Origin of the sequence: Leptospira sp. B5-022 (assembly GCF_000347035.1) — a bacterium.
GTDB lineage: Bacteria > Spirochaetota > Leptospiria > Leptospirales > Leptospiraceae > Leptospira_B > Leptospira_B cinconiae.
The window spans coordinates 297,878-497,500 of the sequence record NZ_ANIJ01000047.1 but is presented as its reverse complement, the minus strand read 5'-3'; the positions used below and the strand labels follow the sequence as shown (position 1 = coordinate 497,500).

Annotated in this window: 174 protein-coding genes, 1 tRNA gene and 1 other RNA gene (2 of these 176 only partly in view); 40 read left to right on the top strand and 136 right to left on the bottom strand. The window is 42.8% G+C overall.

The window, feature by feature from the left end; all coding sequences use genetic code 11:
* Positions 1-164, top strand: the end of a protein-coding gene (locus tag LEP1GSC192_RS18505) for a patatin-like phospholipase family protein (protein ID WP_020771202.1). It extends 847 nt beyond the left edge of the window; the window shows 164 of its 1,011 coding nt (coding positions 848-1,011); its start codon lies beyond the left edge, outside the window; it ends in the stop codon at positions 162-164.
* Between the two features lie 3 nt (positions 165-167).
* Here LEP1GSC192_RS18505 and LEP1GSC192_RS18500 read toward each other — a convergent pair whose 3' ends face one another.
* Positions 168-1,004 (bottom strand): hypothetical protein, encoded by an 837-nt coding sequence (locus LEP1GSC192_RS18500; protein WP_020771455.1) that lies wholly within the window; start codon positions 1,002-1,004, stop codon positions 168-170.
* Positions 1,005-1,420: 416 nt separating this feature from the next.
* Here LEP1GSC192_RS18500 and LEP1GSC192_RS18495 point away from each other — a divergent pair, with 416 nt between their 5' ends.
* Both LEP1GSC192_RS18495 and LEP1GSC192_RS18490 read left to right on the top strand, forming a co-directional pair.
* Positions 1,421-1,813, top strand: a complete 393-nt coding sequence (locus LEP1GSC192_RS18495) for a hypothetical protein (protein ID WP_020771269.1) — start codon at positions 1,421-1,423, stop codon at positions 1,811-1,813.
* Between the two features lie 313 nt (positions 1,814-2,126).
* Positions 2,127-2,804, top strand: coding sequence for a hypothetical protein (locus LEP1GSC192_RS18490; protein WP_020771174.1), 678 nt, complete (start codon positions 2,127-2,129; stop codon positions 2,802-2,804).
* A 35-nt stretch (positions 2,805-2,839) separates the two neighbouring features.
* On the opposite strand, the gene LEP1GSC192_RS18485 is transcribed toward LEP1GSC192_RS18490, so the two are convergent.
* Entirely contained in the window at positions 2,840-3,403 is a 564-nt protein-coding gene (locus LEP1GSC192_RS18485; protein WP_020771215.1) for a SelL-related redox protein, read from the bottom strand.
* Between the two features lie 76 nt (positions 3,404-3,479).
* Here LEP1GSC192_RS18485 and LEP1GSC192_RS18480 point away from each other — a divergent pair, with 76 nt between their 5' ends.
* Positions 3,480-4,190: a TerC family protein gene (locus LEP1GSC192_RS18480; RefSeq protein WP_020771516.1), complete on the top strand. Its 711-nt coding sequence runs from the start codon at positions 3,480-3,482 to the stop codon at positions 4,188-4,190.
* On the opposite strand, the gene LEP1GSC192_RS18475 is transcribed toward LEP1GSC192_RS18480, so the two are convergent.
* The 6 genes from LEP1GSC192_RS18475 to LEP1GSC192_RS18450 form a co-directional block, all read right to left on the bottom strand.
* Positions 4,150-5,598 (bottom strand): acyl-CoA--6-aminopenicillanic acid acyltransferase, encoded by a 1,449-nt coding sequence (locus tag LEP1GSC192_RS18475; RefSeq protein WP_020771112.1) that lies wholly within the window; start codon positions 5,596-5,598, stop codon positions 4,150-4,152. The genes LEP1GSC192_RS18480 and LEP1GSC192_RS18475 overlap by 41 nt on opposite strands.
* A gap of 50 nt (positions 5,599-5,648) precedes the next feature.
* A complete protein-coding gene (locus LEP1GSC192_RS18470) occupies positions 5,649-6,869 on the bottom strand; it encodes a PP2C family protein-serine/threonine phosphatase (protein WP_232421119.1) in 1,221 nt (406 codons plus the stop codon).
* Between the two features lie 67 nt (positions 6,870-6,936).
* Positions 6,937-7,359: a thioesterase family protein gene (locus tag LEP1GSC192_RS18465; protein WP_020771459.1), complete on the bottom strand. Its 423-nt coding sequence runs from the start codon at positions 7,357-7,359 to the stop codon at positions 6,937-6,939.
* A gap of 273 nt (positions 7,360-7,632) precedes the next feature.
* A complete protein-coding gene (locus tag LEP1GSC192_RS18460; protein WP_020771362.1) occupies positions 7,633-7,941 on the bottom strand; it encodes a hypothetical protein in 309 nt (102 codons plus the stop codon).
* Positions 7,935-8,309 carry a Bor/Iss family lipoprotein gene (locus tag LEP1GSC192_RS18455; protein ID WP_020771210.1) on the bottom strand — a complete coding sequence of 125 codons (375 nt, stop codon included), beginning with the start codon at positions 8,307-8,309 and terminating at the stop codon, positions 7,935-7,937. The genes LEP1GSC192_RS18460 and LEP1GSC192_RS18455 overlap by 7 nt, the downstream gene beginning before the upstream one ends.
* Before the next feature lie 29 nt (positions 8,310-8,338).
* Positions 8,339-12,760: an Ig-like domain-containing protein gene (locus LEP1GSC192_RS18450; RefSeq protein WP_232421117.1), complete on the bottom strand. Its 4,422-nt coding sequence runs from the start codon at positions 12,758-12,760 to the stop codon at positions 8,339-8,341.
* A gap of 706 nt (positions 12,761-13,466) precedes the next feature.
* Between LEP1GSC192_RS18450 and LEP1GSC192_RS18445 the strand changes: the two genes are divergently transcribed.
* Positions 13,467-15,014, top strand: coding sequence for a SpoIIE family protein phosphatase (locus LEP1GSC192_RS18445; protein ID WP_020771340.1), 1,548 nt, complete (start codon positions 13,467-13,469; stop codon positions 15,012-15,014).
* Positions 15,011-16,561, top strand: a complete 1,551-nt coding sequence (locus LEP1GSC192_RS18440) for a hypothetical protein (RefSeq protein WP_020771507.1) — start codon at positions 15,011-15,013, stop codon at positions 16,559-16,561. The genes LEP1GSC192_RS18445 and LEP1GSC192_RS18440 overlap by 4 nt, the downstream gene beginning before the upstream one ends.
* Before the next feature lie 67 nt (positions 16,562-16,628).
* On the opposite strand, the gene rnpB is transcribed toward LEP1GSC192_RS18440, so the two are convergent.
* Positions 16,629-17,020, bottom strand: an RNA gene (rnpB, locus tag LEP1GSC192_RS19330) — RNase P RNA component class A.
* 213 nt (positions 17,021-17,233) lie between these two features.
* On the opposite strand from rnpB, the gene LEP1GSC192_RS18430 reads away from it, so the two are divergent.
* The 4 genes from LEP1GSC192_RS18430 to LEP1GSC192_RS18415 all read left to right on the top strand — a co-directional run bounded on the left by LEP1GSC192_RS18430 (position 17,234) and on the right by LEP1GSC192_RS18415 (position 20,162).
* Positions 17,234-17,941: a 1-acyl-sn-glycerol-3-phosphate acyltransferase gene (locus tag LEP1GSC192_RS18430; RefSeq protein ID WP_020771351.1), complete on the top strand. Its 708-nt coding sequence runs from the start codon at positions 17,234-17,236 to the stop codon at positions 17,939-17,941.
* Positions 17,942-18,242: 301 nt separating this feature from the next.
* A complete protein-coding gene (locus tag LEP1GSC192_RS18425; RefSeq protein ID WP_020771266.1) occupies positions 18,243-18,677 on the top strand; it encodes a tetratricopeptide repeat protein in 435 nt (144 codons plus the stop codon).
* A gap of 265 nt (positions 18,678-18,942) precedes the next feature.
* On the top strand, positions 18,943-19,230 hold the full coding sequence (gene hpf, locus LEP1GSC192_RS18420) for a ribosome hibernation-promoting factor, HPF/YfiA family (protein ID WP_020771476.1): 288 nt from the start codon (positions 18,943-18,945) through the stop codon (positions 19,228-19,230).
* Positions 19,230-20,162 (top strand): hypothetical protein, encoded by a 933-nt coding sequence (locus tag LEP1GSC192_RS18415; RefSeq protein ID WP_020771258.1) that lies wholly within the window; start codon positions 19,230-19,232, stop codon positions 20,160-20,162. Before hpf ends, LEP1GSC192_RS18415 begins: the two co-directional genes overlap by 1 nt.
* An 87-nt stretch (positions 20,163-20,249) precedes the next feature.
* On the opposite strand, the gene LEP1GSC192_RS18410 is transcribed toward LEP1GSC192_RS18415, so the two are convergent.
* The 4 genes from LEP1GSC192_RS18410 to LEP1GSC192_RS18395 all read right to left on the bottom strand — a co-directional run bounded on the left by LEP1GSC192_RS18410 (position 20,250) and on the right by LEP1GSC192_RS18395 (position 23,390).
* Entirely contained in the window at positions 20,250-20,816 is a 567-nt protein-coding gene (locus tag LEP1GSC192_RS18410; protein WP_020771142.1) for a hypothetical protein, read from the bottom strand.
* 6 nt (positions 20,817-20,822) lie between these two features.
* Positions 20,823-21,425 (bottom strand): RNA polymerase sigma factor, encoded by a 603-nt coding sequence (locus LEP1GSC192_RS18405; RefSeq protein WP_020771118.1) that lies wholly within the window; start codon positions 21,423-21,425, stop codon positions 20,823-20,825.
* Positions 21,426-21,520: 95 nt separating this feature from the next.
* Positions 21,521-21,874, bottom strand: coding sequence for a PilZ domain-containing protein (locus tag LEP1GSC192_RS18400; protein ID WP_036090943.1), 354 nt, complete (start codon positions 21,872-21,874; stop codon positions 21,521-21,523).
* A 55-nt stretch (positions 21,875-21,929) separates the two neighbouring features.
* A complete protein-coding gene (locus tag LEP1GSC192_RS18395) occupies positions 21,930-23,390 on the bottom strand; it encodes an MBOAT family protein (protein WP_036090940.1) in 1,461 nt (486 codons plus the stop codon).
* A 257-nt stretch (positions 23,391-23,647) separates the two neighbouring features.
* Between LEP1GSC192_RS18395 and LEP1GSC192_RS18390 the strand changes: the two genes are divergently transcribed.
* Entirely contained in the window at positions 23,648-24,253 is a 606-nt protein-coding gene (locus LEP1GSC192_RS18390) for a DUF3332 family protein (protein WP_020771454.1), read from the top strand.
* Between the two features lie 131 nt (positions 24,254-24,384).
* On the opposite strand, the gene LEP1GSC192_RS18385 is transcribed toward LEP1GSC192_RS18390, so the two are convergent.
* From LEP1GSC192_RS18385 to LEP1GSC192_RS18370, 4 genes are read right to left on the bottom strand one after another with little or no spacing between them, the layout of a single operon-like run.
* On the bottom strand, positions 24,385-24,846 hold the full coding sequence (locus tag LEP1GSC192_RS18385) for a DUF192 domain-containing protein (protein WP_020771452.1): 462 nt from the start codon (positions 24,844-24,846) through the stop codon (positions 24,385-24,387).
* Between the two features lie 6 nt (positions 24,847-24,852).
* Positions 24,853-25,626, bottom strand: coding sequence for an enoyl-CoA hydratase-related protein (locus LEP1GSC192_RS18380; protein WP_020771291.1), 774 nt, complete (start codon positions 25,624-25,626; stop codon positions 24,853-24,855).
* Positions 25,627-25,630: 4 nt separating this feature from the next.
* The gene (locus LEP1GSC192_RS18375) at positions 25,631-27,004 is read right to left on the bottom strand and encodes a PP2C family protein-serine/threonine phosphatase (protein WP_020771156.1); all 1,374 of its coding nucleotides are present in this window, start codon (positions 27,002-27,004) and stop codon (positions 25,631-25,633) included.
* Complete coding sequence (locus tag LEP1GSC192_RS18370; protein ID WP_036090937.1) at positions 26,988-27,329, bottom strand: hypothetical protein; 342 nt, start codon at positions 27,327-27,329, stop codon at positions 26,988-26,990. Before LEP1GSC192_RS18370 ends, LEP1GSC192_RS18375 begins: the two co-directional genes overlap by 17 nt.
* A gap of 253 nt (positions 27,330-27,582) precedes the next feature.
* Here LEP1GSC192_RS18370 and LEP1GSC192_RS18365 point away from each other — a divergent pair, with 253 nt between their 5' ends.
* Positions 27,583-28,581, top strand: coding sequence for a hypothetical protein (locus LEP1GSC192_RS18365; RefSeq protein WP_020771303.1), 999 nt, complete (start codon positions 27,583-27,585; stop codon positions 28,579-28,581).
* Between the two features lie 32 nt (positions 28,582-28,613).
* Here LEP1GSC192_RS18365 and LEP1GSC192_RS18360 read toward each other — a convergent pair whose 3' ends face one another.
* The 4 genes from LEP1GSC192_RS18360 to LEP1GSC192_RS18345 all read right to left on the bottom strand — a co-directional run bounded on the left by LEP1GSC192_RS18360 (position 28,614) and on the right by LEP1GSC192_RS18345 (position 35,250).
* A complete protein-coding gene (locus tag LEP1GSC192_RS18360; protein WP_020771466.1) occupies positions 28,614-30,680 on the bottom strand; it encodes a methyl-accepting chemotaxis protein in 2,067 nt (688 codons plus the stop codon).
* 24 nt (positions 30,681-30,704) lie between these two features.
* The gene (locus tag LEP1GSC192_RS18355; RefSeq protein WP_036090934.1) at positions 30,705-32,954 is read right to left on the bottom strand and encodes an ATP-binding protein; all 2,250 of its coding nucleotides are present in this window, start codon (positions 32,952-32,954) and stop codon (positions 30,705-30,707) included.
* Between the two features lie 13 nt (positions 32,955-32,967).
* The gene (locus LEP1GSC192_RS18350; protein WP_008597002.1) at positions 32,968-33,354 is read right to left on the bottom strand and encodes a response regulator; all 387 of its coding nucleotides are present in this window, start codon (positions 33,352-33,354) and stop codon (positions 32,968-32,970) included.
* Between the two features lie 174 nt (positions 33,355-33,528).
* Entirely contained in the window at positions 33,529-35,250 is a 1,722-nt protein-coding gene (locus LEP1GSC192_RS18345; protein ID WP_036090931.1) for an EAL domain-containing protein, read from the bottom strand.
* Between the two features lie 187 nt (positions 35,251-35,437).
* Here LEP1GSC192_RS18345 and LEP1GSC192_RS18340 point away from each other — a divergent pair, with 187 nt between their 5' ends.
* Positions 35,438-37,066: a peroxidase family protein gene (locus tag LEP1GSC192_RS18340; RefSeq protein WP_020771306.1), complete on the top strand. Its 1,629-nt coding sequence runs from the start codon at positions 35,438-35,440 to the stop codon at positions 37,064-37,066.
* Positions 37,067-37,088: 22 nt separating this feature from the next.
* Complete coding sequence (gene hisC, locus LEP1GSC192_RS18335; RefSeq protein WP_020771122.1) at positions 37,089-38,186, top strand: histidinol-phosphate transaminase; 1,098 nt, start codon at positions 37,089-37,091, stop codon at positions 38,184-38,186.
* A gap of 26 nt (positions 38,187-38,212) precedes the next feature.
* Here the strand turns inward: hisC and LEP1GSC192_RS19995 are convergent, their stop codons facing one another.
* The 17 genes from LEP1GSC192_RS19995 to LEP1GSC192_RS18255 all read right to left on the bottom strand — a co-directional run bounded on the left by LEP1GSC192_RS19995 (position 38,213) and on the right by LEP1GSC192_RS18255 (position 53,624).
* Positions 38,213-38,383 carry a hypothetical protein gene (locus tag LEP1GSC192_RS19995; protein ID WP_020771449.1) on the bottom strand — a complete coding sequence of 57 codons (171 nt, stop codon included), beginning with the start codon at positions 38,381-38,383 and terminating at the stop codon, positions 38,213-38,215.
* Positions 38,384-38,591: 208 nt separating this feature from the next.
* Positions 38,592-39,116: a DUF1801 domain-containing protein gene (locus LEP1GSC192_RS18330; RefSeq protein ID WP_020771381.1), complete on the bottom strand. Its 525-nt coding sequence runs from the start codon at positions 39,114-39,116 to the stop codon at positions 38,592-38,594.
* Positions 39,109-39,687: a YdeI family protein gene (locus LEP1GSC192_RS18325; RefSeq protein WP_020771151.1), complete on the bottom strand. Its 579-nt coding sequence runs from the start codon at positions 39,685-39,687 to the stop codon at positions 39,109-39,111. Before LEP1GSC192_RS18325 ends, LEP1GSC192_RS18330 begins: the two co-directional genes overlap by 8 nt.
* Positions 39,688-39,698: 11 nt before the next feature.
* The gene (locus LEP1GSC192_RS18320) at positions 39,699-40,070 is read right to left on the bottom strand and encodes a DoxX family protein (RefSeq protein ID WP_020771512.1); all 372 of its coding nucleotides are present in this window, start codon (positions 40,068-40,070) and stop codon (positions 39,699-39,701) included.
* Between the two features lie 10 nt (positions 40,071-40,080).
* Complete coding sequence (locus LEP1GSC192_RS18315; protein WP_020771348.1) at positions 40,081-40,545, bottom strand: SRPBCC domain-containing protein; 465 nt, start codon at positions 40,543-40,545, stop codon at positions 40,081-40,083.
* Between the two features lie 3 nt (positions 40,546-40,548).
* Entirely contained in the window at positions 40,549-40,872 is a 324-nt protein-coding gene (locus LEP1GSC192_RS18310) for a helix-turn-helix transcriptional regulator (protein WP_036090927.1), read from the bottom strand.
* A gap of 421 nt (positions 40,873-41,293) precedes the next feature.
* Complete coding sequence (locus LEP1GSC192_RS18305) at positions 41,294-42,556, bottom strand: replication-associated recombination protein A (protein ID WP_020771413.1); 1,263 nt, start codon at positions 42,554-42,556, stop codon at positions 41,294-41,296.
* Positions 42,540-42,782: a hypothetical protein gene (locus LEP1GSC192_RS18300; RefSeq protein WP_020771298.1), complete on the bottom strand. Its 243-nt coding sequence runs from the start codon at positions 42,780-42,782 to the stop codon at positions 42,540-42,542. Before LEP1GSC192_RS18300 ends, LEP1GSC192_RS18305 begins: the two co-directional genes overlap by 17 nt.
* A 45-nt stretch (positions 42,783-42,827) precedes the next feature.
* On the bottom strand, positions 42,828-43,424 hold the full coding sequence (locus LEP1GSC192_RS18295; RefSeq protein ID WP_020771280.1) for a YqaA family protein: 597 nt from the start codon (positions 43,422-43,424) through the stop codon (positions 42,828-42,830).
* Between the two features lie 3 nt (positions 43,425-43,427).
* The gene (gene mutL / locus LEP1GSC192_RS18290) at positions 43,428-45,212 is read right to left on the bottom strand and encodes a DNA mismatch repair endonuclease MutL (RefSeq protein WP_020771167.1); all 1,785 of its coding nucleotides are present in this window, start codon (positions 45,210-45,212) and stop codon (positions 43,428-43,430) included.
* Between the two features lie 37 nt (positions 45,213-45,249).
* The gene (locus LEP1GSC192_RS18285; RefSeq protein WP_020771212.1) at positions 45,250-47,286 is read right to left on the bottom strand and encodes a sensor histidine kinase; all 2,037 of its coding nucleotides are present in this window, start codon (positions 47,284-47,286) and stop codon (positions 45,250-45,252) included.
* A 73-nt stretch (positions 47,287-47,359) separates the two neighbouring features.
* Positions 47,360-48,616: a chloride channel protein gene (locus LEP1GSC192_RS18280; protein WP_020771088.1), complete on the bottom strand. Its 1,257-nt coding sequence runs from the start codon at positions 48,614-48,616 to the stop codon at positions 47,360-47,362.
* A 21-nt stretch (positions 48,617-48,637) separates the two neighbouring features.
* Positions 48,638-49,675: a phosphoribosylformylglycinamidine cyclo-ligase gene (gene purM, locus LEP1GSC192_RS18275; protein ID WP_020771178.1), complete on the bottom strand. Its 1,038-nt coding sequence runs from the start codon at positions 49,673-49,675 to the stop codon at positions 48,638-48,640.
* Positions 49,676-49,728: 53 nt separating this feature from the next.
* Positions 49,729-50,340, bottom strand: coding sequence for a FecR domain-containing protein (locus LEP1GSC192_RS18270; protein ID WP_036090923.1), 612 nt, complete (start codon positions 50,338-50,340; stop codon positions 49,729-49,731).
* Positions 50,341-50,395: 55 nt separating this feature from the next.
* Positions 50,396-51,190 (bottom strand): glutamate racemase, encoded by a 795-nt coding sequence (gene murI, locus LEP1GSC192_RS18265; protein ID WP_020771423.1) that lies wholly within the window; start codon positions 51,188-51,190, stop codon positions 50,396-50,398.
* Between the two features lie 3 nt (positions 51,191-51,193).
* On the bottom strand, positions 51,194-52,498 hold the full coding sequence (locus LEP1GSC192_RS18260) for a pyridoxal phosphate-dependent aminotransferase (protein WP_020771273.1): 1,305 nt from the start codon (positions 52,496-52,498) through the stop codon (positions 51,194-51,196).
* Between the two features lie 25 nt (positions 52,499-52,523).
* Complete coding sequence (locus LEP1GSC192_RS18255) at positions 52,524-53,624, bottom strand: S1C family serine protease (protein WP_020771183.1); 1,101 nt, start codon at positions 53,622-53,624, stop codon at positions 52,524-52,526.
* On the opposite strand from LEP1GSC192_RS18255, the gene LEP1GSC192_RS18250 reads away from it, so the two are divergent.
* The gene (locus LEP1GSC192_RS18250) at positions 53,623-54,699 is read left to right on the top strand and encodes an aminopeptidase (RefSeq protein WP_020771105.1); all 1,077 of its coding nucleotides are present in this window, start codon (positions 53,623-53,625) and stop codon (positions 54,697-54,699) included. The two genes, LEP1GSC192_RS18255 and LEP1GSC192_RS18250, sit on opposite strands and share 2 nt — an antisense overlap.
* 217 nt (positions 54,700-54,916) lie before the next feature.
* Here LEP1GSC192_RS18250 and LEP1GSC192_RS18245 read toward each other — a convergent pair whose 3' ends face one another.
* Genes LEP1GSC192_RS18245 through LEP1GSC192_RS18230 form a run of 4 tightly spaced genes read right to left on the bottom strand, consistent with a single transcriptional unit; the run spans position 54,917 to position 66,526 of the window.
* Entirely contained in the window at positions 54,917-62,509 is a 7,593-nt protein-coding gene (locus LEP1GSC192_RS18245) for a PD40 domain-containing protein (protein ID WP_020771397.1), read from the bottom strand.
* Between the two features lie 5 nt (positions 62,510-62,514).
* Complete coding sequence (locus tag LEP1GSC192_RS18240) at positions 62,515-63,138, bottom strand: hypothetical protein (RefSeq protein ID WP_020771168.1); 624 nt, start codon at positions 63,136-63,138, stop codon at positions 62,515-62,517.
* A gap of 5 nt (positions 63,139-63,143) precedes the next feature.
* Entirely contained in the window at positions 63,144-66,170 is a 3,027-nt protein-coding gene (locus LEP1GSC192_RS18235; RefSeq protein ID WP_020771460.1) for a hypothetical protein, read from the bottom strand.
* Between the two features lie 14 nt (positions 66,171-66,184).
* Positions 66,185-66,526, bottom strand: coding sequence for an STAS domain-containing protein (locus tag LEP1GSC192_RS18230; RefSeq protein ID WP_008594836.1), 342 nt, complete (start codon positions 66,524-66,526; stop codon positions 66,185-66,187).
* A gap of 197 nt (positions 66,527-66,723) precedes the next feature.
* On the opposite strand from LEP1GSC192_RS18230, the gene LEP1GSC192_RS18225 reads away from it, so the two are divergent.
* From LEP1GSC192_RS18225 to LEP1GSC192_RS18215, 3 genes are read left to right on the top strand one after another with little or no spacing between them, the layout of a single operon-like run.
* Positions 66,724-67,701 (top strand): glycosyltransferase family 2 protein, encoded by a 978-nt coding sequence (locus LEP1GSC192_RS18225; protein ID WP_020771124.1) that lies wholly within the window; start codon positions 66,724-66,726, stop codon positions 67,699-67,701.
* Positions 67,698-69,632, top strand: coding sequence for a hypothetical protein (locus tag LEP1GSC192_RS18220; RefSeq protein ID WP_020771378.1), 1,935 nt, complete (start codon positions 67,698-67,700; stop codon positions 69,630-69,632). The genes LEP1GSC192_RS18225 and LEP1GSC192_RS18220 overlap by 4 nt, the downstream gene beginning before the upstream one ends.
* Before the next feature lie 44 nt (positions 69,633-69,676).
* On the top strand, positions 69,677-71,692 hold the full coding sequence (locus tag LEP1GSC192_RS18215) for a PAS domain S-box protein (RefSeq protein ID WP_020771530.1): 2,016 nt from the start codon (positions 69,677-69,679) through the stop codon (positions 71,690-71,692).
* A gap of 176 nt (positions 71,693-71,868) precedes the next feature.
* On the opposite strand, the gene LEP1GSC192_RS18210 is transcribed toward LEP1GSC192_RS18215, so the two are convergent.
* From LEP1GSC192_RS18210 to lptE, 13 genes are all read right to left on the bottom strand, one after another.
* Positions 71,869-72,699: a sterol desaturase family protein gene (locus LEP1GSC192_RS18210; RefSeq protein ID WP_020771371.1), complete on the bottom strand. Its 831-nt coding sequence runs from the start codon at positions 72,697-72,699 to the stop codon at positions 71,869-71,871.
* Between the two features lie 70 nt (positions 72,700-72,769).
* A complete protein-coding gene (locus LEP1GSC192_RS18205) occupies positions 72,770-73,873 on the bottom strand; it encodes a helix-turn-helix domain-containing protein (protein WP_020771087.1) in 1,104 nt (367 codons plus the stop codon).
* Positions 73,870-74,634 (bottom strand): hypothetical protein, encoded by a 765-nt coding sequence (locus tag LEP1GSC192_RS18200; RefSeq protein ID WP_020771403.1) that lies wholly within the window; start codon positions 74,632-74,634, stop codon positions 73,870-73,872. Before LEP1GSC192_RS18200 ends, LEP1GSC192_RS18205 begins: the two co-directional genes overlap by 4 nt.
* Positions 74,634-75,935 (bottom strand): adenylosuccinate lyase, encoded by a 1,302-nt coding sequence (gene purB, locus LEP1GSC192_RS18195; RefSeq protein ID WP_020771436.1) that lies wholly within the window; start codon positions 75,933-75,935, stop codon positions 74,634-74,636. Before purB ends, LEP1GSC192_RS18200 begins: the two co-directional genes overlap by 1 nt.
* A 223-nt stretch (positions 75,936-76,158) precedes the next feature.
* The gene (locus LEP1GSC192_RS18190) at positions 76,159-77,226 is read right to left on the bottom strand and encodes a hypothetical protein (protein WP_020771427.1); all 1,068 of its coding nucleotides are present in this window, start codon (positions 77,224-77,226) and stop codon (positions 76,159-76,161) included.
* 14 nt (positions 77,227-77,240) lie between these two features.
* On the bottom strand, positions 77,241-79,079 hold the full coding sequence (locus LEP1GSC192_RS18185; protein ID WP_020771307.1) for an extracellular solute-binding protein: 1,839 nt from the start codon (positions 79,077-79,079) through the stop codon (positions 77,241-77,243).
* 116 nt (positions 79,080-79,195) lie between these two features.
* Entirely contained in the window at positions 79,196-81,229 is a 2,034-nt protein-coding gene (locus tag LEP1GSC192_RS18180; RefSeq protein ID WP_020771165.1) for a bifunctional (p)ppGpp synthetase/guanosine-3',5'-bis(diphosphate) 3'-pyrophosphohydrolase, read from the bottom strand.
* 7 nt (positions 81,230-81,236) lie between these two features.
* A complete protein-coding gene (nadC, locus tag LEP1GSC192_RS18175) occupies positions 81,237-82,109 on the bottom strand; it encodes a carboxylating nicotinate-nucleotide diphosphorylase (protein WP_036090919.1) in 873 nt (290 codons plus the stop codon).
* 143 nt (positions 82,110-82,252) lie between these two features.
* Positions 82,253-83,848 carry a lipoprotein LipL71 gene (locus LEP1GSC192_RS18170; protein ID WP_036090917.1) on the bottom strand — a complete coding sequence of 532 codons (1,596 nt, stop codon included), beginning with the start codon at positions 83,846-83,848 and terminating at the stop codon, positions 82,253-82,255.
* Positions 83,849-83,890: 42 nt separating this feature from the next.
* Entirely contained in the window at positions 83,891-84,226 is a 336-nt protein-coding gene (locus LEP1GSC192_RS18165) for an STAS domain-containing protein (protein WP_008595243.1), read from the bottom strand.
* Between the two features lie 69 nt (positions 84,227-84,295).
* Positions 84,296-85,420: a tRNA guanosine(34) transglycosylase Tgt gene (gene tgt / locus LEP1GSC192_RS18160; protein ID WP_036090914.1), complete on the bottom strand. Its 1,125-nt coding sequence runs from the start codon at positions 85,418-85,420 to the stop codon at positions 84,296-84,298.
* Positions 85,417-85,905 carry a Fur family transcriptional regulator gene (locus tag LEP1GSC192_RS18155; RefSeq protein ID WP_020771531.1) on the bottom strand — a complete coding sequence of 163 codons (489 nt, stop codon included), beginning with the start codon at positions 85,903-85,905 and terminating at the stop codon, positions 85,417-85,419. The genes tgt and LEP1GSC192_RS18155 overlap by 4 nt, the downstream gene beginning before the upstream one ends.
* Positions 85,906-86,045: 140 nt before the next feature.
* Entirely contained in the window at positions 86,046-86,606 is a 561-nt protein-coding gene (lptE, locus tag LEP1GSC192_RS18150; protein ID WP_020771171.1) for an LPS assembly lipoprotein LptE, read from the bottom strand.
* A 91-nt stretch (positions 86,607-86,697) separates the two neighbouring features.
* Here lptE and LEP1GSC192_RS18145 point away from each other — a divergent pair, with 91 nt between their 5' ends.
* Complete coding sequence (locus LEP1GSC192_RS18145; RefSeq protein WP_036091047.1) at positions 86,698-88,506, top strand: M23 family metallopeptidase; 1,809 nt, start codon at positions 86,698-86,700, stop codon at positions 88,504-88,506.
* 71 nt (positions 88,507-88,577) lie between these two features.
* Entirely contained in the window at positions 88,578-89,027 is a 450-nt protein-coding gene (locus LEP1GSC192_RS18140; RefSeq protein ID WP_020771299.1) for a flagellar basal body-associated FliL family protein, read from the top strand.
* Between the two features lie 208 nt (positions 89,028-89,235).
* On the opposite strand, the gene greA is transcribed toward LEP1GSC192_RS18140, so the two are convergent.
* The 8 genes from greA to LEP1GSC192_RS18100 form a co-directional block, all read right to left on the bottom strand.
* Positions 89,236-92,013: a transcription elongation factor GreA gene (gene greA, locus LEP1GSC192_RS18135; protein ID WP_020771420.1), complete on the bottom strand. Its 2,778-nt coding sequence runs from the start codon at positions 92,011-92,013 to the stop codon at positions 89,236-89,238.
* Positions 92,014-92,379: 366 nt separating this feature from the next.
* A complete protein-coding gene (locus tag LEP1GSC192_RS18130; protein WP_020771092.1) occupies positions 92,380-93,321 on the bottom strand; it encodes a flagellar filament outer layer protein FlaA in 942 nt (313 codons plus the stop codon).
* Positions 93,322-93,339: 18 nt separating this feature from the next.
* Complete coding sequence (locus tag LEP1GSC192_RS18125; protein ID WP_020771391.1) at positions 93,340-94,053, bottom strand: flagellar filament outer layer protein FlaA; 714 nt, start codon at positions 94,051-94,053, stop codon at positions 93,340-93,342.
* Between the two features lie 34 nt (positions 94,054-94,087).
* Positions 94,088-94,321: a PurA ssDNA and RNA-binding domain protein gene (locus LEP1GSC192_RS18120; RefSeq protein WP_020771237.1), complete on the bottom strand. Its 234-nt coding sequence runs from the start codon at positions 94,319-94,321 to the stop codon at positions 94,088-94,090.
* A 317-nt stretch (positions 94,322-94,638) separates the two neighbouring features.
* Positions 94,639-95,442 (bottom strand): hypothetical protein, encoded by an 804-nt coding sequence (locus tag LEP1GSC192_RS18115; RefSeq protein ID WP_020771411.1) that lies wholly within the window; start codon positions 95,440-95,442, stop codon positions 94,639-94,641.
* Positions 95,443-95,448: 6 nt separating this feature from the next.
* On the bottom strand, positions 95,449-96,279 hold the full coding sequence (locus LEP1GSC192_RS18110; protein WP_232421112.1) for a hypothetical protein: 831 nt from the start codon (positions 96,277-96,279) through the stop codon (positions 95,449-95,451).
* A 278-nt stretch (positions 96,280-96,557) separates the two neighbouring features.
* Positions 96,558-97,925, bottom strand: coding sequence for a DNA repair protein RadA (gene radA / locus LEP1GSC192_RS18105; protein WP_020771191.1), 1,368 nt, complete (start codon positions 97,923-97,925; stop codon positions 96,558-96,560).
* On the bottom strand, positions 97,922-98,560 hold the full coding sequence (locus LEP1GSC192_RS18100; RefSeq protein WP_036091041.1) for a ribonuclease D: 639 nt from the start codon (positions 98,558-98,560) through the stop codon (positions 97,922-97,924). Before LEP1GSC192_RS18100 ends, radA begins: the two co-directional genes overlap by 4 nt.
* 106 nt (positions 98,561-98,666) lie before the next feature.
* Here LEP1GSC192_RS18100 and LEP1GSC192_RS18095 point away from each other — a divergent pair, with 106 nt between their 5' ends.
* The 3 genes from LEP1GSC192_RS18095 to LEP1GSC192_RS18085 all read left to right on the top strand — a co-directional run bounded on the left by LEP1GSC192_RS18095 (position 98,667) and on the right by LEP1GSC192_RS18085 (position 103,001).
* Entirely contained in the window at positions 98,667-100,592 is a 1,926-nt protein-coding gene (locus LEP1GSC192_RS18095) for a glycoside hydrolase family 36 protein (protein ID WP_020771314.1), read from the top strand.
* A gap of 86 nt (positions 100,593-100,678) precedes the next feature.
* Positions 100,679-101,140, top strand: a complete 462-nt coding sequence (locus LEP1GSC192_RS18090) for a putative lipoprotein (RefSeq protein WP_020771464.1) — start codon at positions 100,679-100,681, stop codon at positions 101,138-101,140.
* Between the two features lie 100 nt (positions 101,141-101,240).
* Positions 101,241-103,001 carry a hypothetical protein gene (locus tag LEP1GSC192_RS18085; RefSeq protein WP_232421110.1) on the top strand — a complete coding sequence of 587 codons (1,761 nt, stop codon included), beginning with the start codon at positions 101,241-101,243 and terminating at the stop codon, positions 102,999-103,001.
* Here LEP1GSC192_RS18085 and LEP1GSC192_RS18080 read toward each other — a convergent pair.
* The 3 genes from LEP1GSC192_RS18080 to LEP1GSC192_RS18070 are packed head-to-tail and all read right to left on the bottom strand — an operon-like array spanning position 102,984 to position 105,816.
* Positions 102,984-104,087: a response regulator gene (locus LEP1GSC192_RS18080; protein ID WP_020771160.1), complete on the bottom strand. Its 1,104-nt coding sequence runs from the start codon at positions 104,085-104,087 to the stop codon at positions 102,984-102,986. The genes LEP1GSC192_RS18085 and LEP1GSC192_RS18080 overlap by 18 nt on opposite strands.
* The gene (locus tag LEP1GSC192_RS18075; protein ID WP_020771377.1) at positions 104,088-104,903 is read right to left on the bottom strand and encodes a hypothetical protein; all 816 of its coding nucleotides are present in this window, start codon (positions 104,901-104,903) and stop codon (positions 104,088-104,090) included.
* Positions 104,904-104,907: 4 nt separating this feature from the next.
* The gene (locus LEP1GSC192_RS18070; RefSeq protein ID WP_198289335.1) at positions 104,908-105,816 is read right to left on the bottom strand and encodes a histone deacetylase; all 909 of its coding nucleotides are present in this window, start codon (positions 105,814-105,816) and stop codon (positions 104,908-104,910) included.
* A gap of 101 nt (positions 105,817-105,917) precedes the next feature.
* Here LEP1GSC192_RS18070 and pyk point away from each other — a divergent pair, with 101 nt between their 5' ends.
* Both pyk and LEP1GSC192_RS18060 read left to right on the top strand, forming a co-directional pair.
* Entirely contained in the window at positions 105,918-107,342 is a 1,425-nt protein-coding gene (pyk, locus tag LEP1GSC192_RS18065; RefSeq protein WP_020771213.1) for a pyruvate kinase, read from the top strand.
* A gap of 90 nt (positions 107,343-107,432) precedes the next feature.
* The gene (locus LEP1GSC192_RS18060; protein ID WP_020771465.1) at positions 107,433-107,834 is read left to right on the top strand and encodes a hypothetical protein; all 402 of its coding nucleotides are present in this window, start codon (positions 107,433-107,435) and stop codon (positions 107,832-107,834) included.
* On the opposite strand, the gene LEP1GSC192_RS18055 is transcribed toward LEP1GSC192_RS18060, so the two are convergent.
* From LEP1GSC192_RS18055 to thrS, 28 genes are all read right to left on the bottom strand, one after another.
* Positions 107,831-108,700, bottom strand: a complete 870-nt coding sequence (locus tag LEP1GSC192_RS18055) for a mechanosensitive ion channel family protein (protein ID WP_020771173.1) — start codon at positions 108,698-108,700, stop codon at positions 107,831-107,833. The two genes, LEP1GSC192_RS18060 and LEP1GSC192_RS18055, sit on opposite strands and share 4 nt — an antisense overlap.
* A gap of 255 nt (positions 108,701-108,955) precedes the next feature.
* Positions 108,956-110,050: a 3-dehydroquinate synthase gene (gene aroB / locus LEP1GSC192_RS18050; protein ID WP_020771336.1), complete on the bottom strand. Its 1,095-nt coding sequence runs from the start codon at positions 110,048-110,050 to the stop codon at positions 108,956-108,958.
* Positions 110,047-110,508, bottom strand: a complete 462-nt coding sequence (locus LEP1GSC192_RS18045; protein ID WP_020771136.1) for an NUDIX domain-containing protein — start codon at positions 110,506-110,508, stop codon at positions 110,047-110,049. Before LEP1GSC192_RS18045 ends, aroB begins: the two co-directional genes overlap by 4 nt.
* A 9-nt stretch (positions 110,509-110,517) precedes the next feature.
* The gene (rnc, locus tag LEP1GSC192_RS18040) at positions 110,518-111,246 is read right to left on the bottom strand and encodes a ribonuclease III (RefSeq protein ID WP_020771440.1); all 729 of its coding nucleotides are present in this window, start codon (positions 111,244-111,246) and stop codon (positions 110,518-110,520) included.
* Between the two features lie 65 nt (positions 111,247-111,311).
* On the bottom strand, positions 111,312-111,545 hold the full coding sequence (gene acpP / locus LEP1GSC192_RS18035; protein WP_008594933.1) for an acyl carrier protein: 234 nt from the start codon (positions 111,543-111,545) through the stop codon (positions 111,312-111,314).
* A gap of 455 nt (positions 111,546-112,000) precedes the next feature.
* On the bottom strand, positions 112,001-112,765 hold the full coding sequence (fabG, locus tag LEP1GSC192_RS18030; protein ID WP_020771203.1) for a 3-oxoacyl-ACP reductase FabG: 765 nt from the start codon (positions 112,763-112,765) through the stop codon (positions 112,001-112,003).
* 191 nt (positions 112,766-112,956) lie between these two features.
* Positions 112,957-113,961 carry a phosphate acyltransferase PlsX gene (plsX, locus tag LEP1GSC192_RS18025; RefSeq protein ID WP_020771335.1) on the bottom strand — a complete coding sequence of 335 codons (1,005 nt, stop codon included), beginning with the start codon at positions 113,959-113,961 and terminating at the stop codon, positions 112,957-112,959.
* Positions 113,962-113,966: 5 nt separating this feature from the next.
* Positions 113,967-114,167, bottom strand: coding sequence for a 50S ribosomal protein L32 (gene rpmF / locus LEP1GSC192_RS18020; protein ID WP_008593555.1), 201 nt, complete (start codon positions 114,165-114,167; stop codon positions 113,967-113,969).
* A gap of 58 nt (positions 114,168-114,225) precedes the next feature.
* Positions 114,226-114,855 carry an ATP phosphoribosyltransferase gene (gene hisG / locus LEP1GSC192_RS18015; RefSeq protein ID WP_020771095.1) on the bottom strand — a complete coding sequence of 210 codons (630 nt, stop codon included), beginning with the start codon at positions 114,853-114,855 and terminating at the stop codon, positions 114,226-114,228.
* On the bottom strand, positions 114,855-115,592 hold the full coding sequence (locus tag LEP1GSC192_RS18010) for a tetratricopeptide repeat protein (RefSeq protein ID WP_020771416.1): 738 nt from the start codon (positions 115,590-115,592) through the stop codon (positions 114,855-114,857). Before LEP1GSC192_RS18010 ends, hisG begins: the two co-directional genes overlap by 1 nt.
* 21 nt (positions 115,593-115,613) lie before the next feature.
* Positions 115,614-117,338: a 30S ribosomal protein S1 gene (locus tag LEP1GSC192_RS18005; protein WP_255349072.1), complete on the bottom strand. Its 1,725-nt coding sequence runs from the start codon at positions 117,336-117,338 to the stop codon at positions 115,614-115,616.
* Positions 117,328-118,041, bottom strand: coding sequence for a (d)CMP kinase (gene cmk, locus LEP1GSC192_RS18000; RefSeq protein ID WP_020771390.1), 714 nt, complete (start codon positions 118,039-118,041; stop codon positions 117,328-117,330). The genes LEP1GSC192_RS18005 and cmk overlap by 11 nt, the downstream gene beginning before the upstream one ends.
* Positions 118,038-119,354 carry a 3-phosphoshikimate 1-carboxyvinyltransferase gene (gene aroA / locus LEP1GSC192_RS17995; protein WP_020771231.1) on the bottom strand — a complete coding sequence of 439 codons (1,317 nt, stop codon included), beginning with the start codon at positions 119,352-119,354 and terminating at the stop codon, positions 118,038-118,040. Before aroA ends, cmk begins: the two co-directional genes overlap by 4 nt.
* Entirely contained in the window at positions 119,335-120,252 is a 918-nt protein-coding gene (locus tag LEP1GSC192_RS17990; protein WP_020771116.1) for a prephenate dehydrogenase, read from the bottom strand. Before LEP1GSC192_RS17990 ends, aroA begins: the two co-directional genes overlap by 20 nt.
* Positions 120,249-121,340 carry a prephenate dehydratase gene (gene pheA / locus LEP1GSC192_RS17985; protein WP_020771110.1) on the bottom strand — a complete coding sequence of 364 codons (1,092 nt, stop codon included), beginning with the start codon at positions 121,338-121,340 and terminating at the stop codon, positions 120,249-120,251. Before pheA ends, LEP1GSC192_RS17990 begins: the two co-directional genes overlap by 4 nt.
* On the bottom strand, positions 121,327-121,866 hold the full coding sequence (gene scpB / locus LEP1GSC192_RS17980) for an SMC-Scp complex subunit ScpB (protein WP_306819259.1): 540 nt from the start codon (positions 121,864-121,866) through the stop codon (positions 121,327-121,329). Before scpB ends, pheA begins: the two co-directional genes overlap by 14 nt.
* 5 nt (positions 121,867-121,871) lie before the next feature.
* On the bottom strand, positions 121,872-122,648 hold the full coding sequence (locus LEP1GSC192_RS17975) for a ScpA family protein (protein WP_020771316.1): 777 nt from the start codon (positions 122,646-122,648) through the stop codon (positions 121,872-121,874).
* 4 nt (positions 122,649-122,652) lie between these two features.
* Positions 122,653-123,015 carry a response regulator gene (locus LEP1GSC192_RS17970; RefSeq protein WP_008594408.1) on the bottom strand — a complete coding sequence of 121 codons (363 nt, stop codon included), beginning with the start codon at positions 123,013-123,015 and terminating at the stop codon, positions 122,653-122,655.
* 2 nt (positions 123,016-123,017) lie between these two features.
* Positions 123,018-124,100, bottom strand: a complete 1,083-nt coding sequence (locus LEP1GSC192_RS17965) for a chemotaxis response regulator protein-glutamate methylesterase (RefSeq protein WP_020771300.1) — start codon at positions 124,098-124,100, stop codon at positions 123,018-123,020.
* Between the two features lie 16 nt (positions 124,101-124,116).
* Positions 124,117-127,269 (bottom strand): chemotaxis protein CheW, encoded by a 3,153-nt coding sequence (locus LEP1GSC192_RS17960; protein WP_020771196.1) that lies wholly within the window; start codon positions 127,267-127,269, stop codon positions 124,117-124,119.
* Positions 127,270-127,764 carry a chemotaxis protein CheW gene (locus tag LEP1GSC192_RS17955; protein WP_020771152.1) on the bottom strand — a complete coding sequence of 165 codons (495 nt, stop codon included), beginning with the start codon at positions 127,762-127,764 and terminating at the stop codon, positions 127,270-127,272.
* A gap of 105 nt (positions 127,765-127,869) precedes the next feature.
* The gene (locus LEP1GSC192_RS17950) at positions 127,870-128,457 is read right to left on the bottom strand and encodes a 5-formyltetrahydrofolate cyclo-ligase (RefSeq protein WP_020771451.1); all 588 of its coding nucleotides are present in this window, start codon (positions 128,455-128,457) and stop codon (positions 127,870-127,872) included.
* A 1-nt stretch (position 128,458) separates the two neighbouring features.
* Positions 128,459-128,758 (bottom strand): cell division protein ZapA, encoded by a 300-nt coding sequence (locus LEP1GSC192_RS17945; protein WP_020771344.1) that lies wholly within the window; start codon positions 128,756-128,758, stop codon positions 128,459-128,461.
* A 5-nt stretch (positions 128,759-128,763) separates the two neighbouring features.
* Positions 128,764-129,444 (bottom strand): hypothetical protein, encoded by a 681-nt coding sequence (locus tag LEP1GSC192_RS17940; RefSeq protein WP_036090902.1) that lies wholly within the window; start codon positions 129,442-129,444, stop codon positions 128,764-128,766.
* A 231-nt stretch (positions 129,445-129,675) separates the two neighbouring features.
* Positions 129,676-130,029 carry a 50S ribosomal protein L20 gene (gene rplT / locus LEP1GSC192_RS17935; RefSeq protein WP_020771497.1) on the bottom strand — a complete coding sequence of 118 codons (354 nt, stop codon included), beginning with the start codon at positions 130,027-130,029 and terminating at the stop codon, positions 129,676-129,678.
* Positions 130,029-130,232: a 50S ribosomal protein L35 gene (rpmI, locus tag LEP1GSC192_RS17930; RefSeq protein ID WP_010514334.1), complete on the bottom strand. Its 204-nt coding sequence runs from the start codon at positions 130,230-130,232 to the stop codon at positions 130,029-130,031. The genes rplT and rpmI overlap by 1 nt, the downstream gene beginning before the upstream one ends.
* Before the next feature lie 36 nt (positions 130,233-130,268).
* On the bottom strand, positions 130,269-130,814 hold the full coding sequence (infC, locus tag LEP1GSC192_RS17925; RefSeq protein ID WP_036090897.1) for a translation initiation factor IF-3: 546 nt from the start codon (positions 130,812-130,814) through the stop codon (positions 130,269-130,271).
* 238 nt (positions 130,815-131,052) lie between these two features.
* Positions 131,053-133,026 carry a threonine--tRNA ligase gene (gene thrS / locus LEP1GSC192_RS17920; RefSeq protein WP_020771441.1) on the bottom strand — a complete coding sequence of 658 codons (1,974 nt, stop codon included), beginning with the start codon at positions 133,024-133,026 and terminating at the stop codon, positions 131,053-131,055.
* A gap of 624 nt (positions 133,027-133,650) precedes the next feature.
* Here thrS and carA point away from each other — a divergent pair.
* Entirely contained in the window at positions 133,651-134,739 is a 1,089-nt protein-coding gene (carA, locus tag LEP1GSC192_RS17915) for a glutamine-hydrolyzing carbamoyl-phosphate synthase small subunit (protein WP_020771233.1), read from the top strand.
* Between the two features lie 41 nt (positions 134,740-134,780).
* On the opposite strand, the gene LEP1GSC192_RS17910 is transcribed toward carA, so the two are convergent.
* From LEP1GSC192_RS17910 to lepB, 15 genes are all read right to left on the bottom strand, one after another.
* The gene (locus LEP1GSC192_RS17910) at positions 134,781-135,263 is read right to left on the bottom strand and encodes an SRPBCC family protein (protein WP_036090895.1); all 483 of its coding nucleotides are present in this window, start codon (positions 135,261-135,263) and stop codon (positions 134,781-134,783) included.
* A complete protein-coding gene (locus LEP1GSC192_RS17905; RefSeq protein WP_020771379.1) occupies positions 135,250-135,579 on the bottom strand; it encodes a metalloregulator ArsR/SmtB family transcription factor in 330 nt (109 codons plus the stop codon). The genes LEP1GSC192_RS17910 and LEP1GSC192_RS17905 overlap by 14 nt, the downstream gene beginning before the upstream one ends.
* 335 nt (positions 135,580-135,914) lie before the next feature.
* Positions 135,915-138,155 (bottom strand): GAF domain protein, encoded by a 2,241-nt coding sequence (locus LEP1GSC192_RS17900; protein WP_020771433.1) that lies wholly within the window; start codon positions 138,153-138,155, stop codon positions 135,915-135,917.
* Positions 138,156-138,157: 2 nt separating this feature from the next.
* On the bottom strand, positions 138,158-140,830 hold the full coding sequence (locus LEP1GSC192_RS17895; protein WP_020771137.1) for a hypothetical protein: 2,673 nt from the start codon (positions 140,828-140,830) through the stop codon (positions 138,158-138,160).
* 270 nt (positions 140,831-141,100) lie between these two features.
* Positions 141,101-141,481, bottom strand: coding sequence for an ATP synthase F1 subunit epsilon (gene atpC / locus LEP1GSC192_RS17890; RefSeq protein WP_020771277.1), 381 nt, complete (start codon positions 141,479-141,481; stop codon positions 141,101-141,103).
* A 3-nt stretch (positions 141,482-141,484) separates the two neighbouring features.
* Complete coding sequence (gene atpD / locus LEP1GSC192_RS17885) at positions 141,485-142,888, bottom strand: F0F1 ATP synthase subunit beta (protein WP_020771382.1); 1,404 nt, start codon at positions 142,886-142,888, stop codon at positions 141,485-141,487.
* Positions 142,889-142,909: 21 nt separating this feature from the next.
* On the bottom strand, positions 142,910-143,770 hold the full coding sequence (gene atpG, locus LEP1GSC192_RS17880; protein WP_020771133.1) for an ATP synthase F1 subunit gamma: 861 nt from the start codon (positions 143,768-143,770) through the stop codon (positions 142,910-142,912).
* A 13-nt stretch (positions 143,771-143,783) separates the two neighbouring features.
* Positions 143,784-145,298 carry a F0F1 ATP synthase subunit alpha gene (gene atpA / locus LEP1GSC192_RS17875; protein WP_020771125.1) on the bottom strand — a complete coding sequence of 505 codons (1,515 nt, stop codon included), beginning with the start codon at positions 145,296-145,298 and terminating at the stop codon, positions 143,784-143,786.
* Positions 145,288-145,848: an ATP synthase F1 subunit delta gene (gene atpH / locus LEP1GSC192_RS17870; RefSeq protein ID WP_020771376.1), complete on the bottom strand. Its 561-nt coding sequence runs from the start codon at positions 145,846-145,848 to the stop codon at positions 145,288-145,290. The genes atpA and atpH overlap by 11 nt, the downstream gene beginning before the upstream one ends.
* 4 nt (positions 145,849-145,852) lie before the next feature.
* The gene (locus LEP1GSC192_RS17865; protein ID WP_020771267.1) at positions 145,853-146,380 is read right to left on the bottom strand and encodes a F0F1 ATP synthase subunit B; all 528 of its coding nucleotides are present in this window, start codon (positions 146,378-146,380) and stop codon (positions 145,853-145,855) included.
* A 2-nt stretch (positions 146,381-146,382) separates the two neighbouring features.
* Positions 146,383-146,670, bottom strand: coding sequence for an ATP synthase F0 subunit C (gene atpE / locus LEP1GSC192_RS17860; RefSeq protein ID WP_020771187.1), 288 nt, complete (start codon positions 146,668-146,670; stop codon positions 146,383-146,385).
* Between the two features lie 45 nt (positions 146,671-146,715).
* Positions 146,716-147,765, bottom strand: a complete 1,050-nt coding sequence (gene atpB, locus LEP1GSC192_RS17855; RefSeq protein WP_020771209.1) for a F0F1 ATP synthase subunit A — start codon at positions 147,763-147,765, stop codon at positions 146,716-146,718.
* A 114-nt stretch (positions 147,766-147,879) separates the two neighbouring features.
* Positions 147,880-148,233, bottom strand: coding sequence for a hypothetical protein (locus LEP1GSC192_RS17850; protein ID WP_020771106.1), 354 nt, complete (start codon positions 148,231-148,233; stop codon positions 147,880-147,882).
* A 15-nt stretch (positions 148,234-148,248) separates the two neighbouring features.
* Complete coding sequence (locus LEP1GSC192_RS17845) at positions 148,249-148,482, bottom strand: AtpZ/AtpI family protein (protein WP_020771472.1); 234 nt, start codon at positions 148,480-148,482, stop codon at positions 148,249-148,251.
* A 2-nt stretch (positions 148,483-148,484) separates the two neighbouring features.
* The gene (gene lepB / locus LEP1GSC192_RS17840) at positions 148,485-149,480 is read right to left on the bottom strand and encodes a signal peptidase I (RefSeq protein WP_020771394.1); all 996 of its coding nucleotides are present in this window, start codon (positions 149,478-149,480) and stop codon (positions 148,485-148,487) included.
* 104 nt (positions 149,481-149,584) lie between these two features.
* Here lepB and LEP1GSC192_RS17835 point away from each other — a divergent pair, with 104 nt between their 5' ends.
* Genes LEP1GSC192_RS17835 through LEP1GSC192_RS17820 form a run of 4 tightly spaced genes read left to right on the top strand, consistent with a single transcriptional unit; the run spans position 149,585 to position 152,693 of the window.
* A complete protein-coding gene (locus LEP1GSC192_RS17835; protein WP_036090889.1) occupies positions 149,585-150,388 on the top strand; it encodes an aldolase/citrate lyase family protein in 804 nt (267 codons plus the stop codon).
* 3 nt (positions 150,389-150,391) lie between these two features.
* On the top strand, positions 150,392-150,943 hold the full coding sequence (locus tag LEP1GSC192_RS17830; RefSeq protein ID WP_020771102.1) for a TetR/AcrR family transcriptional regulator: 552 nt from the start codon (positions 150,392-150,394) through the stop codon (positions 150,941-150,943).
* A gap of 39 nt (positions 150,944-150,982) precedes the next feature.
* Positions 150,983-151,984, top strand: coding sequence for a magnesium/cobalt transporter CorA (gene corA / locus LEP1GSC192_RS17825; protein WP_020771208.1), 1,002 nt, complete (start codon positions 150,983-150,985; stop codon positions 151,982-151,984).
* A 10-nt stretch (positions 151,985-151,994) separates the two neighbouring features.
* Positions 151,995-152,693 carry an SDR family oxidoreductase gene (locus tag LEP1GSC192_RS17820; RefSeq protein ID WP_020771488.1) on the top strand — a complete coding sequence of 233 codons (699 nt, stop codon included), beginning with the start codon at positions 151,995-151,997 and terminating at the stop codon, positions 152,691-152,693.
* Between the two features lie 97 nt (positions 152,694-152,790).
* Here LEP1GSC192_RS17820 and LEP1GSC192_RS17815 read toward each other — a convergent pair whose 3' ends face one another.
* Positions 152,791-153,531: a LytTR family DNA-binding domain-containing protein gene (locus LEP1GSC192_RS17815; RefSeq protein ID WP_020771100.1), complete on the bottom strand. Its 741-nt coding sequence runs from the start codon at positions 153,529-153,531 to the stop codon at positions 152,791-152,793.
* Positions 153,528-154,493, bottom strand: a complete 966-nt coding sequence (locus LEP1GSC192_RS17810) for a sensor histidine kinase (RefSeq protein ID WP_020771250.1) — start codon at positions 154,491-154,493, stop codon at positions 153,528-153,530. The genes LEP1GSC192_RS17815 and LEP1GSC192_RS17810 overlap by 4 nt, the downstream gene beginning before the upstream one ends.
* A gap of 305 nt (positions 154,494-154,798) precedes the next feature.
* Here LEP1GSC192_RS17810 and LEP1GSC192_RS17800 point away from each other — a divergent pair, with 305 nt between their 5' ends.
* Both LEP1GSC192_RS17800 and LEP1GSC192_RS17795 read left to right on the top strand, forming a co-directional pair.
* Positions 154,799-156,241, top strand: coding sequence for a hypothetical protein (locus LEP1GSC192_RS17800; protein ID WP_020771509.1), 1,443 nt, complete (start codon positions 154,799-154,801; stop codon positions 156,239-156,241).
* Between the two features lie 10 nt (positions 156,242-156,251).
* Complete coding sequence (locus LEP1GSC192_RS17795; protein WP_020771518.1) at positions 156,252-156,986, top strand: FecR domain-containing protein; 735 nt, start codon at positions 156,252-156,254, stop codon at positions 156,984-156,986.
* Between the two features lie 63 nt (positions 156,987-157,049).
* Here LEP1GSC192_RS17795 and LEP1GSC192_RS17790 read toward each other — a convergent pair whose 3' ends face one another.
* The 6 genes from LEP1GSC192_RS17790 to LEP1GSC192_RS17760 form a co-directional block, all read right to left on the bottom strand.
* Positions 157,050-160,190: an Ig-like domain-containing protein gene (locus LEP1GSC192_RS17790; RefSeq protein WP_020771453.1), complete on the bottom strand. Its 3,141-nt coding sequence runs from the start codon at positions 160,188-160,190 to the stop codon at positions 157,050-157,052.
* 226 nt (positions 160,191-160,416) lie between these two features.
* Positions 160,417-163,527 (bottom strand): Ig-like domain-containing protein, encoded by a 3,111-nt coding sequence (locus LEP1GSC192_RS17785; protein ID WP_020771353.1) that lies wholly within the window; start codon positions 163,525-163,527, stop codon positions 160,417-160,419.
* A gap of 32 nt (positions 163,528-163,559) precedes the next feature.
* Positions 163,560-167,207, bottom strand: a complete 3,648-nt coding sequence (locus LEP1GSC192_RS17780; protein ID WP_020771224.1) for a hypothetical protein — start codon at positions 167,205-167,207, stop codon at positions 163,560-163,562.
* A 426-nt stretch (positions 167,208-167,633) separates the two neighbouring features.
* Positions 167,634-168,704, bottom strand: coding sequence for a TMEM43 family protein (locus tag LEP1GSC192_RS17775; RefSeq protein ID WP_020771090.1), 1,071 nt, complete (start codon positions 168,702-168,704; stop codon positions 167,634-167,636).
* A 553-nt stretch (positions 168,705-169,257) separates the two neighbouring features.
* The gene (locus tag LEP1GSC192_RS17765) at positions 169,258-170,010 is read right to left on the bottom strand and encodes an indole-3-glycerol-phosphate synthase (protein ID WP_020771490.1); all 753 of its coding nucleotides are present in this window, start codon (positions 170,008-170,010) and stop codon (positions 169,258-169,260) included.
* A 3-nt stretch (positions 170,011-170,013) separates the two neighbouring features.
* Positions 170,014-170,352 carry an STAS domain-containing protein gene (locus tag LEP1GSC192_RS17760; RefSeq protein ID WP_036090879.1) on the bottom strand — a complete coding sequence of 113 codons (339 nt, stop codon included), beginning with the start codon at positions 170,350-170,352 and terminating at the stop codon, positions 170,014-170,016.
* A 73-nt stretch (positions 170,353-170,425) separates the two neighbouring features.
* Between LEP1GSC192_RS17760 and murD the strand changes: the two genes are divergently transcribed.
* Complete coding sequence (gene murD, locus LEP1GSC192_RS17755; RefSeq protein ID WP_020771287.1) at positions 170,426-171,775, top strand: UDP-N-acetylmuramoyl-L-alanine--D-glutamate ligase; 1,350 nt, start codon at positions 170,426-170,428, stop codon at positions 171,773-171,775.
* Between the two features lie 2 nt (positions 171,776-171,777).
* Here the strand turns inward: murD and LEP1GSC192_RS17750 are convergent, their stop codons facing one another.
* The 6 genes from LEP1GSC192_RS17750 to LEP1GSC192_RS17725 form a co-directional block, all read right to left on the bottom strand.
* On the bottom strand, positions 171,778-173,760 hold the full coding sequence (locus LEP1GSC192_RS17750; RefSeq protein WP_020771139.1) for an HD family phosphohydrolase: 1,983 nt from the start codon (positions 173,758-173,760) through the stop codon (positions 171,778-171,780).
* A gap of 201 nt (positions 173,761-173,961) precedes the next feature.
* Positions 173,962-176,316, bottom strand: a complete 2,355-nt coding sequence (locus tag LEP1GSC192_RS17745) for a patatin-like phospholipase family protein (RefSeq protein WP_020771304.1) — start codon at positions 176,314-176,316, stop codon at positions 173,962-173,964.
* A 290-nt stretch (positions 176,317-176,606) separates the two neighbouring features.
* Positions 176,607-178,001: a flagellar hook protein FlgE gene (flgE, locus tag LEP1GSC192_RS17740; RefSeq protein ID WP_008595159.1), complete on the bottom strand. Its 1,395-nt coding sequence runs from the start codon at positions 177,999-178,001 to the stop codon at positions 176,607-176,609.
* A gap of 30 nt (positions 178,002-178,031) precedes the next feature.
* Positions 178,032-178,766 (bottom strand): flagellar hook capping FlgD N-terminal domain-containing protein, encoded by a 735-nt coding sequence (locus LEP1GSC192_RS17735; RefSeq protein WP_020771462.1) that lies wholly within the window; start codon positions 178,764-178,766, stop codon positions 178,032-178,034.
* Positions 178,767-178,776: 10 nt separating this feature from the next.
* Entirely contained in the window at positions 178,777-180,255 is a 1,479-nt protein-coding gene (locus LEP1GSC192_RS17730) for a flagellar hook-length control protein FliK (RefSeq protein WP_020771528.1), read from the bottom strand.
* A 123-nt stretch (positions 180,256-180,378) separates the two neighbouring features.
* Positions 180,379-180,576, bottom strand: coding sequence for a hypothetical protein (locus LEP1GSC192_RS17725; protein WP_020771387.1), 198 nt, complete (start codon positions 180,574-180,576; stop codon positions 180,379-180,381).
* A 667-nt stretch (positions 180,577-181,243) separates the two neighbouring features.
* Here LEP1GSC192_RS17725 and LEP1GSC192_RS19870 point away from each other — a divergent pair.
* On the top strand, positions 181,244-181,459 hold the full coding sequence (locus LEP1GSC192_RS19870; RefSeq protein ID WP_020771308.1) for a hypothetical protein: 216 nt from the start codon (positions 181,244-181,246) through the stop codon (positions 181,457-181,459).
* Positions 181,456-181,860, top strand: coding sequence for a hypothetical protein (locus tag LEP1GSC192_RS17715; RefSeq protein ID WP_036090872.1), 405 nt, complete (start codon positions 181,456-181,458; stop codon positions 181,858-181,860). The genes LEP1GSC192_RS19870 and LEP1GSC192_RS17715 overlap by 4 nt, the downstream gene beginning before the upstream one ends.
* Before the next feature lie 16 nt (positions 181,861-181,876).
* On the opposite strand, the gene carB is transcribed toward LEP1GSC192_RS17715, so the two are convergent.
* The 5 genes from carB to LEP1GSC192_RS19650 form a co-directional block, all read right to left on the bottom strand.
* A complete protein-coding gene (carB, locus tag LEP1GSC192_RS17710) occupies positions 181,877-185,188 on the bottom strand; it encodes a carbamoyl-phosphate synthase large subunit (RefSeq protein ID WP_020771372.1) in 3,312 nt (1,103 codons plus the stop codon).
* Positions 185,189-185,259: 71 nt separating this feature from the next.
* On the bottom strand, positions 185,260-187,530 hold the full coding sequence (locus tag LEP1GSC192_RS17705) for a sulfatase (RefSeq protein WP_020771480.1): 2,271 nt from the start codon (positions 187,528-187,530) through the stop codon (positions 185,260-185,262).
* Positions 187,511-188,095, bottom strand: a complete 585-nt coding sequence (locus tag LEP1GSC192_RS17700; RefSeq protein WP_020771526.1) for an RsmD family RNA methyltransferase — start codon at positions 188,093-188,095, stop codon at positions 187,511-187,513. Before LEP1GSC192_RS17700 ends, LEP1GSC192_RS17705 begins: the two co-directional genes overlap by 20 nt.
* Positions 188,092-188,634: a hypothetical protein gene (locus tag LEP1GSC192_RS17695; protein WP_036091029.1), complete on the bottom strand. Its 543-nt coding sequence runs from the start codon at positions 188,632-188,634 to the stop codon at positions 188,092-188,094. Before LEP1GSC192_RS17695 ends, LEP1GSC192_RS17700 begins: the two co-directional genes overlap by 4 nt.
* 29 nt (positions 188,635-188,663) lie before the next feature.
* On the bottom strand, positions 188,664-188,855 hold the full coding sequence (locus tag LEP1GSC192_RS19650) for a hypothetical protein (protein ID WP_020771278.1): 192 nt from the start codon (positions 188,853-188,855) through the stop codon (positions 188,664-188,666).
* Between the two features lie 106 nt (positions 188,856-188,961).
* Between LEP1GSC192_RS19650 and LEP1GSC192_RS17690 the strand changes: the two genes are divergently transcribed.
* Together LEP1GSC192_RS17690 and LEP1GSC192_RS17685 are read left to right on the top strand one after the other, a co-directional pair.
* On the top strand, positions 188,962-189,954 hold the full coding sequence (locus tag LEP1GSC192_RS17690; protein ID WP_020771096.1) for a hypothetical protein: 993 nt from the start codon (positions 188,962-188,964) through the stop codon (positions 189,952-189,954).
* A gap of 4 nt (positions 189,955-189,958) precedes the next feature.
* On the top strand, positions 189,959-190,318 hold the full coding sequence (locus LEP1GSC192_RS17685) for a hypothetical protein (protein WP_020771481.1): 360 nt from the start codon (positions 189,959-189,961) through the stop codon (positions 190,316-190,318).
* 42 nt (positions 190,319-190,360) lie between these two features.
* Here the strand turns inward: LEP1GSC192_RS17685 and LEP1GSC192_RS17680 are convergent, their stop codons facing one another.
* Positions 190,361-190,771: a type II toxin-antitoxin system VapC family toxin gene (locus tag LEP1GSC192_RS17680; RefSeq protein WP_036090870.1), complete on the bottom strand. Its 411-nt coding sequence runs from the start codon at positions 190,769-190,771 to the stop codon at positions 190,361-190,363.
* On the bottom strand, positions 190,772-191,002 hold the full coding sequence (locus LEP1GSC192_RS17675; protein WP_036091026.1) for a type II toxin-antitoxin system Phd/YefM family antitoxin: 231 nt from the start codon (positions 191,000-191,002) through the stop codon (positions 190,772-190,774).
* A 225-nt stretch (positions 191,003-191,227) separates the two neighbouring features.
* Here LEP1GSC192_RS17675 and LEP1GSC192_RS17670 point away from each other — a divergent pair, with 225 nt between their 5' ends.
* Positions 191,228-193,273 (top strand): adenylate/guanylate cyclase domain-containing protein, encoded by a 2,046-nt coding sequence (locus tag LEP1GSC192_RS17670; RefSeq protein WP_020771533.1) that lies wholly within the window; start codon positions 191,228-191,230, stop codon positions 193,271-193,273.
* A gap of 40 nt (positions 193,274-193,313) precedes the next feature.
* Here LEP1GSC192_RS17670 and LEP1GSC192_RS17665 read toward each other — a convergent pair whose 3' ends face one another.
* The 3 genes from LEP1GSC192_RS17665 to LEP1GSC192_RS17655 are packed head-to-tail and all read right to left on the bottom strand — an operon-like array spanning position 193,314 to position 196,407.
* Entirely contained in the window at positions 193,314-194,249 is a 936-nt protein-coding gene (locus tag LEP1GSC192_RS17665; protein WP_020771164.1) for an energy transducer TonB, read from the bottom strand.
* Positions 194,227-195,258, bottom strand: a complete 1,032-nt coding sequence (gene ruvB / locus LEP1GSC192_RS17660) for a Holliday junction branch migration DNA helicase RuvB (RefSeq protein ID WP_020771302.1) — start codon at positions 195,256-195,258, stop codon at positions 194,227-194,229. The genes LEP1GSC192_RS17665 and ruvB overlap by 23 nt, the downstream gene beginning before the upstream one ends.
* 9 nt (positions 195,259-195,267) lie before the next feature.
* Positions 195,268-196,407, bottom strand: coding sequence for a S1C family serine protease (locus LEP1GSC192_RS17655; RefSeq protein WP_036091020.1), 1,140 nt, complete (start codon positions 196,405-196,407; stop codon positions 195,268-195,270).
* 93 nt (positions 196,408-196,500) lie between these two features.
* Here LEP1GSC192_RS17655 and tmk point away from each other — a divergent pair, with 93 nt between their 5' ends.
* The gene (gene tmk / locus LEP1GSC192_RS17650; RefSeq protein ID WP_020771399.1) at positions 196,501-197,094 is read left to right on the top strand and encodes a dTMP kinase; all 594 of its coding nucleotides are present in this window, start codon (positions 196,501-196,503) and stop codon (positions 197,092-197,094) included.
* On the opposite strand, the gene LEP1GSC192_RS17645 is transcribed toward tmk, so the two are convergent.
* Positions 197,088-197,426, bottom strand: coding sequence for a hypothetical protein (locus tag LEP1GSC192_RS17645; RefSeq protein ID WP_020771365.1), 339 nt, complete (start codon positions 197,424-197,426; stop codon positions 197,088-197,090). The genes tmk and LEP1GSC192_RS17645 overlap by 7 nt on opposite strands.
* A 171-nt stretch (positions 197,427-197,597) precedes the next feature.
* Positions 197,598-199,040, bottom strand: coding sequence for a DUF5982 domain-containing protein (locus LEP1GSC192_RS17640; protein ID WP_036091017.1), 1,443 nt, complete (start codon positions 199,038-199,040; stop codon positions 197,598-197,600).
* 141 nt (positions 199,041-199,181) lie between these two features.
* Between LEP1GSC192_RS17640 and LEP1GSC192_RS17635 the strand changes: the two genes are divergently transcribed.
* Positions 199,182-199,253: transfer RNA gene (locus LEP1GSC192_RS17635), tRNA-Arg, on the top strand.
* A gap of 242 nt (positions 199,254-199,495) precedes the next feature.
* Here LEP1GSC192_RS17635 and LEP1GSC192_RS17630 read toward each other — a convergent pair.
* Positions 199,496-199,623, bottom strand: partial view of a type II toxin-antitoxin system VapC family toxin gene (locus LEP1GSC192_RS17630; RefSeq protein ID WP_020771126.1) — the final stretch only. 274 nt of this gene lie beyond the right edge of the window; the window shows 128 of its 402 coding nt (coding positions 275-402); its start codon lies off the right edge, out of view; the stop codon is at positions 199,496-199,498.

Below are 199,623 nucleotides of genomic sequence, written 5' to 3'. Positions count from 1 at the left end.
CTACGAGTTCCAAACTTTTGAATCGTTCCGTCACCAAGGGTATGGAAGCGGGACAAAGATTGGTTTCGAATATGATTGCGGAAATTTCCGGACTTAAAAACAAATCGAGACTTTTAAGAAAACTTTTCCTTCCTACGATCCGACCGGAAGAAGGAAAAAGTTAATCACTAAGCGGCTTCTGCGAACCTGATCTTTTTGATCTCCTCCTTTCTTTTTAATTCGGATACCGCGAAGTAATACGATTTTCGAACGGAATGTTCGCTTAAACCCAGATACCAGCCGATCTTTTTAAAACTTTTTTCTCCCGTTACCGCACTGCAGACTTCGACGATTTGTCTTCTGGAAATTTTCCACCTTTCCAAATTTTCAAAATGATGGATTTGCATATTTTGATAAAGCCTGGAAAGTTTTTCGTTTAGTTCCTTTTTCCTGAGCCAGGATCTTCTTTCTTCCTCCATATCCTTGGCGAAATAATCCTTTAATTTTAATTTTTTCTTTTTAAGTTTAGAATAGAATAATCTAAATTCCTTTAGACTCAAAGGAATTCTATGCTTTAGCTTGAGAATGAGAGAGGAGATCGGATCCATTTCGGAAAGAATGTTTCGGACTACAAGAGAAGTCTCTCTGGTTTGGTTCAATATTTCTTTCGTAAATTCCGACCTTGGATCGTAAAATCTCTCGAAACCATCCGATAAAATTTCATTTTTCTTGAGCCGGAAGTCTTTTCTTCTCTGGTTCCATATTAAATTTTTAGTATATGCTGTGAAAAATGCGGGAAAATTGGAATACCCTCTTTCTTTGAATAGATGTAACACTTCTTCCGCATCCAAAACCAATTTAAGAATGATCTCTGAGCAGGAGTCTTCGTCCAAATGGTATTTTCCTTTTGCAAAAGTCCAGGCCCAGATCCAGGCTTCTTTTAAGAAATTTTCGGTATTCCCTTCCCTAAAATAAAAATCGACGGAAGAGATGAGTCGTCTGTCTTTTTCGGAGTTTTTTTCCATGATCGGATTTCGGAATAGATGACCCGATCTTCCACATATTTTAAAATAGAACCGTTCGCCTTAGATACTATGTTGGCGGCTAAAACGAACTTTTTTGGATTTTTTTATTTCTCGATCCTAGTGCAAGACTTGTGATATATCCTCGGGCGGAAGTATCCAACAGCTCGCTTAATAATCCCAAATCAGAAGAAAAGAATCATGGAGATATTTTTTTGCGTCTAGTTAATCCCGGCCGAAGAAGAAGGTTCCCGAGAAAGGATATAAGAATTTTTTTATAATATTTAAATTCTCTTTATTCGGATATGAATATCACTCAAGGATGAAAAATACAAAATGAAACGAATTCGTAGGAAGATAGGTCGCAATAGAAAACAAATATAAGGGACAAAAATATTTTCCGCAAGAGGACGAACACAATGAAAAAACTAATCCTACATTCCACGTTAGCTCTCGTATTGACCGGAGCGGTATTTTCTCAACCAAACGGCGGTCCAGGAGGACCTCCCGGAGGAGACCCGTGTAAAACGGAAAGACAAACTTATTGTAAAGATTCCAGACCAGGGCCGGAAACGGATCGCTGCCTCAAAGAATATATTTCAAAATTATCCGAAACTTGCAAAAGTCACGTAAACGAAATGATCTCTCGTTTCGAAAAATTCAGATCAGCATGCGCTGCGGATGAGGAAAAATATTGTAAAAACGTGGAACGCGGACCAGCTCACATGAAATGTATGAGAGAAAACGAAAGTAAGTTATCCGCTTCGTGTAAGGCGGCACTTCCACCTCCTCCGCCGGGAAATAGGAACTAAGTTGCACAGACCCCGATGCTAAAATCGGGGCTTTCTTTATAAATTAAAAAACTTTAAACTCTTTCAAGATGCCTCAAAAAATAGGGAATAAACCCTGAAAGTTCATTAAATCTTACGCCTTACTTGCTAAATTATCTATCCCAAACGTAAGATGCGTATTTCCTCAAAGAAACTAGCGAATAAAATACGTTTCAGCCCAACTCTAAAAATAGTATAATTTCAATTGACCTTATCCCTTCGTTTTTAAATAAAACCATTAATGTGACTTTTTATAGTCTAAAAATCAACTTTCTATCCGCAAAAGAGTTAACGCATGAAATTATCCTACAAAATATTCTTCTTGGCTATATCCTTATTCACCTTTAGTAATTGCCCTGCACCTAGCGTTTCAGGCAATTTCATAATCGCAAATCCGCTAAATAAAAAGCCCGCTATTCTTCCGGAAAACGTGGTCATTTTTAGAGAGGCCCTTCCCCCCGGTATTAAGAGAAATTTCGAGGGAAATTACGAGGTTGACACTAAATTTCAGAATAAAATTGAACTAATCGGTAAGATCGAATTAAGATTACAAAACGGAATAGTCTTAGTTCCTGGATTTCCTTTCCAACCTTATTTTATCAAGCCTGAAGAAGAAGGGATTAGAGCAAAATACTGTCGAAATAATCCGTTGATCTTTCTTCCTGTACCTATATTCAACATAATTAATCCTCTTGGTTGGCCATGTTTTGGATTAGATAATTACGCGGGAAACACTCCGGAAGCAGAGCAATATAGGGAAAAAATCCGTGAAGAGCTCATTCGGCAAAAAGCAGCTGAAAATGGAGCAAACTTAGTATTTATTATCAACAGTTATAGCGGTATATTCGGCATGGCGCAAGCATTCTTAAAAAATAATATCGATCAGAATGCTGCAAGATACACACCCAATTTAGACAAAATGGATATATACGGAGTTTACGTTTCCGACAAAAGTTACTTTAAAACTAAATAATCTACTTTTCTAAACAAAGGCGTAGGCGCTTTCGCTTACGCCGGTAAAATTCCCGGATCGTATTCATCCGTCGGTAAAGGTGTACAACCTGGAATTTTACTCCAGTCGGGCTCATCTCCTATATGACGGTATGAATGAGACCAAAGAATTCTGTCTTTCAAAACTAAGAATACGGCAGGCATTCTAAGTAAATGTCTGCCCTGCACTCCGTAGAAATTTCCTTTTGCAAGCGCTCTTACTGCACTCACCCAAACCTCCGGACCTGCCAATTCTATCAAGTTACCCTCTTGTATTTGGATCCGTTCATAAAAAGATGCGCTTGGGTCGGAGATTGCTTTTGCATCCGGCCAGAATCTGGAAAAAAACTCTTCTCCTTCTCTTACTGAGTCTGGATACACGAATAATATCGGTGGGAATGCAGCCATTTCGGAACTGAAAACGCGAAGGTCTTCGACCGTTTCTCTGCAAAATATACAACCAAGATGACGTAAGAATACGACTAAACTAGGTTTTTGCGGAAGATTATCCCCGAAACTTAGGCCGGTTAAATTTCGTCCTTCGACCTGGGATTCCAAAATTTCTTTCGGTAGGAATTTCATCTCTCTTTCAAATCTTCTACGATACCGGAAAGGAAATCGATTGCTTTTCTAATCCTTAGACGAATTTCTTTCTACAATGGATTTGCATCATGTAGACCTTATCGTGTCTCTTCTGACCCTTACGGCAATGGAAATCGTTCTAGGGATCGATAATATCGTATTTCTTTCCATAGTAGTCGGTAAACTTCCAAAAGAACAACAGCGTAGCGGCCGCACGATCGGTCTTGTCGCAGCCTTAGGTTTTCGGATCGTGTTGTTATTTACGGTAAGTTGGCTTGCGAGCCTAACAAACGGACTTTTTCAAGTGGGAAATTTTACGGTTACGGGAAGGGATCTTATCATGCTCGGTGGTGGACTTTTTTTGATCGCGAAAAGTACCAGTGAGATCCATCACAAAATGGAAGATGGAGGAACGGATCTGGATACAGGGCCATCTCCTTCCTTTTTTAACGTCATTTTGCAAGTTATCATTCTGGATATTATTTTCTCGGTGGACTCTATCATCACGGCTATAGGTCTTTCGGGAAACCTAATGGTAATGGTTCTCGCCGTGGTTATTTCTCTTTTGATCATGCTGGTATTTTCGGGAAAGGTAAGCGATTTTATCAACGAACATCCAACGATGAAAATTTTGGCTCTTTCCTTTTTGATCATGATCGGCGTCATGTTGTTCGCCGACGGTTTACATTTCCATATTCCGAAAGGATATATTTATTTCTCTATGGCATTTTCCCTTCTCGTGGAGTTCATAAATATGCGGGTTCGTAAGGCAAATCAGTCCCCTTAAGAACTCTGGAATTGATCCTAGCCTTTCGATTCCAGATCGCCCAACTCAGATTATAAAGTGGAGAAGACCAAAAGTTCGGCAATAAACCGTCGCTTACTGCAAGTTCCAATACTTGGGTTCTCCACTTTCTGTAAAGTTTATCCGCTTCCTCCGCAGCTTCTTTAGTGATTGGATCCAGGGAGAGATTCCTGCTTAGGTTCAAAGTATATTCTACTTTTCGAATGTATTTTTCCTGCTTCTCCTTTAATTCCGCATTAAAGACGGAAACAGCCTTATCATAATTTTTTAAACATAATCGATATAAAATTTCATGATTCCACCAAAGAGAAGAATCGGGGTTAGTTCCCGGTTGTATGATATCTCCCTCTAAGAAAGTTTTTCCAGGAATAGAGAACGGAATAAAAATCGATAAAGATGGAATAGAACAACCTGTTGCCCAAAACTGAGAATTAATAGGATTCGTATCCAGTTCGGCGACAAAGGAAGAAGTAGTCTGATTCGGAGAAAAAGGTCCTCCTGCATGAAGACAAACGGAACCCATCCCGGATCGGACCGGAGAGAACCCTATACTTTTGGAAGGAAATCCTCCTTGGCTGATAGTGAGTGGAACACTTCCCTTCTCCTTACCCTCCAATCTTAGGATTTGCATTGCTTCGGAAACACCTAACTTGGATCCGAAAAATTTTCCCCCTCCGGTTACAATTTCTCTTCGTACTTTACATTTACTAAAACTAGTAAAAAGAGAATCCGAGAACGCGTCCTTAAAAGAAAACGTTTGTCCCTTCTTCAACCAACCTTTTGCTCTTGCAAAATCGATCGCATGAGAATGAAGCCCGTCGTAATCCGATCCCAATGTCAGACCGTTCGAGATTGCGTAAAATCCTTTGATCTTCTTCCAAGCCCAATATCTATCTGCAGTTTCCAGAACATACGCTTCTTTAGGATCCGCGATGATAAAACTATTATGATAGAAGAAGTTTCGATTCGAATAACCGCCGCATGCATCTTGTCCGAATCTTTCCAAATATTCTATGATCAAGTCTTTAGCTTCCGCGGCAGTATCGGAACGTTCTAGGCCCAATCTTAAAAGGTCCATCCCGGTCAGACCATCATTCTTCTTTTCGATCCGGATTTTGGTGAAGATCGCTTCGTTCCCGATCACTACACCTTTGGAATTCGCTCCCATCTCCGCTCCCCAAATATGAAGAGGACGAGAGATCAAAATCTCTCTGGATTTTTTAGAACTTGGGACATCGATGAAGGTAAGTCTTTGAATACTTTCCTTATATATTTTTTCAGGAAATCGGACCAAACATTGGGGCTCGTTCGGTTCTCTGTCCGAATTTTTTCCGAAGATCATTTTTCCGGAAGAAGTGGAATCCGGAGTCGCCACAAAAGTATCACACATAGGTAAGGGATACTAACTTTTTCTACGAGAAGAGCAAGACGTTTTTTTATTTAGAGAACTTCCAAAAGTAACATGGTCATATCGTCTTTTAATTCGGAAGAATGTAATCCCAGAACGGCTTCGCCTAATGAATCCAAAAATACCCTACCGGAAAGTGATGTATAATCCCGAATGAGATCCAAGAATGCTTCGTATCCGAAAAAATCTTTTTCCCTTTCATAAAATTCGAACATTCCGTCTGAGAACAAAAGCACCCGATCTCCCGACTCTAATAAAATTTCATAATCCTTATTGAATAGTTTAGGAAGTGCAAGAAGGACGGTTCCTTTCCCTGTCAATTCTTGTACGGAGCCATCGGACTTAATGAGGACCGCGGGATGATGTCCTGCATAAGAATAAGTTAGGCTTTTTTTCTCTCTATCCAATCTCATGTAGACAGCAGTGATAAAAAAACCGCCGATCATGGTCATCAAAGACTCATGGATCAAGGTTAGCCCTTTAGAAGGACTTTCTGCAACCGGTGCAACACTTTTAAATGCCATCACCGCCATCGCGGAAACCATTGCCGCAGAAACTCCATGACCCGCCGCATCCGCGAAAAAAAAGTCAAGCTCACCTTCCTTCCCCAGATTCGTTTTGATCAGATCCCCGCCTACACTTTCCAAAGGTTTAAAATAAGAGTAGATCCTAATATTTCCTGCCTCCGGAAATTCCAGATCCACTAAACTTTTTTGGGTTTTCTGGGCGATGGATAATTCTTCCTCGATATTGATCTGGAATTTTTCCATCTGCACATCCGCTTCCAATAATGTCTCGAATGTTCTCATTCTGAAACCGATCACAAGTACCGACAAAATTCCCGAGGAGATTAGACCGAAATAATACATGCCGACGTCTATCTTAGGATCTTTCACATGAATCCCGACAAAAAATGCGACCGCTATAAATATAAGCAGGACAGGAATGAGCACTCTCCGGTTGTTTATGGAAACTCCCATGCTGAATACGACAAGTATCAATCCGAACAGGTAACCTAGATACAGACCGTTCAGATACAAAAGATAAAAGGAATGGATACTCATTACCGCGAAATGAAAGAGCAAAACGGATTCGGAGTATTTTTTAAAATTTTCGAATTTAAAACTTAAGAATAGCGAAATACAAATTAAAGTAACATGAGTGCCCCGGATCCATTTCGGGTCGGAGATTCCGTTTTTTCCCAGATCGCCTAACAACAAGCCGAATCCCGCAAAAAAAAGGAAAAGGGACATTGCAAACCGAAATCTAGAAAGAGATTCCTCGGAGAGAAATTCCTTTAGGCTGGTGATCGCCGACGACTTATTTATCTTGTTGGAAGAATTGTTCCTTGTAGGCATCTGGGATCGCCGCCGGTTTTCCGGTAGAAAAATTAAACCATAACAGTTCCGCTTTTCCAGTCAACACGCATTCCCCTGCTTGATTCCACATAGAACACACGATAGAAAAAGATCTGTTCTTAACGGATTCCAATTTTACGGAAATATCAATCGTCTCCGGAAAACGTACCTGCTTTCTATAATCCATCTCCAAATGAGTAAGGACCGGTCCGCCTTCCAAAGGTTTCTGAGGAGATTCCCAAAGACGCATATCATTAAAAAAAGAAGCCCTCGCTGTTTCAAAATATCTTGCATAGACGACATTATTAACGTGACCAAAGGCATCCATATCACCCCAAGCCACTTTTTGCTGAACACTGTACGTGTATCTTTCCGGTTTAGACATAAAACTAGAAAAACCTAAGAGATCAATTCTGGAAAGGAAAGAATTTTCAGTAAAAAGAGATTTATGTTGCACTCGGTGAAAATTATGTGCAGTAATTTTAGATCCTATCTCTTACAAAACTTTGTCTTTTACTTTTGGTGGATTTTTAAAACTTACACAAAAACGCTAAGAACATAATTGTTTTTTTCGTGAATTTTCTACTCTATGTGCTTACTAATATCTGTGCGAAAAAACTCTTCTTAGCTTTGCCTTTTCCATTGAAAGGCAGCTAACCTAATTTTTTTCACAGAAGGATTCTAGGGTTTTACTGGAATAAATCCCTCCGATCAACCCGTGAATAATGGAGTCCCAAACCCCGGTGATAATTTTCACTTCAGGAATTTCCTTAGGATTCGGGCAACTGAACTCTATGGGGTCCGAAATGAAATAATATCCGGCCACTAGACTTCCCTGCCTGGCGGATTTCACTTCTTGCGTATTAGGTTTAAATACTAGAGCCTTGGAATCTTTTTGGAACGTAAGAACGGTTTTATGACATCCGAATAAAACCAAAACCAGAATTACAAGAATTTGTTTCACCATGGATAACACTCCACTTCCAGAGTTTGGGGAGAATAAATCCCGAGTGTCGATTGCTCTAATACTACGTCCCAAAATGTCATAAACTGATGCACTGACTTAGGTCCTTGGGGACAAAGAGAAGCGAGATTTACAACCTTTTCATTCGGCAAAAGACCCATTAGATAATAATGGTCCTTCATGCTGAAAGTCTCTCCTACCTTTCCTTTGGTATTTTTTTTCCGTTGGTCCAAAGCCGTTTTACATTCCGAACTTTCCGCATAGGCCAAACATGGCTCGGGCGGAATGGCGGGATACGTTACCCAAGCATGTCTACAATTGAAACCGAATAGGATCATAGTAAGGATATTTAATAAAGTCCGATTGATCATATAATTCATCCTCCCTCGAATTTCAGTTTTCAATTATGCTGCCTATACACTCTGATCGGAACTCCGTCTTTTCCGGTACTGATATAAACGAAATCCGAGCCGAATGTGAAGACCGAAATGGCCGAAAAGATCTGCTGCACGTTACTTGGATCGCCGAGTCCATTGGCTCCGATCTTAGACCAAACGTTCGCGGAATTAGGATTAGTCGAGTTCGTCCTATAAATCCTAATTCCTCCCGGATTATCAAACCCTACATACAAATATGAACCGTTTTTGATCAGCATGGAAATCGTCCGATTCGTAGGATCTCCGAAGTCAACATTCCCGCTTCCGTTATTTGCGATTAAACTCCAATCGCCTGATTCGCAACTGTCTGCCGCTCCGGTAAGGGCCGGACTACATACCCAGATCTGGGCCCTACGATTAGAGTCGTCGGTTCCGCCCGTACAACCGTTTGTTCCCGAGAATGGAGTAGTCCTAAAACCGGTAATTGTTCCGGCATCCGCCAAACATACGTTCCTTGCCACATAAAGTTTTCCGTTAAATTCGGCAAAGGCTGGAAATGCCTTATCACCCGGGATCAGATCGAAGAATTTATATAACTCTAAGGAAAACCAGTTATTGCTCGGATTGTCCGTCGGACTCTCCACGTTATGCCAGTATTGATTTGTTCTAGGTCCGACCTCCAACCAATTAGCGCAAGTATCCGGAGCGGAACAAGGGGTAGTAGGATCCGGACTAGTCGAACGTATAATAGATCCGTTATGCCCGATTGCAGGCCCTCCACCATTCGCGGCATAGATCAAATTATTGAAAGTAAATACCGAATCAACATCCAAATAATGTCCCCAATTCGGAGAGGAATTGAGAGCCACTCCATTCGCAGTTCCTCCGAAATACGGAAGATAATTAATATACGTACGTTTTCCCTTGATGGCGACGGTATTTGCGTCGCAGTTATTTCCGGCGATGCAGTATCCGGTATCCGTATCCGCAGAATTAAAACTGATAAAACCGAAATCGGGAGAATCGTTGGCGGTACTTCCATCCCAATTTCGTTTCGCCCAACCTACCAAAAGTCTATTGTTCAACGTCAACATACTGGAAGGTGCCGCGGTAATTCCACCGGTTATATTGGCCCAATCCGTATATTTGAAATTTAAAGTATTATCGGAATCTAATGTATAATATACGTAATCACCGAAATAATATTGTCCTGCGATCAGTTGTGTTTTTGCCCCTGCTGCGAACAGGAAAGAATCCGACCCTAAAGATCCTACCGCAAAAATTCCCCTGCCGCTTTCATTATCGGGACCACATCCCAAAGCCCTGTCAGCGGAATTCGGAGTACATCCGGCATGTCCGAGAGTTTTAATGACCCCGTTTCCGGTATTTGCTGTATTTGTGGAAGTCCAAGAATCGTTTGCTTGGATCCCTACCCCACCCGGAGAAGCAACCGAATCACGAGGAAGACTAAAGCCGATCAGCTCCGGATTAGAACCGTCATAATTGAATCTGAGCGCAGCATTTCCCGCATTATTCGGTCCGCTATAAATTCTTCCTTTATAATCCACTAAATTCCCGAAAGTGGATCCGTAAGGATCAAACAATAGAGGGCCGTCGTCAAAATTTATCGGTGCAGAACCGCATCCTAAAAAGTTTACTCTATCGAAAGGACTAGATTGTATATTTTCCCCGTTTCCTGAATCCCTGATGGATCCCCAGGAAGAATTGTCGAATCCGTCCCCATTCACTCCGTTGGCCGCAATCAAAGAATATTGGCTTCCGGATTGTATATTACTATGGGACAAACAAACCTTGTTAGGATCCGCTGCTGCTCCTCCACAAGAAGTTCCGTCTAACGCAACAGCGCTTTGGATTTCTCCCAACGAAGCGGTATTTAATTTATAACGTTTCGCACATTCAGTCGGACTGGAGCAAAGAGCCGAACCTAAGGCGTCCACTCCACCTAGATACGATTTCGAAAAACCTAATATGACCTGGTTTAAATTTGCACAAGAAGCGGACTTCAATTTGATCTGCTCCGCCGCAACAAAATCGGCTGTGTTCGGGCAAGTCAATGCACCTGAACTGGCGCTAAGGCTGGCTTTATCGGCAATTACAGTATATTCTGTCCCGGCCGTAAGAGCGGTCCCCAGAGTCATAATGAATACCCTGGAATTAGTGGTAGCCGGAGAGAGAGAAGAAATAGCGATCGAATCAGGAGACGGATAAGAAGCCGTGTAATTTGTGTTATCCGAACAGCGGACCTGGTTAGAATCTTCCATTGATGTGATCGCACTGGATTTGACTAATTTATAACGATACGGTGCTCCTGCCTGGGTATTTGCATACATCACTTTAGAATATTCTATTTGTATATGTGTGGAATCGATGTACTGCGCTCTTAAAAGAATCGGTCTCTCCGTATCGCTTATGATAGTAAATGTCGTATTTCCAAAGATACCGTCCAGACTAGCTCGAGCAGTCAAAGGGTATCCTTGCGTAGTATTAAATACGGCGGTGACCACCCCTTTTGTCGATGGGTCATTACTAACGGTCGCATTTCCGCTTGTCCCGTTTGCCAGTATGATTTCCCAAAGAACGAGCCCGGTAATTTCCCTAACACCATCCGTATAAGTACCGATCGCTCTATAGGAATATTTTTCTCCGGAAATTAAGATCCATTCTTCCGGGGTAACGGAAATGGAAATCAGTTGGGCCGCATTTACGGTTAAAGTCGCAGTCCCCGTAATGGAACCTAGAACGGACTCGATCGTGGTTTGTCCGACTGCCATACTTGTCACAAGACCTTTTGAACCTGAATTATCGACAAGTGCTACGGATGTGTTTGAAGAGGACCAACTTGCAGAATCTGTAATATTCTGAGTACTTCCATCCGTATAGGTTCCTGTAGCAGTCAATTGAGGATTGATCCCCTTAGGTATCGTTATAGGATTTACCGAATTGTAAGTGATCTGAATAGAGACCAAAGCAGCCGCACTTACGGTCAAAACGGTATTTCCGCTAAAAGATCCGGAAGTAGCGGTAATTGTTGTGGTTCCCAAACTCAGAGCGTTCGCCAGTCCCTTTCCTGAATTCGTATTATTGATCGTAGCAACGCTTGTAACGGAAGAAGTCCAAGTAACGGTAGAAGTCAAATCCTGAGTGGTTCCGTCCGAAAAAGAGCCGGTTGCAGTGAATTGACGAGTCAATCCCTTGGCTACATTCGGATTTGTCGGAGTAACCTGGATGGATTCCAGAACTGCAGCGGTAACCGTAAAGGATGCCGTCCCACTTACACCGGAATATTGAGCCGTTATAGTAGTGGAACCTATATCTGCCGCATGTGCAAGACCTATCGTTCCCGCATTATCTACTGTCGCCACGGAAGTAACGCTTGAACTCCAAGTTGCAGAATTTGTTATATTTTGGGTGCTTGTATCGCTATACACGCCGATGGCGGTCAGTTGAGCGGTCCTACCCTTCGCGACCGAAGGCAAAGGATTTTGACCGCTTGCATAAATTTCGACCCGATCCAAAACAGCCGCGGAAATATAAACGATCGCCGATCCGGTAATGACCGTCCCACCTGCCAAATTAGGAGGTGCGGAAACTCTAATGGTCGTATTGCCGGAACTGATCGCAGTTAATAATCCTTTGGAACCGCTGGTATCGTTTATATCCGCAATACTCGTATCATCCGAACTCCACGATACAATCGTTGTAATATCTTGGAAAGATCCGTCGGCAAAAGAACCCGTTGCGATATATTGCATGTTTCTTCCCTTGGGAAGTCCGTTACCGGAAGTTTGTCCGATCGGAGGATCCACGGGAGTGATCTGAATAGAAACTAAACTTGTATCCACTACATTCACGGTAATAGATGCCGAAATTCCCCTATAATTCGCTCTAAGCTGGGTATTTCCCGCCCGGATCCCGGTTATATCTATCGTATCTGGATCATTATTCGGATTATGTAATACTCTTAGAATGGATCCGTTCCCGGAAGTTACGGCAAGTCCGGGATCTCCGGTTAAATCCTGACTCGTACCGTCAGCAAATATTCCTGTGACGGAACATTGACGTACTACACCGATCGCCAAATCGGTATTCTGATTTTGGCAAGTAATCGTGATGGAAGTAACGGGAGCCCTAGTTACTTCTAATTCCATTTCGGAGGTAAAATTCTTAAACCCGATCCTTACTCTTGCTCTACCCATCTCGGCACCGAGCACTTGCCCGGGAACGATTCCGCCGAAACTTAGGATTGAGGGATCAGAAGAAGACCAGTTAGCCTTTTCCGTTATGTCTTCTCGTTCCCCGAAAGTATAGATTGCGGTCGCTTTTAAAGAGAGTGTGGAAGTTTTCGCAAAAGATCCGGAAGGAGAATATATTTCGATCCGTTCTAAACTCCCTTTTCCGAATAGAAGAAAAAGAAAAGGATTCATACCCGAGCCGCCCCCAGCCTGCATCCCCGCCAGAGCGGTCAAACTTGGCCAAATAGTACAGCTTTGAAAAAGAAAAACACCGAACAATACGTATCCGGAAATTCGAGGAAGGATCGATCGAACACGGACAAACATGCCAAATATATTCCTTTTTTATAATTTATTTCCAAATAGAGAGAAAATAAGTATAACGAAAAACAAACGCACTATAACAAGTAGTCGTCCGTTTTTCTACAAATTTTTCGGAACATCAAACAATACACGAAAATATTAATATAACAAATCACGTAAAACTAATCCTAAGTAATTAGAAATAGAATGTTTCAAAACAAAATCCCAAAATTTTTCAAACAAAACCGTCGATCGAAATCATAAAATAAGCTTAATAAATTATTTATTTCCATTTTTCTAATGTACATTTACTTAAAATACCAATCCCATAATTACGTCTCCCAAGATCGTTTTATAACAAACGAACACTTTCATCGGACAAAAAACTATTAATAGTTTACTAAAAAATAGAAATTATGCAAATAGGTCGCAAAATGAGGAGGAGAAGAAGGAGATCGTTTAAAAATATGTAAGCGTTTAAAACGCATTCCATTTTTATAAAACGCGTTCAAACTACATATCGCCGAGTAGCCTACGGGAAAATTTAAAAAACCGGTTTCAATGGATCCAAAAATAAAAGGAGAACTGCTCAATCATGCTTTTACAAAATTTTGTAGTCACCCCGGCAGTGGATGCCAAAAAAACTTCACTTGTTTGGACGATTGGGCTATTCTACTCTTTATTAGCTGCAATAAACATCAGTTTTTTTTCGGTGATGATCTTCGAAAATCAATCCGATCTACTTTTAAGAAACTTTAAATTCCAATCCAAAACGTTAGCGGAAAAACTCCTACAGGAATTAAGTCTGATACAATTGTCCAAAGGGGAAGCTCCGTCTTACGACCTATTCGAAAGAAATCTAAAATTTTTAGGGACCAACTCCTACAAAGTATTCGACGAGAACGGAGAGATCTGGATAGCCCAACCGAAACAACCGTCGGAAGAGAATATTTCTCCGGAGATCATCTCCGAGATAAAACAATTAGCCGATTCCTCCGGAAATTTTGTAGGAACTCCGTATAAGGTGGACCTAGACGAGACGAATTTTTCGATCCGCCTTCTCATTCCTTTTAGATCCGTTCAAAAAGAACCTTTGTATCTGTTGGGATTCGCCTCCCTTCCTTCGATCCAAGAAAGAGTAACACATATATTCGCGCAGATGGGGATCGCAATTTTTTGGGGAATCGTTTTCCACGGACTGTTCGGATATTATTTGTATAGGAGAATATTCGAAAAGATAGGAATACTAAAAAATACCAGCCATAAGATGTATACGGGAGACTTAAGCTCCAGAGTTGTATGGAATTTCAAGAACCAAGACGAATTGGACGATTTAGGACAAACATTCAACGCGATGGCGTCTCAGATAGATTCGAACATGGAGAGGATCACCAAACTAAATCGAGAAATTTCCAAGGAATTAGCGATCGGCAAAGAAGTTCAACAGATGTTCCTGCCGAACAAGATTACACTTTCCAGAATGGAACGTTACGGCCTATCCATATATTATAAACCATTGCGAGAGGTTAGCGGAGATTTATACAAATTTTACAGATTAGGCTCCGGCAAGGATTCCTCCCAATATTTTTTTCTGGCAGATGCCTCCGGCCACGGGGTTAGCGCCGCGTTGGTCACGGTAGTACTTGGGATTTTTACGGATGCGGTTTCCTTAAAATATGAATCTCCTGAAAAAACATTAAGCAGATTAAGCGATCTGATCGGCACAAAACTACAATCATCATTCTTTGCAACCGCCCTTCTTTTAAGATTATATCCCGACGGGACCTTGGAATTATGTAATGCCGCTCATAATGAACCGTTGATCTTAAGACCTTCTACGGATGAAATACGGACCATACCCACTTCCGGCCCACCTATGGGAACCATCACTGGATATTCATATAAGTTAGAGCGAATAAAACTCGCTCCCGGAGATAAGATACTGATGTATACGGACGGCTTAGTCGAAACGGTCGGAGCCGAAGGAACCGAATTCGGGTTACATAGGGTACAAGAATATTTTTTACGGAACAAGAACAAGTCCTGCAAAGAGATCGTAGACGGACTTTCCTTTGAATTCGAAAAATTCGCCGTCCGATTCAGGGATGATGTGAGCATACTCGCTTTTGAGATCCCGAAATGAAACGTTCCGCATACGTTATCTCCATTTTGATCGTGATCGTTTTCTTTCCGATATCGGCCTATTGGATCGGGAACGCGAAAATTTTAGAGCTTAGGTATCTACTATTAAAAGAAAGGATCATGAATTACGACTTGGCATCGGTCGTTTTAAAATCCAGAGTTCGTCTTACATTTTTGAATTCGGAAAATTTTAAAGAGGAACTCGTCACAGGAATATTAGAAAGTTCCATCCTAAACGAATCCCCTGAAAATCTTAGACTGTCATTGTCACCATGGGAAAGATCCGGAACATGGATCGCCAATGTCGTCAGATTTTTAACCTTAAAACCCCCGATCCATTTGGAGGAAGACCTAGAGCAAATATTCTATCTTCAACTCGCTTTCGAAATGGAAAGAAGCGGGATATACGATAAAGCGGATGAACAATATCGGTCTCTGGAAAAAAAATTAGACGTCCAAACGGACGAGGCGGCATTCGTATCCCTACATCGGGGTTTTTGTTTAGCGGTAAAAGGAGAATTGGAGAATGCGGTCATAAAACTGAAAGAGACAATAGAAAAATATCCCGGAACACATTATTCGGAAACTGCAGAATTATTACTTTCCTTATTATTACAAAATCTTGATATTCGAACTTCCTTCAAATCCGAGGGAACAAACTCCGAAAAAATCTCCTATTTATTTTCCATTGGAGATTGTTCGGAAACCTTAAAATATCTGGATAATATCCGAAATCCAACCAGAAATGAACAATATATGCGGGCCCGTTGCACCGAACTAAAAGGAGAGATCCCGGAAGCCGTAAAAAAATACACCAACATCATAAAAACAGGCGGCAAAGACAAGGCCTCCGTTCTTTCCAACCGAAGGCTCATGGTTATCGGAAAATTTAAATTTAAGGATAAAGCCGTTACGGAAAATTCCTTAAAAACCGCGGAAATACTAAACGATAAAGAAGCGTTGGAAGATTTTCGTACCATAGAATTATCCGGAAAGGACCCATATATCACGTCGGAAAATCCGAAAAAGTTATATAAAACGGGAGCCTTGGCGAATACGATTTCCCAATACGTTGAAAAAGCTTCCGAAGAATTAAAACAAGTCAAAGAGATAATATTAAATTCTTTCCGAAAGCCGGAAGAGAAAAAAACGCAAATAAGTAAACTAAGTGCAGCCGAAAATTCTCCCGATCTGTCTCATCTCACTCCCACTTTAAAAATATTCTTAAAGAACGGCAGGACCTTCTTTGTAGATTCCATTCTATTGGAAGAAAAAAAGTTCATTATAAATTCTGAACGTTTCGAAATCAGTATCCCGATTGAAAATATAGATTCCATTTCACTTACAGCGAAAGAAGATCATACAATAGAATTAAAATATGACTGGTTAAGTGTTATCGTGAAATCCCAATCGGAAAAAATTTTAGGCTCGAAATTGAATTTCATTTCGGAAAGTTTCCGCGTGGAACACAAAGATCCACTGACCCCAAAGGAGAACTATCCGATCTTAGAGATCCAAGAAGCGAAGGCTTTTAAAATTGTTAAGTAGTTCTATGGAAGGTTGCCTATACTCGCTTCGCTCCTGAAGTTGGATAAATCCTAATAGAAATATTGCCATGGAAGATCCACCTATAAGCCGGATTTTGTACTCTTGCGAGTGATGATCATTTATCTTGGTCTTTCAGTTACCGAAAAGACTCTTTGCTCTCTACCCGCGGCCCTGCAGAACCAACGATGGCCGCCTATTCGAGATTGCACCCGGGAGGGTTTACATTGCCCGCCTTTTTACAAAAGCGGCGGTGGGCTCTTACCCCGCCATTTCACCCTTACTAGAAAACTAGCGGTATATTTTCTGCTGCACTTTCCATATCCGGTTTCTTACGATCCCGAACTCCGGGAATTACCCGGTCCCGCGGTTCTATGGTGTCCGGACTTTCCTCACAAACTCCCCGAATGAGGGAAAAATCCGCTCGATCAGAAAAGAAAGCGCGACCATCCGGCAGACCTTCCAAAACGAGTATAAAAAAAAAATCCGCGTAAGGCTATCCGTTTTCATACCATATAACTTGAAAAAAGATCGTTTCGCATAGAGAACACAGAGTGCACGGAGGGACCGAATCATTCCTCTGTGTTCTCCGTGAACTCCGTGTGAAATAAAAATGTAAAGAAAATACCTTCCCTATTTTGCAACCTTCTCCCCAAAGCTCTCTCATATTTACTAATGTCATCGAAGAAAATACAAAAGCCTCATCCTGGAAGTTCCGAAAAAGCCAGGAAAGCCCTACGCTGGTTCGGAAGACTCTACGGTTCCTTATTTTATAAAACAGAAGTTTATGGATTAGAGAACGTACCTCAAACCGGAAGGGTCCTGGTACTCTCCAAACACCAAAGAAACGACGATATCCCGTTGGGACTCTCCAAAGCATTATATCATAGAAGAATGGATATCTGGGCGATCATGAAAGATTCCCTTGCTTCTCCCATTTACATGGACTATTTTCTAAAATGTGGAGGAATCCCCCTCAATAGAAAAGAACCTAGAAAAAGTAAAAACGACCTACTATTCGCTAAGAAAGTACTAAACGAAGGTAATATGCTCGTGATCTTTCCGGAACAAACCACGATTCCTTATAAAATGGGAAAGGGTCGCCCGGGCGGATTTAGATTCATTGTGGGAAAGCCGGAAGAGCCACTTCCTGTCCTATGCCTGGGATTGGAATATAAGCCAAGAGGATTCTTGCGTAGGACTAGCTTTATCGTCCGTGCTGGAAAACTTAGATACTTAACGGGGGATATGGACCCGGAAGATTTCCTCCATGACTGTATGCACGAGATCGCAAGCCTCACAAATCTCAAATACCCATTCGAACAGGCTAAAAAGACGAACGATTCAAATGGAGATCTAGAACTTCTCGAAACAATCTCCTAGAATCCATGTACTTTGGCTCGCACAGAGAGCACTGAGACCACGGAGGTGGGGTTCACGCAAAGACACTAGGTCGCAAAATTAAATTGTAGGAACTCCTATCGTGGGAATTAGAATCGCATATTGGAGTTCCTAATCACATTCCAACCGTATTTCCTATCTCCGTGTTCTCTGTGAGCTCCGTGTGCCAGCCACTTACCCAGAAAATCCCCACCTAAAATTAAAAAAAAAATCTAGTTTTTCCCAGAAACTTGGCACGGCGTTTGCACTATATCATACAAAGCCCTGGCTGAGAGATAAAAAGATGAACAGAATAATTAAAATTGCCTTAATTTTAAGCATCTCCACTGCAATTTATGCAGAACCTGAAACCAATGTGTTAGAGAGTTCGCTCAATAATTACACACCGGAGACAGAAGTCCAGCTGGCAAATAAGCTTACTGCCCTGGGAAGCCTAAAACAAAAAACCAGGGATTATGAAGGTGCAATCGCTTTTTATGATCAGTCCTTAGCTGTGAGAACAAAAATCGGTGATAAGGAAAGTTCCGGATACGCTCTAGTCCTGTATCTAAAATCCATCTCCGAATTCCGTCTCGGCAAATCCTGCCAAGCTTTAGAGAACATTAAAGAAGTTATCCATGTATACCAAAAGATTGGTGACCTTGATTCCGCTCTCCACGCAGAGGAAGAAGGTCTTAAAAAATACCAGGAAGCATGCAGCCTGGCTTTTGCGAAATAGCCAAGCCTGACTCTAAACAAGGACTAAGAAGCGCTAGGAAATCATCCCATCTCTAGTTCTAACTTCCCTGGTCCGCCCCTTTCGGGGCGGGCGCTTTTTTTGATTTGACTCCGTTTTTTTCCATCCTAATCTTACAGGAATTCCTGGGTTGGGATGACTCCCTTTCTTTCCCCGTCCAAAATACGTTTCTTTAGTTTTTTCTGAGCCGCATCCATGCTATGATAAAACTTTAAGAAGCCATAAATAGAGAACACGGAGGCTTTACATGAAAATCGTTTTTAATTGGAAAAATTTAGATCATTCCGGAACGGCAGAAGATTATGCCGGAAAAAAGTTAGAACGAGTCTCTAAATACATACAAAAATTGGTTTCGATGGAAATTTCATTCGAACAGGTTCATGGACTGATCAGCGCTAATCTGAATTTAGCCGCAGACGGAAGCAAGTTTAACGCACAACATGAAGACAAAGATATTTATTCCTGCATAGACGGTTTAGAAGATAAGATCGTAAAACAAGTAAGTAAACACCACGACAAAAAAGCCGCTCATTGATGGACCAAGACAGGAAGTACGAAGAAGCGATAAAACATTTATCCGAGGGAGAGTTCGAGCTCTCCCGAAACTTATTCGATTCCCTATTGGAAGAAGACCCCGAAAACCCCGAGTTTGCCTCGGGGTTTTATATTTCTTCCTTCTGGGATCATAGAATCGATCGGATCCATCTCACAAAAGAAGGAAGGGAAAGAACGGGACTTTTATTGGAATTCCTGAAAGATTTCGATTCGGTGTATAAAAGTAAATCCTTCCCTCAAGAACTCTCCTATCATTCGGCGATGAGTTCAATTCTACAAGAAACTACGGACCAAGTGCGCATCGCACTTAGAAAAGAAGGCATTCAATCGCTTTCTCCTGGACTCATCGCGGAATTAGCTTACAGACTATTACTTGCTGAAGATACGGAACTTGCTTCCGAAGTATTACGTGATTCTTCCGGACTGGAAAGATTCTCTCCCGAATTATTATTTTTTAGAGCAGAATGTACATACCTAAGTGGGCAACAGGCGCAAGGACTGCTACTCTACAGAGAGGCTTTTTTAAAAGAACCGAGTGCGATCCGACTGGAATCCGTTCGTGCAGAGCCTATCTTCTCCGCGATACGGATCCTAAGAGAGGAATTTAAAGAAGAAGCTGAACTCAAAGAAGCATTGCCTGTTCTTCTTTTAGAAAGAGGAGTATTCAAAGAGATCCGTAAAATGAGCGATAAGGAATTGGAAGCGTATCGTTCCGAATTGTTCAGACTTCGCGATTCTTTAGGGCTACGTAAAGGTGGAACGGAATTTAAGGTAAAGTGCAGAATGATCCAACTCTGCTGCGCCTTACTCGATTCCAGAACTTCTATCCTGTATGGAGAAGTGGCCCAGGAAGCAAAACGTATCCTGGATTCTTTAGATCCGAACTTATACCATAAAAGATTGAAGGTGTGAGGTTCGCACGGAGACCACGGAGTTCACAGAGAGACAACTTTCATACGAAAAACCTCTGTGTTCTCAGTGCGCTCTGTGCGAAAAAAATTACTTAGAAGTGGAATCCAGAACTTGACGGATCTCTTGAGCAGTTCTATAATCCCCTTTTTCGATAAAGTATTGCTCTAACGCACCTAAGGTTTTAGAAGCTTGGGGATTTCTGGAAATTTCCAGAAGATGACGTGAATTCAGATCCACATCCACTCTTGCAGAAGAAGGAAGATCCACGAATTCGCGGTCTTCACCGACGGTTAGGGTTCCCGATCTTTCTGCCAAACTTGTTTCGTTGGAAGAAGAGAATCGGCCTACTGTTACTGCGAGAACTAAGATTGCAAGAGCTGCGCTAAGGGAGTATTGGAAGGAACGGTTCCAGACAAAACTGCGGGAAAACTTGGACCAGGAGGTTTCTTCATCGAATCGGACATCTTTGAGGAGATTCTGCAGTCGAAGATCGAAATCCTTAGAAAGACGGATATCCTTCATCTGTTCCATTCTTAATTCGGAGACTGCTCGAACTAAAGAATTTTCTAATTTAACAAGATCCGGATCTTCTTTCTGAAAAATTGCCGAGAATCCGAATCTCGTGCTCTGCTGTTTACTTGTTTGTTTTTCCATACCTTACTACCTAAAAAAGCCTTCGCCCTTCCCATCTTTCATAATCAGATGTTTCAAAAATTCCTTTGCCTTAAAGAGCCGGCTTTTGACTGTTCCGATATTGGTTCCGAGGATCTCTGCTATTTGTGAATAGGACATTTCCTCGAAATACCGGAGCTCGATGACTTCTTTATATATATCCTCAAGCTCACCTATTTTGTTGATTAGATAGTTACTCTCGTCGGAAAGTTCTACTTTTTTTTCGAAGCTAATACGATCATCGGTGACCTGAAACTCGGAATCATCCATGGAATTCTCCCGGGCTCGTTTCCTTTTGGCCAGAAGGTCCTTGGATTTATTAACTACGATCCGGTACAACCAGGTATAAACCCCGGATTCTGCCCTAAAATTGCGTATTGAACGGTATCCTGAGATCAGGGCGTCTTGGACGATGTCTTCTGCGTCATCCCCGTCTTTTACCATGGAGACAGCTTTTCTATACAATCTCTCCCGATAAGGGCCGGTAAGTTCTATATATGCCTTGTCATCCCCTTCTTTGATCCGTTTTAGAAGCTGGATTTCTTTTTCTCGTACGGTTTGTTTGCGATGAGGATTATCGGTTTCGATCATTAGAAGCCTTTACGACATAGGTAGGCTCTTCCCTGGCCTTTGCAATAAAAATATGACGTAAAGAAGTCTGTGCAACCGTATGCGGTTTTAGGATTTTAACCTTCTAAGGAAAGATTGATGAGTATTAGGGACTCAGTTAATTCCAAAGGATCTCTAAAGCGTATCCCATATAAGAACTTTTGTTTAGAATCTACCTGTTTCGGGATTTTCCAAACTACGTCCCCTAAAAATTCCAACCGTTTACCGGTTCTTCTTTCGATGACAGAACCTTCGATCGGAACGGAGCCCGGCAGATCTTCTCCACTCATTAAAATGCAAATACCTGACTCGGAAATATTGCCTAGTTTTCCTTCCAAGGTAATGAGCCCGGAATCCACCTGCACGATGTACTCATCGAAATCTCTGGGATAAAATCTTGGGCTCCTAGGTTTTTGATCGGGGTCGCTCATCGATAAGGGTTCAAAGTAGAAACGAATTCGACAAGTGTCCAGCGTTTTACTTTTTTCAGAAATCGAAGTAAATAAAAGGGATCTCTCCGTCGGGACTTAAGACCGCAAAACAAAATGCGATCAAAGGATAGAGAGAAAATTCCAACCAAGCCGGGATCTTCAACTCCTTTCCTTTTTCGTAAATCAGCCAACCTAGATAATGTCCAATGATCACACAAAGTATCGCAGGGATCCCTTGTTTTAACATATAAGGTCTCAGTTCCCCGCTCTGATATACGTACATTCCATGGATCATTTTCAGAGCGGATTCTATATTTGCGGAACGGAAGATCACCCCGAAGGTGACTGCCACCGAACTTGCGTATAGAACTCTAACGGGGGTTAATAATTTATCCCAAGAATCGGGAACGGTTAGGTTCGGGAATAATTTCGCTTTCCATTCTTTTAATACAGATTCTATTAATAGAAATCCGCCTTGGATAGAACCCCAGATCAGGAAGGTCCAATTGGCTCCGTGCCAAATCCCTCCCACGAACATCGTGAACCAAACGTTAAATCTATGGCGGAAGAGTCCCACACGATTCCCGCCCAGAGAGATATACACATAATCCCTAAGCCAACTAGAGAGAGTGATATGCCACCTTCTCCAATGTTCCGTAACCGACTGAGAAATATAAGGCATTCTAAAATTCTCTGGTAACTCGTAACCTAAAAGCAGCGCCGCAGAATAGGCCATATCCGTATAACCGCTAAAATCGCAATAAACCTGGACCCAGAAAAGAAATGCTCCCAACCATAGAGCCTCCGTAGAATAGGCATCCGGGTTTTTAAAGATCAGATCCGCGATCGGGGAAATATTATCCGACAATACGACCTTCTTAAAATAACCCATTAGAAAATAACGGATCGCTTTTCTGAATGGTATATCTTCTATCTTTTTCTCGGTTTGTAATTGAGGTAAAAAACTTTTGGCGGTAACGATCGGTCCTGCCACCAATTGAGGAAAAAAGGATACGAATAAAGCAAATTTTATGAAGTTTTTTTCGGAAGGAATCGCCCCCCTGTATACGTCTATCGTATAACTCAAACTCTGGAAGGTGTAGAAGGAAATCCCAACAGGAAGAACAATTTTAAGAATCGGGAATAAACTCGGGAAACCTAAAGTAACCAAGAACGCATTCAGATTTTCGCTCAAGAAACCGTAATATTTAAAAAAACCTAAAATGAATACAAGGTTCAATACCAGACTGATTACGATCATCTTCTTGCGGAAACTTTGGTCCTTGGATTCGAAGATCAGGTCCGCTAAAAAGAAATCGATTACGGTGGATAATAAGATCAAACCGCCGAACTTCCAGTTCCAGCTCATATAGAAGATATAACTCATGATGAGCAGGAAGATATGGATAGACGATTTGCGTAACTTTGGCTCCGGGATAAGCGCCGGTAAAATGTACCAATGGGTTACAAATACGAAGGAGAAAAAAAGAAAAAATTCCAGTGTGGGAAAGATCACGTAGGTTCCCTAAATTACGGGCATCTGCCCCAAAGAACGACTTTATTATTTATAAACCGTCTTTCGGTCCAGAAATACCGAGACAGGAACTAGGTCAAGGGATTCTCTTTCCTTTATCGGGTCGCTCTAGGCCGGAAACCTTTTAGTCAAGATTTTATCTCACAAAACGAAAGGAAGAATGTAAATCTCTTGCAAGATTTTTTCCATACTTTATTCGTAGTTTCGCATTCCATTCATATAAAGGAGTTCCGTTTTCAATGGTGAAAAACGTTTTAAAAAAAATCATCCTGACCTTGGTCCTGGTAGGAGCTAGCTTCGGTTCTTTGGCGAACTGTTTCGGAAAATTCGCACTTGTAAGAGTTTTCTACAATGCCAACGACGGGATCAATGTGGGCGGCGGCCTTCTTGCAAAAATCGTAAAAACGGTTCTGTTCTACATTCCTTTCGGATTTTTAATGGCAATCGGTGGATTTATCGACTTTCTTCTTTTCAACCTGATCGAGTTCTGGTCCGGCAGTAACCCGGTAGGATTAAACGAGTACGATAAAGAAGGAAGATTCGCAAAATCTTTCGAACAAGACGGAGAAAAACTGACTTTAGTTTATACCGATTTCGGTTCCAGATTGGATCTGACTGCAGTTTCTAAAGAAGGGAAATCGGAAACCCTGACCGCTTTTCGTTCTCAACCCGGTAAATTTTTCGTAGAGAGAGAAGGAAATCTTTCCGAGATCGAAGTTACATCGCAATCCGTCGGATCCCAAGTGATCTTAAAACTTACCGAGCAAGGTAAATTAAAATCTTCTAAAGTAGTTGAAGCTCAAAGTTTGCAGGATCTGCAATTAAGAGCGGCAGAATCCCTTTAATATAAAGGCCGGGTCTATTCTTCCGACCTGACGTGCAAAAGATCCGCCCCGATTTTAAGGGCGGATCACTTTCCGATAATAACCTTTCAGGCTATTTATTCCCGGATTAAATACGTATCGATACCCTAAGTTTAGGGACGGGCTATAAATCTAGATTCAATCTTTAAAACGGAATTTTTTCCTAGTCCGCGTTTTGCAAACCATCTAGGATTCGCTTCCACCGCATACATTACCTTTTGGGTAGAATGATACAATACTTGCGTTTGGTTCGGGGCCATTTCGTAAACGTCGATGAGCTTTTTATCTTTTGAAAAATAACCGATACTCAATGGAATTAAGGTATTTTTCATCCAAAAAGAAAGGTAGTCCTCATTCGGAAAGATGAAGATCATTCCTTCATTCTCTCCTAACTTTTTGCGGAACATCAATCCTCTTTGTCTGGATTCGTCGGTGTTTGCAACCTCGACAAGCAAAGCATGCTCCCCTATATAGATGGTGGTTTTTTCTAAGTATAAGGGAGAATTATACTCCCCCCAACCCGCCATCGGAAGGCAGAATAGAACAGAAAGTAAGAAAAATCTAAAAATTTTCATGGTCCCTCAAAAATTAGGAGGACGTTTTTCTAAGAATGCTCCCATTCCTTCCTTGGATTCTTTTCCGGAGAATAGATTGGAAAATTCTTTTTTCTCGAATTCTTGTCCTTTAGATAACTGCATGTCTAATCCGTTCAGGATGACGGATTTGGCCGTAGAGACAGCGATTGGTCCTTTTTTGAGAATGGATTCCGCAGTCGCTTTAGCAGTGGAGATCAAATCTTCCCCGTCTTTAACAAGTTTATTTAATATACCGATACGATAAGCTTCTTCCGCACCGATCATATCTCCGGTAAAGATAAGTTCCGCAGCTCTTCCATAACCGATCAATCTCGCAAGTCTTTGGGTCCCGCCAAATCCAGGGATTAGCCCTAAAGAAACTTCGGGAAGTCCTAATTTTGCCTTTTCGGAACCGATACGAATATCGCAAGCAAGCGCAAGTTCCAGTCCTCCGCCCAATGCAAATCCGTTGACTGCCGCGATCGATACAAGTCTACTCTTCTGGATCCTGTCGAATGTGCTTTGTCCCAATGAGGCAAACTTCTCAGCCCCGCTTGTATTTAACTCTTTCATCTTAGCAATATCCGCTCCGGCTACGAAGGCTTTTCCTTGACCGGTTATGATCACAACTCGGATAGCAGGATCTTTTTCTAAGTTGGTTATCTCGCTAGTTAATTCGTTTAATAGTTCTTCGTTTAATGCGTTTAGCGCAGAAGGGCGGTTGATCTCCAGGATTGCCAGTTTGCCTTCTTTTTGCAAATGGATCAGTGATTCGTTCATAAATTTACTCCATCTCGATGATCAGAAAAAGTGTATCGTCTTCGAACTCCGCATCCCTAAAAAATGCGGACAATTCGGTTTGGACGGCTTCTTTAAACTGTTTTAAATCGGTAAAAGACTTATTTCTGTTCAGGATTTCAATAAGGCCTTCGCTTCCAAGCTGTTTTCCTTGCGGATTTCGATTCTCTATCAATCCGTCCGTATACAAAAATAACCTTTCTCCGGACTGGATCGGCAAAGAAACCAGTTCCGCGATAGGCCTTTTAATCCCGAATCCTAATATACTTCCGGTAGTTTCAATTTCCCTAAAGTCATTTCCGTTTCGGGAATGCATCAGATACGGATGTCCTCCATTCGCAAAATGGATCTCTTTAGAAATAAAATCGAAAAAGATATACACAGCGGAGGCATGATGGGATTTAAACTGCCTGAGAAGTGTCTCATCCAGATACTCCAATAATCGGACCGGATGAAGTTTAAGACGATAAGGCATCGTCGCTACCATAATTTTGATAAATGATGCGACTAACGCGGAAGCGATCCCGTGGCCCGCTATATCGGTCAAAAAAACCCCGGTGTTCCCTTCCCTTAACTGTATAAAATCGTAAAAATCACCGCCGATCTCGTTAGGAGTGGATCTGAATACCTCGTATTTGAATCCTTTAATACTGATATCTTCCGGAAATAAAGTCTCCTGCACTTTTCTCGCAATTTGGAGTTCGTGCTGCAAAAATCTATACTCTGAATCCAGTTCGGAAGAAATACGGACTAATCTTCTGACAATCACTACGATCGTAGTCCCGATCAAACTTAGGATCAGGTAAACCACATCCGGAACGAATAGAACCAACGGGAATCCCGTAAAAGGGCCGTTCTTTAGTTTAAAATATATGAATCCGAGGTGTAATACGATGGAATAAGTCGCCGTTAAGAAACAACCCTTTACCTTAAGGCGGAACATTTGGAATAAGACCAAAAATCCGACTAGCAGGAAATAATTATTATATAGTTGTAAACTATGAAGATCGTCGAAGCTGTAAAACGATTCGTTTAAGATCAGCATCACTAAAAAAGTGATGCTACAATTCGTGCCGTGAATGACAGCAGGAAGATATTTCCTTTGAAAAGAAAGAACCAAGCTAAGTAGGTTTAAACTTAATATAAGGCCGAAATAAATAGTTCCATGAGGAGCATTCCGTATCTCAGGGATCAGGGCTAAAAAATATACTAGGAAATGAAGAAAAAATGCGAGTCGAATGAATGACTGATCGATCCGGACGAAATCTTTCCAAGCGCTTACCTCTCGGTAATTGAATTCGGTTTCCAGGAAAGACCAAGGGTTAAGTATCCCGCTAGCTTTTTTATTGGATAGATTCATCTAATATAAATTCGTAAATTTCAGAACCGTTAAATCTGATCTTCATGTTAAAGCCGGATGTAAGATATCGATCCAATTTTTCCGCCAATTCCAAACCTTCTTTAGAATCCTTAATATTAGAATAATAGAAAGCAGCTGATTTTGATTTATAGTTATACGGAAATCTTTCGTTGATCAGTAAAGTTACACGAAATCCGCCTGGTCTAGTCTCTAAAACGATATGACTCACATCCTTGCGATTCAAGATCCTCTCATCCTTAGGTAGTTCCCAAGGATTGGTTACATCCGAAAAGATCGATACTCCGTAAAAAAACAGAGCGACCATACATAACAAGAAAGACGTCCGAGCATAATCGCGGGGAAATCCACAAGTGTTATAAATAGGGACGCCGGTCTTCATGAGAGACAGGCACAAATCTTACAAAGGGCCTATGAAATGCAAATCAATAACCCAATCTTTCTCTTTCCGATTTTTTGCGATGCAAAGAAAAATACTTTTCCTTCTAGCTCAAGTTTCGCATATTCAAAGCCGCATGTTTTCCGAAAAAAAATCCAAGCTAAAGACGGAAATGTGTCGATTGTTTGTCGTATTCATTCTTGTTTTTGAAACCTTCTACTCCTGCAAAGAAGAAGCGGGAGATCCGAATCCTTATGCTGATATTCTATCGTCGACTCCTCTTTCAAAGATAGAAAACTATGTCGGTTTGGAGTCCCAGGATTGGGACTCTAGGATTTTCAATTTGGACAAAGTAGCTTTGGAGTATGTAAAAGAACTAAATCGAGTGGATGGATTTACTGAATCACCTTCTCCATTAAAGGATCTTCAACCGTTCAAAACAACTCTATTAAATGCTTTGAATTCTCAATCTGGTCCGCTTGTTTCTCTTTTAAAAAGCAAACTTTTCCGTATTTACTTCTGTGAGGACTTAGGCGGCTCCGCAGTCACAGGGATCGTTCGCAAGGATGGGGATCCGATCGGAGGTTTTGTGATCTTAGATGCGAATACTCTCAACAGGAACGCAAACGATTGGATCAGTTATAAGGAAAATTCCTCCTTTCAAAAAGGAAATGTTAAGATACGAATCCGGATAGAAGAGGAAAAACAAAACACCAAGTCGAATGCTCTTCGTTATATCCTATTACACGAATTTGGTCATATTCTTTCCGAAACGGAAAAGATAGGTCCAAGCTTTTTCTCCCATAAACGATCCTTTGCAAACTTTGAGTTCTATAAAGGTATTTGGAGATCGGAGAAGGTCAGCTATTTGGATGATTCCGTTTTTACATTCCGACCTCAAATCCGTTTTTATTCCGAATCTCTTTCTTTGGAAGAAAACTGGGAAAAAATTTATCCGGTCCTTTCCAAAACTCCTTTTCCTACACTATACTCTGCCACAAATGCGGACGATTTTTTTGCGGATTCTTTTGTTTCCTATGTGCATGTGATTTTGGAAAAGAAACCCTGGGCATTGGAAATATTAAAAAATAATAAAACGATTTTCAAAATGGAAAACGGTATAGAGAAAGATTCCTTGAGCACACAGAGGAAGATTATAGAAAAGATAATCTTTCCTTAGGTGATTTAAGGAGACACTGAGATGAGAGAGTCTCAAAGTTTAAACTTATCCACGGATTTCAAAAGTCCTTCGGATTGCCCATGCATCTCACTGGAATAAGATGTCAGATCATCCGCTCCGGAAGCCACTTCCTGGGTTCCTTCCGAGATACTTACGATCGTTTTAGTGATCTCATCTGTGGCTCGTTTCTGTTCCTGGACCGCTTCCTCTATCTGTAAACTGAAACTCATCAGGAAATTCGCGGATTGATGGATGTCTTGTGTGTTCTTCTCTTGGGTCCGGACAGACTCCAATACCTTCTTCGCCGATAATCCGAAGGAATCAACAGAAGTCCTTAGCTTACGAAGGATATCACTCGCCTCTTTCACCTTAGTGTTTCCGTTATGGACCGCGTTATTCGTCGAATCCACAAGTTCCCCGATCTCTTGCACCGAAGAAGAGGTCTGGGAGGCAAGTTTTCCGATCTCCTCCGCTACCACCGCAAATCCTTTGCCCGCTTCACCTGCACGTGCCGCTTCTATCGCCGCATTCAATGCAAGAAGGTTCGTCTTTTCCGAAATCTCCGTTATGATCGATAAGATCTCGTTGATACGACTGGCACTTTCTCCGATCTCATCCATTGCCTGGTTTGTCGCTCCCATCGCGTTCTCACCCGTCAACGCTCTCTCTTGAGACTCGGAAGCCACTTGGGATAATGTCTGCATCTCATTATTGATCGTGCCGATCTGTTCGCGAAGAAGTACAACATTCGTATCGATCTCTTTCATGTTCTCGATCGCTTTTTCCATCGATCTACGAACATTTTCAGCCGATGCAGCCAGTTCCTCCACAGCTGCGGACGATTCTTCCGCTGCGGAAGCCTGAGCCTGCGCAACATCCGAGAAGTTACGACTCGACTCCGCCATTTGGTCCGAGGTGTTATTTAATTTTGTGGAAGATGTTTTGATATCAAGAATGATCTTGGAAAGATTCACCTTCATTAGATCCATGGATTTGAGAAGCTTACCTATCTCATCCTCTCTCGATATATCCATATGCGATGTCAGATCTCCTTCCGCTATTTTCTCCGAAAAACCGATCGCTTCTAATAAGCCGGAGGTTATCAGTCGGTTAAAGATCAAGTTCAGAATGATCAGGATCACCACCATGATCACCAAAGACGATATGATCGTCTGTAAGATCACTCCTCTCATATCCGACCAAAAGATCGAATCCGGGATCGACACTTCCACTGCCCAAGGTTTATCATAATTTCCTAATAAAAACGGGAAAAAATATCTAGTATGCCCCGCACCCTTGATCTGAAAATCCTCACCTTTCAAACTTAGTTCTTTTACTTGCGCAAGGATATTTTCTTCCGGGATCACCTTTCCCACTAAGGAAGGATCTCCTCCATTTGCGGCATAAAATCCTTCAGGCGAAACCAAAGCCAGGTAACCTTCTCCCCTAAACGGCCGGATCGGTCCCAAAAGTTCCTGTAAATTCTCCATAGCGATGTCCGTTCCGACAGTCCCTACAAATTTTCCGTTCCGTAGGATCGGCTTCACCATCGAAACCATCAGTACATCTTTTCCGCTTACGGAATACACATAAGGATCGGAAATAAAATCTTTTTGGGTCTTCTTCGGAATTCGATAATAAAAGCTGATCGTATCATCCACATCGTACGATTCTGCGAATGTGATCTTTAAATCTCCGGTTGCTCGATTCCAATACGGAATAAATCTACCGGTCGCATCGTGGTAAGGAGTATTTTTATATCGGGCGTCCTGTCCATCGAAGCCGTTAGGTTCGTATAAAACCCAAGTTCCAAAAAAATGAGTATCGGTTTCGGCTAACTTTTTGAGAGAAGCGACCATTTCCTCACGAGAGGGATGAGTAGTTTCCAGCATGAATTGAAAACCTCTCAAAGAACCCAAAACGGAATTCAAAAAGTTCGAAATTTCATATTCATAACGTTTGCCGGCCATGGTAGATCCTGAATCCACCTGTGACTTTAAACTAAAATAAGAGGAAAACGAATTGATACCCGCCAGAACGAAAGAACCGGTCAAAAGTACGATCGATAAGTAAAGTGAAATTCTGTATCTAATACTCATAGTTAAAGCCCAAAAGACTATATTTTATTCCGATTTGGGAAAGGAAAAGCGAAAGATAGTGCATCCGGGTTTACTTTCCCAATCCCAGCTTCCCCCGTATTTTTTAGAAATGGATGCGGCAACGGCAAGTCCGATCCCTGCACCTTCACCTTCCGATTTTCCGGAAGATAGGACTTCCCCCACTTTTTCTCTGATATTTTTTGGAATACCTGAGCCGCTATCTTCCACCTCGCAGATTACCTTGGATTCCGCATCATAGATACTTACCTTAAGTTTTCCTTCCCCCGACATAGCCTGGTAAGCGTTATCCACGACTTGGGTCCAAAGCCTAACTAAATCTTCGGGAACACATCTCAAAGTAGCTTCCGAGACGTAATTTCTTTCTACGGTGACTCGGTTTCCACCCGCTCCTTCGTATACTCCAAGCACAACTTCCATCGTATCGGAAACCTTGACCCATCTTTCCTTATCTTCTTTTGCGATCCCGGAATACGTCTCCAATGCGGACACAATTTTATACATTCTATCAGTGGATCGATGGATTACTTCTTCCGAGATCTCTAACCCCCGAACAGCCATTAGAAATTCGGATATACGATCCCATTCGGAACATCTGCATAATTGAAGAATGAATTCCGGACAATCAACGAATCCAAGCTCAGCAACAACGGCCGCCTTATCACCCGCATTATCTATATCTTCCTGCTTTAAGAAAGCCTCGATAGAATGTCTAGTCTCTCTGAACTTTTTACCGATCTGTTCTTTATGATTTTCTAATGTTTTCTTCAAGGCGATGTTAAAAAATTCCCTTTCAGGATCGCTCGCCCGGCTCAAATATTCGAAAAGAAAAGGAAGAAGAACGGTTATCCTTTTCACATAAAAGGAAATATTCTCTCGAGAAGCTCCAATAGCACCTAATGGATTATTGATCTGATGACTGACCGCACCGGAAATCCTACCTATCGCCGTTAGCCTTTCGTTCCTAAGTAAGGTTTCCTGAGCGGTCTTTAATTCTCCTAATGCAACTTCCAATTCTTCTTTTTGAAGCCGGATAATCTCGTTACGTGAATAAATCTCTGCGGATTCTCTTAATATTTTTTCGGATCGGATCTGTTGGTCGATCGCGGCCAGTAACTTCTCCTTCATATTCTCCAATGTTACGAAAAGATGATGAATCTCGTCTTGGAAGTTCCTTATCGGGATTTGAGCGGAATAATTTCCGGCTCCCAGGGAATCCGCGAAAGTAGTAGCGGCGGATAATCCATCGACTACGTATTTGCAGAAGAACCTATCCAGAAAATACAAACATATCGGCAATAGTGCGAATGTGATGAATAAACATCTTAGAATGATAGGTCCAAGATCGTTCCATAAATAGGAATCCGGAACATAGACCTCGATGGCCCAATTCTTTCCGTATGTTCCCATACCGAAAGGGAATATGTAGGAGTTCCCACCTTCTACTAAATAGGCAAAAGGTTGACCTGAAGATAATGATCTTTGGATGGAATCCTTTAATTCAGGAGTTCCTGCGTCCTTCCCTTGCCGCAACGTATCTGCTCCATGAACCGCATATTTTCCGCCAGGAGAGATCAATGCCAAATGGCCGCCTCCGAACGGTCTTTTCGAAAATAATTCTTCTTCCAGGTCGGAAAGTTTCAGATCCAAACCGACTATTCCTATAAATCTTCCTTGGCGGATGATTGGCCGGATCAAGGAGATCATAAAAACATTCACTCCTTCCAGCGGATAAAAATACGGTTCTCCTACGTAATCTCTTAAGGTAGCTTTCGGGATCTGGTAATAGTTCCCGCTTTCGTCCGTATTATCATAATATACACTTTCTTCTAAGCTGATCTCATCCGGATTTTTGATACTTCTGTGAAAGTACGGGACAAATCTTCCCTTGGAGTTGGAACCCTTACGGCCGATAAAGGATGAATCCTTTCCGTCAAAAAGATTTGTTTCGAAGACCGCGCCTGCTCCTAAAAACCTTTTATCGTTCTGAAAAAGATTCAATAGATCTTTTTCGACGGAATCGCGGGAAGGACGGGAATGCTCCCAACGACTTTTTGCGTCTCCAACTTTAGAAATTGCTTCGGAAAAAATTTTACGTACTTCGAAGGAAGCCCCTTCCGCTTTTGCGAATGCTGCTTCTTGAGAGGAGACTTTGGAATCATAATATGCGGCTGCAGCCACCAACAAAGTTAGTAGGACCGAAAACGCAAATAGAACAATAGCGCAATAAAGAGAAAAGCGCGTTCGAAGGCTCATTATGCCCCCCTGTTTATTTAAGGGCTGAGGTGATAGTGGTTACTAGTTCTTTTTCGTCCCAAGGCTTTTTTAAGTAACTGTATAAATTGATCTCTTTCTTTAAAGCTTCAACGGAAGCGATATCGGCATGACCAGTAATGATGATCTTTTGGATTTCGGGATATCTCTGGTGAACGATCCGTAAAAATTCGTCCCCCTTGATATTTGGCATCAACCAGTCGGAAATTACGATCAGGATCTTGACTCCTTCTGTTACCAATTCTTCAATGATCTGCATCGCTTCGGACGCATCTAGAGCCGTCTCATAACGATAAGTATCTCCCAAATGTCTTTTGACTTGGGATTTCATACTCATCAAAATGAGCGCTTCATCATCAACAAAAAGAATCGCTTTCTCCACCGCTCCCCCGGTACCAACGTATAAATTAGACGAACAAAAACAGTAAAACCCCGGTTCAAAATCCGGAGCAAAACAAGGATACTTACTCTATAAATTATGATTGCAACTAATTTTCGACTTTATCCTCGAAAGAATGAGTTACAAGATCGCTTGGAAATAAATAGACCGAAGTACCTATTCAATAATTTTTATCGAAACCGGGGTTATGTCGGGAGAAGGCTGCATAATTAAGTAACCTTGCGAATATTCTATGCCCAGGGAACGTACAACTTTCAATTCCTCCGGTGTAGATACGAATTCAGCGACTACTTTCGCTCCGATCCGGTGAGCAAGTTCTGTGATGGCAGAAGTTAAAATGAATGCGGTCCGATTTCGCTCCAGGGATTGGATAAATTTTCCGTCGATCTTGATAAAGTCCGGCTGGATCTCCAATAATCTGGAAAAATTGGAATGTTCTACTCCGAAATCGTCGATTGCAATTTTTGCACCTAGCTCCTTCAATTCTGCGATCACTTTCAGACGTTCCGGATTTCCATGAAAACTTGCCGTCTCTAAAATTTCAAAAGTCACTCTAGAAGGATTGATCCCATAATGTTCCATTCTGGACAAAGCCCATTTCGGAAAACTTGGACTTTCCAATTCTGTCTCGGAAAGATTGATGGAAAATGAGTAAGTAGAATCAGAAAATTTTTTAAGCGCTTTTTCAAAAAGGATAGGACTGATCCTTCTCAAGAGCCCGGTGGATTTTGCCAGATACAAAAAACTTGCGGGAGCATAAACTTTTCCGTCTTCAACGATCCGAGCCAGGCACTCGAATTTTTCGACCTTACCGGTTTGGTTGTCCATAATCCCTTGGAAATATGGCACTATGTTGCCGGAATGGATTGCCTGATTCAGTCTTTTTCCCAGATCCATATTGATCTTGTACAGATCCTGATCGTCCATCTTCTCTGAATACGAATAGATCCCCGCTTCGGAATCGAACTCGGGCTCTTGGCTTGCTTTAACAAGCGCTAGTCTCGCCTTATAGTACAGATCTTTTTTTCCACCTGCAGTGGCAATGGTTGCATTGATCCGGAAAGAAATCCCAGAAGCGGTAAAATAATCGGAACGGAGAAGGATCCTAAATGCGATCAGATGCGGTAGGAACTCCTCTTCCTGCACCTTGGACAGTATCGCGACCTCGTCCTCGTATACGTGGAAAATTTCTCCGTAGCTCCCTAAGATGGATTTCATGGAGTCCAGAAATTTCTTCATTAAATCCTTATAGAGAGAAACTCCGAAATCTCTTGTGGTCAAAGAAGTGGACTCGATACGTATCAACGCTAGAAGAGAATCTTCCCTTTCTTCCGTGGCAAGATCCAATCTTCTTCTTAAGGATTCCAAATTAGGAAGACCTGAGTCTCGATTATAGAGAAGGGCCTCTTCCAATTTTTTATTCAGTTCAAAAAGAGAAATATCCGACTCGTAAGAACGAACCGCTTCCTTTACCGTCATGAGTAGATCGTTCGAGTCCCAAGGTTTGGAAAGATATCGATATAAGTTCGCCTTGTTCAGTGCATTTCCCACGGACTCCGCACTTGCCTGTCCAGTGAGCATGATCTTTTTGGTGTTCGGATTTGTTTCTTGGATCCGGATCAGGAACTCGTCTCCCCTGATGCCCGGCATTACTTGGTCGCTTAATATCGCCGGGATATGGATCCCTGCCTGGTTACATTCCTCCACTATTTGGAGGGCGAGTTCCGCGCTATCTGCGGCTTCTATTTGATAACTTTTTCCGAAGGCGGATTTGAGCTGTTCCTTTAATCCTCGCAGAATGATCAATTCGTCATCCACGCATAAAATCACTGATCTTTTGGGCGATTCTTCTGATGATCCATTTTCTTGGGTTTTCACGATCGGATACTCGGAGAACTTGGGATTAGACGTGGAAAAAAAGAATTTCCGGCTCGGAGCAAAGAATATTTTTATTCTTATCTTGCGTGTATTTAAGTCTTAGTAATGGTCTTTTAATTGTTTTCATCTGAAATTAAAATGAACAAGGACTAAGGTCCAATATTGATCGCCGGATTCGATCTCCTTTATGATAAAAATAATTTTCGAAAACGATAAGGAAGTTTTCCTCGAACCTTCCGAATTAAACAAGTCATTATTAGAAATTTCCTTGGATGCGGGTATCCCTCATATACACGCTTGTGGAGGTAATGCACGTTGTTCCACCTGTAGGATACTTATCCAAGATGGGGACGAACATCTTCTTCCCCGTAACGAAATGGAAACGACACTTGCTTTGAAGAAGGGTTTTCCGGAGAACGTGAGACTCGCCTGCCAAACAAAGACCTCCGGCGATGTTGTTCTTCGTAGATTGGTCATTGATGAAGCTGACAAGGCCCTTGCATCCACATTCTCGGATCTGATATCAGGCATAGAAAAACCGGTTGCTATCTTATTCAGCGATATCCGAGGTTTCACCGGTTTTTCAGAAAGTCATTTGCCTTACGACGTCATCCACATTCTCAACCGTTACTTTTATAGAATGGGAGATAAGGTCCTAAAATACGGCGGGATCATCGATAAGTACATAGGAGACGGGCTAATGGCGATCTTCGGGTTGGAAGATCCGGACCCTCTTCGTGCCAATCTGAATGCGATCCGTTCCGCATTAGAGATGAGAGCCGAATTAGAAAGTTTGAATACTTATTTGCAAAACCATTTAGGCTCGGAATTCGAGATAGGGATCGGGATCAATTACGGAACGGCGATTTTAGGAAAGTTAGGACATCCTTTGAACATGTCATTCACTGCGATAGGTGACACAGTGAACTCCGCAAGTAGGATCGAAACAACTACAAAAAAAGCCGACGCAAAGATCTTAATTTCCCAAAAAGTTTATGAATCCGTAAAGGATAGGATCCAAAAGGGAAGAAGTTTCGAAACGAAACTGAAAGGTAAAACAGGAAATTATAGGGTCCACGAGGTGTTAGGGACCAAGAATAATTGTGAGGGAAGTGTTTGGCAAGAAACCGGGTACAGGATCTGGGATAAGATTGATCCGACTGAAGTGGGAGCTTGGCTCCGTATGGTGTTTCATGCCGCTTCTATCTTCTCTGCGGATGGAGAATGGTTAGGCTTGGAAGGCTCCATACGTTTTCCAACCATTATGAACGATGAGAACAATCGTGGCGTGGCAAAACAAATAGAAGAGATTATCCATTTAAAAGAAGAAATGGAAGAGGAAGGGAGAAAGAATGTTCCTTCTTTTGCGGACATGGTTGCTCTTTCAGGTGCCCTTGCTCTTCAAAAAGCGGGCGGACCGCAAGTCCATATTCTTCCCGGAAGACAGGACTCCAATTATCCGGCGGGAAGAATGCTTATGCCTGTAGATAGTCCTGACGTAAAAGATTCTTTGAATTATTTTTCCATGATGGGATTTTCCGCGAGAGATACGGTTCTACTCTTGGGAGTACATACATTGGGTTGGCATTCCAAAGGATCTTTTACGGAGACTCCGAATATATTCAATAATCATTATTTTAGGGACCTACTATTGGATGGCGGGGCGAGAATGCTTGCTTCCGACCGAGCCCTACTCGGTTCGGAAGAGACTAAAAGAATGGTGATGGAGTACGCGCTGAACGAGTCTCTATTTTTTAAAGACTTCCAAGGACTTTACCAGAGGTTAGTAGAACAAAAACGATTGGAAGAATCCTGACTCCGTTTTTTTCTGGAATTAGATGCGATTCCTGCCCGCTTTAGACAAGATCCCGGCTTACGAGGCCGGCAAACCGATAGAATTAGTCGTACGTGAATACGGAATTTCGCCGGACAAGGTTCTCAAACTCGCTTCGAACGAGAATCCGTACGGCGTATCTCCCAAGGTTTCCGAGACGATAAAAGAAGCGGTTTATAAGATGCCCTTGTATCCGGACGATTCCTATAAGGCGCTCAAGGATGCTCTTGCCAAAGTACACGGAGTAGATGCAAAAAACGTAATACAAGGGAACGGCAGCGATCAAATTTTCGATTTTGCGACCAGATCGGTCCTGAGTCCCGGGGACAAGATCCTACAGAACGGCAAAACATTCTCGATGTATTCTATATATGCAGGACAATGTGGAGCCGAAACAATCCAAACCGATTCCGAACTGCATGATCTGGACCAGCTTTTGGATCTGTACAAAAAACATTCTCCTAAGATCATATTCATCTGCTCTCCCTGCAACCCGATCGGGGACGCTTTAGACAAGGCAGATATATATACTTTTCTCCAAAATATTTCCTCCGAAACCATGGTGGTTTTGGATGCGGCTTATATGGAATTCGGAAAAACCAGAGATCCTAAAAAAGAGATCCAAGCTGCGGATGTAATTTCAAAATTCCCTAATGTATTATATACCAATACGTTTTCTAAAATTTACGGATTAGGCGGGATGAGAATTGGATATGGTATCGCTTCCGAAGAAATGATCCGAGCATTCTATAAGTTACGACCGCCCTTCAATGTTTCTCAACTTTCTCAGTTAGCGGCTGCAACCGCGTTGAGCGACAGGGAATTCGTGGAAAATTATTTGAAGGCAAACCTAAAGGAAATGATCCGTTACGAAAAATTTGCAGAGAAGAAAGGGCTCTTTTACTTCGAATCTTATGCGAATTTTATCACGATCAAATTGGACAAAGCAAAATTGGATTCCACCCAAACCTTCGAGACATTGCTGAAGGAAGGGATCATATTACGAAATCTGAAAAGTTACGGATTGAATGCCTTGAGAATTACGATTGGAAGGCCGGAACAGAACGACCGGGTTTTAGAAAGGTTGTCGGAACTTCTTTAGTCGCTTCGCTTCTGAAGCCTGGGGATTTATTTATCGTATAGGTCTGGCCTCAGTCGGACAACTTTTTCTTCTCTACTTTCTGCCTTTTTAGTGCCGAAGTTCGCTGTTTCCGAGCGAGCAAACTCCTTTCTGACTTGGATCGGCCCTTTGGCTTGGAATTGGCTTTTTTCGTTTTTTTCTCTTTCGGATTGAAACATTCGAAACCTCCTTTTTTCGTCTTGGTGGTAAGACCTGCGATTCCCTTAATTAGTTTCGTCCCGAAACAGCGAATCCCTTACCGTATTATGTCAAAAATTTCCAGTTCTTGGCTAGCTTACTCCTTTTCTAGAACAAGTGAATGACTAAAATATTACAGAAAGATATTTCTTTTAAAGCGAATGAATGGACCTTTGCCCAATCGCTTGCCTATAATTTTTCGCCGGGTAGTTCGCTGGCTTGTTTGATCCAAGAAGAAAGTTGAGCTTCGTCGATTCCGTCTTCTTCTCGAATATCCAAATAACGCGTTCCCGGAACCTTGGAGGAACCCGGAGGCATCGGTTTTAATGAAGCTCCTTTGAAGAATGCTATCTTAACGTATTTGGCAAATACATGCACTCCGAGAAACCACCCCTGGCCTTCGATCCCGTAAAGTGGAGAGTTCCATTTTACCGCTTTACTAACATGCGGGACTGTTCTGACTATCAGTTCGTCGAGTTTACGCCCAATCTCTTTTTTCCAACCGGGCATAGCTGCGATATACTCTTGGACCGGGCCGTCACCATAACCTTTTGCGATCTGAGGATTTCCTCCGGAAAGTAAGATAGGCTCCTTCTTTCCTGAATTCCTCATCCGAGTGGATTTCTTTGCGCCTGCCTTTTTAAACTTAGGTGATTTATTCATCGAAGTTTTAGTTGGCGCCTTCTTCTTTGCTGAAACCTTCTTTTTAATCATCTAATCCCTTACCTTTTAAAATATGAGGTATATACTTTTCAATCCTCGCCTCTCTAGTTTTAGATTGTTTGGCAGAAGAAAAATGAAGAAGGTATCCTCTTTGCCTACCTGGCGTCAACGACTCAAAAGCCGATCTTAAGTCGGGAGATTCTTCCAATTTACTTAAAAATTCTTCCGGCATATCGAACTCTTTTGTTTTTTTGAAATTCACTTTTTGGCCGGATTTTTCCACTTCGATCGCATTTTTGATATAAGCCTTTAAAGCGGTTTTAAGTTTGTCGATTTCCTTAACGTTAGTGAATCGGATCTGGCGAGCGGACTGCACATTTTTAGTTTGTTGTACTAAAATTCCATTTGGATCCTTTAATAACGCGCCTTTGAAAAACAAAAACGCACAATATTCTTTGAATCCATGTATCAAAACTATATTATTGTTTTGATATGTATAACAAGGTTGACCCCACTTTAATTCTTCGGTGAGTCCTAGGGCAAGAGCGATCTTGCGCAGCGCCTCATATTCTTCCTTCCATTGTTTGGCTTTATTAAAAAAGAAATCAACCTTTGGATTCATATTAGTCTCACTCACACTGCAGGGATCTTCCTATCTGTCGGCCGGAAATACCAGGAAACGATCGTAAGCACAAGTAATAATACGGGTCCGAAATATTCTTTTGCCCCGTCCCCGGCTGCAAAATGAGAGAAAATTGCTCCGGACATCGTAAAGAAAAATCCCGCATACGCCCATTCCTTGACTAAAGGATATTTCGGGACAATTACAGCGATTACACCTAACAATTTCCAAACACCCAAAATGATCATCAGATAGGCCGGATATCCTAAATGTGCAAACATATCCGCTTCTTCTTTCATTTGGATGATCTGCACGATCCCGGTAGACACCATTCCTAAGGAAAGCCATGCAGTAGCGATCCAATATATAACCTTGTTTCTCATGTCCAATATCCTATTTTAATTTATTTACTACTTCTTGTAATCTATTATGGGCCATATTAATGCCCTGAGCAAACGGTAGCTTAAGCAGCTGGTCTCTAAGTGCAACGGACTTGAAGACAATGTGCATTGTAAGTTTGCTTTTTTCCTCACCGAGTTTTTCGAATTCTAAGAACTCAAGTTGAGGCGGAAAAGGAGAATTTTCCATTTCAAAAGTGCGGGTGATCTTTTGGTTAGGGACAAATTCATGAATAACACCGTTGAATCCGTGTTTGTTGCCATAAGGATCCGTAGTTTCATATTGCCAGCTTCCATGCTTTTTTCCTTCCAGTTTGATCACTTTGGTCCCCATCCATTCCTCTACGATCTCCGGCTCTATATGCGCCTTAAAAAGTAGATCCAAGGGAAGGTCGAATTCCCTGGTGATCAGCAATTCTTGTTTGCCGTCCTCTGCATCAATTTTTGTTTTTTTTTCCATATCCTATTTTCTTGATCTGTATTTTTTCATTACGGATTCCAGTTTATCGAACCGGTCGTCCCACATTTTACGGAACGGTTCTATAAAGTCGGCAATTTCTTTCATCTTATTCAGATTCAATTGATAATAAATTTCCCTACCGTTCTGTTCTTGATTTAACAATTCACACTCTGTGAGAATTTGTAAATGTTTAGAAACAGTGGGCCTGGCTGTATCAAAATTGGATGCGATCGCCCCTGCAGTCATAGCCTGAGAGGCCACCATCAGGAGTATTGCGCGCCTAGTGGGGTCTGCGATTGCTTGGAATACGTCCCTTCGTAAATTCATTATGTAGCTACTTAACTACAAATATAAATGTAGCTATTTAACTACGCAACATTTTTATTAAGTTATTTTACGAAAATCCAGAGACACGGAGGGGCCGCGATGTTGGAACTCCTACACGGATTGTAAGAGAAGGATTTGGTTGACGGAGCTAGGATTTTGTGATATGCGAGAATGCGCGCTCCCACGGGCCACTCCCCCCAATCCCAATGCAGGGTGGGGGCGATCTTCATTTCCTGTCGGAACTCCTACAAGCTATTTCTTCTCCACTTTGCGGCTTTGCGAGACAAACCGCGGCAGTGATGCGCAGGGCTTTAGTCCGGGCTTGTCCGGATGAGCGCTTATGCGCGAACCCGTAGCAGCACGGCCTGAGCGGAGCGAAGGAGCCGCCCAAATTTTTCTTCGTAGAAATTATAAGAGTGGCTTACTCGTACTTTTTGCTAGAAATTTGTTTCCAGATGGAGGCAAGATGTTCCCTGATCTTTCCTTCCATTCCGTTTTTAGTCGGTTTATAGAATTGAGGAGGATTGTCGGAGAGATCGTCGGGAAAATAGGAGAATGGCACAAATCCGCCGAAATCATGAGGATATTTATACCCTTGTCCTGCTCCTTCTTTTTTATGAGTGGCAGTGGGAGCATTTCTAAGTCGATTCGGGATCTTTAAACTTGGCCCTCGTTCTTTCACAAAGGAAAGTGCGGAACCAATTCCTAAATAAGAGGCGTTGGACTTTGGACAAGAGGCTAAGAATGTAGTGACCTGCCCTAATACAATCCTTCCTTCCGGCATTCCGATCGTCTCTATTGCATGAAGTCCTGCAACAGCTAAAGGTAAACCATGAACGGAAGCATTTCCGATATCTTCGGATGCAAGGATAATGAGCCGTCTGGCGATAAAGAGCGGATCTTCTCCGCCTTCTAACATCATAGCTAGATAGAATAAAGCAGCATCAGGGTCGCTTCCTCTCACCGACTTGATGAACGCGGAGATCACATCATAATGACTCTCTCCACTTTGGTCGTATTCGATTACCCGACTTTCCAAAAATGTTTCTATATCGGAGGCTTCTATTTGGGTTCCGGCAGCTTTCGAAAGAACAATTCCTTCCAAATTGGAGAGAAGTTTTCTAGCGTCTCCCCCGGAATAACGGACGAGTAGAGAACTTGCCTCTTTTGTAATATTCGGTTTCGGGTCTAAGGATTCTATACCTCTGGAAAGTATCTCTAATAGATCGTTCTCTCCTAAAGGTTCCAGTTTAAGGACCTGGCATCTGGACAATAATGGTCTTGTGATCCGAAAGGAGGGATTCTCCGTGGTGGCTCCGATAAGAACAATCGCTCCGGTCTCCACTCCTTTTAATAAACTATCTTGTTGGGAAGAACTGAATCTGTGGATCTCATCTAGAAAAAGTAAGATACTTCCTTCTTTTTCGGATCTTTCCAACAGCTTTTTGATGTCTGCTACACCGGTGGTGACTGCATTGTATTCCACAAAAGGTAGTTTCCACGTATTACCTAAAATCCTGGCGATCGTCGATTTTCCCGTGCCCGGAGGTCCGTATAGTAGAATACTTATCGGTTCTTTATATTTTTGTAATTGAAGTTTTGCCTTTTCCTGTCCAATGACCTGAGCAAAGGAACTAGGCCTGATCTTATGAGGAAGTGGCGCTCTTTCAAATAGACTGCCCAAGTTCTTCTTCCAATTCTCTTTGGACCTTTCGTATGCAGGAACGGATGGTGGAATTGCATACATCACATGCGCTATGGCAGCATACTAAGGATTGTTCCCTAATCTTCCCGTCCAATACATTCTCCACCAATTCGGAAATACGAACCGGTAAACCGAACCAATCCAAATTTTCTAAGATCAATTCTTTTCTGGTCTTAGGAATGAGTCTGGGAGAATCGTCCATCATCTAAACTTTTGTATCTTTGCTTCTAATATGCGTCAATCCGAATGTTTAGACCCCGATCCATCCGCCCTTTATTAGGTAATAATAAAGAATAAAACGGGGGATCCGAAAAAGTGCAGCAGCGAAAAAAAGATGGATCCTCATATTCATCGCTCCTGCAGCCACGGAAGTCCAGGAATAAGGTAACGGCGTAAGCGCTGCAAGAACCACCGCCCAGAATCCGAATCGTTTTACATATACTTCCAACTTCTCTTCGTGATTTCGAATGAACTTGGTAAATATGTGCAATTTAGGAAGTAGGAATCTTCCTTGGGAATAAGAACATCCTCCCGCAAGTAAAGACCCAAAAGATGCGAAGAAGATTACCCAGAAATCGGTCATTTTTGCCGCTACTGCCAATATCAAGAATGTATCAGGAGGAAAAAAGACATGTACCGAGTCGGCAACAAATATCGCAAGACCTACCCCCCATACTCCGGTGTAATCCAAAAATAGTCCGGCGACCTGAGTGACCCTTTCATTAAAAAATCTGGCGAGTATTAAAACGATCAATAATAAGATCACACTTGCGACCAATGTCTGTCGGACCAAGGAAGTGATTACGTTCTCCGTGGAGTTTCTAAGTTCTTGGGATTCGGTTTTCAAATTTTACCTGCGATGAAACATTCTTTCCAGATCTTCTCTGGTTAATTTGACCAAGGTGGGTCTTCCATGAGGGCAACGGGATGGGTTCTCACAATAACTGAGGCGATTCAACATCTCTGCGATTAGATGGTCTGAAAGTTGGTCCCCTTTTTTCACTGCGGATCTACAAGCGACACATTTTGCCATAAGATCGTATAACTCAGGCTCCGGAACTTCTTTGCCTCCGGTCCGATTTAAAAAATCCAGAACGATCTCTTTTTCATGTCCGGGTAGAAAATAACCGGGAACTTCTCGAAGTACCATTGTGTCTTCTCCGAGTGAGTCCAGTTTTAAACCCACTTCTTGGTATTCTCCCAATCTATCTTTTATATCTTCCGCTTCCTGTTTCGAAACAGGGATACGAATAGGAGTAAGAAGAGGTTGTATCCCGTAATTTTTTTTCTTAAGTTTTCTTAATACTTCTTCGTAACGGATCCTTTCGTGGGCGGTATGTTGGTCGATGATATAAAAACCGTCCTCTCCTTCCGCCAAAATGAACGTTTCGAATAATAAACCGAAATGTTTTTTTGGAATGAACTCGGAATGTTTTATCGGAATATCGGTCAGATCTTCTAACCTGGAGCCTGGGCCGACGGCTTCTACGGGGAAGGAAGGAGAGTGTTTTACTTCTTCATAAAGCGCTCCCCCTAAGAGTTGCTGCTCTATTCCGCCGGAAGAGGAAGAAGAGAAGGAATATAACGTGGATTCCATCTTTTTCGGTTCCGGTCTTAAAAGCCTGTTTTTCAATTCCAAAAAGCTGACAGGCGTGCTGGATCTAAGTTCTTTTTGGATCAATTGCAGAAAGAACGTGTTAAATCCCTCTTCATCCAAAAAACGGATCTCTTTTTTGGCTGGATGAACGTTCACATCTATGGACTCGGGATCCACTTCGAAAAATAAAAAACAGTATGGATGCGCGTTCGGAGGAAGAAGTTCATCATAACATTTTTTTAATAAATGAGAGGAATATTTGATCTCCACCGGTCTTCCGTTCACGAATATGAACTGTCCCGTGCGGTTGGATTTATAAAAATCGGGATCGCTGATATAACCTTTTGCCTTCCAACCCTTTTTTTCAAGTTGGACCTCCAACAAATGATCCCTGAAATTTTCTCCGAATAGATCTATGATCCTTTCTTTTTTATCTTTGGGAGGAAGCCTATAGATCTCCTTATGGTCTTGGACGAATCTAAATCGAATATTTTCTCTTGCCAGAGCCTGGATAGTTACTTTGTCTCGGATCTTCTTATCTTCGGAGCGGACCGATTTTAAAAATTTCCTTCTGACTGGAGTATTATAGAATAGATCCTCGACTAGGATCTTTGTACCGTGAAAACCCGGGATGGATTCTTTGGAAATGATCTGTCCTTTTTCCGCTCTAACCTTCCAGGCGGTCGATTGTCCGGTTCCGGTCTCTATCGTAAGTTTGGAAACGGAAGCGATGGATGCCAACGCTTCTCCTCTAAATCCATAAGAAGAAACTAATTCAAGATCTTTTAATGTACGGATCTTGCTTGTGGCATGTCTTTGGATTGCAAGAGGGATATCCTCTTCTTCTATCCCCGAGCCGTTATCCGAAAGAAGTAAGGAGGTCAGGCCCCCGTCTCTGGATTCCACTTCGATCGAGTCCGCTCCCGCGTCCACGGAGTTCTCCATCATTTCTTTCAGGACGGAATGAGCGGATTCAATCACTTCCCCGGCAGCGATTTGATTGATTAATTCCGGACTAAGTTCTTGGATCCTTCCCATATAGTTTGGACCCAGCTTGGAAGGTGGAAATCTTATGTCAAGATTGGATTTCCGGTTTAGAGAGGGCGATTTCTAGGATAAACTCGGAACCTTTGCCAGGCACACTTTGGACCGAGATATCACCGTCCATTTTCTGGGCAAGGGCTTTACAAAGAGCAAGGCCAAGACCTGCTCCCTGGAAAGGTTTAGTCACACCGGAATCCACCTGTTGGAACGGATTAAAAATAGAACTGAGTTTATCTTCCGGAATTCCTATACCTGAGTCTTGGACCTTAAACCGAAGCCTGTATTCTAGATTGGTTTCTTGGACTTTTTCTCCGGAAAGTTTGACGAACCCTTTTACGGTGAACTTTTCCGCGTTCTCGAGAAGGACCAAAAGCATTGTTTTGAATCTTTCTTCGTCTCCATCGACGGTTTCAGGAAGGTTGTCGGAAAGAGTTACGCTGAAATCCAGATTTTTTCTGCGGATCTTATCCTCAACCCTCATTGCGGCTTCATAAATAGAGGCTTTTAGACTGAAACGTTTATTCAAAAGATATAATGTACCTTTTTCTAAACTGGATGCGTCCAACATAGAACCGAGAATTACCATCATTGCGTCCCCGCTTCTTTTAAGTAGTTCCAACATTTCCTTATGTTCCGGTTTGAGATCGGAATCCAATAACATCTGAGTAATCCCGACGATCCCGTTCATAGGAGTGCGAACCTCGTGGTCTACGTTGATCAAAAATTCGCTCTTTGCTTTATTAGCGGCTTCCGCTTCGTCTCTAGCAAATTCCAATTCTCTGGTCCTTTTTCGGACGAGTTCCTCTAAGTTCGTGTTCAGTATCTCTTGGACCTTCTCCCTTTCCCTGAATCCGCTCAACATCTTGTTGGATAAAGAAAGTGAATTTGCAAGCACGAATATTCCTACTCCAATCCCGCTTAATTCCCAGGAATCCAAAAGTTCCGCATGGAATAATATCTCGCTTGTCATAAAGAAGAGAAGGAAGATAAAACCTGCGAGATAAATATAAGCCCCCACCATTTTTTGGGAAACCGCTTTCGCTAAAACGACTAAAGAGCAGGCTCCGTTAAACACAAAAAGTAAGTAGGAAGGGTTGATCAGATAAGAATAGATAGCAGGTCCCGTAAACAAAGTGATAAGCGTAAATATACCTGCAAAAATATAACTGAGTTTCAGAAAATTTTTGCCGAAGTCAGTAGGAAACACAGCTAATAAAAAATGGAAGGCCAAAGGCATCCCCAAAAACCAAGTGATAAATTCAGTCCTTAGATAGATTTCCGGTCTCACTAAAAAATGTTCGGGAAATAATCTCACTCCTGTGGAATATAATCTAAGTCCTACCGTGGTGGAAAGAAGTCCTAAAATGAATGCGGAAGGATCTTTTTTATAAAAAGCGGATACGAAGATATGAAATAAGCCTAAAAAGAAAAGGCCTCCGCAGAGTATTCCTTCCAAGTCCCTTCTATCCAAATAATAACGACCCACACATTCGGAAGTGCCTAAAACGGGAGGTTTCCAAAGTCCACCTTTTCTATATTGATAATTGGAAATTTCAAAGTCTAGATGAGCGACACCTTGCCAAGGAGGAAGAATAGAATAACTAGTCCTAAGTTCCAGCCCATCTTCGGAAGGATCTCCTACTTTCCCCACTTGGTTAATTAGTTTTCCGTTAAATAGGATCCTATAATTCGTTCCTTGGTCGTAAGAAACCAAATGTAAACTTTCCACCGGAATGGAAGAAACCAGGTCCACTCTATACAATGCTTTTCCATACTTAGGAAATTCTCCCTCATCGGAACCCGGCCAATCATGTTTGGTCCAACTCCCAGGAATAACGGCCATGGAAAATTTTTCCGGTTCTTTTGGAAGACTTGTATCCGGAGTACCACCCAACCAGGCAAACTTCCAATCCCCGGTCATTCGAAAACATTTTCCCTGGTTTAAGGATTTTTCCCAATCTATAACACCATTCTCTAATAGAGCTTTTTTGGGAGAAGGTGAACAATATGCGAAAAATAAGAATGCCGCAATCAGAAAGAACGGATCCTTTTTAGAGAAAATTCCCATAGAGTTGGCTATCTTTTATCGATTTGCCAGAAATCGTCCAGGACAAAATCGGACGCTTGAATCCGATCCAAAATTACACCGAATCCGCTTGAGAGCCGATAAACGGAGCCTTGGGAGATAAGAAATATCCGCTTAAGGAGGCGAATAATACCGGAGTAAAATTGGAAACCCCGGTTAACCCTGTGAGCAATATCGTGGTGCTGATCGGTGTTTTGGTCACGGAAGCGTTTACGGACGCCATAAGGCAGATGAGTAAAAAGGATTCATTCTCGGATGGAAAAAAATCCATGAAGAACCTACCTGCTACCGCTCCTACGAAAAATAAAGGTATGATAATCCCTCCTCTCCAACCGCTGGAAACGGTGATATTGATCGCAAGTATCTTTAATAAGGCTAATGTCCCGAAAAAGATCCAGTCTCCTTTAGTAACTACGATCTCGTTCAACTGTTCGTGCCCGAAGTAACGGGTTAGCGGCTCATAATATGCGATACAACCCAATAATAATCCGCCGATTGTGGTCTTCGCGAAAATGGGTAGAGCTATTTTAGAGAAAGAAAATTTAGTAATTTTGAATATTCCATAAAAGATCCAGCCGACCAAGGCTCCGGCCATTCCGAAACCGATCGCGTATTGAAAATCCTCTATTCCGCCGGGAATATATTGCGGGAATTCCCAAGTAGGTCCGATCCCCATATCCGTCATAAATAAGAATACGAAATATGCGCTGCAACTGGAGAGAAATGCCGGTAATAAGGCCTCGTAATATTCCACTACATGTCTATGCTGTAGGATCTCCAACGCGAATAACGCTCCGCCTAAAGGAGAACCGAATAAAGAAGTGAATCCTGCAGCCATTCCGGCAATCGTCATGGATCTCAATTCTTCTCCTTCTAATCCTATCTTCTCCGCAAACCAACTTCCGAATGAACCGGTGATCTGCACAAGAGGCGCCTCGGGGCCCGCACTTCCTCCGGACGAAATACTAAGCAAAGAAGACAAACTCATAGAAGGATTATTCTTAGGGTCGAGTTTTCCTCCCCTAAAGCGAATATTATCGATTACTAATGAGATTTCTCCCGGGTCTCCTAGAAAATAAATGAGAAGGCCGATACCCAAACCGGATAGGGTCATGATTAGAATTATATAATGTCCTTGGAAACCCGCTAAAAGTCTGGTGAGAAATTCCAAAACTTTCCAGAACACTGCGGAGAATACTCCTGCAAATAACCCTAGGAGTACGTATAAAATACTCCATCTAGAAAGCATGAATGGATTCTTTTTGGATATGATAAAAACCGGATTTTTAAAAAGAGCTTGGATCCTATCCATATATCTGCCGTTTTGAAAAGTTCAGAGCAAAAGAACAGACTCTTTATTTTTCGAAGTGATTACTCCGATTTTATGGACCAGTTCTCCTTTTTCTTCCAAGGCGGAGATCGCGTCGCGCTCAAACTCGGGAGAAACGATGACTATGTATCCGATTCCCATATTAAAAGTGGAATACAATTCCTTTTCGGATAAAGACGGAAAATCCTTCTGAACTCTGGCAAAGAATGGATTTTCGGGAAGTTTTTCTCTTTTGATCTCTGCCGCTAAAGTGGCGGGAAGCACCCTAGGAATGTTTTCATAAAAACCTCCGCCGGTGATATGCACCATTCCCCTTACTTCTACCCTCTTCGTTAGGTTCAGTATACTTTCTGCATAGATCCTTGTTGGACGAAGTGCGAATTCTTTTAAGAAACCGACTAACTCCGGATCTGCGGGAAGTTTTCGTCCACCTTCTAAATATAATTTACGGATGAGAGAAAATCCGTTGCTATGAGGACCGGAAGATTCTAAACCTAAAACGATATCACCCGCTTTGATCTTGGATCCGTCTATTAAGTCGTCTTTCTCCACTGCACCTACTACAAATCCGCCTAAATCGTATTCGTCCGGGTCCATGGTGCCCGGATGTTCCGCAGTCTCTCCGCCTAACAGCGCCGCTCCTGAAAGTTTACAACCTTTTACGATCCCCGCAACAATCCTTTCCATTCTTTCCGGGATCAATTTACCACAGGCTATATAGTCCAAGAAGAATAAAGGCTCTCCACCGGAGACAAGAATATCGTTCACACACATTGCGACCAAGTCTATGCCGATCGTATCATGAATATTGAATAAACGAGCGAGCTCCACCTTGGTTCCGACACCATCAGTACCGCTCAGCAATATTGGGTTTTTATAATTTTTGAGAAAAGAGACGTCGAAGGCACCTGAAAATCCACCAAGCCCGCCTAAAACTTTGGGACCGTGGGTGGATTCCACGTTTTGTTTGATCTTTTTGACGAATTCTTGGCCGGCTTCCGTATCGACTCCGGCGGATTTATAACTGATATCTTCTTGCATGGACCCGCCCCAGAACAGAATTCCCGGATCGGGTCTAATGCCCAGAAAAAAAGCTATTTCATTTGGTCGATTTGTTCCATTGCGGAGAGTTCTCCCGCAGCCGCAGGGCGAACTTTTAATGCCTTGATCCCAGGTCCTAAGTCCACAGCTTCTCCCGCTTTTACCAAAACCCGGGCCTCATCTTCCTTTCTGGTAATCTGGACACTACCTTCACGAACCGCAAAAGTTCCCGTTTCGTTAGCAGGATTCACTTGGCCCCAAAATTGGGTACCTCTGACTGCGGCAACCACGGTAGGAGTGTCGATGGAGATGGATTCGTTCTTTTTCAGTTTGGCGACTTTTACCAAAATATTGCCCGAGTTGATCTTAATATAATTTTGATCCGCTCTCAATGCAGCGATAGAAGCCTCGGAACCGCCTAAGAGCCGAACTGTCCCTAAAGTAGTGGTTAGATCCAAGGTGGCATCCTTATCTGTTTTTACGATTTCGGATTCGACAATACGATCGTTTGCTTTCAGAACGGATCCCGCTTTTTCCGCAGTTGCTTTTCCTACGAGAAAGGAGACGATTGCATCCGTGGTCTCTTCCTCTTTAGGTTTGCAGAAGAAGAATAGGCTCGGAACCAACAGGATAGTAACTAGCTTTGAGATGGGTAGAGAGTTCATACGGATTCATAAAGCTAATACAAAGCGCCTAGACCGGGAACCAAAAAAATACCCTTTAGGAAAAAAATTTCCACTTATTCTGGGACACCTTTTGTAAGAATCGGATGGTAAGACCTTCTAATTCTTCTCTTTCAGTATGGGAAGAAAAGAAGAGGGAATACTTTGGATGACCTGGAGTTTCATCCAATCGAAGAGATCTGACTAAATGGCGGACGGTCCCCCGGTTCCCGTCATGGAGGATTGCCTCCGGATAAACTTCTTTGATTTCGTTTTTCAAGAATACGTAATGTGTACACCCTAACACAAGAGCCCTGATCCCTTGTTCTTTCGGGATTTGTAATATATTCTTAAGAAGAAGTTTGGCTTCCACCCATCTCTCACGATCCACCAAACTTGCAAGACCGTCACAATTCAGATGGACTACTCTTTCGGATGCGCCTAATTCGGATTTTAATTCCTGCAATTTTTCTTCCCTATGAGTAACCGAAGTGGCAAGTAACGCGATTTTTTCTCCCGGATGTGAGAGAAGTGCAGGTTTGATCGCAGGTTCCATTCCGAATACTGGTACGGATAATTCTTCCCTTAATTTAGAAGCGGATGCGGAGGTTGCCGTATTACATGCGAGAAGGATCGCGTCCACTTCCTGCTCTAAGAAGATATTACACACGTTACGAGTGAGTTCCAGGACTTCGGAAGTCTGCTTCTCTCCATAAGGAGCATGAGCCAGATCTCCAAAGTATAAAAAATTCGCAGAATACGGAAGTTCCAAGAGTTCCTTTAGAACGGAAAGTCCTCCCATTCCGGAATCCATTACTCCGATCTTAGGAACTCTTTGTTTATCGTTTTTCATATCCTAAACGGAAGTGATGTAATCCTCTATACTCTTTCTCAAAGTATTATAGATCCAGCGGAACTTTTCCTCATCTTCTTCCAAAAGTGTGACCCTAAAACCGTCTCTGTCCGTACAGAAAGAAGATAGTGGAACCACGCAGATCCCTGTAGAAGCCAGAAGATAATATACAAATCTACGATCCGGCGCACAATTACTGAGAAGAGGACGAATAAATTCCTCCGCTTTCGAATTGGAAATAGGAAGAGTCATCTTATCTCCGAGAACTCCCTTATCGAATGCAACAGTCAGATAAAAGGCACCTTTCGGTTCTACAACGGTAACACCTTTGAGTCCCTTAAAAGACTCGGTGGCGAGTTTTGCCCTCTTCTTGAACTTCTCATTTCTTTCTTTCAAATGAGGAAGGAAATTAGGGTGGGAATACACCTCCGGGATCGCCATCTGAGGAAGTGTGGTTGAACATACTTCCAGCATCTTAGCGTCCAGGAGAGATTTTGCATAACGTGCAAAAACGGGATCCTTATCCTTGTTGAATATCTCCAACCAACCGCATCTTCCCCCGGGCCAAGGGAATTCCTTGGACACGGAACGAAGAGCCATTCCAGGAACCTTATTTCCGATCACTTCCGAAAGATGAACCGTACCGGTTTCAGAGTAATTCACATGCGCATAGGTTTCGTCGCAGATAAGCATGACATCGTATTTTTCCGCGATCTTAACGATCTCACGCATTACGTTTTTACCATACACTGCGCCTGTAGGATTGTCCGGATTGATTAGCAGAATACCTGCAATTGAGTCGTTGTATTTGACCTTATTCTCGATATCCTCCAGATCGGGCATCCAACCCTGCTCCGGATTCAAATTATAGGTCATATGCTCGTAACCGGAATGAGCCGCTTCCGCAGAAGATAATGTGGAATACGCAGGGCTTGGTCCTATAACCCGTGCCTCTCTTCGTAAGAAGCCGAAAATTTTAGCGACCGCGTCGCCGAGTCCGTTAAAAAATAAAATATCGTCGGCGGTGATCTGGGCTCCACCTCTTTCGTTCACTTTGTCCGCTAAAAAATTTCTGGTTTTTTCGAATCCTTGGGTAGCCGTATAGGCCCAGGACTTGTCTTCGAGGATCAGATCCGAAACGATTTTTTTCATCCAGGGAGCGACCTTCTCTCCTTTCTGAATGGGGTCCCCGATATTTTCATACGTAATCGGAATTCCGAGAGCTTCTAACTTTTTAGCGACTCCTACGATCTGACGGATCTCGTAAATGAGAGCATCAGCACCGCTATGAACGATATTTCTTCTCATGTCTAACCTTATGATTTTAGAAAAATTATTTCTGTATCAATCGAACGGTGAGTTCTTCCAGGGATTTTTCCCTGTAGATCCTAAGTTTTAACCTGCCGCCTAATCCTACTATTCCGACCTGTTCCCTCAGATCATTAATATTTTTAACTTGGACTCCGTTTGCTTCCATAATGAAGTCGTATCGTTTTAAACCGGAACTTTCCGCAGAAGAACCTGGATCCATATCATAAACCAAGACCCCTTTCCAATCCGCAGGGATTGCAAGAGCCTTTCTATGATCCGGAAGCGGGACAGTCGCCATGACTCCTAGAGTAGCCGGTCGGATGATCCGTCCTTTGTTTTCCTCGATGAGTTGAATGATTTTTTTGGCATAATTCATCGGAATGGCAAAACCGATGCCGGTGTTCCTACCGGAATCGCTTCGGATCAAACGATTAATGCCGATCACTTCTCCGTAAATGTTCAGAAGTGGCCCACCGCTGGAACCGGGATTGATCATACTGTCTGTTTGGATATGGGTTTGTCCTGTTTCATCCAGATCTTCCCTATACTTTGCGGAAACTACACCCACCGAAAAAGATCTTTCTAAACCGAAAGGAGAACCGATCGCAATGGCCCAATCCCCCACTTCGATCTTGTCGGAATCACCGAAAGAAACGGGTTTCAGTCCGCTGCCTTCTTTAATTTTCAGAAGAGCGATGTCCGCTCTTTCATGGCTTCCCACAAATTTCGCCGGAAAAACACTACCGTCGGAAGCGATTACTTCTATACTTTCCGCGTCGGAGATAACGTGAAAATTTGTGACAACGTACCCTTTTTCATGAATCAGAAACCCGCTCCCGAAAGAGGAAAGTTTTTCGGTCCGATAATCGAAATATTGATAGGGACTCGTGATCGCTTCCGTTTTTTTGGTCCGGATAGAAACTACGGAACCCTTTGCTGAATTATAAACGTTACGAAAAGCATTCTGCAATTCGATCCCTGCTTTTTGGTCGGAATAACTGAGAGGCTTGCCGCCTCGGAAAAAGGAGGACAAACCTCCTTCTCCCGGGAGAATGAGGACGAATAGGAATAAAACCAAAAGTCCGACATTGACCCAAACGATTTTAGGAAGACGAAAATTCATGCAATCAGACTCAACCCACCTTCTACCTAACGGAAAGAATCGTCGACTCGGATTCTTTTCGGGGATACCCGTTTTGTTTTTTCTATTCTTTTCCGGCCAAGGATGTATTCCCTATCTCTATCATCTGGGAAAAGAACAGGCAAAGATCCTGTTGCAAAGAAAAGCGATCTCGGATGTTTTAGCCGATCCGGAAATACCTGAAACTACCAAAACAAAATTAAAAGAAGTGGAGAAGATCCGAGAATTCGGGATCCAAGAACTCGCACTCTCTCCCGAAGGCGGATTTAAAAGTTTTGTACAATTGGACCGACCAGCAATCGGTTGGCATGTAAGCGCCTGCCATCCATTACGATTCGAATCCTATACATGGTGGTTCCCGATCGCAGGGACGGTTCCATACAAAGGATATTTCCAATTAGAAAAAGCGAAAGAAGAAGAACAATTTCTGAAAGACCAAGGTTTCGATACTAGAATACGGATCACTGCAGGATATTCCACTTTAGGATGGTTCGAAGATCCATTATTCTCTTCTCAACTTTACGAAGATCCGGGAGATTTAGCCTCTATCGTCATCCATGAAATGGCCCACGCGACTGTATATTTCCCGGGAGACTCTATCTTCAACGAAAGTTATGCAAGTTTTGTGGAAGACGAAGGCTCGGACGCATATATCCTAAAGATCGGAGGTCCAAAACTACTTTCCGAAAGAAAAAAATCGGAAGAAGAAACAAAACTTTATAAAAATCTAATTTTCGAAACTGCCAATATACTCAAAGCCGCTTATTCGGAAGGCGGGACAGAAGATCAATTACGAGAGAAAAAAAAGAAGATCATCGGCGACTTCCGTAAAAAACTTCTCCAAACCAAATGGGCCAGGATCAATTCCAAAAAACTCGCGGAGAAAGATTGGAATAACGAAGATTTTATCGGAACACTTCGATACAATTCTGGAACTTCCTATTTCAGAAAAAGATTTTTAGAAGTCGGAAAGGATTTTTCTAAATTTCACGAGGAGATGAGAAAGTTACGAGAGAAAACGGCGGAGGAAAGGAAAGTATTGTTGGAGGAGAAGTAATTTTCCTTTTAGACAGTAATTGACGAATAATAGTAAACCAAATGTTGGAATTCCAACATGTAAGGAAACGTAAAATTCGATTGTAAAAAATTAAATTTTATGATATAGGATCCCAGGCTTCTCCCACAAGCCCTCCTCCTCCACCCGAAATTTTGGGTGGGGGCCGGCTTCGTATTCATGTTGGAATTCCTACAAACTAGGCCACAGTACCGTCCAACTACTCCTTCGAAATAAAGGAAGTCGTAAACAGACGATACCCGTTCCAGTATTTATCCACAGGATATACTTCTCTCATAGTATCCATCGTTTTCAAAAAACGATTCCGAAGGGAAGTTTTAGGGTCCTCTTTTCTGGAAGAGATCTCCTTTAAAAATCTAGAGTTATGAGTATCCGTCTGGAATCCCAGATTCACGATTCCCGGGCCTTTCCAGAATTTTCCCAAATAATATAAGGAATCTCTTAAGTTCAGAGAAGCATTCCCAAAACCTTCCAAGAAGGAAGAAGCCAATATCCAAACACCCTGAAAATAACCGCTCTCCACTTCGGAAACGGAGCGATTTCCGAACAAGATCCCTTTCTCTCCATCTTCCACCAAAGGAACGCGAACCACATGAAAAGGAGTGATCGCAGGATTTCCTTTAGGAGAAAGTTCCAAGTTCTCCAGTTGCACCAACTGAGAATACCAATCCGGAGAATTCGGATCGTCTTTGGTTACGATCCCGAAACCGTCCCAGAACTCTTGTTTCTCATTGTGGATCGGATTTTTAAGCAAAGTTTCCGGATCCGCAACATAATAGATCTCTTCTTCCGACTTTGGCAAAATAGGAGCTAAAAAATGATAAGAAGAAAGATATAGATACGTAGTCTTGTTTTTAGAAGGACGAATATTCTGACGGATCTCCGTTTCCAAAGCTTCTCTGAGTAATACCTCCGCTCCTCCCTTATCCGCTTCTTCATTATATTTATAAATGGAAGCCTTTATCTTTCGGTTATCCTTGAACGCAAGATCCCCTTTTGACTTTCCTTTTGTAAACTTGATATAGAAAGTTTTTAAGCCTAGATCCATCAAAGCGAGAAACTCTTGATTTTCGGGGATCTTTTCTTCCAAAATAAAGGATACCTTATTAAAATTCGGAAGATCGGAATAAGAAACGGAACGCCCAAATAAAACGGGACGAACGGCGGAAATTTTGTCTTTAATTAATCCCAGATCGAAAAACGTTTCCGAATCGTTTTGCCGAAAAGAAAGAGTCTGCAAATATGTTATAAAATCGTTAAGTTCCCTTCTTTCTGCCGGGCTAAATTTTTTCTTTCTTCTGTGCTTAACAAAACAATTCGCCAATTCCACAAACTCGGCCGACTTTTTAGAAGAGGCAGTTTCGTATTCGGAAAGATATTCCGAAAAATTCGATCCGCGTATTTGGTCCGGTCTTTTGCCTTCCAAATAAGAAATTTTAGAATTAATAAATTCTATCTCGGAAGAATGGAACTCATCCGAAATTCCTTGAGATTTAGAAACCCAATACTTTGCCTTATCGTAATCTCCCCTGGAGAGATACGCTTTTGCAAACTCCAGCATGATCCTTGTTTGTCTAGGGGAATTTTTCTTAAGTTTTTCCAGATCCGTAAAAGAATGTAAAAATTCTTCCATCTCCTTTCCAGTCTCTTCGGGAAGAGAATAACGAAGAAGATCCAAAACGGAAGATCGAGTCTCCGCATCCAAGGTTTGGAATAAAGCCGTAGAAGAACTATGGATCTCCGAATACAAAGAAAGTGGAGATATCCTATGTCCGAGTTTTTTACGATTTTCTAAATATGCCAAATGCCTTTGATAATTTCTCTCTTTGGGATCCCTTTCGATTCGATCGGAATATTCGTATAAATCTTCCTCTTCTTCCAAAAGTGCTCGTTCTTTTCGGATCCGAGCCTCCATCTTCTTCCAATTTTCCAGATCCGTACCGGAAGTGATAAATTGTTTTGCAAGTCCAAGCTGAGTAGAAGCTAGATCCGGATAATACGCTTCCAAAGCCAAATTAGAAAGTTTTAATCTAAATAGGAACGGATCATATCTATCCGCGGAAATATTTGCGTTTAAAGATGTGCCGGGGAATTTTCCTTCCTTTAAAGACAAGATCCCGTTTAGAATTTCTATCTTCGCCTCCGGCAAAGGGACCTCACCACACTCCTTAAATTCCGTTTCAAGTAACCTGGACAAACATAAATTTAAACCCAATTCCCTTTGAGAATTTAGATCCCTATTCTCATAACGTAAGGAGAAAATTTTATCCAAAGATAGATCTGGCTTTAATCTTTGATAAGCTCTCAAAAGATCCGATTCAATTTTTAGAGCCAAATGAGAATTCGGTTCCGCGTAAGACCGGGCTTTATGCAGATCGGAAAACACTTCCGATAAATCCGCTATCCTTTCATCTTTTCTCGACTTGGCAAAAAGTTTTTCCGCTTCTATGTTTCTATTTCCAGGCCTTTCCGAAAGTATTCCGAAGCGGATCGTAGAATTATTTGAAACTTTCCCTGTAAAAATTTCCTCAAGGGACTCTTTTACACAAGCTTCGCCGGGGCATAGATACATTACATTCACACCGGAACCCGAAAGTCCCGTATAGATCTTTAAGATCTGCTGCCAGCTCGGCCTTTCGGAATATGTAAGTATGACTGCGCCTAATCTATGCTCTCTGGAAAAAATTTCCCGGAGTTCCAACGTGTCTCTTTTTCTTTCCCCGAAGGCAGAATCTCCTTTGATCTCCGGAAATGGACTTACAAGAACATCAGTATCTTCTAATATAGAAGTCCAAGAGTCGGAATCTACCCTTCTATAATTCCATCCGGAAATCGGTAAAAATGAAGAGATCACTTTGGGAGTTTTTTCTTCCTTATTTAAAACGGAAGAAGAAAGTTTAAAACTGACCCGGAAAAGTTGAGAGTCTAACTTCTCGCCTACGGAAGTATTTCCAGGATCTATAAGCAGACTACGACCTGATTTTTCAAAATGGGATTTGATCCAGCTTTCCGCTTTGGTTTCGTTCTCAAAATCCATAAATTTTAAAGAGGAGGAATTTTTGATACGTACAAATACTGAACCTCTCGATTCTAATAAACGAATTTCAGTTTCGTCCTGGTTTAGACTTTCCTCTAAAACTGCACCGAAAGGATCTAAAAAAGACACCTTTTTCGGGAGCTTGGACCTTAGGTTCCCCAAGGTTTTAGTAACCTGAGATGCGGCTTGAGTTAATGCAAGCTCCTCTTTTTTGATATCCCCTCTGGTTTCCAAAGCGATCTGATATTTAAAATAGGTGTTTCTATAGTTTTTCCAATCAGATTCGAATTTTGTATATTCTTCCCGGGCTTCCCTAAATTCCCAATTACCTTTTTGGAAATTACGGAAATTTAATAATCTTTGTAGCCTAGTCCAATCGTTAAAAGCTGCATTCGAGTTTCCGGAGTCGAATTCCGCCCTGATCTTGGTCTCGTATAAATCCCTTAACAGAAAACTTTTATTGTCGGAGATCAAATGGAATTGTTTTTTAAGAAGTTCTTCTGCCTTGGTTAATTTTATTTTTGCCTTGTCAGGCCTTTTTGAAATCAGATCCAGTCTCGCTTGTAGGACCCAGGTTTGAATAAGCTCCGCACCGAAATAAAAATCGTTGGCCATTTCTTCCGCGGCCCTTAGGCATTCTTCCGCTTTTTCCAAATCACCTAATCTGTAAAATACGCTAGCTCTACTTAAAAAATGTAATACTCTTTCTTTTCTGGGGAACGGATCTTTCGAAAGCCCAATGATCTCTTTCGGTAAACCGGAAGGAGTTTCCAACAAAGAAGAAGAGACCCCTAATCGTTCGAAACCTTCTACCCATTCCCCATTTTTTAGATTTTCCTCCCCTAAATAATAGAGAACAGTCGCTTTCAATATATCAAAATCATAATATTGCCTATAAAATGCCTGGGAACAAACGGTATTTCCCTCTAACGGATCTTCCGACCAGGAAGAAATACAATTTTGCATGGACTCCCTTTTAAATCTGTCCAATTCTTCCAGTGCCTTATTTAATTCTTCCGAATAACCGTTTTTTTCCTTTTTGTCGGAAGCTTCTACTGAGGCGAACAAGGAGTATAAATATCTTTTAAAACTACCGGTGGATCTTCCGGATAGATTCGCCGACTCTTTTAGAAATTCGTTCTCTTCTAAAAAAGCCAATTTAGCTTTTTCGAATTCATTTCTTTTATAGTGAAAAAATCCTAGGTCTCCATAAGATTGGGACTGCACTAATTGCCCGGCCAATGTTTTGCCTAGTCCTTTCTTACTAATGTACCCCAATCGTTTGTTTGTTTCTTCCGCTGCCAAACGATAGTTTTGTTCTAATACAAGATTGTTTACTCGTATCCCGGAAGATAATAACGGCTGGAATACGGGAGGGATCGCTTCCGGAAATCTACCGGAACCCGAAATTCGAACGGAATCAGGAAGTACCGTTTCAAAAACGAGATCCCAAATGGAATCCCAAACAGATTCCCAAAATTTAGGACTCACCTTTTTGGGCAGCCATAGGGTTTTGCGGGAATAGGCTTCCTTCTCCGCTTCTTTCAAATTTTCTTCCGATTTGGAGATATAACCTAATTTTTGATAAGAAATTGCTAATGCGTTTCTGATATTGATCGGATCTACCAATCGGGACGGTTCGTTCAGTTCTAGTGCTTCCGTCAGATACGGAAGCGCCTGCGAATATTCTCCCAATTCCATATAGGACAAACCGGTTAGGGTCCTAAGTAAGGTGAGCTTTTCCCTGTAACTTTGTAGGTTTTTCGCGTAATCAGTTCCGGAATACAATTGCAAAAATTCGTTTTTAGAATATATATCCGAAGCGGTTTTTAACTTCCGGACCGCATCACCATACTTGGACATATACATAGAAGCGCGCGCGGAATTGAATAAGAAGACTGCCTTTTGCCTATAATCCTCGAATTGCGCTTTGGATATTATGTAATTCGAATATAATTCGACCAAAGAATATTGTTCATCCGCTTTAGGATAATTTTTCAGCAAAAAGTAATTATTCCCTAAATTTAGTCTCAGGTCGGAGAGAGCTTTTTTGTTTTGGAAATTTTCGCCGAGTAATTCCAAGATCTGACTATATAACTCTATATTCTCCTCGAAGTTTTTCTCCGGAAAATATTTGGAATATTCGTCCTTATATTTGTCCTCATCGGCGGGTTCCTTATCGTTAGGCCTTCTGGACTTCATAATGTCCACATATTGGTATAACCAACCTAAAAGCTGGTAAGCGTCATGATACGTAGGCTCCGCGAATATGATCCACCTGAGTTCGTATTCAGCCTGTTTATAATCCCTTAAGGCCGCTTCCTTTTTAACTCGATCCATTGTGCCGGAATTATAATAATAGGTCTCTCGGATCACGGATCGATTGATCAGATAGTAAGCGTATCCGTACAATGTAGCAAGATCCAAGAAGGCTCTCGCTCTCGGCAGGATTTTCTCCTTCTCAAAGTACTGATCGATATAAATTAGTCCTTCCTTTTTGCCCAATGGATCAAATTCCAGTGGATTCAAATTCCCTAAAATACCGGATGCATTTTTCTCGCTTACCGATCTCGCCAACTTAAAGGAAGTATCCACCATTAATTTTTGGTAATATATGGCGTAATCCTTATAAACCGTGTCTTGAAAGAGCGACTTACTCTTTGCCAGGAACATATTTTCGGTATTATAAAAATAATGAAGTGATGCCTGGAAAAAATCGGATCGATTCTCATAGTTTCGGGCAAGATTCTCGAAATAAATAAAGAACCTTTCCATTTCTTTGTCGGAGATCTCTACTCCGGAATCATGATCGTAATTTTCCAAAAATGTGCGTAAAGATTCCAAAGAATAACGAACACTCCCAAGACCTTTAAAATTAGAAGATCTTAATAGATGTATCCTTAAAAAAAGCGGATCTTTGGGAGTTATTTCTTTTAATAAGGGGTCCAGAAGGAAATTACTATCGGCAAAGCTGCCTTGTCCTGAAAGCCCGGCAGCTTTGGTATACATTAAAAATCTATATATTACCGGAGAACGCTCTTTGATCTTATTGGCGGATTCTATTTTTTCGGAGAGAGAAATTTTTTCGGAATCCGATTTACCCGCTAAGATCTGCTCTTCGAATAGTCCGTATAAATTCCTAAGTTCTATCGTTTTGGATTCGGATTCGTTCGCCGCTTGCAAAAGTGTAAAAGGAATGGTCCAGTCCTTATTCTTTGCTTCCTTAAGTTGCAAAGAGCCGATATTCCTTAAAATTTCATGAATATTATAATATTCCGGAAATCGGTTCGCTAATTCCTGTTTTGAACTCAAAGCCGCTTCTAATCTACCGGCTTTTTCCTCCAGATTTCCGATCTCCTCTAAGATCGCACCGGTCACCTGTGCATCCGCATGAGCGCGAATATTCGACAAATATTCTTTGATCTCCGAGATCCCTTTATTCTCTGATTCCAGATAGAACACGTAGGCAAATCCCCATTTGGGGTCCAAACGGGAAGTAACCATCTCCTTTTTGATCTCCGATGTTTTACCCGACTTTTTAAAAACTGAATATTTTTCGTTTAGGACCTTGGCCCTAAAAATAGGATAGAGTGGATCTTCCTTAAAATACAATTCCAAGGAATCTAAGGCCAATAGATAATCGTCCAAGGATTGTTTTTTTCCGTATTCTTTAGCGAGTTCGAATTGTGCGGAAATATTTGAGGCCTTAGGGATAGATCCGCTCAAAGGTAGGAAATAGATATTTAAGGTTCCATAATATGATGCGGTAAACAGGATACTTCCTCCGTTAAAGGAAGAATATCTAGTATCGAATAATGAAAAATTTCCGGAGGTCAGTTTTCTTTCCTTCATGTCGGAAAGATCCAATCGAATGATCAGACTATTATCTCTTTCATCCAATTTTCGGTTTCCATCCGAATCGGAACGAATGGATGTGTAGAATAAATACCTTCCGTCGGGAGATAAACTTGGAGAAAAATCCAAATAATTATCGTTGGTGAGTCGTTTGGTCTTCCTGGTCTCCAAATCAAAAGAGTAGATCTCTCCTTCTCTGGAATCCGCATAAGAAAGATATAAAATTGTCTTTCCGTCTTGCGACCAATATGGATTTACCGCTCCGGACCTGGTGAGTAAGACCGGCTTTTCTTTTCCTTCCGTATCCCATAAGATAAGATTGGGAGTTCCAGGAGTCAGCCTATCGGAAGAGAACAACAACACTCTACTGTCCTTCCCCCAAACAGGATCCGAATCCGAAAATTTATCCGATTTAGTAATATTCGAATATTCTGGATTTGTAATGAACTCAAAATCATCACTTAGGAACCTTTTTCCTTCCAACATCCTCTTTGCCCAGACTTCAGGTTCTATTTCTAAAATGACGATATCTCCCGCCGTGTCGTATTGTTCGGATACGAAAGCTAGTTTTTTTCCATCCGGGCTGATCGCCGGTTTGTATTCGGAAGAAGGATGTTCCGTAACCGGAACTACTATGGAACTTTTGAGATCTCTAAACCAAATATCGTAATTTCCTTTTTGACCGGTCGTATAAAAAAGATATCTTCCATCCTTGGTGGTTGAGTTATATAGATTGTTCCCTCTTTGGACCGTTAAGGGAAACGGTTTATCATTTTCGGGATTAAAATAGTTTTTGGAAATCGGACCGTAATCGAACTCGATCGGTCGCACCCGTTCCGAGGATTGAAAAACGGCACAATAAAAGAAAAAGAAAGGTAAAAGGAAAATACTCCGTTTCATTTCCCTTATTCCTTTTTTTTCCAATTGCCGGCGGAAACCTCGTAATATTCTCCCACATCCACAGAACGAACCCAAGTAGTCTGGACACTTTCCTTAATAGCGGTCTTTTCTTTTTCAGTAAGACTGCGATTCGGATCACCAAAAACCTTCTTTAATTTTTCCTTAATTACGATCTCTCTATTTTCATTCGTAAGTTTGACGATATCATCTATACGGGATTTTTGTTTTGGATCTTGAGAGATCTTACCTGCTCCGGCTTCTCTGATCTTAGGATTCCATCTTACTTTTCCATCGATTCCTTCCGCTAACACTCCGAGACTTCTGTATTCTCTCAGCTCTCTCGCCAAATAAGCCAGAATACGAAGCGCCATATAGAATTGGTTATCGGAAGTATTCCCGAATTCCTCTTTGATCAGATCCTTTTCCCAAATTTCCGAACCGGAAGAGGAAGTTTTAATGGAAGCGATAAGCCATCCGTCTTTTTCAAGATTTCGATCCTCTCCCAACATTTGTTTTTCCGCGGCCGTTTGGGTCTGGGTAAACGTGATCGGAGGAGCCTTGATAGGGCAATACACGAATAAAGGGAAGATTACAAAAAGTATAAAATAAGATTTTAGAATATTCTTCATAAGTTCTACTGATTGAAAGTTTCGATCTCGTTCTGGGCGCGTTTTAGGAAATTCGCTAAAGGCATTCTCTGCTGGGAAACCTGGTTATTTTCCAATCGGATGATCGTCCCTAGAATGGAACGTTTGAATAAGATCACAGCATAGACTAACCCCTTGGACAATTCCAATTCAATCTTATCCACCGCATAACTTCCGTAGATAAAATCGGTGAGTATATTGGAAGGTGCAAAAATATTGATCGCACTTTTCCCGAAATCGTTCCCAATCTGATAGATACTAAAAAATAAATTTAAGTTAGGAACTGGATCTCCCAAATTCCTTCCCCAAAGATTCAAGTCGGCTTTCACCTTCCCATCGTCTATTTTAGGTTGGGTCTTAGCAGGTAATAATTGTTTCAGATCTATATCCTTTACTCTCAAGGAGACGGAATATTCCATTTTTTCAGGGTCGCCGGAACCTACGTTAACGATCATATCCTTACCCCAAATTTCCCCGTCCAAAGTATATACCTTTAGATAATCCATCCGTAAATAATTTTCCGAGTATTCCATGTTAGCGGAAAGCCCGGGAGAATCCGCCTTAGGTCTGCTGTATTCGAAAGGTGTTCCTTTTAGGGAAGGATGATTTCCAATGATCTGTCGGATCGTAAAATTCGGTGCAGGAGTCCGGCCGTAATTCATCACGAATTTCCTTTTGCTCCCCTCGATCATATTTTTGGTCTCTTTTACGGAGAGGTCATGCGAGAAAGGAACATCCGCATTCCAACCGTCTATCCTATACAGTTTACAATCGTATCCAGGACAAACCCCGCTTTGCAAAAGTACATTAGAATTTTTAGATATTATATTTCCCTGAATAAGACTTCCAAACCAACTAAATTTGATCCCCGCTTCTCCTTGGAAGAATAGCCCCTTGATCAATCCGCCTTCCTTCGGAGATAAAAGTTTCAGCTCCCCTTTGAGGTTAGGGATAAATTCTCCCATAAAAGGAGGTGGTCCGTTTTTGGAGGCCTTTGTCAATTCTCCACCCAATCCTAAATGTAATTTTCGGGAGAATGCACTTAATTCGAGTTTATCAATTTTGATCTTAGAACTTGGGCCGCCCATCATCTTTAGGTCTAAGGATAGTTTTCCATCTCTCAGATTCATCCCAGGCAGATCGACACCTAGGCTTCCTTGGATATTCTGACTTTGACTTCCGAGTGAATAATAAAAGTCTCCGTCCAAGCCGATCGTTTTTCCTACTTGGTTTCGGACTGGAATTAACGTTTCACGTAACGACAATGGAAGAATCGGAACAAGATGTTCCAAATCCAGATCCAATTCCGCTTTTTTCAGATCTAATACGAACGGTTCTCCAAGTCCGATCCTTCCTCCGGTATTTAATTTTGCTGCGGAGTTTCCTTCAGGCGAGAAGGCTTGCAGGCCCAGACTGGATACTAATATTTCCTCCAGACCCCATGCTTTTTTAGGAAAAAGGAATATAGCTTTTAGACCGCCTTCCAGATAGATATTTCCGGAGTTACCTCGATCCATCGGGAATCTGAAACCTTTGGCTTTTAATTTTAAGGACGCATCCAGTTGCGAAAAATCCTTTCCTAAAGCGGAAAGTTCAGCGGAAAATTTACCGGAAAATCCTTTTAAATATTCTCCTAATCCGAAATTGTCCAATTTCAGATTTAGATTCGGTCCTTCTGCCTGAGAATAATTGAGATTTCCCTCTAATAGAATTTCATTATAGATCAATTTCAAATTTTTGAATGTAAAAGACCTTATCCAAGGAAGAGGGATCTTTGGCCCCGGACCCTTTTCGCTCTGAGGATCGATCCGAATATCCCAATCCAAATGGAATACCGGAACAGAATGTCTTTTTTTACCGATCTTAAAATCCAATCCATTAGCTCGGATCTCTCCCAGGACCCTTAGATTGTCCCAACCACCTTCCGCTAAAATCGGAGCCAAGCTTGCTTCTCCACTCATGGAGAACGAATCGAATCCGATACTATGCAAAAAATCCGATAAAGGCGCGAGCCTGATCCTGGATTTTTGAATGGCGAGATTTACGTTACCGGAATCCGCAGCAAAGTCGGAAACTTTTCCGCTTCCTTCCAACCAGGTATCTTCCCCTACTTTCCATTCTAATTTTCTAAGGAGTAGTTCCTTCTTCTCCGGAGAAACATCTAAATCGTATTGGATGGAAAAACCGAAAGGTGCACTGACCCGATTCGCAATTCGTATCGGTATTTTTTCGGAACCAAGGTCGAGTTTGGAATGGAACCCGGATTTGGAACCTTCTGCTCTTTCCCAGATCCACGTACATCGAAATGGGTGGTCTAATCCACCGGAAGAATCTTGGAATCGTAATTTTATCTGATTCTCCGGATTCAATTTTACCTGGAATTCGTCGATCAGATCCAAAACGTTCAAATCGAATGGGATCCGAGTGAAACGATTCGTATCCAAAAGAAATCCAAGCTCTAATCCTTCCAACCCTGCGGAGTACGACTTCGAACCGTTTTCCGAATTCACTCGAATATTGATATCTTTTAGCTCCAGTTCTAAGAATGCGCTGACCGGTAGATAGGTACGGATCTCCGAAAGAGGTTCCGTTTTTTCGGTACTAACTTCTTCTTTTTTGCCCGGTGGAAAAGCGGAGGAAATATTCCAGAGGTTTCCCCTTTGTAGGAGGTCCAACTCTAATCCATGGATGGAAATTTTGGAAAGTTTTAATCTCCCAAAAATGATAAGAGGAAGGTTGTAGGAGATCCCCAGTTCTTTAGCGATCAGTACAGGCTTCTGACCCCAGTCGGCTCTAGGATACAATTTTACATCAGTGAACCTAAATCCATAGAGTGGTGAAAAACTTTTGACATTTGCCTCGAACTTTCCTGCAAAAGCGGAAGAGGCAATCTTATCGAATAGGATTTGTCCTGTGATTGAGTTGAAAAGAAGGTGATAGAAGAGAAAAATCCCCGCAATGATCCCAAGGCGGAGTTTTTTCTTTTTCAAATACTGTAAGAACTCGGAAGCCAACCGAAATGTTTAGGCTAATACTCGAAGGATTCGATAGCCTCTTCCAGCGTTTTGTAGATCTCGAAAATGCTGGCTAACTTTGTAATCTCCATTAGATTTTCGATATCGTTATTCAAATTGGTAAATACCATGCGACCCTTCAAACCGTCTATATGCTTGTAGATGTTCAAAAACATCCCCAAACCGGCTGAGTTGATGAAAGGAACTTTTTTAAGGTCGATGATAAACTTTGGAACGTCACCTTTCGAGATATACTCCTCGATTTTTTGACCAAGTTCGAATTCATTACCCGCTTTGATCGGGCCTTCGATCTTGATGATGTGAACGTCGTTTTTAGTGGTGACTTTGATTTTCATAACCCTTTCTTGGATTTTTGTGCTTATATAAGATCTGCATTCCGGCCTCCTTGTAAAGCCCTTTTTTGCCGAATTGACCGGTGGAATCCATCGAAAGATCCCAAAAATCAAATGGAAACTAGGTTTCGACTCGGATAGAAATTACCGGAAATATTGTCGACATTTTGACCGAATACAAACATCGTACCAAGGTCAGCATGCCCGCTAAGCCTCCTCTTTTATCCCTAGTCATTCCCGTTTATAATGAGGAAAAAACCATCCCCGAACTTGTAAAAAGACTTCGGGTCCTACTCGGTATTTTAAAAGAAAAGCATCGCTTCGGAAAAGAAGATGCGGAAATTCTTTTTGTAAACGACGGTTCGAGAGACGATACCTTCGACGTATTAAAAAAATTCTGCGAATCGGAACCGGGTTTTTTTCTTTTGAACTTATCCAGAAATTACGGACACCAATTAGCCATCACTGCCGGGATCGATACAGCAAGAGGTGAAACCGTTGCAGTCATGGACGGAGACCTTCAAGATCCTCCTGAGTTTGTCGCAGAACTTTATGCAAAAATGTCGGAAGGTTACGACGTCGTTTATGCAAGAAGAAAGAAAAGAGAAGGTGAGTCCTTTTTTAAACTCGTTACCGCTCACGTATTTTATAGGATCCTAAAAAAGATCACTCGTTTCGATATCCCGATCGACACGGGAGATTTTAGGATCATGAGCAGAAGGGTGACAGATGTTTTAGTCTCCATGAGAGAACAACATCGTTATATCCGAGGATTGATCGCATGGATCGGCTTCAAACAAACAGGATTGGAATACGATAGAGACGAACGTTTTGATGGAGAAACCAAATTTTCCGTCAGCAAGATGTTAAAGTTTGCTTTAGACGGGATCACTTCCTTCTCCTCCGCCCCGCTTAAACTTTCTTCTTATTTAGGATTTGCTTCCGCATTTTTCGGCGCATTATATACCGTCTATATTCTCTACTTAAAACTGTTTACGGACAATACCATCCAAGGATGGACCTCTGTTATGATCGTTGTTCTGGTATTAGGCGGGATCCAACTCATTGCATTAGGAATGATAGGTGAATATCTAAGCAGGGTAAACGATCAATCCAAGAATCGTCCTCTCTATGTGATCGAGAAGATCTACTCGGTAAGACAAAAAAGTAAAAAATGAACCGCAGTTGGGATAGAGTTTTAGGGCTTTTATTCGGCGTTATCGCCTTTTTTGCCGTTCGAGTTATGATCTCCAAAAACTGGCAGGCGTTCTTAGAGATCTGCCCGATTACGGACCTTTTGACCTGGGACGAGAATATCCGCCTAACGGCAGTATACGACCAATTTCAGGATTACAGAGACGGCAAATTTTGGAGAGCAACTCTTCCTTTCTTAGAATCGGCAACCTGGCCGCCTTTACGTCCGATATTTTCGCTTTTACTTTTGGCTAGCCCGGGAGAATGGCCCATCACCTGGAAGGATTCCTTCTTAGGTCTAGCATTCTACGCTTTATGTTTTCCTTCGATCATTTATATCGTTTCCAGGATCTCCGGATCTTTCCTTTTCGGAAGTTTAGTCTCAATCTTTGTATTGGCATTGAGTCTTCATACTTCCGAAACTCCAGCTTATAGTCTATCGTCTATGTTAGAAACCCAAGGGATGTTCATTCTTCTTTGGGTGTATTGGGGCCTCTATAAACTTTATGATTCCGTAAAGGACTTAAAACCGGGAGAAAGTTTACCTGCCGGTTCCAAGGTAGCGGCGTTGGTCTCTGCGGTTTTGATCCTTCTATTTTTTACGAAGTATCCATACGGACTTTTATTATTCATTTCGATCTTTTTATTCGAGCTAATGTCCAGACTTCCGGAATGGATCGGATTTATTCGATTCTCCGTAAAAGTTCACTACAAAGGGCTCAGGCTTTTGTTCCTGATCGTGGTAGTGCTTCTTGTTCTTTCATTACCGGTATTGAGAGTAGTGACGGATTGGAACCTGGACCAAAGGTCCTTCAAAAAAGTTTTATATTTCCTAACGGTTCTTCTTTTCTTGGATTTTAATTATTTCTTATTTAAGAATAGAAAGGACTTAGGGAAAATTTCTCCCCCTTCCATCAAGATACTGTATTTGTACGCGATCCTTCCTTGTTTTATTTGGTTATTTACGAACCTGGACAGGGTAATGAGCCTTGTAAACGCTCAGATGATCGTGAACAAATTTGTTCGCAGTTTTATCTTAAGTTTATTCGAATCTCCCGAGGATAAATTTCCTGCGAGCCATGTTTTCAATGAACCTTGGATCTTTCGGACCTTCTTCCTATTTTCTTTGGGTGCGATCGGTTATTGGCTCTATTTGAACAGAAAAGAAAAGACTGAGTTCACTCAAGCAAGAGGAGAAGGAAGGATCGATTCTCTACTTGCAAAATTACAGAATATCGGTTGGCCTAAATTCCTAAAAGATCCGTTATTCGCGATCACCATAATCGTTTTCTTACAATACATTGTTATCGATGCGAGTACTGGAAACAAACAGCTTAGACACGTATTCTACCCATTGCCTGCTCTTCTTACGATCCTTAGCTTATGGTCTTTTAGGTTAGTCCAAATTTCTGAAAAGAATAGAAAATTACTCTTCTGCGGAGTTTTCTTAGTTTTCTTACTTTGGGCCTCGAGTCTATTTGTGAGAGAAGGCGGATTACTCAGCCAAACTTATCTTTCCAAAAACCAATTTTGTTTAAAGGGATTCGACACAGCCACATTCCAACCGGCAAGAGAATTTGCGAAAGAGATAGACCCCCAAGGGAAATATATCGCATTCAATGCGTTCCACGATGAGGAGAACTTCCAAGTGGCCGGAAGGATTCTTGCCTCCGAGTTTGATCTTTTATTCAGACAAAAAACGGTTGAAAAGGGAAAATATCGCAACGATAGCAAATACAAATGGAAATCCTGGGACGAATTTGACAAAGCTGTGTATATTGGTCCTTCCTGCGATCTGCCTTCCAAATATCTTTCTAGAGCGGAAAGTTTAGGGATTAACTTGAACGCTATCAAAGAAATTAAACACCCTAATGGAGATTATTGTTTCAAAGAATTTCGTCTTATTAAAAAATAATCGGATCAAACCGAAATCCGTTTCGGTGAACGGCGCAAGGCATCGTGACTCATCCTTGGTTATTACCCACCATCATCACAGCGACACCTTCCGCCTTCTTTCTAATTTTTATTTATCTATATTTATACAAGAAAGAAGGACAGAAAGCTCTGCTTGCCTGGTCCATCTGCTGGATATTCCGTCTATTAGGTTATCTAGGAAATATTATGCAAGTAGGAGGAGCGGACGCTTACAAATACTTTCCATCCTTCTCCATTGATTTTTTAAGAGCATTCTTTCAGTTTTTAGGATGTTTTTATTTTTTAAATAAACCTTTCACCAAACCATTTCAGGTTTTGTTTTCGTTAGCGGGTCTTTGGGCATTGTATCTGGATCTAGAAAAGATCACGAATGAATACTTGGCTTGGCCCATCTATATATTGATCGGTGGATCTCAAATTTATACCGGTATCATTTTTCTAAAGACCAAAAATCTGATCCCTAGCCTAGGCAAGATTATCGCAGGCTGGATCTTCATTCTTTGGGGGATCCATGTATTCAATTATCCTTTCCTGAAATTCCATCCTGAATTCGGTTATATCGGTTTTTTTATCGCCGGTCTGTTTAGATTCTCTTCTGCGATTGTGATCTTACTCGTATTCTTCGAAGAAACAAAGGCCGCTCTTTCTAAAACAGAAGGGAACTATAAGAAAATTGTGGACACCACATTAGAAGGGATCTGGCTCATTGACAAGTATGCAAAAACTAAATTCGTAAATTCTAAAATGGCAGAATTTTTGGGGATGAGTGAGAAAGAACTCATAGGTAAGAATCTTTACGATTTTATAACTCCTGATGCAACGGAAGCGGTAAATAAAAGGTTAGAAGAAAGAAAACAAGGGAAAGCGGAAGTTCACGATTTCTATTTCAAACGTCCTGATGGAGAACCTGTCTGGCTCTTGATGTCCACAAATCCGATCTTCGACGCCCAAGGAAATTATGAAGGCGCTCTCGCAATGTGCACCGACATTACGTTTTACAAAAAAACGGAAACCGCATTAAAAGAAAGTGAAAGACAACTCTCTACTCTGATCCGAAATCTTCCAGGAATAGCGTATCGTTGCGCATATGATCCGGATTGGACCATGGAGTTCATAAGCGAGGGGTGTTTTGAACTCACTGGTTATTCGCCTTCCGACTTCGTGTCCAACCGTACGATCTCTTTTGGAGAGATCATCCACCCGGAAGATACCGAAAGGGTGTTTCAAGAAGTTACGGAAGCTGTTAGTAAAAATCTGCCGTATCGACTCTTATTCAGGATCCACCGTAGAAGTGGAGAAATACGTTGGGCATTCGAGCAAGGCTCCGGTGTCAGAGGCGAAAACGGTGAATTGATCGCCTTGGAAGGTTTTATCACCGACTTCACCCAAGTCAAACTTGCGGAAGAAATTATGGCAAACGCTCTACAGGAAAAAGACCTATTATTGAAAGAAGTCCATCACAGGGTTAAAAATTATCTACAGGTATTATCCAGCTTACTTTCCATCCAATTGGAGCAAGTAGAAGCAAGTAATCCGACCCAGGTGCTGACCGAATCCCAAAATAGAATATTATCCATGGCTTATGTGCATGAATCCTTGTACGGAAAACATAGGATTAGTGACGAATTTTTTCCCGAGTTCGTAAGTAGGCTTGTGGACAGCTTACTCAAATCATTCGGCCATAAAAAAGAAGAGATCCAAATTTTTCTAAATTGCGAATCATTGCCGATCAAACAAAATTCCGCGATCCCTATCGGTCTGATCCTGAATGAGTTAGTGACGAATGTTCTAAAACACGCGTTCTCTTTTAAAGCAGATTCCGAAGAAAAGATCATCAAGATCTCTTTTTACAAGGAGGGGGACTGGATCCATTTAGACGTTTCAGATAATGGAAAAGGAAAGTCCTCCGATTCTAAACAGGAGGATTCCATGGGTTTGGAACTTGTGGAACTTCTGACTAAACAGTTAAAGGGATCCGTAATCGACCTTTCCTCAAAGCAAGGAACTATTACGAGAATACGGTTCCCAGCCTCTAATTGAAAATTTGGGAATCGCACGTAGGAGTTCCTACAGTTTTTGAAGATCGCCCCCGCCCTGGCTTTGGGTGGAGGAGGAGGGCCCGTGGGAGAGCGCTTACACGCAATATCACAAAATTCGCCTCTTAACAATCAAATTTTGCAGTTCTCTTATGTTGGAATTCCAACACTTTTCGGCACTTAAACTCCTGTCGTTATCGCCGATGTTGGAGTTCCGACGTCTTCTATAACCTCAGGCTCTCGATTCGTTACTTCTCTAAAGGTATCAAAATACTTCTCGTGATTAGTGCCCATAATCCGATCCCAAATATTAAAATACAAACTGTAATTACAGTTAAAATATTTATGGTGCATATTATGATGAGTAGTAGAATTATGAAGTCTTAATATTCTATTTTCTATAAAACCTTTAGGAAAAAGTTCGAAAGAAAGATGCCCTAAAACATTCAGGAAATTACTATAAAAGAAAAACACGATAAGGGCGGTCGTATGCACCGGTAAAAAAAGTATTACCAATGGAACGATCCCCGCTTCCACTACGGCTTCGTAAGGATGGAAAGAAAACGCGGCCCAAGGAGAAGGGTTTGTGGACTTATGATGGACCAGATGCATTCTTTTAAAAAGAAGAGGATGATGCATCAAACGATGAGTCCAGTAAAAGTAAGTATCATGCAGGAATATCAGAGCGACAATGCTGAAGAGAAGATAAGGAACTCCGTAATCTTCTACCTTATCATAAATAAAAGTCCAGCCGGCCTTCTTCATTAAGACAACTAAAATCCCGGAGGCGGCAAAGATCGCAAGCGAGATGGCCGAATACTTGAGTTCGTGGGAAATTTTATCTTTTTCCGGAAGTTTATTTTGAATGATCTTATGTTTAAGCTTATCTTTAAAGATCATCCAAACAAAAACATAAGCGATCCCGGCCATCAAAATATAGCGGAACCATAACATTCCTAAGGTCAGAAAATAATAGGCGGTATAGCCAATTTGATCCACGATCTCGTTCATCCCATTCTCTCCGTGTGCACACAGTTTACACGATATGACGAGGATTCGCCTATTCGAATTTTAAAATTCTCTAGCTGATTTCAAAATCGGCGGTACTTTTTAAGGATTCATCCCTACCACGGTTGCGGCGAAATTCGGTGGGTGTGACCCCTGTTAGTTCTTTAAATGCTCGGTTAAAGGGGCCCAGGGATTGGTAGCCCAAATCCATAGCGATCCGGATAATTGGGACTTCATCTTTTCCCGAATCCAAAAGGATCTCGCAGGCTTCTTGGATCCTGTAACGATTTAAAAAATCCGGAAAATTTCGAAAACCCATCGCCTGGTTGATCAGCCTTCGCAGTTTATATTCCTGTATTTCCAGATCCTCCGCAAGTTGCCCGATCGTCAGTCCCTCTTTTCTATAAAGTTTAGTTTCTTCGAATGCAGAGACTAATTTTTTCTTCAACGCTGGATCAGCATAAACCGCTTTTTCTTCTTTGTCCTCGGATTCTTCTGGTCTTGGATCCACCAAACCTTCTTTCAATTCGAAGACCAAATACATGAATGCAAGAATCAGTCCCCAAGCAAGGATCACGTTCGCCAGATCCAAAATTTCGGATAAGACCTTACCTCTTAAGATCAGATGAGAGAACATATTAAAAGTGATCACACTTCCGGTCATTAGAATATGGACTTCACGTAACCTTCTTCTTGCTTCTACAAGATCGTCTTTTCTCCCCGAATAGATCCGAATGATTGCGGCCACTACAAAGCCCAAAGAGAGAAGAGTCGGAATGATAATATGTGCGAGAACCGTTTCAGAAACGATAGGCCCTCTCATATTGATCAGATCTAATACAGGATAGACCGACCAAGCGGAGACCCCAACCTTACTGATAAGCAAAAGCCAATGCCAATATTTGATCTCGAAATGATCTTCAAATATTGCAAGGCTGATCATCCAAAAGAAAAATGGCAAACTGATAAGGCCGGTAAACAGGAATACGCGGATGGAATAAGGGATCTTAAGATCAGGATCTAAAGATAAAAGGATATAACATACGATCCCGAAAGAAAAACCTCCCGCGATACGAATCCTAAGATCGTAATAGTATCTCCATCCGAGAAGTCCGATGATAAAGATTAAATTCGAAAGACAGAATAAATGTAATATGTCCGTGATCTGTGAGATCAAGTGAGTTCTTCCAGTTTTTCCAATTCTCCCCAAAAGTCCTTAGTTTGTAAACCAGGAAGAAATTTCCGGATCAAACCACTGTCAATAAAACAGTCCTCTCTATCCATCTTTTCCTCTGGAACAACCTGGATCTTGCCGTGATCCTCTAAAAATCGGAAGATCTCTAACCAAGTATGCCATTGCCCATCGGTTAAGATCAGCTCGGAAGGCAGGTCATTTCCGGAGTAAGATAGAAGCAAACGTACCGCTTCCGAAATATCGTCCCCATGAATTAGATTCAATTGGCGTTTTGTTTTTTTAACCGAACCCTTTCTTGCCCAATTTGCCGGATTTCTATCTGGGCCATAGATCCCGGAAAGACGGAGGATCCTGCCGCCACGTTCCAAAAATCGTAGCTCGGTTTCGTAACGATCATGTGTCGGATCTAACGGTGTTTTTTCAGTGATATCTGGAGAAAACCTTTGGTAGATACTAGTAGATCCGAACATCCAAACTGTTTTGGAGATTGAGAATATAGTATCGAAAACCTGATCCCTATTTGCGAGTTTCTGGACGGGGAATGTGATAAGACTCGCGTCAAATCCCGAGCCTTCATTCTCTTTGCGAAAATTTTCCAAAGCAGCCGGATCGGATAGATCCAGCAAAATGGAACCTTCTACTTTTGTTTCCCGAGAAACTCCTAAAACAGTATTATCTTTTTGTAATGTGTTAAGGATGCGTAAACCGGTGTATCCCAAGCCGAAAATTGCAAACTTAGACATTACTCCAAACCGAGTCTTTTATAGATCAGTCCCACCTTATCCAGATACGGTGAAATTTGGAAGATAGAATCCAAATCTCCAGGTTTTAATACCTTCTGCACTTTAGGATCTTCAGCTAATCGAGTCTTCAGATTTTGAGAAACATCCGCCCAAACTGCCATCGCATGGCCTTGCACGATCGTATATGCCTCTTCTCTTGTGATCCCACCCTTCTCAATCAAGTGGAGAAGAACTTTTTGTGAGAAGATCAGACCTCTTGTAGTCCCCAATGTTCTTTCGATCGCATCCGGATACACATGTAGATTTTTTACTACGAATAACATTTTATCCAAAATATATTCAAGAGCGATCGTAGAATCCGGAACCACTATCCTTTCCGCAGAAGAATGAGAAATATCCCGTTCATGCCATAAGGCTACGTTCTGCAAAGCGGTAGAAACGTTAGAACGGATCACTCTAGAAATACCGGAGATCCTTTCACAAATCACAGGATTTCTTTTATGAGGCATCGCGGAAGATCCCTTTTGTCCCGGAGAAAAAGGCTCCTCTACTTCCCTACCTTCGGTCTTTTGTAGAAGACGGACTTCGGTTGCAAAACGATCCAAACTTGCAGCAGTAACGCCTAACGCGGACATATAAGCTGCATGCCTATCTCTGGAAACCACTTGGGTCGCGATCGGATCAGGCTTGAGCCCCAACTTCTCACAAACGTATTCTTCGATATCCGGTTCTATATTGGAATAAGTTCCTACCGCACCGGATAATTTACCGACCGCTACTTCTTCTTTTGCCAGAGCCATTCGCACTCGGTTTCTTTTCATTTCTTCGTAGAACAATGCGAATTTTAAACCGAGAGTCATAGGTTCGGCATGGATCCCATGAGATCTGCCGATACAAGGAAGATCTCTGTATTGGATCGCCTTCTCCATGATCGCCTCGATGAGTTGGTCCGTTTTTTTTAGGATCAGATCCATCGCTTGGACCATCTGCACGCAAAGTGCGGTGTCCCCGATATCGGAAGAAGTAAGACCGTAGTGTACATGGCGACCGGCAGGTCCGATATAAGAATTCATATTCGTTAAGAATGCGATAACGTCATGGTGGACCTTGGATTCGATCTCTAAAATTTCGTCCACGTTGAATCTTGCCTTGGAACGGATCTCTTCGAAGTCCTCCTTAGGGACCTCTCCTTTTTTCATTCGGGCTTCGGTGGCTAATATTTCGATCTCTTTCCAAATATCGAATTTGTTCTCCAATTCCCAAATTTTAGAAATCTCCGGATTCGAATACCGATCAATCATTCCAGCGTCCTCGGGGAAATATCCCCATTGATAGGATTTTTATCCGGTGCTCATACGTAAATCATTTTGGTTCGCACAGAGCACACGGAGTTCACAGAGCCTAAAGGAAAAATAGGAAGAAAAATGGGTCTCGTAGGAGTTCCAACAGGCCTCTCTAAGACTCTGAGCTTTACTCAGCTAAACCCTCCGTGTTCTCAGTGTTCTCTGTGCGAAATAATGTTTTCTAACCTAGCTCAAAAGAGCTTACGAATTCTTTGATCAGATTAATATGATCCACTTCCGGAGAAGGGTTTTCCTTGCTAGGCTCGTATAGATGTTCGTCGAATACATGATAATCGAAAATTTTGAGTTCGAAGTCGGGGATGGTGATGATGATATTTTCGGAATGGATATCGAAGATCAGTTTTTCTTCGTTCGCAAGATAACGGGTGACTTCAATAACTCTATGGAAGTCCAAGGCGATCTTCTTGAGTTTGGATTTACTGATGATCCCGAATCTATGCGTATCAAAGTTCAATTTCCATTTGGGAAAAAGTGCATCCTGGATCGGGTTCTGCCTTACCTTCTCATTCAATCGGATGAATTCCTTTAGATGTTTTCCTGGTAATAAATTTTGATTATCGCAAGGAGTGAGTGTGACCACAGGAACGCCGAATGGACTCCTTCTGAAACGTAAGCCCATAAAAAACCGAGTGGGAAGAACAAGATCGGGGATCAGACTTTTTAATTTCCAATAATGTAGTCTTTCCAATCCTAAACGAGCGAACTTAAAACGGATCTCGTCCCTTTTGGATTCTCCCCAAACTGATTTTTGCAAATGATGCATTAAACCGATCTCTTCGGTTTTTAAATAACGTTCTAGGTTATTCTGCACTTCTTTATATAGAGAACCGAAAATTGGATCGGAAGGAAGTTTGGATTTTCCTATTTTGACTACTTGGTTCCAAGGAAGTGTATATACGAATTTATACGACCCCCTTCCTATATAGTTTTCGGCGGCAAGAGGCATAAAATTATCCAAAAATTCCCGTCCGTATCTATGCGTTATGCGAAACACATGAGATACCGGAAAAAGTTTTTCGTATAATTTTCGAGCTAAGCCGGATTGCCTAAGACGAAAGTCGATAGGAAGATCCTCTTTAGGGATCTGAGAATCCGCTCTGTCCGGATCGAAAAATAATTCTTTATCCAGACCTTTCTCTAAGATCTCGATAAAGCTGGGAATTCCGGGAGAGTTCCAAAAATTCCGGATCGCCTCTCCGAATTCGCTGAATCTTCCCTTTTTCGCCATTAAAATCCCAAACCTTATTTGGAATGGTAGTACAAGTCTCTTTTGTAAGTAGGAAGAGCCGTTTTATTCTTCTTAGCGTTTTCCAATGCCTTGTCTTTTTCCGCATCGATCCACCATAAGGACTTTGCCGCGCCTTCTCCGGAATATCTGGAGAGAGGATTTTCCGGTGTACCGAATCGATTCCAATACAGGACTCTTGTGGATTTAATTCCCCAAAGAAGAACGTATGGAACCTCTTTCGTTAAGATCCTATCTATCTTCTTCAGGATTTCCGTTCTTTTTTTAATATCGAATTCCGTTTTTTGCTGCTCTATGAGTTTATCTACTTCCGGATTTTTGAAACCGTTATAATTGTTCTGCCCATTCTCATTCGCATATTTGGAATCCCAATGATGTTCCGGATCCGGAAAGGAACTTCCCGCTCCCCAAGCAGCCCAAGTAACATCAAAATCATATTTATCCATCCTCTCCGACCAGTTGGCAAGATCCGTGCTTTCGATAGTGACTTGGATCCCCAACTCTTTTACTCTTTCCATGAACAGAGTAAAATATTTTTCCACACTTCTATCTCTTTCCAGGATATGGATCACGAATTGTTGTCCGTCTTTTTCCAGGAACCCTTTTGCATTTGGTTTCCATCCGGCTTCCGCAAAAAGTTTTTTAGCAGCTTCCGGATCGTAATCGATCGGAGGATTCGGTAATTGTCCTTCTTCCCATGCGGATCCGTAATAAGAATCGGTGAGTTGGTATTCTCCGAACGCGAGTTTGTCCACCATGAGTTTTCGGTTAACTAAATGAGCAATCGCCTTTCGGATACGAACATCGTCAAAAGGTTTTCTTCTCATATTGAATGCCCAACCCTGAAAGCCTGACTTTTTATCGTTATAGATCTTTTGTTTTACGATATAATTCTTATCAAAAGGTTCTCCGGTCGTGTCCTGTACCCAAGTCGCCGCCTTATAAACAGGATAAAGATCTATATCACCTTTTTTGAATGCTTGGAATGCGACCGCATCGTCGTTGAATACTTTGAAGATAAGTGTATCGAAATTATCCGTCCCTTTGTAAAAAGGATAAGCCCTCATCCAATAATCGTTCCTACGTTTCATTTTTACGTAGATCCCTTTTTTAGCTGACTGCAATTCATACGGTCCGGACGTAACAGGAAACTCGAAATTCTCCTTATTAAAATCTTTTTCGGCATAATAATGTTCTGGCAGAATAAAGAAATCGTATGCGATAAATTCGAAGTTCTTCCAATGGACCTCTTTTTGAGTGAATTCAACTTCGTATTCATTTACTAATTTTGGAACTTCGAAACGGGAAAGATCGATCCGATGAAGCGCAGTATTATTCTTCTTATTCATGATGGTTTCATATGTGAATAATACGTCCTTCGCGGTGATAGGTTTGCCATCACTCCATCTGGCGTTTTTGTCCAGATTGAACGTAAAAGTTTTTTTATCCGAAGAGATCTTCCAGGAAGAAGCAAGTTTCGGAAGAGGCTCCAGAGTAATAGGATGTCTATCCAAAAGTGGTTCGAACATTTGAGTGAAAATTTCAGCAGTGGTGGAAAAATTTTCCAAATACCAGTTTAAAGATTTTGGATACTGGTGACTGTAGATCCTAAATGTTCCTCCCCTTTTTGCGTTCGGAGAAGTGGAAGGATTCGGTTTTCTTAAAGGTTCCGGAATACTATTCGGATCTCCGTCCCAAGGAAGATCTTCGGTTGCTACGGAAATTTGGACTTCTTCCTTTTCTTTACAGCCGTTCGATGCGAACGTAATTATGGATAATAAAAGTATAAAATAGCAAATTTTCAGTAATTTGGAATTTCTTAGAGTAACGTTCAAAGCACACCTCTTAGGAATGTTCGTGTTCGAAAGCTTCCGGGAAAACCCGATTTCAGGCAAACTTAAATGTAAAATTTTCGATGAAAAGATAGTAGGACGAGACCTATCGTTAATCCTTATTTGACCCTATGAGCAAAAACCACATCCGGGATCCGTTTTAAGTTGCCTAGGATCTCCTTCAATTGGTCCAAATGTTCCACTTCTATCATAAAGCGAGCCATCAAAGTATCCTTTTGCACTGTAGAAGCTCCAGCCTCGAGGATATTTGTTTGGGTCCCGGAGATACTTTTTACCATTTCCAAGTAAATTCCCTGGCGATCCTTTGCCTTCACTTCCACTCGAACCGGCACCGGTTCAGTTTGTCCATAGTCCCAATCCACTGTAATCTGTCTGAGCTGTTCTTCTTCTCTTTGTTTTAATGCAACACTACAATTCTTTTTATGAACAGATACACCTCTTCCTCGAGTCACGAAGCCGATGATTTGGTCTCCGGGAAGAGGAGAACAACAACCGGAAAGTCTCACTGGAATATCCCTTAGTCCAGCGACTAAAATTTTTCCACCGGCGACTTGTCCCTGCGCTTGAGTCTGTTTGGAGACTTTTTCAGAAGGTTTACGTTTAAGTTCTTCGAGTACTTCCGCATTCAGAGTAAGTTCCGCTGCATTTTCGGCACCGTGTTCCAGATCTTTGCTTGTCTCTTCTCTGAGTTTTCTGAAATAAGCGCGTAACTTTTGTCTGGCAGAAGGAGTTTTAACAATACGAAGCCAGATAGGAGAAGGTTTGGACCTTTTATCCACAACTACTTCAACTTGGTCTCCACTGCGCAATTCGGTACGAAGGGGGATCATTCTACCGTTGATCTTGGCTCCCTTACAATGCAGACCCACATCCGTATGGATCCTGAATGCAAAGTCTAAAACCGTAGCACCTTTCGGAAGTTGTATGATTTCTCCCTTAGGAGTGAAAACGAAAACCTCGTCCTCGTGAAGATCGTATTTTAATTCTTCTAAAAATTCTTTAGGATCTAAAGCGGAATCCTGCCAAGTCTGTAAAACTTCCAACCACTTCACGGTTAGATGTCTTTCGTTGGCATGAGTTTTACCTTCTTTGTATACCCAGTGAGCAGCGATCCCATATTCAGCGATCGCATTCATCTCCGCGGTTCGTATCTGGACTTCCAAAGGTTTTCCATCAGGACCGATCACAGTGGTATGAAGCGATTGGTACATATTGGTCTTAGGAGTCGCGATATAATCCTTAAATCTTCCCGGAACGGGGGACCAAAGTGTATGCACAATCCCTAATACTCCGTAACAATCCTTGATCTCGTCCGTAACGATTCGGATCGCCCTTAGATCGAAAATTTCGTCGAAAGTTTTTTCCTTCGTTTTCATCTTACGATAGATGGAGAAAAAATGTTTTGCCCTTCCTTCCACGTTCGCGTTGATCTGAATTTCTGCGAGTCTCTGTTTTAGGATGAGCTGTAGTTTTTCGATATACTCTTCTCTTTCCGACTTTTTGGCGCTGATCCTTTTTTTAATGTCCTGGTATTCTTCCGGAAAGATGACTTGGAAAGCGAGATCTTCTAATTCGGATTTGATGGAGTAGATACCGAGCCTTCCGGCAATCGGTGCATACAAGGAAAGAGTTTCGTTTGCGATCCTTCTCTGTTTTTCGGGAGGTTGAAAAGAAAGAGTCCTCATATTATGGGTCTTATCAGCTAGTTTGATCAGAATGACCCGAATATCCTGGATGGTCGCAATGATGATCTTTCGTATATTCTCCGCAGCTTCCGTTTCTTTGGACTGGCTTTTGATCTGGGAAATTTTAGTCACACCTTCCACAAGTTGTGTGATCTCCGTCCCGAAATCCCGCACCATTTCTTCTTTTGTGTATTTAGTATCTTCGATCACATCATGAAGAATTCCGGCGGAGATTACTTTCTCATCCAAACCTAATTCGAATAAAATAAAACCTACTTGGAGGGGATGAACTATATAAGGTTCGCCCGAAAGACGGAACTGTCCTTGGTGGGAATCTTCCGAAACTTTATAAGCCTTTTCGATCAGTTCCAAGGCTTCGGGGCCCATGGTTTCCCGAACCCCTTCGATTAACATTTCTTTGGTGGCAGGAGCCTTAATGAATCCCATGTTCTTATTAGGTCCTTATATCCAAACCTAGATCCAAAAATCTGGTGGTATGAGTCAGATATCCCATACTCACCCCTACTCCGGGAAATTCGGACAATGCTTCCAGTTTTTCAGGAGTGATCCCTCCGGAACATTCTATTAGGATTTTAGGATTTTTTTCTTTTGCCCTTTGGAACGCTATTCGTGTATCGGGTATATTAAAATTATCTAACATTAAAACGTCCGGTTCCGCTTCGAGAGCGTCTTCCAATTGGTCCAAGGAATCGATCTCGAGCTCCACCATTCTTCCGGGAAAATTGGATCTGATCTTTCCAACGGGGATTTTTGCCGATGCGAATAATGCCAAATGATTGTCTTTGATCATCGCCATTTCGGAAAGATCCAATCTGTGGTTGGCACCTCCCCCGCAATACACAGCATACTTTGCCAGTTTCCTGTAACCCGGAAGTGTCTTTCTTGTATCCAAGATCATTATCCCTTTAGACCCGTACTGATCCACGATCTTTCGAGTTGAAGTGGAAATACCGGAAAGATATTGTAAGAAGTTTAGAAGGATTCTTTCAACACGCAACATGGAGAGAAGACTGCCTTGGATCTCGGCGACCTTGTCTCCTTTGACGAATTTTTCTCCATCTTTAAAGAAGAAATGAAACTGCAAATCTCCCGCTGAAAGTTTTGAAAGAACTTGCGCGACCCCGCTCCCGCAAAGAATTCCTTCTTCCCTTGCATTTAGATATGCGATCGCCTTTTGGTCCGGAGAGAATAAGGAAACAGACGTTATATCTTGATCAGGACAATCCTCATCCCAGGCCATTTTGGCCAGGGGATAATAATCCTCTGCACTTGTCTCTGCTATAGGCTTAGTGTAAGCCCTCTTCACTTGGAATTCACCGCTAAGTAAAACTGTTTCGGATTATAAATGAGGATCAAGCGGAATTCGAAAATTTAGATCCTGACAAAAAAGAAAGGCCCGGAAAAATCCGAGCCTAGCATGTGTGTGAGTTGCTAAAATGTTAGACCGTATTAACGAGCTTCTTCGTCGCTTTCCTGCTCACCTGAATCGGAAGGTTGCTCATTTTCTGTGGAAGGTGCCGGAGTAGAAGGCTGTTCTTCTTCCGGTTCCGACTCATCCGTAGAGGCTGCAGGAGGAGTTGTAGTCTCTTCCTTTTTCTCTTCCGGAGTAGATGCCTCTACTTTATCGCTACCTGTCGGCTTTTTCGGAGCTTTTTTCGGATCGAACTTAGTGGATCCTTTGGCAGGCGGAATTAGTAATACTTGTTTTGGATAGATCAAGTTTGGATTTTTGATCTTGTTACGGTTCGCTTCGTAGATCCGTTTCCAAAGTTTAGAAGTACCGTAATGTTGCTTGTAAGCGGAAATTCTCCAGAGGCAATCTGCAGGAATTTTCTTACGAACTACGTATTTTTTCCAACCTTCGGGAAGTTCTCCGGAAGAAGAGGATACCGTATCTTCTCCTTTTTTAGTAGAAGGAGTAGAATCTCCTGCATCCCCTTTGCGACCTGCAACGGAAGATCCGGTGCGTAATCTCTCTGCAATATCGTCAGACTGGTCTACAACGATACGGGAAAGTCGAATCGCTTCTTCGGATCGGGCAATAGAATCTTCGTATTTTTCGGAAGAATATAACTCTTCTGCGGAAACTAAAGACTCATCGGCTGCTTTTAGGTTCTCATCCGCTCTTTGGTAAGAAGTTTGGAGATCCTTGCTTGATTTCAGTTTGGATTGGTCTATCGTAGCCAGTTTGTCCTTGGCTTTTCCGATAGAATCTTTTGCTTCTGCCTTCTTCTTGAGTGCGTAAGCTTGGATGTTTTTTGCGACAAGTTCTGCTGATTTTTTACGGATATCGTCAACTTCGGAATAACCTTCTTTGATCTTTCCTTCGTCGATCTTACCTTTTGCAGCATTTAAACGTTCTCTCGTTTGGGCCACTTCAGGGTCGCCACCACCGGCATATCGATCCGCATCATCCAGATTTTTTTCGATATCTGCAAGAGAATCGATTAACTGTTGTTTTTGAGAAAGAGCCAAAGATTTGGCATCAGTTGCCGCCTTTTTGGACTCCAGATATTTTTTATTACTTTGTTCGTACTGATCGAAAGCAGCCAGACGGGTCTTAAGTTTTGCGTCGTCTCCGGATTCCTTAGGATAGGATTCCAAAGTGCGGTCCGCATTATCTCGAAGAGTGTCCCCTTCTTTTTTAAGCTCTACCGCATTATTATAAGGTTCTGCGGCAAGTTGGGAAGCATACGCCTCATCCGCTTCATTGATAGCGGTACCGGCCTGTGCCTTGGTTTCCTCGGTCAATTGAGGATAAGATCTTTCTAATGCATCATACGCCTTACTTTTTGCGTATTCGGCGCTTTTTTTGGTTTCGCCCAGGTCTTCATTGGAAGCTTTTTCATGAGCGGTCAAAAGACTTTTGCGAGCTTCCTCAAATTCTCCGGAAGCATATTTTTCTGCGCCTGCATCTTTAGCGCGAGTGATAGCGGTTTTTGCTTCCGCTAATTCTTTTACGGGTAGTTCTGAACCACAGGCAACTAGGAATCCTAAAACTCCCAGTACCAATGATGGGAACGATATAGCTCGAAAAGTTTTCATTTGTTTTGCACCAGCCAGAGGAATCGTTTTAATATGCCTTATTTATTTAAAGGCAGCGACAGCGTCAGCTTCGTTATCAAAGATCTCAAAGAATGACGTTAATTTCGTTAATTCGAATACCTTTCTAACGGAACCCGCAACGTTGATAATTTTAAGTCCACCCTGGTATTTTTTTAAGTTAGAGAGGCTGGAAATCAAAGCACCGATTCCGGATGAGTCGATATAAGAGACCTTTTCCAGATTGATAATCGTATAGTATTTCTGCTCTTCGATGAGCTTTGCGATCACATCCTTAATCTCAGGGGCATTGTATAAATCGATCTCCCCATTGATGTCCAGAATGACGATGTTACCGCTTTCCCTTCTGGTGATTTCCATAAAAAATCAGCAACTCCTTTCTTTATCTGTATGAACCATCCTACAATAGGGGGGTCATTCTCTATATAGTCAACGAGAAATTTCCGCTCTTTCGTACAAATTTTTCCATTTAACGAAAAACTCACTGAAATTTCCAACTTCGATGGAATGTCTGAGTTCTTTCATGAACTTTTTCATAAAATACAGATTATGGTACGTGCTCAAGGAGAATGCACTGAGTTCTTTCACGTGATGTAAGTGTCTGATATACCCGATACTGTATCTTTTGCACACTTTACATTCGCATTTCGGGTCCATCGGCTCATCTGAGAACTTCCATTTTTCGTTTCTGAGATTCACTTTTCCTTGAGAAGTGAATACTTGGCCGTTTCTCGCGTTGCGGGTAGGAAGAACACAATCAAACATATCGACTCCGTTTCGGACTCCTTCCAAAATATCCGGAACAGTTCCAACTCCCATCAGATATAATGGTCGATTCCTGTCGGTAGAGGAGGCAATTCCTTCCATCGTGCGGATAAAATCAGGCCTGGGTTCTCCAACAGAGAGACCTCCGATCGCGATTCCGGAGAACGGAAGTGAGCGGATTTTCTCCAAACTCTCCAATCTCAGATCCAAATTTGTCCCACCTTGGAAAATCCCGAAGAGAAATTGATTTCGTTTGTCCTTCTCCCAATAGTTCACGGCTTCTTCTGCCCAACGATGAGTCCGATCCAGAGCATCTTTGATCCGAGAAACAGTTCCGTCTCCTGGAGGACAATCGTCCAAGACCATCATGATATCGGAACCTATGGATCTCTGAATATCTATCACCTTCTCAGGAGTGAAAAAATGAGGACTGCCGTCGATATGAGAACGGAACTCTACTCCTTCTTGTTTGAATTTCACGAGAGAATTCAGACTGAACACTTGAAAACCGCCGCTGTCGGTAAGTAGAGCCTTTTTGTATGAAACAAAGTTTTTGAGCCCACCGAATTTTTCCAAAACCTCGGTTCCTGGGCGAAGATAAAGATGATACGTATTTCCTAAGATCAGTTCGTAACCTAACTCATCTAAGTCGTCCGAGTCCAAGGACTTAACGGCTCCTCTTGTACCCACAGGCATGAATACAGGCGTTGGAATTTCTATTCCGTTGAGATATAAGGTTCCGGTGCGAGCAAAAGAATATGGATCGGAAGCTCTGGATCTAAAGATCATTTTTTGTTCGGACAATTCGGATCCAAACAAGTACCGTAAATATTCAGACTATGACCTGTGATCTTAAACCCGTTACTTGCAGCAGCCTGCTCTTGCAACTGTTCGATCCTTTCGTCCATGAATTCTACGATCCTGCCGCAGTCTCCGCAGATGATATGATCATGATGAGTATGGCCTATAATATGTTCGTAGTACTTATAATCTTGGCCGAAATTATGCTCTTGTAATAATTTCGCTTCTACCATGATGGAAAGTATCCTGTAGATAGTGGCCTTGGAAATTTTATCCCTTTGGTCCTTGAATTCTTCCAGAAGACTTTCTGCGGTAAAGTGATTGTGCAGCGAAAAAATACGTTCTGCAACTAACATCCTTTGATTGGTGATCTTCAGGCCCTTCTTCTGTAAATACTCAGAAAAAGTTTTCATCTCCATCCGAATGGAATCGTCTACGGTTTTCAGGATTTCAGCTTCTCTGTCTTTGTTCATTTTTCAGGAGGAAGTATGAGCCTGTTTAAGATTTTCCTTTCGAACCAAGGAATCCGGGAAGGCTAACATTCTTTTTCCACAATTTAAGATCCGGATATGAGAATTATCAAGTGGAATTTCATTTTTAGGAAATGAAATACTTATTCTTCCTCACCTTCGATTTTGCCCGCTATAGAATAGTACCAGGCTCTTTCCATTTCTTCCGCGATACGGACTGCAAGAATTTTAAGTAATCTGGTCTGGGCCTGACTTTCCGTTTCCATGAAACCGACTTGGTCCGAGTAGATGATCCTCGCAGGAATCTCGGTCCTTTCTAAAGGAATTTTTTCCCCGCCTGCTTTTTGGAGTTCTACCTTGCAGACTACGAACATCTCTTTACTGAGCTGCTGTCCACCCTGATCTAAAAGTGCTCCCACTTGTTGGTAATGACTGATCTCTCCGTAGATACGATATGCGGCTTGGGACTTCTCTCTGGTCTGGATAAATCTTCCCCGATAATTGATCTCCTGTTTGACGAGGTCGGAGAGAGTGGTGTGCATTGCAATCCCATAGGAATTATTGCGAAAATTCTGCACATACACGGTACGTTTGGAATCCGGAATAGGAATCCCGTCGATTTTAGGAGGATTGCCGGGCTCCCGAGTCAAATAGGTACAAGAACCCAGACAAAAAACCAAAAGAATCGGAAGGAATATCCTCATATCATCAGGCTTTTCTCCAAGTATGAGGCTGCAAGAAAATTTCTCAGATTTCAGACTTTACAATTTAAGGGAATCGGATCTGAATTCGCAAATGGGAAAAAATTTCCTGAAAGTTTTTCCACAAATTCCGCAGATATACGGTTTAATATTCCTCCTTATTTTGTTTTTCGGGACGGAAGGAAGTGCGGGCGAGACAGGTCCCAAAATTTCCGCGGTTTCTCCCAATCTAAAACCGAGCGCCATTGTCCAAAAAAATATTTGGGACGATCTTACACCGGAGGTTTTAGCGGATCTCGGAAATTTAGGTTTTCCCATGGAAATGGAGACTCCGATCTCCGGTTCTTATGCGGAATATAGAGTGCATCATCTGCACATGGGCTGCGATTTTAAAACATTTCATACGAATGGAATTTCTGCCGTTTCTCCTTTCCAAGGATATGTGGATTCTATTGGGCAATCCACAAAAGGTTACGGATCAAATATTATCATAAAGTCTTCCGGTTCTAATTTAAGGGCCAAGTTTGCTCACTTACTGGACTTCAAAGGATTTCGAAAGGATCTAGACCTTCTGCGGGAAGCATTGGCATTACTAAGCGGTGGAGAATTTCAGGTAAAACTTTCTCCAGGTTCTTACCTTCTCCCCAAAGGTGAAAATGTAGCAAGACTCGGAGAGTCGGGAACCGGGGTTAGTCATTTACATTTTGAATTACATTTACCTAATGGGACTTTAAACCCCCTTCCCTATTTACCTTTGCGAGGAAAAGACAGATATTCTCCGGAACTATTACTCTTATACGTGGACTCGGAAGATGGAGTTCAAGCCAGGATCAATTTGGAAAAAAAAGGAGAAGGTAAATTCGCAGTTCCTGGGAACCAAAAATTACATTTGGCGGGAGGTGTCCGTTTTAGATTAGGTGCCTACGACCTAATGACCTCACGGAACAAAAACAATCTTTTCTTTGCAGGAATTTACAAGGAAGATATTCCTTTATACGAAAGATCCTTTAGGGGAATGAGTTATGAAGAAGCAAGGGTCCACCAGGATATATTCGACTCCAACCGCTCTTCTTTAAATCCTCCCGTTTATGTGTATAATCTTTTCCCCGCAAAAGGACCGAGTATAGACCTTAGGAATTTCGAAGCAGGAAGTATAGTCAAACTCATACTTAAAGCATCCGACCATGCGGGAAATCACTCCATCCTTCCCTTAGAAATAGAAGTCGGGGTCGTAAATGGCAAAAGACCATCCATTACAAAAACTGAATTCACTTCTTTGGACGGTGTTCTGAAGATCAGAACTCCGGCAAAAACAACTTACGGCCAGGGCTCGTTACACTTCAAAAAAAAGGAAAAGCCGGAAGACGACTTAAAACTTCCGGAAGGACTCAAATCAAAGGGTTCGATTTACGAATTAGAATCCTCCGATCTTTCCTGGGTGGGAGAAGCGGAACTAACCTGGAGAGGTGCAGCACTAGGTAAAAAAGACGGGATTTACATCTTCGACAAAGCTTCCAAAAAATGGTCCGCTTTAAAACAAAAAGGTTCGATTACATTACTCACAAAACTTGGGGCACTTGCAATTCTCACCGACGAGGCAAAACCTTCCGTTAATTATCCATTTTTGATCACAAGACATAGAAGGATCAAAGGCCAGGAAGAAGAAGGAATGGAAGAAAGATTATACACCGTTTCCGACACCGGTTCCGGGTACGCCGGAGGCGCAGAAGTTTTGTTGGATGGAGAATTGTATCCAAGCGAATTCGATGCGGACCGTAAGATGCTCATCGTCAAATTCCCGAAAACTTTCTCCGCTTGGAAAAAGTATATGTTACTACAAATACGAATCAAAGACAGAGCGGGTAACTTTTCGGATTGGTTTACCGATTTAGTGAGGTTTTAGGTTTAGAGACTCAGAGTTAGCAGAGTCACAAAGGTTTTTCACACAGAGACGCAGAGCCACGGAGAGTTTTTATGGAACGAAAAGTTAAAATTGCAATCATGATTATCGGAATTCCCATTCTAGTCGGATTGATTGCGTTAACTTTATTACCTGCTACGTATTTTTTGGGCAGATTTATCACTTCAAAAGAATATAAACAAGAGCTGGATCAAATTCCCAAAGACCAGTCTTACTTTAGGTTTCAAGAACCATTTTTAATGAATACTAAGGATTCGAAATTTATCAAATTTAAATTAGCCTTGGCTTACAAAGACCAACCCGCATTAACGATGGAATTAGCAAAAAGAATGACTCAGATACGAACCATCCTTAATATTATCATCGTTTCTAAAACATCCGAAGAATTCCAGAGTATCGAATCACAATTATCGGTGAAAAATGAAATGGAGGCGACGATCAATCATCTTTTAACCGAAGGAAAGATTACCGGAGTGATCATTTCCGATATGGAAATAAAGTGAAGTTTTTTACTTTTAGTGATTTCGCAGCCCCCTGAACTTTTCAGATCGGGCCTCGCGCTGGGAAACGTTCGCACAGAGTTCACGGAGGTCACAGAGTTAATAACTCTAAAAACCCCCAGCGCTCTCAGTGCCTCTGTGCGAAAATAAAAAATCCCCACGAGATTGACTCGCAGGGATTTTCTAAAATCACAGAAAGAGATCTTTTTTCTCAGTCCTGGTTTTGGAGAGAGTATCTGCTAATTTGCAGAACCTTAAACTTAGTTTCCGCTCCGCCAAGATTCAAAGAAGCATTATCACCCACTTTTTTACCTAAAAGCGACTTAGCCAAAGGAGATTGGTAAGAAATAATATTTCTTTCCGTATCCGCGTCCCAAGCCCCCAAGATAGAATAAGTTTGGTCTTCCCCGCTGGACTCGTTTTTGAGTTTTACGGTGGTTCCGATATTGATCCGATCCGTTTTCACGTTGGATAGATCTAGAACGATAGCAGCTTTGAGTTCCGCTTCCAGTTTTTTGATCTGAGCTTGGAGCTGGACTTGTTTTTCCATAGCGGCTTTGTATTCCGCGTTTTCGCGCAAGTCTCCTCTTTCCTGAGCCTCTCCGATATCTCTAGAGTTTTCAGGCATCTCTACGTTGACCAAATGATCGAATTCCGCCTTTTTCGCGTTCAGAGCGCGGCGAGTAACAAGAACGGCGTTTTCCGGGATCCTTGCCAGAACATCCTCTTCCTCTTCTTCATCATCCTCTTCTTCCCAGATCAGATCCGGTTTTAGAGTTTGGATCAGAGACATCAATTTGTCTTTTTCAGTCTCTTCTATATAAGGAACTTCTCTATAAAGAGCGTAAACTTTGCGGATATATTCCGAATCTCCGTTTTGGATCGCCTCGCTGATCACAGCCGCCTCATTTCCGAAAAGGATCTCATGGCAGGTGTTCTTAAGTTTGGTCCCTTTTTCCTCTATCTTGTTCAAAGGTTTTAATAATCGAAGGACTCTCAGGATCAGATCCTGTCTGGAAACGTTCATCCACTCTTCTTCCCATGTTTTGAGAAGGATAGATTTTGCCACCCATAGGAATACTTCCGGATTTTCCTTAGCACGGCTGGATGCAGTTTCGATGAATAAATTTAATTCGGCAAACTTTCCGTCGGCTTCCAGGACGGAAACAACGTATTTGTTGTTCTTAACGGGAACTTCAAATAGAAGACCAACCAGGATATTGACCCAGTCGGAATGGGATTTTTTCACTAAGTCCACGAAAGACTTTTTGATATCCAAATTGCTGATCTTAGAAGAATATTCCAGGACTTCTTCTCTTTTCAGAGATTTAACGAGTTTGGAAACATCATCCAATTTCTGGTATCTTTGGAAATCATAAGGACTTCCGTCTTCTCCTTCCATAATGGAAGCGACTTCGTCCAGATATAAATAAGCGACGATCTTGCGGAAAGAATCGTGAGTTTGTTCTTCTTCGAAATAATGATGTGCGAAAGTATCGATCGCGGATTCAGCTTCTTCTTTATTGCGGAGAGCTTCGATCGCGATATCCAAACGTTTGGCCGGGTCAGGGTTGGCGTTGAATTTTTCCGTTAATTCTTCCGAGTAAGTAATCGGTTTTTCCCGATACCAAAGTTCGTCTTTTTTCTTAGGGTTAAAGCCAAGATTATCCTCTTTTTTGATTACATTCTTAGCTTTATTCCACCATTTAGACCAATCCGCAGCGGGGATAAATTTTCCAGCGATTTCCGCCTTCATTTCCGCAACCAACATATGGTTTTCGAAAGAAGTTAATAATTCCTTAAAGAAACCAGGAACATCGTTTTCGAATAGAGAAACAACGGAAGCTTTATCTTCGTAGTATCTCACCCAAATATGATCCCCTTTCAAAGGTTTCAAGCTGGTGATCGCCATTTGGATGGAAAGTTTATGGTTCTTCTTATCTTTAAAGTCAACGAAGATAGAATCTCCGTTAGGCGAAATAGAGACGATCTTACCTACCCCCCAGTTCCTATGAAGAACGTAGTTGCCGGTATCGAATACGATATTTCTTTCGAAGTTGGAAATACAGACCTTAACCGGTTTTCTGTTGTTTCCCAACTCGGACATTTTCAAAAAATCTTCCAACAAACTATGGTTGGCATATTTCAGTTTATAAACGCGGATCAATTCGTTCCTTGCTTTGTTGGAAACAGGCTCATGATCCAGGATCTTTTTGAGAAGATAGATCACTCTGTCCCAATCTTCGGTGATCTTAAAAGGATCCACTAAAGGATAAAGATAACCTGCAAGACGGGTTTTCTCTCGATGACCTAAAAGGATCCGTTCTATCTTCTCGACAAATTGGATATCGTCGTAACTGTTAGATACGAAAATCGGCCAGATCTCTTCGAACTGTATATAATCTTTCGTCTTCGCAAAAGTTTCGATCGCTTGTTTAAGGTAAGCGACCGCTTTTTCTTTGTTTTCATCAAGAATTGCTAATGCATATTTTTTAGCGATCTCAGGGTTCTTGCGGTCTTGTTTCGCAAGTTTCTCCAAGATGGGTTTTAGCTCTTTGTTCTTTTTTAGTTTTTCAAGAGCTTCCGCTTTGAAACGAAGAGCGTAACGGTCCTCTCCGAACTTCAAAATATTGTCAGTGATATGTTCTATGATGACCCATTTACCGGCTTGTTTGAAAGAATCCAGTAGGGTCTTGAAGTAAGAAGCTGCGTCTATACTTCCTTTCTGAAGACCCAGTAATCCGAGCATATATCTTGCGGAGATACTTTCCGGATGATCTGCAAGATGTTCTTCCAATTTTGTTTTGGCTGAATCGATAAGACCTGATGATTGAAAGGATTCTATTAGATCGTCGTAAATTTTAAATTTAGATGCGGGAATGGAATTTGCGTCCGAGCGTACATATATCTCCTCGTTAAAAAGAGAAGTCAGCTTGTCCAGTTCGCTGGCAGGCTTAGTTTCCGCGGTTGTCGCAGTTTCGTTAGACATAGGAATTACTCCGCCGACGGGGTCGGCATTCAAAAATAGGTTCGGATGGGCGGTTTTTTTGTCTCTTAAGAGCCCTTTCAGATCAATTATAGCAGCTTAGGCTTATCCGTAAACTAGAATTTGGGCTTAGGCTTGTACAGGCGCCTTTTCGCTATTACTTAGGTATAAATTCACTGAAAAAAAGACATTTTTTGCGCACAGAGCACACGGAGGTCACGGAGTATGTTAAGGTTTAAATTTGTGTAGGAACTCCTACAACGCAAAGCCCTCAGTGCTCTCTGTGTTCTCCGTGCGAACTTCTCTCTCTTAAAACAAAAAACGCGGGAGGTTCCCGCGTTTCATTAGAGTCGGATATGAAGGAAAGGCTTATTTGCCGTTTCCACCACCTTCACACTCTTTCTCTGCTTTCACTTTCAACATCTTATCCAACTTACGTTTAGAACGGCAATCGTCCGCATCGAAATCGATAGAAGCTCCGTCGAAGTGAACCTCGAATACGTCCGATAGAACTCTAAGCTCGTCAAAGAAGAGGTATACGGTTTCTCCACTCGTATCGTTACGAGAGCGAATTTTAAATTGTTTGAATACAAGTGTTTTAACCTGAGGGTAAGAGTTTACGTCCTGAGGAACTCCTGTAGGAATTTCAAAAGTAAGAGGTCTCCAACCGATAAAGTCCAGATCTCCGAATTGGAAGATATGAGAATCACCTTTCCAATCCTCTAACCAACCTTCCAGATTGTATTCGTTACCTCGACCGCAAACCCAAACGGAAACCGCTTTTACGATCCCTGGGAATTCCACACCGTAGATCTTGAATTCTTTTCTTTTGTTGTTCGCATCCAAGTAAGCCATTTTACGAGTGATCTCGTATTCAGGAGTACGAGGAGGACGGATGGTAACGGAGTTGTCTCCAGGGAAAGTGAATGCAAACTTCACTCCCAAAACTTTTCCGGTTCCGGCGTCTACGTTCTTGATATCTCCAGGTTTTCCAGGAAGAAGTTTTACTTCTCTCAAGGCTTGCGCGTTGGAAGCAGCAGGTTGGTATTGAGCCTGCTGTCCTTGCGGAACTTGTGTGTCCTTATCGGTAGTAACTTCCCAACCGTAAGGAGCGGAACCCGAAGGATTATCCCAGGACTCCACAGTGATGGAGCGTAACTCCATCCCGCTTACGTCGATACCGGTAGGAGTTTCGATCCCGCCTTTTTTCTTTTTGATAAATTGCGCGCTCACGGTCCCAAGTAGAAGGATGGAAGAAATACCTACTGCTATTGCCGCGGTGATTTTAGTTTTTTTGCTGAGGTTTTTCATACATGTCCTACCGAAAGATCACCAATTGTCCTTAATTTCAGAACCAGGATACTTTGTATCAGATTTATCGGCACGAACTTCCAAATCATCCACATAAAAGTAGAAGCTTCCTCCCACTTCATGAACATCAGAGGTCACGAAAATGGAAACGAATCTTAGGTTCTTATCCAATAATGCAAATCTGGTACTTTGAGGAACGAATCCCGGAACGGTGGCAGTCAATTTTCTCCAGCCGAAATAGTCCAAACGCCCCATTCTGATATTATGAGTTTTTCCTTTATAGTCTCTCAGTTTAACGAACAGAGTGTGACGGAATTTTCTTCCCAGAGCCCAAATGGAGACCTGGCGAGCTTTTCCTTTTACGATATATTCGTGAGGAGGGAAAACTTCCACTCTATCGAATCCTCGATCGTTATAATAGGTTTTGATACCGAGGATATGGTTCTTTTCCAACTGGTCTCCACCATTGTCCGGAACGGTATTCTCGTCGAATACGTCGCGGATCAGACCTCTTTGAACCATCTTAAGAGTTTTAGTCTCTCCCAGGGGAGTAGTTGACTTAGCTCTCCAGTCTTCGGACTCCTCGAAATTTTCGAGTATAATTTTCTCGAGGGGATCCGGTGCTTGGCCGCCTTGGCCGCCTTGGTTCCCTCCCGCAGGCTGTTGACCGGAAGTTCCGGTAATCGCCAAGAAAAAGAGAACGCTAGCTAATAAGTACGTCTTTTTCCCCATGAGAACATCTCCTAAAGATTTAGTGCAATCCAATCTAATTCCGAGAGGGAGGGATGTCCGTAATATCCCCATCCTGTATCAGGTTTTGGAACTTACGCAATACCTCGATCATCCTTCCGACACCTTCTGCCGGAATGAATATGGAAGATTTTTTACTATTGGACCATTCGGAAACTTTTAAATAGTATCCGTTCTCGTTCCGTTTTAGATCTACCAGAAACTTTTTGTTCTGGGTTGCGACCTTCTCCGTTAGGATTTCGGGGTCCAAATAGATTTCTCCTTCCCGTCTCTGTGTATAAATATCGGTAGCCCAAGTTCCAAAATTAGCCAAGTAAAAAGTTTTTTGCGCTTCAGGAGAAAAAATCGAAAATTTCGGACCGCGAGACCGAAAAGCCTCCCCCGGGTGAAGGAAATCCTCTAAAGCCCGGCAGATTTTATGAGACATAATCGCTATTCTTTTTTTTTCGCACGGAGCACACAAAGTTCACGAAGAGGTTTTGTAGGAGTTCCTACAAACCAAACACCTCTGTGTTCTCCGTGATCTCTGTGCGAAAACCTTCTTCCCTTAGCGGCTTCGCGTGAAACCTAATGTTTTCGTTTATTCCAAACCAAGATCCCGATGATCCAGATATAGTTTAAGGCGAGAAGGCCCGCAAGACCCAGGACTCCCATATTGAACAAAACTTCTTCCGGATTGGAGATTGGTAGTAAGATCCGTGGTTTTTTAGGCGGATCGAATCCGAATTTTTTACAAGCTTCCAGAACCGCCTCCGTATAATACGAGTTCAATCCCGCAATATTGGAGTGGGAGAGAGACTGCCCTACTCTGGTGTTTTGTTTCTCCCAATCACATACTTTTTCGGAGAACTGTGGGCAGACCGCCCATGTTAGGACCTCATCCCCTTCTTTCCAATCGGAGGAGACCCAAGGCGCCACATGAAAATACAATGTTTTCTTAATAGAACCGGGAGTAGTCTTAGTGACCTGGTATTTATATAAAAACTTGGAATCCGTGAATCGGAAGATATGAGAATTGGAAACTCCGCTGTCTATTTGAAAGATAGTTTGTTCGGGAGATTTTAACCCCAGGAAAAATCCGAATGCATGGCTTAAATACAAGGCGGACACGGGAGCGGAGATAAAGCCAAGAAACAAAGCGAAAAATATACTGTTTCCGTAAAACTTAGTCAGCTTCAAGGTAAGGAAGAATAGTGGAAGAAATAAAAAGCCGAGGCAAGCAATGGTGGAGATCAAGGTCCCGAAAAGACCGATGGGCAAAAACAAGGCAGCCATTCCGTTTACGAATAAGAGGCCCAAACCCAATAATCTCCAAGGAGGTTCCGGCTTTTTCGGTTTTTGGTTTTCCCAGTTTTTGACTAAGGCAAACATCTCCTCTTATTCTACGACGACAGAGGAAGAAAATCCACTCCAGATTTTAGCGCCCAGGGCCTCTAATGTGCTTGGATAGGCCAAAGAGAATAGTATCCCTCTTGTCCCTCTTAAATAAAATTTTTCCAAAATGATGATCCGGCTCTTACGTCCCTCTTCTCCCACAAAATCGAAACTCGTTCTATATAAGTCTCCTTCTTTTTTACGGAGATAATTCCATTCTCTCATGGTCCTGGAATTGATCCCTCGGAGTGAATCCCAAACTAGATAGTAATTTTGTGCGTTAAAGATCGTTGGATGAAAATGAAGTGTTGTGCCAATCGTGAATACGACCCGATCCGGCCGAAAAAATAAGATACCTTCACTACTCTTTCTGTATTCTTTTTCGAAAGGAGAAGGTCCTCCTTCCACCGGAAAGTTTTGGTAGAATCTATGGACCTGCCAGAGATAATCCGCGTCTTCTCCCGAAAATTCCCGATCCTCATCCGGAAATAAGTACGTCAGATCCGAAGGAAGATCCAATGAATAAGCAAAGTCAGAACTTCTGATCTTTAAATTTTCGGGTGTCCAACAGCCGAACGGATCTGTGAGTCTTTGTAGTTCTTTCTCTTTATGGGAATATTGATCTAAATATTTCGCAAGAAGTTTTGCGGTCCTTTCATAACCTTCCGGCACCAGTTTTCCATATCTCAACCTGTAACAGTACATGGATCCCTTTAAGAGACGGATCGCCGAATACGGATTTGCATGCTTTTGCAGACTTTCCGCTTCGCTATAATGCAGATCCAATTCTTGTCTGTTCGGAAAGACTTCCTTATAATTCCGATCCAGGATCATCTCCACTTTTCCGTCTTTGTAAAAACGATAATTGCGGGATCTGGAATCGGTCTTCCAGACATAATGAGCGCTTAGACGAAACGCGGTCTGAAGTCTATTATATAGCAGTTCCTCTTTTTTTTCCTGATCTCCAAACCATGGTTGGCGAAGTAACGGATCTATTTCCTGGGCTGAGGCCGGTAAAACGAAAAAAGCAAGGAAGAAAAACAAAAATTTAATATATAATGATTTTATAATATACGAACAACTTATAAACGGATTTTTCGAAAACCCGACTTTCACTTAAAGAGACCTTCTAATTCTCTGAGTGCGCTGATACCTACGATTTCCATTCCGGGAATTTTTTCTATCTCCGCCAAATTCCCTTTGGGAAGAAATACGGTTTCGATCCCTACACCTTTCAATTCTTTCAAGCGTAGGGAAACCTGTCCAACGGACCGAACTTCTCCGGAGAGTCCGACTTCTCCAATGACCGCATATCCCGACTGTACCGGTCTTTCCGTATAACTGGAAAGTATAGAAGCACAGATCGCAAGGTCGAGTGCAGGTTCGTCCACTTGCAGACCACCCGCCAAGTTCCCGAATATATCACATTCCGATAATGTGTGCCCCAAGTATTTTTCAATTACCGCAGCAAGCAGTATAAGTCTTCTGGTGTCGGGACCTTCCGCCATTCTTCTTGCTTGAGAATAATTGGTCCGACTCACCAAAGCTTGGACCTCAACACTGAGTGCACGGCTTCCTTCTAATACCGAGCTGATTACAGAACCGCTTTTTCCTTCCGTTAGCGAGCTGATAAATACCCTTTGTCTGTCTTTTACTTCTTTTAATCCGGATTCCAACATTTCAAAAACGGCAAGATCACCTACCGCGCCGAATCTGTTTTTTACGGCGCGAAGAAGTCTAAAATAATTCAGTTTGTCTCCTTCGAAGTACAATACCGTATCGACTAAATGTTCTAATACCTTAGGGCCTGCAATTGCACCATCTTTCGTGATATGACCGGTCATCAAGATCGGGATACCTGTACGTTTTGCCGTTTCCAAAAGCACTTGTGTACATTCTCTAAGTTGTGTGACGGTTCCCGCTTGGTTCGGAAGAGCCTCTCTTGTAAGAGTTTGGATAGAATCCACGAAAACTAAATCGGGAGAAACATCCTCGACCATTGCGGAAATATTCTCCGCGTAGGTTTCGGAGGAAAGAAGAAGGTTCTCTGATAGAACATTCATCCTAGCTGCTCTGAGTCCCACTTGAGCCGAGGATTCCTCACCGGATATATAAAGTATTTTTTTACCATGAGAGATCATACTTCTGCTGATCTCTAAGATGAGAGTGGACTTACCGACTCCAGGTTCTCCGCCTACCAGGATCAAACTTCCAGGAACAAGTCCCCCGCCTAAAACCAGATCCAGTTCGGAAAGACCCGAACTCAAACGTTTTGTATCATCGGAAGGAATGGAATTGATCGGAACAGGTTCTTTATAAACCGCGGATTTTTTATAACTGGGGGAAGAAGAAAAACGATCCCCTCCCGATTCTTCCACGATCGTATTCCATTTACCGCAGGATTCACATTTGCCCGCCCAACGGGAAAATTCCTGTCCGCAGGATTGACAAAGAAAGACTTTGGAAATTTTCTTTTTCAATGTTCGAATAAATTCTCCATTTGAAGCCAATCGATCTGATTGAATACGGGAAGACATTGGAACGCTTCTTGAGCGAGTTCATATCTTCCTTCTCTGATTAATATTTGAGTAAGCTTTTGTGATAGAGAAATCAGAAATAGAACATCTCCGGAAGCATATTCGATCTGATCCTTAGTGAGAGTTTGAGCTCCCCAATCCGAAGACTGATTTTTTTTGTCCAAAGTCTCGTCGAAAAATTCTCGGATAATATCTCTCAGACCATGTCTATCCGTATACGTGCGAGCAAGTTTAGATCCGATCTTTGTACAAAAAATCCCCTTGGTCAGGATCCCTAGCCTGTATCTTAAGAAGAGGGTATCCATCCTGGCAAAATGGAATACCTTGATGATACCCGGGTTTTCGAATAGTTTTTTGAGTCTAGGGGCCTCTGTTTGATCGGGCAGAATTTGCACCAGGCTCACCCTATTTTTAGAATCACAGATCTGGACCACGCATAGACGATCTCTTCTGGGATTTAAACCCATCATTTCGCAATCCACTGCCAAATGATCTTCTTCTAGATATTCATTAAATCTCTCTTCGGAAAGATCTCCCGGAAACAGATCCGGTTTATTGTTCGCGCGGTTAGATGCCATAAAGCCAAAATAATCGAACCGGATCTCAGGTCCGCAAGAAAAGTCCGACTTCCCCGACGGTTTTTTTCCTTTTCTATCTTTCGAATCAGTAAACCATCGTCCCAGAATGAAAGCAGTTTTGCGCACCCGTATCTATGAAGAAGAACAAAAGTCTCAGTTTGAGTTTCCGGCGGGAAGAGCCGAGACCAAGAGCAATTGCGGGAATTATAAGTTTTCCTTTAAATTAATCAAGTCTCAAGGTAAATCCACGTACGCTCCCGTTTTAGAATGGATCGCAGAAAAAAGACCTCCGGCAGGTTTGGAACTTTTAACCCTGGAATGGGAACTTCCTTCCCATGGGATTAAAGAAGGTAGGATTTTCAGACATGGATACCAGTCCTGGAGTCTATCCGCTTCCGAAAATTTGGAAGCCGCAGATATCTCTCCCAAATTAGGTTTTTTACAATTCTCCCAAGAAAATATCTATTCTGAACATTCCGGAGAAGAAGGCAACTGGATCTCGGAGGCCTACGTTATCCTATTGCCTAAAAACGAAGACTCTAAATTTTTTGCGGGAGCAATCTCCAAGGGAGAAGAAGGAGTTAAGTTTAAAATCCTGACTTCATCTTCTTCCCCAAAAACCTCCGACCATTTTTTTAGGGGAGATATTCGAGTCGTATACGATTTTTACCGGTTCGAGGATTTTAAAGGGAACAAGCTACCACTCACTCAGATCCGCGTTTCCAAATTTACTGGCGACGAAGCGATCTTTACCAAAAATTATTTTGCGGAACTTGCAAAAAACCTAAAGGTAAAACTTCCGGAAACTCAGGTGCCTACAGGCTGGTGTTCTTGGTATCATTATTACACCAAAATTTCGGAGAAGATCATTCTCCAAAATTTAAAAGAACTCAGATCTAAAAATCTAGGATTAAAAGTTTTCCAAATAGATGATGGCTATCAAGCGGAGATAGGAGACTGGTTAGAAGCAAACGATCGTTTCCCCGGTGGAATGGGCTTACTAGCGGAAGCGATCCGTTCCGAAAAATTACTCCCAGGGATCTGGCTTGCCCCGTTCCTCGTTCGCAAAAAATCCAAATTTTTCCAAAAATTTCCGGAAGCTGTCTTAAAAGATAGGGACGGAAATCCGGTACCGGCGCTTTGGAATCCGAATTGGGGAATGGATTATACTTACTGTTTAGATGTGACCCATCCCGCGTCTAAAGAATTTTTAGCCACAGTTTTCAAAACCATCGTTAAAGAATACGGATACAAATACCTAAAATTGGACTTCTTGTATTCCGCATTATTGCCGGGTTGGACTTACGATCGAAGCGTTTCACCTCACACTCGTTATGCGGATGCAATTAAGTTCATTCGAAAAGTGGTCGGAAAAGATATATTCCTCTTAGGTTGTGGAGCACCTATGCTTCCTTCCACTGGGTTATTTGATGCAATGAGAATTTCCTGCGATGTAGCCCCTTTTTGGTACAGAGAAAAGTCTAGAATTCTAGTAAAGGATAGAAATGGGCTCTGCACTGAAAGAGCGCTTATCAACGATATTACGAGAGCCTCCATGCACAGGACTCTTTGGTTGAATGACCCGGATTGCCTTTTGGTCCGAAAAAAGAAAAACAGCATGACGGAAGCCCAAACAAAGATCATGGCAAGTATCATGTCTGTCTCCGGGGGAATGTTATTCGTTTCAGACGATCTTTCCCTGGTAAACGAAGATCGTTTGGAATTATTACAAAAAAGTTTAGCTCTCCAATCCAAATGTAGAAGTAAAACTCCTCTTCCTGTGGGACTAGGGACCGAATTTTTTCCGAGTGCTCTCTACAATCCATCCGGTTATTTAGGGATTTGGAATCCAAGCGACGAGAAAAAGGAAATTTTACTCTCCTTATTCTTTCCTTGGGACAAAAAAAATTCCATAGATTATTGGACAGGGAAAAAGCCGGACTCCTTGGAAATAGATTCACGTAAAAAAGTTCTCAAAATTGAAATGGAACCTTGGTCCACAGTGGTCCTCTATTCGGGAAAACAAAGTTGACTCTTACTGAAATCGGGTTGAGAATAGACGTGAACGTGTCAGAAACTTTCTTCCAAAATTCGGAAGATCCAAGGCGAGGTGTATCAATGAAATTTTTTCACAAAATTCTGGGAATAGGTTTCCTAACATTCGGGATCCTACTCTCCCAAAATTGTTTTTTAGATACTATATCAAATTCCATTTCAAAATCTTCGGATTCGTTAGAAAGTCTTTCTAAATCCGTGGTTTCCGTAGTTTCTTCCGTTTCTTCTTCTTCCAAGGATGAGGCTGCGGAAAAAAAAGGATTTAAAAGAGATGTAGAAAATCTAACTGCAATTTATTTACAAACCGGATCCACTCGTTCTTCCGAATTCGAATCCGATCTGGCGGAACTCGCTTCTAAAAACGGAGTGACCAACTGGAAAAATTCAGAAAGCACTTATGTTTCAATCGGAAGAGGATTAAAAAAGGCAGGCGTGGGTGCGGAAGAATTTAAAAATTTTGCGGCAAACGTAAATTCTAAACCGGCGATCGTAAAAGCTTTGGAAAGAGGCTATCTTTCCCTCTAATTTGAGATCGAGCATGTTTAAGCGGCCTTTTGAAAAAGGTCGCTTATATCTTCTCCTTTTAATTCTCCCCTTTACCACCGTTCAGTCCCAAGAAACCTATTTGGATTTCATCTATGTGGATGCAAACACTGGACAATCCAGCGGGGGACATTCCGCACTTCGGTTTGAGGATACGGTTATCCATTTCCAATATTATCCCGACGAAATTTTTAGAGTAGTTCGCGAATCCTACGAGAGATTTTCCTATTCTTATAATACTTATTCCAATCGGACAAGTAAGATCGCGCGTGTAGGGATCTCGGAAAACGATCTGGATAAGATCCGGACCGGGTTTGAAAAATTAGCTCTTATACAATTCAAACATCTTAAAAATCTGGAATCCATTCGAGCGGATGTACAATTTCTAAAAGAACTCCAGTCACCGGAAAAAAATATAGGAATCAAAACGTTCGGATATTTTAAAAAAGAAGAAGGAACCAAAATTTCCTCCCTAAAGGAAAAGCTGAACTCCGCACTCGGCAAAGGTTGGCTAGGAAAGATACGGACCCAGATCAAAAAGGAATTAAACTCAGCTTTCACCGACGGAAAATTCAAATTATTCTCCGAGGCTCCTTCCGTCCAAAACGGAAATTATCCATTTTATAAAGAAGGGATTTCATCCTGGTTTTTACCCAGACTAGAAAAACTTTCCGTTTTAGAGATCCTAGATTTGAAATATTCTCTAGATCCCGAAGCGATCTTTCTCTCTTCTGGCAATTCCTTAAACGAAGAAGAAAGAATAAAAATTGTTTCATTACGAGACTCTCTAGAATTTTCTATCATCGAACTTATCAAAGAAGAAAACTCAAACTGGGGTCATAGTGTACTCGTTAATCTGGCAAGATATTTAGTCTTAGAAAAAAGTTTAGAGGACGGAAAACTTTATTTTTTAGTAACCTTCCCTGAATCAGTTTCCCAGATCACTCCCACTACTTGGTCCAAAGATAAAAGAGGAGTCCAAGCAAGTTCGGAGCTATTATTAGAAGCCTCTAAAACGTTCAGGGAAGAAAGACTAAAATCGGAAAGTTTAACGGAGGAAAACTATCTCACTTGGGAGGATCTGGAAAACAGGGATTGGGAATTAAGAACAGGGTTAAGCAGAGGAATTTCGATCCGAAATACGTTCGATAGACTTTCTCCGGATCTTTCCGGAAGTTTCGTGTTTTCCTTTCCAACTCCGGAATCGCAACTGATCTCCGAATACTTGCACCGTTCCGAAAAAGAAGAAGAAGCATATTATGAGAACTTGAAACGTTTTTATACTTTCAAACTCATCACCAAAAACTGCACCTCCGAGATCTTTGATTCCTTGGAATTTATCTTAAACGAAAAGGATTACGAAAAGGTTCTTGGAAAAAGAATAGATCCGCATTCTTCCCTTACTTTTATTCCATTTATCGCATACGATTCCATTACCGAAAAATGGAATGTAAAGGAAGAGACCTTGGAACTTTCTCATAGAAAAGCCGCCTTGGAAAAATTATACGGTTCGAATCCAAAATGGAAAACCTATCTAAAAGAATCCAATGTTTTCAGCTCCGAAATTTATCAACCGAACCTTGATGATCACATGTTCGTATTTTTTACGGATGATACTATCCTTCTAAGGCCTATTTATGGGATCGTAAACTTAGGCTGGGGGATCGGAAATTTTGCTTTGGGGATATTTACGAGCCCATTCGATAAAGGCAAAAGAGCAAAGGACGGACTACAGTCTGCATTCTTCTCCCTGCCTGAATTAGTATTTTTTAATATTCGAAAAGGAACGTTTCCTAACGCAAAACCGGATCGTTCCGAAAGAAAATTAGAGCCTCAAAAGTAGATAACTTGAATCGTCTCTGAATTCCCGAGTAGGTAAACTCACTTTACTAAAAGTGCGGATCGCCTCTTGGTATTCTTCTATACCTAGACCTTTTTTGCGCACTTCTTCCAATTCCTTGAATAAAGGACTAGATAAACTATTCAAAAGGCCGTCACTGTATAAGAACAAAACATCCCCGGTCTCATACGGGATCTCATGAGACTCGAATTCCAAGGCATCCATAATGCCGAGTAATTGTCCCGATTTTTCGTTCAGAAGTTTTTGTCCGGAGGCTTGATATAAAACAGGAAAAGGATGCCCCCCTCTCGCATAACGGATCGTCTTTTTTTCCAGATCGATCACCGCAACAGCAGCGGTCAAGCTATGAGTTCCAATCTCTTGGGCAAGTTCCAAGTTCATTCTTTTCAGAACATTCGAAGGGTCCTGGTTTTCTTTATAAGCTTCTCTCGCAATGCTTGTCATGAGAAGTCCTATCAGTCCTGAAGTCACCCCGTGATCCTCTATATCGCCGAGAAGGACCATTATTTTGTTATCAATCTTAGAAAGAACGTAAAAATCCCCGCTCACGAAAGAAGCGGGAGTATTATCGACAGCCACTTCCAAAGGAGAGATTACGGGAACGGAAAGTATCTTTTTTTGGATCTTAGAGGCAAGCCTTAGATCCCTAAGGATATTTTCGTCCCTCGCTTCCTTCTCCTTTAGTAAAGTATAATAATCCAATGCTCTTTGGGCCGCGATGCGCACGGTCTGAAGAGAGAACGGTTTTAAAAGAAAATCGGAAGCCTTATGAGTGAGAGATGTCACCACATTATTGATATCCCTTTCTCCCGTCATCATGATGACCTGAGTGGCAGGATTCAAATTTTTGAAATAAGGTAGGACGTCCAACCCGCTGGTTTTCGGCATATGGATGTCCAGGAAGACGATAGGGTTGGATTCTTTTTCGAAATATTCCTTACCTTTCTCCACTGAATCGAAAAAAGTGGAATTGTAGCCTAATTTGGAGAGAAGAATTTCCAGGGCTTCTCCTACGTCCCGATCATCGTCTATGATCAGAATTTCAGGCTTAATCGTAATTGATGTCATCTAATCGATCCTAGAAAATTCCCGGGTCACGGAAATTCTGGCAACGATAGAATCATACTGCTCGTCAAACAAGGATTTTTCGAGGTACGGATTGGTCGCAGACACCATTTCTCCGTAACTCCATGAGTATACTGCGGATGTTTGGCGATCTAAAATTTTTCCGGAATGGATTGCCGCAGAAAGGGATCTCAGATTTTCTTTTTTAAAACATCTGAGTAGTGCCCTGAACTCCCCTTCTTTTTCAGGAGATAAATATCTGAAATTTTTATGGAACAGGACCGCATCGTGAAAATATTCAGGAATATTAAAAGCGCCCGCCGCTCCGATCTTTCCGGAAAGTAATCGGATAAAAGAAGTGATCTCGTTCATGATATTCAGGCCCGGATATTCCTGGCCTTCGAAAAGTTTTTTCTTTTCTCCTAATTTTCCGAGCCTTACGTTTTGACTTAAGAGCCAATCGATATAGATCATCGGAAAAGATTCGTTTATCTTTTTAAAAAGAAAGTCGGAGAATTTTAAACGCATATGGACTAAAATTTCGTTCTCTTCCGTTTTGATATAGATACGATTATCAACTTCGGAGATCCCTTGGATCTCTAATTTAGTTTTTTGGAATCCTCTGAACTGCAACATCTCGAACATTCCGGATTGTTCCAAAAGTTCATGCACTTCCTTAGTGGAGAATCGATTAAATAAAGTATCTTCAATCCCTAAATGCGTTTTAAATTCTCTGTTAACGTCTATAAGACCTAATGCCTCAGGATCGATATAACTCTGCCCCGAGGTGGATTTATCTGAATTAGAAAATAGGCTCATGTAATCAAATTAAAGAGGCGAAAACCCTGATCGTATTAAAATGGATACGCACAGTATCGTGGAAATTTCTTGCATAACCGCCCGCAGGCATTATCACCACAGGAATATCCAAAGAATCCGCAAAAGTTTTTACCGTCTTATCCCTCGCCTTCAACCCATCAAAAGTAAGTTTTAGATCCCCAAGAGAATCGTCCTCGAAAGGATCCGCACCCGCAAAATAATAGATCAGATCCGGCTTGAAGTCGTTTCGGATCCTTTCTAAACCTTCGCTTAAACGAGAAAGATAAACTTTGTCACCGGTTCCGTTCTCCAAAGGTACATCCAGATTGGACTTCTCTTTTTTAGGATATAACTCTTCTTGGTGCATGGAAAAAGTCCAAACCGAAGGGTCTCCTTGGAAAATTCTAGCGTTCCCATTCCCTTGGTGAAGATCCAGATCTATAAATAAAACCTTTCGTTCCGGATATTTTTGCAGATAAAGTTTCGTCGCAATTGCAGCGTCGTTCAGATAGCAGAAACCTTCCGCCCTATCCGGCATGCTATGATGGAACCCACCGCCGATATGATACACGTATTTGTAATTTTCAGTCATCTCAGTCGCAAGAATGGTTCCTCCCACTCCAAGACAAAAACTTCTGACCATAGTTTGATTGAGCGGAAGTTCCGAATACATTGTCCGGTCCGTATATCTTAAATTCATAAAATCGGAAATGAATTCCGGAGTATGGACCAGGCTTAATTCTTCCTCTCCGACCGGAGCCGGTTGGAGCGCAGGCAAGGAAGAAAGTTTAGGATCTTCCTTGACTTGATTGTATATCATTGCGTATTTACGTGCGGGGAATACGTGGGGACCCAGGTCCATATTGTATTCCGGATGATAAACTAGAGCGAGCCGTTCTAACTGTTGGCGCAATTGGGTGTGCCTTTTTTTTCCCAAGCTTACCCTTCCGTTTCGCCCCGTAAAGAACGAAATAGCATTCTTAAATACGTCCAAATTTCCGGAGGTTCCCATTCATGTTTAGCCCTGAAAAAAAAACCAAAATGGTTTGCACTATCGGTCCTTCTTCCTCAGATGAAATTACTATCACTGCACTTCTCCGTGCCGGAATGGACATCGCGAGAATGAATTTCTCTCACGGAATTCACGAAGTTCACAAAAAAGTTTTCGAAACTTTGCGCAAATGTGAATCCGAATCCGGCGTTCCTCTTGGCATCATGGCCGATTTGCAGGGACCAAAAATCAGAACCGGAAAACTCCGGGTTCCCCAAATCGAATTAGAAAAGGGAAACAAGATCAGACTTTTACCCGACGCGGAATACTTAGGAGACTCCGAGGCGGTCGGCACTACCTACCCTGCCATGATAGAAGATCTTCGTTCGGGAGACAAACTATTAGTAGATGACGGTAAACTCGTACTAGAAGTCGAATCCAAATCAAGCAAAGAAGCCGTTTTAAAAGTTATAATAGGCGGAATTTTAAAAAGCAACAAAGGAATTAATTTGCCAGGAACCCCTATCTCCGCACCTGCACTTTCCGAAAAAGACCTGCTGGATCTAAAGTTTGCACTAAATTTAGGTGTGGATTACGTCGCATTAAGTTTTGTAAGACGAGCTTCCGACTTGGAACTTGCCAGAGAAATGATGAGAGGAACACAGACCGGGCTCATCGCCAAAATAGAGAGACCGGAAGCGATCCGTAATATAGACGAAATTTTAGAAGCGGCAGACGGGATCATGATCGCAAGAGGTGATCTCGGGGTAGAAGTGGAAACGGAAAGAGTTCCGGTTTTACAAAAAGAACTCATCTATAAAGCGAACCGTGCGGGAAAACCCGTAATCACCGCGACTCAAATGTTAGAATCCATGGTGGACAACCCACGCCCAACTAGGGCTGAGGCAAGCGATGTTGCAAACGCGGTAATGGACGGAACAGATGCAGTGATGTTATCAGGAGAATCCGCCAGCGGAAAATATCCCGTCGAATCCGCGGAGATGATGGCAAAGATCCTAAGGGAAACGGAAAACTTGGATCGTATTTACGAGATCCACTGGAATTTAAAAAAATCAGAATTAGAGATAGAAAGAGCGGCATTAGGCTCCGCTGCAAGAGAAATAGCACATAGTATCAATGCTAAAGCTATCGTTAATTTTACAAGAAGCGGTTATTCAGCGCTGATCACTTCGGAAATGAGACCGAAGGTCCCTATCCTTTCTTTTACTCCGTATTTAGCGACTGCAAGAAAGATGAAATTATATCGCGGGGTACAACCTTACGTTATGCCCTTTATGGAAACTTTTTTCGATATGATCCGCTATATGGAAACAAAACTTCCTGAAGACGGGATGTTGACTCCTGGAGATATAGTTGTAATTCTTTCCGGAGCTCCGGGAGGAGAAGCAAAGTCCGTGGATTTTTTGCAAATTTATAAAATACGATAATTCTCGGTAAAAATCGGAAAATGGATATATATCAATTCCAAAGATCGGTTTTTTTCTTTTTATCTTCAAAGCAGAGGATAAAAACCGATCATGATCAAATATATTCTAAGTTGGTTCCTTCTCCTTTTAGCCGCTTTGCTGAACGCTGCCATTCGTGAACTGGCTTATAAGGATTTTTTCGAAGAGCATCTCTCTCATCAGATCTCCGTTTTTACAGGGATCATACTTATTTCCATACCGGTACTATACGTTTCCAAAAAATGGCCGTTTAATAATAAGACACATGCCTTTAAAATAGGACTTGTCTGGTTTTTTATGACGGAACTTTTCGAATTTCTAATGTTCTTGCGGGGATCCGAAAATCCATATAAGGATTTCCTAAAAGTGCATAACATTTTTGCCGGAGAATTTTGGATCTTGATCCTGATCTGGGTATTGATCTCTCCCGTTTTACTTTACGGCCCCGTCCACAGATCGATCAAGGTAGATTAGATCATCGTAATACCGGCTTCCGCAAATTTTTTTAAAACTTCTCGGGAGATACTTGCCTTTTGATTCCTCACATCTTTGATGTGAGTCAGATAACGAAGAGAGAATAATACCCCTCCCTCTTCCACGTTTACGTACACGATGGGAGTGGTTTTCCCCAAACGGACCAAATAATTTTTGGAAAGCTCTCTTACGGAATAATCTACCTTACGTTGGTCAATTACGGATCTATTCTTAAGAATGCCGTTTAAAATTTTTTCCGCACTCTCCCAATCTGAGCCGTGAGGTATCTTAATCCTGAACTCGTCCCAAACAAACCCTAATTTTTCCTTCACCACATATACTTTATGAAGAATGATCGTATGGTTCGGAAGATGTACTAAACGATTCGTGGACTGTTCCGACTTAGGATCCTGACTCAACTCCATCAAAGTAAATCTGTTGATCCCTATATTTACCACGTCTCCTTTCACACCTTCGATCTCGATACGATCCCCTACTTCGAAACCGTTACTGCCGTGTATCAAAAGCCAGCCAACATAATTCAAAGTGATATCTTTTAAAGAGATAACGATACCCGCTCCGGCAAGCCCCATTACGGTGGGAAGATAAGACAAACCGGAAAAAATTACGGGAAGAAGGGACACTGCCCCCACAACAACAAATAAGATCCGGGTCACCCTTCTGCGATTGTATCTGACCGCATTATCGGCCGGAGGACTGATCCTATCGAAAGTCAATACGAAAGTTTTATAAACGATTACTAGGATCAGAATGAAATACACGACCAAAACGAGTTCTTCCGTTAAGGATCTTTCCTTCGCATTCAGAAGTGAGATCGGATTTAAGAGCCGAAGTATTTCTTCCATGATAAGAGAACCTACACTAGGTATTACTATGACGAAATCAAGGTGTTTTTGGAAGCAAAGACGCAGAGTTTGAAAGAGAGACTGAGTTATTCTCACACAGAGGCACAGAGCCCAAAGAGTTTCTTAAAAGATTTTCATATTAAACCATAAAGAACGCTAAACTTGGACACTTTCTAATTCGATAATTTCCTACCTCTGAGACTCCGCGTCTCTGTGTGCCAAAAATTTTTGCGCCTCTTCTAAACTCTACGTTTTCTAATCCATTTTTTTCTGCTTTCTGAAAGCGGAAGCGATCTCTTCCAACTCGACTGGAATATCCCAGATCGGATTGCCGGGAGATTGAAGAAGAACAAAACGAACCGAGTTGCCTACATTCTTCTTATCATGAAGAGTATGTTTCGCAACTTGTGCGGATTTACTTTTATCGTGATACGGAAGATCATACGCTTTTAATATTTTTTTTAGACCTTCTATCCAAGAAGGATCCAGACCTTGTTTTTCTGCGGATAAAATGGTCGCAGTCAAAAGCCCGATAGAAACCGCTTCTCCATGAGAATATCTTCTATAATTCGTGAGAGATTCTATTGCGTGAGCGGTAGTATGTCCTAGATTCAGGACTTTTCTCAAACCCGTTTCTCTTTCGTCCTGGGAAACTATATTAGCCTTATATAAAATAGAACCTACGATCAGATCCAAAAGTTCGGAAGAAGTATGGTCGTAAACGGATTTATCGTTTAAGCGGACTTTCTCCAGATATTCTCCTCCCGATAAAAGCGCGTGTTTTACGATCTCAGCCATTCCACATCTCCATTCTCTTTTGGGCAAAGTGGACAATGCGATCAAAGGTAAAAAAACGAACTCAGGTTGGTAGAAGGAGCCGATCATATTTTTCCCAAGATCGGCATTCACTGCTACTTTTCCGCCCACGGAAGAATCTACGGAAGCAAGTAAGGTTGTAGGAATTTGTGCAAAACGTATCCCTCTTTGGAACGTGGATGCGATAAATCCGGCAAAATCGCCTACAACTCCCCCGCCCAATGCAAGGATCAAACTTTTGCGGTCCGCTCCAAGCTCGATCAGTTTATTATAAACTTCTGCGGTACGAAGGATATGTTTATTTTTCTCACCGCCCTTGATATAAATTTCGTGGAATGGGATTCCGGGACAGGAAAGTTCCGATTCGTAAAACTTGGAAAACAGTCCGGCAAGTTTTCTTTCCGTAAGTATAAATATGGAAGAAATAGGATAAAATCTTTTGATCGTTTCTCCCAAACCTCTGAAGTCCGAATGGATCTGGACCTTATATTCTTTTGAAAATGCTCTGATCTGTACTTCCCGGATAGGATTCATTTATCGTATACCCATTGGCTTCGTATAAAGGGAGCCGGTTTATATTTTCCCGAACTAAGAAAATCCTTAATATCCGGTCTTATATCCATTTCTAAAACCGCTTTCAAAGGAAAATAGCCGAATCCTGTGATCGCTTTCTCTTTCAGGTTCACAGTAGGGTCCTGTTTTTTGACGGTTGCTAAGAATACCAACTGTAGAAGGTGACGATTTCCCTTCGGATCTATAGACTCGTTTAAAAATAGAAAATTGGCGCTGGTGATATCGAGAGAAAGTTCTTCTTTCAGTTCCCTTCTTAATGCGTCTTCTGCGCTTTCCCCGAATTCGATCCCGCCTCCCGGTAATAACCAATAATAGGCATCCTTCTTTTTTTGCTGCAAAAGAAGGATCTCCCCCTTTCGATTTCGGATCAATGCGGCCACTCTGACCCTCAAACCTTTCTTTTTAAAAAAGAATTCCATTAGATTTCTTTAAACCTTGATCTTTAGGGCCTTCAATAATTGTTTCGCTGCATCTTGTTCGGCGAACTTTTTGTTCTTTCCCTTACCTTCCGCAGAATGTTTGTCCCGGATAGATACACTAACGTAAAAGGTCTTTTCGTGATCCGGCCCGGTCTCTTTTATTAATCTGTAAGACGGTAAAAGTCTGAATTTTTTTTGGCAGATTTCCTGGAGGATGGATTTATAATCCGTAGCCTCTTTTACCTTATCGGAATTTTTAATGTATTCTATTAGATGTTCTAGTATAAACTTCTCCGCCGCTTCCATTCCTTGGTCTAAATAAATCGCACCGACCAAGGACTCGAATAGATTGGCTCCCAGTTTTTTTTGTGCGCCTCCCTGGCCCTCTCCTTTTCCGAGTAGTACGTAAGAAGTTAGTCCCAACTTTTCACTGAGACCGTTTAACATCGCGGTGGAGACCAAGGTTGCTTTTTTTCTGGATAGCTCGCCTTCACTTGCGGAAGGATTTGTTCGATACAAATATTTTGCGACAACCAGACCTAGAACCGAATCGCCTAAGAACTCTAATCTTTCGTTGTCTTCTTTATATTCGGGATTTTCGTTCCTAAAAGAACTATGTATGAATGCAATTTCTAAGTAAGAAGGTTTATTAAATTTTAAACCTAGTTCGGACGCAAGTAAGGAAGGATCCTTAGGATCGGATTCGGTTTTATTTTGAATGTATTTTTTTTTTATCAAAGGATTTTGATAAAAGGAAGGAAAGACTTCCGAGTTCCCGTAAAAGAACCCGGAGGTCCAGTCAATTAGGACTTTAGAGTGTCGATGAACTTAATTACGTCTCCGACGGTTTGGATCTTTTCAGCATCCTCATCGGAAATTTCAACGCCAAACTCTTCTTCAAGAGCCATAACGAGTTCAACTGTGTCAAGAGAGTCTGCACCGAGGTCATCAATGAAGTGTGCTTCAGGAGTCACTTCGGACTCGTCCACTCCAAGTTGCTCAACGATAATAGACTTAATCTTTTCGAAATCTGCCATTTGTTTCCTCCGTACCACCGGAGTGGTATGTAAGTTTTAGTTAGGTTTAGAATCGGGGATGAATTCATCCACCGATTTTTAAACATTTTTTTCTCAAATGTTTTGGCAAGCGTTAACGGATTGGAAACGGGAAAAAAACAGAATAATATCCAAGTCTCTTTTTCATTTTTTTTCAAAGAAGATGTTCTATTGCTCACGAATTCGATCGACTCAAACTATCGAAAATTCCGATCCAGTCCCTTCCCCATATTCAAATAATCGAAAAGTCACATTTCTAATATTCGATGCGAAAACCGATCTCGTTCATCCATTCGAACGCCGTTCGGGTTTATAATTTTATGCAATATGATGAGAACCTTTCTAAGAAAGGTTTTGTTTGTTCTGCAAAAAAACAAAAGCCCGGAAAATTCCGGGCTCTCTGCCTGATTGATTCGGATTTGGATCCGAATAACTGATTAGGCTTGGACTCCTGGAAGGAATCCCCCACCGTTCACTTCGATCAATTGTCCTGTAATGAAGGAGGAAAGATCGGAAGCTAAGAACGCGATAGTATTCGCGATATCATCCGGTTGTCCTGCTCTCTTCAAAGGGATCGCAGCTACCATTGCGGTGCGGATCTTTTCAGGGATCGCGTCGGTCATCTCCGTAGCGATAAATCCCGGAGCAATCGCATTACAACGGATCTTACGACCTGCCATTTCCAGCGCGACAGCTTTGGTCAAACCGATTACCCCCGCTTTCGACGCGGAGTAGTTGGTTTGTCCGATATTTCCGTTCACCCCTGCGATGGAAGAAAGGTTGATGATGGATCCGCCGTTCGGATTTTTTGCCATAAATTTTACGGCAGCTTGGGTGCAGTTGAAAGTTCCGGTCAGGTTCACTGCGATTACAGCGTCCCATTGTTCCTGTTTCATTCTGAGCATAAGAGTATCTTTAGTGATACCTGCGTTGTTCACTAGGATGTCAATTGAACCGAAATTATCCACTACAGCTTGGATACCAGCTTGTGCGGATTCCGCGTTTGCTACGTTTACAGCGACTCCGATCGCTTTAACACCTGTAACTTTTGCGATCTCTTCCGCAGTAGCTTTACTTGCCTCTTCATTTAAGTCGGCGATAACAACATTTGCGCCTGCTTGCGCCAGTTTAAGAGCGGTTGCTTTACCGATTCCGCGGGCAGCCCCGGTTATAATGGCGTTTTTGCCTTTCAAATCGATCATTGGTTTTTTCCTTACCAGATTCTGCGGTTAGCGTATTTTTCGGGCCTGGGGGGTCAAGTGATTCTGGGCGTAGCGTTCACCTTGGAAGTTTAGGAAAGTTCGCACAGAGACCACGAAGTTCACGGAGATAAGAGCCCACAAAACCTTCTGTGTTCTCAATGCCCTCCGTGCGAAATAATCTTGTTATTGGATTAAAACTTAGCCTTCTCTATATCTTCTTTGATACGCTGGTTTACATCCCTTTCAGCACATTCTACCACCACTCGGATGGCATTTCGGACGGCATGTGCATTGGAAGAACCGTGACCTATCAAACAAGTCCCATCCACTCCGAGAAGAAGCGCTCCACCGTATTCGGCGTAATCCAATCTTTTTTTGATCGCTGTGAATGTAGGTTTGAGAAGAAGGGCCCCCGTTTGGGCAAGGCTTGACTGAGCGATACTTTCTCTTAAGACGCTGAATATGGATTTGGAAAGACCTTCGGTTGCTTTCAGTACGATATTGCCGACAAAGCCGTCGCAGACCACAACGTCCACGTCCCTTCCTCCACCATAAAGATCTCGTCCTTCTACATTTCCAACGAAATCGATCGGTAGTTTTTTGATAAATTCGAAAGCCTTTAAGGTGACCGAGTTTCCCTTCTTATCTTCTTCTCCGTTGGATAAGATCCCGACCTTAGGTCTGTGAATATTAAATATGAGTCTAGAGTAGATCTCTCCCATAATTGCGAACTGGGCCAAATACTCGGGCTTACAATCCACATTTGCACCTGCATCTAAAAGTAGTGTAGGAGCTCCTTTTTCTCTTGGGATCGGAGCGGCAATCGGAGGCCTAAGTACTCCTGGGATTCTACCGAGATACAATAGTGCGGCCGCCATAGTAGCGCCCGTATTCCCAGGAGAAAACATTCCAACGCAAGTTTTGTCCGCAACGAGCTGAGCTGCCTGCACAACGGAAGAATCTTCCATTGCACGCACCGCAATGGATGGAGAATCATTCATGCCTATAATCTCACTGGCATGGACAATCCTGATCTTGTTTGTATCGTATTCGTATTTGAGGAGGATCTCGCTGATATCTTCTTCTTTACCGACGAGTATGACGTTTCTGCCGTCTTGATTTACCGCGCTAACGGCCCCTTCTACGATCCTGTCAGGACCGTAGTCGCCGCTCATTGCATCGACGGCGACCCACATATTGATTAGTTCTCTTCGCTAGTCTTCCTGACTTTCGGTTCTACCACTACACGGTCTTTATAAAAACCGCAAACAGGGCAGATTCTATGAGGAGGTCTGAAGGAATTACAGTTCGGGCAAGGGACTAGATTCGGTTTCCCGATCGCATGATGGGCCCGTTTCATCCTCACTTTTGATTTAGATTTTCGTCTCTTAGGAACTGCCATTGTTTTTCTCTATAGATATAAGGTCGATTTACGACTATGTTTTTTTTAAAGGCGGAATTCACAACCGTTTTTCGGTTAAAGCAAAAGAATCCAGGAATTCACCGGTTTCGGCTCGTTTGGTATATAAAGCGGAACGGTTAAATACCAATCTTGCCGTGGATTCCATGATGACTTCGATCTCTTCCAAATTATTGGCCCTGAGGGTCCCGCCTGTGGACACCAAATCTACGATACAATCGGATAAACCCACCAAAGGAGCGAGCTCAATACTTCCGTACAGTTTGATAACTTCGCAGTTGATCCCCTTTTTCAGGAAGAAGTCCTTGGCAATATTCGGATATTTTGTCGCGACCCGGACCTTTCTTTCGCCAGAACTGAGGTTCCAACCTTTCGGTCCCGCAACGGAAAGTCTACATTTTCCGATTCCCAAATCCAAAGGAAGAAGAAGGTCGTAACCCCCTTCCAATAATACGTCCCATCCCACGATACCGGCATCCGCAGAATTCTGCTCCACGTAAGTCGCAACATCCTGGGAACGGACCAGTAAAATACGGACCTTTCCTTTTGTGTCGTTAAATATAAGTTCTTTGGAATCGGGATCGGGACGACCGGAGAGCCATCCCCGTTCGAGCATGAGCTCGATACTCTCTTCGGCAAGCCGTCCTTTCGGAAGGGCCAAAGTGAGCATCAGTTTCCCTGGCTGCTTTTTAGTAGAAGATATGTAGCGAGTTCTCTGACGGCTTTATATTCTTCGGAAGGAGAAGGGATATCTTGTTCTAAAACTTTTTTTAATAGATCGACCGCTTCTTCTTTTTTGCCGTTTTGAAGTTTCAAGCGACCCGCTTGGTATAGACTCCAAGCGTAAAATCCCGCTACATTCTTACGATTGCTTAAAAGGGATACGGAAACTCCGTAATCGGACTCAGCTTCCGCGAGTTGGTTTGCACTTTCTCTGTAATTCCCTGCGATAAAAAAATAGTAAGCCTTCACTTCTGGAAGTTCGTCGATTTTTTTACCCGCAAATTCTAACTTCTCTGCCGCTTTTTGATATTCACCGTTTTTAGCATAAAGATCTCCCAAAGTTTTGGAAAGTCTGATATCTAAAGAAGGGGAACTATAGGTAGAAGCAATAGTTTCGTATTTTTTAATTTTATCCGTGATTTCCGTCATTGGGGAAAGAGAAAGTTCCTTCTCCAATTTTTCGATGGCAAGAGTTCCTTTGCGGAATTGTTCCGCTCTATATTCATTCCAGCTAACGACAGTTAGTACGGTTACGAATAAAACGCCGATTCCGAATAAAACCTGCTTTTTATTCTCTCCAATTTTGGAGAATAAAATTGCAAAAAATCTTTCTGCGCCGGTAAGACCCGGGTACGGATCGATATCCGTAATAGATGCACCGGTTTTAGGTTCGAATCGTTTCATCGAAAACTCCGAGAGTCGTCCTTACTTTAAGGAAGAATTGATAAAGCTGCCTAAACTTTCTCTGGAAGGAGTGTCGGAAGTTTTCAAATACTTCGCCATTTCTTCTCTTTCTAAAGCCTTATCGAAATCCTTGATAGACAGCGAGATCTTTTTGTTTTTGGAATCGATCTTAACTACTGCACATTTTACGATATCGCCTGGCTTATAAGACTCGGCCAAATTAGTATCTTTTCCACCGGGGATCTCGGAGATATGAACCAACCCTTCGAAACCTGGTTCGATTTCCACGAACATACCGAAGTCCACGATACTTTTGATCTTTCCTTGGACTACCGAACCGATCGGATAACGATTTCTTAATGCTTCATAAGGATGTTCTTGCAGTTGTTTTAATCCGCAAGAAATCCTTTGTGCGTCGAAATTGATGTCTAAGATAATGTATTTAACTTCTTCCCCTTTTTTCAGTAGAGAAGTCGGGTTCTTTTGTTTTTCATCCCAAGTGATATCGCTGATATGGATCAGTCCTTCAATACCGTTTTCCACTTCTACGAACGCGCCGTATTTAGTGATACCGGTAACTTTTCCTGTCAGAACATTGCCCACTCTAACTTCCGGACCTAAAGCGTCCCAAGGATTCGGCTGAAGTTGTTTGAGTCCGAGAGAAAGTCTTCTGCTTTCGAAATCGATATCTAAGATTAGAGCTTCTACTTCTTGGCCTTTTTTCAGAAGTTCTTTTGGATGAGGAGGTTTTTTCGCCCAGGTCAATTCGGAGGTATGGATTAATCCTTCCAAACCTTCTTTCAATTCTACGAAGGCGCCGAAATTAGTAAGCGAAGTAACTGTTCCACGGATGACCATGTCTTTTTCCAAGGAACGTTTTGCCCAGACCCAAGGATCTTCGTACAGTTGTTTGAGACCAAGTGCGAGTTTATTATTTTCTTTCTCCATCTCAAGAACTTGGAGTTCAATTTCTTGTCCGATGGTGAAGTATTGTTTGAATGGTGCGAATTTTTTATAAGAGATATCTCTTTGTCTGAGGAGTCCAACAACTCCTTCTAAATCGCAGAAAACTCCGAAGCTTGCAATTTTGGAAACGGTTGCTTTAACCTTGTCCCCTACTTTAATTTTTTCTGCGAGAGCGTCCCATTTCTCATTATTCACTTCGTCTAGAAGTTTTTTTCTGGAAACGACTCCGGAGCGGGTGCGTTCATTGATCTCGATCACTTTGAAATCGAGTTCCACACCTTTGTAATTTTCTCCTTCGGAGAATTTATAACTAAGCTGAGAAGCAGGAAGGAAAAGTTCGGAACCTTCTACGTTAACGATGTAACCTTTTCCTTTGATCTCGTTTACCAAACGTCCGCTGACTTGGTAATTATTTTTGAATGCGTCCTTAACGACTTCCCAACCTTTTCTTTGGTCGGCTTCTTTTTTAGAAAGAACACATCCGGAGTCCGTGGACTCTTTTCTTTTTACAAGTGCGGTAACTAAAGATCCGATTTCCGGTTTTTCGTCGAATTCGGAACGAGGAATTCTTCCCTCTTGTTTCAATCCTTCGATTGCCACATAGACATTATCATTGTCTACGGATACGACTTTACCTTCGACCACTTGGTCTTTGCGGATTTCAGCTTCGTCGTTTTTCTTTTCTTCCCACTGTTTGAAAACTTCTGCAAAAGTGGACTTGTCTTGTTGGCTACTCATACGGATTGAATTACTCGGTGTTTGATTGGGATTAGTGCGAATCGTTATAAATGCCAGGCTCTAGGCACCCAAGGATCTTACTAATTACACTATTTTTTGGCAGGTTATCTGTGTCAATGAGGATTGCATCCTCCGCTTTCCGGAGGGGGGCGATTTCCCTTTCCATATCGGATTTGTCCCGGACCACGATCTCTTTTTCGATTTCGTCCAAATCCGAACGGATCCCTTGCTCTAATAACTGATTGTATCTTCTTTCGGCCCGAATTCTGGAAGAAGCTGTCAAAAAGAATTTGTAACGGGCGTCCGGAAATACGTGGGTACCTATGTCTCTACCGTCCATAACCAAACGATGAGTCTCGGAAAGTTTTCTCAATTGAGAATTTACGAATTCCCTAAAGACCGCTTTGTCGGCGATGTATTTGATCTCTCTTGTGATCTCCGCAGTTCTGATCTCGGCGGAAACATCTTCTCCATTTAGGAAGATATGATTCTCCCCTGCTTCCGAAAATTCGCAGAAAATTTTTACTCCGTCGGTCAATGGCAGGAGCTCCTTACCGGACAACCAGTCCGAAAAAGATATCGAAGAATTTTTGGATTTGTAGATCCTATAAATATGAAGAGTTAACGCTCGGTAGAATGCGCCGGAATCCAAATATTCGAATCCGAGTTTTTTGGAAAGTTCTCGAGCGACTGTGCTCTTTCCCGTTCCGGCGGGGCCGTCTAAAGCGATCACATTTTCCGTCATTGTACAAAACCTTCCAGTAACGATTCGAATCCCGGAAAGGAAGTTTCTATCCAAGAAGTTTCATCCGGGCGAATTTCCAAACCACTCACCGCTTGGAGGATCATAAAACTCATTGCGATTCGATGATCCATCTTCGTAAAAATATTCACCGGGTTTCCGGAAAGCCAGGAAGAAAGTTCCGAAGAATGTACGGTGGAACCGATTTCAGGGATTTCATACCCGTCCGGATATTCATGTACCGTGATCCCCAAATTTCGGAGATTTTCCACCATGGCGGAAATTCGATCCGATTCTTTTGCGCGAAGTTCTTCCGCATGACGGATCGTAAATCCGCCTTTAGCAAAAAGGCCCGCGATGGTCAAGATCGGGATCTCATCGATGAGAGAAGGGATCCATTCTTCTTTAATTTCAGAAAAACGTAAATTAGAAGAGACCGCTTCCAGATCTCCTACGGGTTCCCCGCATTCTATCCTTTTATTGTGGACGATAATTTTTGCGCCCATTGCCTCGAGCGCGTTTAAGATCCCTATACGAGAAGGGTTCAATCCCACATTTTTCACAAGAACGGAACCTTCTTTTAATAAAACTCCGAGCACCAAAAAGAATGCGGCAGAGGAAATATCGCCCGGCACCTTGAATTCTTTCGCTTCGAAAGTATAAGGGGGTTCCATTCTAAAATGAGTGGGCGAAAGATAAGTCAGTTTGTTTCCCAAAAACCGGAACATATTCTCCGTATGGTCGCGAGAGAGAATATCCTCTTCGTATTCCAAAGAAGTTTCGGAAGCCATTGCTGCGAGCATCAGACAGGATTTCACTTGAGCCGAAGCGATCGGGCTTTTGTAATGAAAGTTAGATAGTTTTTTTCCGATGATTTCTAAAGGAGCCTTATCATCCTTTCCGGAGATGGACGCTCCCATAGAAGTTAAAGGTTTTATAATACGGGACATCGGTCTTTTTTGGAGGGAATGATCTCCCGTTAATGTAGCCTTAATTCCCTGTATCCCGCAAAGTAATCCTGCGGATAATCTGATCCCGGTTCCCGCATTTCCGAAATCTAAAACTCCTTTTGGGGATTGGAGCGAATTTTTACCGGGACTTGTAAAAACATATTCTCCCTTGGAAATTTTTTCCACTTTCAATCCGAGTTGGGTGAAAGCTTTCATCGTATTTAAAGGATCTTCCGCTTCCAAAAATCCGGAAACATGAGAGGTCCCTTTAGACAATACGGAGAATAATACGCTTCTATGAGAAAGAGATTTGTCTCCCGGAACTGTGATCTCTTTTCCGGTAGAACTAAGGATTCTTGGAATCATTTTGTTTCTTTAAAATTGCGTCCCTATCGATACGAGATTTTTCCATGAAGGACTCCCAATGTTTTAGGTCGAGCGGCTTTTGGGGATCCAACTCCGAAAGAAGTTTATCCAATCTATCCTTATAATCCAAAAGCGCCTTATAGATCTCTTCTTGGTTGGAAGAAAAGATCGGTGACCACATCTTAGGATTCGAACCTGCAATGCGTGTCATGTCCCTAAACCCACCGCCTGTCAAAGGTAAAGGGGAATTTTGGGTGAATTCCCTCACACACCCGTTTTCCCAAACCCAATTTGTCATAAGAGAAGAGATCAAATGAGGAACATGGGACACATAGGATAGGATCTTATCATGATCCTTTGCAGGAATTTCCGTGGTAGACATTCCTAAAAATTTCCAAAATTTTTCGATCTCGGCAAAGGCCGCATCAGTTGCACCTTTGGGCCTGGTCAAAATACAAAGCCTGTTCTCATATAAGTCCGCATTTCCGAATTCCAAGCCGGATTCTTCTGAACCGCACATTGGATGAGAGGAAATATATTGGTGCTCTCCCGTCAGAACCGACTCCACCGCATGAACAATCTCTTGTTTAGTGGAGCCCATATCCGTCAAAAGACCTTTAAACCCGGACGGAAGTTTGGAGATCACTTCCACTGTCGTATTGACCGGAACTCCGAAAACGATCAGATTATAGGATTCCCAATCGGGAGATTTGGAAAATTCCTCTGCGGTATAAATTCGATCCGCTGATTTGAGCCGTATCCCCTTTTCTTTACTGGAAGGTGATCCTACCACTCCCACGATCTCCGCGGAAGAGTTCTTTTTTCGTAAGGCCAAAGAGAGGGAGGCACCCATCATTCCCAGACCATAAATCAGGATTCTAGAAAATTCGATTTTCACGGGTTAGGTGGAGAGATCGGATAGGATCCCAAAATCCTGAGGTAGATTGTGTTTTCTTTTAATACGTTAAGGACCTCTTCTATTTGAGGGTCCTTTTTATGACCTAAAAAATCTATGAAGAAGTTATATTCCCAAGAAGTCCTTCTTGTCGGTCTGGACTCCACTTTGGTCATATTGATCCCCTTATCGAAGATCGGTTTTAAGACATTATATAAAGATCCGGGTTTATCCGGAATGGAGAATACAACGGAGGTCTTATCGTTTCCGGTAGGGGGACATTGGTTTTTGCCTATGATCAAAAATCTTGTGGTATTGTCCGACATATCCTCAATGGATTCTCGGACCAGATCCAGACCGTAAATTTCAGCGGCAATCGAGGAAGCTACTGCGGCGCATGCCTCCTTCTTTTCCGCTACTATGCTGGCCGCTCTGGAAGTAGAAGGAGTTTCAGAAACTTCCACATGTGGAAGGTTTGCAGCGATCCAATTTCGGCACTGCGAATTTGCGATCTTGATCCCATATAAAGTTTTGATCTTGGAAAGATCGTGTTCGAATCCTAGAAGGTTCAGATGGATCTTCAGATAAATTTCAGAATAAATATTTAGATCGGACACTAAGAACTGATCTAAAGTGGAGTTCACTAGTCCTTCGGAAGAATTTTCCACAGGGACCACTCCGTAATCCGCCTTATCCGTTTCCACTGCGCGAAACACTTCCGGAATGGAAGGAAATTCGGTAGCCTCCACGGAAGTCCCGAATCTGGCGCGAACCGCTTGGTGAGAAAAAGATCCTTCCGGTCCCAGATAACCGATCTTCAAACCTTTTTCCACGGAAAAAGAGCCGGACATGATCTCTCTATAAATGGCAAGAAGCACTTTATCCGGAAGCGGCCCTCCATTCAGTCCAAGGATCTTTTCGTATACGTCCTTTTCTCTGTCAGGACGGTAGATAGGCTCGTTATTCTGTCTTTTGATCTCTCCGATCTCGGAGGCGATTTCAGCTCTGGCCTGGATAGCCTTTACGATTTCTTTGTCCAGGGAATCGATCTTTTCCCTAAACTCTTTCAGTTTGTCGTCATTCTTGGCCATTCTCTATCAAATCATCCAGGTTTTCGAATTTTAATTCCTTCACTTCCACAGGAGCAGGTAAATCGGTCAGTTTATTTAATCCAAAATGTATCAAAAATTCCTTCGTGGTACCGTACAACGCCGGTCGTCCGGGAACTTCCTTATTACCCACCGGTTTTACCAGTTTTTTGGAAATAAGAGAAGTTACCATGGCTCTGGAAGAAACCCCACGAATATCGTCTATTTCGGATAATGTGATGGGTTGTTTATAAGCGATGATCGCCAAAGTATCCAAGCTAGAACGCGAAAGTTGTTCTCTCTTCTTCTCTTTGAAGAGCTTTGCTAAAATTTCGGAATATTTTTCGTTCGTGGAGAATTGATATGCGCCTGCGATTTCTCTAAGAACAAAACCTCCGTCCTTCTCTTGGTAATCCAAGATCAGCTCGTCGAGTATATCACGAGCTTCCTGTTTTTCGCAGTCTATGGATTTTGCGATACTGGCTAGTTTCAGCGGTTCTCCGGAAAGGAAAAGCAGCGCCTCTATCAGTCCTTTTAAGCCGGCTTTGTCGCGTTCCACGGTTCTCCCACCAAGAATATACGGATTTCGCCGAAAGTTTTATGCTGGCGGATGGATACAATTCTCTGTTTACAGAGTTCCAACATCGCCAGAAAGACGGCTACAATCTCGGCTTTCTCCGGCTTGACCGTAGAAAACAATTCTTCAAAGGAGATATCCGAACGTTCGACGAGCAGTTCGGAAATGGTACCCATCTTTTCCTCGACAGAATACCGGTGGGGCGCGGTAAGTAAAGCGGGAATCTCGCCTTCGTCTTCCCGTTTTTCCAAGATCTCGTTAAATGCGGAGATCAGGTCTAAAAGGCTTAGATCCAGCCAGGACTCGGACTCGTCTATCACCTGATTGGTTTCTCTCGAGAATACTCCGGCCTGGATCTTGTCCACATCCCCCATTTTTTGGGCGGTTAATTGGAATTTTTTATGTTCAAGAAGTTTTTCGACCAGTTCGGGGGGAAGAGGAGGATCGTAATCCTCTTCTTCGAAACCCGGATCGGGTAATAATGCCTTGGATTTGAGATAAACTAAATTTGCAGCCATAAGAGCGTATTCCGCTCCCATGTCTATATGGATACTTGCAGAAATCTTAATGAAGTTTAGAAAGTCTTGAGTGATCCTATAAAGGGAAACTTCGAATATATCAACCTTATAACTTTCTATAAGAGACCAGAGAAGACTTAAAGGTCCCTCCGTAATACCGCCTTCGGAATTGTTCCATTGAACTACGAAGGATTGTGTGGCGTTTTCTCTTTCCATCTTTTTAGGAATTCAGTGCTTTTTCTGCCGCCTGTTGCAATCTTTCCGGTGAAAAAGGTTTTACTACGAAATCCTTCACTCCCATCTTGATCGCTTTTGCAAGAAGTTCTTCCTGCCCAAGAGCGGTAACCATAATGATACGCGCTTTCGGATCCAATTTAAAAATTTCCTGGGCTGCTTCGATCCCGTCTTTTTCTCTCATGGTGATATCCATGGTGACTAGGTCCGGCTTGATCGCTTTGTACTGATCGACAGCGATGTTTCCGTTTTCGGCCTCGCCGACGATCTCATGCCCTCCGGCGACGAGTGCGTCCTTCACCATGGTCCTCATGAATTTTGCATCGTCTACTACGAGAATTCTGGCCATAATTAGTTTCCCCTTTCTTTGAGAATGGAAAGTATCCTTGATGTTATTGCGCTTACTGGTTCTACGAACTGAATCCCGCCCATTTCGATGGCTTGGCGATTCATTCCGAAGATCACGGAGCTGTCCTCGTCTTGGGCGACAGTAGAAGCTCCGGTCTCTCTCATTCTGAGAATTGCCGCTGCTCCGTCCTTACCCATGCCGGTCATAATTACACCGACTAAGGCGCTCCCGTATTCCCGGATTGCGCTGTCGAATAAAACTTCGACTGAGGGCCTGTGTCCATTTACCAACGCTTCCCTACCTAAGGCAATCCATTTCCGTCCTGCCCTAGATTCGATCTTTAAATGTGCATCACCCGGAGCAACATAACCGGTTCCGGGACGAATTTCTTCTCCATCCTCGGCTTCCTTTACCTTGATCTTGGAATGATCGTTTAAACGAGAAGCAAACGCTTTTGTAAAACCCACAGGCATATGTTGTACGACGAAAATTGGTAAATGAAAATTCTCCGGAAAATCGGAAAAAACCGTCTGCAAAGCTTTCGGACCACCTGTGGATGTCCCGATACAAATCGCTTCCACGGCTTTTTTTTCATCTTTGAAAATTTTACTTTTGACCGCATCTACAAGTTTTTTGGGGTCAAGCGTCGCATGACTTGGTCGTATGCTATCGAAATAAGCAAGTATTCTATTTCTAAGAACGGTTCCGATTTCTTCCGGATTGAATTGATTACTCGAAGAAGGTTTCGGAACAAAATCGATGGCGCCGTATTCCAATGCTTTGAAAGTTGCTTCCGCTCCGTGTTGAGTGAGAACGGATAGCATCATTACCGGAATACCCAATTTTCTCTTCTGAAGTTCTTGTAGCGCGGAAAGCCCATCCATCACCGGCATTTCCACATCTAATATCACTATATCGGGTCTGAGTTTTGTGGCGAGTTCGATACAATCCACTCCGGTTTTACCGGTGGCTATAACTTGTATCCTACTCTCCTTTTTGATCTGGTCAGAAATAATATTTCGCACCAAAAGAGAGTCGTCTACGATCACGACCCGAATCGACCCGTCCGCGGGAGTTCCTACCACGACAAAATCCTAGTGTTTAAAATTTCGGAAGTAAATCCATGAGTTCGTCGAAATCCGGCAGGAATAAAAGTACTCCTAACAGGTTGTTTCCCTCATGATTAAATTCGGTGAGCATACTTAAGAACTTAGTTCTTTCCGGTTTTACTACATCCAAAACTTCCAGGAAGGTTCCTTCCACAAGTTCAGGGACAGCCGGCATCACGCTCACCTTCGCCTTGTTGGAAATGGAGTTCAAAACGGAAGCACAAACTATATTTGCGATCTCGGATAGTACACTTTTCGTATCTTCGTCCAAAGTATCTCCGCTTGCGGCGGAATCCAAAAGTTCTCTGGCCAAATTTTTGGCGTTCTCCCTGGAGAACATCATCAGCATGTTTCCATTCAGGTCTCCGGTCATTTTGACTTTCATACCGTAGAATTTATCGTCAGAGAAACGGATCTCGGAAGCCAAACCTTCCTTGTCATTCATGATAATTTCAGGAATAAACAGATCCACATTCCTGTTCAGGATTTGAGAAAGTACCATACCGGCATTCATCATACCGGTGTTTACCACGGATTCAATTTTCTTGATCTGTTCTTTGCTCAGGTTTCCGGTAAATTCCTTAGAGTGAGATACAGCCATCATTCTCTGTTTTTTCTGTTCTAAAAAACCTTCTATTATTTGATCCGCTCTTTTTCTCTCTTCGTCGGAAACCGGAGAATCGGAGATCAATTCGTTGATATGCGATCTATATGCTTCTTCCATTCCTTCTTTTTTGGCGGCAGGTCTTTCCAGAACCGCGGTGTTGGAAGAAAGTTCGGAGGGACTATCCGACGAACTGATCAATTTGTCCTCCGAAGGTCGGATCTCCATACTGGACTTGATCGGAGCGGAAGAAATTTCCCTTTCGAGTTCTTCTTTTGCTACGATCACCTTTTTGGATTCATCCGATTTTTTACGTTCGCTTTTCTTGCGACGTTCCCTTTCTCGCGTGGTGATCTCGTGAAGTTTATGATTATAAACGTTCGTAGGGTTGGAAGTTTTTTGGATATATTTCTCTTCTTCCGTTTCGATGGTGCGGATCGTGCTGATACGTTTCATCGTTTCCAGATGATAATTTATGTATCTTGCATTCTCTTCCAATTCCGCGGCAAATTCCACAAGACCGGGAATATCTAGGACCATAATAATGGTTCCATCTCCCATGATGGAAGCTCCGGTGAGTCCCTTGATATTTTTGAAGTTTTTTTCCAAGGACTTGATGACAGTCTCGTGTTTTCCAACCAGCTCGTCGACCATGAAGCCTAATTTACGGCCCTTGTATTGAACGATAACGACTGGGAATTCCTCCCTGTCCGTTTTATCCTGAAGACCCAAAATACGATTCAATCTGTAGATCGGAAGAACTTCTCCTCTCAAGTTGATGATCTCGTTTCCTTCCAGAGTGGTTATCTGTTCGTTGTTTACCTTGATGGTCTCGTTCACTTCCGAGAGAGGGAAAGCGTATACTTCTTCTTCCATTACGATCAGGATAGAAGGAATGATCGCAAGCGCCTGAGGGAAAGAGAGAACGAAAGAGGTTCCGGATCCTTTCTGGGATTGGATGAGAATTTTACCTTTGAATTCCTGGATCAGGTTATTGACCACGTTCATACCTACGCCGCGACCGGAGATATCGGTGATCTTGTCGGCAGTGGAAAAACCGGGAGCGAAGATGAATTGATAAATATCACTTTCTTCTAATGCGAGTGCGTCGGTCTCGGAAACGAGTCCTTTCTCTATCGCTTTTTTACGGATCTTTTCCACATCCAAACCGCGACCATCGTCACGGATCTCTACCATAATATTACTTCCGCCTTGGTAAGCGTTTAGCTCGACGATCCCGATCTCAGGTTTGCCTAACCTTTTTCTTTCTTCAGGCGATTCGATACCGTGATCCACAGAGTTTCTGATCAAGTGAAGAAGAGGCTCTCCTAAAGCATCGATCACTTTTTTATCCAGCTCGGTGGACTCCCCATTCAAGACTAGATCGACTGTTTTTCCCGTTTCTAAAGAAAGGTCTCTAACTAAACGAGAGAATCGACGGAAGACGGTGGAGATAGGCACCATCCGGATATTCATGATCCCGGACTGGAGTTCCTTGGAGATACGATTGATAAGATCGATACGCCCTTTGAGTTCGTTGAATAACTGATCGTCCCCGAATGTGCGGAGAAGATCGTCGTAGATTTTCTGAAAGCCGGAATTTGTGATCACAAGCTCGCCCACATTATTCATGAGCTGATCCAGTTTATCGGAAGATACTTTAATACTTTTTAAAGTAACTTTTGCTTCGCTACTTCTCTCTTCCTCATCCAGTTGGTAGGAAGAAGGAACTCCCGATTCGGAATAACCGCTGAGTTTAAATTCTTGGATCATCAGGTTTTCCACCATATCCACGTTGGCAGCTTTGGTCAGTTCTTCTTGGGATTCGGAACTTACGATCAGGATGGAAAGATACGGGGCTTCGGTCCCATTCTCCAATTCTTCCCCGCTCGGTTTGGTACGGAATACTTGGCCTAAATTTTTCAGGTTCTGTACAATGAGAGTATAACGTAGACCCTTCATTGGGGAATCTTTTTTGAGTCCCACTTTTAAGAGCCAGGGTTTTCCGGAACCGTTCCGAAGGATCTCTTCCAATTCTTTTTGGTCGTCCGCATCCAATTCTATCCCATTCGCGTTAAGTTCCTCATGTTTAGCAACCGGAGTAACCGACTTCGAAACGGATCTTCCGGAAGAGCTAGGAGCGGGTGCGACATCCGGATTTTTTTCGTATGCTTCCAGTCTTTGGATCATATCCGTATACGGGGTATCCACTTTTTTGCCGGCTGCAACATTCACGATCACGTTTTTGATCAGATCGAAACATTGAAAGAGTAGATTTACCAGAGAAAGGTTGACTATAAGTTTTCCATCTCGAATACTTTGGAGAAGATTCTCCATTTTATGAGCAAGGTCGGAAAGATTGTACAATCCGACGAATGCGGCCGAACTTTTTAAAGAGTGAGCCGCACGGAAGATATCATTGATGGTCTGAGGATTGGACTGGTCCTTTTCCAGTTTTAAAAGGTTCGCATTCAGCTCTTCTATTTGGTCTTCGGATTCTTCCAAAAAGAGTTCCGTGTATTCGCCGAGTACTCCTGCCATTTACGCTTCCTCCGCCGCATAATCCATTACCTTGGATAAATTCAAGTTCAGGATCAGAGATTCTTCAAACTGGCTAACGGATTCTATAAGTTCGCTATAATTTACGCTCAGGTCTTCGTCCGCTTGACTGACCTTATCTTTTCGGATCTTGACCACTTGTTTCACGGAATCGACTAGGAGCCCTGCCCTTTTTTCGCCGCTAACAACTACTATAATCCTAGTGGAAGGAAGAATATCACAAAAACCTAATCCAAAAAGTTCCTTTAGATCCATGATCGGAATGATCTCGCCTCTTAAGTTGATCACTCCAAGTATAAAACCTTCCACGTTCGGGATTCGAGTGATAGGTACCGGTTTTAGGATCTCGTGGATATAAAGAATATCGATCCCGAAAATTTCCTTATCCACTTCGAATGTAAGAAATTCCTGGAGCGATTCCAGGTCTCTTTCTTCTTGGTTTTGTTCCGTGTGGTTATTTTTATCTATGGTTTTCACCGGTTCTCCGCCGCTTACTCTTTCCGGACGGAAACCTTGGGCCCAAGTTTCCGGCTCAGTACATTGTCGACATGGAGCCCCCCGAAAAAGAAACTCCTCATCGAATTATCCGACTGATTTTTCCCCCATTTTTCCGGGAAAGCAATGGTTTTTTTTCTCCGTAATCACTGTACCTGCTTTCAGATCATGGGGTTCTGCGGAAAAATCGCAAGGGTATAGGTCCTCAAAAGAAAGGCCAATCATTTTTTCGGAAAGGATATCCTCTAGAGAACGATCGTAAAAACCCTTCCCCCTTCCGAGCCTTGCCCCCTCCCCATTCCATCCCAGGGCGGGAACGAATATCCAGTCTGCATCCTTCGGCTGTAAGATATCTTCTCCAGTCGGCTCCAAAATACCGAAAGCACCTTTGGAAAATCCGATCCCGGACTTAAATTCCAATCCTGAATGAGTTACTTTTGGAAAAAATATGTCCAAAACGAAACTTCCCATCTGCAAAGAAGGGCTTAACGGTAGAAAGGGAGAAATTTCAAAATCGTCCGCAATATAGGAGATGATCTTTAGGTGAGAAGAAGATGAGCTATGTCTCAGAAATTCCAGAAGATTGTAGCGGATTCTTTCTTCTTTTTCTTTCCTGGAAGGAACTCCCAAGAGAAGGGATTTCATTTTTTTTCTGGCTTCCGATTTAGAAACCAAATCAAAGATCTCCGATCAAACCTTCTTCCAAAAGAGTGATCAATTTTTTGGTCTTTTCTTCCGCTTCGGGAGAAGAAGGTCCGGCGTCACCAGTTTGATTTTTGGATTGTTCCAATTCGTCCGCGAAGTTTAAAGCTGCGAGAACTGCCAGTTTCAATTTAGGCGCGTTAGGCATCCCTAATTGTAACTCTCGGACTTTTCGATCCACCAATTCGGCGAGCCTTTGGATATACTCCGGATCGGTATCGCCTACTATGGTATAGTCTTCGCCCAGGATACGAGCTTTGACTCTTTCACTCATAAAAATTACTTAGGATCGTCTTCGATGACTAAGAAATCGTCGTCCTCGTCCGCATCGAATACGCTGATCGAATCGTCATCGTCTTCGATAATGATATCATCATCGTCGGCGGAAACAGGACTGAAGTCGTCGATAGGTTCGTCGGTGATGATGATCTCGTCGTCTCCTCCGGAAGAATCGGAAGATTCGGTCAGAACGGAAATATCATCGTCCTCATCATCTAAAAGAATGATTTCGTCGTCTTCGTTAAAATCCTCTTCGGAAGAATCTCTAACAACGGATGGAGCGGCAGAAGCCGCAGCCGCTCCTGCGGCTGCACCGGCAGCAGCACCAGTAGCAAACGAAGTCGTAGAACTAGGCTTAGGTGAAGAAGAAACACTTGATGATCCGCCGCCGGAAGCTGGAAGACCATCCAAACGTCCCAGAAGCTGATTGATCTTCGCTTCGAGTGCGCGTTCTCTTTCTTTAATTCCTTCCAGTTCAGCGTTTGCTTTTTGGAGTTGTTCGCGGAGGGAAGAAAGTTCTTTTTCTTTCTCTTCCATCGCCAGTTTCATCTGGTCGTTTTCCGCCCGAAGAGATTCGTTTTCTGTTTCCAGGCGACCGTTTTCCGCCCGAAGGTCGCTAATGAGCTCGAGTGCTTTTAGGACTTTACTCTCGAGCTCCTCAATTGTCTCCATAGTTAACATAGTGCGAACCTCGTTCTCCTTTATTGGAGTGGTTTATTTTATAAAAATACACTTAGAGCGAAATTTCGTCTAAATATTTCAGACTTTACGCATCGGCAAAATCCATCCCATTTTTCATCTTTCTGAAAAAGAGAAAAACCTTTTTTTCTAAAAACGAAGAAAGCCCGTAGAATTACGGGCTTTTTCAGGCAAAGAAGGTCCGAAAACCGAACCTCCGTTAGGGCAATATGATTATGCCGCTACCTTAATTTTTTCAACGAGGGCGTTAAAAGTTTCTTTGTCGCTAAATGCAAGTTCTGCCAGGGCCTTTCTGTCCAAGGAAATATTGGCTTTTTTCAGACCATGGATGAACTGAGAATAAGAAAGTCCAGCTTCGCGAGCTGCAGCATTGATACGGATGATCCACAATTTGCGGAAATCACGTTTTTTTGCTCTTCTGTCTCTATACGCCCACTGCCCAGCCTTCATTACCGCGGATTTTGCGGTTCTGTAAAGTTTGGATCTGGCTCCTCTAAAACCTTTTGCGGTTTTTAGGATTTTTTTACGACGATTCTTGTGTATGGTTCCGTTTGTTGCGCGTGGCATTATCGAACTCCGTAAGGCATGAGTCTAACGATTGCTTTCCAATCCGCATCCACTACCAAGGTCATTCCTCGCAGACGACGACGTCTTTTGGGTCCTTTTTTGGTAAGAATGTGACGGGTGTTCATACTCTTCCGTTTTATTTTATTATTTTTGGAAAACTTGAACCGTTTTGCTGCGGCTCTATTTGTTTTAAGCTTAGGCATTTCCTTACCTCGATAACTCCTGACTCTAACTCTTTCTTACTTCGCGGAAAGAGGCGAAATAACTACAACGATCTGACGTCCATCCAGTATAGGTTCTCTTTCGGGAATTCCTACGGATTTCAGATCTTCTACCATTCTGTTGACTACATTCATTCCGAGTTCGGAATGCATCATCTCACGACCGCGAAAGCGAAGACTGACCTTTACTTTGTCCCCTTTTTGGAGGAACTCCACAGCATGGCGTTTTTTAATTTCGTAATCGTGTTGTTCGATCCGCGGACGGATCTTCACTTCTTTCACGTTGATTACGTGTTGTTTTTTCTTCGCTTCCTTACTTTTTTTAAGTAATTCGAACTTGTATTTTCCGTAGTCGATGATCTTGCATACATGGATTTCTTGGTCTCCGGATACTTCCACGAGATCCAAGTTTTCTTCCTTTGCACGCCGCAGAGCCTCGTCAAAAGAAACGATCACTACACCGTCGTCCGTCACCAATCTTACCTGGGACACCCCGGTAATTTTTTCATTAATTCTATGATTAAATATCTTATCGGTGTTTTTCGGTTGAGGCCTCTTCTGCATTCAATCTCCGGTTTTTTCCAATTTTTTGGCCAATAGGCTGGGTTTCAAGCGATTTTCTCCGCAGATAGGGAGACTGTTCAAGTAGAATTTAGTTTAACCCAAAGTTCCAAAGATAATTTCGCACGGAGCTCACAGAGATCACGGAGGGGTTAGGATAAAGGTCCTAAAATCGTTCCTCTTCGCGACTTTATATAAAAACAATCCTCTGTGTTCTCCGTGTCCTCTGTGCGAACCCTTTTTACAGACCCTCTGCGATTTCCTTTTCGAGAATTGCCTGAAACTCGGAATACGACATAGAAATCGTTTCCTCGCTACCGCGTTTTCGGACCGCAACAGTTCCGGAATCCTTCTCCTTTTGGCCCAGAACCAGAAGGTAATTTGCCTTTTTGAGGATGGAATCACGGATCTTGGCCCCGATCTTCTCGTTACGAAAATCGCCTTCCGCTCTAAAACCCAAATCGATTAGTTTTTTCAGGATCTCGGATCCGTAATCCTGCACGGTTTCGGTTACGGTTAGAACACGAACTTGGTTCGGAGAGATCCAAAGTGGGAATTTTCCCTCGAAGTGTTCGATTAAGATCCCTATAAATCTTTCCAAAGATCCGTATATCGCTCTATGGATCATAACCGGTCTTTTTTTGGCTCCGTCCGAATCGGTATAATCCAATTCGAAACGATCGGGCATGGAGAAGTCTATCTGCACGGTTCCGCATTGCCACATTCTTCCGATAGAATCCTTGATATTAAATTCGATCTTAGGTCCGTAGAATGCACCTTCACCCTCTTTGATGGAGAATGGAATATTTCTTTTTTCCAAAGCTTGCCTAAGAGCGTTAGTCGCAAACTCCCAATCTTCGTCCTTACCTTGTGATTTTTCCGGACGAGTTGCAATATAAGTTTTAAACTCCTGGAATCCGAACTTCTTATATACATTAAATGTGAAGTCGATGATATCCAATACTTCCGTTTCCAAATAATCCAAAGGTGCATAGATATGCGCATCATCCTGAGTGAATGCTCTCACTCGGAACAATCCATGAAGAACTCCATGCAATTCGTGGCGGTGAACACTTCCTAATTCCGCGAATCGAAGAGGAAGTTCCTTATAAGAATGAAGGTGGTGTTTGTAGATCAGGCTACAACCGGGACAGTTCATGGGTTTGATCGCGAATTCTTCTTCGTCGATAGAAACAAAATACATGTTCTCGTTGAAGTTGTCCCAGTGACCGCTCCTTCTCCATAACTCGGAAGAAAGTACGGCAGGAGTTTTGATCTCTTGGTATCCACGTTTGGCACATTCTTTGCGAATATAATCCGCGAGTGCATTCCATAAAGTGGTCCCTTTCGGATGCCAGAATGGAAATCCGGGAGCTTCCGGTTGGAAGGAGAATAGATCCATTTCCTTTCCGATCTTTCTGTGGTCCCTTTTTTTGGCCTCTTCCATCTGGAAGATATACTCATCCAATTCCTTTTTGCTTGGAAATGCGATCCCGTAAATCCGGGTGAGCATTCGGTTGTTTTTGTCCGCTTTCCAATATGCTCCGGAAAGTGCGGTCAACTTGAATGCTTTCAAAAATCCGGAACGAGGAATATGAGGCCCTCTACAAAGATCGAACCATTCTCCCATTCCATAGATGGAAACTTTATCGTCAGGGATCTGGCCCACGATCTCGATCTTATAGCTCTCTCCCATTTTTTCGAAAACGGAGATCGCTTCTTTTTTGTCCCAAACTTTGCGGAAAACTTCGTGGTCGGCATCCACGATCTTCTTCATCTCCGCTTCGATCTTTGGAAAATCATCCGGAGTGATCACAGTCTCCGTAAAATCGATATCGTAATAGAAGAACCCCGGTCCGTTTTCGATGACCGGACCCACGGTTAATTTTGCGTCTTTGTATAAATTCTGGACCGCCATTCCAAGCAAGTGTGCTGCGGAATGTTGGAAGGTCTCCCAACCTTCTTTGTCTTGGAAGGTTAAAACTTCCAATTTAGGTGTGGTGTTTGGGGTGGTTGTGGAATCAATGGTCCGGCTTAAGTCCAAAACGTTTGTGCCGTCTAAGCGGACTGCTAACGCTTTGTTCTTCAAGAACGGAAGTTGGGATTCTATAAAATCCTTATAGGATGAACCGGCGGATACTTCTTTGGAGCTTCCGTCCGGTAAGATAAATTTGACTGACTGATTTTGAACTGACACAGCTACCCCTGCTTCCATTCCGTCGATACGCGGTTTTTTTCGCAAGCGTCTTAGGGAGGTCAGTATGTAGGAATTCCAACATGAAGGAGCGTGTTGACGAAATGGGGAATTTGTGGTAGGCGTGTAAGCGCTCTCCCACGAGCCACTCCCCCCACCCAATGCAGGGCGGGGGCGGTTTTAGAAACTCTGTAGGAGCTCCTACATATAGAAAGAATTTTTGACGTTCGAGTTTTGGGGGCGGCTTCTCGCTTCGCGAGAACCAGGCTGCTTCGGGCTACGCTAACGCTTCGGTTCTTCGAACTTCCCCTTTGCATCCTTGCCGCGGAAAAATCTCTGTGATCTTTGTGTCCTCCGTGCGAACAAAAAAATTGGAAAGTTTCCCATAGAGACACGGAGCACACAGAGATTGAAACATACGACTCATCTTTGCGGCTTGGTCCGAATCCCCTGTGCGGCAGCGATGCGCAGATCTTTAGTCCGGGCAAGGCCCGGATGAGCGCGAATGCGCGAAATCGAAGCAGCGCGGTCCGAGCGGTAGCGAGTGAGCCGCCCAAATTTTTACCCTGACGACTTGTTGGAGTTCCTACAAAATTCTGGGTGATTCCACTTGACCCTTGCCTTCGGTGCGAAAGCCTGTCCTTAATGAAAGCGTTCTTGGTTTTAGAAAACGGGGACGTATACGAAGGCGAATCCTTCGGCTACGAAACCCAGTCCGTCGGGGAAATCGTCTTTAATACTTCCATGGCGGGTTACCAGGAAATCCTGACCGACCCTTCCTACACCAACCAAATCATAACTCTCACCTACCCGATGATCGGAAACTACGGGATCCATCCGGAAAATATGGAATCCGGTAAGATCCAAGCCGCGGGAATGATCGTGAAGGAATATGTGGATCGTCCTTCCAACTTCAAGGCCCAAAAGACATTATCTCAATTTCTAAAAGAATATAAAATCCCCGGTATCCAAGGTATCGACACCCGAAAGTTAACTCGTTTCATTCGCACGAACGGGGCTCCGAACGGTGGGATCTTCGTCGCGAATGAATACTCCGATTCTTTCTTAGCGGAAGTGAAGAAGTTCCCGGGGATCGCAGACGCCGACCTCGCGAAGGTTGTCACCACTGATAAAAAATATGAGTTCGGATCAAGCGTCGGGAAAAAATACAAACTCGCCGTTTATGATTACGGTGTGAAGACGAATATTCTTCGACTCTTGGATGCGGCCGGTTTTGCGGTTTCCGTTTATCCTGCAAAAACTCCCGCTTCTGAAATTATGAAAGACGGCGTGGATGCATTCTTCCTTTCAAATGGTCCGGGAGATCCGGCAGCCTGCACTTACGCGATCGATTCCACAAAAGCTATATTAGATAATCATTATCCTCTTTTCGGGATTTGTTTAGGTCATCAGATCATAGGTCTGACCCTAGGCAAGAAGACCGAAAAAATGAAATTCGGCCATAGAGGCGGAAACCAACCTGTCAAAAGTTTGGAGACCGGTAAAGTGGAGATCACTTCCCAGAACCATGGCTTTGCCGTGGTTGCCGATTCCAGCGAAAAAGAGCCGATTTCATTTATCAATCTGAACGATGACACCGTAGAAGGTATTTTGAAATCAGGATATCCTCTTCTTTCGGTCCAATACCATCCGGAAAGTTCTCCCGGTCCGAATGATAGTAGGTATTTGTTCCAGAAATTCTACGATCTAGTGGATTCGACTAAGAAGAAGTAAGAGTTCTGCACGTGTAGGAACTCCCACAAGCCCCGGATCGACTATTTCAGTGTTTCCAAATATTTAGCAAGGTTGCCGATATGTTGTTTAGCGCCTTCGATCGCACCATATTTCCCATTGACTCTTTCGAGTTCCTCTTTGCTCGGGAAGATCTGCTCCATTATTAAGTTTGTTCCTTCTCCAACTTTTTCGAATATAATTTTCGATTCGAAGTGAACGTCCTGATCACCTTCCCCGTCGCCCAAATGTTTATAATAAATATGATGGGGTTCTTTGATATCGGTGAATTGGATCATATTTTTATAATCATGTCCGTCCGGTCCATGCATGATAAATTCCCAAATCCCTCCGTTGATAAAATCCATACGTTTAGTAGTCAGTGTAAATCCGTCGGGTCCCCACCATTCGGAAAGATGTTCCGGCATTGACCACACTTCGAAGAGAAGTTCTGTCGATACATCAAAGTATCTTTTGTAAACGACCTTATTACCTTCGATAATCGTTTCTACGTTATTTTTTATCACGGGTCCTCTCCTTTTTGAGCTTTAATACGTATCGATCCAATTTATCCAGACGTTTTTTCCATAGATCGATTATTTCGAGTATCCAATCTTCCATTTCGCTAACGCTCGAACCGTTTAGACTATAAATACGCTTTTGCGCCTCTTTTTTCATATTTAGGAGTTTCGCACTCTTTAATACCTTTAGGTGATGGGAAATCGCAGGAGCTGTGATATTAAAATTTTCTCCGATCTCGGTCGAGGTGAGTTCGCCGTTTTTAGCCACCAGTCTCACAATTTCCCTTCTTGTATCGTCCGCAAGAGCGGCAAAAGCATTCATAATCCATTATTTAAATAGATATTTAATTAAGTCAATGTTTAAATAATGGATTATGAAAATAGATTATGTCATTTGGGAATGGATTTAAGGGATCTGAATGAGGCTGAAATTGAAACAGCTTCGTATACTGGATTTTGAGGAGAATTTTGAAAGAATCGGAAATGTTGGAATTCCAACATGAGGAAGAAGATTCCGGATTCAGTTGACGGATCGGAGAATTTGTGATATTGCGTGTAAGCGCTCTCCCACGAGCCACTCCCCACCACCCGAACCTGGGCGGGGGCGGTCTTAAAACTATTGTAGGAACTCCTACAATAATATCATGGCAAACTAAATCAGGACTCTTCGATCAGTTCCAACATTCTTTCTTTCTCTCTTGTATCCGCAGGATAACAAAGAGTTTGGTTGGCAGTAGAAGTCTGAAAGTCTTTGTTCTTTTTATCCAACTCTACGATTCTGTTGCGGATCTTACGAACTACGATCTGTGTTTCCTCTCTGTCTTTTCCATCCAGAACCACGACGTACTTTCCTTGACCGACCCTATAACAGTAATCGGTCTCTCCCAGATTTTCTTGGATAGATGACCTGAGTTCTTCACAATAATGAGCAAAAAAACCGGCTCCCTTGATGCGAACCATCCTAGTTGCGTTTTGTACTTTGAAAACTGTCAGACTGAATGGAGTTCCGATCTTGGAAGATCTGGAAATCGCTTCGTCGATTCTCGATTCTACAGGACTGAACGGATCCCGGAATACCGCATCTCTTTCTTCCAGCATTAACAAATTGGAAAGTACAGGTGAAGCGATCTCGGAAATCCCGACTGCAGTTTCTCGATCCGTATCCGTCCAAGGCCTTTCCGTTTCGTGAATAAATAACATTCCTACAAGCCAGTTCAGGTTTAAGAACGGAAGAATGTCGAAATCGTGCATGAGCCCGATCTCATCGTTGGATAGTTGCGACAATAGCTCGGGATTTTTTCTGAAATTTGCGATCCGAAACACCCCAGGGACGTTAGCTACGATTCCAACCAAGTTGGAATCCAATCCCAATCTGAATTTTCCGGAAGTATCCGGCGTAAGCAAATTTGTTCCGAATACTTTATATTCTTTCCGAGTAGTTCTGTCCAAAAGTAAAAAACTCCAACGCCTCAGTCCGAGCTCTTTCTTCAATACTTCTACCAGATAATCGTATGCCTCGTCCATATCGCGGACTCCGGCCAGGTCTCTTGCTGTCGCAAGTATTCTTTCGTTACTTTTGACCACCTGGTTCAATCGATCGTTTTCCTGATGGAGGGCTTCCAGATCCATAATCCTTCTTAATACGGATCCCGCCATCTCCCCCACGATCTTCAAGAATTCCAAGTCTTCGATCGTGTAATCTTCGCCTTCAATCGTCTTGCTTAATATTATAATTCCATAAAATTCATCGTAACTTCTGATCGGAACGAGCATTTCCGCTTCGGTCTTCTCTAAGATCTCTTTTTCTTTTTTAGGAGGAGAATGTTTTAAAATTTCCCTTGCATACACTACGGAAGGCGTTTTTAGCGCGGCTTGGTAGCTTTCATCCCCTACCTCCAAAACCCAGTCAGGATCCGCACCTATCCCTTGAGCTTCCACGACTCGAAGTACGTCAAATTCTCCATTTGTAGAGGAGAATATGACTATCGATTCCGCGCCAATCTGTCCTTGGATGGAAAAGCTTAAGTTCTCAAAAAAATTGGTAAAATCCTTGGATGCGGAAATCTCTTTAGAAATTTCGAATGCAGATAAATAGTTCTCTAACTTTTTACGGGAAGCGATCTGTAGATCGATAGGCATTGTGGAATAGTCCGAGTCATCATCGAATAAGAACTGGGCATTCTCCGTTTCATTCTGTTCCTTACTGAAAGGACGACTTGCTTCTTGACTTGCTTGGTTCTCGGCATCCTTGACCCAATCGTCGAATGGATCTTTAATAGCCTCAGGTTTAGGAAGCCCGGACGGTATTTTTTCCTCTTCTTTTGCTTCTTCCGCTTTGGATAATAATCCTTTACTTGGAACTTCTTCCGGGAGTTCTCCGAAATCCGCACCTATATCCGAATTTTCTAAACCTAATCCAAGATCGGGATCTATTTCAAAATCCGATCCCTCTTCACCAGAGGGCCCTAAGTCTACAGAAGAAAGATCGAAATCGCTGTTAGCGGTTTCTTCTTCGAAACTTTCTTCTCCGAAAGCGGAATCTGGAAAAGAAACTTCTGCATCTAGACCTTCCCCGCCGAAAGATTCCCCGGTAGGTTCTGCGCCAAAATCGATATCTCCAAAATCAGCGGAAGGAGAATCAAAACTAAAATCATCTTCCGAAGAGGAGGAAGCGGTTGCAGGTTCAAAACTGGTCGGATCGTCGTACGCGGAAGTCGGCTTCTCTTTTCGTCCGCCAAAATCCATCGCCTTTTCCAAAAGCCCTTTGGCACGCAAAGCCATTGACTTTTTTAAAAGGGAAGGTTTTTCTTCCCCGGCAACCGCAACCGAAGAAGTTTTAGCTCCGGTTTCCAAATTTCCGGAACGGATGAGACGAGTAACCTTGTCCAGCAAACCCATCGTCAAACGCCGATTTGTTTCATTAATTTCTTATAAAGTTCGAAATAATCCGAACGAGAGAAGTCGCGGATCATTTCATCAGGGAGGTTTCCTAAAAGTTCATCCAGATAAAGAAGAATACGTTTCATCTCGTCCTGAGTAGGAATCGCCTCTCCGGACTCAGTCTCTTCCGAAGTGGCACCTGCTTGGCGAATTTCTTCCAGAGGAGAAAGTTCATTCTCATCTGCATACTCGTCCAAAACGAAGATCAGTTCCGGTTCCGGAGTTAATCTTTCAATCGTTGGAACGATCTCCGCACCTATGTTTCCCGCAAAATCCAAACCTGAAATTTGGATATCGTCTTCCATGGAGCCTAACGCATCCAAGTCGTTTGCTTCAGGAGGAGAAGATAATAATTGGTCCAAGTCCTCGGAATCCACTTCCTGAGGAGCCTCGTCCGATAATAAATTTCCTAATTCGTCATTGGATAATGTGATCGGCTCGTCCGCTTCCTCTCCCAGATCCCAATCGGAAGGAGCAGCGACGGCATTCTCATCCGCGGGTCCGAGATCGTTCAGATCCGCAACAGGACCATCCCAATCAATATCATAGTTAGAAGATACATCAGGCGTTCCAATGTCTTCTAACTCGTTGATCGGAAGAGCGATCGGTTCATCCGAATCGTCCATCAGATCGGTAGAGGCGGTTTCAACTTCAGGCTCTTCTTCGAGTAAATGACCTAACTCATCTTCGGATAATGCAATCGGTTCATCCGCTTCCGTATCCAGGCTGAAATCACCGAATTCTACGGGCGAAGTATCCTCATGTTCGACAGGCGGAGCATCCGCAAATATATCCGTATCGGAAACTTCTTCTCCGGAAGATAATAGATCTCCCAGTTCGTCGTCTGAAAGTGCAATCGGCTCGTCTTCTTCGGAATCGAGAGAAGAAACCGTTTCTTCCTCTCCGGATAGTAAGTTTCCAAGTTCGTCATCCGAAAGTGCGATCGGCTCGTTATCGTCCATGTCGGAAGAAAGATCTAAGGAAGTACCTGTATGTTCTTCTTCCTCTTCGGTCCCGGAAGATAATAAATTTCCAAGTTCATCGTCCGAAAGTGCGATCGGTTCGTCCGCCTCTTCGGTTTCGGAAAAGAAATCCTGTTCGGAAGTTTCCGTAGATGCAAAATCCATCGAATCGGAAGTCCCTAAAATATCCTCATCGCTTGCGGTAGTGAAGTCTCCTAAAGATTCTTCGAATACTTTTTCTTCGGACTTAGGACTATCTTCAAAATCTCCCAGGTCCAATCCGGTATCCAAAGGGTTTTCTTCTTCATGCATTCCGAAGTTTTCAAAATCGGAAACAGGGAGAGAAATGGATTCATCATCTCCACCGAATTCGTCTTTTGTTTCGTCCGGCTCGGAATCAAAATTAAAATCGCTTAGGTCCAATTCGGAGGAAGGATCGGATCCTTCCTCCATTCCGAACTCGGATTCGACTGTAGGAGCTCCTACCGAATCCAGATCGTCTAGTTGGATATTTTCGATCTCGTCATCGTCGCCTGATGATAATAGATTGCCTAACTCGTCATCAGAAAGTGCGATCGGTTCATCAGCTTCTTCTTCCATATCCAAAGCGGAAGAAGTATGTTCATCGGAAACGGAACCAAGATCTAAGTCTCCGAAATCTCCCAATTCTTCGAAGGAATTTTTGCTTTCGGAAGAATCCCCATCACCTTCGAGAAGGTGGTCCAGTTCATCGGTAGAAAGTGCGATGTCCTTTTCTTCTTCGTCTTCGAAATGAATGTCTTCCGTCAATTCGGAAGAAGGTGTGGAAATATCATCCCCACCAAGGTCGCCGAATCCGTCTTCTTCTTCCAGGTTAGGGCTAAAGTCCTCCGCCATGATATCGTCTAATTCATGTTCTGAGAGAGAAATCGGGCCCTCGTCATCCGAGATCAATTCATCCTCATAAGATTTAGCGGCGGAATCTTCGGACGCGGAAACTTCTTCCTCCATGGAGAAATCCGAAAGATTGGAACCTATATCAATATTATGTAATTCTTCGTCGGAAAGTGAGATCGGTGTTTCATCATCTAGGTCCGCATCTGAGAATCCCACGATCTCGTCTTGGTCGGAAGATTCCGCGGCCCAATCGAACGGTTGGTCGTCCGAATGGAATGCAGAGGAAGGAATATCTCCCGGTTGAGAAAAATCGCCTAAATCCAAGGAACCTAAGTCCCCGAATGCTTCCTCATGATCTTCCGACACGGAAGGTGCGGATTCTTTCCAAGAAGGAGCGGAGGAGGATGGTGTTGGAGAAGAATTTAGATCGTCGTCAATATCCAGAAGTCGATCGATCTCGGCGTCGATCATCGGATCAGTAAGTTCGAAATCAAAGTCATCGTCCAAGTGAACGGACTCGTCTAGTTGGCTTAGGTCTGAACCGAAATCCGCTTCGTCCGGTTCAAAATTAGGAATATCATCCGGATAATCGTCACCGGATGAAGCGAGTAATTCCTCGAAGCCTTCGCTGTCTATAGAATCTCCCGGAGCGGAATCGAAATTAAAATCGGAGGAGTCGCTGTCATTAGCCAAGAGAGAATCTATTTCGTCCAAGCTCATTTCACTCGGATCAAAATCCTCTCCGTTTCCGGTCGGAAACCCCTCTCCCTCGTCTATCGTAAAATCGTCCGCCATGCTTCCTACAGTATGCTAAAAATCCGACTCTATAATTCGGAGGATCTCCTAAGTTGCAGGAAATACAATCCGAAAATATTTCGAGATGGTCCCCCTAGATTAGAGGACCTTCTCTCTTATAATCCGCCCCAAAACATAGTTTTTCAAAAATGTCCATTGGCAGGCTTTAAGAACCTGGATCATTGGCCAGCTTCTTAAATGGGAAACTTCTTCGGCCTCGGCCGATAGAAGTGTCCCTTAATAATTTTCGGAATTTGGAACCCCTAAATATTAGCGGGAAGCCGCTAAAATTCGGGTTTTTGCTTTTAGGACGAGAGTATTTTTCTCGCTGGAGGCAGGTAGAGCTTCCGCTTCTTCTAGGGCTTTTTGGGCGGCGGCCAGGTCGATATCTTCTTTCAAACTACCGTGGTCCGTCAAAATCGTAACTTTATTGTCTCTTACTTCAAAAAACCCGCCTTCGATTGCGGCAATTTTGGTTTTATTTCCTTGTCGGACTTCCAACACGCCGATCCCAAGCAGGGAAACAAGAGAGGTATGGCCCGGATACACTCCGAAAAATCCTTCGCTTCCAGGCACGACGATGCTGTCCGCATCGCCATGGAAGAGTAGTTTTTCAGGAGAGATTACCGATACGTCTAGCTTGGCTGCCATCGATTATGCTCTCAGGTTTTTGGACTTCTCGATCGCGTCTTCTATGGTTCCTACCATGTAGAAGGCTTGCTCCGGAAGGTGGTCGCAATTTCCGGAAATCAATTCTTTGAAAGAACGAACTGTATCGGAAAGTTTTACGTATTTTCCAGGAGATCCTGTAAATACTTCCGCTACGTGGAAAGGCTGAGAAAGGAATTTCTCGATCTTTCTTGCACGAGCCACCAGAACCTTATCGTCCTCGGAAAGTTCGTCCATACCAAGGATCGCGATAATATCTTGAAGATCTTTATAACGCTGCAGGATCCTTTGAACCTCACGGGCTACACCGTAGTGTTCCGCTCCCAAAACTTCTGCGTTCATCACGCGGGAAGTAGAATCAAGTGGGTCAACCGCAGGATAAATCCCTTTATCGGAAATCGCACGAGAAAGAACCGTAGTTGCATCCAAGTGAGCGAATGCGTTCGCAGGAGCAGGGTCAGTCAAGTCGTCCGCTGGAACGTAGATCGCCTGAACGGAAGTGATCGATCCTTTACGAGTAGAAGTAATACGCTCTTGGAGAGCACCCATCTCTGTGGAAAGAGTCGGCTGATACCCCACCGCAGAAGGCATACGTCCGAGTAGAGCCGATACTTCCGATCCCGCTTGGGAAAAACGGAAGATATTGTCTACGAAGAGTAATACGTCTGTTCCGATGGAATCACGGAAATGTTCCGCCATTGTAAGAGCGGAAAGTGCCACGCGAAGACGAGCGCCAGGAGGTTCGTTCATCTGACCATAACAAAGTACGGTCTTGTTGATAACTCCGGATTCTTTCATCTCTCTCCAGAGGTCGTTTCCTTCGCGAGTTCTTTCACCAACACCTGCGAACACGGAAAATCCACCGTGCTGTTTCGCGATATTGTTGATCAACTCTTGGATAAGAACCGTTTTACCTACTCCGGCTCCTCCGAAGAGTCCGGTCTTTCCTCCCTTGATATAAGGAGCGAGAAGGTCGATGACCTTGATCCCTGTTTCGAATACTTCCGTTTTAGGGGAAAGGTCTTCGTAACCAGGTGCAGGTCTGTGAATCGGCTTACGCTCTTTCACTTGAATAGGAGCGCCTTCGTCGACAGGCTCACCCAATACGTTAAAAATTCTTCCAAGAGTCACGTCCCCGACCGGAACGGAAATAGGAGCTCCGGTATCGGAAACTTCCTGGCCTCTGGTCAACCCATCGGTGGAAGAAAGTGCAATTGCGCGCACTGCGCTATCGCCGATATGCTGTTGCACTTCGGCTACGATTTTTTCCTTTTGGCCGTTGATTACCGCATTGATCTCTAATGCGTTAAAAATTTCGGGCAGATGTCCGGATTCGAACTCGATATCCAAAACGGATCCGATGATTTGTTTTACTTTACCTATGCTCATCCAAGTACTCCAATACCAGAACTAGTTTAGCGAGTCCGCACCCGCTACGATCTCCGAGATCTCCTGAGTGATCTTCGCCTGACGGATACGGTTGTAACCGCGGGTCAGAAGTTTGATCATCTCGGAGGCCGCGTCCGTTGCGGATTTCATGGCCACGCGTTTTGCGATCTGCTCGGAACAATTCGCTTCCAAGATCGCTTTTAAAAATGCAGTTTTTACAACTAAAGGAAGAAGTGATTCCAAAATGTCAGCCGGGCTCGGTTCGTATAGAACGTTGGAACCGACATTCGTTTCTCCTTGTGCTTCGAACGGAAGAACCTTAGTCACTTCTGGTTCTTGGTTTGCGGAAGAACGATACACTGTGGAGATAATTTCCACCGAATCCACTTCTTCTTTTGCAAATAGATCCAAGAAGAAGTCCGCAAACTCTTCCGCTTCCTTGTAACCGGACTTGTCATCGATATGAGTATAGGATTTTTCTATTTTCTCTTTTGCGAATTGAAAATAGGAAATCCCCTTTTTACCTACGACAAAAAGTCGAACATTTACGCCGTGATCCTTCAACTCTTGGATGCGAGTTCTTGCCAAACGGATCGTCTTGGAGTTGTATCCGCCACAAAGACCTCTGTTCGCAGTGATCACAAGAAGAGCGATCGAACGGATCGTATTCGGTTTTCTTAAATAAGGACTTTTCACTACGGAAGCCAAGGAGGCAAGCGCCCCCACCAATTCTTTAATTTTGTTGGAGAATGGATGGGACGCGTTCACCCTATCGCTCAACTTTTTGGACTTGGCCGTAGCGACCATTTCCATAGTTCGAGTGATCTTCCGAGTGTTCTTAACGGAGCTGATCCGCTTCTTTATTTCCCTGGGTGTAGCCAAGATTTTTCTCCGCTTACTTCAGGTTCCTAACAAAGTCGGCTGCGATAGAGGCGATTACCTCTCCCAGTTTTCCTTCGTCCGAAATTTTCTTTTCGGTGCGGATTGCGTTCAATATTTCAGGGTATTGTGTACGAAGAACGTTCAGTAAATGTCCTCCGAACTCTCTCACCTTTGGAACCGGAACCTTGTCCATATGTCCTCTGGTTACCGCAAAAATTTCGACCACTTGCTCTTCCACAGGATAAGGGCTGGAAACAGGTTGTTTCAGCATCTCAACGATACGATATCCTCTGTCCAACTGAGCCTGAGTTACCGGATCCAAATCGGTTCCGAGCTGAGCGAATGCTTCCAACTCTCTGAACTGAGCTAATTCCAGTTTCATTTTTCCTGCGACTTGTTTCATCGCTTTAATCTGAGCGGCTGAACCAACACGGGATACGGAAATACCCACATCCACTGCAGGACGAACCCCGGATGCGAATAAGTTGGATTGCAGATAGATCTGACCGTCCGTGATGGAAATCACGTTAGTCGGAATATAAGCGGAAACCTCGCCCTCTTGGGTCTCGATGATCGGAAGGGCGGTCAAAGATCCCGCTCCGTATTTTTCGTCCAATTTAGCGGCTCTCTCTAATAAGCGAGAGTGAAGATAGAATACGTCTCCAGGATAAGCTTCGCGGCCCGGAGGTCTACGAAGAAGAAGACACATTTGGCGATAAGCAACCGCTTGTTTTGATAAGTCATCATAAACAACTAAGGTAGCCTTTTTCTCGTTATACATGAAGTATTCCGCGAAGGAACATCCGGAATAAGGAGCGATGTATTGCAGAGGAGCAGGATCGGCAGCAGTTGCGGAAACCACGATGGTATATTCCAGAGCTCCAACCGCTTTTAGTTTTTCCACGATAGTCGCTACAGTGGAAGCTTTTTGTCCGATTGCTACGTAAACGCAGATAACTCCGGATCCTTTTTGGTTGATGATCGTATCCAGAGCGATGGAAGTTTTACCGGTTCCACGGTCTCCGATGATCAACTCCCTTTGTCCACGGCCTATCGGGATCATAGCGTCGATACTTTTGATACCGGTTTGAAGAGGCTCTTCTACCGGTTGTCTTTTGGAAATACCGGGAGCGGGACTTTCTACCGCGCGGGTATGTTTTGCATTGATCGGGCCTTTACCGTCTACAGGCTCTCCAAGCGGGTTTACCACACGACCGAGCAATTCAGGACCGACGGGAACTTCCAAAATTTTATTGGTTCTCTTAACGGAGAAACCTTCTTTGATGTTCTTATATTCACCGTAAATGATCACACCCACGGAATTGTCTTCCAGGTTGAACGCCTGACCGCGGATCCCGTTTTGGAATTCCACAAGCTCTCCGGCCATTACGTTTCTAAGACCGAAAACTCTCGCAATACCGTCCCCTACTTCCAGAACGGTGCCGACTTCTTCGACGGCGAGATCCTTTTTATAGTTTAAAATTTCCTGTTTGAGAACCGACGTGATTTCGTCCGTTTTAATTTTCATACACAACTCCGACCGGTAATTTACTATCCAGCAAGGTTTGCCTTACTTTTCTGAGTTGGTTCTTCATAGAACCATCGATTGCCAAATCCTGGAATCGAACCACAAAACCACCGATAAGGCTGGGGTCCTCCTTAACTTCCAAGATAAACTCTGATTTGAATCTTTCTTTTAATACTTCCCGTAATTTGGAGAGCTCAGTCTCACTCAATAACGGATAACTTCTAACTTTAGCGCGAACTCTTCCGGCTTTGCGATCCAGTTCTTCCTTTAAAGCGTCGTGGATTTCGGAAAGAAAGGAAAATCTTCCCCTGCGAAGAAGTACGTGTAAAAAGTTCAGAGTGAGCTCCGAAATTTTTCCTTGGAAGATTTTGATTAAAACCGCTTCTTTTTCTTCTCGTTTAACCGCAGGAGTATCGAAAAAATTACGAAACAAAGGTTCAACGCGGAAAATTCCTACAATCGAATCCAATTCTTGCTCGGCTTCTTCCGGTGAAGAGCTAGCGTCCGCAAATGCGGCCGCGTATGTTTTTGGGATCGCTGAATAGCTCATTTGTTTACGCGCTCAGTTTTTTGATCTTACCTAACTCGTTCTCAATAAAGGACTTGTAATCGTCTGCCTTTAACTGTTTCTCCAAGACCAATCCAGCGACCTGAACGGTCATTTCAACGATCTGTCCTTGGAGTTCCGCCAATGCTTTGGATTTTGCAAGTTCGATGTCTCTGATAGCGCCGTCTTTGAGCGCCTTCACTTCTTTCGAAGCATCATCCAACATTTTGTTTTTCAGGTTAGTAGCGTCCGATTTGGCTTCCGCTACGATTCCGTTAGCTTGGTCCTTTGCTTGTGCGATTCTTGTTTCATAATCTTTCAGCAGAGCTTCCGCTTCGGAACGTACGTCAGCAGCCTTACGAATATCGTTTTGGATGGTCTCAGCTCTTTCATCCAGAGCCTTGAGGATCACATCCCAAGCGAAAACTTTAAGGATAATAACGACTATCGTGAAGGTAATCAGGGTCCAAATGATCAGACCCGGATTAACATCTAATAGTGCGCCTAATCCCCTGTCAGCTGCCAAGAGAAACAAGATTATTTACCTTCAGCCGGTGCAGAAACTTCAGTTTTAGCAGATGCTTTAGAAACTGCTGTGTTCAAAGTTCCGCCTGCGAGGAACGCAATCACGATTGCGAACAGAGCCGCACCTTCGATAAGGGCTGCAGAGATGATCATCGCAGTTTGGATTTTTCCAGCTGCATCAGGTTGACGGCTGATTCCTTCAGCGGCAGAGCCACCGATTCTTCCGATACCAAGACCTGCGCCTAAAATAGCGAGCCCAGCTGCGATTCCTACTCCGATGTATCCTAGTCCGAATTCCATTGTACTATTTTCTCCTATTTGAAATCAAAACGCTTATAATTAAAATTAGTGCCTATGCATACTCGAGCCCACAAAGAGCGAGGTCAGAAGAGCGAAAACGTAAGCCTGCAAGAAAGCCACGAATAATTCTAAGAAATAAATCGCAGTTGCTCCGAAAACCGAGATCGGCGCCACTCCCCAAGATTGGAATTGGAAGATAAATCCGAGTAACGCTAAGATAATTACGTGTCCTGCCGTCATATTCGCTAAAAGACGCACAGTGAGTGCGAAGGCTTTCGCAAGTGGAGAGATGATAAACTCCAATGGCCACATTAGGATGTATAACGGTGCAGGAACTCCGTTCGGAACGGAATGAAGAATAAACTTCGGTCCTTGGTAAACGAATCCTGTTCCATAGATCAAAAGTAAAGTAATGAGCGCAAGAGTAACAGTAACCGAAACATCACCTGTTACTGTGATCCCATTCCAAACTTTTGCGATCCAGATGGGCTCGTGGTGACCGGAATCCGCATGTGCGGTTGCCGGAACTTCTTCTCCTGCGTTGATGGATTCTACACCGAGCTGGATCACTTCTCCAACCGGAGGAATGAGCCCCATCAGGTTACAGAAAAGGATAAAGAAAAATAATGTAAAAATATAATGATAATAAGAATGTCCGTGACCGTCCGTATTTGCATCCACCACATCCTTTTTCAAAAAACTCACGAACGCTTCTACAGCGTTTGCGAATCTACTTTGTATTTTTAAAGGATTTTTTGCGATGAGGCGAGCGGCAGGAATGAATACGATCAGAAGAAGGAAGGAAACAATCCACATCATCGTTACGCGACGAGTGATATGGAGATCAATTCCACCCACGAAGTGGAATCTATGACCTGTGGAATGATCCACAAAAATATTTTCCGAATGAGGATCGAAAGCTTCATGGCCTTCGAAAACTTTCTTTCCGCCCACGTTGAAAGGAAACTCAGCATGATCCATCAAGTGGTGAACCAACACCTCGTTTAGGTCGAAAGGTTTGGAAGCTTCTCCCTCGGAGGCAAATAATGGAAGTGAGAACAATAATAATGCGGTTGCGAAGATTTGTTTCAACATACTTGTAAAGGATCCTCTCGTAAACGACAGGAAGAAAGAGTTTTGGGAGCTGAAACCCAGGGTTCTATTTCCCGCAAAGCATCTCTAAAACGTTTTTTAAAGCGTTTTAAGCGGTCACCTTGCGAATACCAATATTAAAAGGTTGGCGAAATGGGCAATAAAAAAACCAATCACGAAACCTTCACGTTCGCCTCTCCAGATAAACAGTACTAAAACGGCTAAATGAATAAAAAAAGACAGAACAGTCGTTCCAAATTGGAACGGAAAACCTTCTTTGGAATGTTTCCAAAGTAGATAAAATCTAAAATTATAAATGGACAAGGATACTAAAAGAGATATTACAATTCCCTTCCAGAAGCCAGGGTCGGGAACCGCAAAGAATCGGAACCATACTCCAAAGGCAAGAAGAAGGACGGCAAAACCTAAATAATACTTTTTAGGTTGTAATAACCCGTCGGAGTCTTTCATCCCCTAAACCGGGTTTTAGTCCTTTTTGTCAAACTGGGAAACTCTGGTGAGAAGATAATAAATCCCGTAGCCGAAACCGAAAATCGCCCCGAACAAGATCCCGAAAGGAGACCAACCAAAACGTCCATCCAGATACCTTCCTATAAAAACGGAGGCAATGATGATAAAAGCGAACTCGGTTCCTACGCTAGCAAGCTGCCAGGGTGAGGCATCTTTCTTTTCGGGAGGCTTTTGATCCGGCTCGCTCATATTTATTCTAATACGGTTCCGATACGATACCAACGGACCTGCATTCTGGGAATTCTGTAGAATATAGTACTCTTGAACCAATTCATATTAGAACCGATATCGCCACATTTCGATCTAAATTCTTCCGGATCGTATTTTTGTGCAGAGTCCCCGTTCATTCCCAGGTCTTCCGCACTTTTATAAGCGCAAACATGGTCCTTCCAATTGATGGAGAAATAGATCAATGCCGCCTTTCCTAGTATATTGTCCCTGGGAACGAATCCCCAAAATCTAGAGTCGGAGGAATTTGTGCGGTTGTCTCCCATCATCATGTAATGATCATCCGGGATCACACAACCCGTGATTTGGAAACATTCCGCATCTTTAAACTCATGGGCATAAGGACGAGTATTCCCTTCGATTACATAATGCTCGAAGCCCGGTTTCTTTTCTTTAAAAAGATAATATTGAACAGCGGCATCGTCGTCCAAGTCGTCGAATAGATTTCCCTTCTCTTCGTCCTTAAAATCATAAGAGGAGAAGGTAGTACTTCCTTTTTCCATGTATTCTATCTTACCATAGACTGTAGGAAATCCATCTCTCTCATGTAATACTTTTACGATACGGATCCTATCGCCAGGAAGACCGATCACTCTTTTTACGAATCTTTTCGGGAACAATCCTTCCTTTTCTTCGGGAGAAACGGCTCCATCGGGAGGGATAAAGGTTACGATATCCCCTCTTTTAGGATCATCATATCTTTTTAGTTCTATATCCGTAAAAGGAAGTCGGAGAGAATATCTCATCTTGTTTACGAATAGAAAATCCCCTATCTTCAAAGTAGGAAGCATGGATCCCGAGGGAATATTGTTCGCATCCAACACGGAAGATTTAAAAGCTAAAACTAATAAAACGATAAAAAAGAAAGAGAGAGTGGAATCTACGGATTCTTCTCCGAATAGTTCCTGGATCCAAGTAGGAAGTTTTTTCAAAAAGGTACTGCCCTTCGGCTGGCTCATAGGTCTATTGATACGGGATCGGCATTTCCCGTCAATTCGGAAGACGAAGCAGCTTTTTTCCCAAAAATCGTTACTGTTTTTTAGAAACGGACGATACTAGAAACGTGAAAGAGCAGATAGACCGCAAAATTATCGAACTTCGCCGCCACCTGATTTCATTGAAACAGAGTTATCCCATCGTAGGACTGAAGGGAGGCACGGAAACGGAAGATATGGATTCGGACGAGATCCGAGCGCTCCATATCGTGGCGAAGGATCTGGTTCCGGTCACCGTAAAGATCGGCGGGCCCGAAGCTAGGACCGATATTCGTATGCTCGTTAAAGAAGAGATCGAAGGGATTTCCGCGCCTATGATCGAATCTTCTTATGCTCTGAAAAATTTTATTTCTACTCTCAAAAGTATGCTAAGTCCTGTGACTTTTTCCAAAGTTACTAAGGCCATCAACCTGGAGACGATCACAGGTTATAAAAATTTATTAGAGATCGCCGACTCGAGTGCGTTCGATGATTTGGATCAGGTAACTGCGGCAAGATCGGATCTTTCCGCTTCTATGGGTATGATCCCGGACGATAAAGAAGTGATGAAAGTCACTCGCACAATCATTGCCATATCCAAAGATAGAGGCAAAAAAACTTCCGTGGGCGGAACGATCACTAAGCAGAATTTCAGAAAGATCGCCGAAGAGATCCGCCCGGACAAGATCAACTCCAGGCATGTTTGCGTGGACGCCGTAAAATCTCTGGAAAAATTTCCGGAAGAAGTCGCAGAAGTTATGCTACAATTCGAGATCGAACTGTACGATCTATTCTCTCTATTAAAACCCGAGAAGGCCTACGGTTATAAGAATAGAATGGAAACCAATCGGGAAAGGATCGGATCTAGAAAGGTTCTCTATTCCATTCGGTAAACAATGGCCAAAGACACAAGAGACCTAATCCTAAGAACGTCCCTCAAATTATTTTCCGAACAAGGGTATCACGGCTCTACTATGAGGCAAATCGCACAGAGAGCCGGCCTATCCTTGGGCCTTGCCTATCGTTATTTCGAATCCAAGGAATCGATTTTAGAAGGGATCATCGAATCTCATGATACGATCCTAAAAAAATATCTCCCTGAAAAATTGAACTCCACCGAGAATAAAGCCGAGTTGATCCAATTTTTGGGCGGACAGATCATTAAATTAGTAAAGGAGAACGAGGAATATCTCCGATTGTATTGGAGTCTTATGCTCCAGCCGAAGATCCATAGATTAAAAAAACGCAATATTCATTTGGTAAATCTGATCTTCTATGAAAATTCCAAAAAGATCATCCTGGCCTTGAAGCCGAATTACACCGAGTTCGAAGTGAAAAATCTTACCTCCGCCATCATAGGTTATATGATCAATCATTTGACCAACAAGAGAGAATTCACCCTGGAAGATTTCCGTGCGTATATCGTTTACGCATTGGAGAACACCTAAACTCCACAGGTTAGGAAAGAGTCGTATTAGGATAATCTGATGATACGCTTTCTTTCCTTCCCCAATCCAAAAGTAAAAAATTCCCCCACAAAAGCGATAGTCCGGAAAGCGGATGCTTCTTTTTTAAAGAACTTCTCATTAAAAAAGACCCTGAACAAGGAAAAAGTCTGGTTAGATGTGGAAGACCCAAGTCCGGAAGATTTGGTTTTCTTATCTAAAAACTGCGGATTCCATGATCTTGCGATAGAAGATTGTATGAACCGAAACCAAAGGCCTAAGTTCGAAGATTATGAGGATCATGCTTTTATTGTTCTACATAGTTTCAGGTCGGAAGGAGAACAGTCGTTTTCCGCGACGGAAACTCACGTATTTTTCAATCGTAAATTTATCGTTTCCGTTCATGAACATAAGGAACCTTTGATTGACTCCCTTTGGAACCGGACTCTTGCCGACCAAAATTTCATCTCCAAAGGAACGGACCACGTTCTCTACCTATTATTCGACCTTTTAGTGGATTCCAATTTTCCGATCCTGGACCAGATCTCTGAACAGATCACGGACTTGGAAAATCAGATCCTGATCAGCGAAATTGAACCGGATTTCATTACGAATATATTATATGTAAAAAGGAATTTAGTCAGGATGAGAAGGGTCCTTTCTCCCCAACGAGAAGTGCTCAATCTGATCATGAGACACGAGGAAAAATTCCTTTCGGAAAGGGTACGTTTTTATTTTAGGGACGTATACGACCATTTGAGTAGGCTCGTGGAAACCATCGATATGGATAGGGATCTGATCGGAAACTCTATGGATGCCTACTTTTCCTTTCTTTCCCAAAAAACAAACGACATTATCAAGCGTCTTACACTGGTCTCCATGATCTTTATGCCGCTTACCTTTTTAACCGGTTTTTTCGGTATGAATTTTACGGAACTTCCCTATGAGAACAAGCTGGTCCTAAGCGCCTCTTTAATCACAATGCTGGCCATTCCTAGCGTTATGATTTTATATTTTAAATATAAAAATTGGTTCAAAGATTAGTCCAACTCTTATGGACAAAAAAATCGCAATCGTAACCGGCGCAAGCCGAGGTATAGGCAAAGAAGTTTCCAAACAACTTGCCAAGTCGGGGATCCACATTGTTTGCGCTTCCCGCAAAAAAGAAGATTCCGAAAAAACGGTCGTCTCCATCCGTCAAGAAGGAGGATCTGCGGAAAGTTTTGCCTTGGACGTCTCCGATCCGAATTCCATCCGAACTTTCCTAAATGATGTGCTTTCTAAATATCCGAAAATCGACATTCTTGTGAATAACGCCGGCGTGTATCTGGATAGCGGATCCATCGAAAATACTACATTAGAAATGTTGCAAGGAACCTTGGATACGAATCTCATAGGTCCTTTCCTTCTATCCCAAAAGATCTTCGGCGTAATGAAAAAGAACGATTACGGAAGGATCGTAAACGTTAGCTCCGGGATGGGCCAACTTTACGATATGAGTTCCGGATATGCCGCTTATCGTATTTCTAAAGCGGCGCTGAACGCTTTGACTCGTATCCTACATTCAGAATCTTCCGGCAAGGATATCAAAGTGAATTCCGTTTGTCCCGGTTGGGTAAGAACGGATATGGGCGGTAAGTCGGCAACTCGCTCGGTAGAACATGGTGCCGAGACGATTGTTTGGGCGGCTCAATTAGATAAGAGCGGTCCTTCCGGTGTTTTTCTGAGAGATAAAAAAGAGATCCCTTGGTGAGCGTTTCGCACGGAGATAGATTTGTAGGAATTCCTAACTCTGCAGTTTCGCGTCTCTGCGCGAATAACTCTTACTAAACATTTTTAAAACCTGCGCCTTACTTCCCGAAAAGGCTTTTCACTCCTTCCACAAATTCCCGGCCCACCGGAAGATTGGTCTCATCCTCGTCTTTCAGATAGATCGTATATGCACCACCCGCTTGGGATTTTGCAGCAGAGACAAGATTTCGATTTACCATATGTTTTCTATGAATTCGCAAAAAATCCGTCTTAGGTAATTCTTTCTCTAGATCACCTAGTAACTTTGCAGTCTCATAATCCCCGTCCTTGGTATGAAGAACCGAACGTTTACCATTAGCGGTAAGATAGTATAGATCCGCATACAAGACACGATGGATCAAACCTCCGTCACGAAAAACAAATACTGGATCCGGCTCTCCGTTTGCTCTGGAATTGGATATCGACTTTAATTGCAGATGGTGAAGCGCCCTTTCCATACAAGAAGCGAATCTTTCTTTCGTGTAAGGTTTCAAAAGATAATCGCAGGCACCCACCTCGAACGCCTTTAGTGTATGTTCCCTATAAGCAGTGGTGAATACCAAAACCGGGAGATTTTCCCCTATTTCTTCCAATACCTGTAGTCCCGTTTTTTCGGGAAGATTGATATCCAAAAAGACTAAATCGAATTTTTCTTTTTTTAGGAGATCGATTGCCTGAGAGCCTGTTCTTGCGATCCCGCACACTTCAAATTGGGGCCAATATTCCAAAAATTTTCGGAGCAGGTCCCTGGCGGGGACTTCGTCCTCTATCACTAAAACCTTATATAGCACGCTATTCATCTTGATGCGAATTCCAGTCGTAATGTAGTGATTCCAAATTTGTCTTTTTCTAATTTGAGTTCCGCTTCTCCGAAATTATACTCTAACCTGGATTTTATATTATTTAAGGTACGAGAAAATTCGGATTTTTTATATTCAGGCAAAAGATGATGTTCCTGTTTTTCGTTCCCGTTATTTTTAATCTCTATTTTTATCCTTCCGAAAGTTTCGGTCGCACTGATCTCTAATATCCCTGCCTCGGAACGATTTTCTAATCCGTGTTTAAAACTATTTTCCACTAACGGTTGTAAAGTGAGAGGAGGTATCCTAAGCCTGGAAAAGTCTCCTACTTTTTTGATCTTGATCGTCAAAGAATCCGAAAACCGTATCCTTTGTAATTCCAGATAATTTACCGTAAAATCCCATTCTTCCGAGAAAGGGATAGTTTTTTCGAAGATCCTATCTGATAAAAACCTGTACGTCTCCGAAAGTAGAATAAGTGCGTTATCCGCTTTTTGCGGATCCGTCATGAGTAGGGAATGGATAGTGTTCAAGGTATTGAATAGATAATGTGGATCCATTCGATTCTGAAAGGTCCTGTATTGGATATCCTTCAGTTCAGTTTCCATCTTCTTTCTTCTTTCGATCAGGATCTGCATGGATTTTTCCAAAAAGGAAATGAATAACGCCAATATCAGGCTGCTTAGGAGAATATTATAAGACCCTCCGTGAGGTCTTTCCACCCCTTCTCCGGCCAATAATAATACGTGAATGATCCCGCCTGAAGCGACTCCCAGCACCGATGCAATCACCGAAGCGACGACTAAGAAGGCGCCGGTAAAAAATGCTCCCCTGTTCATTCGGTTCAAAAATTCCACCGAAAATTCCACTATGGAACATACACAATGTGTGGTCACCTGGGTGGCCAAGAACACCTTCCAAAAAGGTGCGTGGGAATTATGAGCGACTAACAGCGAATTCATCGTGCCGATCACGGTATTAATGGTTAGCCAGAACAATATCTTAAAAGTGCGCATAGAATAGATGGTCGAAAAATTTTTTCCGGTTCCGACTCCACTGATCTCGTATTCTTGTAACCCGTCGATCCCCTTTTTACAATCTTATTCCAGGGAAAGTATCGTTTATTCCGATCGAACAGAAACTACGGAAATCGGATCGACCCCTTTGTTAAAAAGAAAGTCTGGTAGACAAGAGAAGAAGGATAGGTTTATCTAAACGAAATTTTTTCTTTACGACTTTTGTCGGCAAGTAATCGAGGGGGACCTCTTTGAAAAAGACATCAATTAGAAAACTGATCACCGCAGCTTGTTTTATTATGGGATCCGTACATTTATCCGCAGAGGAAATCGTAACAACCAAGAAGGACGAACCGGATGGCTTTTACGGTTTGAAGATAGGCGGTATTCTCTCTCCTTCTTATAACCAGAGAATGAGAGATGGGGGCTCCGGTCTTACCAACACCTATTTGAACGAGGAGCCCGGCTTCTCGACACCTTGGACCCTTTTGACCATCAATAAAGAATTTAAGGAAACCGGTGTCAGCCTGGAATTATGGGGAGAATTATTACGTTCCGCACAAGTAAGCGCAGATACAAGAATGGATGGAGGGGCCAAATCCAATCCTTATATTTTAGGGATTAGAAGGGCTCTTGTTCGAAAGACCTGGGAAACCGGATTAGGAGAATATTCTCTGACTTTCGGAATGCAGGAACTTCCCCATACTTATACACAATGGAAAAATTACTGGAGATGGAGGTATGTGGATAGAGGACCTCTGGAAAGCCTGGGATTTGCTCCTGCCCCCGCCGATATCGGGTTAGGTGGAACGGGAAAATGGGATAACGTATCCGCTCAGGTTGTTCTTTCCAATGGAGAAGGTTACAGGCATACCCAGAACACCGACTCCGCAGGTTTCGATCTTTCCTCCAGAGTTTCCTACGAACCTAAAATAGGCGATGAGAATCGGATAGGACTTCATTTCTTTTACCGATCGGCAAATTTAACGGGTGCAACTTCTTCCGATTGTAAGGAAGGAACCGCATGTCTTGCCTCGGATAATAATCTTGCTACCACCCTTAGGAAAGATGTTCGTTCCTTAGAAAGTGACTCTTATGCTCTTGAAGCTAATTTTGATCGTAAAAAAATTCTTAACTTTGGACTTGGATACGTGTTTAGAAAACAAAAAGGCGGCGAAGTCCGAGACATTTCCAATCCGTTCGGAGCTGTTACTCCGGGTTTGGACTCCACCGGCACTGCGGCATACGCATGGTTGTCTTTAGGATGGGGGGATCTTAGGATCGTGGGTAGATTAGAAGGAGGAAGCGGAAGAGACGGAATACTTTCCGCAAACCGAGCTCAAATAAACCAAGTCATGCCGGGAAGTCCTGAATCGGATTATTGGAATATACAATCCAATACTATCGGCCCTCAGGTAAATTCTTCCGGTTATTCTGTCCGCTCTTCCTTTAGAAGAGGTTCAGTATTCATGGAATGGAATATTACGGATTCTTTACGTATTGCCCTTGGATATACGGAATCCAGGAACAGGGATAAGGACGGAAACCGAGAACAATCTTATGTGGACGGGTCCGGGAACGAAAGGACTAAAGCGGAATATTTACAACAATTCCAAGGCGGTGCAAATAACGGGATCGTATCCTATGGCCGCCTGTCCAAAGAGCTAACTCTTTGGACCACCATCGAATTTTAAGGAGAAGTTTATGAAACTGAAAGTTTGGATGATCTTGAGCTTAACACTGTCCATCGGTGCCTTGGTTTTAGTGAGCCAAGAGAACAAAGAAAAGGACGCAAGAGTTTCCTTCCTTGTCGGAAAGGTACAATTGCAAAAAGGAGGTAAAGGAGGTTGGAACATCCTAAAACAAGGAGACCTGGTCTCCGAAGGGGATATCGTCTCCACTGGAAATGCCTCCAAAACGACCCTACTCTACAAGGGTTCGGAGTTTAAAATCCTACCGAATACAAAACTGAAAATTTCGAGTCTATATAACGAATCCAAGGACGGTCAACTGGAAGTTCAAAGCGGATTTGCCTGGTTCCAACTTGTGAACCTAAAAGGTAAAAAATTCGAGGTTCGGACTCCGACTACCACTGCAGGCGTTAGAGGAACCGCATTCTCCGCTTTTCACGACCATAAGACCAAGGATTCTTCATTCTGCACTTGTGAAGGCAAAGTTTTGATGAACGGGACAGGTGATCCGAAAGACGGGACTATGCAGGAAAAAGGAAACGGCGGATATTATCCGGGAGACGGAGCGGAACCGAAAAGAAGTTCATACGAGGGAATTATCGTAAAATTCAAATCTCTTCCTCCTTTCAAGGACTTGATGAAAAAGAATATTTCCTTAAAGAACTGTCTATCCTGCCATATTCCTCAAGGTTGGACACCGGAAAATTCGGTTCCAAGTGATGAGACCTATGGCGGAGGAAAGATGTAAATCTTATACCATTAAGATTTTGGAATGCGTAAGAGGCTCGGAAATCCGAGCCTCTTTTTTATCCTAAGGGCAGACAATCGCGTTTCCAGGATTGGAGGCGAATGTACCTTGGAACTGAAGTCCTCCGAAAAGGTAAGGGTATGATTCCGAATTCGGAATAGGAATAGTGACCAATTTCAACTTATCGGTGGTTGATTGTAGATTACATTTGTTCCCAGAACTGACATTCGTGATCGCGTCCAAGGCCAAGGAACTAGGCAGAGGTACTTGGCGTAATACGTTATTCACCAATGGAACGATCAAAGAGCGGATGAGAGGATCCACTACCTGGAAAATTCCTTTCGGGTCCAGACCGAAGGGATTAAATGTAGGTCCTTCTAAAATATCCATCGTATAAGACATACTAGCTTCATCTTTTCGGATCACTAAACTCATAGCGTTTAAATTATTGTACTGCGGTTTTCCTACAGGATCCGGATTATCAAACGGAATAAAATTGAAAGCTCCGTCTCCTTTTATACTTACACGCACGGTATTGAGTAGATATCGGCAGCTATTTGCCGCGTTATCTGCGGCTGCCGCACTACAAGGTAAAAAACTTCCGTCGCCTACATCCGTTCCGGGAAGCCTTCTTCCATAAATCCTTAATTCCAAATCCGTAAAATTCACTACCAAGATAGGGAGAGCGTTTGCTCCTCCGAATTTAAATTCTCCATTCGGAGCGTGGATCGCATAAACGTCTATATCCACATCATCCGTTGCGCTGACACTTGGGACAAATTTAGTAGGATCGCCGGGTTTTAAACCTACTAAAGGTCTACCTGGAGATAAAATATTCAGCAAGGTCCCAACTTTCACCAACTCTTGGGTCAATTCGAACAATGGATCTGAACCGGCATACTGCTTAATCTGGTTTATAAATTGTTTATTAATCCTTAAATTTAAAGCGCCGTTTTGCCAAAGACTATAAGCTGCTTGAGTAACCGTATCCGCATTCAAAGTAAGAAGTAATCCGGGATTCGCGTTACTTCTGGAGAATGGATAAGTTTTTGCCATTGCAGTACCGGCGGGAATAGGACGAGTGCTCACAAAACCCGTAGCTAATTGATGCCCATGATAGTTCGGATCCGTATTTGCGATCGGATTTTTAGCCACCAAAGAAACACTTGCGGAAGTGAGTATCCCTTTGTTTGTTCCGTCCGATTTTACCACTGCATCGTTCTGGGCCATAAGTCTTAAAGACAAAGGAAAATTACTCAAAGGAGCAGGCAGGTAATCGGGCAAGGTAACATCCAGGCCGGGATTATTTAAAGAAACCAACACCGCGTTCATCGCTTCCACGGAAACCCTTTCCACAATATCTCTCAGCATAGATTGTGTAATGTAAGGTGTCGCCTGAGGAACCGCGTTATTCGCCACACTTTCCGTAATAGGAGAAAGCCAAGAGCCTAGGGTATCCGTTGCAGCTAATAAATTTACACCCGCTACACTCAGATTATTAGTCCATTCGGAAACGTAAAAATTCCCGGTGATCGGATCCGTAGGTGTATAAGGAGTTCTGATCGCAACTGCGATCTTTCCGTTCGTATCAAAACTTGCGTTTGCCTTCGCTCTCGCCAAACGAGAAGTATATGGAGAGTTCAGGTTTAAAGTAGCGGTGGTCGAAAAACCATACGTATCGTCATTACCGAGCAAACAAGCTAAACCCGTACAATCATGTGAATACCCTATCGTAGTCAGATCGATGACCGATCTTTTTCCGTTTAGATCAATCCCCATTACTCCGTCTGCTTGGACGTAGATCGAGTCTGTGATATTCGTACTATTATCCGGAGCTAAAGGAGGAACGACTACATTATTGATATAAACGTCCAACCACATAGGAAGGCTTCCGAGAAAGCTTGCGGTAATATTGAATGCACCAGTATTTCCTGCGATACCGCAGTAACCGTTCCCGAATTGGCCGGCCATATCACCATAGGTTCTCACATAATTGACAGAGATCGGAAAATCATTCGCCGTAATGGACCAAAAATCGATACATCGTCTATCCGAAAAGTTACCGTTTCCGTCCGGATCCCGAAGAGGAGCAATGTCAGTGGTTTTTGGTGATCCTGAAAAATCATTAAATGTCTTATTCGTGATCTTAAAATCCGCGCGAGCGAATTTTTGAAGAATATTAGAGAATAATTTTAAAGTCTGAGCTTCATCGAAAACGGCTGCGGATGCGTTGGAAATCAAATCATAGGGTGTAGAATTGACTTTTCCGTAATTGAATCCGAAAGACCTACGGAACGTTTTCCCGTCCGCGGTTAAGATCTGGAACTCGTATGAATTCCCACCCTGGAAAGGTTTTAGACCGGCTTTCGGACCTGTAAAAGCGTTTAAGTTCAAAGAAGAAGCAATAGGAGCGGTCATATCGCAAGGAGAAGCGGAACAAATTATATGTTCCGCATTCGAACCCATATGTTTTAATTTAATGCTTTGGATCTGGTTCGGATTACTAGGATTCGTAAAACTTGCATTCAAGTTCATTCCGATCGTCCCAGGCGTTGCATCCAGATACGTTAAGTCTTTTTGGGAATTTGCCGGCCCCACTCCCGTTCCGTTTAAGGACATCGTAATATAGTAATCAGGCTCGGTAGTAAAACTTACCGTATAAGGCTGCAGGTCCCCGCCCTCTAATCCTTTGGAAGCGGAAGTCAAAGTAAGCTTATAAGTAGTATTCGCTTTTAATTCCCGATAAGGATCGAATACCAATCTTCCGCCCGATTTCCAGTAGAAAGTTCCCCCTTTTTCGGCTGGAGGTCCGGGTAGAAGCGTGCCGTTTTCTTCAGTCAGAACAAAATCCGATTTTACCGTGCTTGCGACCATCGGTTCGGAAAAAACAATCTCCAAACTTTTGTAACGGTCCACCTGAGTCAGGTTCGCCAAATTGAGAAGGACTTGAGGCCCTGTGGTCCCGAAATCCACAGGTAAAGTGGCCGGGGTATCCGTTTCCGTATAATTTATAGTATTGGAAGTTCCGGGAATGGATCCGTCCCCATCTACCGGGATCCCTATAGAACTAAAGAATGAATCGAGTATTCCTCCCCCTTTTTCGGAATCTCTACATCCCGAAAACATAAGAGAAACTGCCAGACAGGTTATAACAACCGTCCGTTTAATAAATATTCTTTCACTTTCACCCAATCCGGTAACCATTTTTTTTCTCCAGTCTTCAATCGCATAATTTCGTTCGCGTTCGGCGGGAGTCGGCACTCGGCAAGTGCCTAACCAACCTCGGGCTGGACCTTCTTCTTTCGAAAAAACGGCCCTGCCCTTAAGAGTTAATTTTCAATTTTGGAGAAAACTCTTGGTTCAGGATTTATTCTGTTTTTATAATATTATCTTTCTATACCAATCCTCTTTTATTCCTATTCACACGTCATTAAGGACATTGCACAACTGTTCCAGGGTTCGTAGCCGCCGCTCCTTGGAACTGAAGACCTCCGAACAGATACGGATAAGGTTCCGTATTCGGGATCGGAATAGTGATCAGCTTCAATTTATCCGTAGTGGATTGAAGATTACAAACCGCACCGGATGTGTAATTTGTGATCGCGGACACATTAAGGGACTTAGGCAAAGGCACCTGACGTAAAACGTTATTCACCAAAGGAATGATCAAGGAGCGGATGAGTGGATCCACCACTTGGAAAATTCCCTTAGGGTCCAAACCGAAAGGATTCACAGAATTCCCTTCCAGAATGTCTAGAGTATAAGCCATACTAGTCTCGTCCTTTTTGATCACAAGACTCATAGCATTCAAATTATTATACTGAGGTTTTCCTATAGGATCCGGATTATCGAACGGAATAAAATTAAAGGAACCGTCCCCTTTGATACTCACGCGCACCGTGTTTAGAAGATAGCGGCAACTGTTTGCGGCATTATCCGGAGCCGCAGAGGAGCAAGTAACGGAACTTAAAGTTGGATATCCTATCTGGGTCCCATTCGGCCTTCTTCCGTAAATCCTCAATTCCAGATCCGTAAAGTTCACGACAAGAGAAGGAATAGCGCTCGCTCCCGCAAACTTAAACTCACCGTTCGGGGCATGGATCGCATAAACATCTATGTCCACATCGTCCGAAGATTTTACGTTTTGGATCAGCTTGCTAGGATCGCTAGGATTCAAACCTACCAAAGTGGATCTACCTGGAGCCAAAATGTTCAGGAGAGTTCCGACTTTCACTAACTCTTGTGTCAACTGGAAGAGAGGATCCGAACCTGCATAAGCGGTGATAGAATCTATAAACGGTTTATTGATCCTTAAATTTAAGGCACCGTTTTGCCAGAGACTATAAGCAGCCTGAGTAACGGTATCCGCAGTCAAGGTTAAAAGGAGTCCAGGGTTTGTAGAACTTCTCGAGAATGGAAAAGTTTTAGTCAAAGCATCCGCAGCCGGAATAGGACGAGTGCTTACAAAGCCCGCGGCCAACTGATGTCCGTGATAATTCGGATCGGTATTGATGAGCGGATTTTTGGCCACTAACGCCACGGAGGCCGAGCCCACGAGTCCTTTGTTCGCTCCGGATACCGTAGGAGCCACATCCGTTTGGAATTTCAACTTTAAGGAAAGAGGAAAACTTTGAAGAGGAGCGGGAAGGTAATCGGGGAGAACCACATCTAAACCCGGATTAGCCAACGAAGTTACTACCGCATTCAACGCGTTAGGCGCAACCTTTTGCACTACGTCTCTCAACATGGATTGAGTAATTGCAGGTTTTAAGGCCGGAACCATACCGTTCGCAATGGAAGCGGTCACGGAAGATAGAAGGTCCGCTGCCCAAGAAGTGGAGTCTATATAGTCTACCGAATCCAGATCACCCGCATTGTTTTTTACACGTAAGGGGTCGGACCATTCTTTCGTATAAAAATTGTCCGTTGGAACATTTGTAGGAAGAGCTGCCGCAGTCAGAGGAGTTTTGATCGCGATATTAAATTCTCCATTGGAATCCACAAGAGTGTTTGTGTTTGCAACCGCAGCACGAGGGTTCGGTGTTTCTCCTAAATTCACTTCCGCGATGGTGGTAAAATAGAATCGATTGCCTGCTCCTACGAGCCCCAGACCGATAGAGTTACGGTTCCTTGCAATAATAGCAAGATTGATAATCGCCTTACGACCGTTAATGTTTACTTTGAGATTATTATTTGCGGGAACACTTAAACTCGCAGTAATCGTAGGATCCGCTCCGGTAGTTGGAGGGATATTTACCCCCGTAATATAAACGTCCATATCGAAATCGGAACAACCCAAGAAACATCCGTTTCCGACAAAAGCGCCCGGATTTGCACCTGATCCACCACAATAACCGTCACCATTGTCAGGGTCGGTAGAATCACCGAAACTACGGATGAAATTCACAGCGGATCCACCGGTGGAATAATAATCTATACAATGGGAAGTTCTCTTAGTGGTAGTTTTAGGAGTGTTGGAAAAATCGGAAAAACTTTTACCGGTGATCTTATAATCATTCTTGGTAAATCTTTCCAAGATCTGACCGAATAATTTTAAGGCCTGAGCCTCATCCACAATAGCAGCCGCGCCGTTTGCGATTAAAGCATACGGAGTGGTATTCACTTTTCCGTAATTGAACCCGAAAGATCTGCGAAATACCTTACCGTTAGTAGTAGTGATCTCGAAAATATAAGAATTCCCACCTTGAAAAGGTTTTAACCCTGCTTTTCCTCCCGAGAAAGAATTCAAATTCAAAGACGAAGCAAGAGGAGCGGTCATATCGCAAGGAGGAGCAGCGCAGATCACATGTTCCGCTGAAGAACTCAAGTGTTTCAGCTTGATAGATTGAATAGTATTCGCGCCGCTAACGGGAGAGGTAAAACTTGCATTCAGATTCATCGCGATCGTTCCGGGAGCGGCATCAAGATAAGTCAAGTCTTTGGAAGAATTTGCAGGACCAACGGCTGTTCCGTTTAACGTTGCGCTGATCAAATAATCCGGCTCCGTAGTAAACTCAACAGTATAAGGTTGGAGATCCCCGCCTTCCAAACCTTTCGAAGCTCCCGTCAGAGTCAGTTGATAAGTAGTATTCGGTTTCAGCTCCTTATATGGATCAAAGATCAATCTCCCGCCGGATTTCCAATAAAAAGTTCCCCCCTTTTCTGCACTCGGACCGGGCAATAAGGTCCCGGATTTTTCCTTCAGAACAAAATCGCCGTTCACCGTAGATTGTGTCATAGGTTCCGAGAAAACGATCTCCAAACTTTTATATCGATCCACTTGATCGGTTGCAGAAAGATTAAGTAATGCTTGCGGACCTGCCGTACCGAAATCAACGGGAAGTGTAGCAGGTTCGTCCGTATCCTTGTAAGGAGTTAAATTCGCACTAGGAGGAAGACTTCCTCCCGAATCGGAAGCGATCCCGAGACTTGCAAAAATAGAATCGGATAGGCTTCCTTGTTTTTCTCCCCCGCATCCAATGGATACGAAGAATAAAGTGAAACCGATAAGTAAAAATCCCTTGAATGTTTGCGTCTTCATTTGTGTCGGTAGTCCCGTTATATATCTATTTTTCATCTTAGTGAGAATATCGCATTCAGATCGTCCCAGTACGTCGACGTGGGTTGTCCATCATTCCAATTATCATAGAAGAAGGCGTCGGAACCGGAGAAACGACGACCTCTTTCATAAATATCTCCGAATAATCCGATTAGAGTCCCCGCAGAATATAGGAAGGCCCTGTTGTCCATAAGAGGAGTCTGGATCATATCGGATCTCAGAAGTACTTTCGTATTTTCGAATAGATCTTCCACAGTGTATTGAGAAGACATGTTCGCATTCTTCTCTAAAAAACTGAAGAAGCTGCCCGGTTTACCCAATTGGTAACCGGTAGCGTATAAGTTCCTTCCGTAAGGTGCCATAGAATCCAAAACAGGAGGAAGACTAGTGGTCAAAATATCGGAAAGAGTATAAGTTCTCGTATCCAGAGTGGAATTGTTCGGATCGGTTTCATCTCCCACATAGAAGAGAGAAGAGATAAGATCCAATGTATTCGTAATTTCGGAAGCGGTGAGTTGGATATCCAACAAGAGATCCAATAAGAAATCCAAGGATTTCACCAAAGACCAACCGGACGATCTGGAAACGTAATCTCGGATCCGTCTTACCAGATCATCCACTTTCACCCAGGTAGGATCATATAGATCATTACGAGGGCGATCATCGTATTTATCCGCGATACGATACACTAACCAATCGATTCCTTCATCAATTGCAAACTGGTTCGGACAATTGGTTTGGAAATTCGCCTCGCCGCCGCATTCGGACCAAAGTTTTGTTTGGCCTAAGATCCCGGAAAGACCGTCCATCACCTTGTCTCTAGCATCCGTTTTAGCGGGATCTCCAAGATTTGTGGTAAACTTGATAAGTCCCGAAAGAATATCAGTTTTACTTAATAGATCCAACGGACCGTCCGTCATACGATTACGATCTGTGCTTGTCGGTGTGGAAGTCCCTTCGATTAAAACGCTCAATAAGCTCCTGTAATTTTTAGAAGCCTTGTATTCTACAGGAGTGGCCGCTGGGTTTCGCAATCCGGATGCGATCCCTACCGTTCGTACCTGAATAAAGCTTGGCTTTGGAGGCAGATTGTCCCCTATTCTCGCCGTTTCATCCTGTCCAAAAAAAACGTATGGTCGAGAGAAGATCTCAGCGAGGCCGGTAAATAGCTTATAAGGATTTTTTCCTAATGCTCTGTTAGCCGGAATTTTAGCGTCATCACCCAAAGCTTTTGCCAATGCGACGATAAATGGAGTCAGACGATTCCTCTTATTCCAGTTCGTGTTCACTTGAGAAGAAGGAGTATCAGTAGTTCCCAAGAATCCAAGCTGTTTGATCACACCCGCATTTTGGGATATCACAGGAGGGATCATTCCATACACAGTGGTTGGATCAGGGATCAAAAGAGGGAATAATGCGGAATATACCGCAGTCACTTGGAAACCTTCATTACCAGCGAGTCCGTATCCCCAGCCTTCTACTAGGAAAACGGAATCGCCCGGTTCATTGGATAGATCTTGCAAATTTGTATCCTGGACAACCCAAGGCCCAGCCTGCGTTCCAGAATCAAAGGACTTGATGGGAGTCCCCTTCTTGTGCCAGTAACCGTTAAAGTTTGTACAATCGTCTTTTAAAGGACCACAATTGGGACTTAAGTTCATCATTCCCATGATTCCGTTCCCGATCGCAGTAATGAATAATGCCTCTTGGTAGGTAACTGTAGCGGCTAACTTAGCTCTCACCGGAAGAACTGCTACGAATCTTTTTTCGTATAAAAGCCATTGTAAATTTTTATAAAATGCTTCCTCCGCACTTGCTACTAGGATAGGAGCAGGGACGGTTTCCGTAATAGAATAGAATCCCTTGTCGGTTAATACCGCAGACGCAGCAGTTTGATCCACTCCACCCAAATAAATACGTCTTTCTCCGCCTGTACCTGGATCAATTTGAACGTAATATTTGGATGTGTTCCAGCTAGGTTGGTATTGTAAAAGATTACCGTTAGGCGCAATCGGATTCCCTCCGGAGTCCGTTCCACTATAGTATGGTCCATAACCTTCTAAGGTAACCTTAACGATCCAATCCAACATCCAAGGAATTGTCTTGTTGTACAGCTTGTCGAATTGGGATTCGTTCAGCACGGCAGTCCCGGTAGACGTATCCGTAACCGGAAGGGTCTCCCCTCTAGAAGGTGCTTCTAAAATGGAAAGAACTCTAGTATTGAATCCTATTCTATAAGCGGAACCGTCGCGGAATACTTTCGAACTTGTGCGGCTCAATTCGGTAATATTCTTAAAATTGAATGAATCACCGGACCCGATCACGGATCCCATACTGAACATTGCATCACCTAATGTCAGCTCACCGCCGGTTGTTACGGAGCCGGTATCAGTTAAAGCGTTATTAACGACTTGAGTTGTACCGGAATTTCCGGAATCTACCGGATTCCAACGAAAACCGTAATTATCCGCAATTGTAAGAACAATAAATAAAGTTTCTAACGCGGAAACAGGACGGCTTTCCACATCCGTCTGGCGGTTTCGTCCATCTCCATCCAACTGCAAAAGATCCTTAAACGTTTGGCTGGAACCGGAAGAATTCCTCATAAAATCCAGTAAATACGCATTCTTAGCGGTCTCTTTCAGAACGTTTACAGTCACATCTCCCTGGGCGAAAATTAATCCTTTAATCGTTTCGAAAAGATCACGAAGCATCGTTCTCAATTCTGCAGGTTTTAAAGTACCCCCAGGGGCATTATACGCTGCGTTCGTAGAATATTCGTTAGCGGTAGGCTCAGCAGGAGAAACAGTATTAGCAGTAAAAAAATTCTCAGCGTTTATTATAAAATTTTTAAATGAGGTTTGAGGAGTCATTTGATCCTCGAAACCGGCAGCCTTGTACATCATCTCGCCGAAATCGTAAACAAGAGAGATAAAACCTTCTTTTAAAGTGCGATCCGTTAGTAGAGAAGGAGCAAAAAATCCACCTAATAGATTTTCCACTCCGGTTCGGAACGTAGTATTTTTCCGTAATCCTTTATAAAGAAAATCTTCTATATCGTGAAGAGTGTCCACAGTATCCGGATCTACAAGAAGGTCAGCTGTATCGTGGATAGAAGTGGTAACCTGATTCGCCGTCTTAGTATTGTATTCTATCAAAAGTTGGTTTGCGCCAAGAGGCATCAAATTACGGACTACAGGCTTTTTATAACGGCGGATTTTCTCAAAAACCGGCTGGATAGAAGAATAAGCGGCAGGATTCGAAGTTTGTATCTTTTCGATCATGTCCGCAAGGCCCAAAGAAAGGGTTTGGACGCTCGTTCTACTCTGCAGCATCGCCGATTCTAAGGCGCGAATTGTCCCCAAATTATCCGTTCTAGGTGCTTGAGAGAGTGCATCCCCCAAGGCCTCATTGAAGCCGACAGGGTCCATATTGGTGAAAAAGCTCTTCACCACTGGGTAAGGATTCAAAAAACTGAATAAAGAAATTCCTCGGTAGTCGTCGGTATTATCGGAGAATTGGGAAATCCCGCTTTTATCGGTCCCGGCATGAGAACAGGAACCGAATAATGATAATATAAGAGAAATGAAAATTATATTTTTCTTAAAATCCAGGAGGCGATTACTCCCCCCAGCAAATTCCCTTATTGGCCGCATCTTCATCCCTTAAACCTCTCTGGGTCCGTGTTCGCTTTTTTGAACAATTGTTATTTTTCAGAACCAGAACGGCTTCTATATATACCGTAGATCTAAAAAACCTTCAATCTTTTTTTATATCAACTGTTCGAATCGTGTATCGATCGCTATACTGGTACATATTATAACGGTATAGACAAGGATTTTTTTCACTAGTTTTGGCAGTTTTTTAGAGAACGTACGTTATTTTTAACTGTCTTATACGTCTCTTATTTTCTCGGATTTCCACTTAAAATCATGTTCTAAAGCATGATTTAATACGTGTTATCAGAGTGAACGCGCGTTTGCTTTGGAAAGTTTTTATTGACAATCGGTGGTTTCAGGGACTACGGAAAATTAAAAAGGCCGAGCTAAATCCCGGCCTTTTCTCTATTACATTTTGAATATGGAATCCTAAGCAGTCGCCGCTTTCTTTTTGTAGATAGCGTAACCGATTGCTGCAAGCCCCAGTATCAGCCAGATATACCAAAACTTCACAAGAAGAATGGTAACTGCGGTGATCACAAATGCCACAACCCCGAACACTATGGATAGAGCGGTTTTTCCCAATTCTCCTACAAGAGGAACAAAACTTAAAAGGGAAAGTAGCGGTCCTGCGAGAAGATTAAAGCTCACCCACATAGCAATAAAACAACCGAGTCTCATAAGCCACTTTTCCGTATTATCGTCGCTTTGGATGTCCTTCATCGTAGTCTGAAAATCTCCTACGGAAGCGTTCAAAAATTTATTACCCTCTTCACTGGTGAACTCTCCTATTGTATTTCCGTTTACGGAACCCACGAAAGTCATATTTTCTTCCGGTACGGGAACAAGAGATACACTGATTCTTTCGCAGCCTTCGGCTTGATCGCTTGCACATTTTTGAGATAAATAGATATAATCACCTTCTGCTATCCCTTTGGACAATTCTCCCGATCCGGGATTTACGGAAGGCACTGCGGAAGTCAGATCCACCTTGCTCAAATTTACATTGTAAGTTTTACCTTCATCAGTCTTCACCTTCGCGTCGGAAGCAACGGAACGTTTATCATCCACAGTCGCTTGGTAGAAAGGTTTAGACTTGCATACGGAATCCTTGAAATTTTTCGGATTTTGAGGAGAAGAGATCCATTCCAATTCACAATCGTAATCTTTTTTTTTCGTAGTGGAATTCTCTTTACTGGTTTCTTTCCAGGCATATACCTCGGAAGATTGAGAATAGGAAATATACTTCCCGGGTTTTACGAACTCTCCACCCAATAGATCTGCACTCAGTTTTCCGGTAACGTAAGACGCAACCCCAGGTTTCGCTTGGGCAGCCGGGACCGCACTTTTAAGGGCCGCACTCGCTTGCTCGCAAGTTTCCACTTGAAATATTAAAAATAAGGAAAGTGGGAATAATACAACCCCGGTCAGCATTCCTTTGAACGAATCGCCGATCGATCCGAATATACTCGTACTTTCTCCTGTTTCTTCAAACGCCATGTAAAAAACCTCCCACTGGCCTTAAAAAAGACGAAAGGGCATTCTACATTCCACACAATTCGGTAGGCAATATCTTTTTTCCAAACCGAAAAGAGAAGATCCTTTCTCCAAACGAACGTTTTGGAAAAATTTTGGGCGGCCCCACTCGCTATCGCTCGGGTCGCGCTGCTACGGGCTACGCTATCGCTTCGGTCCTTCGGACTTTCCCTACGCATCGCTGCCGCGTTTCTCATGCAAAGACGTTCGTCTGATTTCTATCTCAAAGGACCTTCTTATACGATAACTCTTCGCGGCAAGGATACGAAGGGCGCTAGTCCGGCTTTGCCGGATATTTTCCGCGCCCCATAGGAAGCGGGTAACGCCAAGCGTTGCTGAGCGTAGTGAAGCAAAGTCCTGATCGGACAAACTGGAACTCCATGAAACCGTCCATTTGAATTGCTGAGCGCGAATGCGCGAACCCGCAGTAGCCTGGTCAGAGCGTAAGCGAAGAGCCGCCCAAACCTTTTTAAATATATTCTAATTTCTGAATATTCTAGGAATTAGTATGGAAGAATCAGAATAATTCCAGCCAAGCCTTGCGGATATCCGGTTTTTCCATAAAGTAGGTACCGATAAGTGCAGCGTCCACATGGGAACGGAATTCATCCAGATCGGCCTTACTTTTAACCCCAGACTCCCCTACTTTTACGATATTGGGAGAAAGTTTGGAAGCCACTTTAGGGACAAGGTCTTGGTGGATGGAAAAATCATCCAGATCCCGTGTGTTGATCCCGACTATATTTGCACCCGCCTTTGTGGCGATAGTCGCCTCTTCTTCCGTATGGATCTCCGTGAGAACATCCATATTATATTTTTTAGCTTCTTTGATAAGTTCTGCGAGTTTTTCGGGTGTGAGTATACGAACGATAAGAAGGATTGCTGCCGCTCCGTATTCGCGAGCCTCCGCGACCTGCTTTGTATCTAGTATAAAATCTTTTCTTAATATAGGTATATTGACCTGAGAAGAAACATTCTTTAGGTCTTCAAGGGATCCGCCGAAATATTTTTTGTCAGTAAGAACGGAGATCGCAGTGGCTCCACATTCGGAGTAAGTTTTTGCGATAGTGACCGCGTCGTATTCTTGCCGGATAATCCCGGAAGAAGGACTCATTTTTTTACATTCCGAGATGATTGAAAATTTGCGGGAGCGTAATGATTGCCATAACCCCGCCCCTGCGTAAGGCGAAGGATTATATTCGGGAATGGTTTCGATTTCCCTTTTTTTTTCCTCTACGATCTCTTGGAGAACCCGATGTAATGCCATCATCGGTTATGCACGAAAGGTTCGAAGCGCCTCGTCTTCCGTATCTCGAATATCAAATAGAGAAGTAAGTTCAATCACATCGAAAATTCTTTTCACTGCAGGTTTGATCCCGCAAATTTTGAGACCGCCTTCTTTTGCGTTCAATTTCCTGAGCGTAGAAATGCAAGCCCTGAATCCGGAGGAAGACATATAATCCACGTCTTGCATGTTTAAAATAACCTTGGTGTGTCCTTGGTTATCGATTAGATCGTTCAGATTTTCTTCCACCTCGTTTGCAATAGAAACGTCTAAACGTCCCTTGAGGTAAACTATGAGAACTCCGTCCTGTACCTTATGGTCGAGCAAAGGAACCTACCCTAGCGATAAATTAGAGACAATTCTCGATGCGAAAAATAGCCTGTCAACCAAGTTCCCCAAGATGAAGAATTTTCCTACCTCCTTATTAGGCCAAAGAGTCCTGGTTCTCGGCGGGGGAGTTTCCGGTATGGCGGCTCTCCGACTCTTGAAAGAGAGACAGGCGAATGCTGTTCTTTGTAATTCGAATCCTATTCCCGATTTAAATGTTACGTTCGTCGGCGAGGATGTAATTCTAGCGGACCTTCTTCCGATCGCGCTCATCGTAAAAAGCCCGGGTATTTCTCCTTCTCATCCCGTAATTTCCCAAGCTCATTCTCTCGCAATCCCCATAGTTTCCGAAGTGGAATTAGCAAGAGCGTTTTATTCCGGAAAATTGATCGGCGTCACAGGAACGGATGGAAAATCCACAACCACTTCTCTCACTGCACATTTAGTTTCTTCCGATTTTCCTGGAGCGACTGCGGGTGGAAATATCGGTTTGGCCTTCAGCGATTTTTGCCTTAAACCGGTTCCACTTTCCGTTTTGGAACTTTCCAGCTACCAGTTGGAAGATTCCGGTCCTTTAGAACTTAACGTATCCGTAATATTAAATCTTGCTTCGGATCATTTGGAAAGACATAAAAGTTTGGATAATTATTTCGAAGCCAAGACAAGGATCGTGGACCATTCCAATCCTCTTCATACTCTTGTAACGAATTCAAAACTTTTTCAGGAAAGGATCCGAAAGCTGGGATGGTCCTGCAAAATTTTAGTCTTCGGGAGAGAAGCAGGAAACGACGCGATCATCTCGGAAGAAGAAAGAAGTATCAAAACCGCAAAGTTGATCTATGATGCTACGAACTTCCCTCTTCCCGGAGGCCATAATTTGGATAACCTGGCAGCTTCTATCTTGGCTGCAGAAGCGATCGGTGCAAAACCGGAACATATCCAAAGTCTGATCGGGTCGTTTAAAGGCCTTCCTCATCGTTTCCAATATGCCGGTAAAGCGGCCGGGATCTCTTTTATTAACGATTCCAAGTCCACAAACCTCCACAGTATGCTTGCGGGTTTAAACACGTGGAAAGACAAAAAAGCGACCTTTTTGATCTTGGGAGGAAGACCCAAAGCCGAACCCTTGGAACCTCTGAAAGAATTTTTAAATTCCGGTATCGGCTGGGTCTTACTGATCGGAGAGGCGAGAGAAACCTGGGCCCCCGTGATCTCTCCTATCTTAGGTTCCCATTTGATCTTAGCGGATAATTTGGAAGAGGGTTTTTCTCAGATCAAAAACGCGGTCCGCTCGGGTAGGGCAAGAGTTTCCTCCGTGGTATTTTCCCCCGCTTGCGCTAGTTTCGATTTATATAAGAATTTTGAGGAAAGAGGAGAACATTTTTTGAAACTTGTCTCCGACTGGACCAGAGAAGAACCTTAGATTTATTTAATATGTCCTTGGTGGTTTAATTTTTCCCAGACTTTGGACTCTATGAATACTTTTAATAAGTCTCCGTCCAAATGATTTTCCTTCGCTTCCATTTCCAAAATGTCCAAGGCCCTATCCACCGGGACCGCTTTTTTATAAGGTCGATCTTGGTCGGTTAACGCATCGAATATATCGGAGATGGTCATGATCCTGGATTGGACCGGAATATCTTCTCCGGAAAGCCCTCTCGGGTATCCGGTTCCATTCAACCTTTCGTGGTGCGCATGAGCGATGGTTGGTACCATTTTTAGATCGTTTGTCCAAGGGATCTTACTTAAGAATTGGAACGTATGCTCCACATGGGATTCGATCTCTTTTCTTTCATCAAAATCCAAAGAACCTTTTTTGATGGTCAAAAATCCGAATTCGTAAGGAGAAATTAAATCCAGATTTTCTCCTTCCGTAGTGATATACTGCATCTTTGCGATCTCTTCCAAGAACTGAGAGTTTGCCTCTTCCAGAATGGAAGGTTCGTTGCTCTGGCTGATGATCTGGAACATAGAGTTAAGTCTTTTACATTCTTCGCTAAATTCGAAATCAATAGCTTTTTCAAAGTCGGAATATCCGACTGACCCGTGCTTTTTTAAATATTCCACTTTTCTTAAGTTTAATTTCGATTCGAAATCTTTCTTTAAGTAGCGGAATCTCCAGTCGATCAATCCGATCTCCAGGTCTTCCAATTTTTTGGCTTTCACCAAAACCTTTTCTCTTACTCCTACTTTTCCGAAATCGTGAAGTAATGAAGCGTATCTGATCTCTTTGAGTTGTTCCTTGGAAAACTTTGTGTCCTTATATTTTCCGAAACTCACACGATCTAAGGTTTCCGCAAGCCCGACGGTCAACACTGCCACTCTAAAAGAGTGACCGCTAGTGGTCGGATCCCTTGCTTCGATCGCGTTTACGGAGGCGGTCACAAATCCTTCGAATAATGTTTCAATCTCTCTTAATAAATAATTGTTCTGAATGGCGACAGCCGCCTGTCCTGCAACTCCAAGGACTAATTGAGCCGAATAATCGTCGAAAGGTTGGATTTCGTCCCCTTTCATCTGGTCTACGGTCAATTTTTGGTTAAAGTTCCTCTTACGATTGATCAGCTGAAGAACACCCACGACATCTCCCCTATGGCCTTTCATAGGGACTACCAGCATGGATTTAGTATGATAATTCGATAATATATCAAAATTCCCATTAAAGGAAAATTCGGCATCTTCCGGCAGATCATAAACATCTTGGATGTTCAGCACTTTTCCGGTTTCCGCAACATAACCCGCAATACTGGACTTATTGATGGGAAGAATGAACTCTTCCGTATCTATACTCAATGCCGAAATTTTAAAACGTAAATTCCGAACGAATCCTATATCGTCCTGTTCGACTAGATACAAGGAACCGGAGTCGGCATTACAGATCTCCCTTGCACTGTACAATATCTCTCTTAAAAGTTTATCAAAGTCCTTTTCGTTTGCCAGACTGATACCGATCCTGGTCAGTCGGTTGATCTCGTATTTTGCGGTGTTGATCTTATGTAATAGATCGAACTGATCCGTGATCATATGCAAATGTAAAAAGCCGTTAGCGAAAGTTTTTGAAAGGTGGAGATCCGAAGTGATCTCGGGCAAGATCCCAAAAATCAGATCGTCTTCGATCTCGGTATTCTTGTATCCTTCGTAGCTTAGGTCTGCATTTAAAATGAATCTGGCGAGTATCAGAGGATTCATCCTAAGCTGCTCTCTGATCTTACTATGTTCTGATTCTAAGGTTTCGGAAGAGATATAAAATAGTATGTTTACGAATTGCGGAGTATCCCTGATGTCCGAGGACCCGAAAAAATCCTTTAGATCGATCAGTTCTAGCTGGGTCTTATTGCGGAGGATGGAAAGTCTCCCCGCAAGTGTAGCGGAATCCGTCACGATATATTGCTTAAACTTGGATTCCATCCCGATTAACCCATCCTAAGCTTCTTTTAGAATCGTGAAAAGGAGTTTTTTCCAAGTTTTGGCCTTGGATATCCTTCGAAAAACGGCCGTTTGGCTTAAACAAAAAAAGACCAAACCTCATAGCTCATCCATAAGACGGATCTAAAGTCGAATTTTATCATATGGTCATATTTTAATTTAAGGATCCTGCAATAGATCGATCTAATTTTTTTTCCTTTCGGAATATACTTTGTCCTTAATGATCTTTCCCCAATCCTTTACAAATTTTTGAGAATGTTCATAGCCTATCTCATACAATCTTTCGTATTCATCCCAATCGAAGGTGGAAAAATCCCGAACAGGCAACTCCACGAATATATCGGAAGTTTCTTTTGTTTTTAAAAGATTGTTTCGGCTGGACAATAACATGGACCTCATGAACAGCTCGCCTATATGAGGGAATGAATATCTATCTTCCTTTTTCATAAATTGGTTTCCCAAAAGTTTCAGAGCGGAGGGTCCTTCTCCCGGAAATCTGGACTCAACTAATAATCCATAGGTTTGGTCCTTGTTCGGTTGGGATCCTGCACCTAAATCTACCGAGATCAATACGTCCGCTCCTTTTCTTCTCACCAAAGAACCGGGAAGATTATCCCAAAGTCCTCCGTCCACAAACAAAGCTCCGTCGTTATAAAATGGAGGAAAGATCCCGGGTATGGAAGTACTGGCTCGGATTGCCTTCCATACCTCTCCTTGTTCGAACACTTTCGGTTTTGAATTTGTTAGATCGCAGGCTACCGCCAAAAAGGGAATCCATAATGTTTCTATTTTTCTATTTCCGAAAAATTCTTTGATCGCCTTGGAATATTTCACTCCTCTTAAAATGGAGACAAACGGAAGAGTATAATCTCTGGTCAGTTTTGCCTCTATCCAGACCTCTTTAATCAAACGGAGAGATTCTTCGAACTCATAACCCATGGCAAATAATCCCGCCATAATGGATCCGGCGCTTGTTCCTCCGATCAGATCTATCGGGATCCCAGCCTCGCTCAAGGATTTAAGTAATCCCAAATGAGCGAACCCTTTTGCTCCTCCACCCGAAAGTGCGATTCCTACCGATCTACTTTCCAATCTTCTTGCAATACGATCGAATTCACCTGCCCTGTTCTTTCTCATTATAAGTTTTTGTCCGGGTAATTCATGAAGAATGTTTTCTAATTCTTCCCAACGAGTATAAGAATCCTCCAAGTATATTACGGACTCTTTCATGGTTTCGCCGAGACTTCCTCCTTGGATCAGGTTCCAAGAATAGGAATTTTCCAATATTGGGCGTCCAGTTTCGGCAAGAAGAAGAATTCGGTCCGCCTGTCTCAGGCTAGTCTCCGCCCAAAGCGGATCTCCTGTGGGTTCTACTTCAAAAACCACATTGTCGTATTCTTTTTCCAATCCTCCAAACCAGGAGAGAAGGTCCGGTATCCCGAATCGTATTCCATTTTTATGATGTATTTTTTTCTCCTTCAGGAATTTGGAAAGTTTATCCTCGTTTACAGATAATGTAGAGCCGAAGGACTTTAAGGATTTGGAAAGTTCATTTGAAAAATCACGGAGAGGAAATCCTTCCGTCACAGGCACCAGTGCGATCGTATGTACTTTTCTTCCGAATCTAGAGGATTCTTTATTCCGATTTCCCAATCTCCTGGCAATCGTTTCAGTCACATGGAATAAAGCTTCGGGAGATTCGGAGATAAATTTTCGGAATCCGTTACGTGAAATTTGGATCACCTGAGAGGAACGTACGGCATAAACCGAAGCAGAGCGAGGTTCTCCCGTTAACAAAGACATCTCCCCGATGATATCGCCTTTGGCGAATTCCCCTTCTCCCGTAATATTTCCTTGATCGTCCGAAACGGTATATCTGAACCTTCCCGATAAAATGATAAAAAGTGAATTTCCAGGTTCTCCTTGGAGCATCAACCTTTCCCCACCTGGAACATACAACCATCTCAAATACGGAGTCAACTCTCCGATTTTTTTGCGGTCCACATGAAAGAGTAATTCCAGATTGGAAATAAATCCTAAAATTTCCTTTTGACTAGGCTCATAGGAAGCCATTCTGAAAAATCTTTTAGTCTCTAATCTTTCCTTCCAACGTTTGGAAGTTTCCGAATGTTCGGATTCCCACTTATTCCAATTTTTAGAACTGATCCTCAAAAGTTTGGAGTCCGTTTCCGCTCTTATACCGAATTTCCCTTCTTTCCAATGAAAAAATCCTGCCTCCCCGAAATGAGAGCCGGGCACCAGACTTCGTATCATCAACTCTTCTCCGGAAGAAGCGTTCGTAAATTCTTCGCACTTTCCTTCCAAAAGAAAATAAAACCATTCCGAGGTTTTTTCGGGTGATATGAGAATAGTACCGGCGTTTACGGATCTATATTCAAAAAGTCGAGTGAAAGATCCTGTTTCCTCCGGGGTCCAATCCAGGAACATTTCCCGATTGGATAAAAAAATAAATCCAAACCAACCGTCTCTTTCTTCAGATCCTTTTTTAAAGCCGGTCTTTTTCTTTTTTTCTCTCACTGTTTTAGTCTCTGGTATATATTAAAAAAACAGACTGAAAAAAAAGTATATAGACTGCAATCTGAAATAATATCGATTTTCGCTTCGAATTCGATAGGGAGAATTATTTCGCACTGAGCGCACAAAGATCACAGAGTAATCTATTTGTTATTTTCTCTGTCAACTCCGTGCGAACCACCGGGTGAATTCTACTTCTATCACCTTGTTTCTGCGCGACTAAAAAAGAAAAACGCCCGAAGGAAAAAATCCCACGGGCGCAAACAAAATGAATAGGAGATCTAATCTAACGATTAACGTTTCAGACCCAGGACTTCCTGTAACATTTGGTCTGTGGTAGTGATCGTTCTGGAGTTGGCTTGGAAACCCCTCTGAGTTACGATCATATCGGTAAACTGATCGGAAAGATCCACATTCGACATTTCTAATAGACCTGCGTTAATCTTCCCTCTACCGGCGATACCTGCTTCGCCGATCATCGGCTCTCCGGAGTTATTGGAAAATGCGAACATTGTATCTCCCGCTTTATCCAAACCGGCCGGGTTATTAAATACCGCAGTCGCAATCCTTGCTAAGGGTTGTTTGATCCCGTTGGAATAAACACCGGTAACGGTTCCGGAATTATCGATGGAGAAGGACTCCAGATATCCCATTGTATATCCGTCTTGTTTCACAGCTTTAGTTGTGAAATCGGAAGAGAACTGGGTGATCCCGTCCACCATTCCTGCCTCGCCTAGAGCCAGGTCGAAACTTTGGACTTGGGGATTTCCGGGAAGTTTAAAGGAAACTTTTGCACTTAGTTTTCCTGTGTTCATCACGTCGGTTCCGTCGGAAACATAAACGATCTTACCATCCGGAGTGAATCCGAACTCAAGCTCGGTGAGTCCGGGCATTTGAGTATTCTGTCCGCCGGTAGCAGCCACATCTACGGAAAGTTGAGTGGAATCCGTTAAGGACGTCCTTGCTTTCCAAGTGTTTTCACGCACTTTGTAGAATTCCATTTTGAATTCTCTTTCGGCACCTTGGTCGTCAAAAACTTTGATAGTAGTCACGTGTCCTCTTCTCGCCTTCGGATCCGGATCATTGATCATAGCCGTGATCTCCTCTTGGGTAGCGTCAGGCGGAACGGCTTGCACGGATGAATTCAAGTTGGATCTGAAATCCACTTTGGAAGTTGCTCTTGCAGGCTCTTTAGAATATACCGGAATGATAATATCTTCGATGGAAGCGGAAGAGTTGATATACTTATTCCCTTTTTCATCCAAGCGGGAATTCCACCCTTGGACCTTCAAACCGTTCGCCGGGTTTACATAATAACCGTTCTTATCTAAGTTGAATGCGCCCGCTCTGGTGTAGAACTGTTTGTCTCCGTCTTTTACGATAAAAAAACCTTCTCCGGAAATCGCAACGTCGGTATTCTTACCGGTGGTTTGTAAAGCGCCTTGGGTCATGATCTTGTCGATCGCAGCGATCAATGCTCCGAGACCTACTTGTTGCGGGTTTACCCCTCCGATGTTTTCCTTCGGCTCGGAAGCACCTCTCAACTCTTGGGAGATCATGTCTTGGAAAGTGACACGTTCCGTTTTAAAACCGTGGGTGTTCACGTTGGAAATATTGTTACCGATCACGTCCATCCGCACTTGGTGGTTTTTTAAACCGGAAACTCCTGAATAAAGGGATCTCATCATGGCGCTTATACCTCGAAATTTTCTATTTAATTAATAATTGCTGTCGTTCGGTTTTCCGGGAAAACTCCAGCCTGGAGCCCCGGAACTTGTTTTTTCAAAATCGGGATCTTGGGAAGGACCCATATTCTGATTTTGTAATGTTTCTTGAAATTGTTGACCTTGCTGCGGTTGCGTTGTTGGAGTTCCAACGACGGCACTCGGAGAAGCCCCCGCTGAACCGGAAGGAGTCGCAGCTTTCGGAGCAGGTGCTCCTGTTTGTCCTTCTTGTTGGTTGATGATCGCGGGATCTGTGATCAAAGTGATCGCATCTATCTCTACGGTTCTACCGTTTACTCTCACAAAAGATTTACCTTCTCCGTCGAAGAACAATGCGCCTGCGGTCCCCACCACATTCTCTCCGGTCACAAAATCAGGACCGGATACGATCTTACCTACCAGGGAGAAACTTTGGCGATTGGTCATCTTACCGATCCCTTGGGAGATATTATTCATCTGCTCCAAGGAAGAGAACTGAGCCATTTGCGCGATAAAGTCTTGGTCTTTAACCGGGTTTGTAGGGTCTTGGGAAGAAAGTTGAGTGATCAACAGTTTTAAAAAATCATCTTTTCCTAATGCTTTCGCGGTAGAACGTATCTCGATCCCTTGGAGACCGCTTTTTTCTTCCTTCTCCAATTTATCGAAATGCTTCCTTAAATCGTAACTTCTGTCTCCTTCGAGATAACGGCTACGTGTAGCTTCGTTAGAAACCGCGTTTGTTTCCGGCATGATCCTCTCCTTAAACCAAGATGTTTAAGCGTTTATCAGTATTCTTTTCGGCAAATTCCGTATTTTCGATAGAGTCCATTTCGGGAACTTCTTCCAAATCGGAAGAATTCGAAAAACCGGAAGTTTCAAAACTCCAACCTTTTTGGTCAAAAAAACGGGAAGAATCCTGCCCATCCCAACTCATACGTAAGGAATCCTCGGACTCTACGATCAATGACTGAAGATCCAATCCTTGTTCTTTAAAATCCTTTCGAAGTTGTTCCAGATCACCGGCGAATAATTTTTTCACCTGATCCGACTCTACTAAAATTTTACCCTGGACCTTATCGTCTTCCACTGTAATACGTAAGGAAACTCTTCCTAATTCTCTCGGATTCAATCTTAGAGTGGCTTCCGATCTTCCGTTCTCGACTATATTCAATTTTGCCGATTGAACTAGTCTTTGGAAATTTTCCTTCATCTGAGAACGATCCATGGACGTTCCTGGATTCGATTTGGAAGTTTTAGAATTTTGTCCGGTAACTTCTTGGTTTTTTTCCGCTATCCCGAGACCCGCTTTTAACAAAGTGAATGTGGTCTCGTTCCCATTTCTTTGGGAGAAGTCCTGGTTCTGAGAACCTTTCCCGGAAGTATCCGATTTGGAAGCTTCTTCCACCTGAGCCGCTTTCGCCGCTTGGTTTTTGGAAAACATAGAAAGAGTTTCCTGTTTTTTCTCTCTCGTGATCTTCCAGTTTTCCGACTCGGGAATGAAATTTTCTTTATGAGAATCTTTTAATACGGTTAGTATCTTTTCTTCGTTTGCAGGTTTGGAGAATTTACGCGCTTCTTCCAAACTTTTTAAACCTTCATCCAGACTTTCTTTTTCCGGAGTTTTTTTGGTTTCTTTAATAGAACGTTTCTCTTCCGGTTGACTGGATTTTAGAACGGAAACATTTCCCGCTTCTTCTTTTTGTTCCGCCTTAGGAGCTTCTTCCTTTATATGTTTTTGGATCTTTTTAAAGGATACGGATTCTTCTTGGTTTGCCGCGCTCGAAACTTCTTTCTCTTTTTTTGCCTCAAGTCCCGCCAAAAACACACTCATCTGTGTGATAAATGGAGAATCTAATTCTTCGGAGCCTAGTTCGGAGTCGACCTCATCTTCCAGTTCCGAATCGCTTTCTTCCCGTTCCGCCTTTTGGACCTTTCTATCGGAAAGACGAATTAATTTTTCATTCTCTTCTTCTTCGGCAGAGTTGGCCTCTTCTGCTTCTTCTTCGGATCTTACGAATAATTCAGGCTCTTTGGACTCTTCCACTTCGGAAGGTCTTTCTTCTTTGATCTCGGACTTTTGCCCTTCTTCCAAAACCTTCTGGGAGCGAAGTTGGATGGACTTCATCAGATCCATAAAACTTACGGAAGGAGCGGAAGTTTTTTCGGAAACGTTAGATACTCTTGGCTCCGCCGATGAATATCCCTCTTCTCTGCCTGGCCCTTCCGTTCTGATCTGCATAGCACGCCCCTTGCAGTATAAGGATCGTAAGATCAGAGATTTCCTTGATAGAATTATAAGATTATCTTCTTCCTTTATCGGATTATGTCGTATTGAGCGAAGGCGGGGTAGGAACTCCTGGCCTCAATTATACCCAGCAAGTTCTTCCAAGATCCATGCGTGAGCATCCTGAACGGTTTTGTACAAGTCTTCCAACTTATGAAGATCCATTTTCAGGGAACCGTTCTCAAAGTGTAAGTGCACATGTCCGCAATTGGCGCATAGATCCACTACGAAATAGCTTCTTTCTGAGATCCGGATCGGGCGGCAGTATTCTTCCATAGATATCCTCTTTCCTCGAAGGTTCTTTTTTTGTTAGGAATTGTCAAATTGATTTTGAGACTCATTATTGACAAATAATAACAATACAACATACATTAGCAAAATAAAGGAAAAGGCCTGGGCGGCCCACTCGCTTTGCTCGGTCGCGCTGCTTCGATTTCGCGCATTCGCGCTCATCCGGGCTTCGCCCGGACTAAAGATCTGCGCATCGCTGCCGCGGAAACGTTATCGCGCAAAGGCACGAAGAATAGAGGATATTTGGAGAAGTTAAGCAAAAGACTCTTCTTATCTTGGCAGCTTTGCATGAGAAAAGAATACTAAAGGATCGCTTACACTTTTATCCCGTTTGTATAAACAAAACTTGAGGTTCTATTACAGATATATGAAAAGAAAAAGTCCCATTAAAAAATATCTTGTTCGCTACATAAAAACAACTAACGTTAAACTTGTTTTTTTGATAAACATGATAAACCGAGAGAAATTATATTCGAAAGCCATAATATTTTTATTTGGGCTATTCTTTGCGAATGGTTGTGAATGTCCTTTGCCTTGCAGCCCCGCGGCGGACCCGCTCACCCAACTGCTTGTCACAATCCTTTTTCCACCGACACCTCCCTTTTCCGGATCGTGTACATTACAAAACGATTGTATAGATTTCCGTGGAGCAATGTTTGAATCGGTTCATGCAAACATATGCGATTCTCAAGGAGGGATTTATAAATCCAATTTTCGGTGTGATCTGACTGGAAAATCGGCAGAATGTTCCTTATTAAAGGAAACGACTCTTTTTAGATTAAAATACTATTATAATGTTTCTTGGGATGGAAACTCTTCACTAGATCATTGTGAGAATAAATTAAAAGGAGTTTATTCCAGTATATGAGCCCCAAACTTCCATCCAAATTTTTTCTCTCATTAGGGATGATCTTGATAATCGGAGTCTATTTATCCGCCCCCTTTCCTAATGACTCTCCAGGATGTTGCTCCGCTACCACTCATCTTATCATAGATTATATGCCGAATACCACTTATTGTGATACTCCTGACTCATCTAGTTGTAATGAACTTTCTATCGATGGTTCGTATTCAGGTTCTATTAAAAAACTTTGTCCTATCTATTTTCCAAATTCAACAAATGTAGATATTTGTCCGCAAACAAGAGTAGCGACATGTCTTGTCAAAGGGTACGCAATCAAAAAAATTTATTTAAGTACGGGCTCCACGCCCTGGGATCTGAGTTCAGCAACGACAGATTGTTCTAACTTAGGTGGGACCTTAGAATAAACCGAAAATTTATGTCTTACTTAGAACTATGGATCTCTTGCAAAGAACGGATCGTAAATCCTTTATCGGTCATCTCGATCATTCCTCTAATGAGGGCCTTGGCTGCACTTGCAGTGGTCAAACAAGGGATCTTATAACGGATGGCTGCTTGGCGGATCGCAAAACTATCGTCTCTGGTCACTCTGCTGAGAGGCGTATTCAGAATAAGATGGATCTTGTTCTCTCTGATATAATCTAACGCAGTTGGGAATTGGTTATCGTATACCTTATTGATCTTAGAAGAAAGTATTCCGTTTTCGGATAAGAACTTATGGGTTCCTTCAGTAGCGATTAAAATGAATCCTAGATCAGAAAGATCCTTGATATACTTTAATAATTCCTTTTTGTCCTTATCGTTTACGGAAACGAATACCGTACCCTGAGAAGGAAGTTCTTCTCCGGCCATGTATTGGGATTTTAAGAATGCCTCACCTGCTGTGTCGGCAATTCCCATGACCTCTCCTGTGGATCTCATTTCAGGTCCAAGGATGGTGTCCACTCCGGGAAATTTATTAAAAGGTAGTACGGCTTCCTTCACGTTCACAGTCGGGAAAGACATTTCTTTCGGGAGTGGGAGTTGTTGTAAAGTTTCCCCCATCATGATACGGGTAGCGTATTTGACAACAGGGTGGCCAAGCGCTTTGGATACGAAAGGAACGGTTCTAGAAGCTCTAGGATTCACCTCGATCACATATACAACTTCTTCCTTGACTGCGTATTGGATATTGATGAGTCCTTTGACTTGTAATTCCAATGCGAGCGCTCTGGTTGCGCTCCTGATATCATCCAATACTTTTTTGGATAAGGATTGAGGAGGAAGAATACATGCGGAATCTCCGGAATGGATGCCTGCTTCTTCTATATGCTCCATGATCCCGGCGATAAACACGTCTTTGCCGTCGCAAAGCGCGTCCACGTCCACTTCGACTGCGTCTTCCAAGAAGGAATCGATGAGAAGGGGCCTGTCTTCCGAAATTTCCTCGGCCTTCTCCATATACTTATCCAACTCTTTTTCTTCGCTGATGATAAGCATGGCTCTTCCGCCCAATACGTAACTTGGACGAACCAGCACAGGATAAGTGATATGATTTGCGATCTTTCTCGCTTCTTCCATGGAAGTAGCGATCCCGTTCTTAGGAGAGATCAATTTCAGTTTTTCTAATACTTCTGCGAAACGTTTTCTGTCTTCCGCCCTATCTATGGAATCGGGACTGGTCCCTAAAATAGGAACTCCCCTACTTTCCAGATCTTTTGCAAGTTTAAGCGGGGTTTGTCCGCCGAATTGGATGATCACTCCTTCCGGTTTTTCCTTTTTGTAGATCTGCATAACATCCTCTAATGTCAGAGGTTCGAAATACAATCTGTCGGAAGTATCATAGTCGGTAGAAACCGTTTCCGGGTTGGAATTCACCATAATGGATTCCACTCCCAGATCTTGCAGAGCAAAGGATGCGTGGCAGCAGCAATAATCGAACTCTATTCCTTGTCCGATCCTATTCGGCCCGCCTCCCAGAATGATTACGGATCTTTTAGAAGTGACGTTTGTCTCGTCCTCTTCGTCGTAAGAAGAATAAAAATACGGCGTATAAGCTTCGAATTCTCCCGCGCAGGTATCGATCCTTTTATAGATAGGTTCTATTTTAGAAGATTCTAATGCTGTTTCCAGGTTCTTTTCTTCTTTTTTGAGAATGGAACCTATCTCCGCTTTTTTCTTATCAGGAGTTTGAGAAGAAGAGAGGACTTTTTCTATCTCAGCTTTTTTGGCAAGATAAGCCAGCTGCCGATTGGAGAATCCCGCTTTTTTCAGCTTTCCTAAAACCGAATTCCCTTTGGTCGCAAATTCTTTTTCCAGATTTTGCAGGTCTTCGAATTGGTATAAGAACCAAGGATCGATCTTACATAGTTCGTGGATCTTTTCTACGCTGTAACCTTCTTCCAACGCTTTTTTAACGTAGAAGATACGTTTATCGTTCGGTCTGCGTAAGAATGAATCGATCCTTTCTTTTCTCTGAGGAACGGATAAAGAATGGAATTCCACCAATTCCGCAAAATTTCCGTCGGAACCGAAACCGAAACGATCGATCTCCAAAGAACGCATCGCTTTTTGGAAACTTTCTTTAAAAGTCCTTCCGATTGCCATAGCTTCTCCCACGGCTTTCATCTGGACTCCGAGAGTATCGTCCGTTCCCGGAAACTTCTCGAACGCAAATCTTGGGATCTTTGTCACCACATAGTCGATGGACGGCTCGAAAGAAGCAGGAGTCACTCTTGTAATATCGTTTTTGATCTCATCCAAGGAATACCCGATGGAGAGTAAAGCAGCGATCTTCGCGATCGGAAATCCCGTAGCCTTAGAAGCAAGCGCGGAAGATCTGGAAACGCGAGGGTTCATCTCGATTACGATCACATCTCCGTCTGCCGGATTCACTGCGAATTGGATATTGGATCCACCGGTTTCGACTCCGATCTCTCGGATGATGCTGATGGACATATCTCGTAAATTTTGGTATTCCTTATCGGAAAGTGTTTGTTGAGGAGCGACCGTGATAGAGTCCCCGGTATGAACCCCCATAGGATCTATGTTCTCGATGGAACAAATGATCACTACGTTGTCCGCGAGGTCTCTCATGACCTCTAACTCGAACTCTTTCCAACCCAAAACGGATTGTTCCAATAATACCTGGCTGATAGGAGAAGCCTTGAGACCTTTTCCAACCACTTCGTCGAAAGTTTCTTCGTCGTAAGCGATCCCTCCTCCGGTCCCACCCAGAGTGAATGCAGGTCTTACGATGAGAGGAAGTCCTATCTGGGCTTTGATCTCTGCCGCTTCTTTTAAATTATTTGCGAGCCCGGAACGAGGGACTTTGACCCCGATTTTCTCCATCGCTCTTTTAAAAAGTTCTCTATCTTCCGCTTTTTTGATCGCATCGATCTTGGCGCCGATCAATTCTACATTATATTTTTCTAATAACCCAGCGTTATGACAGGCTAAGGCCAGATTTAATGCGGTTTGACCTCCCACAGTAGGTAGGATTGCGTCCGGTTTTTCTTTTTCTAAGATCTTTTGGACAACCGAGACGGTTAGAGGTTCTATATAAGTCGCGTCCGCCAGATCCGGATCGGTCATAATGGTGGCGGGATTGGAATTGAGAAGGATCACTCGAATTCCTTTTTCTCGTAGTGCTTTGGCAGCCTGGGTGCCGGAATAATCGAATTCACAGGCTTGGCCGATAACGATCGGCCCGGATCCTAGGATCAGAACGGAGCGGAGATCTTCCCTTTTGGGCATATTATTTCCAGGATTTTTATTCCGGCCTGTACTTCAAGTCTTTCCGAACAAGAAAGAAAAAAGCGGTCGGATCAAAGTTCTGATTTTGGGAGGAAATAGTCTCCCGCCTTCTTCCATTTCCCGGAACCCAGTAGCAGGAGCTCCAACTTACGCTGCAAATCACCACAATAAGAAGCAGGAAGCGGCTTCGTATTCCATGGATCGGAAATCCTATCGTAACAGGAATACAACACACCATTCGGGCTCGGAACATAGATCAGCTTTTTGGTCCCGGTTTGGAGCATTCTATGTTTGGAAAAAAGAACGGTTTCTTTTGCATAGGGATCGGAAACGGTCACACTATTTCCGTCATTCGGATCGATCGTATGTAGCTCCAAAATATTCGGATATCGGATACGATCCTTCTGAAAAAAATGCTCTCCCCGATCCGAAAACCAAATCCCGGTCTCGGAATACACAGAACGATCCTCTATCCAAGTATCTTCTTTTGGAAGCCTGGTCAGATCTTTTCCACGGAGAGAAAGTCCTGGGTCTGCAGGAACTCCTACGATAGATAGGATCGTCGGGAAAACATCTACCGAACTTGTGATCCCATTAAAATTGCGGACTTCCTTTCTTTCGAAAGATTTCGGGAACTTGATGATAAGAGGGATCTTAGTCACACCTTCCCCTCTTAGATGTTCTCCATGACCGTGGCTATGATCCTCTTCGAACAGCGACTCTCCATGGTCGGAAGTGAGAATGATAAGCGTATTGTCGTATAATTCTCTTTTTTTCAGCTCTTCTACAATTTTCCCTACGGAAAAATCGAAAGCAGTCAGAGAAGCGGAATAAACGGAACGGATCTGATCCTGTTCTTTTTTATCAGGCTTTTCAGAATTACTCGGATCCACAAAACGAAAATATTTGGAAGGTCCGTAATAGTTTGGATCCGTATTCTTATAAAAGGGATACGGAGGACTATAAGGAAAATGAGTTACGGAAGAAAAATACAGGGCAAAAAACGGCCGATCTTTTTTATCGAACACCGAGAATAGATCCGGAAGAATCCGAGAATCATCCCCCAGGCTCGGAAGAGATCGGATAGAAGAAAGATATTCCCCTCCCCCGAAAAAAGTCCCGGTCAAAACGGGTAGAAAGAAAACTTGAGACTCGATCGTTCTCTGTTGAGTCAACGTCTCCGCACTAAAATTAGGAGCATATACATTTTGAAATCCCCAATTCGCTCTCGGAAAAATATCGCCTGCAAAAGAAGAGATAACGAATGTTCTATGAGATTTTCCTAAAATACCTGGAAGTGTAGCGACCGTATTTCCTAATTTAGAACGATCTTCTTTATCCGGGAACATATCCTGGATCCCATGTTCAAAAGAATATTTACCGCTTAAAAAATCCGCCCAAGAAGGAAATGTCCTAGGGATCGTGGAATGATGGTCCAAAAACACGAGAGATTCGGAAGCTAGGCGATCTATATTCGGGGTCTTATCCTTCTCCCCTCTTACAAATCCCAATCGGTCCTGGCGTATACTGTCCGCAGAAATGATCAGGACATTTATATCCGAAGAATGTCTCAAGCCTTCTTTAGATACCGCGCTCTCCCGCTTCTCCAAACCGGATCCTGTAAAAAAAGAAAATCCGAAACCTAAGAGCACGACCGCAGCAAAGACGAGATCCTTTTTAGAAGGAGAAAATCGAATATCGAAAGAATATAAAGCGGAAGCGCTTAAAATTCCCCAAGTAGATCCCAAAAGATGAAAAGAATAAAATAATATTATAAAAACCGTATATCTGATCAAAGATTCGTAAGACTTAGATTTCCAAAAACCGAATCCGGTCCGAACCACCTGCACCGCTAAAAATAAAAATAGGACGGACTTAAAGAAGAATGGAGAAAAATTGTCCGTAATAAAATATAAAAAACCTACCGCCCAAGCATGCCTATAATAGAAAAATTCCCCGTATACTTGAGGATATTCGGAAACAGATCCGCAAAATAGAAGGAACAATACGGAAAATAAAATTAAATAAATCTTATATATTGGGATTTTTTTCCGGTTCCTCCAATCTGAATGATCGGGACCTAAAAATAAAATGACCACACCAACAAAAAACGCATAAGAAGAAACGATTACTCCTCCTAAATCTTTAAGTAATAAAGGTACAAGTCCGTAAAAAAGAGAAATAAATTCGCTGATATCCACTCCCATCACATGCAAAGATGTATTTGTGAGTAGACAAAGAAGTGTAAGGACAAATACGAAAACCCCGGAATGGACCCAAGGATTCCCGGAGTGAAATTCGGATCGAAGAAGATTTTTAAATCTAGACCAGAACTCGGACATTCAAGGTATTCCTTCCGAAGGAACGAGAAGTAAAATTTTCCCAATCCAAAGGAACCGGAGATTGAACGATAATTGCGGCCACACCCGGCTCGTTTTGGGATATTTCCTCCACTACCTTTTTCAATTTTTCCGTTTTTTTCTCCCAGAAAGAATAAGGAGGGTCCATAAAATACACCTTTGTTCTTTCCGGAATATCGAAACCGGAATAGAACCTAAAGGCGTCCTTACGTAAAACTAAATGAGGTTTTCCTAATTTATCCAAAACACCTTTCAGGCTTTCAAATCTATCCCATGCAAGTTCCAAAAATACTGCTCTGGCAAAACCTCTACTCAAGGATTCGATCCCCATTTGGCCTGATCCCGCAAATAGATCGACGAATGCCGAATCCTCTAAATTTAAACGTCCTTGGAGCTGAAGGGATTCAATGATATCGAATAATGATTTTTTAATGATCGCCGGAGTAAAATTACTCTTCCCCTCAGGACTAACTGGAGAAGGGATCAATCTACCCTTTAATTCCCCGGTTTGGATCCGAAGACCTTTTGATTTTTTTCCCGGTTTCATTTTTCCTCTTTTTTCTTTTCCAGACCGATCTCTAAGATCCGGATCCGTTTTCCCAATTTGGAATCCGCCGGCACTGATTTAAGTTTTGCCAAAACGGAACTCGCCGCCTCGTATTCCTGGGAAGAATACAATATACATGCGTATGTGTAAACACCTTCGGAGTATCGAACCGAAGACTCTCCCTTATATAGGAAAATTTTTCCCCAACGACTTCCAGATTCGTATGATTCCAAAACAAGTGCGCGTTCTAAAAATAGAAAAACGGAATTATAAAAAATGGAAGGTTGTTCCTTGGATCTGGAATAAATACTTAAAAGAGTTTTATCTATCTCCTCCAGATTGGATTCGGAAGCTACATATAATAAAAGGATCTTATAATCCAATTCTCCGGATCTAAGCCCCGATCGGGAAACTTTTACTAAGGTGTCATAGTTTCCTTTTTTATAATATTCATATATTTGGTCGAAATCCACCGAATAAACGGGAACCGAAAATAAAAAGATAACGGTAAGATGAATTAAGGCGGTCCGAAACGAAATTTTGGGGAAAAAGCCGGACCGCTGAAAGATTAGAGTTCTATTACGTTTGAAGAGCCGCACATGGAGCAGATATGATTTTCTGGGCCGTCGTAAGATCCGTCTGTATCATCTTCCCAACGATGATCACAATCCTCGCATACAAAAGTTACGGCGTCCTCGTCGAGGTAATCCTCGTCGCCGTCTGTTTCGTAATCCTCGTCAAAATCATAATTATAAGGCATATTTACACGGAATCCAGGAGGGGTTCGAGAGTCAAGCTAGAGTAGGAATTCCAACCCTAAAAAATAAGTGAAAGGTCCGGGCTTTTTTTAGAATCTGACTTTAGACATGCTCTACCAAGCCAACCACAGAAGTTACAGAAAAAAAGCGAATTACAAACCTTTAGTGTTCTTTTTGATCCTGCTAGGTTTGGCAGGGATTGCCTTTTTTTTCAGACAAGATATCAAAAACCTGTTCGCGGGAGACAGGCGTTTACTTCTGGAGAAAGAGAGAAAACTACTCCAAGAAGGAATCGTAAAAGGTGAGCCAAAAGAAGGGGAGATTAAAGAATTCAAATCTACCGCAAAAGATTTTGTGACTTCTAATCCTAAAGAAGGGATCTCTTACCATTATGCGGCTCTTTCGGGATATTACGAATTTTTACTATTAGGTTTTAGATTTGATTCGGTCACTCTTTCCAAAATCGCATATACCGGTTTCCAAGAATTTTTAGAACAAGATAGTTCTTACCTCCCTCTTGTGGAAGATTCGTATAGACAAGCTCTTAGGGCACAAGCAATCGATCCGGAATTTTTAGAATCGACCGATAACCGATATCTGATCGCATTCGGAGAATCCATTCGACAAAAACTCAGTCGTTCGGCTTTGAATAAACTTCTGATCTCCATAGAACCCGAAAAATTAAGTCCCGAATTAAAATCGGGTTATGCTTGGACCTGTTTGGTAGGAAGTGCACTTTCCGGAAATACCGAGTTCTTGAAAAAGATACTCTCCAGGCAGGACATCTCCGGCTCCTTACTGCTTTCCGCAAGAGAATCCGATTTTTTGATCGCTTTGTCCGAATTCAGGGCAGGACAATACGTTTCTTCCTTAGATTATTTAAGAAGGGTCAAAAATGTGAACGAGGACTTTCTAACGGGAAGTTCTAAAATTTTAGAAGCTAGGATCTTCTATTACCAAAATCTTTCACCGAAAGCGATCGCATTATTGGAGGAATATTATCCTAACTCGGGAGACAGAAAGGAAGAAGTCCTTGAACTCGCAAGAGAAATACTCTCCAAGAACCAAACCCTGAAAACGAAATTGCCCGTAGAGGATTAAGAAAATGAAATATTCTTTCTTTCTATTTCTTTTGACTTTTTTGGCTTGCGGGGTAAAACCTGTGCCTCCTCCCGCAGGAAAATTCTGCGAGCCTATGCTCAAAAACACTCAATGTGTATATCTGGATTTCAGGAATTCTAAGGCGATCTTAGAAGATAAAGAATATCCGATGAAATCCACAAGCACCTTGAATTTTTCTTATAAAGTAGACGAGGTTTTTTACGAAGTGGAAGTCCTGAACGAGAACAGAGTCAAGATCACAGGCACAAACGGGTTCCAAAAAACATTATTAAAACTGAAAGATAAAGACGAGAGAAAAAAAGAATACGCTAAACTTTGGAAGGCGATCCAGGATCTGTTTTAGATCGGGTTATAGTCGCCTCGCTCCTGAAACCCGCGTGGCGGGCTATATAGAGATCACCTTTAAGTTTCCCTTTTTCCCGTATTTAATGATTTCCTTATCTTTAGTGACGAGCTCCGCATTTAGAACTCTTGCAGTGGCTACGATAATCCTGTCTGCAGGGTCCCCGTGAAAGGAATCGGGCAAATTTACACTTTCTACGATTACTTCCGGAGTTAAACGATAAGGCTGGATCCCCGGAGCAGTATACGCATCTTGCAACCATCGATTCAAGGTTCCCGAGATCTGGATCCTTTTTTTGACTATAAGCATTCCTACTTCCCAGCCGGATATTTCGGAGATATAAATCCCTCTGTGAGGAATATGTCTGTATAATTTCCTCAGAATGGGTTCTTTTTCCATCTTAGGATCTCCTTCCATGAGCCAAATCCAGGCGTGAGTATCGAGAACGATCATCTATTTGGAATCCGCATCCCAACGTAATCCTAAACTGGGAACGATATCTTCGTTCTCTTGGATCCGTCCTTTTAGATAACCGAATAAGCGTGCCGCGGTGTTATCTTTGATGGTCACTAGCTTGGCCACAGGTTTTCCGTGTTTAGTGATGATCACTTCTTCCTGGGTTTCTTGGACCATGTCCATTAGGCTTAGACATTTGGTTTTAAATTCGGCTGCGGATAGTTGCATACGCCAAGTCATAATATGACCAGTCATGGATGTCCAGTTTTTTATCAAAACTCGCTCGGAATCCTTGTTCGGCTTGAATTTTGGAAGTATATAAGCCTGAAATTCCGGAATACTACTCGAACGAGCGATACGCATATTCTTCCATCAAATAATTTCGGAAGAATCGACCGGGTCGCAAAAAATGCTCGCTCGAATGAGTTTTTTCTCCCCTATTGATCTACGCATATGAGTGATTCAGGCCGTCGAATTCGTTTTTTCATTTTTGCTATCCTTATTTGTTTTCTATCTTTCTTTTCTTGCGCCGAAGCCAGAGGTAAGGAAAGACCTATTGCGGAAAATGGGAACCTCGATTTAAGTAACTGGGATTTTACAAAGGACGGAACGTTAGAATTAAACGGAGACTGGAGATATTATTGGAAAGAATTCATTCCTCCTAAAAATTTTCAAGACGACCTTGTTTCAGAACCAAGCGGGTTCATTCCGGTTCCAGGAGTTTGGAACGGTCATCTTTTAAATGGAAACCCCTTACCTGCCGTAGGGTACATTACGTATCATTTAAGATTATATCTTCCGGATCACTCTCCCGATCTTGCGATACGAATAGATGACGGCCAAGGTTCCGCATATTCCTTATATTGGAACGGCAAGTTAGTCGCCTATAATGGGCATCCGGGATCTTCTCCGGAAGAAGAAAGTCCGGAATATCTTGCTCAAACTAGTTTTGTTCCCCATTCCAAACAAGTGGATCTAGTGATGTATATTTCGAATCACTATCATCGTAACGGCGGTTTCCAAATGCCGATCTTACTCGGAGACTCCGCCGAAATTTTCTCAGCGAGAGACAGGAACAGGATTACGAGTGCGTTTTTGGCGGGAGCATTACTGATCATGGGGCTGTATCATATAGGCCTCTTTCTATTTCGCAAAAAAGAAATGGAGATCCTTTGGTTCTCCCTTACTTGTATAGTTATTACCTCCAGAGTACTTACCAGCGGGGAAAGATTTATAGGAGAATTATTCCGAGATGTTCCATGGAACTTAATGGTCAGAATAGAATATCTTTCCTTTTATCTAGGAGTACCTTTTATGGCGATGTTTCTCAGAACTTTGTATCCCGCTCAGTTTAACAAAACCGCTATGATTGTCATTTTCACTCTATCTATTCCTCCTTGTCTTTCCATCATATTGCTTCCTCCCGCAATTTTCAGTTACACTCTCCCTTACTACCAAGGCCTAATCGTATTTTCGGGAATTTACAGCATGATCATGTTGACGATAGCCATATTCAAAGGGCTACAGGGAGCAAAATTAATGTTACTCGGCTTGGGGATCTTCTTCGCGGCCGTATTGAACGATTTTATTTTTTACCAATTCCATATAGGGCCCGGATATCTTACTCCCGCTGGTTTATTTCTTTTGACATTTGCTGATGCGGCGACTTTGGGCAGAAGGATCGCAAGCGCATTCAATACCAGCGAAGAATTATCCGTTAATTTGGAGAAGAAGGTAATCGAAAGGACGAAAGAACTCGCAGAAGAAAGAGACCGAACGGATTTACTATTGCTGAATATTCTTCCCAAAACCGTTGCGGAAGAATTAAAATCCAAAGGATCGGTCACTCCCGTATATTACGAATCTGCGAGCATACTTTTCACAGACTTTGTCGGATTTACTAAAATTGCGGCGGAAATGTTGCCGAAAGATCTGGTCGAAGATCTACATAATTGTTTTTCCGAATTCGATTCGATAGTTTCTCGTTACGGTTTGGAAAAACTAAAAACGATCGGCGATTCTTATATGTGCGCGGGAGGAATTCCGAATACCAACTTTACCCATGCGGTGGACAATTGCCTTGCCGGTTTAGAATTTCTGAGATTTATGCAAAAGACGGCAGAGATGAAATCTAAAATGGGTCTTCCATTCTGGGAGTTGAGAGTGGGAATTCATACAGGACCCGTAACATCCGGAGTGATCGGTTCCAATAAATTCGCCTACGATGTTTGGGGGGACGCAGTCAATCTTGCAAGTAGAATGGAATCTTCGGGTAAACCGGGATATTTAAATGTCTCCGGTTCCACCTACGAACTAATAAAAGATTTCTTCGTATGCGAGCATAGAGGAAAGATCCAAGCAAAAGGTAAGGGAGAAGTGGATATGTATTTCGTAAGTTCTATCCGCCCCGAACTCTCAGCGGAATCCAAAGGAATTACACCGAACGAAAAATTCGAAACCTTAAGAACGGAATTAAATTTGAAACTAAGCGCCGTATGATCTTCGAAGCGGACGTTTCGGAAGAAATATTAGATATTTATTATCTTCGGTAAATACGAGGAAAGATAAAAGTAATTCCGTAGATCATTCCCTGTGCTTTTACTTCTTCCGGGACCCTTCCGAAGTTTTGTCCCCTGAGTGCATCCACACAGGATTGGTCCACAAGAGGTTGCCCTTGAGAAGAGATCAATTTCGTATCGATTACCTGGCCTGCGTCGTTCAATAAAAATTGGACTTTTGCTTCGCCTGGTTCGATCGCTTCTCGGATTACCGTTCCCGCACCGTCACGATAACCGTAGTTTCCGCCACCAGGAGGAGAAAAACTTTGTTCGATCTGGCGAAGCATTCTTTTGAAATACTCATAACCTACTAACTTCTTAGTAGGAACGCTCATGGAAGAACTCCCATCCCAACGAAAAAGCATGTCTTGCTGGAAACGATAATTGAACGGGATCTTCGTGAGTCTTCCGGTGGCCGGGGCTTGCTCCGGAGTTTGTTCGTTCGGATTGGTAAATTCCACCGGATCCTGTTTTAAGATAGCGACTTCGTAAACTTTTTCCTCTTCCGTTTTCTTTTGGGAATTCTCGGGAGTCGCCTTAGAAGGATTTCTAAAAATATTTCCCATCACGAATTCGCGAAAAGGTGAAAGTGTATGAAATCCTTTTTCTTTTGTGATCCCGCCGGAACCCGCGGACTCTACATTAGATAAAGCTTTGTATTCGTCCTTGATCCTTTTGTCCACGAACTCCTGTTCTAAGAGGACTTCGTATATTTTTTCTCGTTCTGATCTTTCTTTTACCTGAACAAGCGGATCTTCTCCCAAGATCTTAAATAGAATATTACGTGTGAATAAGTGTGCTACTAAGAAAGAAGCGAATGCGAATACAAAAAACGCGGCAAATAGAAGGCGACGATCGTCCTCTCCTAAATCTCCTGCATTATCTATTTCACTTTTAAAAAAGGCCGGGAGCCGCATCTTCTTCTATTCTTTTGCCGAAAGCCGGGGGAACTCTATCCATCAGCTTGTAAGCCTTCTCCGTGGCAACTCTACCGGAAGAGGTTCTATTGATCAAGCCAACTCTTACCATATAGGATTCGTAATGGTCTTCCAGAGTCCTTTCTTCCTCTCCGATGACCGCAGCGATCGGTTTCAGGCCGACTGGGCCGCCTTTGTATCGATCGATCATACATTCCAAGATCTGGCGATCCATTCTATCCAGACCCAATTCGTCTATTCCGAGGCGGGAAAATGCCTCTTCGCAAGCGGGAATTCGGATCTGTTTTTCTCCTTTTACCTCTGCAAAGTCCCTCACCCTTTTGAGTAGATGATTTGCAATCCTAGGAGTTTTTCTGGATCTTCGTCCTATTTCAAAGGCTGCATTCTCTTCTATTTCATAACCCAGGATCTTGGAGGATCGGAGAACGATATCTTTCATCTCGGAATCGTCATAATATTCCAAACGGAAATGGATCCCGAATCTGCTCTTAAGGGGATCCGAGATGAGCCCACTTCGAGTGGTAGCGCCGATCAAGGTGAACGGTTTTAATTTGATTTGGATTGTCTGAGCAGTGATCCCTTCCCCCACGAGAAGATCGATCATGAAATTTTCCATCGCAGGATATAAGATCTCTTCTACCTTGCGGCCTAGGGAATGTATTTCATCGATAAATAATATATCTCTTTCTTCTAGATCGGTCAAAAGTTTTGCAAGATCTGCCCCTCTCGTTAAAACGGGAGCGGAAGTAACTACGATCCTAGTGCCAAGCTCCTGGGAAATAATACCTGCGAGTGTGGTCTTACCTAAACCGGGTGGCCCGGATAAAAGTACATGATCCAGGGCCTGCCCTCTTTTTTTAGCTGCGCCTACGAATACGCCTAGATTAGACAGGATCTCTTTTTGTCCTATAAACTCGGAGAATAAGGAGGGACGAAGAGATATCTCATCGTCGAATTTATCCTCCGGATTTAAGGTATGTCCTGCCAAAAGATTATATTACTCCGCCAGCTTGACCGAAATTTTTAGGACCTGGCCTTTTCGGAAGACTAGGACGGAAATACGCTGGCCCACTTTAGAAGCCCTGATCTTAGAAACCACTTCATTCGCGTTTTTAATCTTGGTTCCGTCGATCTCCAAGATCACGTCTTCCACGTCGATACCTGCTTCTGCCGCGGCACTACCATTCTGCACCTGGCGAACGAACGCACCTTCCGGTCCGGAAAGTTTAAGTTCTTTAGCAGTCTCTTCGGTAAGATCGTCTAATGCGACTCCTAGGCGGGCACGTTTGACTTTTCCGCCCGATTTTAATTCTTCTACGATTGTCTTCGCTTCGTTGATCGGGATGGCAAAACCTAAACCGATGGAGCCGCCGCTCGGAGAAACGATCATACGGTTGATACCCACTACCCTTCCGTTGATATCCAGAAGTGGTCCTCCCGAATTTCCTTGGTTGATCGCAGCATCCGTCTGGATATAATGTACTCCGGAATTATCGATCCCACCTCTTCCTACTTTGGAGATCACTCCCACTGTCATGGATTGTTCCAGACCGAATGGAGCACCGATCGCGATCGCCCAATCTCCCACTTTCACTGCGGAAGAATCCCCAATTTCGATCGGTTGTAGATCCTGGCTTGCCTCTACCTTTAGAAGCGCAACGTCAATCATCGGATCCGTTCCGATCAACTTAGCGGAAACAGGCTCTTTTACATTTTTGAAAACTACTTTAAATTTATCGAAATTACGAACTACGTGATCGTTGGTCAGAATATATCCTTCTTTGTTCAGGATAAAACCGGAACCGAGTCCGCTCACTTTTCTTTTCTGATTTCTGACCCTACCTTGTGGTCCGTAAAAAAATTCCTGAAACGGATCATTGTATTGTGGAACGTTGACTGTTCCTTCGGTAGCGATCAGCACTACGCTTGGTGAAACGTTTTCGTAAACTTCTTCGAATGCTTTTTGAATAGAGACTGCGGCTTTTGCGGATGCGCTCGGTTCTCTATCCGATTTTGCATTTAAGAATAAAGCGCTGTCACTTCCTGTTCCGCAATATAAGATCGGAGAAAGGATCACTCCGGCCATAACGGATATGCCTATCACCAGGAAATTTTTGAATCTGTCGTTTTTTTTCATGGATTCCTGCCCTCGGGAATGGGATTCCGGTAGATGAGCTTTCAGCATTCGAAGCAAAACCACTCATGTCAAGTGGCTTTCCAATTCAAAGGCATGGCACAAATACCTGGATTTTACGTTTTTGAAGGTTTGGACGGAAGTGGCAAAAGTACCCTTTCCGTCCGGGTCTTAGACCTTCTTACCTCCAAACATGTTCCAGCAATTTGTTTTGCGGAACCGACTCGGTACGAATCCGGGCTGTACTTGCGAAAATTTTTAAGCGGAGAAATAGAACTTTCTCCCGAAAAACAGATCGAAGCGTTTCTGGAAGATCGGGAAGTCTCGCTTCAAAGGAATATTCTACCTTCCATCGCTGAAAAAAAGATCGTGTTATTGGATCGATATATGTATTCTACGGCCGCTTACCAGTCCGGAGAATTTTTTTCCGCAAAGGAGATCCTAAAAAAAAATTTAGACAGGGGATTTCCGGAACCTGAAAAAGTTTTTTATCTGGAGATTGAACCGGAAGAAGCTCTGGCAAGACTAAAAGGAAGAGATACTACAAAAGACAGATTCGAAACGATCAGCGCTTTGACAAAGATCAAAAAAGCATACGAGGAAATTCTTCCGGAGAATACAGTCCGTCTAGATGCCAAACTATCTACGGAAGAATTATTAAAACTTGTATCCGAAAAAATCCCTTATTGAACCTGAGATTGTTGCAAAGTTTTTAAAGTTTCTTCGTGAATAGAAGCTTCCTTTTCCAATTGAACCGCTAGTTCTATTAACTTCTTCTTACGAGCCCCAGAGTGATTCGGTTCGGAAGAAGCAAGTTCCCTCAAATGACTCGCCTCGTTCCTTTTTTTCTTGGATAGATTGGTCAGGTATTTTTTAAATGCCTCTTTTTGTTCTTGTGTGGTCAAACTTTCCACTAACGCCTTTTCGATCAGTTTTGTTTCTTCCTCTGCGGAGAAGGACGAAAGTGTAAATGGGAATAGGGACAGAATTGAAATTAGTCCGACAAAAAATTGGATCTTCATCTTGACTCTCTTTGATTGTTCTTAAGGCCGATTTGTGTATTTGGTCCGGCCAAACTCAAGTGTTTACAGAATACAAATTCTGAACAGCAAATTTCTATGCTCCATGATTCTCAGAGCCAATCCCCAAAAATCGAATGAAACAGTTTATTGAAGTATTTTCGGTGATTGGCTCTAGAAGATCTGGCCTATGTCTATGAATAGCTGGGAATCTTCTCTTGACTTGGCGTAATCTATCAAGATCACTGTGGCTTGGTTCCAGATGATTCTCAAACCTGTACCGTAAGAAAATTTATACCCTTGCGTGCTGAAATCATGATATCCGTTCCATACTCTGCCGAAATCATAGAACGGAACCAAACTCAATGTGATCAATTGATCCCAAAATTTGAATGTGCTGAATCTCCAGCGAATCTCTAAATTCCCGAAACCGATCATAGGAGCGATAAATCTTTCCTGTCTATAACCTCGCAGAGTCTGTAGACCGCCCAATCCGTTGATCGGTCCGTCGATGGACCACATATAACGATATTCTGAAAAAGGAACTTCTCCTTTGGAATAATGAAGACCTGCTCTTCCCGCAACCACAAGTTCTTCGAAAAGTTTTGGGAAAGGCATATAGAAAAATTTTCCCTGCGTAAAAAACTTCTCAAACTCGAAATCGGAGCCTGCACGTTTGGAAGAAGAAGAATAATTCATCTCCAATAGAACGCCGGAATCCGGATCAGGCTCGAAGTCCCTTGTATCGTAAGCAAAACCAACGTGAATATAATTTACATTTCCACCATGATATCCGTTGATCAAACCAGCTTGGTAGTCTCGGGTAAGTTTAGAAGTCCCGTTCGGATAAGAAGAACCCCATCCTGTCGCAGGATCTCTTGCTACAGAATAATAATCTCCGTTAGTCGCAATTCTTCCATTCGGATAATCATAAGTTCGAATGACATTCTGAGAAAACTCAGGAGCAACAATCCAACGAAAAGCTCCCCAAAAAGTTTTATCCACAGAGAACGTAGCAGTCGTAGAACGAAATTCGTAAGTATTATACAACACATTACTTTCATACGGATATATAGATCGGGGAGAAGAAGGTCTGCGATAGGAAAGTGCGTCCTCCAGATCGGAGAAGCTGCCTCCATTCTTCAGTTCGCCTGTAGGTTGGTTCTGATCTCTATATTGAATTTCACGTAACGTGCTTGTTCCAATCCCGAAATATTGAGAATTCTTATTCGTGCTATAAGAAATACTAGTCTTCAAACGATAAGCGGTATCGAAAAGAAAAGGACTGTCGAAAGTAAACTCATAATAGTCCGCACCTTTTGTGGTCTTGTAAGCTTGGGCGCCGAATCTATATTTGTAAGGTTGGAACTCGAAATAAGGATCGGAACGATTTCCGTTTTGGTATAAAAATCCTCTGGCTCCGTAACCTTGTCCTCTCACGGGATCTTCCGAAAAAACAGGAAGGCCGGTCGCATACCAACCGCTTCGTTTTTCTTCCAGCACTTGTTTGGAGAGGCGCTTGGATTCGTTCAGGTCGATTGCAACTTTCTCTCCTTCCGAAAAAATCGAAACAGGAAGTAAGAAGCAGGCTAGTAAAAAAAGCCGAAAGGAAACCATAAAACGTCTATGGGCAAACTGAAAAAAAGCGGTAAAATGTAAGCAAAAAACCTCGGATACCTCTCCTGAAATTTCCGTAAAATCCATGCTCCAGGAATCAGATTGACTGCTTGGGTAACTCCCAAAAACTCACCTACATAAGTACCTATAGCTCAACGGATAGAGTACAGGCCTCCGGAGCCTGGGGTCCGGGTTCGAGTCCCGGTAGGTACAGAGGACTCGAAGCTTTTGCACGAAAGCATTTGCAGCGATCCGTAGAGAGCGAAGCGAGTGCAAAAGACGCCGTGGAGCCAAATCGAGCAGGATGCGAGATTGCGTAACGGCGAGTCCCGGTAGATACACTCCTGCAATTACAACTTTTCGTCCAGTTTTAACCATTCTCGCAATTTAAGCTGCAGACTCATTTGATCTCGTTTGACCTTCAATCACCGACTCCTTCGGGTCGTTACCTCGCTTTACAACCAGTTATCCAGCTTTAACTCTTTAATCCTTTTGAACTCTTTTTCATTATTAGTCACAAGGATATAATCATGGGAAATAGCTTGAGACGCGATTAATAGATCGAAAGGGCCTATCGGTTTCC

What these genes read in the sequence shown, in the direction of transcription:
- LEP1GSC192_RS18500 (WP_020771455.1), bottom strand. Translation starts at nt 1,004, where the DNA reads ATGGAAAAAAACTCCGAAAAAGACAGACGACTCATCTCTTCCGTCGAT.
- LEP1GSC192_RS18495 (WP_020771269.1), top strand. Translation starts at nt 1,421, where the DNA reads ATGAAAAAACTAATCCTACATTCCACGTTAGCTCTCGTATTGACCGGA.
- LEP1GSC192_RS18490 (WP_020771174.1), top strand. Translation starts at nt 2,127, where the DNA reads ATGAAATTATCCTACAAAATATTCTTCTTGGCTATATCCTTATTCACC.
- LEP1GSC192_RS18485 (WP_020771215.1), bottom strand. Translation starts at nt 3,403, where the DNA reads ATGAAATTCCTACCGAAAGAAATTTTGGAATCCCAGGTCGAAGGACGA.
- LEP1GSC192_RS18480 (WP_020771516.1), top strand. Translation starts at nt 3,480, where the DNA reads ATGGATTTGCATCATGTAGACCTTATCGTGTCTCTTCTGACCCTTACG.
- LEP1GSC192_RS18475 (WP_020771112.1), bottom strand. Translation starts at nt 5,598, where the DNA reads ATGTGTGATACTTTTGTGGCGACTCCGGATTCCACTTCTTCCGGAAAA.
- LEP1GSC192_RS18470 (WP_232421119.1), bottom strand. Translation starts at nt 6,869, where the DNA reads ATGTCCCTTTTCCTTTTTTTTGCGGGATTCGGCTTGTTGTTAGGCGAT.
- LEP1GSC192_RS18465 (WP_020771459.1), bottom strand. Translation starts at nt 7,359, where the DNA reads ATGTCTAAACCGGAAAGATACACGTACAGTGTTCAGCAAAAAGTGGCT.
- LEP1GSC192_RS18460 (WP_020771362.1), bottom strand. Translation starts at nt 7,941, where the DNA reads ATGGTGAAACAAATTCTTGTAATTCTGGTTTTGGTTTTATTCGGATGT.
- LEP1GSC192_RS18455 (WP_020771210.1), bottom strand. Translation starts at nt 8,309, where the DNA reads ATGATCAATCGGACTTTATTAAATATCCTTACTATGATCCTATTCGGT.
- LEP1GSC192_RS18450 (WP_232421117.1), bottom strand. Translation starts at nt 12,760, where the DNA reads ATGAATCCTTTTCTTTTTCTTCTATTCGGAAAAGGGAGTTTAGAACGG.
- LEP1GSC192_RS18445 (WP_020771340.1), top strand. Translation starts at nt 13,467, where the DNA reads ATGCTTTTACAAAATTTTGTAGTCACCCCGGCAGTGGATGCCAAAAAA.
- LEP1GSC192_RS18440 (WP_020771507.1), top strand. Translation starts at nt 15,011, where the DNA reads ATGAAACGTTCCGCATACGTTATCTCCATTTTGATCGTGATCGTTTTC.
- LEP1GSC192_RS18430 (WP_020771351.1), top strand. Translation starts at nt 17,234, where the DNA reads ATGTCATCGAAGAAAATACAAAAGCCTCATCCTGGAAGTTCCGAAAAA.
- LEP1GSC192_RS18425 (WP_020771266.1), top strand. Translation starts at nt 18,243, where the DNA reads ATGAACAGAATAATTAAAATTGCCTTAATTTTAAGCATCTCCACTGCA.
- hpf (WP_020771476.1), top strand. Translation starts at nt 18,943, where the DNA reads ATGAAAATCGTTTTTAATTGGAAAAATTTAGATCATTCCGGAACGGCA.
- LEP1GSC192_RS18415 (WP_020771258.1), top strand. Translation starts at nt 19,230, where the DNA reads ATGGACCAAGACAGGAAGTACGAAGAAGCGATAAAACATTTATCCGAG.
- LEP1GSC192_RS18410 (WP_020771142.1), bottom strand. Translation starts at nt 20,816, where the DNA reads ATGGAAAAACAAACAAGTAAACAGCAGAGCACGAGATTCGGATTCTCG.
- LEP1GSC192_RS18405 (WP_020771118.1), bottom strand. Translation starts at nt 21,425, where the DNA reads ATGATCGAAACCGATAATCCTCATCGCAAACAAACCGTACGAGAAAAA.
- LEP1GSC192_RS18400 (WP_036090943.1), bottom strand. Translation starts at nt 21,874, where the DNA reads ATGAGCGACCCCGATCAAAAACCTAGGAGCCCAAGATTTTATCCCAGA.
- LEP1GSC192_RS18390 (WP_020771454.1), top strand. Translation starts at nt 23,648, where the DNA reads ATGGTGAAAAACGTTTTAAAAAAAATCATCCTGACCTTGGTCCTGGTA.
- LEP1GSC192_RS18385 (WP_020771452.1), bottom strand. Translation starts at nt 24,846, where the DNA reads ATGAAAATTTTTAGATTTTTCTTACTTTCTGTTCTATTCTGCCTTCCG.
- LEP1GSC192_RS18380 (WP_020771291.1), bottom strand. Translation starts at nt 25,626, where the DNA reads ATGAACGAATCACTGATCCATTTGCAAAAAGAAGGCAAACTGGCAATC.
- LEP1GSC192_RS18375 (WP_020771156.1), bottom strand. Translation starts at nt 27,004, where the DNA reads ATGAATCTATCCAATAAAAAAGCTAGCGGGATACTTAACCCTTGGTCT.
- LEP1GSC192_RS18370 (WP_036090937.1), bottom strand. Translation starts at nt 27,329, where the DNA reads ATGGTCGCTCTGTTTTTTTACGGAGTATCGATCTTTTCGGATGTAACC.
- LEP1GSC192_RS18360 (WP_020771466.1), bottom strand. Translation starts at nt 30,680, where the DNA reads ATGAGTATTAGATACAGAATTTCACTTTACTTATCGATCGTACTTTTG.
- LEP1GSC192_RS18355 (WP_036090934.1), bottom strand. Translation starts at nt 32,954, where the DNA reads ATGAGCCTTCGAACGCGCTTTTCTCTTTATTGCGCTATTGTTCTATTT.
- LEP1GSC192_RS18340 (WP_020771306.1), top strand. Translation starts at nt 35,438, where the DNA reads ATGATAAAAATAATTTTCGAAAACGATAAGGAAGTTTTCCTCGAACCT.
- hisC (WP_020771122.1), top strand. Translation starts at nt 37,089, where the DNA reads ATGCGATTCCTGCCCGCTTTAGACAAGATCCCGGCTTACGAGGCCGGC.
- LEP1GSC192_RS19995 (WP_020771449.1), bottom strand. Translation starts at nt 38,383, where the DNA reads ATGTTTCAATCCGAAAGAGAAAAAAACGAAAAAAGCCAATTCCAAGCC.
- LEP1GSC192_RS18330 (WP_020771381.1), bottom strand. Translation starts at nt 39,116, where the DNA reads ATGATTAAAAAGAAGGTTTCAGCAAAGAAGAAGGCGCCAACTAAAACT.
- LEP1GSC192_RS18325 (WP_020771151.1), bottom strand. Translation starts at nt 39,687, where the DNA reads ATGAATCCAAAGGTTGATTTCTTTTTTAATAAAGCCAAACAATGGAAG.
- LEP1GSC192_RS18320 (WP_020771512.1), bottom strand. Translation starts at nt 40,070, where the DNA reads ATGAGAAACAAGGTTATATATTGGATCGCTACTGCATGGCTTTCCTTA.
- LEP1GSC192_RS18315 (WP_020771348.1), bottom strand. Translation starts at nt 40,545, where the DNA reads ATGGAAAAAAAAACAAAAATTGATGCAGAGGACGGCAAACAAGAATTG.
- LEP1GSC192_RS18310 (WP_036090927.1), bottom strand. Translation starts at nt 40,872, where the DNA reads ATGAATTTACGAAGGGACGTATTCCAAGCAATCGCAGACCCCACTAGG.
- LEP1GSC192_RS18300 (WP_020771298.1), bottom strand. Translation starts at nt 42,782, where the DNA reads ATGATGGACGATTCTCCCAGACTCATTCCTAAGACCAGAAAAGAATTG.
- mutL (WP_020771167.1), bottom strand. Translation starts at nt 45,212, where the DNA reads ATGGGAAGGATCCAAGAACTTAGTCCGGAATTAATCAATCAAATCGCT.
- LEP1GSC192_RS18285 (WP_020771212.1), bottom strand. Translation starts at nt 47,286, where the DNA reads ATGGGAATTTTCTCTAAAAAGGATCCGTTCTTTCTGATTGCGGCATTC.
- LEP1GSC192_RS18280 (WP_020771088.1), bottom strand. Translation starts at nt 48,616, where the DNA reads ATGGATAGGATCCAAGCTCTTTTTAAAAATCCGGTTTTTATCATATCC.
- purM (WP_020771178.1), bottom strand. Translation starts at nt 49,675, where the DNA reads ATGCAAGAAGATATCAGTTATAAATCCGCCGGAGTCGATACGGAAGCC.
- LEP1GSC192_RS18270 (WP_036090923.1), bottom strand. Translation starts at nt 50,340, where the DNA reads ATGAACTCTCTACCCATCTCAAAGCTAGTTACTATCCTGTTGGTTCCG.
- murI (WP_020771423.1), bottom strand. Translation starts at nt 51,190, where the DNA reads ATGAAAAACGATAAACAAAGAGTTCCTAAGATCGGAGTAATGGATTCC.
- LEP1GSC192_RS18260 (WP_020771273.1), bottom strand. Translation starts at nt 52,498, where the DNA reads ATGAGAAGAAATATCGTTCATAGCGGTGCTGATGCTCTCATTTACGAG.
- LEP1GSC192_RS18250 (WP_020771105.1), top strand. Translation starts at nt 53,623, where the DNA reads ATGCAATCAGACTCAACCCACCTTCTACCTAACGGAAAGAATCGTCGA.
- LEP1GSC192_RS18255 (WP_020771183.1), bottom strand. Translation starts at nt 53,624, where the DNA reads ATGAATTTTCGTCTTCCTAAAATCGTTTGGGTCAATGTCGGACTTTTG.
- LEP1GSC192_RS18245 (WP_020771397.1), bottom strand. Translation starts at nt 62,509, where the DNA reads ATGAAACGGAGTATTTTCCTTTTACCTTTCTTTTTCTTTTATTGTGCC.
- LEP1GSC192_RS18240 (WP_020771168.1), bottom strand. Translation starts at nt 63,138, where the DNA reads ATGAAGAATATTCTAAAATCTTATTTTATACTTTTTGTAATCTTCCCT.
- LEP1GSC192_RS18230 (WP_008594836.1), bottom strand. Translation starts at nt 66,526, where the DNA reads ATGAAAATCAAAGTCACCACTAAAAACGACGTTCACATCATCAAGATC.
- LEP1GSC192_RS18225 (WP_020771124.1), top strand. Translation starts at nt 66,724, where the DNA reads ATGCCCGCTAAGCCTCCTCTTTTATCCCTAGTCATTCCCGTTTATAAT.
- LEP1GSC192_RS18220 (WP_020771378.1), top strand. Translation starts at nt 67,698, where the DNA reads ATGAACCGCAGTTGGGATAGAGTTTTAGGGCTTTTATTCGGCGTTATC.
- LEP1GSC192_RS18210 (WP_020771371.1), bottom strand. Translation starts at nt 72,699, where the DNA reads ATGAACGAGATCGTGGATCAAATTGGCTATACCGCCTATTATTTTCTG.
- LEP1GSC192_RS18200 (WP_020771403.1), bottom strand. Translation starts at nt 74,634, where the DNA reads ATGTCTAAGTTTGCAATTTTCGGCTTGGGATACACCGGTTTACGCATC.
- purB (WP_020771436.1), bottom strand. Translation starts at nt 75,935, where the DNA reads ATGATTGATCGGTATTCGAATCCGGAGATTTCTAAAATTTGGGAATTG.
- LEP1GSC192_RS18190 (WP_020771427.1), bottom strand. Translation starts at nt 77,226, where the DNA reads ATGGCGAAAAAGGGAAGATTCAGCGAATTCGGAGAGGCGATCCGGAAT.
- LEP1GSC192_RS18180 (WP_020771165.1), bottom strand. Translation starts at nt 81,229, where the DNA reads ATGGGATTCATTAAGGCTCCTGCCACCAAAGAAATGTTAATCGAAGGG.
- LEP1GSC192_RS18170 (WP_036090917.1), bottom strand. Translation starts at nt 83,848, where the DNA reads ATGAAAACTTTTCGAGCTATATCGTTCCCATCATTGGTACTGGGAGTT.
- LEP1GSC192_RS18165 (WP_008595243.1), bottom strand. Translation starts at nt 84,226, where the DNA reads ATGGAAATCACCAGAAGGGAAAGCGGTAACATCGTCATTCTGGACATC.
- tgt (WP_036090914.1), bottom strand. Translation starts at nt 85,420, where the DNA reads ATGATCTTTAGATCCAGAGCTTCCGATCCATATTCTTTTGCTCGCACC.
- LEP1GSC192_RS18155 (WP_020771531.1), bottom strand. Translation starts at nt 85,905, where the DNA reads ATGAACAAAGACAGAGAAGCTGAAATCCTGAAAACCGTAGACGATTCC.
- lptE (WP_020771171.1), bottom strand. Translation starts at nt 86,606, where the DNA reads ATGAGGATATTCCTTCCGATTCTTTTGGTTTTTTGTCTGGGTTCTTGT.
- LEP1GSC192_RS18145 (WP_036091047.1), top strand. Translation starts at nt 86,698, where the DNA reads ATGGGAAAAAATTTCCTGAAAGTTTTTCCACAAATTCCGCAGATATAC.
- LEP1GSC192_RS18140 (WP_020771299.1), top strand. Translation starts at nt 88,578, where the DNA reads ATGGAACGAAAAGTTAAAATTGCAATCATGATTATCGGAATTCCCATT.
- greA (WP_020771420.1), bottom strand. Translation starts at nt 92,013, where the DNA reads ATGTCTAACGAAACTGCGACAACCGCGGAAACTAAGCCTGCCAGCGAA.
- LEP1GSC192_RS18130 (WP_020771092.1), bottom strand. Translation starts at nt 93,321, where the DNA reads ATGAAAAACCTCAGCAAAAAAACTAAAATCACCGCGGCAATAGCAGTA.
- LEP1GSC192_RS18125 (WP_020771391.1), bottom strand. Translation starts at nt 94,053, where the DNA reads ATGGGGAAAAAGACGTACTTATTAGCTAGCGTTCTCTTTTTCTTGGCG.
- LEP1GSC192_RS18115 (WP_020771411.1), bottom strand. Translation starts at nt 95,442, where the DNA reads ATGTTTGCCTTAGTCAAAAACTGGGAAAACCAAAAACCGAAAAAGCCG.
- LEP1GSC192_RS18110 (WP_232421112.1), bottom strand. Translation starts at nt 96,279, where the DNA reads ATGATCCTGGATCGGAATTATAAGGAAGTCTTTCCGAACAGACAAGAA.
- LEP1GSC192_RS18100 (WP_036091041.1), bottom strand. Translation starts at nt 98,560, where the DNA reads ATGGCATCTAACCGCGCGAACAATAAACCGGATCTGTTTCCGGGAGAT.
- LEP1GSC192_RS18095 (WP_020771314.1), top strand. Translation starts at nt 98,667, where the DNA reads ATGAAAGCAGTTTTGCGCACCCGTATCTATGAAGAAGAACAAAAGTCT.
- LEP1GSC192_RS18090 (WP_020771464.1), top strand. Translation starts at nt 100,679, where the DNA reads ATGAAATTTTTTCACAAAATTCTGGGAATAGGTTTCCTAACATTCGGG.
- LEP1GSC192_RS18080 (WP_020771160.1), bottom strand. Translation starts at nt 104,087, where the DNA reads ATGACATCAATTACGATTAAGCCTGAAATTCTGATCATAGACGATGAT.
- LEP1GSC192_RS18075 (WP_020771377.1), bottom strand. Translation starts at nt 104,903, where the DNA reads ATGAGCCTATTTTCTAATTCAGATAAATCCACCTCGGGGCAGAGTTAT.
- pyk (WP_020771213.1), top strand. Translation starts at nt 105,918, where the DNA reads ATGTTTAGCCCTGAAAAAAAAACCAAAATGGTTTGCACTATCGGTCCT.
- LEP1GSC192_RS18060 (WP_020771465.1), top strand. Translation starts at nt 107,433, where the DNA reads ATGATCAAATATATTCTAAGTTGGTTCCTTCTCCTTTTAGCCGCTTTG.
- LEP1GSC192_RS18055 (WP_020771173.1), bottom strand. Translation starts at nt 108,700, where the DNA reads ATGGAAGAAATACTTCGGCTCTTAAATCCGATCTCACTTCTGAATGCG.
- aroB (WP_020771336.1), bottom strand. Translation starts at nt 110,050, where the DNA reads ATGAATCCTATCCGGGAAGTACAGATCAGAGCATTTTCAAAAGAATAT.
- LEP1GSC192_RS18045 (WP_020771136.1), bottom strand. Translation starts at nt 110,508, where the DNA reads ATGGAATTCTTTTTTAAAAAGAAAGGTTTGAGGGTCAGAGTGGCCGCA.
- acpP (WP_008594933.1), bottom strand. Translation starts at nt 111,545, where the DNA reads ATGGCAGATTTCGAAAAGATTAAGTCTATTATCGTTGAGCAACTTGGA.
- fabG (WP_020771203.1), bottom strand. Translation starts at nt 112,765, where the DNA reads ATGATCGATTTGAAAGGCAAAAACGCCATTATAACCGGGGCTGCCCGC.
- plsX (WP_020771335.1), bottom strand. Translation starts at nt 113,961, where the DNA reads ATGTGGGTCGCCGTCGATGCAATGAGCGGCGACTACGGTCCTGACAGG.
- rpmF (WP_008593555.1), bottom strand. Translation starts at nt 114,167, where the DNA reads ATGGCAGTTCCTAAGAGACGAAAATCTAAATCAAAAGTGAGGATGAAA.
- hisG (WP_020771095.1), bottom strand. Translation starts at nt 114,855, where the DNA reads ATGCTCACTTTGGCCCTTCCGAAAGGACGGCTTGCCGAAGAGAGTATC.
- LEP1GSC192_RS18010 (WP_020771416.1), bottom strand. Translation starts at nt 115,592, where the DNA reads ATGAAACGATTCGAACCTAAAACCGGTGCATCTATTACGGATATCGAT.
- cmk (WP_020771390.1), bottom strand. Translation starts at nt 118,041, where the DNA reads ATGACGGAAAATGTGATCGCTTTAGACGGCCCCGCCGGAACGGGAAAG.
- aroA (WP_020771231.1), bottom strand. Translation starts at nt 119,354, where the DNA reads ATGATTCCAAGAATCCTTAGTTCTACCGGAAAAGAGATCACAGTTCCG.
- pheA (WP_020771110.1), bottom strand. Translation starts at nt 121,340, where the DNA reads ATGGCCAAGAATGACGACAAACTGAAAGAGTTTAGGGAAAAGATCGAT.
- LEP1GSC192_RS17975 (WP_020771316.1), bottom strand. Translation starts at nt 122,648, where the DNA reads ATGGAAAGAGAAAACGCCACACAATCCTTCGTAGTTCAATGGAACAAT.
- LEP1GSC192_RS17970 (WP_008594408.1), bottom strand. Translation starts at nt 123,015, where the DNA reads ATGGCCAGAATTCTCGTAGTAGACGATGCAAAATTCATGAGGACCATG.
- LEP1GSC192_RS17960 (WP_020771196.1), bottom strand. Translation starts at nt 127,269, where the DNA reads ATGGCAGGAGTACTCGGCGAATACACGGAACTCTTTTTGGAAGAATCC.
- LEP1GSC192_RS17945 (WP_020771344.1), bottom strand. Translation starts at nt 128,758, where the DNA reads ATGAGTGAAAGAGTCAAAGCTCGTATCCTGGGCGAAGACTATACCATA.
- LEP1GSC192_RS17940 (WP_036090902.1), bottom strand. Translation starts at nt 129,444, where the DNA reads ATGTTAACTATGGAGACAATTGAGGAGCTCGAGAGTAAAGTCCTAAAA.
- rplT (WP_020771497.1), bottom strand. Translation starts at nt 130,029, where the DNA reads ATGCCACGCGCAACAAACGGAACCATACACAAGAATCGTCGTAAAAAA.
- rpmI (WP_010514334.1), bottom strand. Translation starts at nt 130,232, where the DNA reads ATGCCTAAGCTTAAAACAAATAGAGCCGCAGCAAAACGGTTCAAGTTT.
- infC (WP_036090897.1), bottom strand. Translation starts at nt 130,814, where the DNA reads ATGCAGAAGAGGCCTCAACCGAAAAACACCGATAAGATATTTAATCAT.
- thrS (WP_020771441.1), bottom strand. Translation starts at nt 133,026, where the DNA reads ATGGAAGCAGGGGTAGCTGTGTCAGTTCAAAATCAGTCAGTCAAATTT.
- carA (WP_020771233.1), top strand. Translation starts at nt 133,651, where the DNA reads ATGAAAGCGTTCTTGGTTTTAGAAAACGGGGACGTATACGAAGGCGAA.
- LEP1GSC192_RS17905 (WP_020771379.1), bottom strand. Translation starts at nt 135,579, where the DNA reads ATGAATGCTTTTGCCGCTCTTGCGGACGATACAAGAAGGGAAATTGTG.
- LEP1GSC192_RS17900 (WP_020771433.1), bottom strand. Translation starts at nt 138,155, where the DNA reads ATGGGTTTGCTGGACAAGGTTACTCGTCTCATCCGTTCCGGAAATTTG.
- LEP1GSC192_RS17895 (WP_020771137.1), bottom strand. Translation starts at nt 140,830, where the DNA reads ATGGCGGACGATTTTACGATAGACGAGGGAGAGGGGTTTCCGACCGGA.
- atpC (WP_020771277.1), bottom strand. Translation starts at nt 141,481, where the DNA reads ATGGCAGCCAAGCTAGACGTATCGGTAATCTCTCCTGAAAAACTACTC.
- atpD (WP_020771382.1), bottom strand. Translation starts at nt 142,888, where the DNA reads ATGAGCATAGGTAAAGTAAAACAAATCATCGGATCCGTTTTGGATATC.
- atpA (WP_020771125.1), bottom strand. Translation starts at nt 145,298, where the DNA reads ATGAAAATTAAAACGGACGAAATCACGTCGGTTCTCAAACAGGAAATT.
- atpH (WP_020771376.1), bottom strand. Translation starts at nt 145,848, where the DNA reads ATGAGCTATTCAGCGATCCCAAAAACATACGCGGCCGCATTTGCGGAC.
- atpE (WP_020771187.1), bottom strand. Translation starts at nt 146,670, where the DNA reads ATGGAATTCGGACTAGGATACATCGGAGTAGGAATCGCAGCTGGGCTC.
- atpB (WP_020771209.1), bottom strand. Translation starts at nt 147,765, where the DNA reads ATGTTGAAACAAATCTTCGCAACCGCATTATTATTGTTCTCACTTCCA.
- LEP1GSC192_RS17850 (WP_020771106.1), bottom strand. Translation starts at nt 148,233, where the DNA reads ATGAAAGACTCCGACGGGTTATTACAACCTAAAAAGTATTATTTAGGT.
- LEP1GSC192_RS17845 (WP_020771472.1), bottom strand. Translation starts at nt 148,482, where the DNA reads ATGAGCGAGCCGGATCAAAAGCCTCCCGAAAAGAAAGATGCCTCACCC.
- lepB (WP_020771394.1), bottom strand. Translation starts at nt 149,480, where the DNA reads ATGAGCCAGCCGAAGGGCAGTACCTTTTTGAAAAAACTTCCTACTTGG.
- LEP1GSC192_RS17830 (WP_020771102.1), top strand. Translation starts at nt 150,392, where the DNA reads ATGGCCAAAGACACAAGAGACCTAATCCTAAGAACGTCCCTCAAATTA.
- corA (WP_020771208.1), top strand. Translation starts at nt 150,983, where the DNA reads ATGATACGCTTTCTTTCCTTCCCCAATCCAAAAGTAAAAAATTCCCCC.
- LEP1GSC192_RS17820 (WP_020771488.1), top strand. Translation starts at nt 151,995, where the DNA reads ATGGACAAAAAAATCGCAATCGTAACCGGCGCAAGCCGAGGTATAGGC.
- LEP1GSC192_RS17815 (WP_020771100.1), bottom strand. Translation starts at nt 153,531, where the DNA reads ATGAATAGCGTGCTATATAAGGTTTTAGTGATAGAGGACGAAGTCCCC.
- LEP1GSC192_RS17810 (WP_020771250.1), bottom strand. Translation starts at nt 154,493, where the DNA reads ATGAATTCGCTGTTAGTCGCTCATAATTCCCACGCACCTTTTTGGAAG.
- LEP1GSC192_RS17795 (WP_020771518.1), top strand. Translation starts at nt 156,252, where the DNA reads ATGAAACTGAAAGTTTGGATGATCTTGAGCTTAACACTGTCCATCGGT.
- LEP1GSC192_RS17790 (WP_020771453.1), bottom strand. Translation starts at nt 160,190, where the DNA reads ATGGTTACCGGATTGGGTGAAAGTGAAAGAATATTTATTAAACGGACG.
- LEP1GSC192_RS17785 (WP_020771353.1), bottom strand. Translation starts at nt 163,527, where the DNA reads ATGAAGACGCAAACATTCAAGGGATTTTTACTTATCGGTTTCACTTTA.
- LEP1GSC192_RS17780 (WP_020771224.1), bottom strand. Translation starts at nt 167,207, where the DNA reads ATGAAGATGCGGCCAATAAGGGAATTTGCTGGGGGGAGTAATCGCCTC.
- LEP1GSC192_RS17775 (WP_020771090.1), bottom strand. Translation starts at nt 168,704, where the DNA reads ATGGCGTTTGAAGAAACAGGAGAAAGTACGAGTATATTCGGATCGATC.
- LEP1GSC192_RS17765 (WP_020771490.1), bottom strand. Translation starts at nt 170,010, where the DNA reads ATGATGGCATTACATCGGGTTCTCCAAGAGATCGTAGAGGAAAAAAAA.
- murD (WP_020771287.1), top strand. Translation starts at nt 170,426, where the DNA reads ATGAAGAATTTTCCTACCTCCTTATTAGGCCAAAGAGTCCTGGTTCTC.
- LEP1GSC192_RS17750 (WP_020771139.1), bottom strand. Translation starts at nt 173,760, where the DNA reads ATGGAATCCAAGTTTAAGCAATATATCGTGACGGATTCCGCTACACTT.
- flgE (WP_008595159.1), bottom strand. Translation starts at nt 178,001, where the DNA reads ATGATGAGATCCCTTTATTCAGGAGTTTCCGGTTTAAAAAACCACCAA.
- LEP1GSC192_RS17735 (WP_020771462.1), bottom strand. Translation starts at nt 178,766, where the DNA reads ATGCCGGAAACAAACGCGGTTTCTAACGAAGCTACACGTAGCCGTTAT.
- LEP1GSC192_RS17730 (WP_020771528.1), bottom strand. Translation starts at nt 180,255, where the DNA reads ATGCAGATCAGAACGGAAGGGCCAGGCAGAGAAGAGGGATATTCATCG.
- LEP1GSC192_RS17725 (WP_020771387.1), bottom strand. Translation starts at nt 180,576, where the DNA reads ATGGAAGAATACTGCCGCCCGATCCGGATCTCAGAAAGAAGCTATTTC.
- LEP1GSC192_RS19870 (WP_020771308.1), top strand. Translation starts at nt 181,244, where the DNA reads ATGTTTGAATCGGTTCATGCAAACATATGCGATTCTCAAGGAGGGATT.
- LEP1GSC192_RS17715 (WP_036090872.1), top strand. Translation starts at nt 181,456, where the DNA reads ATGAGCCCCAAACTTCCATCCAAATTTTTTCTCTCATTAGGGATGATC.
- carB (WP_020771372.1), bottom strand. Translation starts at nt 185,188, where the DNA reads ATGCCCAAAAGGGAAGATCTCCGCTCCGTTCTGATCCTAGGATCCGGG.
- LEP1GSC192_RS17705 (WP_020771480.1), bottom strand. Translation starts at nt 187,530, where the DNA reads ATGTCCGAGTTCTGGTCTAGATTTAAAAATCTTCTTCGATCCGAATTT.
- LEP1GSC192_RS17700 (WP_020771526.1), bottom strand. Translation starts at nt 188,095, where the DNA reads ATGAAACCGGGAAAAAAATCAAAAGGTCTTCGGATCCAAACCGGGGAA.
- LEP1GSC192_RS19650 (WP_020771278.1), bottom strand. Translation starts at nt 188,855, where the DNA reads ATGCCTTATAATTATGATTTTGACGAGGATTACGAAACAGACGGCGAC.
- LEP1GSC192_RS17690 (WP_020771096.1), top strand. Translation starts at nt 188,962, where the DNA reads ATGCTCTACCAAGCCAACCACAGAAGTTACAGAAAAAAAGCGAATTAC.
- LEP1GSC192_RS17685 (WP_020771481.1), top strand. Translation starts at nt 189,959, where the DNA reads ATGAAATATTCTTTCTTTCTATTTCTTTTGACTTTTTTGGCTTGCGGG.
- LEP1GSC192_RS17680 (WP_036090870.1), bottom strand. Translation starts at nt 190,771, where the DNA reads ATGATCGTTCTCGATACTCACGCCTGGATTTGGCTCATGGAAGGAGAT.
- LEP1GSC192_RS17675 (WP_036091026.1), bottom strand. Translation starts at nt 191,002, where the DNA reads ATGCAACTATCCGCAGCCGAATTTAAAACCAAATGTCTAAGCCTAATG.
- LEP1GSC192_RS17670 (WP_020771533.1), top strand. Translation starts at nt 191,228, where the DNA reads ATGAGTGATTCAGGCCGTCGAATTCGTTTTTTCATTTTTGCTATCCTT.
- LEP1GSC192_RS17665 (WP_020771164.1), bottom strand. Translation starts at nt 194,249, where the DNA reads ATGCGGCTCCCGGCCTTTTTTAAAAGTGAAATAGATAATGCAGGAGAT.
- LEP1GSC192_RS17655 (WP_036091020.1), bottom strand. Translation starts at nt 196,407, where the DNA reads ATGAAAAAAAACGACAGATTCAAAAATTTCCTGGTGATAGGCATATCC.
- tmk (WP_020771399.1), top strand. Translation starts at nt 196,501, where the DNA reads ATGGCACAAATACCTGGATTTTACGTTTTTGAAGGTTTGGACGGAAGT.
- LEP1GSC192_RS17645 (WP_020771365.1), bottom strand. Translation starts at nt 197,426, where the DNA reads ATGAAGATCCAATTTTTTGTCGGACTAATTTCAATTCTGTCCCTATTC.
- LEP1GSC192_RS17640 (WP_036091017.1), bottom strand. Translation starts at nt 199,040, where the DNA reads ATGGTTTCCTTTCGGCTTTTTTTACTAGCCTGCTTCTTACTTCCTGTT.